This is a genomic window from Bradyrhizobium australafricanum (assembly GCF_020329495.1).
GTDB classification, from domain to species: domain Bacteria; phylum Pseudomonadota; class Alphaproteobacteria; order Rhizobiales; family Xanthobacteraceae; genus Bradyrhizobium; species Bradyrhizobium australafricanum.
The window spans coordinates 1-193,665 of the sequence record NZ_JAGKJL010000008.1 but is presented as its reverse complement, the minus strand read 5'-3'; the positions used below and the strand labels follow the sequence as shown (position 1 = coordinate 193,665).

174 protein-coding genes, 1 tRNA gene and 4 pseudogenes are annotated in these 193,665 nt (G+C 63.7%); 70 read left to right on the top strand and 109 right to left on the bottom strand.

Annotated features, from left to right (window positions below):
• The 3 genes from J6525_RS10335 to J6525_RS10325 form a co-directional block, all read right to left on the bottom strand.
• On the bottom strand, positions 1–212 hold a 212-nt coding region (locus J6525_RS10335), incomplete at its 3' end, for a hypothetical protein (RefSeq protein WP_225644121.1).
• A 265-nt stretch (positions 213–477) separates the two neighbouring features.
• The gene (gene ppdK, locus J6525_RS10330; RefSeq protein ID WP_225644103.1) at positions 478–3,399 is read right to left on the bottom strand and encodes a pyruvate, phosphate dikinase; all 2,922 of its coding nucleotides are present in this window, start codon (positions 3,397–3,399) and stop codon (positions 478–480) included.
• Between the two features lie 91 nt (positions 3,400–3,490).
• Positions 3,491–3,646, bottom strand: coding sequence for a DUF3096 domain-containing protein (locus tag J6525_RS10325; RefSeq protein ID WP_016844375.1), 156 nt, complete (start codon positions 3,644–3,646; stop codon positions 3,491–3,493).
• A 235-nt stretch (positions 3,647–3,881) separates the two neighbouring features.
• Here J6525_RS10325 and J6525_RS10320 point away from each other — a divergent pair, with 235 nt between their 5' ends.
• Positions 3,882–4,241: a DUF1236 domain-containing protein gene (locus J6525_RS10320; RefSeq protein WP_076824009.1), complete on the top strand. Its 360-nt coding sequence runs from the start codon at positions 3,882–3,884 to the stop codon at positions 4,239–4,241.
• Between the two features lie 135 nt (positions 4,242–4,376).
• Here J6525_RS10320 and J6525_RS10315 read toward each other — a convergent pair whose 3' ends face one another.
• The 9 genes from J6525_RS10315 to J6525_RS10275 all read right to left on the bottom strand — a co-directional run bounded on the left by J6525_RS10315 (position 4,377) and on the right by J6525_RS10275 (position 12,426).
• Positions 4,377–5,477 (bottom strand): hypothetical protein, encoded by a 1,101-nt coding sequence (locus J6525_RS10315; protein WP_225644100.1) that lies wholly within the window; start codon positions 5,475–5,477, stop codon positions 4,377–4,379.
• Between the two features lie 137 nt (positions 5,478–5,614).
• Positions 5,615–5,986 carry a GFA family protein gene (locus J6525_RS10310; RefSeq protein ID WP_225644098.1) on the bottom strand — a complete coding sequence of 124 codons (372 nt, stop codon included), beginning with the start codon at positions 5,984–5,986 and terminating at the stop codon, positions 5,615–5,617.
• Positions 5,986–6,582: a class I SAM-dependent methyltransferase gene (locus J6525_RS10305; protein ID WP_225644096.1), complete on the bottom strand. Its 597-nt coding sequence runs from the start codon at positions 6,580–6,582 to the stop codon at positions 5,986–5,988. Before J6525_RS10305 ends, J6525_RS10310 begins: the two co-directional genes overlap by 1 nt.
• Positions 6,583–6,585: 3 nt before the next feature.
• Entirely contained in the window at positions 6,586–8,682 is a 2,097-nt protein-coding gene (gene glyS / locus J6525_RS10300) for a glycine--tRNA ligase subunit beta (RefSeq protein ID WP_225644094.1), read from the bottom strand.
• Positions 8,682–9,617 carry a glycine--tRNA ligase subunit alpha gene (locus J6525_RS10295; protein ID WP_092085757.1) on the bottom strand — a complete coding sequence of 312 codons (936 nt, stop codon included), beginning with the start codon at positions 9,615–9,617 and terminating at the stop codon, positions 8,682–8,684. Before J6525_RS10295 ends, glyS begins: the two co-directional genes overlap by 1 nt.
• Before the next feature lie 245 nt (positions 9,618–9,862).
• Complete coding sequence (locus J6525_RS10290) at positions 9,863–10,054, bottom strand: hypothetical protein (RefSeq protein ID WP_026193154.1); 192 nt, start codon at positions 10,052–10,054, stop codon at positions 9,863–9,865.
• Positions 10,055–10,170: 116 nt separating this feature from the next.
• Positions 10,171–11,082, bottom strand: coding sequence for a S49 family peptidase (locus tag J6525_RS10285; RefSeq protein WP_225644092.1), 912 nt, complete (start codon positions 11,080–11,082; stop codon positions 10,171–10,173).
• A 296-nt stretch (positions 11,083–11,378) separates the two neighbouring features.
• Positions 11,379–12,182: a tRNA1(Val) (adenine(37)-N6)-methyltransferase gene (locus J6525_RS10280; RefSeq protein ID WP_225644119.1), complete on the bottom strand. Its 804-nt coding sequence runs from the start codon at positions 12,180–12,182 to the stop codon at positions 11,379–11,381.
• A gap of 16 nt (positions 12,183–12,198) precedes the next feature.
• Positions 12,199–12,426, bottom strand: a complete 228-nt coding sequence (locus tag J6525_RS10275; protein WP_026193157.1) for a putative signal transducing protein — start codon at positions 12,424–12,426, stop codon at positions 12,199–12,201.
• 135 nt (positions 12,427–12,561) lie between these two features.
• On the opposite strand from J6525_RS10275, the gene J6525_RS10270 reads away from it, so the two are divergent.
• A complete protein-coding gene (locus tag J6525_RS10270; RefSeq protein WP_225644090.1) occupies positions 12,562–13,572 on the top strand; it encodes a polyprenyl synthetase family protein in 1,011 nt (336 codons plus the stop codon).
• A 272-nt stretch (positions 13,573–13,844) separates the two neighbouring features.
• On the opposite strand, the gene J6525_RS10265 is transcribed toward J6525_RS10270, so the two are convergent.
• Positions 13,845–14,684, bottom strand: coding sequence for an AraC family transcriptional regulator (locus J6525_RS10265; protein WP_057014919.1), 840 nt, complete (start codon positions 14,682–14,684; stop codon positions 13,845–13,847).
• Positions 14,685–14,922: 238 nt separating this feature from the next.
• On the opposite strand from J6525_RS10265, the gene J6525_RS10260 reads away from it, so the two are divergent.
• Both J6525_RS10260 and J6525_RS10255 read left to right on the top strand, forming a co-directional pair.
• Positions 14,923–16,164 (top strand): ABC transporter substrate-binding protein, encoded by a 1,242-nt coding sequence (locus tag J6525_RS10260; RefSeq protein ID WP_225644088.1) that lies wholly within the window; start codon positions 14,923–14,925, stop codon positions 16,162–16,164.
• A 223-nt stretch (positions 16,165–16,387) separates the two neighbouring features.
• Positions 16,388–17,491, top strand: coding sequence for a mandelate racemase/muconate lactonizing enzyme family protein (locus tag J6525_RS10255; protein ID WP_225644086.1), 1,104 nt, complete (start codon positions 16,388–16,390; stop codon positions 17,489–17,491).
• Positions 17,492–17,629: 138 nt separating this feature from the next.
• Here the strand turns inward: J6525_RS10255 and J6525_RS10250 are convergent, their stop codons facing one another.
• Complete coding sequence (locus J6525_RS10250) at positions 17,630–17,998, bottom strand: hypothetical protein (protein WP_225644084.1); 369 nt, start codon at positions 17,996–17,998, stop codon at positions 17,630–17,632.
• A 194-nt stretch (positions 17,999–18,192) separates the two neighbouring features.
• Here J6525_RS10250 and J6525_RS10245 point away from each other — a divergent pair, with 194 nt between their 5' ends.
• Entirely contained in the window at positions 18,193–18,417 is a 225-nt protein-coding gene (locus J6525_RS10245; RefSeq protein ID WP_225161055.1) for a hypothetical protein, read from the top strand.
• A 90-nt stretch (positions 18,418–18,507) separates the two neighbouring features.
• Here the strand turns inward: J6525_RS10245 and J6525_RS10240 are convergent, their stop codons facing one another.
• The 3 genes from J6525_RS10240 to J6525_RS10230 all read right to left on the bottom strand — a co-directional run bounded on the left by J6525_RS10240 (position 18,508) and on the right by J6525_RS10230 (position 20,089).
• The gene (locus tag J6525_RS10240; RefSeq protein ID WP_016848367.1) at positions 18,508–18,645 is read right to left on the bottom strand and encodes a hypothetical protein; all 138 of its coding nucleotides are present in this window, start codon (positions 18,643–18,645) and stop codon (positions 18,508–18,510) included.
• A gap of 31 nt (positions 18,646–18,676) precedes the next feature.
• Positions 18,677–19,111: a cupin domain-containing protein gene (locus tag J6525_RS10235; RefSeq protein WP_057014914.1), complete on the bottom strand. Its 435-nt coding sequence runs from the start codon at positions 19,109–19,111 to the stop codon at positions 18,677–18,679.
• Between the two features lie 321 nt (positions 19,112–19,432).
• Positions 19,433–20,089, bottom strand: a complete 657-nt coding sequence (locus J6525_RS10230) for a glutathione S-transferase (RefSeq protein ID WP_028332643.1) — start codon at positions 20,087–20,089, stop codon at positions 19,433–19,435.
• Between the two features lie 173 nt (positions 20,090–20,262).
• Here J6525_RS10230 and J6525_RS10225 point away from each other — a divergent pair, with 173 nt between their 5' ends.
• Both J6525_RS10225 and J6525_RS10220 read left to right on the top strand, forming a co-directional pair.
• Positions 20,263–21,486 carry a polyhydroxyalkanoate depolymerase gene (locus J6525_RS10225; RefSeq protein WP_225644117.1) on the top strand — a complete coding sequence of 408 codons (1,224 nt, stop codon included), beginning with the start codon at positions 20,263–20,265 and terminating at the stop codon, positions 21,484–21,486.
• Positions 21,487–21,681: 195 nt separating this feature from the next.
• Complete coding sequence (locus J6525_RS10220) at positions 21,682–22,476, top strand: substrate-binding domain-containing protein (RefSeq protein ID WP_057014912.1); 795 nt, start codon at positions 21,682–21,684, stop codon at positions 22,474–22,476.
• Positions 22,477–22,650: 174 nt separating this feature from the next.
• Here J6525_RS10220 and J6525_RS10215 read toward each other — a convergent pair whose 3' ends face one another.
• The 6 genes from J6525_RS10215 to J6525_RS10190 form a co-directional block, all read right to left on the bottom strand.
• The gene (locus J6525_RS10215) at positions 22,651–24,387 is read right to left on the bottom strand and encodes a bifunctional protein-serine/threonine kinase/phosphatase (RefSeq protein ID WP_225644082.1); all 1,737 of its coding nucleotides are present in this window, start codon (positions 24,385–24,387) and stop codon (positions 22,651–22,653) included.
• A gap of 60 nt (positions 24,388–24,447) precedes the next feature.
• Entirely contained in the window at positions 24,448–25,266 is an 819-nt protein-coding gene (locus tag J6525_RS10210) for a formate/nitrite transporter family protein (RefSeq protein WP_137480433.1), read from the bottom strand.
• A gap of 407 nt (positions 25,267–25,673) precedes the next feature.
• Entirely contained in the window at positions 25,674–26,420 is a 747-nt protein-coding gene (locus J6525_RS10205; protein WP_225644080.1) for a transporter substrate-binding domain-containing protein, read from the bottom strand.
• Positions 26,421–26,577: 157 nt separating this feature from the next.
• The gene (locus tag J6525_RS10200; RefSeq protein ID WP_028342408.1) at positions 26,578–27,003 is read right to left on the bottom strand and encodes a DUF4399 domain-containing protein; all 426 of its coding nucleotides are present in this window, start codon (positions 27,001–27,003) and stop codon (positions 26,578–26,580) included.
• A 37-nt stretch (positions 27,004–27,040) separates the two neighbouring features.
• Positions 27,041–28,585 carry an SUMF1/EgtB/PvdO family nonheme iron enzyme gene (locus J6525_RS10195; protein ID WP_225644078.1) on the bottom strand — a complete coding sequence of 515 codons (1,545 nt, stop codon included), beginning with the start codon at positions 28,583–28,585 and terminating at the stop codon, positions 27,041–27,043.
• A gap of 202 nt (positions 28,586–28,787) precedes the next feature.
• Entirely contained in the window at positions 28,788–29,978 is a 1,191-nt protein-coding gene (locus J6525_RS10190; protein WP_225644068.1) for an MFS transporter, read from the bottom strand.
• 74 nt (positions 29,979–30,052) lie between these two features.
• Here J6525_RS10190 and J6525_RS10185 point away from each other — a divergent pair, with 74 nt between their 5' ends.
• Both J6525_RS10185 and J6525_RS10180 read left to right on the top strand, forming a co-directional pair.
• Positions 30,053–30,865, top strand: coding sequence for an AraC family transcriptional regulator (locus J6525_RS10185; protein ID WP_176937028.1), 813 nt, complete (start codon positions 30,053–30,055; stop codon positions 30,863–30,865).
• Positions 30,866–31,023: 158 nt separating this feature from the next.
• A complete protein-coding gene (locus J6525_RS10180) occupies positions 31,024–32,376 on the top strand; it encodes a malonyl-CoA decarboxylase (protein WP_225644066.1) in 1,353 nt (450 codons plus the stop codon).
• Positions 32,377–32,519: 143 nt separating this feature from the next.
• On the opposite strand, the gene J6525_RS10175 is transcribed toward J6525_RS10180, so the two are convergent.
• The 9 genes and pseudogenes from J6525_RS10175 to J6525_RS10135 form a co-directional block, all read right to left on the bottom strand.
• The gene (locus J6525_RS10175) at positions 32,520–34,877 is read right to left on the bottom strand and encodes a TonB-dependent receptor (RefSeq protein WP_225644065.1); all 2,358 of its coding nucleotides are present in this window, start codon (positions 34,875–34,877) and stop codon (positions 32,520–32,522) included.
• Positions 34,878–35,177: 300 nt separating this feature from the next.
• A complete protein-coding gene (locus J6525_RS10170; RefSeq protein WP_225644063.1) occupies positions 35,178–36,239 on the bottom strand; it encodes a hypothetical protein in 1,062 nt (353 codons plus the stop codon).
• Between the two features lie 184 nt (positions 36,240–36,423).
• Positions 36,424–37,592, bottom strand: a pseudogene (locus tag J6525_RS10165) (mandelate racemase/muconate lactonizing enzyme family protein).
• Between the two features lie 135 nt (positions 37,593–37,727).
• On the bottom strand, positions 37,728–37,994 hold the full coding sequence (locus J6525_RS10160; RefSeq protein WP_092085724.1) for a DUF3297 family protein: 267 nt from the start codon (positions 37,992–37,994) through the stop codon (positions 37,728–37,730).
• Complete coding sequence (locus tag J6525_RS10155) at positions 37,991–38,467, bottom strand: glutathione peroxidase (RefSeq protein WP_225644061.1); 477 nt, start codon at positions 38,465–38,467, stop codon at positions 37,991–37,993. Before J6525_RS10155 ends, J6525_RS10160 begins: the two co-directional genes overlap by 4 nt.
• Position 38,468: 1 nt before the next feature.
• Positions 38,469–39,860, bottom strand: a complete 1,392-nt coding sequence (locus tag J6525_RS10150; RefSeq protein ID WP_225644059.1) for an amidase family protein — start codon at positions 39,858–39,860, stop codon at positions 38,469–38,471.
• A 71-nt stretch (positions 39,861–39,931) separates the two neighbouring features.
• Positions 39,932–40,501, bottom strand: coding sequence for a c-type cytochrome (locus J6525_RS10145; RefSeq protein WP_225161068.1), 570 nt, complete (start codon positions 40,499–40,501; stop codon positions 39,932–39,934).
• 122 nt (positions 40,502–40,623) lie between these two features.
• On the bottom strand, positions 40,624–41,895 hold the full coding sequence (locus J6525_RS10140; RefSeq protein ID WP_225644058.1) for a PQQ-dependent sugar dehydrogenase: 1,272 nt from the start codon (positions 41,893–41,895) through the stop codon (positions 40,624–40,626).
• A gap of 166 nt (positions 41,896–42,061) precedes the next feature.
• Positions 42,062–42,319, bottom strand: coding sequence for a DUF6894 family protein (locus J6525_RS10135; RefSeq protein WP_028332662.1), 258 nt, complete (start codon positions 42,317–42,319; stop codon positions 42,062–42,064).
• Positions 42,320–42,644: 325 nt separating this feature from the next.
• Between J6525_RS10135 and pqqA the strand changes: the two genes are divergently transcribed.
• From pqqA to pip, 6 genes are all read left to right on the top strand, one after another.
• Positions 42,645–42,725, top strand: a complete 81-nt coding sequence (gene pqqA / locus J6525_RS10130) for a pyrroloquinoline quinone precursor peptide PqqA (protein ID WP_035635412.1) — start codon at positions 42,645–42,647, stop codon at positions 42,723–42,725.
• A gap of 159 nt (positions 42,726–42,884) precedes the next feature.
• Complete coding sequence (gene pqqB / locus J6525_RS10125; protein ID WP_225644056.1) at positions 42,885–43,814, top strand: pyrroloquinoline quinone biosynthesis protein PqqB; 930 nt, start codon at positions 42,885–42,887, stop codon at positions 43,812–43,814.
• 20 nt (positions 43,815–43,834) lie between these two features.
• Positions 43,835–44,590 (top strand): pyrroloquinoline-quinone synthase PqqC, encoded by a 756-nt coding sequence (pqqC, locus tag J6525_RS10120; RefSeq protein ID WP_225644115.1) that lies wholly within the window; start codon positions 43,835–43,837, stop codon positions 44,588–44,590.
• A 10-nt stretch (positions 44,591–44,600) separates the two neighbouring features.
• Positions 44,601–44,909, top strand: a complete 309-nt coding sequence (gene pqqD / locus J6525_RS10115) for a pyrroloquinoline quinone biosynthesis peptide chaperone PqqD (protein ID WP_225644054.1) — start codon at positions 44,601–44,603, stop codon at positions 44,907–44,909.
• Positions 44,906–46,150, top strand: a complete 1,245-nt coding sequence (gene pqqE / locus J6525_RS10110; protein WP_225644052.1) for a pyrroloquinoline quinone biosynthesis protein PqqE — start codon at positions 44,906–44,908, stop codon at positions 46,148–46,150. The genes pqqD and pqqE overlap by 4 nt, the downstream gene beginning before the upstream one ends.
• On the top strand, positions 46,140–47,111 hold the full coding sequence (gene pip / locus J6525_RS10105; protein WP_225644050.1) for a prolyl aminopeptidase: 972 nt from the start codon (positions 46,140–46,142) through the stop codon (positions 47,109–47,111). Before pqqE ends, pip begins: the two co-directional genes overlap by 11 nt.
• A 65-nt stretch (positions 47,112–47,176) precedes the next feature.
• Here pip and J6525_RS10100 read toward each other — a convergent pair whose 3' ends face one another.
• Positions 47,177–49,558: a caspase family protein gene (locus J6525_RS10100; RefSeq protein ID WP_225644048.1), complete on the bottom strand. Its 2,382-nt coding sequence runs from the start codon at positions 49,556–49,558 to the stop codon at positions 47,177–47,179.
• A gap of 184 nt (positions 49,559–49,742) precedes the next feature.
• Here J6525_RS10100 and J6525_RS10095 point away from each other — a divergent pair, with 184 nt between their 5' ends.
• The 4 genes from J6525_RS10095 to J6525_RS10080 all read left to right on the top strand — a co-directional run bounded on the left by J6525_RS10095 (position 49,743) and on the right by J6525_RS10080 (position 55,372).
• Complete coding sequence (locus J6525_RS10095) at positions 49,743–50,414, top strand: DUF4286 family protein (protein WP_225644046.1); 672 nt, start codon at positions 49,743–49,745, stop codon at positions 50,412–50,414.
• A 289-nt stretch (positions 50,415–50,703) separates the two neighbouring features.
• Positions 50,704–52,503: an FAD-dependent oxidoreductase gene (locus J6525_RS10090; RefSeq protein WP_225644044.1), complete on the top strand. Its 1,800-nt coding sequence runs from the start codon at positions 50,704–50,706 to the stop codon at positions 52,501–52,503.
• Positions 52,473–54,320 carry a 2-oxoacid:acceptor oxidoreductase subunit alpha gene (locus J6525_RS10085; RefSeq protein WP_225644042.1) on the top strand — a complete coding sequence of 616 codons (1,848 nt, stop codon included), beginning with the start codon at positions 52,473–52,475 and terminating at the stop codon, positions 54,318–54,320. The genes J6525_RS10090 and J6525_RS10085 overlap by 31 nt, the downstream gene beginning before the upstream one ends.
• On the top strand, positions 54,317–55,372 hold the full coding sequence (locus J6525_RS10080; RefSeq protein ID WP_038382970.1) for a 2-oxoacid:ferredoxin oxidoreductase subunit beta: 1,056 nt from the start codon (positions 54,317–54,319) through the stop codon (positions 55,370–55,372). Before J6525_RS10085 ends, J6525_RS10080 begins: the two co-directional genes overlap by 4 nt.
• 81 nt (positions 55,373–55,453) lie before the next feature.
• Here J6525_RS10080 and J6525_RS10075 read toward each other — a convergent pair whose 3' ends face one another.
• The 4 genes from J6525_RS10075 to J6525_RS10060 form a co-directional block, all read right to left on the bottom strand.
• On the bottom strand, positions 55,454–56,650 hold the full coding sequence (locus J6525_RS10075; protein WP_225644041.1) for an ABC transporter substrate-binding protein: 1,197 nt from the start codon (positions 56,648–56,650) through the stop codon (positions 55,454–55,456).
• 252 nt (positions 56,651–56,902) lie between these two features.
• Positions 56,903–58,447, bottom strand: a complete 1,545-nt coding sequence (locus tag J6525_RS10070; protein WP_092085700.1) for a SpoVR family protein — start codon at positions 58,445–58,447, stop codon at positions 56,903–56,905.
• Positions 58,448–58,451: 4 nt separating this feature from the next.
• Positions 58,452–59,720 (bottom strand): YeaH/YhbH family protein, encoded by a 1,269-nt coding sequence (locus J6525_RS10065; protein ID WP_076823957.1) that lies wholly within the window; start codon positions 59,718–59,720, stop codon positions 58,452–58,454.
• Positions 59,721–59,828: 108 nt separating this feature from the next.
• Positions 59,829–61,772 (bottom strand): PrkA family serine protein kinase, encoded by a 1,944-nt coding sequence (locus J6525_RS10060; RefSeq protein ID WP_038382967.1) that lies wholly within the window; start codon positions 61,770–61,772, stop codon positions 59,829–59,831.
• 496 nt (positions 61,773–62,268) lie between these two features.
• On the opposite strand from J6525_RS10060, the gene J6525_RS10055 reads away from it, so the two are divergent.
• The 8 genes and pseudogenes from J6525_RS10055 to J6525_RS10020 all read left to right on the top strand — a co-directional run bounded on the left by J6525_RS10055 (position 62,269) and on the right by J6525_RS10020 (position 71,053).
• Positions 62,269–62,886: a hypothetical protein gene (locus J6525_RS10055; protein WP_092085785.1), complete on the top strand. Its 618-nt coding sequence runs from the start codon at positions 62,269–62,271 to the stop codon at positions 62,884–62,886.
• A gap of 54 nt (positions 62,887–62,940) precedes the next feature.
• Positions 62,941–63,409 (top strand): annotated as a pseudogene (locus tag J6525_RS10050) (DsrE family protein).
• Between the two features lie 217 nt (positions 63,410–63,626).
• The gene (locus J6525_RS10045) at positions 63,627–66,473 is read left to right on the top strand and encodes a bifunctional transaldolase/phosoglucose isomerase (protein ID WP_225644039.1); all 2,847 of its coding nucleotides are present in this window, start codon (positions 63,627–63,629) and stop codon (positions 66,471–66,473) included.
• 12 nt (positions 66,474–66,485) lie between these two features.
• Positions 66,486–67,469, top strand: coding sequence for a phosphogluconate dehydrogenase (NAD(+)-dependent, decarboxylating) (gnd, locus tag J6525_RS10040; protein ID WP_225644037.1), 984 nt, complete (start codon positions 66,486–66,488; stop codon positions 67,467–67,469).
• Positions 67,470–67,488: 19 nt separating this feature from the next.
• Positions 67,489–68,982, top strand: coding sequence for a glucose-6-phosphate dehydrogenase (gene zwf, locus J6525_RS10035; protein ID WP_225644036.1), 1,494 nt, complete (start codon positions 67,489–67,491; stop codon positions 68,980–68,982).
• Position 68,983: 1 nt separating this feature from the next.
• Positions 68,984–69,736, top strand: a complete 753-nt coding sequence (gene pgl / locus J6525_RS10030; RefSeq protein WP_225644034.1) for a 6-phosphogluconolactonase — start codon at positions 68,984–68,986, stop codon at positions 69,734–69,736.
• A 28-nt stretch (positions 69,737–69,764) separates the two neighbouring features.
• Positions 69,765–70,253, top strand: coding sequence for a gluconokinase (locus J6525_RS10025; protein ID WP_249795983.1), 489 nt, complete (start codon positions 69,765–69,767; stop codon positions 70,251–70,253).
• On the top strand, positions 70,250–71,053 hold the full coding sequence (locus tag J6525_RS10020) for a Cof-type HAD-IIB family hydrolase (RefSeq protein ID WP_225644030.1): 804 nt from the start codon (positions 70,250–70,252) through the stop codon (positions 71,051–71,053). Before J6525_RS10025 ends, J6525_RS10020 begins: the two co-directional genes overlap by 4 nt.
• A gap of 361 nt (positions 71,054–71,414) precedes the next feature.
• Here J6525_RS10020 and J6525_RS10015 read toward each other — a convergent pair whose 3' ends face one another.
• Together J6525_RS10015 and malQ are read right to left on the bottom strand one after the other, a co-directional pair.
• Positions 71,415–73,223: a glycoside hydrolase family 15 protein gene (locus J6525_RS10015; protein WP_225644028.1), complete on the bottom strand. Its 1,809-nt coding sequence runs from the start codon at positions 73,221–73,223 to the stop codon at positions 71,415–71,417.
• Between the two features lie 15 nt (positions 73,224–73,238).
• Positions 73,239–75,191: a 4-alpha-glucanotransferase gene (gene malQ / locus J6525_RS10010; RefSeq protein WP_225644026.1), complete on the bottom strand. Its 1,953-nt coding sequence runs from the start codon at positions 75,189–75,191 to the stop codon at positions 73,239–73,241.
• Between the two features lie 203 nt (positions 75,192–75,394).
• Here malQ and J6525_RS10005 point away from each other — a divergent pair, with 203 nt between their 5' ends.
• Genes J6525_RS10005 through treY form a run of 6 tightly spaced genes read left to right on the top strand, consistent with a single transcriptional unit; the run spans position 75,395 to position 89,413 of the window.
• Entirely contained in the window at positions 75,395–77,344 is a 1,950-nt protein-coding gene (locus J6525_RS10005) for an alpha-1,4-glucan--maltose-1-phosphate maltosyltransferase (protein WP_225644024.1), read from the top strand.
• Positions 77,345–77,354: 10 nt separating this feature from the next.
• Complete coding sequence (treS, locus tag J6525_RS10000; protein ID WP_225644022.1) at positions 77,355–80,660, top strand: maltose alpha-D-glucosyltransferase; 3,306 nt, start codon at positions 77,355–77,357, stop codon at positions 80,658–80,660.
• On the top strand, positions 80,657–82,804 hold the full coding sequence (glgB, locus tag J6525_RS09995; protein WP_225644020.1) for a 1,4-alpha-glucan branching protein GlgB: 2,148 nt from the start codon (positions 80,657–80,659) through the stop codon (positions 82,802–82,804). The genes treS and glgB overlap by 4 nt, the downstream gene beginning before the upstream one ends.
• A 3-nt stretch (positions 82,805–82,807) precedes the next feature.
• Positions 82,808–84,880 carry a glycogen debranching protein GlgX gene (gene glgX / locus J6525_RS09990; protein WP_225644018.1) on the top strand — a complete coding sequence of 691 codons (2,073 nt, stop codon included), beginning with the start codon at positions 82,808–82,810 and terminating at the stop codon, positions 84,878–84,880.
• The gene (treZ, locus tag J6525_RS09985; RefSeq protein WP_225644016.1) at positions 84,877–86,628 is read left to right on the top strand and encodes a malto-oligosyltrehalose trehalohydrolase; all 1,752 of its coding nucleotides are present in this window, start codon (positions 84,877–84,879) and stop codon (positions 86,626–86,628) included. Before glgX ends, treZ begins: the two co-directional genes overlap by 4 nt.
• Before the next feature lie 4 nt (positions 86,629–86,632).
• Positions 86,633–89,413, top strand: coding sequence for a malto-oligosyltrehalose synthase (gene treY / locus J6525_RS09980; protein WP_225644014.1), 2,781 nt, complete (start codon positions 86,633–86,635; stop codon positions 89,411–89,413).
• Between the two features lie 9 nt (positions 89,414–89,422).
• On the opposite strand, the gene J6525_RS09975 is transcribed toward treY, so the two are convergent.
• Positions 89,423–89,731 (bottom strand): polyhydroxyalkanoic acid system family protein, encoded by a 309-nt coding sequence (locus J6525_RS09975; protein WP_092085676.1) that lies wholly within the window; start codon positions 89,729–89,731, stop codon positions 89,423–89,425.
• Between the two features lie 168 nt (positions 89,732–89,899).
• Between J6525_RS09975 and J6525_RS09970 the strand changes: the two genes are divergently transcribed.
• Positions 89,900–90,064, top strand: a complete 165-nt coding sequence (locus J6525_RS09970; RefSeq protein WP_076823921.1) for a DUF3309 family protein — start codon at positions 89,900–89,902, stop codon at positions 90,062–90,064.
• A gap of 79 nt (positions 90,065–90,143) precedes the next feature.
• Here J6525_RS09970 and ligD read toward each other — a convergent pair whose 3' ends face one another.
• On the bottom strand, positions 90,144–92,786 hold the full coding sequence (gene ligD, locus J6525_RS09965; protein WP_225644012.1) for a DNA ligase D: 2,643 nt from the start codon (positions 92,784–92,786) through the stop codon (positions 90,144–90,146).
• Positions 92,787–92,902: 116 nt separating this feature from the next.
• On the opposite strand from ligD, the gene ku reads away from it, so the two are divergent.
• A complete protein-coding gene (ku, locus tag J6525_RS09960) occupies positions 92,903–93,790 on the top strand; it encodes a non-homologous end joining protein Ku (protein WP_225644011.1) in 888 nt (295 codons plus the stop codon).
• A gap of 112 nt (positions 93,791–93,902) precedes the next feature.
• On the opposite strand, the gene J6525_RS09955 is transcribed toward ku, so the two are convergent.
• From J6525_RS09955 to J6525_RS09925, 7 genes are all read right to left on the bottom strand, one after another.
• Positions 93,903–94,145 (bottom strand): DUF6496 domain-containing protein, encoded by a 243-nt coding sequence (locus J6525_RS09955; protein ID WP_225161094.1) that lies wholly within the window; start codon positions 94,143–94,145, stop codon positions 93,903–93,905.
• 148 nt (positions 94,146–94,293) lie between these two features.
• A complete protein-coding gene (locus J6525_RS09950) occupies positions 94,294–94,983 on the bottom strand; it encodes a response regulator (RefSeq protein WP_225644009.1) in 690 nt (229 codons plus the stop codon).
• Positions 94,980–97,691, bottom strand: a complete 2,712-nt coding sequence (locus J6525_RS09945) for a DUF4118 domain-containing protein (protein ID WP_225644007.1) — start codon at positions 97,689–97,691, stop codon at positions 94,980–94,982. The genes J6525_RS09950 and J6525_RS09945 overlap by 4 nt, the downstream gene beginning before the upstream one ends.
• Positions 97,692–97,730: 39 nt before the next feature.
• Positions 97,731–98,336 carry a K(+)-transporting ATPase subunit C gene (locus tag J6525_RS09940; protein ID WP_225644005.1) on the bottom strand — a complete coding sequence of 202 codons (606 nt, stop codon included), beginning with the start codon at positions 98,334–98,336 and terminating at the stop codon, positions 97,731–97,733.
• 116 nt (positions 98,337–98,452) lie between these two features.
• Positions 98,453–100,564 carry a potassium-transporting ATPase subunit KdpB gene (kdpB, locus tag J6525_RS09935; RefSeq protein WP_028332701.1) on the bottom strand — a complete coding sequence of 704 codons (2,112 nt, stop codon included), beginning with the start codon at positions 100,562–100,564 and terminating at the stop codon, positions 98,453–98,455.
• A 23-nt stretch (positions 100,565–100,587) separates the two neighbouring features.
• Complete coding sequence (kdpA, locus tag J6525_RS09930; RefSeq protein ID WP_225644003.1) at positions 100,588–102,291, bottom strand: potassium-transporting ATPase subunit KdpA; 1,704 nt, start codon at positions 102,289–102,291, stop codon at positions 100,588–100,590.
• 119 nt (positions 102,292–102,410) lie between these two features.
• Complete coding sequence (locus tag J6525_RS09925) at positions 102,411–102,500, bottom strand: K(+)-transporting ATPase subunit F (RefSeq protein ID WP_016846764.1); 90 nt, start codon at positions 102,498–102,500, stop codon at positions 102,411–102,413.
• A gap of 497 nt (positions 102,501–102,997) precedes the next feature.
• On the opposite strand from J6525_RS09925, the gene J6525_RS09920 reads away from it, so the two are divergent.
• The 6 genes from J6525_RS09920 (at position 102,998) to J6525_RS09895 (ending at position 107,399) form a co-directional block, all read left to right on the top strand.
• Entirely contained in the window at positions 102,998–103,462 is a 465-nt protein-coding gene (locus tag J6525_RS09920; protein ID WP_092085660.1) for a hypothetical protein, read from the top strand.
• Between the two features lie 13 nt (positions 103,463–103,475).
• Positions 103,476–103,751 (top strand): hypothetical protein, encoded by a 276-nt coding sequence (locus J6525_RS09915; RefSeq protein ID WP_092085658.1) that lies wholly within the window; start codon positions 103,476–103,478, stop codon positions 103,749–103,751.
• 174 nt (positions 103,752–103,925) lie between these two features.
• Complete coding sequence (locus tag J6525_RS09910) at positions 103,926–104,180, top strand: hypothetical protein (RefSeq protein WP_225644001.1); 255 nt, start codon at positions 103,926–103,928, stop codon at positions 104,178–104,180.
• Between the two features lie 7 nt (positions 104,181–104,187).
• On the top strand, positions 104,188–105,117 hold the full coding sequence (gene dapA / locus J6525_RS09905; RefSeq protein ID WP_225643999.1) for a 4-hydroxy-tetrahydrodipicolinate synthase: 930 nt from the start codon (positions 104,188–104,190) through the stop codon (positions 105,115–105,117).
• Positions 105,118–105,231: 114 nt separating this feature from the next.
• Entirely contained in the window at positions 105,232–106,641 is a 1,410-nt protein-coding gene (locus J6525_RS09900) for an NfeD family protein (RefSeq protein WP_225643997.1), read from the top strand.
• Entirely contained in the window at positions 106,638–107,399 is a 762-nt protein-coding gene (locus J6525_RS09895) for a slipin family protein (RefSeq protein ID WP_092085654.1), read from the top strand. Before J6525_RS09900 ends, J6525_RS09895 begins: the two co-directional genes overlap by 4 nt.
• 218 nt (positions 107,400–107,617) lie before the next feature.
• On the opposite strand, the gene J6525_RS09890 is transcribed toward J6525_RS09895, so the two are convergent.
• On the bottom strand, positions 107,618–107,782 hold the full coding sequence (locus J6525_RS09890) for a hypothetical protein (RefSeq protein ID WP_157345484.1): 165 nt from the start codon (positions 107,780–107,782) through the stop codon (positions 107,618–107,620).
• 1 nt (position 107,783) lies between these two features.
• Complete coding sequence (locus J6525_RS09885) at positions 107,784–108,059, bottom strand: hypothetical protein (protein ID WP_092085652.1); 276 nt, start codon at positions 108,057–108,059, stop codon at positions 107,784–107,786.
• Between the two features lie 259 nt (positions 108,060–108,318).
• Here J6525_RS09885 and J6525_RS09880 point away from each other — a divergent pair, with 259 nt between their 5' ends.
• Both J6525_RS09880 and lon read left to right on the top strand, forming a co-directional pair.
• Positions 108,319–108,726, top strand: a complete 408-nt coding sequence (locus tag J6525_RS09880; protein ID WP_028332710.1) for an Hsp20/alpha crystallin family protein — start codon at positions 108,319–108,321, stop codon at positions 108,724–108,726.
• 11 nt (positions 108,727–108,737) lie between these two features.
• Positions 108,738–111,116 carry an endopeptidase La gene (gene lon / locus J6525_RS09875; protein WP_092085649.1) on the top strand — a complete coding sequence of 793 codons (2,379 nt, stop codon included), beginning with the start codon at positions 108,738–108,740 and terminating at the stop codon, positions 111,114–111,116.
• 81 nt (positions 111,117–111,197) lie between these two features.
• Here lon and J6525_RS09870 read toward each other — a convergent pair whose 3' ends face one another.
• From J6525_RS09870 to J6525_RS09850, 5 genes are all read right to left on the bottom strand, one after another.
• Positions 111,198–111,446: a hypothetical protein gene (locus tag J6525_RS09870; protein WP_028332712.1), complete on the bottom strand. Its 249-nt coding sequence runs from the start codon at positions 111,444–111,446 to the stop codon at positions 111,198–111,200.
• A gap of 153 nt (positions 111,447–111,599) precedes the next feature.
• Complete coding sequence (locus tag J6525_RS09865; protein WP_092085775.1) at positions 111,600–113,255, bottom strand: OFA family MFS transporter; 1,656 nt, start codon at positions 113,253–113,255, stop codon at positions 111,600–111,602.
• 325 nt (positions 113,256–113,580) lie between these two features.
• Positions 113,581–113,850: a sulfurtransferase TusA family protein gene (locus J6525_RS09860; protein WP_057014863.1), complete on the bottom strand. Its 270-nt coding sequence runs from the start codon at positions 113,848–113,850 to the stop codon at positions 113,581–113,583.
• Positions 113,851–113,904: 54 nt separating this feature from the next.
• On the bottom strand, positions 113,905–114,432 hold the full coding sequence (gene mobB, locus J6525_RS09855) for a molybdopterin-guanine dinucleotide biosynthesis protein B (protein WP_028332715.1): 528 nt from the start codon (positions 114,430–114,432) through the stop codon (positions 113,905–113,907).
• Positions 114,433–114,609: 177 nt separating this feature from the next.
• Positions 114,610–114,948: a hypothetical protein gene (locus J6525_RS09850; protein ID WP_092085645.1), complete on the bottom strand. Its 339-nt coding sequence runs from the start codon at positions 114,946–114,948 to the stop codon at positions 114,610–114,612.
• Positions 114,949–115,385: 437 nt separating this feature from the next.
• Between J6525_RS09850 and J6525_RS09845 the strand changes: the two genes are divergently transcribed.
• Complete coding sequence (locus J6525_RS09845; RefSeq protein WP_016847487.1) at positions 115,386–115,697, top strand: hypothetical protein; 312 nt, start codon at positions 115,386–115,388, stop codon at positions 115,695–115,697.
• A gap of 215 nt (positions 115,698–115,912) precedes the next feature.
• Positions 115,913–118,444, top strand: a complete 2,532-nt coding sequence (locus tag J6525_RS09840; RefSeq protein ID WP_225643995.1) for a fused MFS/spermidine synthase — start codon at positions 115,913–115,915, stop codon at positions 118,442–118,444.
• 120 nt (positions 118,445–118,564) lie between these two features.
• Here the strand turns inward: J6525_RS09840 and J6525_RS09835 are convergent, their stop codons facing one another.
• Entirely contained in the window at positions 118,565–120,514 is a 1,950-nt protein-coding gene (locus tag J6525_RS09835) for a molybdopterin biosynthesis protein (protein WP_225643993.1), read from the bottom strand.
• Positions 120,515–120,523: 9 nt separating this feature from the next.
• On the bottom strand, positions 120,524–121,633 hold the full coding sequence (locus J6525_RS09830; RefSeq protein WP_225643991.1) for a molybdopterin-binding protein: 1,110 nt from the start codon (positions 121,631–121,633) through the stop codon (positions 120,524–120,526).
• A gap of 185 nt (positions 121,634–121,818) precedes the next feature.
• Here J6525_RS09830 and J6525_RS09825 point away from each other — a divergent pair, with 185 nt between their 5' ends.
• Positions 121,819–123,030, top strand: a complete 1,212-nt coding sequence (locus J6525_RS09825; RefSeq protein WP_376708465.1) for an ABC transporter substrate-binding protein — start codon at positions 121,819–121,821, stop codon at positions 123,028–123,030.
• A 120-nt stretch (positions 123,031–123,150) separates the two neighbouring features.
• Here J6525_RS09825 and J6525_RS09820 read toward each other — a convergent pair whose 3' ends face one another.
• Complete coding sequence (locus J6525_RS09820) at positions 123,151–124,119, bottom strand: TAXI family TRAP transporter solute-binding subunit (RefSeq protein WP_225643988.1); 969 nt, start codon at positions 124,117–124,119, stop codon at positions 123,151–123,153.
• Positions 124,120–124,238: 119 nt separating this feature from the next.
• Here J6525_RS09820 and J6525_RS09815 point away from each other — a divergent pair, with 119 nt between their 5' ends.
• Positions 124,239–125,207 carry a Bug family tripartite tricarboxylate transporter substrate binding protein gene (locus tag J6525_RS09815; protein WP_225163011.1) on the top strand — a complete coding sequence of 323 codons (969 nt, stop codon included), beginning with the start codon at positions 124,239–124,241 and terminating at the stop codon, positions 125,205–125,207.
• A gap of 193 nt (positions 125,208–125,400) precedes the next feature.
• Positions 125,401–125,476 (top strand) — tRNA-Ile (locus J6525_RS09810).
• Between the two features lie 325 nt (positions 125,477–125,801).
• Here the strand turns inward: J6525_RS09810 and J6525_RS09805 are convergent.
• From J6525_RS09805 to J6525_RS09745, 13 genes are all read right to left on the bottom strand, one after another.
• On the bottom strand, positions 125,802–126,980 hold the full coding sequence (locus J6525_RS09805; RefSeq protein ID WP_225643985.1) for an NnrS family protein: 1,179 nt from the start codon (positions 126,978–126,980) through the stop codon (positions 125,802–125,804).
• Positions 126,981–127,675: 695 nt separating this feature from the next.
• Positions 127,676–127,843: a cbb3-type cytochrome oxidase assembly protein CcoS gene (gene ccoS / locus J6525_RS09800; RefSeq protein WP_028340002.1), complete on the bottom strand. Its 168-nt coding sequence runs from the start codon at positions 127,841–127,843 to the stop codon at positions 127,676–127,678.
• Entirely contained in the window at positions 127,843–130,029 is a 2,187-nt protein-coding gene (locus J6525_RS09795) for a heavy metal translocating P-type ATPase (RefSeq protein ID WP_225643983.1), read from the bottom strand. The genes ccoS and J6525_RS09795 overlap by 1 nt, the downstream gene beginning before the upstream one ends.
• Positions 130,030–130,040: 11 nt before the next feature.
• Positions 130,041–130,541, bottom strand: a complete 501-nt coding sequence (locus J6525_RS09790; RefSeq protein WP_225643981.1) for a FixH family protein — start codon at positions 130,539–130,541, stop codon at positions 130,041–130,043.
• Between the two features lie 15 nt (positions 130,542–130,556).
• Positions 130,557–132,014 (bottom strand): cytochrome c oxidase accessory protein CcoG, encoded by a 1,458-nt coding sequence (gene ccoG / locus J6525_RS09785; protein WP_225643979.1) that lies wholly within the window; start codon positions 132,012–132,014, stop codon positions 130,557–130,559.
• A 94-nt stretch (positions 132,015–132,108) separates the two neighbouring features.
• On the bottom strand, positions 132,109–132,981 hold the full coding sequence (gene ccoP, locus J6525_RS09780) for a cytochrome-c oxidase, cbb3-type subunit III (protein WP_225643978.1): 873 nt from the start codon (positions 132,979–132,981) through the stop codon (positions 132,109–132,111).
• Between the two features lie 6 nt (positions 132,982–132,987).
• The gene (locus J6525_RS09775; RefSeq protein ID WP_225163006.1) at positions 132,988–133,152 is read right to left on the bottom strand and encodes a cbb3-type cytochrome c oxidase subunit 3; all 165 of its coding nucleotides are present in this window, start codon (positions 133,150–133,152) and stop codon (positions 132,988–132,990) included.
• A gap of 10 nt (positions 133,153–133,162) precedes the next feature.
• Positions 133,163–133,897, bottom strand: coding sequence for a cytochrome-c oxidase, cbb3-type subunit II (gene ccoO / locus J6525_RS09770; RefSeq protein WP_018268767.1), 735 nt, complete (start codon positions 133,895–133,897; stop codon positions 133,163–133,165).
• An 8-nt stretch (positions 133,898–133,905) separates the two neighbouring features.
• Complete coding sequence (gene ccoN / locus J6525_RS09765) at positions 133,906–135,528, bottom strand: cytochrome-c oxidase, cbb3-type subunit I (protein WP_376708469.1); 1,623 nt, start codon at positions 135,526–135,528, stop codon at positions 133,906–133,908.
• Between the two features lie 26 nt (positions 135,529–135,554).
• Entirely contained in the window at positions 135,555–136,052 is a 498-nt protein-coding gene (locus J6525_RS09760) for a hypothetical protein (RefSeq protein ID WP_225643974.1), read from the bottom strand.
• A gap of 112 nt (positions 136,053–136,164) precedes the next feature.
• Complete coding sequence (locus tag J6525_RS09755) at positions 136,165–136,392, bottom strand: hypothetical protein (protein WP_225643972.1); 228 nt, start codon at positions 136,390–136,392, stop codon at positions 136,165–136,167.
• A gap of 224 nt (positions 136,393–136,616) precedes the next feature.
• The gene (locus tag J6525_RS09750; protein WP_225643970.1) at positions 136,617–136,826 is read right to left on the bottom strand and encodes a hypothetical protein; all 210 of its coding nucleotides are present in this window, start codon (positions 136,824–136,826) and stop codon (positions 136,617–136,619) included.
• Positions 136,823–137,572: a CBS domain-containing protein gene (locus J6525_RS09745; protein WP_225644112.1), complete on the bottom strand. Its 750-nt coding sequence runs from the start codon at positions 137,570–137,572 to the stop codon at positions 136,823–136,825. The genes J6525_RS09750 and J6525_RS09745 overlap by 4 nt, the downstream gene beginning before the upstream one ends.
• 574 nt (positions 137,573–138,146) lie before the next feature.
• Here J6525_RS09745 and J6525_RS09740 point away from each other — a divergent pair.
• From J6525_RS09740 to fixJ, 4 genes are all read left to right on the top strand, one after another.
• Positions 138,147–138,503: a hypothetical protein gene (locus J6525_RS09740; RefSeq protein ID WP_225643967.1), complete on the top strand. Its 357-nt coding sequence runs from the start codon at positions 138,147–138,149 to the stop codon at positions 138,501–138,503.
• A 1-nt stretch (position 138,504) separates the two neighbouring features.
• Complete coding sequence (locus J6525_RS09735; protein WP_225643965.1) at positions 138,505–138,732, top strand: hypothetical protein; 228 nt, start codon at positions 138,505–138,507, stop codon at positions 138,730–138,732.
• A gap of 110 nt (positions 138,733–138,842) precedes the next feature.
• The gene (locus J6525_RS09730) at positions 138,843–140,273 is read left to right on the top strand and encodes a PAS domain S-box protein (protein ID WP_225643963.1); all 1,431 of its coding nucleotides are present in this window, start codon (positions 138,843–138,845) and stop codon (positions 140,271–140,273) included.
• Entirely contained in the window at positions 140,270–140,878 is a 609-nt protein-coding gene (gene fixJ, locus J6525_RS09725; RefSeq protein WP_225643961.1) for a response regulator FixJ, read from the top strand. Before J6525_RS09730 ends, fixJ begins: the two co-directional genes overlap by 4 nt.
• Before the next feature lie 435 nt (positions 140,879–141,313).
• Here fixJ and J6525_RS09720 read toward each other — a convergent pair whose 3' ends face one another.
• Positions 141,314–141,565, bottom strand: a complete 252-nt coding sequence (locus J6525_RS09720; RefSeq protein ID WP_225643958.1) for a hypothetical protein — start codon at positions 141,563–141,565, stop codon at positions 141,314–141,316.
• A 198-nt stretch (positions 141,566–141,763) separates the two neighbouring features.
• On the opposite strand from J6525_RS09720, the gene J6525_RS09715 reads away from it, so the two are divergent.
• A complete protein-coding gene (locus J6525_RS09715; protein WP_225643956.1) occupies positions 141,764–142,012 on the top strand; it encodes a hypothetical protein in 249 nt (82 codons plus the stop codon).
• Between the two features lie 433 nt (positions 142,013–142,445).
• Here the strand turns inward: J6525_RS09715 and J6525_RS09710 are convergent, their stop codons facing one another.
• Genes J6525_RS09710 through J6525_RS09700 form a run of 3 tightly spaced genes read right to left on the bottom strand, consistent with a single transcriptional unit; the run spans position 142,446 to position 145,424 of the window.
• Positions 142,446–143,555, bottom strand: a complete 1,110-nt coding sequence (locus J6525_RS09710) for an ABC-type transport auxiliary lipoprotein family protein (protein ID WP_225643954.1) — start codon at positions 143,553–143,555, stop codon at positions 142,446–142,448.
• A gap of 16 nt (positions 143,556–143,571) precedes the next feature.
• On the bottom strand, positions 143,572–144,309 hold the full coding sequence (locus J6525_RS09705) for an ABC transporter ATP-binding protein (protein WP_225643953.1): 738 nt from the start codon (positions 144,307–144,309) through the stop codon (positions 143,572–143,574).
• Positions 144,310–144,311: 2 nt separating this feature from the next.
• Positions 144,312–145,424 (bottom strand): MlaE family ABC transporter permease, encoded by a 1,113-nt coding sequence (locus J6525_RS09700; RefSeq protein ID WP_376708464.1) that lies wholly within the window; start codon positions 145,422–145,424, stop codon positions 144,312–144,314.
• A gap of 181 nt (positions 145,425–145,605) precedes the next feature.
• Between J6525_RS09700 and J6525_RS09695 the strand changes: the two genes are divergently transcribed.
• On the top strand, positions 145,606–146,016 hold the full coding sequence (locus J6525_RS09695) for a hypothetical protein (RefSeq protein ID WP_225644109.1): 411 nt from the start codon (positions 145,606–145,608) through the stop codon (positions 146,014–146,016).
• Here J6525_RS09695 and J6525_RS09690 read toward each other — a convergent pair.
• The 3 genes and pseudogenes from J6525_RS09690 to J6525_RS09680 form a co-directional block, all read right to left on the bottom strand.
• Positions 145,986–148,758: pseudogene (locus J6525_RS09690) on the bottom strand (bifunctional acetate--CoA ligase family protein/GNAT family N-acetyltransferase). The gene J6525_RS09695 and the pseudogene J6525_RS09690 overlap by 31 nt on opposite strands.
• The gene (locus J6525_RS09685) at positions 148,740–149,216 is read right to left on the bottom strand and encodes a CBS domain-containing protein (RefSeq protein WP_225643951.1); all 477 of its coding nucleotides are present in this window, start codon (positions 149,214–149,216) and stop codon (positions 148,740–148,742) included. Before J6525_RS09685 ends, J6525_RS09690 begins: the two are co-directional and overlap by 19 nt.
• Positions 149,217–149,288: 72 nt before the next feature.
• Entirely contained in the window at positions 149,289–149,762 is a 474-nt protein-coding gene (locus J6525_RS09680; RefSeq protein WP_225643943.1) for an Hsp20/alpha crystallin family protein, read from the bottom strand.
• 148 nt (positions 149,763–149,910) lie between these two features.
• On the opposite strand from J6525_RS09680, the gene J6525_RS09675 reads away from it, so the two are divergent.
• From J6525_RS09675 to J6525_RS09665, 3 genes are all read left to right on the top strand, one after another.
• On the top strand, positions 149,911–150,894 hold the full coding sequence (locus J6525_RS09675; protein ID WP_225643941.1) for a zinc-dependent alcohol dehydrogenase family protein: 984 nt from the start codon (positions 149,911–149,913) through the stop codon (positions 150,892–150,894).
• Positions 150,894–152,465 (top strand): bifunctional aminoglycoside phosphotransferase/ATP-binding protein, encoded by a 1,572-nt coding sequence (locus tag J6525_RS09670; protein ID WP_312009769.1) that lies wholly within the window; start codon positions 150,894–150,896, stop codon positions 152,463–152,465. Before J6525_RS09675 ends, J6525_RS09670 begins: the two co-directional genes overlap by 1 nt.
• A 76-nt stretch (positions 152,466–152,541) precedes the next feature.
• The gene (locus J6525_RS09665) at positions 152,542–152,811 is read left to right on the top strand and encodes a hypothetical protein (protein WP_225643936.1); all 270 of its coding nucleotides are present in this window, start codon (positions 152,542–152,544) and stop codon (positions 152,809–152,811) included.
• Between the two features lie 138 nt (positions 152,812–152,949).
• On the opposite strand, the gene J6525_RS09660 is transcribed toward J6525_RS09665, so the two are convergent.
• The 6 genes from J6525_RS09660 to phbB all read right to left on the bottom strand — a co-directional run bounded on the left by J6525_RS09660 (position 152,950) and on the right by phbB (position 159,312).
• On the bottom strand, positions 152,950–155,493 hold the full coding sequence (locus J6525_RS09660) for a cation-translocating P-type ATPase (protein WP_225643934.1): 2,544 nt from the start codon (positions 155,491–155,493) through the stop codon (positions 152,950–152,952).
• Positions 155,490–155,657 (bottom strand): hypothetical protein, encoded by a 168-nt coding sequence (locus J6525_RS09655; RefSeq protein ID WP_166213789.1) that lies wholly within the window; start codon positions 155,655–155,657, stop codon positions 155,490–155,492. The genes J6525_RS09660 and J6525_RS09655 overlap by 4 nt, the downstream gene beginning before the upstream one ends.
• A gap of 156 nt (positions 155,658–155,813) precedes the next feature.
• Positions 155,814–157,628: a PHA/PHB synthase family protein gene (locus tag J6525_RS09650; protein WP_225643933.1), complete on the bottom strand. Its 1,815-nt coding sequence runs from the start codon at positions 157,626–157,628 to the stop codon at positions 155,814–155,816.
• Between the two features lie 86 nt (positions 157,629–157,714).
• The gene (locus J6525_RS09645; RefSeq protein WP_225643931.1) at positions 157,715–158,095 is read right to left on the bottom strand and encodes a hypothetical protein; all 381 of its coding nucleotides are present in this window, start codon (positions 158,093–158,095) and stop codon (positions 157,715–157,717) included.
• Positions 158,092–158,571, bottom strand: a complete 480-nt coding sequence (locus tag J6525_RS09640) for a CBS domain-containing protein (protein ID WP_225643929.1) — start codon at positions 158,569–158,571, stop codon at positions 158,092–158,094. The genes J6525_RS09645 and J6525_RS09640 overlap by 4 nt, the downstream gene beginning before the upstream one ends.
• A 15-nt stretch (positions 158,572–158,586) precedes the next feature.
• A complete protein-coding gene (phbB, locus tag J6525_RS09635) occupies positions 158,587–159,312 on the bottom strand; it encodes an acetoacetyl-CoA reductase (protein WP_225643919.1) in 726 nt (241 codons plus the stop codon).
• 163 nt (positions 159,313–159,475) lie between these two features.
• Here phbB and J6525_RS09630 point away from each other — a divergent pair, with 163 nt between their 5' ends.
• The 6 genes from J6525_RS09630 (at position 159,476) to hemN (ending at position 163,920) form a co-directional block, all read left to right on the top strand.
• Positions 159,476–160,312 carry a universal stress protein gene (locus J6525_RS09630; RefSeq protein ID WP_225643917.1) on the top strand — a complete coding sequence of 279 codons (837 nt, stop codon included), beginning with the start codon at positions 159,476–159,478 and terminating at the stop codon, positions 160,310–160,312.
• A 62-nt stretch (positions 160,313–160,374) separates the two neighbouring features.
• Positions 160,375–160,683 carry a c-type cytochrome gene (locus J6525_RS09625; protein WP_225644107.1) on the top strand — a complete coding sequence of 103 codons (309 nt, stop codon included), beginning with the start codon at positions 160,375–160,377 and terminating at the stop codon, positions 160,681–160,683.
• Positions 160,684–160,745: 62 nt separating this feature from the next.
• Positions 160,746–161,468 carry a CBS domain-containing protein gene (locus J6525_RS09620; protein WP_225643915.1) on the top strand — a complete coding sequence of 241 codons (723 nt, stop codon included), beginning with the start codon at positions 160,746–160,748 and terminating at the stop codon, positions 161,466–161,468.
• Positions 161,469–161,487: 19 nt separating this feature from the next.
• On the top strand, positions 161,488–161,646 hold the full coding sequence (locus J6525_RS09615) for a hypothetical protein (RefSeq protein ID WP_225643913.1): 159 nt from the start codon (positions 161,488–161,490) through the stop codon (positions 161,644–161,646).
• A 188-nt stretch (positions 161,647–161,834) separates the two neighbouring features.
• Complete coding sequence (locus J6525_RS09610) at positions 161,835–162,512, top strand: helix-turn-helix domain-containing protein (protein ID WP_225643911.1); 678 nt, start codon at positions 161,835–161,837, stop codon at positions 162,510–162,512.
• A 55-nt stretch (positions 162,513–162,567) separates the two neighbouring features.
• Positions 162,568–163,920, top strand: a complete 1,353-nt coding sequence (gene hemN, locus J6525_RS09605; RefSeq protein WP_225643909.1) for an oxygen-independent coproporphyrinogen III oxidase — start codon at positions 162,568–162,570, stop codon at positions 163,918–163,920.
• 93 nt (positions 163,921–164,013) lie between these two features.
• Here the strand turns inward: hemN and J6525_RS09600 are convergent, their stop codons facing one another.
• Complete coding sequence (locus J6525_RS09600; protein ID WP_225643907.1) at positions 164,014–164,475, bottom strand: CBS domain-containing protein; 462 nt, start codon at positions 164,473–164,475, stop codon at positions 164,014–164,016.
• 268 nt (positions 164,476–164,743) lie between these two features.
• Here J6525_RS09600 and J6525_RS09595 point away from each other — a divergent pair, with 268 nt between their 5' ends.
• Positions 164,744–165,073, top strand: coding sequence for a helix-turn-helix transcriptional regulator (locus J6525_RS09595; protein ID WP_225643905.1), 330 nt, complete (start codon positions 164,744–164,746; stop codon positions 165,071–165,073).
• Positions 165,074–165,105: 32 nt separating this feature from the next.
• On the opposite strand, the gene J6525_RS09590 is transcribed toward J6525_RS09595, so the two are convergent.
• Positions 165,106–166,269: an FAD-dependent oxidoreductase gene (locus J6525_RS09590; protein WP_225643902.1), complete on the bottom strand. Its 1,164-nt coding sequence runs from the start codon at positions 166,267–166,269 to the stop codon at positions 165,106–165,108.
• On the opposite strand from J6525_RS09590, the pseudogene J6525_RS09585 reads away from it, so the two are divergent.
• From J6525_RS09585 to J6525_RS09575, 3 genes and pseudogenes are all read left to right on the top strand, one after another.
• Positions 166,256–166,405: pseudogene (locus J6525_RS09585) on the top strand (SOS response-associated peptidase); the annotation flags it as partial. The gene J6525_RS09590 and the pseudogene J6525_RS09585 sit on opposite strands and share 14 nt — an antisense overlap.
• A 65-nt stretch (positions 166,406–166,470) precedes the next feature.
• The gene (gene dinB / locus J6525_RS09580; RefSeq protein ID WP_249795976.1) at positions 166,471–167,505 is read left to right on the top strand and encodes a DNA polymerase IV; all 1,035 of its coding nucleotides are present in this window, start codon (positions 166,471–166,473) and stop codon (positions 167,503–167,505) included.
• Positions 167,506–167,510: 5 nt separating this feature from the next.
• A complete protein-coding gene (locus J6525_RS09575) occupies positions 167,511–167,795 on the top strand; it encodes a hypothetical protein (RefSeq protein WP_225643891.1) in 285 nt (94 codons plus the stop codon).
• A 48-nt stretch (positions 167,796–167,843) separates the two neighbouring features.
• Here J6525_RS09575 and J6525_RS09570 read toward each other — a convergent pair whose 3' ends face one another.
• The 9 genes from J6525_RS09570 to J6525_RS09530 all read right to left on the bottom strand — a co-directional run bounded on the left by J6525_RS09570 (position 167,844) and on the right by J6525_RS09530 (position 177,289).
• Positions 167,844–169,193, bottom strand: a complete 1,350-nt coding sequence (locus tag J6525_RS09570; RefSeq protein ID WP_225643889.1) for an MFS transporter — start codon at positions 169,191–169,193, stop codon at positions 167,844–167,846.
• A gap of 112 nt (positions 169,194–169,305) precedes the next feature.
• Positions 169,306–170,358, bottom strand: coding sequence for a 2,5-dihydroxypyridine 5,6-dioxygenase NicX family protein (locus tag J6525_RS09565; RefSeq protein ID WP_225643887.1), 1,053 nt, complete (start codon positions 170,356–170,358; stop codon positions 169,306–169,308).
• A gap of 50 nt (positions 170,359–170,408) precedes the next feature.
• On the bottom strand, positions 170,409–171,221 hold the full coding sequence (locus tag J6525_RS09560) for an alpha/beta fold hydrolase (RefSeq protein ID WP_225643885.1): 813 nt from the start codon (positions 171,219–171,221) through the stop codon (positions 170,409–170,411).
• The gene (locus J6525_RS09555) at positions 171,218–171,931 is read right to left on the bottom strand and encodes an isochorismatase family protein (RefSeq protein ID WP_225644105.1); all 714 of its coding nucleotides are present in this window, start codon (positions 171,929–171,931) and stop codon (positions 171,218–171,220) included. The genes J6525_RS09560 and J6525_RS09555 overlap by 4 nt, the downstream gene beginning before the upstream one ends.
• Before the next feature lie 32 nt (positions 171,932–171,963).
• Entirely contained in the window at positions 171,964–173,217 is a 1,254-nt protein-coding gene (locus J6525_RS09550) for an FAD-dependent monooxygenase (RefSeq protein ID WP_225643882.1), read from the bottom strand.
• On the bottom strand, positions 173,214–173,702 hold the full coding sequence (locus J6525_RS09545) for a (2Fe-2S)-binding protein (protein ID WP_225643881.1): 489 nt from the start codon (positions 173,700–173,702) through the stop codon (positions 173,214–173,216). Before J6525_RS09545 ends, J6525_RS09550 begins: the two co-directional genes overlap by 4 nt.
• Positions 173,699–174,574, bottom strand: coding sequence for an FAD binding domain-containing protein (locus tag J6525_RS09540; RefSeq protein WP_225643879.1), 876 nt, complete (start codon positions 174,572–174,574; stop codon positions 173,699–173,701). The genes J6525_RS09545 and J6525_RS09540 overlap by 4 nt, the downstream gene beginning before the upstream one ends.
• 2 nt (positions 174,575–174,576) lie before the next feature.
• Positions 174,577–175,026: an SRPBCC family protein gene (locus tag J6525_RS09535; RefSeq protein ID WP_016840497.1), complete on the bottom strand. Its 450-nt coding sequence runs from the start codon at positions 175,024–175,026 to the stop codon at positions 174,577–174,579.
• A 4-nt stretch (positions 175,027–175,030) separates the two neighbouring features.
• Positions 175,031–177,289 carry a xanthine dehydrogenase family protein molybdopterin-binding subunit gene (locus J6525_RS09530; protein ID WP_225643877.1) on the bottom strand — a complete coding sequence of 753 codons (2,259 nt, stop codon included), beginning with the start codon at positions 177,287–177,289 and terminating at the stop codon, positions 175,031–175,033.
• 290 nt (positions 177,290–177,579) lie between these two features.
• On the opposite strand from J6525_RS09530, the gene J6525_RS09525 reads away from it, so the two are divergent.
• Positions 177,580–178,047 carry a MarR family winged helix-turn-helix transcriptional regulator gene (locus J6525_RS09525; protein WP_225159844.1) on the top strand — a complete coding sequence of 156 codons (468 nt, stop codon included), beginning with the start codon at positions 177,580–177,582 and terminating at the stop codon, positions 178,045–178,047.
• A gap of 423 nt (positions 178,048–178,470) precedes the next feature.
• Here the strand turns inward: J6525_RS09525 and J6525_RS09520 are convergent, their stop codons facing one another.
• Positions 178,471–178,794: a hypothetical protein gene (locus J6525_RS09520; protein ID WP_225643875.1), complete on the bottom strand. Its 324-nt coding sequence runs from the start codon at positions 178,792–178,794 to the stop codon at positions 178,471–178,473.
• 523 nt (positions 178,795–179,317) lie between these two features.
• Here J6525_RS09520 and J6525_RS09515 point away from each other — a divergent pair.
• Positions 179,318–180,181 carry an AraC family transcriptional regulator gene (locus J6525_RS09515; protein ID WP_225643874.1) on the top strand — a complete coding sequence of 288 codons (864 nt, stop codon included), beginning with the start codon at positions 179,318–179,320 and terminating at the stop codon, positions 180,179–180,181.
• 65 nt (positions 180,182–180,246) lie between these two features.
• Here J6525_RS09515 and J6525_RS09510 read toward each other — a convergent pair whose 3' ends face one another.
• The 12 genes from J6525_RS09510 to J6525_RS09455 form a co-directional block, all read right to left on the bottom strand.
• Entirely contained in the window at positions 180,247–181,479 is a 1,233-nt protein-coding gene (locus J6525_RS09510; protein ID WP_225643872.1) for an ABC transporter substrate-binding protein, read from the bottom strand.
• A gap of 135 nt (positions 181,480–181,614) precedes the next feature.
• The gene (locus J6525_RS09505; RefSeq protein WP_225643870.1) at positions 181,615–183,486 is read right to left on the bottom strand and encodes an AMP-dependent synthetase/ligase; all 1,872 of its coding nucleotides are present in this window, start codon (positions 183,484–183,486) and stop codon (positions 181,615–181,617) included.
• A gap of 3 nt (positions 183,487–183,489) precedes the next feature.
• Positions 183,490–184,203, bottom strand: a complete 714-nt coding sequence (locus tag J6525_RS09500; protein WP_229185233.1) for an enoyl-CoA hydratase/isomerase family protein — start codon at positions 184,201–184,203, stop codon at positions 183,490–183,492.
• Between the two features lie 93 nt (positions 184,204–184,296).
• On the bottom strand, positions 184,297–185,427 hold the full coding sequence (locus J6525_RS09495; RefSeq protein ID WP_225643866.1) for an LLM class flavin-dependent oxidoreductase: 1,131 nt from the start codon (positions 185,425–185,427) through the stop codon (positions 184,297–184,299).
• Positions 185,428–185,628: 201 nt separating this feature from the next.
• Complete coding sequence (locus J6525_RS09490; protein WP_225643864.1) at positions 185,629–186,411, bottom strand: creatininase family protein; 783 nt, start codon at positions 186,409–186,411, stop codon at positions 185,629–185,631.
• A complete protein-coding gene (locus J6525_RS09485; RefSeq protein ID WP_225643862.1) occupies positions 186,412–187,179 on the bottom strand; it encodes an enoyl-CoA hydratase/isomerase family protein in 768 nt (255 codons plus the stop codon). It abuts the gene before it with no gap.
• A gap of 164 nt (positions 187,180–187,343) precedes the next feature.
• The gene (locus J6525_RS09480) at positions 187,344–188,000 is read right to left on the bottom strand and encodes an ABC transporter ATP-binding protein (protein ID WP_225643861.1); all 657 of its coding nucleotides are present in this window, start codon (positions 187,998–188,000) and stop codon (positions 187,344–187,346) included.
• Positions 188,001–188,055: 55 nt separating this feature from the next.
• Complete coding sequence (locus tag J6525_RS09475) at positions 188,056–188,781, bottom strand: ABC transporter ATP-binding protein (RefSeq protein ID WP_225643859.1); 726 nt, start codon at positions 188,779–188,781, stop codon at positions 188,056–188,058.
• Positions 188,778–189,725, bottom strand: a complete 948-nt coding sequence (locus tag J6525_RS09470) for a branched-chain amino acid ABC transporter permease (RefSeq protein WP_225643857.1) — start codon at positions 189,723–189,725, stop codon at positions 188,778–188,780. Before J6525_RS09470 ends, J6525_RS09475 begins: the two co-directional genes overlap by 4 nt.
• Before the next feature lie 67 nt (positions 189,726–189,792).
• Entirely contained in the window at positions 189,793–190,662 is an 870-nt protein-coding gene (locus J6525_RS09465) for a branched-chain amino acid ABC transporter permease (RefSeq protein WP_057017950.1), read from the bottom strand.
• A gap of 299 nt (positions 190,663–190,961) precedes the next feature.
• On the bottom strand, positions 190,962–191,417 hold the full coding sequence (locus tag J6525_RS09460; RefSeq protein WP_225643855.1) for a flavin reductase family protein: 456 nt from the start codon (positions 191,415–191,417) through the stop codon (positions 190,962–190,964).
• A 117-nt stretch (positions 191,418–191,534) separates the two neighbouring features.
• Positions 191,535–191,894: a VOC family protein gene (locus tag J6525_RS09455; RefSeq protein WP_225643853.1), complete on the bottom strand. Its 360-nt coding sequence runs from the start codon at positions 191,892–191,894 to the stop codon at positions 191,535–191,537.
• A gap of 193 nt (positions 191,895–192,087) precedes the next feature.
• On the opposite strand from J6525_RS09455, the gene J6525_RS09450 reads away from it, so the two are divergent.
• Complete coding sequence (locus J6525_RS09450) at positions 192,088–192,381, top strand: hypothetical protein (protein ID WP_225643851.1); 294 nt, start codon at positions 192,088–192,090, stop codon at positions 192,379–192,381.
• Positions 192,382–192,531: 150 nt separating this feature from the next.
• Here the strand turns inward: J6525_RS09450 and J6525_RS09445 are convergent.
• Positions 192,532–193,665, bottom strand: a 1,134-nt coding sequence (locus J6525_RS09445) for a biotin/lipoyl-containing protein (RefSeq protein ID WP_225643849.1), incomplete at its 5' end; no start/stop codon positions are given.

Sequence of the window (193,665 nt, the reverse complement as noted above, 5' to 3'; positions counted from 1 at the left end):
AAGCGCTCATTCAGGATGTTCCAGTCGATCAGCGCTGCCAACCGCACCAGCGGATGACCCATGTCGATGATCTGATCAAGCGCCGGAAGCAACAGGTCTTTCTGGCGATCATCCCGCGGCTTGCTCATCGCATTCCCCAATGTCGACGACGCTGTCAGGGAATCACGAATCACCCAAAAGCAAAACCTAAAACGCAAGAAAGCGAGGTCCAATACCCCGCTTTCCTGCAAAATCGAATACTACATCAAGACCAATTCTGCTTATTTCTCAAGTCAATCCGCATTCTTCACGGACGACTGAATAGAGTGTTGCACGCGCCGTAGGATGGGTGGAGCGCAGCGATACCCATCATCTCTCCACGCGGAGGCAATTGATGGGTATCGCTTCGCTCCACCCATCCTACGAACTGCGCACGCAACAAACAAAAATGGCCGGGACTTGGTCCCGGCCATCGCACTCTCTAAACTGTAAGATCGCTCAAGCCTGGCTGGCGATCTCCTTGCCGAGCGCGGCCTGCGCTGCGGCGAGACGCGCGATCGGCACGCGATAGGGCGAGCACGAGACGTAATCGAGCCCGACCTCGTGGCAGAACGCGACCGACGCGGGATCGCCGCCGTGCTCGCCGCAGATGCCGACCTTGAGGCTCGGCCGCGTCTTGCGGCCGCGGGTGACGCCGATCCTGACGAGTTCGCCGACGCCGTCGCGATCGACCGAGATGAACGGATCGATCTCGAGAATCCCCTTGGCGACATAGGTGCCGAGGAAGCTCGCGGCGTCGTCGCGGCTGATACCGTAGGTGGTCTGCGTCAGGTCGTTGGTGCCGAAGGAGAAGAACTCCGCGGTCTCGGCCACCTCGCCCGCCATCAGGCAGGCGCGCGGCAGCTCGATCATGGTGCCGACCTGGTAGCTCAGCTTGACGCCGGTTTCCTTCATCACCGCGTTGGCGGTCGCATCGATCCGCGCCTTGACCAGATCGAACTCGGCCTTGGTCGCGATCAGCGGCACCATCACCTCGAGACCGACCGGCTTGCCGGTGCGCTTGCCGGCTTCGACGGCAGCCTCGAAGATCGCGCGCGCCTGCATCTCGGCGATCTCCGGGTAGGCGATCGCAAGACGGCAGCCGCGGAAACCGAGCATCGGGTTGAACTCGGACAGTTCGCGGGCGCGGTCGGCGAGCTTGCGCGGATCGGTGTTCATGGCGCGCGCCACTTCCTCGATCTCGGCCTGGGTGTGCGGCAGGAACTCGTGCAGCGGCGGATCGAGCAAGCGGATCGTGACGGGCAGGCCCTGCATGATCTCGAACAGCTCGACGAAGTCGGCGCGCTGCATCGGCAACAGCTTCGACAGCGCGGCGCGGCGCGACTGCTCGTCCTCGGAGAGGATCATCTCGCGCACGGTGCGGATGCGGGTCTCCTCGAAGAACATGTGCTCGGTGCGGCAGAGGCCGATGCCTTCGGCGCCGAACTTCACCGCGGTGCGCGCGTCATCGGGCGTATCGCCGTTGACGCGGACGCCGAGCTTGCGGACCTCGTCGGCCCAGCCCATCAGCGTGCCGAACTCGCCGGACAGCTCCGGCTCGATCATCGGCATGCGGCCGGCCAGCACCTGGCCGACCGAGCCGTCGATGGTGATGACGTCGCCGGTCTTGAAGGTGCGCGAGCCCACGCTCATGGTGCCGCGGCCGTAATCGACGCGGATGGTGCCGCAGCCGGAGACGCAGGGCTTGCCCATGCCGCGCGCGACCACCGCCGCGTGCGAGGTCATGCCGCCGCGGGTAGTGAGAATGCCTTCCGCGGCGTGCATGCCGTGGATGTCTTCCGGGCTGGTCTCGATGCGAACCAGGATGACCTTGCGTCCGTCGGCCTGCAGCTTGGCCGCTTCGTCCGACGAGAACACGATCTCGCCCGAGGCAGCACCAGGCGACGCCGGCAGGCCGGTCGCAATCACGTCGCGCTTGGCGGCCGGATCGATGGTCGGGTGCAGCAGCTGGTCGAGCGAGGCCGGATCGATCCGTGTCACCGCGTCCTTGCGCGAGATCAGGCCTTCATTGGCGAGCTCGACCGCGATGCGCAGCGCCGCCTTCGCGGTGCGCTTGCCGCCGCGGGTCTGCAGCATCCACAGCTTGCCCTGCTCGACCGTGAACTCCATGTCCTGCATGTCGCGGTAATGCTTCTCGAGCAGCGTGTAAATCCGCGTCAGCTCCTTGAACGCGGCCGGCATCGCGGCTTCCATCGACAGCTTGTCGGAGCCCGATTCCTGGCGCGCTTCCTCGGTGATGTCCTGGGGCGTGCGGATGCCGGCGACGACGTCCTCGCCCTGCGCGTTGATCAGGAACTCGCCGTAAAGCTTGCTTTCGCCGGTCGAGGGATTGCGGGTGAACGCAACGCCGGTCGCCGAGGTCTCGCCCATGTTGCCGAACACCATCGCCTGCACATTGACGGCGGTGCCCCAGGATTCCGGAATGTCGTGCAGCTTGCGATAGGTCACCGCGCGCGCGTTCATCCAGGATGAGAACACCGCGCCGATGGCGCCCCACAGCTGATCGTGCGGATCCTGCGGGAAGTCGTGGCCGGTCTCCTTGGCGACCGCTTCCTTGTACTTGCCGACCAGCTCGACCCAGTCGTCGCCGGTGAGGTCGGTGTCGAGCGAATAGCCCTGGCCGTCCTTGAAGGTGTCGAGGATGTCCTCGAAGTGATGATGCTCGAAGCCGAGCACCACGTCCGAATACATCGTGATGAAGCGGCGATAGCTGTCATAGGCGAAGCGGCGGTCGCCGGAGAGTTCGGCGAGCGCCTCGACGGTGCGGTCGTTGAGGCCGAGGTTGAGCACGGTGTCCATCATGCCCGGCATCGAGGCGCGCGCCCCCGAGCGGACCGAGACCAGCAGCGGGTTCTTGGCGTCGCCGAACGTCTTGCCGGTCAGCTTGCCGACATAGTCGAGCGCCTTTTCAACCTGTGCTTTCAATTCCTTCGGATACGTCTTGTCGTGCTCGTAGAAATAGGTGCAGACCGAGGTCGGAATGGTGAAGCCGGGAGGCACCGGCAGGCCGAGATTGGCCATTTCCGCGAGGTTGGCGCCCTTGCCGCCGAGCAGATTGCGCAAGGTCGCCTGGCCCTCGGCCTTGCCGTCGCCGAACGTATAGACCCACTTGCCGGCCTTGATCGCAGCCGGGGCCGCCTTCTTCGCAACGGCCTTCGCCGGCGCCTTGCCGGCGGGCTTTGCGGCCGGCTTTGCAGCCGATTTGGGGGCGGTTTTCGGCGCCGCCTTCGGGGCGCTCTTCTTCAGCGCCTTGCGCACTGGTGCGGCCTTGCGGGCTGCGGCGGAGGGCTTTGATTTCGCTGCTGTTTTCTCGGCAGTTTTCGCAGCAGTTTTCTTGGACTTCGCGACGGCTTTGGCCATGTCAGACAACAATCCGGAAGGAGGGGTCGAAGATGCGCGCCTTACACCATTTTGAGGGGTTCCGCGCAAGCCGCGAAACCCCGCTTTCCCGCTAGAGGTGCAGCCAGCGCAGCAGACCCATCCCCACGAGCCCGACGAAGATCAGATAGATCGCGACGATGTAATTGAGGAGCCGCGGCATGATCAGGATCAGGACGCCCGCGATCAGAGCCACGATAGCAGGTAGATGCCCAGCGGTGATGGTCATTGAAGTTTTCTCCGGGGGTTGCTTGGAGGAGCGAATCGAGCGGCAGTTTATCCGCTGAGGGAAGTTCCCACATCAAGACGCAGGTCCCGCCGACGAGTTCCCGCAACTCACGAAAATTGCTCCAAATTGCCGCGTATATGGCGGCGGTTTTCCGGAACATCACCACAGCACATGCATTGGCTCGGCATGCGCACCGGCGACGGCCGGCGTGCTGCGTGAAAAAATGGAGCGAGCCATGCGAAACAGATTACTTGCCGTTGCAGCGGTTGCTGCCGCGATCACGGTGCCGGCTGTTGCCGCACAGGCCCAGACCGTTGGCATCGTCCGCGGTGGTCCGGCTGTCGCCGTCGATGATGACGGAGGCATCGCGGTCGAACAGCGTCCGGCATTCCGCGAATACATTGTGCGCGAGCGCGTACCGAACTACACGGTTCCGGATCGCGTCGTGGTCGGCACCGTGCTGCCTGACGCTGGCGTGACCTATTACGACGTGCCGCAGCGGTTCGGCGCGACGCCCTATCGTTACACCGTCGTGAACGGCGAGACCGTTCTGGTCGAGCCGCGTTCGCGACGGATCGTTCAGGTGGTCGACTAGATCAACGTCAGCACGATCGCCTGAACGACAGTCCGGGCGCCGCGCAAGCGGATGTGCGCGAGGATCGACCGGACCAGAAAGCCCCGTCCGGCCTCCCCTCCGGGCGGGGCTCTTCCGTTCTGATGCCGTGCCGGGTTACGACTTGAGGATCGAGAGTAGCGTCGAGGTCGACTTGTAGCTCTTGATCGCGGCGTCCTGGAAATCCTGCGTCCAGTTGGCCGCCTGGCGCTCCTCCGCGCTCATCGAGGAATATTGCTTGAGGATGCCGAGGCTGAACTGGCGCGGATCGCCGGCGGTCTGGCTCTGCTTCAGCGCGTCGAGCACGGCGAGACGCGTCCGCGTATTGAGTTCCTGCTTGGCCGCGAAGATCTCCTCGGTGGAGAACTTCTTGTCCTGGTTCAGCGAGATCGCCGAGAGCGAGCGGTTGTCGAGCGAGGACAGGTCGGCGATCTGTCCGGTCTTGCGGCGGGAATCGTAGACCAGCTCCTTGCCGCTTTTCGCCGCCTCGCTCTTCTGCCGATCGAGGAAGGCGCGCACGTCGCTGGCAATGCTGCTGAAGTCGCGGGTCGTGCTCTTTGTGGGAGACGCCGTCCCCGCCAGCGCGGCCGCGATCGGATCGCCGGAAATTCCCGATGGCGCCGTGTTCGGATCCTGCTGCGTCGCCTGATAGCCCTTCAGCACCGCGGCGCGCTGGCTGGCCCAGGTTGCGGTGGCCTTCTCCTCATCGCTCGCACCATCGAGATAATCGAGCGCGGCCTTGTAGCTGATGCTGTAGTCGCCGGTCAGGCGCGTGGTCGCCAGCGACGGCTCCATCGCCTTGTCGAAGCGCTGCTTCAGCTCGGTCGCCGCAACCGCCTGCTCGTCCGGGGTGAACTTGCCGCCATTGTTGGTTGAGATCGCAAACAGCGAGCGACGGTCCAGCGTCGAGAGATCGATGGTGGTATTGCCGTCGACGATCGGTGCCTTGACGCCGGCGACCGTGTAGAGCCGGTCGAGCGTGATACGTGCATCGCTGGTGACGGCGGCAAAATCCGGCAGCGGAGCCTTGGCGAGCTGCGCGCGGGCGGCGTCCGACAGCGTGAGGTTGGTTGCGGCGTTGGATGTCGAGGACGCCGACAGATCGCCGGCGGTGCCGTCGCCCGACAAGGTCGCCGCCAGCGAGGGCGTCGCTGCTGCCCGCGCATAGGCCGAACCATACTGAGCGTAGGGATTGGGCGCGGTGCCGATCGAGGTCATCGGGCGGTCCCTGCATTGGCGCGGGGGCGATGTCTTAAGAAATCGTTGCTTCGTCAGGACCTTCGCAGGGCATGGTTAACAAATTGCAAATTGTGTCGAAATATTTCAGACGAGACATGCCCGTCAGCGGTGGTCGCTCATTTGTCGACCACCCAAGCGTGCCGGCGCTGCGTAAAGACCGATTGCGACGGCGCGGGAAAATCCGGGTCCGCGAAGGCGCCGACCGCAACGCCGATCAGGTCCGGCGCACGACCGGGCTCCCAATAGACCGACGATCCGCAATTCGGGCAGAAGTGGAACACCACGGCAGACCCGCTGCCGCCAATGCGGCTGTATTCGCGTGCCTCGCCTTGCGGCGCCACATCGGTGCGCGGAAAGAACGCCGCGACGCCATAGGTGCTGCCGGTGCGCTTCTGGCACTCCAGGCAATGACACAGCGATACTTTGAGGGGCTCGCCCTGACAGGTGACGCGGAGCTGTCCGCAGGCGCATGTCGCGAGCCGCGCCATCATCGCCTGCCCTTGCCGGCGACCAGCCGGTGAATGACCTTGCCGGACGAGGCACTGACGACCTCCGCGTCGAGCAGCAGCTCGGCCGCCGCCAGCTCGGACCGCACCAGCGCCGTATCGAACGCCGCGTAGAGCCGGCCATGCGCATCGCGCGCATCGTCGCCCGTGGTGACGCGCCAGCTCAGATAGAGGACGCCGCCGGGTCTCACGAGTTCGAACACGCGGCGCACCGACGGCGCGATCAGCGCGTGATCGAGATGCATGATCACGGTCTCGCACAGCACATTGTCGAAGCTGCCGGCCGCGATGCCTGATAGCGCGGGCAGTTCGGTGCGGGTGAAGCGCGGCGCCGGATAGCGGGCGCGGGCCTCCGCGAGCAGGCCCTCGGAGGCGTCAAAACCTTCGGCCGGAAAGCCATTGGCATTGAGCCACGCCACCTCGCGCCCGCTGCCGCAACCGATATCGGCGGTCGCGCCGCCCTTGATCAAGAATTGCCCGACGATCTCCTGCAGATCGACCGGCGCCGGCTGGCCGTGCCAGTCCTGCGCAAACGCCGCCGCCTCCTTGTCGTAAGCGGCGAGCGTCGCGCGGTCCATCGGTCAGCCCTCGATCCTAGAGAAATCCGCTACCGCGCGCGTCGCCGCGCGGATCTCGTTGAGCAGTTTCAGGCGGTTTTCGCGCACCTTCGGATCGTCGTCGTTGACCTTGACCTTGTCGAAGAACGCGTCAACCGCCGGACGCAGCTTGGCCATCGCGCTCATCGCAGCGGCGAAGTCTTCCTTGGCGACGGCGGCGGAGGCCTCGGCCTTCACCTGGTCGATCGCCTTGGCCAGCGTCTTCTCTTCGTCGAGCGTGTAGAGCGCGGCGTCAGGCGCGCCGTCGAAGGTCCGCTTGTCCCTCTTCTCCTCGATCGCGAGAATGTTGCTGGCGCGTTTCGTGCCAGCGAGCAGGTTTTTGCCGTCGTCGCTGTCGAGGAATTTGCCGAGCGCCTCGACGCGCCGGACGACGAGCAGCAGATCGTCCTGGCCACCAAGCGAGAACACGGCATCGACGAGATCGTGGCGCGCGCCCTGATCGCGCAGCTGGACCTTCAGGCGGTCGGCAAAGAAGGCTAGCAGATCGTTCGGCAGCGTTTCGGCATCGGCCTTGAGCGACAATCCGAGCAACGCGGATTTGGCCGTCTTCAGGATCGGCAGGCGCAGCGTATTCTCGACGATCAGCCTGATCGCGCCGAGCGCTGCCCGGCGCAGCGCGAACGGGTCCTTCGAACCCGTCGGCTTCTCATCGATCGCCCAGAATCCGGCGAGCGTGTCCAGCTTGTCCGCCAGCGCGACCGCGACGCTGACCGGATCGGTCGGCACGCGATCGGTCGGCCCCTGCGGCTTCCAGTGGTCCTCGCTCGCGGCGGCGACGGACGCATCCTCGCCCTGCGCCAGCGCATAGTACTTGCCCATCAGGCCCTGCAACTCCGGGAATTCGCCGACCACTTCGGTCAGCAAATCAGCCTTCGCGAGGCGCGCGGCGCGCCTGGTCTTCGCGACGTCGGCGCCGACCAGCGGCGCGATCTCGGCGGCGAGCCGCTCGATCCGCTTGATGCGCTCCGCCTGGGTGCCGAGCTTCTCGTGGAACACGATCTGCTCGAACTTCGGCAGCCGGTCTTCCAGCTTGGTCTTCAGATCGGTCTCGTAGAAGAATTTTGCGTCGGACAGCCGCGGACGGATCACGCGCTCATTGCCGGCGACGATGGTCTTGCCGCCGTCGGGCGCCTCGATATTGGCGGTCAGCACGAACTTGTTGGTCAGCTTGCCCGTCTTGGGATCCCTGACCACGAAGCACTTCTGGTTGTTGCGGATGGTGGCGCGGATCACTTCGTCGGGGATCGACAGGTATTGCTCCTCGAACGATCCCATCATCACGACCGGCCATTCGACGAGGCCCGAAACCTCGTCGACCAGCACCTGATCCTCGACCAGTTCGAGGCCCTGCGCGAACGCCAGCTCCTTGGCGTCCTCGAGGATGATGTCCTTGCGCGCCTGCGGATCGAGGATCACCTTCGCGGCCTTCAGCTTGGCCTCGTAATCCTCGAAGCGGCGCACGGAGATCGCACCCGGCGCCATGAAGCGATGGCCATAGGTGGTCTGCCCGGCCTCGATGCCGTCGACGGAGAACTTGACGATGTCGGGCTCCTCGGTCTCCAGACCGAAGGTCGCGGTGATGGCGTGCAGCGGGCGCACCCAGGTGAGCGAGCCTGATTTCGCCGAGCGCGCACCCCAGCGCATCGATTTCGGCCAGGGGAAGGTGCGGATGATGACCGGCAGCATTTCCGCGATCACGTCGATCGCGGTGCGGCCGGGCTTTTCGATCAGCGCGATGTAGAAGTCGCCCTTCGCGTCTTTCTGGATCTTTGCCTCTTCCAGCGACGTGAGACCGGTCGCTTTCAGAAAGCCCTGCACCGCCGCATCGGGGGCGCCGATCTTCGGGCCGCGACGTTCGGTCTTCAGGTCGGGCTGGCGCGCGGGGATGCCGTGCACGGTGAGCGCAAGACGGCGCGGGGTCGCGAACGCCTTGGCGCCCTCGTAGACGAGGCCTTCAGCGACCAGCTTGTCGGTCACCATGCGGCGCAGATCGTCGGCCGCCTTGGCCTGCATGCGCGCGGGAATTTCTTCGGAGAACAGTTCGAGGAGAAGATCGGGCATCAGACCGCCCTGCCCGTTTCAGTGTGGATCCATGCCTCGCCGCAGGCCTTCGCCAGGTCGCGCACGCGGGCGATGTAGCTCTGCCGCTCCGTCACCGAGATGACGCCGCGGGCGTCGAGCAGGTTGAACACGTGGCTCGCCTTGATGCACTGGTCGTAGGCCGGCAAGGCCATCAGATGTTCCTTTTGATTCCCACCCTCACGCCAGCCGGCGGCGAGATATTTGCGGCAGGCGTCCTCGGCCATCCTGAACTGCTCGAACAGCATCGCGGTGTCGGCGTGCTCGAAATTGTGTCGCGAATATTCCTGCTCGGCCTGCAGGAAAACATCGCCATAGGTGACCTTCTCGGCGCCCTCGCGGCCGTTGAAGTTGAGGTCGTAGACGCGGTCGACGCCCTGCACATACATCGCGAGCCGCTCGAGTCCGTAGGTAAGCTCGCCCGCGACCGGCGCGCATTCGACGCCGGCGACCTGCTGGAAGTAGGTGAACTGCGACACTTCCATGCCGTCGCACCAGCACTCCCAGCCGAGGCCCCAGGCGCCGAGCGTCGGGCTTTCCCAGTCGTCCTCGACGAAGCGGATGTCATGGACGGCGGCGTCGATCCCGATCGCGGCCAGCGACTTCAGGTACAGGTCCTGAAGGTTCGGCGGCGACGGCTTCATGATCACCTGGAACTGGTAGTAGTGCTGGAGGCGGTTGGGGTTTTCGCCGTAGCGGCCGTCCTTGGGCCGCCGCGAGGGCTGCACATAGGCCGCGTTCCAGGGCTTGGGCCCCAGCGCGCGCAACGTGGTCGCGGGATGGAAGGTGCCGGCGCCCATTTCCATGTCGTAGGGCTGCAGGATGACGCAACCCTGCTCGGCCCAGAACCGCTGGAGGGCCAGGATGAAGCCCTGGAACGAACGTTCCGGGCGCATGTGGTCAGGCAGGGCGTCCATCGTTGGAATCGATCTCGCGAGGGGGTGTGAGGCGCGCGGGACCGTATCGGCGGCAGCCAATGGAATCAAGGCGATGGGGGATGTTTCTGCACCTCGCCCCGCTTGCGGGGAGAGGTCGAAATTCGCGCGCAGCGCGCATTTCGGGTGAGGGGAACTCTCCGCGAACTTAGGTCTTTCGAATCTGCGGAAACAGCCCCTCACCCCGGCCCTCTCCCCGCAAGAGCGGGGCGAGGGAGATCCAAGTCCTAGCCCGGGCGATAGGCTCCGGTCACGGGGTCGCGGCGCAGGGTCTTGATTTCGCCCGCGCGGGTGGCCTCGGCCACGCGGGACAATCGCGCCTCTTCGAGTTCCTGGTTGATCCGGACGGCCGTCTTGTACGCCCAGCGGACCACGGCCAGGCTTCCCAAGACGCCTGCGAATGCAATCAGCGGCGGCATCGGTCGATCCTTGTCGTTCACGTCTGTCAGGCCCCCAATGACAGGCATTCTCGCGCAAGGCGGCCTGCGCCGCAATCGCGGTTTTGGGGCTAAATGGCGCGCTCACATCCCTGTGTTCACAGCCCGAATCTGGCCCAAATCGCCCGGGTTTCCAGCGCCGAGATCACCTCGTCCGGCAGCGCGGCCAGCCCGTCCAGCGCCGCCAGCGACCCTGCCCCCGGCGCCCGCCGGCCGAGCAGGCCGGACAGCAAGCCGCTGGCCGGCGCAATCACCGGGGTCAGCACCTTGTCGCCATAGCGGGCCCGTAGCGTGGAGCGGATGTCGCCGATGCCGTCGGCGAGCCCGAGACCGATCGCGGTATCGCCGGCCCAGTATTCACCGGTGAACAGCATGTCGTCGGCGCCCTTGAGGCGGCTGCCGCGACTCTGCTTCACCAGCGTGATGAAGATCGCATGGATCTCGCGCTGGATCGCCTTCAGCCGGGCGACGTCGTCGGGGTTCTCGGGAAGGAACGGATCGAGCATCGCCTTGTGGCTACCCGCCGTATACAGCCGGCGCTCGACCCCGATCTTCTTGATCAGCCCCTCCAGGCCAAAGCTGCCGCCGACCACGCCAATCGAGCCGAGGATCGAGGACGGGTCGCAATAGATCTCGTCGCCCGCGCAGGCGATCATGTAGCCGCCGGAGGCCGCGACGTCCTCGACGAACACCAGCACCGGCAACTTCTTCTCGGCGGCGAGTTGCCGGATGCGCAGATAGATCTGCCGCGACTGCACCGGCGAGCCGCCCGGCGAATTGATCACCAGCGCTATCGCCTTGGCATTCCGCGTGCCAAAGGCGCGCTCCAGCATCTTGGCGACGCCGGAGAGTGTCATGCCGGGCCGCAGCGGCGTCACCGCGCCGATCACGCCTGCCAGCCGCACCACCGGCACGACGGCCGCGCCGCGCCTGAAGCGCGCCGGCAACATTGTCTGCACGCGTTCGAGCAGTCCCGAACGTCCAGCGTGATCACTTATTTGTTCACTCATGCCGTTACCTCGAATTAACCACTTTTTATCACGCCACTGTCATTGGAATCCGTGGAACGCGTTTTGCATTTTGTCATTGGGGCTGCAATGCGCGGGCGGAGAGGGACTTATGAAAATCTATCTGCTGATTTTGCTGATCGGTACACTCCTGGCGGCGATCCACTTCACGTCCACGCCGGACCGCCAGTCGGAAACGGCTTCGCAGTGATTTAGTGCCTCTGACGACGTGGGCAGCATGCCTGCCCGCTAAAGCGCAATGCCATCGCGCCTTGGCTTCCTGTTCGAGCATGATCGTTTTAGCGCCGCGCCAGCGGCAATTCCCCCTTCCCAGCCAACACCTCCTGCACCCATTTATTGGGCACGCCTGACTCTTCATTGAGCAGCAGTGCGGCATGGAGCCGCGTCGGCGCCCGGCCGCCTTTGGTCGCCCGCACCAGGATTCGGATCGCCGGCGACGCCCCGTCGCCGTGAACCGGCAGGATCTCGACACTGCCAAAACCACGGTCCAGCGCAGCCAGCACCTCGGCAATGCCGTCGGCCCGCCAGATCAGCGCAAGCTGCCCGTTCGACTTGAGAATCCGCCGCGCCGCGTGAACCCAGCCGGCCAGCGTGGTCGCGCTCGCGACATGGGCGCGCTCGCGCACACCGTCCGGCGAGGCGCGGTGCCGCGACGGATCGTTGAACGGCGGGTTCATCAGCACGACGTCGGCGCTATCCGGCCTGAGGCCGGCATCATCGAAGGCTGCGGCGCTGGCTTCGACATCAAGCACGATCACCTTCGCCATGATCGCGTTGGTGCCGGCATTATTCCGCGCAAGCTCGGCCAGGGCCGGGTCGATTTCGACCAGGACGAGATCGATCCCCCTCACCCGCCGCGCCACCGCCAGCCCGGCCGCGCCGACGCCGGAGCCGAGATCGACGACGCGGTCGCCTGATCGAGCCGGCGTCGCCGCGGCGAGCAGGATCGCGTCATGGCCGGCGCGGTGGCCGCTGCGGGGTTGCCGCAGGCGCAATTGGCCACCGAGAAATCCGTCTTCGGTGATCCCGGCGGCCGCAGACTCGCTTTTTGACGCGTTTTCTTCACGCGAACCGGGGCCCATTTCGCTCGAAAACGCTCTAGTCATCGGCCCGCAATTCGTGGCCGAGGCCGGCATCGGTCAGGAGCTGGCGGGCCTCGTGGTTGTCGTCCTCATGCACAAGGATCCGCCGCGGCAAGACGCCGAGCGAGCCCTCGATGATGCTCATGTTCTGGTCCAGCACCAGATGATGGATGTTAGCGCTGTCGAGCAGCGCGCCGATGGCGGAGACCAGCACCATGTCATTGGTCCGTACCAATTCCCGCAAAATACGCTCTCCTGTCGCCCCGGCAGTGCGGCACTTGCGCCACATGTCAATAACTTGATGGCCTTGCCGCTGCACCGCTCAGTTTCTATTGTTATAGCTGAGCATAGTGCGTATTCGGCAAAATTGGAGACCAGCGTGGCGGTTATTGTACCCTTCGAAAGCCCGTCCAATGCTTCGATCGACGGGCTGGTGGGACTTCTCGCCGCCGACATGGAGCGCGTCAACGCGACGATCCTTTCGCGGACCGGCTCCGAGGTCACCATGATCCCCGAGGTCGCCAATCACCTGATCTCCTCCGGGGGCAAGCGGTTGCGCCCGATGCTGACGCTGGCAATGGCCCAGCTCGCGGACTATGCCGGCGACGGCCATATCAAGCTCGCCGCCGCGGTCGAGTTCATGCACACCGCGACCCTGCTGCATGACGACGTGGTCGACGAGAGCGAGCTGCGCCGCGGCAAATTGTCCGCGCGGATGCTGTGGGGCAACGAGGCCAGCGTGCTGGTCGGCGACTTCCTGCTCGGCCAGGCGTTCCGGATGATGGTCGAGGTCGGCTCGCTCCGCGCACTCGACATCCTCTCCGCCGCCGCCGCCACCATCGCCGAGGGCGAGGTGATGCAGCTTGCCGCCGCCAAGAACACCGCGACCACCGAGGACGAATATCTCGCGGTGATCCGCTGCAAGACCGCGGAGCTGTTCGCCGCCGCCTGCGAGGTCGGCCCCGTGATCGCCAACCGTCCGAAGGCCGAGCAGACCGCGTGCCGCTCGGTCGGCATGAATCTCGGCATCGCCTTCCAGCTCGTCGACGACGTGCTCGACTATGGCGGCAAATCCGCAAAACTCGGCAAGAATGTCGGCGACGATTTCCGCGAGGGCAAGATCACGCTCCCGGTGGTGCTCGCCTTCCGCCGCGGCAATGTCACCGAACGCAAGTTCTGGATCCGCGCGCTGGAGCGCGGCGAGATCGGATTGGCCGACCTCGATCACGCGATCGGACTGATGACAAAGCACCGCGCCCTGGAAGACACCATCAGCCGCGCCCAGCACTACGGCGCGATGGCGGTCGACGCGCTGGCGCTGTTCCCGCCCTCGCCGATGAAGACCGCGCTGGAAGAGGTCGTCGCGTTCTGCCTGGCGCGCTCTCATTGATCTAGGCACTCGCGAACAACAAGACGGTGTCGTCCCTGCGAAAGCACTAGCGTATATACATATCCTCCGCAGTCTTTCCGGAGTCTTCTCAAAGAGTTGGCCGAAAACCGCAGAGAACTTACTCATCTGCACTAGGGTTGCGCCCGCCGATTTCGGCTCTCGCCTAGTAGCTAACCCCTTGATGATGAGTCGGTTTTCTAGCCTCGAAGAGATGTGTAAATGCCCTAGTGCTTTTGCGGGGGCGACACCAGGGTTTGCTGCACCGGCGCCCGCTACTCCTTCACCGGCACCCAGATCTCCAGCCCGCCATTGCCGGTACTCGCATCGAACTTCTCGTCGTAGCGCTCGAAGTTCGGCGCGTCCGCGACCTTCATGCCGGATTGCGGCAGCCAGCGATTCCAGATCGTGTTGACGGTGCGGCGGATGGTCGAGATGTGGTCGGCGTGGGTGAACACAACGTATTTCTGCTCGGGAATGCGGACGCGCGCGAACTCGCGCGGCAGGTCGGAGAAATCGGCAACCTCGACGCCGGCGATGTAATCGAAATTGCCGGCATCATCGCCGTTGCAGCAGACGCCATAGGCAACATTGCCGACCTGGCGGGGGATATGCGCGCATTGCTGGTGGAAGCCCTGCCACTGGTTCGGAATGCCGGCATCGCTGCCATTGCCGTGGTTGTAACGCTCGCCGATGCCGGCGACGAGGAACGCCTTCCCGGTGGCGATGCGCGGCGGATCGATGTGGTCGAGAGCTGTCGAGATCATGGTAATCGGCTCCTGGAGATTGAGTGTCGTCAGACACGTTGTCGCGCGCACCGTCTCGGGCGTGACGCCGAAATGGTCGCGAAACGCGCGGGTGAATGCTTCGTGGGAGCCGTAATCCGCATCCAGCGCGAGGCTGAGAATATCGGGCGCACCGGCCGCGAGTTGGCGCGCGGCTTCGCTGAGCCGCCGGGCCCGCACATAACGCATCACCGAGAACCCGGTCGCCTCCGCGAACGCCCGTACCAGATGGAAGCGCGAGACGCCGGCTACGGCGGCAATCTCGTCGAGCGTCAGCGGCGCGCCGAGATGGCTTTCGATATACCAGAGCGCCTTCTGGGCTGGATTCATGGATGACGGCTTTCCTGCAAAGCTCGGGCATCATGCACGGCTGCCGCGCGCGGCATTTGACAGTCCTTGCTGCCCGACGGCGAAACCGCGGTTCCGCTCCACGGAAATTTACCCGCAAAGCCGTCGCTGGCAACAATGTTGCAATCGTGCATACTCGCCAACGCATCGATCCGACGGCTCATCAAGCTGCCCGATAATCAAGACTGCAAGAGCCGCGGCCAGCATGTCAGGGAGGACAATGATGCACCACCAACGCTTGAGCTATGCCAACTGCGTCAAATCCGCGGCGCTTGCGGGACTTTTGACGATCGCTGCCGCAAGCGCCGCCAACGCGCAGAAGAAATACGATCCGGGCGCGACCGACACCGAGATCAAGGTCGGCAACATCATGCCCTATTCCGGTCCGGCGTCCGCCTACGCCACGATCGGCAAGACCGAAGCCGCCTATTTCAACAAGCTCAACAGCGAAGGCGGCATCAACGGCCGCAAGGTCAACTTCATCTCCTACGATGACGCCTACTCGCCGCCGAAGATGGTCGAGCAGGCCCGCAAGCTGGTCGAAAGCGACGAGGTGCTCCTGATCTTCAATCCGCTGGGCACGCCGGGCAATACCGCGATCCAGAAATACATGAACGCCAAGAAGGTGCCGCGGCTGTTCGTCTCCACCGGCGCGGCCAAGTGGAATGATCCGAAGAACTTCCCGTGGACCATGGGCTGGCAGCCGAGCTACCAGGTCGAAGCGCGCATCTATGCCAAGTACATTCTGCAGAACTATCCGGGCAAGACCATCGGCGTGCTCTATCAGAACGACGATTTCGGCAAGGACTATCTGATCGGCCTGCACGACGGGCTCGGCGACCAGGCCAAGAAGCTGATCGTCGTCGAATCCTCCTACGAGACTTCGTCACCGACGGTGGATTCGCAGATCGTGCAGATCAAGGGCGCCAACCCCGACATCTTCGTCAACATTGCAACGCCGAAATTCGCGGCGCAGGCGATCAAGAAAGCCGCCGAGCTCGACTGGCATCCGGTGCAGTTCCTGACCAACGTCTCCGGCTCGATCGGCGGCGTGATGAAGCCCGCCGGCTATGAAGCGAGCCAGGGCGTGCTGTCCACGGCGTATCTCAAGGACCCCAAGGATACCGAGTGGAAGAACGATCCGGCGATGACCGAGTGGCGCGCCTTCATGACCAAGTGGTATCCCGAAGGCGACCTCGACGACGCCGCGACCGTATTCGGCTATGGTGTCGCCAAGGGGCTGGAGCAGGTGTTGCGGCAATGCGGCGACAATCTTACCCGCGAGAACCTGATGAAGCAGGCGGCCAGCCTCAACTTCGAGATCGGCATCTATCTGCCCGGCACCAAGATCAAGACCGGGCCGGACGACTATGCGCCGATCGAGCAGCTGCAGATGATGCGCTTCAAGGGCGAGAGCTGGGAGCGGTTCGGCCCCATCATGAGCGGCGAGAAGAGCAGTTGAGGGCTTTCCTCCACAACTTTGCGGTTCGTGATGCCCGGCCGTGCGCCGGGCATCCACGTCTTCGACATGATTCACGAGCAAGACTTGTCGCAAGCAAGACTCGTTACGAGCAAGATTTGCGATGGCCGGAACCCAGACCAGCCGAAGCGACGCCGTTCTTCAGGCTCAAGTGTCCGGCCACCACGAATTCCAGGCACATCCTGCGATCGGAAGGACAACAACAATGAAAATCACCGACGTCCGCGCCCACCATATCCGCATTCCCTATGACGCCGGGCCCGCGAGCTTCCGCCAGGGAGCTTCCGCGATCTCGGCGCTCGACATGGTGCTGGTCGAGGTTTCGACCGATGCCGGCCTCACCGGCTGGGGCGATGCCTTCGCCTATGTCTGCCCGAAGACGAGTTGCACGGCGGTGGCCGAGATGATCGCGCCGCAGGCCCGCGGCCTCGAGGTGCCCGACGCCGCCAGCATCCCCGCCGCGATGGAGCAGATCCAGCGCAACCTGCATCTGTTCGGCCGCTACGGCATCACGATGTTTGCGATCTCGGCGCTCGACATCGCGCTATGGGATCTCGCCGGCAAGGTGAAGGGCGTGCCGCTGCATCAACTGATCGGCGGCGCAAAGCGCAACGCGATCCCGGCCTATGCGAGCCTGATGCGGATCGGCAATCCGGCGCATATCGCCGCCGAATGCAAGAAGGCGATCAAGCTGGGCTATTCCGCGATCAAGCTGCACGAGACCACCGTGCCTGCGGTCACCGCCGCGCGCGAGGCGATCGGCCCCGACGTGCCGCTGATGGTCGACATGAACTGCCCGCTGGACGGACCCGCGGCGATCCAGTTCGCGCGCGACTGCAAGCAGGCCGCGCCGCTGTTCCTGGAGGAGCCGGTCTGGCCGCCGGAGGATTTTGCGACGCTCGCCGAGGTACGTAGAGAAGGCCGGCTCGATATCGCAGCCGGCGAGAACGCCTGCACCGTGCATCAATTCCGCCAGATGATGACCGCGGGCGCGGTCAGTCACGCGCAGCCCTCCGTGATCAAGGTCGGCGGCATCACCGAATTCCTGAGGGTGGCCGTCCTCGCCGACGAGTTCGGCGTCCAGGTGATTCCGCACTCGCCCTATTTCGGGCCGGGGTTCCTCGCCACGCTGCATCTGATGGCGATCCGCGACGCGGGGCTGATCGAGGTGTTCTTCATGAAGCGTCCGGCCTGCCTGTGGGGCGACCGCATCGACGTCGACGCCAACGGCCATGTCGCCGTGCCGCAGGGCCCCGGCCTCGGCTACGAGCCGGATCGCGACGTGATGGAGCAGTATCGGGTGGCGTGAGCCGAGACGCGCTTCCTGTCATTGCGAGGAGCTCGCGACAAAATTGCAAAGCAATTTTGCGCTGAAGCGACGAAGCAATCCATCGTTCCGCACGCGCGGTGGGATGGATTGCTTCGCTTCGCTCGCAATGACGATTTGCTACTTCGTCCCGTCCTTGGCGGGCGCGGCATCCTTCGCCGGCGGCGCGTCGGCTTTCTTCTTCAGGTCCTCGGTCAGCTTGACCTGCGCTGTTTGCAGATCGGTGACGAGCTTCTGCAAGCTCGCGACCGAACTCTGCAAGCTCACGATCTGCCGATTGGTAGCATCGAGCTTCTGCTGATGATCCGATGTGAGCTTGTTGATCGTCTTCTGCAGGAAATCGACATTGCTCTGCAGACAGCTGGTGCGCCGCTCCATGGTTTTCTCGACGGTGCAGATCTCGATGCCGGGAACGTCCTGCGCATGCGCGGTTCCGGCGACGCCGAGTGCGAGCGGTGCCAGCAAGGCGAGAACAAAGCGAGCAGTCATCGGTGTCTCCAGGCAAATGCGTCATTCACAGTTTTGTGCTCGCGACGCTGAAAGCAAGGCAGACATACCACACTGAAACCGCATTCAAGCGGTGTGCTTCACCCATTACGGGACTACTCGTGGGGACGGGGGCCTTCGGAACTTGTTTGGTTCGATCCCTTTTGGCTCGACCTTGGGCAGTGGAGACAGATCGCATGGCAACGCGCGAAAAACGGTTGGCGCAATTCGATGGCAATGGCGAACCTGCGCCGGAACAGCGCGTGGAAGTACTTTGTGAGGATCATAGCGGAACGTATCAGCTGCCGTTCGCCTGTCGCTTCGTCAACGGCCAGTGGCGCAACGACACCACCGGCGGCGCGCTGGAAGCCAACGTCATCGCCTGGCGGAAGCCGCGCGAGAAGCAGGCGGGCATGGCCTGAGGCGGGCATCGGTGCGCGCTGTTTCAAAACGCGACGCGCGCGCACCGTATCTTAAGATTTGGAACGCGGGTGGAACGAACCGCGTCCGAATCACTGATCGAGCAGCGTACTGCGTTGTTCACGGCTAGATGTGGTCATCAGCCCGAGGCTGCGCACCACATACAGAAGCATGACGATCGGCCGCAGCCAGCGGCCGATAACAAAGGTTAACTCCTCCGCAGACGACATTGCGATCCCTCCTCTCTGTCCTGCTTGGCGATCATTTCCACGGCGTGATTGGCGGCACCGCTTCGGTCGCCGGCGGCACGTCCACGGTCTTGAAATCGGCGGGGCTGACGATCTCGAGGTATTCCATGTCCTTCGAGTAATCGAACAGGTAGTGGGTGATGCCGGGACGCTGATGGATGACGTCGCCGGCCTCGACGAGCGTCTCCTTGTCCTCGTACATGAAGCGCGCCCAGCCCTTGGTCATGATGACGATCTGAAAATCGCACAGATGCTTGTGCCAGCCGGTGCCCTGCTCCGGCGGCATATCGGGATTGGCCTTGACCAGATGGCAGATCACCTGCCCGCTGGTGGCATCGGCGATGCCGAGATCACGATACAGGAAGAAGTCGCGCAGACCTCCGCCCTTGAACTCGGTGTCACCGGGTTTGACGTGGGAGAATTTGCTGACGACGGCGTGCTGGTTCATTTCAAGCCTCCACGGTTCTCGTGTTCGCGAGATCGCGGCGAGGCTCGGCGTCCAAATTTTCGGCAGCGTCGCATCGTCGCGGTCACAGCTCGGTCATTGCCATGCGAAATCCTTGCCAGCCGGGTTGGGCTGCGGCGAACCGTCTCGCCATGCGCTGACATCGCCGCGGAAGCATTTGGAGCGAGGCACGAATTTGCGCTTCGACGGCTGTCGTGCACACCTGTCGCGTGGCGCCAATGCCTGACGCCGACGGCACGTCCATTGAGCAAGGCTTGCCTCGTGCTTGAGCCGCCGATGCAGGCAGGCCGGGCCGGGCGCTGCCTAATATTCGACCTCGAGCTCCTCGACGTCGGCCGGCTCCGCCTTCGCGGCCTCGATCCATTCCTGCATCTCGGGCATCGTCATGATGGTGCTGGCATACACCGCAAGCGCAGGCTCGAGCTTGACGTCATAGGTCATGAAGCGGGTCACGACCGGCGCATACATCGCGTCCGCCATGGTGCGGCGTTCGCCGAACAGGAACGGCCCGCCCGATGCGCCGAGGCAATCGCGCCAGATGGTGCAGACGCGGTCGATGTCGGCCTGCGCCCGCGACCAGATCTTGAAGCCGGGGAAATGGCCCTTGAGATTGACCGGCAGCGACGAGCGCAGCGTGGTGAAGCCGGAATGGATTTCGCCCGAGATCGAACGGCAATGCGCGCGCTGGATCCGGTCTTCCGGCAACAGCCCGGCATGCGGCATGATCTCGTTGAGATACTCGCCGATCGCCAGCGTATCCCAGACCGTCGCGCCGTCGTGGCGCAGGCAGGGCACCAGGATCGAGGACGACAGCAGCAGCAGCTCGGCGCGCGCCGACGGGTCGTCGGGCGCGGTGACCACCTCCTCGAACTCGAGCCCGGCGAATTTCGCCAGCAGCCAGCCGCGCAGCGACCAGGAGGAGTAATTCTTGCTGCTGATGGTGAGTGTCGCTTTCGCCATATCTGTCCCTCACGCCTGAACGCGTCCTCAGCTCCCGGATATCGCGCGCCGGTTCAGCCGCCGCGCATCCGGAGCCATCAGCTTTTGCAGCAAGCCACGTGCCAATTTGCTGGGCGGCCGGCCCGCCTCTGGCGTCGATATTGCATGGCAAACCAGACCACGGGTGGATGCGTATGATGTCAATGATGTACCAAGCCTATCAGAACCACATGGACCTCACGGCGCCATGGCGGACCGGGGCTGCAGCGGCGCTGAAATACCTCAATCTGGTGCCGCAGGGCGCTGCTGACCGGATGTATGGCCGGCTCGCGGCCGCGCTCGAGCTGATCTCGCGCTCCAGCCTGACCTACGCGCGACCCCCTTATGGCATCGGCAGCGTGACCGTCGGCAACAGGGAATTGCAGGTGACCGAGGAGGTTGCCTATGCGACGCCGTTCGGCTCGCTGCTGCATTTCAGGAAGGTGGACGGACCGGAGCAGCCGCGGCTGCTCTTGGTGGCGCCGATGTCCGGGCATTTCGCCACGCTGCTGCGCGGCACCGTGAAGACGCTGCTGCAGGACCACGACGTCTACATCACCGACTGGCACAATCCGCGCGACATCCCGCGCAGCAAGGGCCGCTTCGGGCTCGAGGATTACACCGACCATCTGATCGACTTCCTCGGCCAGCTCGGCCCGCGCGCGCATATGGTGGCGATCTGCCAGCCCTCGGTGTCGGCGCTGGCGGCCGCCGCAATCATGTCGGAAGACGATCATCCGGCGCGGCCCGCATCGCTGACCCTGATGGCCGGGCCGATCGACACAAGGATCCAGCCGACCAAGGTGAACGAATTCGCCAAGAGCAAGCCGATCAAGTGGTTCGAGGACAATCTGATCAATTACGTGCCGATGCAGTGCAAGGGCGCGCTGCGTCAGGTCTATCCCGGCTTCGTGCAGCTCACGGCCTTCGTATCGATGAACCTGGAGCGTCACATCAAGCAGCATATCGACCTCGCCGACCATCTTGCCAAGGGCGAGACCGCGAAGGCCGAGGTGATCAAGACCTTCTACGACGAGTATTTCGCGGTCATGGATCTGCCGGCGGAGTTTTACATCGAGACGGTGCGCGACGTGTTCCAGGACCATCTGTTGCCGCAGGGCATGCTGATGCATCGCGGCCGCCCGGTGAATCCGGCGGCGATCCGGCGCATGGGGTTGATGACGGTGGAAGGCGAGAAGGACGACATCTGCTCGATCGGCCAGACGCTCGCTGCGCAGGACCTCTGCACCGGAGTCCGCACCTATCGCAAGGTGCATCACATGCAGGCCGGCGTCGGCCATTACGGCGTGTTTTCCGGCAAGCGCTGGAACAACGAGATCTACCCGCTGCTGCGCGACTTCGTGCATGTGAATTCGTGACGGATCGGCAACGATCTTTCCCCGTCATTGCGAGCGAAGCGAAGCAATCCATCGTTCCACATGGGCGGAAAGGTGGATTGCTTCGTCGCTACGCTCCTCGCAATGACGGGTGGCGGCTAGCCACGCATCGACTCGCGCAGTAGTCTCCCCGGCCACGACGACCCGCTTCCGAAGAATCGTCCAGGGAGAAACTCCATGCGCGCGCCCACTGCCTTCCGTGCCCTCACGCTCGCCCTGATCGGCGCCCTCGCCTTCACCTCAGCCGTATCCGCCGCCGAAGTCCATGTCATGATCTCGGGCGGACTGACGGCGGCCTACAAGGCGCTGGTGCCGGAGTTCGAACGCAAGACCGGGCACAAGGTGGTGACCGCCTTCGGGCCGTCGATGGGTACCACGACGAACGCCATTCCGGTGCGGCTGGAGCGCGGCGAGCCGGCCGACGTGCTGATCATGGTCGGCTATGCGCTCGGCGATCTCATCAAGCAGGGCAAAGTGCTGGCCGACAGCCGCGTCGACCTCGTGAAGTCGCCGATCGGCATCGCGGTGAAGGCCGGCGCACCAAAACCGGACATCGGCTCGGCCGACACCGTCAAGCAGGCGCTGCTGGCGGCGAAGTCTGTCGCCTATTCCGACAGCGCCAGCGGCGTCTATGTCTCGACCGAGATGTTCGCAAAGCTCGGCATCGCCGATCAGATGAAGGACAAGGCGCGGATGATCCCGGCGACGCCGGTCGGCGAGATCGTGGCCAAAGGCGAGGCCGAGATCGGCCTGCAGCAGATCTCCGAGCTGAAGCCGGTCGCCGGCATCGACATCGTCGGCCCATTGCCGGAGCCGTTGCAGAAGATCACGGTATTTTCCGCCGGGATCGCGACGGCTGCAAAGGAGCGTGAGGCCGGCAAGGCGCTGATCAGCTTCCTCGCCTCGCCGGACGCGCGCGACGCGCTGGTGAAGAGCGGCCTCGATCCGATTACGGCGGGTGGGACGCATTAGGTTGCAGCCACCCAGCTCTCTCCCCGTCATCCTGAGGCGCGAGCCTTGCGGCGCACTTGCGCCGCTGGGCGAGCCTCGAAGGATGAATCGGCCCCGCTGGTGGCCGTCGACCCTTCGAGGCTCGCAAGAGCTCGCACCTCAGGGTGACGGGGAGAGGTCGAGGGGGTTAGATCCCTACCGCAAATGATGCGCGCCGTAGGCGAGCAGCAGCACCACGACCAGTGCCAGCAGCAGGGTGGTCGACTTCCAGAACAGCACCGGATTGCGCTCGATCAGCGGGGTCGATGACGTCGTCAGATATTTTGCGTTGGGATTGCGCAGGTCGAACAAGAACTCCGAAAAGCTCTCATAGCGCTTGAGCGGGTTGGCATGCACGGCGCGCTCCAGCGCGCCGTCGACCCAGCCCGGGATCTCGCGCCCGCGATGCGCGGCCGGACGGTAGACCAGCCGGTTGAAGTCGGATCGTGTCCGGGCCCGCGCGATCTGCGCGCCATAGGGCAAGCGTCCCGTCAGCATCTGGTAGGTGACGACACCGAGCGAGAACAGGTCGGAGCGCGCGGTGCCGCCCTCGCCGAGGAAATATTCCGGCGCGGTGTATTGCTGGGTGCCCAGGATATCCTCGACGCCCGCCGGCACCGCGTCTGCGACACCTGCAATCCGCGTCGAGCCGAAATCGATGATCTTCACCGTGCCGGTCCTGTCGATCATGATGTTGTCGGGCCTGACGTCCTGGTGCAGCATCTCCTTGCGGTGGAAGGCGCGCAGCCCTTTTGCAATTTGCTCGGTGATGTCGCGCACCGTCTCCAGCGCCGGTGCGGGATTGTCCGTGATCCACTGCGTCAGGGTCTGACCGTCGATATATTCCATCGTGACGTAGAGGAAGTTGCGCTTGCGCTGCGGCAGAAACGGCTTCAGCACATGCGGGCTGTCGATCCGCCGAGCGACCCATTCTTCCATCATGAAACGCTTCAGATAGGCCGGATCGTCGCGCAGGTCGATCGAAGGGATTTTGATCGTGACCGTGGTGGCGCTGTCCTCGTCGACCGCGAGATAGATGTGGCTGCGGTGCGATGCGTGCAGCTCGCGCACGATGCGATAGCCGTCGAACAGCATCCGTGCGTCGAGCAGCGGCGGCAGCGGCAGTTCGGTCGGCTGGCCGAACACCTCGCCGGCATCGCCGTCGGGCAATTCGTCGATCCGGACGATCTGCACGGTGAGATTGTCCGGGCTTCCGTTCTCATAGGCCTGCTCGACGATCGATTTCGCCGCAGCATCGAGAGACGCGGCACCGTCCTTGATCGTCTTCGCCAGCTGCCGCGCCGGGACATGCTCGTAGATGCCGTCGGTCACCAGCAGGAAGATGTCGCCGCGCTCCAGCGGGAGCGCCTGGTAGTCGATCTCGAGCTGCGGGTTCACGCCGAGCGCGCGGCCGAGATAGCTCTGCTGCGAGGAGATCACGACGCGGTGGTCGTTGGTCAGTTGCTCGAGGCTGTTGCCGACGACGCGGTAGATCCTGGAGTCGCCGACGTGGAACAGGTGCGCCGTGGTCGACCGGATGACCAGGGCGCTCAGCGTGCAGACGTAACCCTTGTCCTTGTCGTAGGGATTCTGGCTGCGCCTGGTCTGCGCGTGCAGCCAGGAATTGGTCGCCTCCAGCACGCGCTGCGCCGAGGACTTCACCGACCAGGATTCCGAGGTGCAGTAGTAGTCGGTCAGGAAGCTCTTGACCGCGGATTCGGCGGCGATGCGGCCGACGCTGCTCGAGGAGATGCCATCGGCAAGCACCACGGCGATGCCCTTCAGGCCGAGCAGCGGCTCGTCGGGGATCAAGGCGCCGTGGAAGTCCTGATTGGCGTCCTTGCGGCCCTGATCAGAGAACTGCCCGACCGATATTTTCAGCGCGCGCGGCATCGACCGTCCCAAAGCGAATGGGGCCCTCCGTGACAGGAGAGCCCCATAAGTCGTCGAGGATCAAGCCGCGAGGCGCTGGCGCTTCGGCGCCGTCTTCACATGCGTGGTGTAGAGCGTGAGCCCGGTGAAGGCGAGGCCGCCGGCGAGGTTGCCGAGCACGGTCGGGATCTCGTTCCAGATCAGGTAGTCCATGATCGAGAACTTCGCATGCAGCATCAGTCCCGACGGGAACAGGAACATGTTCACCACCGAATGCTCGAACACCATGTAGAAGAACACCAGGATCGGCATCCACATCGCGATCACCTTGCCCGGCACCGTCGTGGAAATCATCGCGCCGACGACGCCGGTCGAGACCATCCAGTTGCAGAGCATGCCGCGAATGAACAGCGTGGCCATGCCCGCCGCGCCGTGCGCCGCATAGCCCAGCGTTCGCCCCTCGCCGATATTGCCGATGGTCATGCCGACCTTGTCGGGCTCCTGCGTGAAGCCGAACGTCGTCACGAACGCCATCATGAACGCCACCGTGAGCGCGCCTCCGAAATTGCCGATGAACACGAGAGCCCAGTTGCGCAGCACACCGCCAAGCGTAACGCCGGGGCGCTTGTCGAGCAGCGCCAGCGGCGAGAGCACGAACACGCCGGTCAATAGATCGAAGCCCAGCAGATAGAGCATGACGAAACCGACTGGAAACAACAATGCTCCGACAAGCGGCTGACCCGTATTGACGTTGATCGTCACGGCGAACCAGGCTGCCAGCGCGAGGATCGCGCCCGCCATATAGGCGCGGATCACGGTGTCGCGGGTCGACATGAAGATCTTGGATTCGCCGGCATCCACCATCTTGGTGACGAATTCGGACGGAGCGAGATAGGCCATTCGTAAAATCCCCTTGCGCAATTCGGCCGCGCCGGTTGCCTGCCGGAAGCGACGCGGGTTGGTTGAAATGCTCGTCCGTCCGGGGAGATGGGGCTGCAACGATTGCTCGAGACGCCCGGGCCGGGCGCTGATCCCCTCGCCTCGGCCAGCATTGGCCTCGGCAATCCGGAGGACGGCAGTCGTCATTGACTGATCCAACCAAAAGCAATGGATGTGCCAAGCGGCGACGCTGGCGGCTGGCACGAAATCTCCGTTAATGCAATGACTTAGCTGACCCGTAGAGGAACCGGCCGGCGCGATGGCGCGGATTTATGCAGCCTGCACAGATGTCGCCCACGAAAAATGCGCAGCCCAGCCGCGGGCCCGGCGCGACCGCCGTGCCCGCGTGTCAGCCTGCCGATGCGCCGCTACTTCACCTCGGTGCGGACCGGCGCGCCCTTCAGTCCGTTGTTGTCATAGGCCTTGCGCAGCGTGCCGTTGGCGATCGCCTCCGTCATGAACCTGGTGGCGAAGGCCGCGGCGAACGGATGGTTGAGCGGCACCGCGACCGCGGTGACGGTCTGCTTGAAGGTCTCGTCCAGCACGCGCGTGCCCGGAATCTTCTTCGCCATCGCATTGAGCTGATCGCGCGACAATGCGAACGCGTCGATCTCGCCGCTCTTCAGCAGATTGAATATCTCGTCATAGGTCTGATAGCCCGTGACCTTGGCGTGCTTGAGATGGGCGATCGCGCCGCGCATCGTGGTGGTGGCATTGACGGCAGCCACCTTGACGCCGTCCTGGTCGAGCGTGGCGAAATTCGTGATCGTCGAGCCGGGCTTGACGATATAGGTGGCGTCGGCAACCTCGTAGATCGGCCCGAACGTCATCTTAGTCTCGCGCTCGGGATCCTTGGGCAGGAAGGTGATGTCCCAGGTGCTCTTGGCCGCCGCCTCGGTGATCTGGCCGGAATTCTGGTGCACGACATATTCGACGGGGATGCCGAGTTGCGCCGCCATCTCGCGGCCGAGATCGACGGGAACGCCCGCATAGCCGTTCTCGGTCTTGGTCGACCAGAACGCGCCGCCGGCCGGGCTGATCGCGATCGCGACCCGGAGCTTCCCGGTCGGCGCGATCTGATCCTTCAAGGCGTCGGCAGCCGCTGATGTGGCCATGACAATCACTCCCAGAACGAGGCCGGCCAGACGCAGCAGTCGAGACGACATCAGACTTCCTCCATGCCGAATCTTGCTGTCCGGCAGGCGCGCAACAAACCGCACGGCGCGGCCTTGTGCAAGCGCCGGTTCCGGCAAGGGAGCTATCCGTATCGGCCTATCTGACCCGGATGGTGATTTTTTCGGAGACGACCGGCGGGCTGAATGGATAGTGCTTGGCGTCGCCCAGCACCAACTGCAAGGTGTGCTTGCCGGGCGCCAGGTCGAGCTGCGTCTCGGTCTGGCCGGCACCGAAATGCAGATGAGACTTGTCCGACGGGATCGGCTCATTCGGATTCAACGGCTCATTCACGTCGATCAGAAGATGGTGATGGCCGCTGTTCGGGTAGTCGTCGCCGGCATGGGTGACGCCCATGTTGCGCAGCCCAAAGCGGCACCAGAACGGGCTTTTCAGCTTAGCGCCGTCGCGTGGCCAGATGAAATACAGCTTGGTGTCCTTGCCGGCCGGCTTGTTCTGCGCGTCGGCCGGGGCCGCGAACAACGTCAGTGCCGCGGCGAGCATGATCAAGCCTGCACTTTTCATAGCCCCTCCATGAAGCCTGGCGATCAGGGATGATCGCTCAGGGAGACAGCGCGACCCGCAAACCGTGGGTCGGGTAACGGACATTGGTGTCGTAATTATCGCGATTGGCCGGACGCACATAGCGTGCGTCATTCTTCCACGAGCCGGAGCGGATGACATGCGAGGCGCAGTCGCCGCCGGACCAGACCGCACCGTCGGTCGGCGCGCCCTGGTAATTCCTGTGCCAGCAATCCTCGACCCATTGATCGACCCCGCCGCCCATGTCGTAGAGGCCGAACGGATTCGGCTTGTAGCTGCCGACCTTGACCGGCTGCTCGGCCGAACCGTCGCCGCCGCAATCCTTGCATCCGGCGTGGCCCGATTGCATCTGGTCGCCCCACCAGTACTTCGATTGCGTTCCGCCGCGCGCCGCATATTCCCACTCGGCTTCGCTCGGCAGCCGGTAGGGCTTCTTGGTGCGCTCGGCGAGCCAGGTCACATATTGCTTCGCATCGCTCCAGCTCACATTGGTGACCGGAACGTCGTCCTTGCCGCTGGCCGTGAAGCCACAGGCCTTGGCCGCCGCGCAGGTGTTCCATTCGCGGACCGTGACCGGATATTTGCCCATGGCAAAGGGCTTGACCGTCACCCGGCGGATCGGCCGCTCGGAAGGATCGTCATTGCTTCCCATCGAGAAGCTGCCGGCTTGAAGCGAGACCAGTTCGGGTTCCGGCAGGTCCGGGGTTGGGCTCGCGGAGGGCGCAGGTTGAGGCAACGCTTGCTGCGTCGGTGCCGCCGGGGCCGGGCTTGCGGTTTGGGTCGGAGCCGGGCTTGGTGCCGGCGGCTGGACGGCAGGTGATGCCGTCGGTGACGGAGGCGCCTGTGCCACGTCGGCCGGCTTGCCGCGCGGTTGGACGAGCAGATACCACAGCACGCCTCCGGCGATGATCGCGACCGCCAATCCGAGCAGCGTGAGCAGGACGGACTCGCGGCGCCTGCGCGTCCGTTGGTACGCGGCGGCATCCGGCAGCACACGATAAACCCGGACCGGATCGGTGATGTTCTTGACCTTGCGGTCGCCGAGCGATTCGTATCCGCAGACCATCTTGTGCTTGATCTGCTCGTAGATGCCGCCCGAGATGAAGACATCACCCGGCGCTGCGATCCCTTCCAGGCGCGAGGCCACGTTGACGCCGTCGCCATAGATATCATCGGGCTCGATGATGACGTCGCCGAGGTTGACGCCGATCCGGTACTCGATCCAGTGATCTCTCGCGATCGCCGCGTTGCGGCCGATCATGTTCTGCTGGATCACGATGCTGCAGCGGACGGCCTCGACCGGACTGTCGAACATCGCGATAAAGCCGTCGCCGGTGGTCTTGACCAGCTTGCCGTGGTGCTCGGCGATCGTGGGCTCGATCAGATCGCGCAGGGTCCGCTTGACGCGCGCATGCGTGCCTTCCTCATCGAGCTGCATCAACCGGCTGTAGCCGGCGATATCGCCCGCTACGATCGCGGCGAGGCGTCGCGGCATTGAATCGCCGGGAGGCTGTGTGTTGTCGGGCTGTGACCGGCCTGACTTGAAGTCGCGAATTTCTCCCATGGCGCTCCGGCTGCTCCGCAAAGACGTGTTCAAGGCGCAACCGGCGCCTTCGTCCCCGAGGCCCGCTTGAACCTACCACACCTGCGGGTCGGAACAAAGTTCGCGAAGCGTGACCATGTCACGGTTATCCGCCGTCGGCCGAGGCCCGCCGGTCGGGCACGCCTCGTCGCAACGGCAAACGGGCGGCAAAACCGCCCCTGCGTCAGCCCGCCTGCGTGGCCGGGGTGCGGATCTCGCGCGGAAGGATGATCGCGGCCGCAATCGCCAGCAGGCACAGCGCCGCGAACGCGCGCAGCATCATCGAGAAGCCGCCCTGGTCGTACAGCCAGGCGACCAGGCCGACGGACGCGCCGGCCGCGGTGAAGCCGACGAAATAGCGCACCGCATAGGCGCGCGAGCGCCATTCCTCGGTGGTGTACTTGCCGACCATGGCATCGTTCACCGTGACCTGCCCGAACGCGCCCATCACGATGCCGATCGAGACCACGATCAGCGGCAGGTTGTTTAGGCTCGCCGCCAGATAAAGGAACGGCGCCAGCAGGAACGACAGCGGCAGCGCCACCGTCTTCAGCGAATATCTGTCGAGCAGCTTGCCGATGGTGTACTGCGTCATCGCGCCGAACACATAGACCCCGGCCGCGATCACGCCGAGCAGCGCCGGGCTCTTGGTCAGGTCGGCGAGCCGTTCGGCGAACAGCTTCGGCAGCGCCACCGTCACCGCGTTGAAGGTGGTGGAGATCGCGATCACCACGATCAGGAGCGACAGCACCACGCGCCACATGTCCTCCTTGGCGACCCGCACCTGCGCGGCGGCCTGCCTGGAGCCCTTGCGGTCCTCATGCACCACCGTCATCGCAAAGACGATGCCGATCAGCACGGTGACCGTGCCGGGCACGATGAACGCCCAGCGCCAGCCGAGATACTGGCCGATCACGCCGGTGACCAGCGCCGACGAGGCGACCCCGAGATTGCCCCAGACGCCGTTGATCCCCATCTGGGCGCCGAGCTTCTCGGCATAGGACACGATCATCGCGGTGCCGACCGGATGATAGATCGAGGCGAAGATGCCGATCGCCAGCAGCGCGGCGCCGAGCTGCAGCGGCGTCTGCACGAAGCCGACCGAGATCATCGACAGGCCGATGCCGACGAAGAAGATCACCATCATGTGGCGGCGGCTCCAGCGGTCGCCGAGCCAGCCGGTGATCAGCGAGCCGGCGCCGAAGGCGATGAAGCCCGGGGTCGCATAAGGCAGCAGTTCCGAATAGGCCATGCCGAGCGCCGGGCCCATGATGATGACGGCGGCCGCGAAGATCAGCATCGCGTAGTGATCGATGAAATGGGCCGCATTGACGAAGGTGATCACCCGGCTGGGACTGTTGCTTGGACCGTTCATCGGCACGTCTCTCACGCGATTCTTCAATTGCTCGAAAATAGGTTATAGGTGCTTGTCCTGACGGGATGTCGCCAATGACTATCGCTGAGCCGCCAATAAGAGCCCTCCACCAGGACCGGCGCGTCACCGGGGACGGCGTGCATCTGGTGGCGCGCAGCTACCGCAAGGGCGTCCGGCTCGAGCCGCACATGCACCGCGAGGCACAGCTGGTCTATGCCGCCAGCGGCACCATGCAGGTGACGACGCCCAAGGGGCGCTGGCTGGTGCCGCCGGACCGCGCGGTGTGGGTCCCTGCCCTGCTCCCGCACGCGATTGACGTGCTCGCCGACATCGAGATGCGCACGCTGTATTTCGACCAGGCCTGGCTCGCGCGCGAAAAGCGCAGCGACAGCCTCGACCACGAATTCGTGGTGCGGGTGTCGCCGCTGGTGCACCAGGCGATCCTCGCGCTGTTCGACGCCTCATGCGGACGCGAGCGCACCGATCTGTTGATCCGCCTCGTGATGCTGGAGTTGCACCAGGCCGAGGATTCCGCGACCTTCATCCCGCTGCCGCAGGAGCCGCGCTGCCGGCGCGCCGCCGACCTCGTGCTGGCCGATCCGACGCAGGACCACGACATCGATGCGCTGGCGCGCACCGTCGGCACCTCGGCGCGGACGCTGTCGCGGCTGTTCTCGGCGGAGACGCAGCTCTCGTTCAAGAGCTGGTGCCAGCGCGCCCGCATCGCGGCCGCGATCGAGCGCCTGTCGAGCAGCGCGAATGTTTCGGTCAAGCAGGTCGCCTCCGACCTCGGCTATGCCAGCGTGCCGGCATTTTCCCACGCGTTCCGCCAGGTTACCGGCAAGACACCGACCGCGTTCGCGGAGAAAACGTGCGAGAAAACGTGAACCGGGTTTGTCACCGGGCGCAGCGATGACGAATTATACCGCTGTCGCGCTGCGACATATTTCCGTACGATCCATGCGCTTGATTGCTGTGCTCCCGACCTTAAATCCCGTGTAAGGTCCGGCTTCACTGGATACGACCTGCTGGATACGACCTGCTCATGGCCAATGCCTTCTTCTCCGACCTGCTCTCGACGATTTCCGAACGCGGCCGCGTCCTGCTCGGCCGCGCCAGCCCGGCCAACGACAAGCAGGATGCGTCCGAACTGCTGGAATTGTGCGAGGCGCTGTTATCCGGCCGCGGCGAAGCCTCCGGCACCGCGATGGCGCGCGAAGTGCTCGACCGCTACCACCATCTCGATGCCGCCGGGCGGCTGTCGTTCTTCCAGACGCTGGCCCGCGATTTTGGCCCCGATCACGCCAAGCTGGCGCAGGCGATCGAAAGCTGGCGCGCCAAGGCCAATGGCGATGACGCGAGCGACCTGCATTTCGCCTCCGAGCCGCGCCGCCAGGAATTGATCCGCCGGCTCAATCGCGCGCCGGGCGGCACCGGCGAGCTGGTGTCGATCCGCTCGGATCTGCTTTCATTGATGAAGGGCAACAAGGACCTTGCCGCGCTCGATCGCGACGTGGTGCATCTGCTCTCGTCCTGGTTCAACAGGGGATTCCTCGTGCTGCGCAGGATAGACTGGTCGTCTCCGGCCAATATTCTGGAGAAGATCATCCGTTATGAGGCCGTGCACGAGATCCGCGATTGGGACGATCTGCGCCGCCGCATCGATCCGATCGATCGCCGCTGTTACGCCTTCTTCCATCCGGCGCTGGCCGACGAGCCGCTGATCTTCGTCGAGGTCGCGCTCACGGAAGCCATCCCGGGCGCAATCGCGCCGCTGCTGGCCGAAGAGCGCGACCCGGTTCCGGTCGAGCGCGCCCGCACCGCGGTGTTCTATTCGATCTCCAACACCCAGCGCGGCCTTGGCGGCATCTCCTTCGGCAGCTTCCTGATCAAGCAGGTGGTCGAGGAGCTGCGCCGCGAATTGCCGAAGCTCGACAACTTCGTGACGCTGTCGCCGGTGCCGGGCTTCATGCAGTGGGTCAAGCAGGCCGACGACGTGCCGCTCACAGAGGAGGACCGCCGGCTGCTGGAAAGCCTCGGCAAGCCCGACTGGTTCGAGAACGCCGAGCTCGCGACCCAGCTGCGCGCCGTGCTGGAGCCGCTTGCCGCCTACTATTTCCTGAAGGCGCGCACGCCGAAGGGACGACTGATCGATTCGGTCGCGCGCTTCCATCTCGGCAACGGCGCACGCTTGGAGCGGATCAACTGGCTCGGCGATCTCTCGCCCAAGGGCCTGCGCGAATCCGCCGGCATCATGGTCAACTACCTCTACCGCCTCGACGACATCGAGAAGAACCACGAAGCCTACGCCAACAATGGCGAGGTGATCGCCTCGAGCGCGGTGAAGAAGCTGTTGAAGGGCGAAGGCCGGCGGCTGCTGGACATGCGGTTGGGATGACAGGGCCAACCCCTCTCCACGTCATTGCGAGCACACCTCTCTACCGTTGTCATGGCCGGGCTTGTCCCGGCCATCCACGTCTTTCTTATAGACCGCGGCAAAGACGTGGATGCCCGGGACAAGCCCGGGCATGACGGTGAAAGCTAGAACCTCGCCCGCGCCATCAGCCTTACCGTCCGCCCCTGTCCCGGCGAGATGTTGTTGTTGCCGTCAGCCGACGCCCAATAGCCCTTGTCGAAAATGTTCTCGATATTGAGCTGGGCGCTCCAGGTCTCGTCGATCTTGGCATAGATCGCCGCATCGAAGCGCACGAAGCCCGGCAGCCGCACCGTATCGTCGGACGAGGCGAAGGAATCGCCGAAATAGATCACGCCGAGCGCAGCCGCCCACATCGGCGTGAACTGATACTTGTTCCACCAGGCAAACTGATTGTACGGCACCAGCTGGACGCGGTTGCCGGGCACGACGGTCGCCGAGGTGGCGCCGGTGATTTTCGCGTCGGTGTAGGCATAGGCCAGCGACGACTGCCATTGCGCGGTGACATAGCCGGTCAGGCTCGCCTCGACGCCTCGCGTGAGCGTGCTGCCGGAGGGGAAGAAGAAGCCGGGATTGTTGCCGTCGGCGATCGGCTGGTTGGTGCGGTTCAGATTGTAGACCGCGGTCGAGAACAGCAGCTTCGGATTGATGTTCCACTTCATGCCGAGCTCGACATTTTCGAAGCGCTGCGGCTGCAGGATCAGGGTGCCGTCGTTCAGCGCGCTGAACTGGTCGCCCGAGGCCGGCAGGAAGGAGACGCTGTAGGCGGTGTAGACCGACATCGAATCGATCGGCTTGATGATCAGGGCGCCCTGCGGCGACACCAGATTGTCGACGCGATTGCGATTGATGTTGGTGTTCATGTCGGTGGCCGACATGTCGTAGCGATCGAACCGCGCGCCGGCGATGATCTGCACGGCGCGCGAAATCTCGATGGTGTCCCTGACATAGCCGGACTGGATGTTCAGCGCGTAGCGGCTGTTCGAATCGGGCGTGGTGACGCCGTCGCTGTTGGTGCCGGTGAAGTGGTGAAGAAACGTCACCGGGCCGAAATAGGTCGGCGCGAACGGGTTCTGCACGATGGTGTTGGCGCCGTTCGGGAACACGCCGGTGTTGCGGATATCGACGCCGGTCTGCCGGCCGAACTCGGTGCCGAAGCCGACGGTGTGGAACAGCGGCCCGGTCCAGGCCTTGTAGATGAAATCGGTCTGGTTGAAGACATTGTCGCGGTTCGTCGTGTGCTGATAGGCGCCGAGATTGACCGCGGTGTCGGCAGGATTGACCGCGCCGGCGAGCGGACCGCCCGTTGGATAGACGTTCTGATAGAATTTCTGGTAGTCGGCGGCGATGGTGCCGTTGCGCACCGTCAGCCCATTCTCGAAATCGTGCTCGATGATGGCCATGCCGGTCTGCACCGTCGCCTGCGCGGTGTTCAGGCTTGGGCTGCCGAAGAAGGTCGAGAAGTCGCCGTTCGGCGCGAACGGCGTGGTCGGGTTGAAGCGGGTCGCGCCGCCCGGCAGACCCTGCGAGGGATTGCCGCGATCGGCAGTGCGCTCGTCGTGAAAGTACTCGTAGCTCAGTTTGATTTTGGTGTTGTCGTCGGGCTTCAGCGTTACCGTTGGATTGATGCCGTAGCGCTCGAGATGATTGAAATCGCGGAAGGCATCGGCACCCTCGTAGAACACGTTGAGCCTTGCTGCGACGTTGTCGTTGATCGCCTGCCCGGCATCGAGGCTGACGCGGCGATCACCCCACGAGCCGGTCTGCGCCGTCGCCTCGTAGACGCGGTTGCCGTCGGCCTCCTTCAGCGTGCGGTTGAGCAGGCCGCCGCCGGCGCCGCGGCCGAACGTCAATGCGCTCGGCCCCTTCAGAACCTCGATGCTCTGGGCGTTGTACATGTCGCGGAAATACTGCACGTCGTCACGAAAGCCGTTGACGAAGAAGTTGGCGCTGGAATCGACGCCGCGGATCACGAGCTCGTCGCGATTGCCCTCGCCCTGGTGCACGGCAACGCCGGGGACATAGCGGGTGACGTCGGTGAGGCCCTGGTAGTTCTGGTCGCGGATCTGCTCACGCGTGATCACGTTGAGCGATTGCGGGATGTTGACGATCGCGGTGTTGGTCCTGGTCGCAACCGACGTGCTGTTGGCGAAATAGCCCGATGTGCCGGTGCGGGCGTCCTGCGATTCCGCGAAGGGTTTTGCCGCCGCCGCGGGCGCGATCCGCCGTGCCGTCTGGGTGCGGCGGCCTCGTGCTGCGGTGGTGTTACGCGATGTCGACGGTGCGTTGCGGCGGCGTTGCGTGGCCGGCGCGGTGACCGTCACCGGCGGCAGCGACGAGGCGCCGGCCGGCGCCGATTGCGCCTGTGCGGCAGATGTTGCGAGCGGAACGCTCAGCGCGAGATAGCTCGCCGAGAGCAGCGCAAGCAAGACAGTGCGACGATGGGCTTGTGATCTTGATGTCATGACGTCGTCCCCAAGCAACTCTCGCCTTCGCTGAAGGCGATGCGCCGTCCTCTAGAGAGGTGAGGCGCTGTGCGTCCAGACGACGGGCGCGAGAAAATTTTTGCGTGACGACGGAATAAAATCGCGACGAATGGACGCGGATACACCTCGCGGCGAGCGCAGGGTCGGAAAAGTCAAGGATGCGAATGGTTTCTGTTGGCTTCCGGATTTGCGCCTGGAAACGAAGAGCGGCGCTTGCGCGCCGCACTTCTTGTAGCGATTCCAGATTGTAGCGGTTCTAAAACGATCAGGACGTCGCGGTCATGCGGTTGCGGACCGCGGCCGCAACCCTGCCGGCAGATGCGCGTCGATCCAGCCGGTGATCGCACGCTCGTTGCGATGGTAGAGCAGGCCTGCGGCGATCACGGCAATGCCGATCAGCGACAGCGAGAACGGAAACCACAGCGAGTCCTTGAAGACGACGTCGGCGAGATGGCCGAGATAGAGGCAGATGCCGAACGCGCCGAACACCGCATAGGCGCGCCGCATCAGGATCACGGCGATCACGATCAGGCCGACATTGAGCAGGCAGTACACCGCCTTGCTCAATTCGGTTGAGCCTTCGGACGCGCTAATTCCGCCCCAGAACGCCATCAGGCCGAACAGATGCAGCCAGAACGCAAAGTCGCCGTTGCGGCTGCGATAGTCCACGATCGACGCCACCGCGAGCACGGCAAGCCCGAACCAGATCGACACCCTGCGGCGCATCTCGAAATCGGCGTGAGCCATGCCGCTGAACCACGGCGCCAGGTCCATCGACATGAACCACAGCGCGACCGAGATGATCGCGACGATGAAGGCGAAGCGGTAGTAGCGCAGCGCCACAATGCCGGCGGCGACGGTCGCGATCTCCATGAAGATCCAGCGGCCCTTCACCCAGACGTAGAAGTCCTGCACGGTTCCCGGCTTGCCGAACTTGCCCCACCAGCCAAGCTCGTCCTGGATGCCGTAGACCGCGAGCGGCGCCATCGAGACCGCGATCGCGATCAGCAGGCCGCCGGGAACCCGCAGATTCTTGTCGTGCCAGAGGTGGTGACCCGCCACGCTGAACCCGACCGCATAGGCGATCGCGCATGCCGTGAGCGCGCGGCCGCCCATCTGGGTGAAGGCCAGGGTCGAGAACAGGCCCATGGCACCGATCACGATGAGCGCGCCGGCGTACCAGAGCACATGCGCGGCATCGAATTTGGCGGCGGGACTTGCATCGCCCGCCGGCCCCTGCCCGGCGCTGCTCGCCAGGAAAGCGAGCAACCGTTCCAGATCGGCCGGGCTGATCACTCCGGCATTGGCGGCGTCCCGGAGATCCTTGGCTGAATATGGCATGCGGCTATCCTCACGGCCGGTTTTTGCGCCTGCTCCCGATCATCCGGGACAAAGACGCCCTGTTCTTCATGAGTATATCCAAAAATGAGCAACGTTCAATAATTTCTTGAGCAACGCTCACAATATTTTGCGATCAAGCTCGTGCCCACCCCGCGCCCAGCGGATCGGCAGTCGCTGGCCGGACTTAGTCCGCCAGCGCCTTCATCTCCTTGTAGAGATCGGATTTGCCCTCGAAGCCGATGCCGGGAAGGTCGGGCATCACGATGTGGCCACCCTCGACACGCACGCCGTCCGGGAACCCGCCATAGGGCTGGAACAGGTCGGGGTAGCTCTCATTGCCGCCGAGGCCGAGGCCGGCCGCGATGTTGAGCGACATCTGGTGGCCGCCATGCGGGATGCAGCGGCTCGGCGACCAGCCGTGGGTCTTCAGCACCTCGAGCGTGCGCTGATACTCGCAGAGCCCGTAGGACAGCGCGCAATCGAATTGCAGCCAGTCGCGGTCCGGCCGCATGCCGCCGTAGCGGATCAGGTTCCGCGCATCCTGGTGACTGAACAGGTTCTCGCCGGTCGCCATCGCCCCCGGATAGAACTCGGCCAGCGCGGCTTGCAGCGCGTAGTCGAGCGGGTCGCCGGCCTCCTCGTACCAGAACAGCGGATACTCACGCAGCATCTTGGCGTAGGCGATCGCGGTCTCCAGATCGAAGCGGCCGTTGGCGTCGACCGCAAGCTGCGCCGCGCTGCCAATCTCCTTCAGCACCGCCTCGATGCGCTCGCGGTCCTCGGCAAGCGGCGCGCCGCCGATCTTCATCTTCACGACGTTGTAGCCGCGGTCGAGATAGCCGCGCATCTCCTTGCGCAGCGCGCCGAGGTCCTTGCCAGGATAGTAATAGCCGCCGGCGGCGTAGACGAAGACGCGCGGATTGGCGGTGAGGCCGTGGCGCTCGGCGAGCAGCCGGAACAGCGGCTTGCCCGCGATCTTCGCCACCGCGTCCCACACCGCCATGTCGATGGTGCCGACCGCGACCGAGCGCTCGCCATGGCCGCCCGGCTTCTCGTTCGACATCAGCGTCGACCAGATCTTGTCCGGATCGAGATGCCGCCATCGGCATCGAGCAGCGATTTCGGATCGGCTTCCTTGAGGCGCGGCGCAAAGCGCTCGCGGATCAGACCGCCCTGCCCGTAACGGCCGTTGGAATTGAAGCCGTAGCCGACCACCCGCTTGCCGTCGCGCACCGCGTCGGTGACCACGGCCACCAAGCTCGAGGTCATCTTGGTGAAGTCGATATAGGCGTTGCGGATCGGCGAGGAGATCGGTTTTGTGACCTCGCGGACGTCGACGATACGGACGGACATGGGGGGCTTTCTAAGTTAGGTTTGCCGTCCTCTCATCGTCATTGCGAGGAGCGAAGCGACGAAGCAATCCATTTCTCAACGAGCGGAGACGTGGATTGCTTCGCTTCGCTCGCAATGACGGCAGAGGAAGTGGCTTCAGGACTTCGTCTTATCCCGGAAATACGGCTCGACCGGCCCGTGCACCTTGATGGTCAGCGGATTGCCGTAACGGTCCTTGGCGTTACCAGCGGTGACGCGGACCCAGCCTTCGCTGATGCAGTACTCCTCGACATTGGTCTTCTCGACACCCTTGAACCGGATGCCGACATCGCGGGCGAGAATATCCGCATTGTAGTACGGGCTGTTCGGATCGACCGAGAGGCGGTCAGGGAATTGGTCCTTGGTGTCGTTGTCGTCGCTCATAGCAGCGCCTCGATTTCCTTCCTCAATCCTTCGGGCCGGGCGGTCGGCGCATGCCGCGCAACGACCTTGCCGGCGCGATCAACCAGGAACTTGGTGAAGTTCCATTTGATCGCGGGCCCGAGCAGGCCCGACTTCTCACGTTTCAGGTGTTCGTACAATGGATGCGCACCTGAGCCATTGACGTCGATCTTGGCGAACAGCGGAAACGTCACGGCGTAGTTGGTCTCGCAGAACGCGGCGATCTGCTTCGCATCGCCCGGCTCCTGCGCGCCGAACTGGTTGCAAGGGAAGCCGAGTACGGCAAAGCCGCGCGGCGACAGGCCGGCGTACAGCTCCTGCAGGCCCTTGTATTGCGGCGTGAACCCGCAGGCGCTCGCCGTGTTCACGATCAGCAGCACCTGGCCCTCGAACCGCTGCAGCGGCACGTCGTCGCCGGCGAGCGACTTGGCGGTGAAATCGTAGACGGTCGCCATCTCAACTGACCGGATCGATCGGCGACGACGGCGTGCCGCCGGCCTCGACCGCCTCACCAGCGGCAAGGCAGAGATCCTCGCGGTAGCGTCCGGCCACCAGTTGCACGCCGACCGGGATCCGTCCGACGAGACCGGTGGAGACCACGAGCCCGGGAAGCCCCATGAACGGGATCGCAATCTGCGGCAGCTGCGCGTGCCACACCCGCGCGAACGACGCCTCGTCCTTGCGGTCGAGATGGTCGGGGAACGGTAGCTCGCCGGACACCGGCATCAGCAGCACCGGATATTTCTCGAAGAAGGCGAACCATTCGCGCGTCAGGGTCGCGCGGCGGGTCAGCGCCTGCGACAGGTCGAACGGATGCACCCGGGCGCGGACGCCGCGCAGGCAGGCCAGTGCGCCGGGATCGCCCTCGCGCTCGGCGAATGCGAGCTGGGCCTCATAGCCGTCGCCGAGCCAGAGCCGGGTCTGGATCTCGGCCGCCTCGCGCAAGGACGGCGTGTTTGCAATTTCCTCAACGATCCAGCCGGCCTTCTGCAAGCGCTTGCCGGCATCGGCCACCGCGGCGACCACTTCCGGCACCGGATTAAGACCGTCGGGATTGAGGCACATCGCAACGCGCTTCTCGCGCGGCGGGCCTTCGAGCGGCACCGGCGCATACCAGGGGTCGCGATAGTCCGGCGCCGACATCGCCGCGAGCGAGATGCGCAGATCGTTGACGGTGCGCGCCAGCGGGCCCGAGACCGCGCTGATCTGCGGGCCGATCGGTCGCTCCGGCAAAGCCGAATTGAAGGCCGGGATACGGCCCATGCTTGGCCGCAGGCCGTGCACGCCGCAGGCATAGGCCGGATAGCGCACCGAGCCGGCGATATCGGTGCCGTGAGCGATGTGGCCGATGCCGGCCGCGACCGCCGAACCCGCGCCGCCGGACGAGCCGCCCGGGGTGATGCCGGGATCGCGCGGATTCTTGGTGTCGCCATGAATGAGGTTGGTGGTGAACCAGCGATAGGAGACCGCCGGACAATTGGTGCGGCCGAGCAGCACTGCGCCGGCCTTGCGCAGATTGGCGACCACTGGGTTGTCGACCTTGGCGATGACATCACGCTGCGCCTTCAGCCCGTTGGTGGTGGCGTAGCCCTCCTGGTCGACATTGACCTTGATGGTGACGGGCACGCCGGCGAGCGGCCCGACCGCCTCGCCGCGCGCAATGGCCGCATCGATCTTGGCTGCCTGCGCCAGCACGTCGTCCGGCCGGTGATCGACCACCGCGTTGAGCTTCGGGTTAACCGCGTCGAGCCGGGCGAGCCCCGCCTCCGCTGCCTCCTTCGCCGACACCTTCTTCGATTTGATGAGGCTGGCGAGCTCGGCCGCCGACAGACGCCAAATATCCTGCATGTGCAACTCCGTGTGACGCTGCGTTTTAGCGCCGCGCGGAGAACATGGCCAGCGGTCCGCCGCCTGATGTTTCAGCGGACATGCGCGATGTAATAGGCAAGGTCGCCGATCTGCTCCTTGGTGACCGTTTGCATCACGTCGGCCATGGTGGCGTCATAGCCATGGCGGCTGTTGTCCTTGTATTCGGCCAGCGTCTTGGCGAGGTAGTCCTCGCGCTGGTTGGCGATGCGCGGGACATTCTCCTTGCCGGAGAAATCGGTGTTGTGGCAGCTGTTGCAGCGGTTCTGCTGCGCCAGCGCCTGGCCCCGCGCCATCCGCGCCGGATCGCCGGCGTCAGCGGGCGGCGTGGGCTTCGGCAGGGTTGCGATGAAATCCGAGAAGCTGCGCAAATCGTCGTCGGTCAGCGGCTTCGCCATCTCGTTCATGGGGTCGAACACCCGCAGCTTCTCGCGGAACATGAAAAGCTGGATCAGCGCATAGGGCGCCGTCTGGCCGCCAAGCGACGGCGTGTTCTCGGTCTCGGACGTGCCATGCTCGCCATGGCAAGCAAAGCACGCCGCGGCGCGCTCCTGGATGGTCTCGGCATTTGCGGACACGGCGACGGAGGCGAGTGCCAGGACCGCAATGATCGTTTTGTGCATTGGCCTCTCCTGGCATGTTCCGTCATTGCGAGGAGCGAAGCGACGAAGCAATCCATATCGCCGCGAAGGCAGAATGGATTACTTCGCTTCGCTCGCAATGACGGTGACTGAGCTACCTCAACTTACTGATTGGCGACCTTCGGCTTGCCGTAGCTGACGCGATAGACCGCGCCGTTCCAGTCGTCGGAGACCAGTAGCGAGCCGTCCTTCAGCAGCATCACGTCGACCGGGCGGCCGACATATTTGTTGTCTTCGAGGAAGCCGGTCAGGAACGGCTCCATCGACTTCACGGTGCCGTCCTTGTTCAGCCTGACAGCGACCACGTCACCGCCCTGCTTCTGCGACTTGTTCCAGGAGCCGTGACGCGCGACGAAGATCACGTTCTTGTAGGTCTTCGGGAACATGCTGCCGGTGTAGAAGCGCATGCCGAGCGACGCGGTGTGCGGGCCCATCAGGCCGACCGGCGCGGTGTAGTCCTTGCAGTTCTTGCCCCAGCCGAGCTCCTGGTCGATGATGTTGCCCTGGTAGCAGTACGGCGCGCCGAAATCCTCGCCCGCCTTGGTGATGCGGTTGAGCTCGTCTTCCGGCACCGTCTCCGACAGCCAGTCGCGGCCGTTGTCGGTGAAGTACATCTGCTTGTTCTCGGGATTCCAGTCGAAGCCGACCGTGTTGCGCACGCCGAGCGCGTAGACCTCGGCGCCGGAGCCATCGAGATTCATGCGGCGGATCTGGCCGTGGTCGGCGTCATGCAGCACGTTGTTGCCGGGCTGTCCGACCGGAACATAAAGCTTGTTGTCGGGACCGACGGCGATGAACTTCCAGCCATGCGCCTCGTCCTTCGGCAGCTTGTCGTAGATGACAGTGGGCTTCGGCGGGTTGTCCAGATTGTCCTCGATCTTGTCGATCTTGGAGACCTTCGAGAGTTCGGCGATGTAGAGCGTGCCGTCCTTGAAGGCGACTCCGTTCGGACGATAGAGGCCCGAGGCGATCACCTTGACCGAACGCTTGCCGTCCTTGTTGACGATCGCATAGACCTTGTCGACGAGCCGGCTGCCGACGAACACCGTGCCCTTGTCGCCGAGCGCCAGCGAGCGCGCATTGGCCATGCCGGCCGCATAGACCTCGACATTGAAGCCGGCCGGCACCTTGAGCTTGGCGAGCGGCAGCTTGTCGGGCGCGGACGGAAGCGGCGGCGGCGCCACCGGCGCGAGCTTGGCGGCGGCTTCATTGTCCGGACGCCCGATCAAGGGCGAGCCAGGCGGCAGCGGCTGGGCGGCGGGGGCGGCACCTGCCGCCGGCGCGGCCGGCTGTTGCGCCGCAGCAGAGAGCGTGAACGCCCCGAGCATGGCCCCCGCGAGCAGCAAGCTGCGCGGTGCGAACGAGTGTTTTTTCATGAAGATCTCCCCTGGGTGGAAGCCGTTGTTGGTTGCGCCATTGACGTCACGCGGCGCCGTTCGGCTTTCCGTTCATAGTCTTGCGAATTTGTCCGGACAATTGCAATCGGAAGCATGCTGGCATCGGCCAACGCATGGTTGTGGCCGCGCGGCGGGCCAGCGCGCGTCAGTGTCTTGTCATCGAACGGTCCGGGCGATCGAGGATCGCCTCGGTGAATGGAAATTCCAGCACGACCTCGCCCTCGTCGTCGGTCACCTCGATCACGGCGCTGAGCAGCGCGCCGTCGGCGCCCTCGGTCTTGAGCAGTTCGCGAATCATCGCGCGCGCCATTTCCCACGCACGATCCGGGTCCCGCAGGATTTCGCCGTCGGGATCGGAGATCAGCTCGTCGCCGATACGGGTGTTGAAGAAATAGCGTGGCATCGGCTGAACTCGGCTCGGTTAGTCGCCTCCCGTCGCGGGGAAGCACAGGATCGTCACCGGGACCTTCGGAGGACCGCGGGCTGCTGTTTACTTATTCCAACATCACCATTCACCGTGTGGCTAACAACAGGAAAAAGGTCTGATGCCACGGGCTTTTGACGGGAAACGCGCGCACAAATTTGTGAGTGGGTAAGATTTGCTTGCCGCAGTGCAGCATGCCCTTGGAGGCGGCACCTTACAGAAAATTTAACTGGCGAACTTTTCCAACCACAGTAGTTTACTCTGCAGGGCGGAAAGTTCGTCCGGTTGCAACAAGGAGAGCCAAATGGCCTGGAAAGCACCGAAGATCGTCGAAGTGTCGGTCGGCATGGAAATCAACATGTATATGTGCGCAACCCGCAAGTAAGCGGCAGCGCCCTCTACACGTTTAGCGTTTTAGCGCAGGTGGACATCCGGGCGTAACGCGCTCCCGAGCAAGGGGGTGTGTTTCAAATCCGGAGTCCACCTCGTAACGTTTCTGGGTCCAACAAACTTCTCCAGGCCAAGCTTCTCCAGGGGACGGATCATGCTTCGTGTCGTCGTCCTGGGTGCCGCGGCGGGTGGCGGCGTTCCGCAGTGGAACTGCGGCTGTGCCGTCTGCAGGACGGCGCGGAGCAACCATCCCGAACTGCAGAGCACGCAAGCCTCGATCGCCGTCAGCGGCGATGGTGTGCACTGGTTCCTGGTCAATGCGTCCCCGGATCTGCGCCAGCAGTTGATTGTCACGCCGCAGCTGCATCCGAAGCACGGCGCACTGCGCCATAGCCCGATCGCGGGCGTCATCCTCACCAATGGCGAGATCGACGCGGTCGCCGGGCTGCTGTCGATGCGCGAAGGTTCGCCATTTGCGATCTACGCGCATGAGCGGGTGCTCGCGATCCTGCGCGCGAACAGCATCTTCAACGTGCTCAGCGACAAGAACGTCGACCGCCGGCCGATCGCGGTCGATCAGGCCTTCGAACCGGCCCTGCCCGACGGATCGCCGTCCGGGCTCGAGGTGCTGCCGTTTGAGGTTCCCGGCAAGGGCGCGTGGTATCTTGAGGGCAAGGCGCATCCGGCGGGCGCCGACGGCGTCGGCGATACTCTCGGCCTGCGTATTGCGGACAGGCGCAGCGGCAAATATTTCTACTTCCTGGCTGCCTGCGCACGGGTGACTGACGACCTGAAATCACGGCTCAAGGGCGCCCCGCTGGTGTTTTTCGACGGCACGGTGTGGCGCGACGACGAACTGATCGCGGCGGGCCTTGGCAACAAGACCGGCCAGGGCATGGGCCACATCGCGATGTCGGGCGATCAGGGTGCGATCGCCAGCCTCGCCGGGCTCGACATCGGACGAAAAGTGTTTTTGCATATCAACAACTCCAACCCGGCGCTGCTTGGGACCTCGGCCGAACGCAAGGCGGCCGAACAGGCGGGCTGGCAGATTCCCTCCGACGGAACGGAGATCGTGCTGTGAATGTCGTGGTGACCTCAGGAATGACCGCGCTCTCGATCGGCAAGGGCATCACGCTCGACAATGCCGAGGAGATGGAGGCGACGCTGCGCACGATCGGTGCCACGCGCTATCACAGCCTGCACCCGTTCCACCGCCTGCTGCACGGCGGCAAGCTCAACAAGGGCCAGGTCCAGGCCTGGGCGCTGAACCGCTATTACTACCAGAGCACGATCCCGCTGAAGGACGCGATGGTGATCTCGCGCTTCCGCGACCGCAAAACAAGGATCGAATGGCGCCACCGTATCGAAGATCACGACGGCGATCTCGGCAATGAAGGCGGCATCGAGCGCTGGCTGAAGCTGACCGAAGGCCTCGGCCTCGATACGGCTTACGTGGAGTCAACCGAAGGCATTCTGCCGGCGACGCGCTTTGCCGTCGAAGCCTATGTGCATTTCTGCCGCGACCGCACCCCGCTGGAGGCGATCGCCTCCTCGCTCACCGAACTGTTCGCGCCGAACCTGCACGAGGAGCGCATCTCGGGGATGCTGAAGCACTACGACTTCGTCAACCCCGACATCATGAGCTATTTCAGCCGTCGCCTCACCCAGGCGCCGCGCGACGCCGGCTTCGCGCTCGACTACGTCAAGCAGCATGCCAGGACGCCCGCCGAGCGCGAGGCGGTCTGCAATGCGCTGATCTTCAAGACCAACGTGCTGTGGGTGCAGCTCGACGCGCTGTATCACGCGTATGTCGACGGCCAGATTCCGCCCGGCGCCTTCGTGCCGAAGACAGGTTAGAGACACGATCATGGCCAGCCGCAACATCAGCGTCAGCGAGACCAGCCGGCCGAAACTGCCGCGCCATACCAAGCTGAAATTCGACGAGACGCGGCAGGTCTGGGTGATCCTGGCGCCGGAGCGCGTGCTGGCGCCGGACCAAATCGCGGTCGAGGTGCTGCAGCTGTGTGACGGCGTGCGCAGTGTCGCCGAGATGGTGGACCAGCTCGCCGAAAAATACGCCGCCCCACGCGAGGCGATCGCGACCGACGTGATCGCGATGCTGCAGGATCTGGCCGACAAGGGTTTTCTCACCGAAGCGCGCGAGAGCACAGCATGAGTGACACGCTCGCCGACAACAAGACGACAGCGCCGGGCCCGAGCGCAGCCCCAAGCGATGGGCTCGCCGTGCTGGAGAGCCGCCGCTCGGCGGCCGAGACCTACGGCATTCCCCTTGCGGTGCTGCTCGAGATCACCCACCGCTGCCCGCTGCAATGCCCCTACTGCTCCAACCCGGTCGAGCTCGACCGCGGCTCGACCGAGCTCACCACCGACGAATGGAAGAAGGTGCTGAGCGAGCTTGCCGAGCTCGGCGTGCTGCAGATCCATTTCTCCGGCGGCGAGCCGACCGCGCGCAAGGACATCGTCGAGCTGGTGCAGCACGCGACCGATGTCGGGCTCTATTCCAACCTGATCACCTCGGCCGTGCTGCTGACCAGGGACAAGCTTTCGGCGCTGGCCGACGCCGGCCTCAGCCATGTGCAGATCAGTTTTCAGGGCAACGAGCCCAACGTCGCCGACCGCGTGGCCGGGCTGAAGGACGCGCACAGAAAGAAGCTCGAGGTCGCGAAATGGACGCGCGAGCTCGAATTGCCGCTCACGGTGAATGCGGTGATGCACCGGCAGAACCTGCATCAGCTGCCCGACATCATCCAGATGGCGGTCGATCTCGACGCCGACCGGCTCGAGGTCGCCAACGTGCAGTATTACGGCTGGGCGCTGAAGAACCGCGCCGCGCTGATGCCGACGATCGAGCAAATCGAGGAGACCAGCCGCATCGTCGAGGAAGCCCAAATGCGCCTGAAGGGCACGCTCGCGATCGACTATGTGGTGCCAGATTACTACGCGCTGCGGCCGAAGAAATGCATGGGCGGCTGGGGCCGCCAGTTCTTCAACATCTCTCCGGCCGGCAAGGTGCTGCCGTGCCACGCCGCCGAGAGCATCACCGGTCTCGAATTCGAATCGGTGCGCTCGAATCATTCGATCGCCTGGATCTGGCAGAACTCGGAGGCCTTCAACCGCTATCGCGGCACCGGCTGGATGCCAGAGCCGTGCAAGAGTTGCGAATTCCGCGAGGTCGATTACGGCGGCTGCCGCTGCCAGGCCTTTGCGCTGACCGGCGATGCCGGCAACACCGACCCGGCCTGCGCGCTCTCGCCGCGACACGAGGAGATCTTCAAGCAGGCCGAGCGGGAATCCGCCGGCACGCAGAACCGCTTCCTGTATCGCAACTTCGCCGGCGGCACGTTGGAGACGGACGCCCCCCGGAACGAATCCCAGGACAAGCGCAATGGCGCCTGACGCCGACGTCGGCAAGGCCGCGAGGCGTGCCGATCCCTTTGCGCCGCTGACGTCGGAATGGCTCGACGTCGGCGATGGCCACGATCTCCATGTCGAGAGCGTCGGGCGCGAGGGCGGCATTCCCGCGGTCTATCTGCATGGCGGCCCCGGCAGCGGCTGCCAGCCCGATCATCGCCGGCTGTTCGATCCCGAGCGCTTTCACGCCGTGCTGTTCGACCAGCGCGGCTGCGGCCGCAGCCGGCCGAAGGGCAGCCGCGACAACAACACGACGCAGCACCTGATCGCGGACATGGAGAAGATCCGCGAGCGGTTCGGCTTCGCGCGCTGGATGGTGGTCGGCGGCTCCTGGGGCGCGACGCTGGCGCTGGCCTATGCGCAGGCCCATCCTGACAGGGTCAGCGGGCTGGTGCTGCGCGCGACGTTTCTCGGCACAGCCGAGGAGCTGGACGACGTTTTCCTGCGCGCCTTGCCGCGCTTCTATCCCGCCCTCCACGAGGACTTCCTCAACTTCCTGCCCGAGAGCGAGCGTGCATCGCCGCTTGCGGCCTATTATCGCCGCATTCTCGATCCGGACGCCGCCGTGCATGCGCCGGCCGCGCGGGCCTGGCACGACACCGAACGCGCGTTGTCGGAGCACACGCCGAAGCAGACGCGGCTCGATCTCAAGGCTTCAGGCGCCCTGCCCTCGACGCCGTTCATGGAGGCGCACTACTTCGCCAACAATTGCTTCATGCGGCCGCATCAATTGATGAGTGAGGCCGGCAAGCTCGCCGGCATTCCCGGCATCCTGGTGCAGGGCCGTTACGATCTGTTGTGCCCGCCCGCGACATCGCACGCGCTCGCCGCGCGCTGGCCGGGCAGCGAGGTCCGCATCATCGATGGCGCCGGCCACATCCTCTACGATCCCGGCATCCGCAACGCCGTGATGAAGGCGATCGCGGATCTGGCGGCCAAGCGCTAGACCGCCGCAGGAGCACCCTCGACATCAGGAGCCGGTGAAGAGTTCGACCGGCTCCCTTGCTTCCCTCAATGTTTGCACTTGCCGGGAGGACATGCCGGCGCTGCCCGTGGCGCGGCCGCGGGCCTTGGCGGCGCCGCCATCCGCGGTGGCGGCGCTGCGTGTTGCACCTGCATCGCCGGCCGTGGCGGCGGCGGCGCGGCGCGCGGAGCCGGTGCCGGCGCCGGACGCGGCGGCAAAGCCGCAGCACGAGGTGGCGGGGCAACCGGCCGCGGCGGCGGAGCCGCAGCCCGCACTGGCGGAGCTACGGCATGGACTGGCGGAGCTGCCGCATGCGCCGGCGCGGGCCGGGAGACCGGTGCCGGCGACACTGCCGCGCGCGCGGGTGCCGGACGCGCGGCCGGCGTCGGCCGTGTCGACATCGCGCGGTTCGCCGGTGACGGCGCCGCCGAGGGCTTCACGTTTGCGGTCGGAGCGGTCGCCGCATGCGGAAGCGGTTGCGCACCTGGCTTGCCGGCGGCCGCGGGTGAGGCGGGCGCGTTTGTCGCCGGCGCGACACCGGGCTTGGCCGGAGGAGCAGGCTGCGCATTGGCAGGCGCCATGGCAGTCGCCGGCTTGCCCGGCACCACCGTATTCGGCTTTGCCCCCGGTTGCGCGGCGCCGGGTTGTGCGGCTCCCGGCGGCACAGCGCCATGCTGCATGGCATTGGCCGGTGCGGTCGCCGACTGCGGCAGCGGCGGTCCATTTTTCGCGCCCGGCAGGGTATGCGCACCCGGTGTGCCCGGCGCGCCCATCGCATTCGGAGCGGCGGCGGCATTGGGAGTGGCAGCAGCGTTCGGTGCCGCGGCAGCGTTTGGTGCGGCGCGCGGAGCTCCCATCGCCGCACCTTGCGCGGGCGTCACGCCTTGCGGAGCGCCCGGCAGATTGGCGCGCTGCATTGCCGCGGCCGGCAGTCGCGGTGCCGCCGTCACCGGCGCGCCGCCCATCGCCGCCGTCACCCCGGCCGCATGGAGCTGCGCCGGCGTCGGGTTGGGATTGTTGATGACCGTATTGATGACCGTGGTGTTGTGGATGTTGTTGAACACGATGTTGTTCTGCGGCGGCACGACATAGGCCGGTGCGGCGACATAGGCCGGCATCGCCACGAACATCGGCGTCGGCAGCACGTACAGGCCGATCGGCGGCGGCGGTGGCGGCAGCACGACGAAGTCCGGCGGCGGCGGCGGCAGGAAGAACACCGGCGGCGGCGGTGGCGGCGCGAAGGCGAACACCGGATCGCTGTAATACAGCACCGGGCGGTCGACATAGTCGATCTCGTCGGGCGGCGGCGGCGGCACGTCGTAGTCGAGCACCGTGAACTGCGCCGGCGGTTCCAGCGCGGCCGACAGATAGGCGAGCCGGCGCCGGCAGTCGTAGGCATGCGGCCCGCGCGGATAGCGCCGCAGATACGACCAATACGCATCAGTCGAGTCGGCGTTGTAGGTGCGCCGCCAGGTGATCGCCTCGCGCCGCGCCGCCACGATCGCGCGCACGCGCTTGGCCAGCGGATCGTTCGGATAGGCCTGCAGGTAATCCTCGTAGCCCTGCAGCGTGTCGCGCTCCAGCGCCGCGGCGTAGGCATCCTGCGCCGAGAAATCGCGGATCGGCTTGGTACGCAGCCCGGCATCGACCTGCTGCGGCGGCGCGTCCGGCTTGCGCTCGAAGAACATGAACGGCGCGTCGACCTTGTGCGCATCCCACGGGATCTCGGCGCCCTTGGTCATCTCGTTGACGCGCAGGCGGACGCGGTCGAACACCTCGGGCAGGGTCAGGCCGCCGGTGCGGATCATTTCCGCCAGTGCTTGCGCATAAGGCCCGTAGGGCGGCGCACCGTCAGGGGCAACGGTACCGGGCGCCGAATTAAAGCCGATCAGCATCTTCGGATCGGGATCGACCAGCACAAGGCCGCCGGCCAGCGGCTGGCCCTCCTTGGCGAAGGGATTGCTGCGCGCCGCATCGAGCACGATCACGCCGGCCTTGATCGGCAGCGCCGAGAGCTGATGGCTGTAGTCGGAGATGCGGATCGCCTCGACCGGCACGTCGGTGTCGCGGGCAATCTTGGCGTCGACCGGCACGAAATAGTTCTCGCCGGTGAGCTGCACGCCGTAGCCGGCGAGATACACGAAGGCCACGGCATTGGGCCCCGCCTCCTGCACCTTCTGCATGAAATCGCGGAACGATTTGCGCAGCGTCTCGCCGTCGAGATCGCGTGCGCCGATCACGTCGAAGCCGGCGGCCTGCAAGGTCTGCGCGATCAGGCCGGCGTCGTTCGCGGCGGTCTGCAACGCGCCGGCCTCATAGGCGCCGTTGCCGACGACAAGTGCGAGACGCTTTTCCTGATCCTGCGCATGCACGGGAAGCGAGGCGAACGACACCAGACCGACGATCAATGCCCACAGAATGCGTGCCATGGTGGTCGTCCCTTTTCTTCTCGAGAGTTGGCGTAACGAATGAAATGCTACCTCTGTGAACCGGTGCTGAACAGCATTGCGGCAATTGTGGCAATCCTTGGTCTGTGGTGCCGGGAACCGGCTTCCCTGGTCCGCGCGATCAGGCGATATTGCGCGGATAAAACAGGCAAAAAAGGAGCACTCCATGCCAATCGCCGGACAAGGCATGCTGCTGACCTCGATGGATATCGACAGCTTGCACGAAGCTGAATTCAATCGCTGGTACGACCGCGAGCATCTCGAGGAACGGGTCGCCATCGACGGCTTCCTGGAAGCCCGCCGCTACGTCGCCCATGACGGCAAGCCGAAATATCTCAGCCTCTACTCGACCGCGACCTTCGATGTGCTCGAGAGCCCGGCCTATCGCAAGGCGCTCGCCAACCAGACCGACTGGTCGAAAGCCAACATCGCGCGCTTTCAGAACATGATCCGGGGCGTTGCGCGCATCACGATCAGCCGCGGCGTCGGCAGGGGTGCAGCCCTCGGCATCATCCGCCTGCGCCCACCTGCCGAAGGCGCGGACAAACTCCGCGCTGCATTGCGGGAGCAACTCGATCCAGCTTCGCGCGACGGCATCATCTCGATGCACCTTCTGGAGAACGACCCTGACCTGTCGAAACCGCTCACGCCGGATGCGGCGAAACCCGATCCCGGCGCCGGCGACTGGTTCGTGCTGATCGACGCCACCGACGTCGGCGCGGTCCCCGCGGCGGCCGCAGGCATCACCGGCAATGCAGCCTTGAAGCCGCTCGTGATCACCAGCGGCGTCTACAGGCTGTTGTGGGATATCGCGAAGAGCGACCTTCCGCGCGAGTAAGCCTGATGCGGAAGCGTGCGAAGCGCTGTCCCGAAAAACATTTTCTCAAGCAAGCGTGGCGGTGCAGATCATGCTGCACTGCCACATAACGCAATCGAGATTAACGCTACACGCGCATCAGCCGCGCGAAAGCTGATGATCGGACAATTTAGCCTTTGCCTTCTCTGGAACGGCTCTAATAAGATAAGCCTATGATCCAATTCAAAAACCAGAACAACGCCACGTGAGCGTTCGTCGTCAACGATAAGGCCGCGCGGGTCTGGCATTTTCGCGCGGGTCAAAGGTAGGAATGAAACCGACTGATATCTCGGCGCCTGATTACTTCCACAAAGTAGTCGATTGCCAATGGGCCTGTCCCGCACACACCCCTGTTCCCGAGTACATCCGGTTGATTGCTGAGGGGCGTTACAGCGACGCCTACATGATCAATTGGAAGTCCAACGTGTTCCCCGGCATTCTCGGGCGCACCTGCGACCGTCCATGCGAGCCGGCATGCCGCCGCGGCCGGGTCGAGGACAATCCGGTCGCGATCTGCCGCCTGAAGCGCGTCGCGGCCGACTTCAAGGACGACATCAAGCACCGGCTGCCGAAGCCCGGGCCGAAGAACGGCAAGCGCATCGCGCTGGTCGGCGGCGGCCCTGCCTCGCTCACCGTGGCGCGCGATCTCGCGCCGCTCGGCTATCACTGCACCGTGTTCGACGGCGATCCCAAGGCCGGCGGCATGATGCGCAGCCAGATTCCGAAATTCCGCCTGCCCGACAGCGTGATCGACGAGGAGACCGACTACATCCTGAACCTCGGTGTCGAGTTCAGGGGTGGTCAGCGCGTCGACAGCCTGAAGCAGCTGCTCACCGAGAACTATGACGCGGTCTTTGTCGGCTCTGGCGCGCCGCGGGGCCGCGAGCTCGACATCCCCGGCCGCAAGGAGGGCGCCGCCAACATCCATATCGGCATCGAGTGGCTGGCCAACGTGTCGTTCGGCCACGTCGACAAGATCGGCCGCCGCGTCATCGTGCTCGGCGGCGGCAACACGGCGATGGATTGCTGCCGCACCGCGCGCCGCCTTGGCGGCGAAAGCGTCAAGGTGATTGTCCGCTCCGGCTTCGAGGAAATGAAGGCCTCGCCGTGGGAGAAGGAAGACGCGCTTCACGAGGACATCCCGATCCTGAACTACATGGTGCCGGTGGCGTTCAAGCATGTGGCCGGCAAGCTGATCGGCGTTACCTTCCAGAAGGTGAAGGCGGAGTACGACGCCACGGGCCGCCGCAATCTGGTGCCCTCGGGCGAGCCTGACGAGACCGTGCCCTGCGACGATGTGCTCGTTGCGGTCGGCCAGGAGAACGCGTTCCCCTGGATCGAAGCCGATTGCGGCATCGAATTCGACAAGTGGCACATGCCGAAGGTCGATCCCAAGACGTTCGTCTCGACCAATCCGAAGGTGTTCTTCGGCGGCGATGCGGCGTTCGGGCCGAAGAACATCATCTGGGCGGTGGCGCATGGCCACGACGCCGCGCTTTCCATTCACCGATTGCTGTCCGGCGAGGACATCAACGAGCGCCCGCTGCCCGAGGTGAACGTCTCCTCGCAGAAGATGGGCATCCACGAGTGGAGCTACGACAACGACATCTCCGCCGACAAGCGCTTCAAGGTGCCGCATCGCGACAAGGTGGTCGCGCTGAAGGACATCCGCGCCGAGGTCGAGCTCGGTTACGACCTCAAGCTCGCGCTCGGCGAGGCGCAGCGCTGCCTGAATTGCGACGTGCAGACGGTGTTTTCCGCGCCGCTGTGCATCGAATGCGACGCCTGCGTCGACATCTGTCCGATGGACTGCATCAGCTTCACCGAGAACGGTGAGGAGGATGATTTGCGGCAGCGGCTGAAAGCGCCCTCGCCGCATCACGACCAGGCGCTCTACGTCTCCGGCGACCTCAAGACCGGCCGCGTCATGGTGAAGGACGAAGACGTCTGCCTGCATTGCGGGCTGTGTGCCGAGCGCTGCCCGACCGGCGCCTGGGACATGCAGAAGTATCTCATCGATATGGTTCAAGCGGGATCAACATGTCAGTCCAAAGCCCGATCAGCAGCGTAAACGACTTCGTCGTCCGCTTCGCCAACGTCAACGGTTCGGGCTCGGCCTCCGCCAACGAACTGTTCGCGCGTTCGATCCTGCGCCACGGCGTGCCGGTCTCACCACGCAACATCTTCCCCTCCAACATCCAGGGCCTACCGACCTGGTATGAGGTGCGCGTCACCGAGGACGGCCATCTCGGCGCCCGCGGCGGCGTCGACTTGATGGTGGCGATGAACCCGCAGACCTGGGACAAGGACGTCGCCTCGATCGAGCCCGGCGGCTATCTGTTCTACGATTCGACCAAGCCGATGCCGTCGTCGAAATTCCGCGAGGACATCACCGTCATCGGCGTGCCGCTGACCGCGATCACCAACTCGACCTACACCGATCCCAGGCAGCGCCAGCTGTTCAAGAACATCATCTATCTCGGCGCGCTCTGCGCCCTGCTCGACCTCGATCCCAAGCTGGTCGAGCAGCTGATCGGCGAGCAGTACAAGGGCAAGGAGAAGCTGCTCTCCTCGAACGTCCATGCGCTGCATCTCGGCCGCGACTGGGCGCTGCAGAACCTGAAATGCCCACTCGGGCTGCGGGTGAAAAAGTCCGACAAGGTCGGCGACCGCATCTTCGTCGAAGGCAACAGCGCGGCCGCGCTCGGCGCCGTCTATGGCGGCGCCACCGTGTGCGCCTGGTATCCGATCACGCCGTCATCGTCGGTGGCGGAGGCCTTCACCAGCCACTGCAAGAAGTACCGCCACGATCCCGAGACCGGCAAGGCGAAATATGCGATCGTGCAGGGCGAGGACGAACTCGCCTCGATCGGCATCGTGATCGGCGCGTCCTGGAACGGCGCGCGGGCCTTCACCGCGACCTCGGGTCCGGGCATTTCGCTGATGACCGAGTTCATCGGGCTGTCCTATTTCGCCGAGATCCCGGCCGTGATCATGAACATCCAGCGCGCCGGCCCCTCGACGGGCATGCCGACCCGCACCCAGCAATGCGACGTCATCACCTGCGCCTATGCCTCGCATGGCGATACCAAGCACGTGCTGCTGTTCCCGGAGGATCCGGCGGAGGCGTTCGAGTTCGCCGCGGCCGCCTTCGACCTCGCCGAACGGCTGCAGACCACGATCTTCCTGATGCTCGATCTCGACATCGGCATGAACCACCGGCTGTGCCGTCCGCTGAAGTGGGATGACGCGAAGCAATACGACCGCGGCAAGGTGATGACGGCGGAGATGCTGGAGGAAGGCCGCGACTTCGGCCGCTATCTCGACGTCGATGGCGACGGCATCCCCTATCGCACCTATCCCGGCACGCATCCGACCAAGGGTTCCTACTTCACCCGCGGCACCTCGCGCGACCGCTACGCGCGCTATTCCGAGGAAGGCGCGGTCTACGCCGACAACATGCAGCGCCTGGTGCGCAAGTTCGAGACCGCGCAGGACATGGTGCCGCGGCCGCTGCAGGCCAATGCGGCCAAGCCCACCAAATACGGCGTGATCTATTTCGGCTCGACCTCGCCCGCGATGGACGAGGCGATCGGGATCCTGGAGGCGCGCGGCCACCAGCTCGACCGCATGCGCATCCGCGCCTTCCCGTTCCACTCCAGCGTCGCGAGCTTCATCGCCGATCACGACTTCGTCTACGTGGTCGAGCAGAACCGCGACGCCCAGCTTCGCCAGCTGATCGTCAACGAGAACGGCATCGACCCCGTCAGGCTGGTGCCGATCCTGCACTATGACGGCACGCCGATCACCGCGCGCTTCATCGCGGGCGCCATCGGCGACCATCAGGACCACCTCAAGGTGACCCCTCTCCGCAAGGCCGTGACATGACCTACATTGCAAAGCCGAAGTTTCATCATCCCAGCCTGAAGAAGAACGAGCTGGGCTATACCCACCGCGACTACGAGGGGAAGATCTCGACGCTGTGCGCCGGCTGCGGCCACGATTCGATCACCGCCTCGATCATCGAGGCCTGCTACGAGCTCTCGATCGAGCCGCACCGGGTGGCGAAGATTTCCGGCATCGGCTGCTCGTCGAAGACGCCGGACTATTTCCTCGGCAATTCGCACGGCTTCAACTCGGTGCACGGCCGCATGCCGTCGGTACTGACCGGTGCCAACCTCGCCAACCGCGACCTGATCTATCTCGGCGTCTCCGGCGACGGCGATTCCGCCTCGATCGGCTTCGGCCAGTTCGCGCATTCGATCCGGCGCGCCGTCAACATGACCTACATCGTCGAGAACAACGGCGTGTACGGTCTGACCAAGGGCCAGTTCTCGGCCACCGCCGACCGCGGCTCGAAATCGAAAAAGGGCGTCACCAATACCGACAATGCGATCGACCTGGTCGCGATCGCGCTGCAACTCGGCGCCACCTTCGTGGCGCGCAGCTTCTCCGGCGACAAGACCCAGCTGGTGCCGCTGATCGCGGCCGCGATCCGTCACAAAGGGGCGTCCTTCATCGACGTGATCAGCCCCTGCATCGCCTTCAACAACCACGCCGGCTCGACCAAGAGTTTCGACTATGTCCGCGAGCACAATGACGCGGTGAACCGCCTCGACGTGCTGGTCGGCCGCGATCCGATCAGCGTCGACTATGCGCCGGGCACCGTGCAGGTGGTCGAGCAGCATGACGGCTCCAGGCTGGCGCTGCGCAAGCTCGACGCCGACTACGATCCGCATGATCGTCTGGGCGCGATGACCTTCCTGCAGAAGCACGCGGCCAAGGGCCAGATCGTCACTGGCCTGCTCTATGTCGATCCGGATGCCGAGGATCTGCACACCCATCTCGACACCGTCGAGACGCCGCTCAACACGCTGGACGAGCAGGCGCTCTGCCCCGGCTCGGCCGTGCTGGACAAGATCAACGCCAGCCTGCGCTGAGCAGTGGCAGCACACTCCGTGTCGTCCCTGCTCCCGTGCGCAATTGCGCACTAGGCAGGGACGACAGCGAGTTGGTGACGGCTACTTGTCGCTCAAGACGTCGCCGAACAGCGCCCAGGACTTGCCGTCGAACCGCGCCATCTGGATTTGCCGGATCGGCGTCACATTGTCGGGCTCGGTCTGTACCTTGATGCCGGGCAACAGCATCGGCAATTCGAGCGCCTTCAGATTGGTCGCCTGCTTGATGATGTTAGCGCGGCTGTAATCGCCGTTGCAGTTCTTCAGCACCGCCGTCATGACCTGCGCCACCGTGTAGCCCTGCACGTTGAAGAGGTCGCCCGGGCTCGCATTCGGCTGGTACTTCTTCATCCAGTCCGCAAACTCCTTCTGCGCGGGATCGTCGGTCCAGCGCGGATCGGTCGGATCCTTCAGATAGAGGCCGGTCACGACGCCGATGACGTTCTCGAGGCCGGCCGGTTCAAGCACCGCGGAGACGGAATTGGAGACGGTCGGCAGGATGGTCAGCGGCTTCCAGCCCATGCTCGCCGCCTTGCGCAGCGCCTGGGCCGCGAATTTCGGCGTCGCCTCCGCGAAGAAGACGTCCGCGCCGGACTCGCGCATCGTCACCATCTGGGAATCGATGGTGGGATCGGTCGTGAGATACGTGGTCTCGGCGACGATCTGGCCGATATGCTCGCCGAGCCCGTCCTTGAAACCCCTCAGATAGTCCTTGCCGGCGTCCTCGTTCGGCGTGATGACGGCGATCTTCGCATCCGGCTTGGTCTTCAGGATGTATTTTGCGTAGAGCCGGCCTTCGAGCTCGTATGTCGGATTGAAACCGACCGTCCACGGGAACTGCTTTGGATCGTTCCAGCGCGTCGCGCCGGAGGACACGAACAGCTGCGGCACGCGCTTGATGTTGAGGTACTTCTGCACCGAGATGTTCGGCGCGGTGCCGACCGCGCTGAAGATCGCGAGCACCTCGTCCTGCTCGACGAGCTTGCGGGTCTGCTCGACGGTCTTCGACGGCGAATAGGCGTCGTCGAGACTCTCGAAGTCAATCTTGCGGCCGTTGATGCCGCCCTGATCGTTGAGCATCTGGAAATATGCGGCTTCGGCACGCGCGATGGTGCCGTAGGCCGACGCCGGGCCGCTATAGGGCGCGGTGTTTCCTATTTTGATCGCGGTGTCGGCTGCCACGGACGGCGAGATCAAGGAGGCCGTGAGCGCGGTGAAGGCGAGAAAGCCCGCCAGGCAAGTGCGAGTTGACAAGAGCATATCCTTTTCTTGGTTTTCTTGACGCGGCGCACATTATCCATCGCGTCCGCGCAGGCAATCACCAAGAACGTCTCGCGAGATTTCCGCATGCCGGCAATCGCGCTCGCGCATAGAACGCCATGCGCTTTCAAAGTCGGAATGTTGCCGGCATGTTCATGATGTGAGCCTTCGATAGACATGAAGGTTCACCGAGCAAGACTCGCATTCCGCGCGGCGGTGCGCGCCGCGCTCATTATCGCGAGAGCGTGATCCTCACGCCGCGACCGCAGCCGCGCGCGGGCTGACGACGTATTCCTTCAGCACCTTGTCGGTGCCGTCGATTTCGGTCAGCGCGACGTCGTAGGACCACAGATCGGCGAGGTGTTGCAGCACGCGCCGCGCGTCGGTCTCGTTGAGTTGCGCGCCCTTCACGGTGGTGTGGCGCAGCATCAGGCGGCGATCGCCGTCGAGATCGACATCCACGACCTCGATATTGGCGTCGACGAAGCCGACGTCGTATTGCCGCGCCAGCTCGCGGCGGACCCGGCGGTAGCCGCGCTCGTCGTGGATCGCGTCGACCTTGATCCCCTGGCTTTCCGCGGGGTCGTCGTGCAAATGGAACATGCGGAAGCGCCGGATCAGCGCCGGGCTGAGGAACTGGTTGATGAAGCTCTCGTCGCGGTAGTTGCTCCAGATCTCGCGCAGCACGCCCTCGACGTCGCCCTTGCCGGCGATGTCGGGGAACCACTCGCGGTCCTCGTCCTCCGGATTTTTCACAATCCGCTCGATGTCCTGCATCATGGCGAAGCCGAGCGCGTAGGGATTGAAGCCGGAATAGCGGCGGTCGTCGAATTCGGGCTGGAACACCACATTGGTGTGCGACTGCAGGAATTCGAGGAAATTGCCGTCGGTGAGCCGGCCCTGCTGATGCAGCCGGCTCATGATGCGGTAATGGACGTAGGTCGCGGTGCCCTCGTTCATCACCTTGGTCTGGCCCTGCGGGTAGAAATACTGCGCGATGTGGCGGACGATGCGGATCAGCTCGCGCTGCCAGGGTGCAAGCCGCGGCGCGGTCTTCTCGAGGAAATAGAGGATGTTCTCCTGCGGCAAGCCGAGCAGCGCGCGGCGGCGCTCGGCCGTGAGCGTAGCCTTGCTCTTGGCCTTGGTGTTCGGCACCGTCCGCCACAAATCGTTGAACACGCTTTCCTCGTGCTGCCGGCGCTCGCCGGCCCGTTTCTCCTCGGCACGCAAATCGAGCGTCTTCTTTCCGGGATAGCGGTCGACGCCATGCGACATCAGCGCATGCGCGGCATCGAGCGTCCGCTCCACCGTCTCGCGGCCGTGGCGGTCCTCGCAGACCGCGATGTAGCCCTTGGCGAATTCCAGATAGTCGAGAATGCCGTCGGCATCGGTCCACTGCTTGAACAGATAGTTGTTCTTGAAGAAGTGATTGTGCCCGAACGCCGCGTGCGCGATCACCAGCGTCTGCATCGTCGCCGTGTTCTCCTCCATCAGATAGGAGATGCACGGCGAGGAATTGATCACGATCTCATAGGCGAGGCCCATCAGGCCCTTGCGATAGGACGCTTCCTGGAACGCGAACTGCTTGCCGAACGACCAGTGCTTGTAGAACAGCGGCATGCCGACCGAGGAATAGGCGTCGAGCATCTGCTCGGCGGTGATCACCTCGATCTGGTTGGGATAGACGTCGAGCCCGAGCTCGGTGCGCGCGATTTTCTCGCAGGCGTCGTGGACCCGCTGCAAGATCTGGAAATCCCAATCGGCGCCCTCGAACAGCCGCTCCCCGGAAGAACCCATCACGCTACACCCTTTCCTGCTTGCTGCGGCGCTTGAACAGGTCCTGGAACACCGGGAAGATCTCGCCGCGCTCGCTCACCTTGCGCATCGACAGCGGCGCGCCCTCGTTGCGCAGACGCTCATAGAGCGTCCAGAGCGAGGAGTCCGGCATGTCGAAGGTGTAGTTGGCGGCTTCGCCGACCTCGAGATAGGCGAAGAACTGGCAGACCGGCAGGATCTTGTCGGTCAGGAGGTGACCGGTCAGCGCGCTGTCGGAGGTCATGTTGTCGCCGTCCGAGGCCTGGGCGGCGTAGATGTTCCAGTCGGCCGGACGGAAGCGGGTGCGGACGATATCGTTCATCGCGACCAGCGCGCTCGACACCAGCGTGCCGCCGGAAGCCGGTCCGTGGAAGAAGGTGTCCTCGTCGACCTCCTCGGCGCGGTCGGTATGGCGGATGAACACGATCTCGACGTGCTTGTAGCGCCGCTTCAGGAACACGTAGAGCAGCATATAGAACCGCTTCGCCAGATCCTTCATGTGCTCGGACATCGAGCCCGATACGTCCATCAGGCAGAACATCACGGCCTGCGCCACCGGCTTCGGCACCGTCTCGAAGCGGCGATAGCGGATGTCGATCGGATCGATGAACGGGATCCGCTTGGCCTTGGCCTTCAGCGCTTCGAGCAGCGCCAGCAGCTCGCGGCGCCGCGCATCGTCATCGCATTCGGCAAGCTCCGCCTCGAGCGCCTCGATGTCGTCCTTGCGCGGCCGGCGCAGTGCCACGCGCCGCGCCAGCGCCCGGCTCACCGTGCGGCTGATCGAGATGTTGGCGGGCGAGCCGGAGGTCGCATAGCCGGCGCGTTGAATACCTTCGCTTTCGGTTTCCGCGAGCTTGCGCTTGGCAAGATCGGGCAGTTCGAGGTCGTCGAGGAAGAGATCGACGAATTCGTCGCGGCTGAGCACGAAGCGGAAGGCGTCCTCGCTGTCGCCCTCGCCTGCGCCGGAGCCCTTGGCGCCGCTTTGGTTCGGGCGCTGCAGCCAGTCGCCCTCGACGAACTTCTTGTTGCCGGGCAGCACCATGTCACGCGTGCCGCCCTCGCGCCGGAACCGCGGCTCGTCCATGCCGTCCAGCGGGATTGTCACTTCGCCACCTTCCAGGACATCCTTGATGTCCCGGTCCTGTGACGACTTCTTGACGGCCCCCTGCACCAGCGCCTTGGCGCGCCGCAGGAAGCGCTGGCGGTTCTCCAGGCTCTTGCTACCCGGATTCAACCGCCGATCGACGATATGCATGACCACGTTGCATCTGCCTCACCGGATGCGATCATGACAGTCGCATCGCATTTTATTGGACAGGACGAGACGAAACGGAAAGCCGGTGCCGGCTTCCCGGATCGCGCATTAGCCGGCCTGCTTCACCCGCATGTACCACTCGACGAGCCGGCGGACCTGGCGCTCGGTATAGCCGCGCTCCACCATCCGCTCGACGAACTCGCCGTGCTTCTTCTCGGTCTCGCCGTCCTTCTTGGAGCCGAACGAGATGACCGGAAGCAGATCCTCGACCTGTGAGAATATCCGCTTCTCGATCACGTCGCGAACCTTTTCGTAGGAGGTCCAGCTCGGGTTCTTGCCGCCATTGTGCGCCCGCGAGCGCAGCGAGAACTTGACGACCTCGTTGCGGAAGTCCTTCGGGTTGGCGATGCCGGCCGGCTTCTCGATCTTGGTCAGCTCCTGGTTCAGGAGCTCGCGGTTCATCAGCTGGCCGGTGTCGGGATCCTTGAAGTCCTGATCTTCGATCCAGGCGTCGGCGTAGTCGACATAGCGGTCGAACAGGTTCTGACCGTAGTCGGCGTAGGATTCCAGATAGGCCTTCTGGATCTCGTTGCCGATGAACTCGGCATAACGCGGCGCGAGGTCGGCCTTGATGAATTCGAGATAGCGCTTCTCGGTCTCGTCAGGCAGCTGTTCGCGGCGGATCGCCTGCTCCAGCACATACATCAGGTGCACCGCATCGGCGCCGACTTCGGTGGTGTCATGGTTGAAGGTCGAGGCGAGCACCTTGAAGGCAAAGCGGGTGGAGACGCCGTCCATGCCCTCGTCGACGCCGGCCGCGTCCTTGTACTCCTGAACGCTGCGCGCCTTCGGATCGGATTCCTTGAGGCTCTCGCCGTCATAGACCCGCATCTTGCCAAACAGCGTCGAGTTCTCGTGCTTGCGCAGCCGCGACATCACCGAGAAGCGCGCCATCGTCTCCAGCGTCGCCGGAGCGCAAGGTGCTGCGGCAAGCTCGGAGCCCTGGATCAGCTTCTCGTAGATCTTCTGCTCCTCGGTGACCCGCAGGACGTACGGGACCTTGATGACGCAGATGCGGTCGATGAAGGCCTCGTTGTTCTTGTTGGTCTTGAAGCTCTGCCACTCGGCTTCGTTCGAGTGCGCGAGGATAATGCCGGTGAACGGAATCGCGCCGATGTTCTCGGTGCCGATGTAGTTACCCTCCTGCGTCGCGGTCAGCAGCGGGTGCAGCATCTTGATCGGTGCCTTGAACATTTCGACGAACTCGAGCACGCCCTGGTTGGCGCGGTTGAGGCCGCCGGAATAGCTGTAGGCGTCGGGATCGTTCTGGGCGTAGGTCTCGAGCTTGCGGATGTCGACCTTGCCGACCAGCGAGGAGATGTCCTGGTTGTTCTCGTCACCGGGCTCGGTCTTGGCAACCGCGATCTGGCGCAGCCTTGAAGGCTGGATGCGCGCGACGCGGAATTGCGAGATGTCGCCACCGAAGGCTTCGAGCCGCTTATAGGCCCAGGGCGACATCAGCCCGCTCAGCCGGCGGCGCGGAATGCCGTACTTCTCCTCGATCATCGGGCCAAGCGTCTCGGGATCAAACAGCCCAAGCGGGCTCTCGAACACCGGCGACAGCTCGTCGCCCGCCTTCAGCACGTAGATCGGATGAATCTCCATCAGCGCCTTGATGCGCTCGGCGAGCGATGACTTGCCGCCGCCGACCGGCCCGAGCAGATAGAGGATCTGCTTGCGCTCTTCGAGGCCCTGCGCGGCGTGACGGAAGAAGCCGACGAGGCGCTCGATCGTGTCCTCCATTCCGTAGAAGCCGGCGAAGGCCGGATACGACCTGATCGTACGGTTCAAAAAGATACGGCCAAGGCGTGGGTCCTTGGCCGTGTCGATCATCTGGGGCTCACCGATTGCCGCCAATAACCGCTCGGCCGCATTTGCATATCGCATCGGATCACTTCGACACGACTCCAAATACTCGGCCATCGACATGTCGGTCTGGCTTCGCGCTTCAAACGACCTTGCGAAGGCGTTGAACAAAGAATCGTTGTACATGATCCCTCTCTCCACGATATGTATCGCCGCACGACTGACACGAGTCGTAACAAGAGCGTCCTAGGATCGAATCAGCGTCGGCACGCTGGGTCCATTGGACACTCGACCGACTCAGTTCGGCAATGCACGGCGCGTGCAGCCTCTGCCTTATCAACAGGCAGGAAGCTTAATGGTTCATCAATATCCCCTTGTTTTTGGTGGCTGTAACCCCCTCGCCACATCCGTGGTTTACCGGGGCCCAGGCCTCCGAAGCGGACATCCGAGCGGGCAACTTCCCGTCCGGCGATGGACGTTGGGCTTCCCTGAAAAAGTGTGACCGTTCAGCCGTGGCGTCAAGATGCACGCGTCATAGACTCTCATGAACAAACGTTCAGCCGCCGTTGAACGTGCCTCCTTGTCGCCGCGACTAAGGCAACGAGCCCGCGCAGTTCCGCGCGGCACCATTGCCGCGCTCTAAGATGACACCTTGGAGGCGCTGGCTATTCCCGAGCCGGTCATGAAGCAGGCGCTCCTTGTTGTCGCACTCGCAGCCGCCGCCTGGACCGGCGCGCCGTTAGCCGTTCAGGCGCAGGAAGGCGTCGACAAGGCCGCGGCGGCCGCCTTCGACAACAGGATGTTCGCGGGCCCGCCCGGCGCGAAAGCCTATGCCTGCTTCGTGCGGCGCTACGATGCAAATCATCTGGCGCAGCATCCGAAGCAGAAGGTCAGCGCGATGAAGCTGCTGGTGTCAGCGGAAGACGCTCCGGAGGACAAGGCCACCAACTATTCATTCCGGCTCGGCGTCGCGTATCGCCACCGCCCTGGCAATTTCGACTCCAGCGGCTACTGCAATCATGCCATCGCGGCCGAATCCGGCCACGAAATACGCTTCGAATGCGGCGTGGATTGCGAGGGCGGCGGTATCACCGTGGCGTTGTCCAAGGACAATAAATCCGCGATTGCGCGCCTTGGCCGCATCATGGTGTGGAATCGCAACAAGCCCGACGACGATGCGGGCGAAGCGCTGTTCGCCGGCGCCGACGACAAGATCTTTCGCGTCGATCGCGCGGACTTGGGCGAATGCGCCGAACTTGTGACCGACCGCAAGGAACTCGCCGCGCTCCGCCACAAATGATAGGTTTGCCCAAAGGGACAACACTGGATCAACAATAATTGCGCGAGAGACGCCATGCGCCGACGCAGCATCCTCTGGGGCACGCTTTCAGCGATCGGCGCCGTCTTGGCAGCGTCCCGGGCCGGCGCCGCCACCGAAGCACCGCCGCAAAAGCTGAAAGTGGTCTATCACCTCGATGACCTCGACAAGGTCAATTTCGTGATCGGCAACATCCAGAACCATCTCGACGGCGTCGGCGGCCCCGGCAATGTGACGATTGCGCTGGTGGTACACGGCCGGGCGCTGAAGGCGTTTCATGCAGCAGCCGCCAATCCCGAGCTGTCAAAACGTGTCGCGCGGTTCACCAAGGATGGGATCGAGTTCGCCGCCTGCGGCAACACCATGAAATCGCAGAACATCGGCCTCGAAATCGCAGAACATCGGCCTCGCCGACTTGCTCCCCGGCTTCGTTGCCGCCGAGCGCGGCGGGGTGGTCCGCCTCGCCGAGCTGCAATCCCAGGGTTACCTCTACCTGCGCCCCTGACGCGCGGTCCTGCGCCGCAACGCGTCATAAAAATGTGCTGAGATGGGGGTCTGCTCCCACCTGCGTCCGAGCGGATCGAACTGTTGTGAATGGCGTTATCCCTTGGAAATGCTGATATTCCGCCCGGGGCTCCCGCCATGTTGACAATCCCCCTCCGCCCCCGAAAGCTGCCCGGGAACCCAAAAATCGACCCTCGATCGAACGAGAACAGGCACCCATGAACCCCGTCAAAGCACTCGAAAATCACCGCCAGGCCGTCTGGCTGGACTTCCTCGCCCGCGGCTTCGTCGCCGACGGCGACCTGAAGCGGCTGATCGAGACCGACGGCGTCAAAGGCGTGACGTCCAACCCCTCGATCTTCGAGAAGGCGATCGGCAGCTCGGACGAATATGACGGGGCGATCGGCAAGGCCCTCAAGAACGGCGACCGCTCGGTCGCCGACCTGTTCGAGCACCTCGCGGTCGAGGACATCCAGCACGCCGCCGACGTGCTGCGCCCGGTCTACGACCAGAGCCACGGCGGCGACGGCTTCGTCAGCCTCGAGGTGTCGCCCTATCTCGCGATGGACACCAAGGGCACGATCGCGGAAGCCGAACGGCTCTGGAAGGACGTCCACCGCAAGAACCTGATGGTCAAGGTACCGGCGACGCCCGAGGGCCTGCCGGCGATCGAGTACCTGATCGGCGAAGGCATCAGCATCAACATCACGCTGCTGTTCTCGCAGAAGGTCTATCGCCAGGTCGCCGAGGCCTATCTCAAGGGCCTGGAGAAATACGTCGGCAAGGGCGGCGATCCCTCCCATGTCGCGAGCGTCGCGAGCTTCTTCGTCAGCCGCATCGACACCTCCGTCGACAAGCAGCTCGACGAGAAGATCGCCAAGGCCAACGATCCGCACGAAAAGGAGCGGCTCGCGGCCCTGAAGGGCAAGGTCGCGATCGCCAATGCCAAGCTCGCCTATCAGGACTACAAGCGGCTGTTCGCGGGCAACCGCTGGGACAAGCTGGCGGCCAAGGGCGCCAAGCCGCAGCGGCTGTTGTGGGCTTCGACCGGCACCAAGAACAAGGACTACAGCGACGTACTCTATGTCGAGGAGCTGATCGGCCCCGACACCGTCAACACCGTGCCGCCGGCGACGCTCGATGCCTTCCGCGACCACGGCAAGGTCCGCGACAGCCTCGAGGAGAATGTCGAGGATGCCCGCCATGTGCTGGAGGAGCTGGAGAAGTCCGGCATCTCGCTCGATGCGATCACCGATGAGCTGGTCAGGGACGGCGTCAAGCTGTTCGCCGACGCGGCCGACAAGCTCTACGGCGCGGTCGCCCACAAGCGCGCCACCTCGCTCGGCGGCGGCATCGACCGCCAGAAGCTCGCGCTCGGCGCCACCATCGAGAAGGCGGTCGAGAAGAGCACCGAGGAATGGCGCGCCTCCGCCCGGATCCGAAGGCTCTGGCACAAGGACAAATCGGTCTGGACCGGCGACGACGAGGACAAATGGCTGGGCTGGCTCACCAGCGCGGCCACCGCGAACGTCGCCGACTATGAGGACTTCGCCCAGCGCGTGAAGGGGCAGAACTTCACCGATGCCGTCGTGCTCGGCATGGGCGGGTCGAGCCTCGGGCCGGAGGTCCTGGCCCAGACCTTCCCGCACCGGTCCGGTTTCCCGCGGCTGCACGTGCTCGATTCCACCGATCCGGCCCAGGTGCGCGCGATGGAGGAGTATGTCGACATCGCAAGGACGCTGTTCATCGTCTCCTCCAAATCCGGCGGCACCACCGAGCCGAACGTGATGAAGGACTATTTCTTCGATCGGGTGGCGAAGGCGATCGGCAAGGACAAGGCCGGCCACCGCTTCATCGCGGTGACCGATCCGGGCTCGTCGCTGCAGAAGGTCGCGATCAAGCAGGGCTTTGCCCGGATCTTCTACGGCGACCCTGCGATCGGCGGCCGCTATTCGGTGCTGTCGCAGTTCGGTCTGGTGCCGGCGGCCGCTGCCGGCATCGACGTCCGCAGCCTGCTCGGCCATACGCTCGCCATGGTGCGCTCCTGCGGTGCCGACGTGCCGCCGCAGGAGAACCCGGGCGTACAGCTCGGGCTCGCGATGGGCATCGCCGGGCTCGAAGGCCGCGACAAGGTGACGATCTTCGCGTCGCCGGACGTTGCCGATTTCGGCGCCTGGGCCGAGCAGCTGATCGCGGAATCGACCGGCAAGGACGGCAAGGGCCTGATCCCGATCGAGGGCGAGACGATTGGCGACGCCGCGGTCTACGGCAACGACCGGTTCTTCATCGATCTGCGCACCGATGGCGAGAACGACGCCGCGCATCAGGCCAAACTCGCGGCGCTCGAGGCCGCCGGCCATCCCGTGATTCGGATCGTGATGAAGTCGATCGACCATATCGGCCAGGAGTTCTTCCGCTTCGAGATCGCGACCGCGGTCGCCGGCTCGATCCTCGGCATCAACCCGTTCAACCAGCCCGACGTCGAAGCCGCCAAGATCAAGACCCGCGAACTGACGGCAGCGTTCGAGAAGACCGGGTCGCTGCCGGCCGAACAGCCGGTGGTGTCGGCGGACGGGGTTGATCTCTACACCGACGCGCAGAACGCCGAGGAGCTGCGCAAGGCCGGTGCGAACGGCGATCTTAACTCCTGGATCAAGGCGCACCTCTCGCGCTCCGGCCGCGGCGACTATGTCGCCCTGCTCGCCTATATCGAGCGCGACGGCGACACCATCGACGCCATGCAGGCGATGCGGCTGAAGGTACGCGACGCAAGACACCTTGCGACCTGTGCCGAGTTCGGTCCGCGCTTCCTGCATTCGACCGGACAGGCCTACAAGGGCGGGCCCGACAGCGGCGTGTTCCTGCAGGTCACGACCGACGATACAGCGGACCTGCCGGTGCCCGGCCAGAAGGCGAGCTTCGGCGTGATCAAGGCGGCGCAGGCGCGCGGCGATTTCGACGTGCTCACCGAGCGCGGCCGGCGGGCGCTGCGCGTGCATCTCAAGGGCGATCTCAGCTCCGGGCTCGCGGCGCTCGATGCCGCGATCTCGGCTGCACTGAACTGACGGAGGCGAGGGATGCAACTCGGCATGATCGGCCTCGGACGGATGGGCGGCAACATCGTCCGCCGCCTGATGACCCAGGGCCATACCACCGTGGTCTACGACAAGGATCCAAAGGCCGTCACGGCCCTCGTCGCCGACAATGCGACCGGGTCCTCGTCGCTGGAGGATTTCGTCCTCAAGCTGGAGGCGCCGCGCACCGCCTGGGTGATGCTGCCGGCCGGCAAGATCACCGAAGCCACCATCGAGGCGCTGTCGAAGCTGATGCAGCCAGGCGACGTCATCATCGATGGCGGCAACACCTTCTGGCAGGACGACGTCCGCCGCGGCAAGGCGCTCAGGGAGCGCGGGCTGCATTACGTCGATGTCGGCACCAGCGGCGGCATCTGGGGCATCGAGCGCGGCTACTGCATGATGATCGGCGGCGACAAGAAGGTGGTCGACCGGCTCGACCCGATCTTCAAGACGCTGGCGCCCGGCATCGGCGACATTCCGCGCACCTCCGGCCGCGAGGGCCGCGATCCGCGCATCGAGCAAGGCTACATCCACGCCGGTCCGATCGGCGCAGGGCATTTCGTCAAGATGATCCATAACGGCATCGAATACGGCCTCATGCAGGCCTATGCCGAAGGCTTCGACATCCTGAAGAACGCCAATATCGAGGCGCTGCCGCCGGAGCATCGCTTCGACCTCGACATCGCCGACATCGCGGAAGTCTGGCGGCGCGGCAGCGTGATCCCGTCCTGGCTGCTCGACCTCACCGCATCGGCACTGGCGCAGAACCACACGCTCGACAACTATTCCGGCTTTGTCGAGGATTCCGGCGAAGGCCGCTGGACCGTCAATGCCGCGGTCGACGAAGCCGTGCCGGCCGAGGTGCTCACGGCCGCACTCTACACGCGCTTCCGCTCGCGCAAGGATCACACCTTCGCGGAGAAGATCCTCTCGGCGATGCGCGCAGGTTTCGGCGGCCACAAGGAGCCGCCGAAAAAAACCTAATAAAACCGCGGAAGGTCACGTGCAGAAGAAACCCGATCCTTGCTCCTTCATCATCTTCGGCGCCACCGGTGATCTGACGCACCGGCTGGTCATCCCGGCACTCTACAATCTCGCCGCCGGCAATCTGCTGCCGGACAAATTCTGCGTCGTCGGCATCGCCCGTAAGGGCATGTCGAGCGACCAGATGAAGGACAGCCTGATGCAAGGGCTGCGCAAATTCGCGACCCGGCCGCTCGATGAGGCGGTCGTCACGCGGCTGTTCGAATGCGTCACCTCGATCGAGGCCGATCCGAGCGATCCGCCCTCCTTCGACGCCATGAACGAACGGCTCGACAAGCTCGAGACGGCGCGCGGCACCGGAGGCAACCGGCTGTTCTATCTCGCGACCCCGCCGCGAGCGTTCCTGCCGATCAGCCAGCAGCTCGGGCGCACCGGCATGCTGGAGGAGAACGGCGCCTGGCGCCGGCTGATCGTGGAGAAGCCGTTCGGCACCGATCTGGCATCGGCCAAGGCGCTGAATTCAGCGCTGCTGAAGCTGATGGACGAGCACCAGATCTACCGGATCGATCACTATCTCGGCAAGGAAACCGTCCAGAACATCCTGGTGCTGCGCTTCGCCAACGGCATGTTCGAGCCGATCTGGAACCGCAACCACATCGACCACATCCAGATCACCGTGGACGAGAAGCTCGGCGTCGGTCATCGCGGCAGCTTCTACGACGCCACCGGCGCACTGCGCGACATGGTGCCGAACCATCTGTTCCAGCTGCTGTCGCTGGTGACGATGGAGCCGCCGGCGCGGTTCGACGCCCACGCGGTGCGCTCCGAAAAGGCCGAGGTGCTGAGCGCGATCCAGACCCAGAGCGAACAGGAGGCGCTGCACAATTCGGTGCGCGGCCAGTATCGCGCCGGCCGGATCGGCGACACCGAGATCGAGGACTTTCTCAAGACGCCCGACGTCAGGCCCGACAGCTCGACCGAGACCTATGCCGCGCTGAAGCTGACCATCGACAATTGGCGCTGGGCCGGCGTGCCGTTCTACCTGCGCACCGGCAAGGCGCTGACCACCAAGCGCACCGAGATCGCGATCAAGTTCAAGCAGGCGCCGTTCGCTATGTTCCGCGACACGTCGGTCGATCGCCTGTCGCAGAACTACCTCGTCATCTCCACTGAGCCGACCGAGGGCATCGAGCTGCAGTTCAACACCAAGGTACCCGGCCCGACCATCAACATCGACGGCGTCGAGATGAAGTTCCGCTACAAGGATTACTTCAAGGCCGAGCCGTCGACCGGCTACGAGACGCTGATCTATGACTGCATGATCGGCGACAATCTGCTGTTCCAGCGCGCCGACAGCGTCGAGGCCGGATGGCAGGCGGTGCAGCCCTTCATCGACGCCTGGAAGAGCGCCGGCGGCCGTGGCCTGCAACCCTACAAGGCCGGCAGCGAAGGCCCGGAGGCCGCCAATGCGCTGCTGACGCGCGACGGCCGCAGCTGGCGGAAGCTGGGCTGACATGACCGCGACCGGCAAGCGCCAGATCATCACGGTCGCCGATCCGGCGGCACTGGCGCAGGCGGCCGCCGAGCGGGTGATCGCCAGGATCGAGCAGAACAGCGGCCGGATCGCCGTGTGCCTCACCGGCGGCTCCAGCCCCAAGGCGCTCTACCAGCTGCTGGCGACGCCCGACTATCGCGCGAGGATTCCGTGGGACCGCGTCGACTGGTTCATCGGCGACGAGCGACTGGTGCCGCGCAAGGACAAGCTGCACAACATGAGCATGGCGCGCCAGGCCTTCCTCGACCGCTGTGCACCGGCCGCGAATGTCCATCCGATCGCGACCGACACCGCCGATCTCAGGGATCCCGACGTCAGCGCGGCGCTATACGAGAACGAGCTGATGGCATTCTACGGCGCCGAACAGCTCGATCCGAAGCGGCCGCTGTTCGACCTGGTGCTGATGGGCATCGGCCCCGACGGCCATACCGCGTCGCTGTTTCCGGGTTATCCCGCGGTCGAGGAAACGCAGCGCTGGGTGGTCGGCGTGCCGAAGGCCAATGTCGAGCCGTTCGTACCGCGCGTGTCGCTGACCCTGCCCGCCCTCGCCTCCTGCCGCGAGATGCTGTTCGAGGTGGCGGGCGAGAACAAGCGCGCGATCTTGACGCGCCTGTTCGCAGGCGAGAACCTGCCGGCAAACCGCGCGCGATCGCTGGGCGAGACCGTCTGGCTGATCGATCAGGCCGCGCTGCCGGAGGACTTTCGTGGGTGACGGACAAAACCCCTGCGCATTGGTCGTGATGGGCGTGTCGGGTTCGGGCAAGAGCACCATCGCCGACCGCCTGGCGATCAGGATCGGCTGGCGCTTCGAGGACGGCGACAGTTTTCATCCGCCAAGCAATGTCGCCAAGATGCATTCCGGCCAGCCGCTCACCGACGAGGATCGCTGGCCCTGGCTGCGCGCGATCGCCGACGAGATCGACCGCACCTGCGGCGTCCGCGAACGCGCCGTCATCGCCTGCTCCGCGCTGAAGCGCGCCTATCGCGACATCCTGGTGCATGGCCGCGACGATATCCGCATCGTCTTCCTCGACGGCTCGCAGGAGCTGATCGCCACGCGGCTCGGCGCGCGCAAGGGCCATTTCATGCCGCCGCGGCTGCTCGCCAGCCAGTTCAAGACGCTGGAGCCGCCCACCCCCGAAGAACGCCCGATCACGGTTGCGATCGACCGTCCGGTCGAAACCATCGTCGAAGACATCGTCAATCAACTGAAGCTGGACCGCACATGACCCGCATCGCCCTTGTCGTATCCGATGTCGACGGCACGCTGCTCACCAAGGACAAGACCTTGACCGACGGCGCCAGGGCGGCAGTGCGCAGGCTGCACGAGGCCGGCATCGGCTTCACCATCGTCTCCAGCCGGCCGACGATCGGGATGGGCTTTCTGGTTGCGCCGCTTGCGATCACACAGCCGATCGGCGCCTTCAACGGCTCTTCGATCGTCGATCCGCAGCTCAAGCCCCTCGAGCAGCATTTGATCCCGGCCGCGGTCGCAAAACGCTGCATCGACATGCTGCGCGAGCGCGACGTCGATATCTGGCTGTTTACCAACGATCGCTGGCTGACGCGCAACCCTGACGGCGAGTACACCGCCCACGAGCAGCACACGATCAAGCATGATCCGACCATCGTCGGCGATTTCACGCCCTATCTCGATCAGGCCTGCAAGATCGTCGGCGCGAGCTCGGATGCGGCCCTGCTGCAACGCTGCGAGGCGGAGATGCAGCAGATGGTCGGCCGCGATGCCACCGCGGTCCGCTCGCAGACCTACTATCTCGACGTCACCCCGCCCGGCCACGACAAGGGCACCTTCGTCGAGGGCATCGCAAAGCGCCTTGGCGTGCCGCTGGAGAACGTCGCCACGATCGGCGACATGCAGAACGATCTGCCGATGTTCGCGCGAAGCGGCGTCTCCTTCGCGATGGGCAATGCCAGCGATGACGTGAAGGCGCGCGCCACGCATGTCACCGAATCCAACGAGCACGACGGTTTCGCACGCGCGATGGACACGGTGTTGCAGCTTCGCTGAAGCATTCGGACGATCGCCCCACGCGTGATCGAGCGCGGGCCGCAGCGTGATCGCCGTTACAGTCCGCTACATCGCAATCGAGTCAAATTGATCATGTGATCGCGTCACGCTGATCACGCAGCCATTTGTCACGGCGAGATCTGTCACCCGACCAATCCGCGGTTCCTGAGGCGGGCCGATCACACTCGCACGATTTCGGAATATTGGAAATATATTCCTGATTTGCCCGACGTGTCAAGTTGCCCGGTCGAGTGCCGGCAGCTGCCGGCTCCTTTGCATGGGGTTGTTTTCGATATTTTGGCAGCGCGGACCTGCGGCAGTCCCGCAAGCGGAAGACGGAGGGCGGCATCGCCGCGGTGGTTTAAGTCGAACGCTGCACCGCGGGCTTCTCGGCGTCGGCCCTGGCGGCGCTGAGATTGTGCGCGGTGTTGATCAACGCGATATGGGTCAGCGCCTGCGGGAAGTTGCCGGTCTGCCGGCCGGCGCCGGAGTCAAACTCCTCCGCCAGCAATCCGAGATCGTTGGCGACCGCCACCACGCGGTCGAACATGGTCTGCGCCTTGTCGACATCTCCTGCCAGCACATGAGCGTCGGCAAGCCACAGGCTGCAGGCCAGGAACGCGCCCTCGATCGGCTGGACTTCATCGAACACCTCGCGCGGATCGTGCCGCAGCACGAACCCGTCTCGCATCATGTGCCGCTCGACCGCGTCGATTGTTCCGCGGATGCGCGGATCGCCCGACGGCAGGAAGCCGACCGACGGCAGCAGCAGCAGGCTGGCGTCGAGCAACTGTGAGCCATAGCTCTCGACGAAACTGTTGAGGCCGGGATCGAAGCCGCGTTGGCAGACGTCGCGATGAATGGCCTCGCGCAGCACCCGCCATTTGACCAGCGGCCCCTTGAAGCCGAACCGCTCCGCGCTCTTGATGGCGCGGTCGAAGGCGACCCAGCACATCACCTTGGAGAACACGTAGTGTCTGGGAGTGCCGCGGCGTTCCCAGATGCCGTGATCCGGCTGATCCCAGACATCGGCGAGATGGGTGACGACGGTGCACTCGAGCGACCAGTTCTCTTCGTCGAGCTTCAGCTTGGCCATGCGGGACTGATGGAAGGCGTCGATCAGCTCGCCATAGACGTCGAGCTGAAGTTGCGCGTGCGCGGCATTGCCGGCGCGTACCGGCTGCGCCCCTTCATAGCCGGACAGCCACCCTGCCTCCCATTCCAAGAGGCGCCGCTGGCCCAGGATGCCGTACATGATCTGCATATTGGCCGGCGCGCCGGCGGCGGCCCGCAGCAGCCAGTTGTGCCAGGCTGCCGCTTCCTCGGTGTAGCCGGAGTTCATCAGGGCCAGCAGCGTAAAGGTGGCGTCGCGCAGCCAGCAGAACCGGTAGTCCCAATTGCGCGCGCCGCCGAGCTTTTCCGGCAACGACGTGGTGGGTGCCGCGACGATGCCGCCGGTCGGCCTGAAGGTCAGCGCCTTCAGCGTGATCAGCGAGCGCATCACGAGGGCGCGTTGATAGCTGCCGTCATAGGTCGAACGGCTGCACCATTCCCGCCAGTATTCCTCGGTGTCCTTCAGCGCAGCCTCAGGGTCGATCGCCTCCGGCACCGGATGATAGGACGGTCCATAGGTCAGGACGAACGGCACGGTGTCGCCTTCGCCGACCTCGAAATCGGCGATCGTGGTCAGATCCTTGCCGCGGGTTTCAACCGGTGTGCGCAGCACGGTCATATCCTGCCCGCTGATCGCCAGAAGCCCGTCGCCATCCGGATTCTTCCGCACCCAGGGGACATCGACGCCGAAGCCGAAGCGGATCACCAGCTCCATGCGCATCTTGACGCGGCCGCTGACGCCGCGAACGAGGCGGACCACATCGGAGGCGTTGCCGCGCGGCGGCATGAAGTCGATCAGCGCGACCGCGCCGCCTTCGGCCTCGAACCGGGTCTCCAGGATCAGCGTATCGTCCCAGTAGCGCCGCGAGGTCTGCTTGATCTCCCCTGTGGGCGCCAGCAGCCAGCGACCGTTCCTCGACGTGCCAAGCAGCGCCGCGAAGCAGGGGTCAGAATCGAACGCGGGCCAACACAGCCAGTCGATCGAGCCGTCGCGTCCAACCAGCGCGGCGGTCTCGCAATCTCCGATCAGTCCATAGTCTTCGATACGAGAGGCCACGCGCTACGCTCCGCGTTACCCGGTGTGCGAGCGCTCGCGGGTCGCGCGCTTGAGCGCGTCGACGTTGATCGCCGACGCGAGATGCTCGATCGAGACCGGGAGCCGCCGCTTCCAGTTCGGATGCTCGTAGACGGTGCCGGGGATGTTCGGCTGCTCGACAATGCCGAGCAGGTCCTCCATCGATACCGCCATCATCCGCGACCGCGTCCGCGCCAGGAAGCTCGCCACCGAATAGAAATCGTTCGCGTGGATATCGTGCCGGCGCAGCACGTCGTCGAGCTGGCCGAGCGCGTGCCAGCGCCCCTCGTCGGTCTCGCCGGGATCGATCCCGAGCGCACGCTTGGTCTTGAGGTCGCTGAACGAGCGCCAGCCCGCATAGGTCGAGAGGTCGTGGGTGTTGAAGGTCACCAGCGCATCCGGCAAATAGTAGTCGGCGTTGCGGAAGACGCCCCGGTCGTCGGTCTCGAACATCATCACAAGATAGGACCAGATGCCCCAGCCGTTCATCTGCTCGCGGAACCCGGGAGGTACGGTGCCGAGGTCCTCGCCTATCACGACGCAGCGGCTCGCCACGCTCTCCTGCGCGGTCGCCGCTAGCAGCGCCTCGAACGGCATCAGCACATAGGCGCCATTGGCCGGGCCGAAGCCGCGCGGCACCAGATAGAGCCGCTTCAGCCCGAACGCGTGGTCGAGCCTGATTGCGCCGGCGTGGTGCATCGAGGCGCGCAGCATCTGCCTGAACGGCTCGAACGAGCGCTGTTCAAGGCCCGCGGCGTTGAAGCCGGCAAGCCCCCAGTCCTGGCCCGCCGTGTTGAGCGGGTCAGGCGGCGCGCCGACGCCGAGATGGCGCGAGATCGCGATCTGCTCATTCCAGGCGTCGAACCCGTCCGACTGCACGCCGACGGCGACGTCGAGATAAAGCCCGACCCGCATGCCGAGCCTGTGCGCAAGCGCCTGGCAGGCGCCGAGTTGACGGTCTGCGGTCCATTGCACGAATTCGACGAACTCGACCTCGGCGGCAGAGTCGCGCGAGCGGCGCAATTTGGCACAAGCTGCATCGCTCGGCTGCCGCCATTCGTCCGGCCATTCCCACCACGGCGTGTTGAATTTGTGCCGCATCACCTCGAAGCAGGCGAAGCGCGACAGCAGCGTGCCCTGCTCGTTGCGATAGGCCTCGAAATCCTGCCAGCGGCCGAGGCCCGGGTTGGACTTGAAGGCCGCGAACGCCGCGCGCAACGCGGGCCATTTCTGCGCCGCGACGCCGACATAGTCGACCATGTCGTCGCTGCGGAGCGCTGCCAGCGCGGTCTTGGTCTCGGCATCGACGCGGAATTCGGGAATCTGCTCGACGTCGATGTAGAGCGCATTGAGGAACAACCGGCTATTCGGCGAGTACGGGCTGCAATCGCCGGGCCGATCGTCGAACAGCGCATGCAGCGGATTGAGCCCGACGCCGTCGGCGCCGAGCCGGTTTGCGAATTCGAGCAGGTGCTGCAGGTCGGTGAAGTCGCCGATGCCCCAATTGCGCGCTGACCGCACGCCGTAGAGTTGCACCGCGATCACCCAGCAGCGGTCGAACTCGCCGCCGAAGGCGCCGTGCGGCGCCACCAGCAGTGGCAGCTCCTCGCTGGCGCCCGATGCGTCCGACAGTTGCAGCCGATGCACGCCTTCGGGCAGACCGGACGGCCACGTCACACTGCGCTCACGCGCCTCGCCCTGCGCGAGCACCCCGGTGCCATTCGCAAGCTTCCATTGCACCGGAAGCCGGGCAGCCTCCGAGAACTGCGTTTGCGCAGCCTGGCCGCCTCTGACCACCACGGGATCGGCGATGATCCGACGGGGCGCCTGCGGCGGCAGCGCGTCGAGGATCGCCGTGAGCGCCTCGGGGGTTGTCACACGGCGGTGACCGCTGCCATCGATATACTCGGTCTGGATTCCCAGGGTCTGGGCTTTGGCGTAAAGGTCCATTCGGCACGCTGCCTGCTCGCAACGGTTGGTGGATCGTTGCTAAATTGTACAGATACGGGAAAGGGATAGTTGATGTTCAACGCTCTACCCTATCCGGCGTTCCCACCGGGAACCATTGTCCGGCGAGCGGCTTTCTATATGGGTCTGGCGCGCCTCCTTCCCGGCGCCGGGACGTCATTTGCATTTTTAATGGCGGCATCACCGTGAACAAAACCCTCCGGCCTGTCGAGAGTGCCCATGGCACTTTTCATATCACCGATGTCTATCCGTCGGTTGATGGCGGCCGCTTTCCGGTCAAGCGCATTGTGGGCGAACCTGTCGAGGTGTGGGCCGACATCTACCGTGCCGGACATGACGTGATATCGGCGGCATTGGTGTGGCGGCGCGAGGGCGACAGCGAATGGCAGGTCGCGCCGATGACGGCGCACAGCGATGACCGCTGGGGCGGCGCTTTCGTGCCCGACCGGCCCGGCCGCTACGGCTTCGCGATCGAGGCCTGGACCGATGAATTCGCCAGCTGGCGGCATCGCTTCGAGCAGAAGCCGCGCGACGGCAGCGATCAGACGCTGGACGCGCTCGAAGGCGCGGGCATGCTGACCCAGGCGCAGGCCGGCAGCCCGTCGGCGGCGGCCGTCATCATCAGGCAGTGCGAAATCTTTCTGCAGACCGGCGAACCAGGTGCGCTGCTCGCGCCCGAATTGCGGGAGGCGATGGCCGGCAGCCAGTTTCGCCGCGATCTGATGCGATCGCAGCTCTACCCGCTGACCGCGGATCGCCCGCGGGCGCGCAGCGGCGCATGGTACCAGATGTTTCCGCGCAGCCAGGGCAAGACACCGGGCATGCATGCAACCTTCAACGACTGCATCGCGCGGCTTCCCGACATCGCCGCGATGGGCTTTGACGTCGTCCTGCTCGCGCCGATCCATCCGATCGGCCGGCAGCACCGCAAGGGCCGCAACAATGCCGCGATCGCGCAGGCGGGCGATCCCGGCAGCCCTTATGCGATCGGCGCAGCCGAGGGCGGCCACGACGCCGTGCATCCGGAACTCGGCACGCTCGACGACTTCAGCGCCTTCGTGGCGGCATGCCAGGCGCATGGCCTCGAGGTCGCGCTCGATTTCGCCGTGCAGTGCTCCCCCGATCATCCCTGGCTGACCGAGCATCCAGAGTGGTTCAAGCGGCGCCCGGACGGATCGATGCGCACGGCCGAGCATCCACCGCAGCGCTGGGAGGATGTCGTCAATCCGGATTTCGGGTCCGAAGACGCCGGCGCCCTGTGGCGCGCGCTGCGCGACGTCGTGCTGTTCTGGGTCGAACAGGGCGTCAGGATCTTCCGGGTCGACAATCCGCACACCAAGCCGCTGGCGTTCTGGGAGTGGCTGATCCGCGAGGTGCGGGACCGCGACGCGGACGTGCTGTTCCTCGCGGAAGCCTTCGCGCGCCCGAAACTGATGAAGGGCCTCGCCAAGCTCGGCTTCACGCAGTCCTACAGCTATTTCACCTGGCGGACGCAGCGCTTTGAGCTCGAACAATATCTCGGCGAGTTGACCTCCTATCCCGAGCGTGACTTCTTTCGGCCGAATTTCTTCGTCAACACACCGGACGTCCTGCCCTTCCACCTGCAAAGCGGCGAATCCTGGATGTTCAAGTCGCGTCTCGCGCTGGCCGCGACGCTTTCAAGCAGCTATGGCATCTACAGCGGCTTCGAATTGCTCGAGCACACGCCGGTCCCTGGCCGCGAGGAATATCTCAACTCCGAGAAGTACGAGATCAGGGTTCGCAACTGGGAGCAGCCGGGGAACATCAAGCCCTATATCGCAGCTCTCAACCGGATCAGACGCGGCAATCCGGCCCTGCAACAATTCGCCAATTTGCGCTTTATCAGTGTCGATGACGGCGGTGTGATCGGTTTCATCAAGGAGGCGGTCGATCAGAGCAATGTGATCGCGGCCGCGATTGCATTGTCAGCCGAGCTGCGTGAGGTCTGGCTGCCGCTCGGCGACGTCATGGTCGGCCGTGGCGATGCCCGCCGGCCCGTCTCGGCAGTGGAAGACCTTGTCACCGGCGAGCGCCACGCGCTCGAATGGGGAGGCATCCGTCTACGTATAGATCCTGCGCGCGATCCCGCGTTGCTGCTGCGCTGTGTCGCTTGAAGGAGCCGTCATGAACGTATTCTCCTCCGTCAATACCCAGGAGAAGGTCGCAACCGAGACTGCGGACCAGCTGTGGTACAAGGACGCGATCATTTACCAGCTGCATGTCAAGGCATTTGCCGACAGCAACAATGACGGCATCGGCGACTTCGCGGGGCTGACGGAGAAACTCGGCTATCTGCAGGAGCTCGGCGTCACCGCGCTGTGGCTGTTGCCGTTCTATCCCTCGCCCGGCCGCGACGACGGTTACGACATCGGCGACTATGGCGACATCAATCCCGATTTCGGGACGATGAAGGACTTCAAGCGCTTCATCCAGGAGGCCAAGAAGCGCGGCCTGCGCGTCATCACCGAGCTGGTCGTCAATCACACCTCGGACCAGCATGCGTGGTTCAAGCGCGCGCGCCGCAGCCCGCCGAATTCGAGCGCGCGCAGCTGGTACGTCTGGAGCGACACCGACCAGAAATACCTCGATACAAGGATCATCTTCACGGATACGGAGAAGTCGAACTGGACCTGGGATCCGGAGGCCGGTCAGTTCTACTGGCACCGCTTCTTCTCGCACCAGCCGGACCTGAATTTCGATAATCCGCGCGTGGTGCGCGCCATCGTGCAGGTGATGAAGCGCTGGCTCGACACCGGCGTCGACGGCTTCCGGCTCGACGCCATTCCCTATCTGTGCGAGCGCGACGGCACCAACAACGAGAACCTGCCGGAGACGCATGCCATCATCAAGCGGCTGCGCCAGGAGCTCGACGCCTATGCCAAGGGCAAGATCCTGCTGGCCGAAGCCAATCAATGGCCGGAGGACGTGCAGGAATATTTCGGTCATGGCGACGAATGCCACATGGCCTATCACTTCCCGCTGATGCCGCGCATCTACATGGCGATCGCCCAGGAAGACCGCTTTCCGATCACCGACATCCTGCGGCAGACGCCCGACATTCCCGCCGCTGCGCAGTGGGCGCTGTTCCTGCGCAATCACGACGAGCTGACGCTGGAAATGGTCACCGACGTCGAGCGCGACTATCTGTGGTCGACCTACGCCAACGATCCGCGCGCCCGCATCAATGTCGGCATCCGCCGCCGCCTTGCGCCGCTGATGGACAACGACCGACGCAAGATCGAGCTGATGAACTCGCTGCTGCTGTCGTTCCCGGGCACGCCGATCATCTATTACGGCGACGAGATCGGCATGGGCGACAACATCTATCTCGGCGACCGCAACGGCGTGCGGACGCCAATGCAGTGGTCGCCGGACCGCAACGGCGGCTTCTCGCGCGCCGACCCGGCGCGGCTCTACGCGCCGATGATCATGGACCCGGTCTACGGCTATGAATCCGTCAATGTCGAGGCGCAGTCGCGCAGCCTATCGTCGCTGCTGTCGGCGACCAAGCGGCTGATCGCGGTACGCAAGTCGACGCTTGCCTTCGGGCGCGGCACCATGACCTTCATCCGCCCGGAGAACCGCTCGGTGCTGGCCTATGTGCGCCAGTACCAGGGTGAGGCGATCCTGTGCGTCGCCAATCTGTCGCGGTCGGCGCAGGCCACCGAGCTCGACCTCTCCGCCTTCAAGGACCGCATTCCGCTCGAGATGCTCGGGCGCACGCGCTTTCCCGCGATCGGCGAGCTGCCCTACATGATCACGCTCGCGCCGTACGGCTTCTACTGGTTCCAGATGCAGGAGCGCGACAAGTCCGAGCCGGTAACGCCGCGCGCGGTCCCGGAATTCGAGACGCTGGTGGTGCCGCTGAATTCGACCTGGATGTCACTGGCGCGCACCCGCGGCGTGTTCGAGCACGACGTGCTGCCCGGCCATCTCGCCCGTACGCGCTGGTATCCGGAGCGCTCGGCGAGCGCGATCCAGCCGATGCTGGTCTCCGCGATCCCGTTCTGCGACATCGGCGACAACCGGCCGTGGCTCGCCTTCTTCGAGACCACGCAGCGCGGCACCACCAGCCGCTATGTGCTGCCGATGCAGATCGAGTGGGTGCGCTTCGACCGCGAGCGCTACAATCCGCGCGCATTCGCCGCCGTACGCCAGGGCGCGCGCGAGGGCACCTTGCTCGATGTCGCCACCGACCAGATCTTCACCGGCCTGTTCCTGCGCAACTTGCGGGAAAACCTCACGGTCGACGAAGGTGAGCAGGGCCTCAAGCTCGAATTCCGGCCGACCAGCCGCTTCTCCGACCGGCCGGTGCGGCAGCCCGAGCGCATCCGGGTCTTCGAGAACGACCAGCCGCATTCGACCGCGCTGGTCGACAACGAATATGTCACCAAGATCTACCGCAAGCTCGAGGTCGGCATCAATCCGGAGATCGAGATGGGCCGCTTCCTCACCGAAGTGGTCAACTTTCCGAACACCCCTGCCTTGCTCGGCACCGCCGAGCTGATCGAGGGCGACAAGCGCAGCGCCATCGCCGTCCTGCATGCGATGGTCGTCAACCAGGGCGACCTCTGGACCATCGCAGGCGCACACCTCGACCGCCTGGTCGAACGGCAGCGCCTGCTCACAGTGAGCGAGCACCCCGTGGAGAACGGCGACCAGGCCACCTATCTGCGCCACATGTCGCATAGCGGAAAGCGGCTCGCCGAGCTGCATCTGGCGCTCGCCAGCAACCGCGACCTGCCGGACTTCGCGCCCGAGCAGACCAAGCCCGACGACCTGCAGCGCTGGGCCGACGAGATCATGGCGCGGGCCGAGCGCGTGTTCGATACGCTGAAGCAGCGGCGCGGCTCCCTGAAGGAGGCCGACCGGCTGCTGGCCGATCAGTTGCAGGCCCAGCACGACACGCTGCCGGAGCGGCTCAAGGCACTCCTGCCGCGCGAAACCGACGGCTTCAACATCCGCCATCACGGCGACCTGCATCTCGGTCAGTTGCTGGTGGTCAAGGACGACGTCTTCATCATCGATTTCGACGGCGGACCGGGCCGCACCATCGCCGAGCGGCGGCGCAAGGCACCGCCGGCGCGCGACGTCGCCGGCCTGATCCGTTCGATCGACTATGCGGCGACCGCCGCGCTGGAACGCACGCTCAAGGTCTCCCCCGACGAGAGCGGCCGGTTGAGCCTCGCCTTGGCCGACTGGCGCGACCAGGCCGCGGATACCCTGCTGGCGGCCTATCGCGAGACGGTGGCAGGCCAGCGGATGTGGCCCGCCGACGCCAAGACGGCCGATCGCCTGCTCAATTTTTTCCTGCTTGAGAAAGCCTTCTATGAGATCGAGTATGAGCTGGCCAACCGGCCGGATTGGCTGCGGGTGCCGCTCACCGGCCTGCTGAGGATCCTGGCGCAACAGCCGCATGAGGTTGCATGAGCAAACTGCCCGCCGAGGCCTATGCCATCATCGAGGGCCGCCACTCCGACCCCTTCCACTATCTCGGGCTTCACCCCGAGGGGGATCGCAACGTCGTGCGCGCCTTCCTGCCCGATGCCAGCAATGTCGAGGCGATCGGCGAGCATGGCGAGACCGCACAGCTGGCGCGGATCCATGACGCCGGCCTGTTCGCAGGCCCCCTGCCGAACGGCTCGACGCGCTACCAGCTCCGCGCCCGCTTCGGTGACAACGTCGTCGAGCTGGAGGATGCGTATCGCTTTCCGCCGATCCTGAGCGATTTCGATCTCTATCTGCTCGGCGAAGGCACGCATCAGCGCGTCTACGATACGCTCGGCGCGCATCCGATGACGCTCGACGGCGTCGACGGCATCGGCTTCGTGGTGCTGGCGCCGAATGCGCGCCGGGTCAGCGTGGTCGGCGACTTCAACTTCTGGGATGGCCGCCGCCACCCGATGCGCGTGCGCGGCCCGGGCTACTGGGAGCTGTTCATCCCGCGCGCGCGGGTCGGCGATCACTACAAGTTCGAGATCATCGGGCGCAACGGCCAGCATCTGCCGCTGAAGTCCGATCCCCTGGCGTTCGCCGCCGAGGTGCGCCCGAAGACCGCCTCGATCGTGATCGACGAGCGCAGGATCCCGCATCCGCGCCCGGCGCCGGATCGCGTCAACGCGCTGAGCTCGCCGATGTCGATCTACGAGGTCCATCTCGGGTCGTGGCGGCGCAAGGGCCGCAATGAGTGGCTGACCTATCGCGAGATGGCGGAGCAGCTGCCGGCCTATGCCAGCGACATGGGCTTTACCCATGTCGAATTCCTGCCGATATCAGAGCATCCGTTCGACGGCTCCTGGGGCTACCAGCCGACGGGCATGTTCGCGCCGACCAGCCGCTTCGGCTCGCCGGACGATTTCGCCGCGCTGATCGACGCCTGCCACGGCGCAGGGCTCGCCGTGCTGCTCGACTGGGTGCCCGGGCATTTCCCCGACGATCCGCACGGGCTCGGCAATTTCGACGGCACCGCGCTCTACGAGCACGCCAATCCGCTGCAGGGCCGTCACCTCGATTGGGGTACGCTGATCTACAATTACGGGCGCACCGAGATCACCAACTTCCTGGTGTCGAACGCGCTGTTCTGGCTTGATCGCTACGGCATCGACGGGCTGCGCGTCGATGCCGTCGCCTCCATGCTCTATCTCGACTACAGCCGTCCCGCCGGCGGCTGGATCCCGAACAAATATGGCGGCCGGGAAAACATCGAGGCGATCGACTTCCTGCGCCGCTTCAACACCGAATTGTTCGCGCATTTTCCGCAGGCGACGACGGCGGCGGAAGAATCCACCGCATGGCCGCAGGTGTCGCGCCCGGTCGAGTATGGCGGGCTCGGCTTCGGCTACAAGTGGAACATGGGCTGGATGCACGACACGCTGAAATATATCGGCAAGGACCCGATCCACCGCAAATACCATCACGGCGACATCCTGTTCGGCCTGCACTACGCCTTCTCGGAGAATTTCATCCTGCCGCTATCCCACGACGAGGTCGTGCACGGCAAGCGCTCGATCCTCGGCCGCATGCCCGGCGACGACTGGCAGCGCTTTGCCAATCTGCGCGCCTATTACAGCTTCATGTTCGGTCACCCCGGCAAGAAGCTGATGTTCATGGGCTGCGAGTTCGGCCAGGAACGCGAGTGGAATCACGACTATTCGATCGATTGGCATCTGCTGCAACAACCGAGGCACAGCGGCATCCAGAACCTCGTCCGCGACCTCAACCGGCTCTATCGCGCGCTGCCGGCGCTGCACGAGCTCGACTGCGACCAGGCCGGCTTCGAATGGGTCGTCACCGACGATGCCAACAACAATTTGTTCGCCTGGATCCGCAAGGGCAATGCTGAGCGCGCACGCTGCCTCGTGGTCGCGAATTTCTCACCCAACGTCTACCGCAACTATCGCGTCCCGGTGCCGTTCGCGGGCAAGTGGCACGAGGTGTTCAACTCGGATTCCGCGCATTACGGCGGCACCAATGTCGGCAATGTCGGCGAGGTGCGCGCATCGGAGGACGCCACGCCCGAACTGAGCCTGACCATTCCGCCGCTGGCTGCGATCTTCCTCGTACCGGAAAGCTGATTGATGCGACTGACCGGGGGTACGTCCGCACGGCTCGGTGCAAGCTGGGACGGCAGAGGCACCAATTTTGCGCTGTTCTCGGCGAATGCGGAGAAGGTGGAGCTGTGCCTGTTCGACGGCCAGGGCCGCCGCGAGCTCGAGCGGATCGAGATGCCGGAGCGCACCGAGGACGTCTGGCACTGCTATCTCAACGACGTCTCGCCGGGCCAGCTCTACGGCTATCGCGTCTACGGGCCTTACGCGCCGGAGCGCGGCCATCGCTTCAACGCCAACAAGCTGCTGCTCGACCCCTACGCCAAGCGGCTCGCCGGCCGGCTGGTATGGAGCGATGCGCATTTCGCCTACCGCACCGGCAGCGCGCGCGAAGACCTCTCGTTCGACCGGCGCGACAATGCCCGCGGCATGCCGAAGGCAGTCGTGGTCGACGAGACCTTCAACTGGGGACGCCGCGAGATCCGGCCGCAAATCCCCTGGGAAGACACCATCATCTATGAGGCCCACGTCAAGGGCCTGACGCAGAAGCGCGAGGACGTGCCACCGAACCTGCGCGGCACCTATGGCGGATTGTCGTCGCCGGCGATGATCGACCACCTCAAGCGGCTCGGCGTCACCACCATCGAGCTGTTGCCGATCCACGGCCTGATCGACGACCGTATCCTGGTCGAGAAGAAGCTGGCGAACTACTGGGGCTACAACACCATCGCCTTCTTCGCGCCGGAGGCACGCTACGCCCAGGACAACGCGCTCGATTCCTTCCGCACCACGGTAGCGCGGCTGCACGATGCCGGCATCGAGGTGCTGCTCGACGTCGTCTACAACCACACCGCCGAGGGCAACCATATGGGCCCGACGCTGTGCTTCCGCGGCATCGACAATGCCTCCTATTACTGGCTGAACCGCGAGAACCCACGCTTCTACGACGACTTCACCGGCTGCGGCAGCTCGGTCAACCTCACCCATCCGCGCGTGCTGCAGATGGTGATGGATTCGCTGCGCTACTGGGTCGAGGTCTGCCATGTCGACGGCTTCCGCTTCGATCTGGCTACCACGCTGGCGCGCGGGCCGAACGGGTTCGATCGCAACCACCCCTTCCTCACCGCGATCCGCCAGGACCCGGTACTGGCGACCGCCAAGATGGTCGCCGAGCCCTGGGACCTCGGTCTCGGCGGCTACCAGGTCGGTGCGTTTCCATCGCAATGGTCGGAATGGAATGACCGCTATCGCAGCGCGATGCGGCGCTACTGGAGCGGCGAAGGCAGCCTGATCGGCGACATCTCGGGCCGCATGACCGCATCCTCCGATCTGTTCCACCACGACAACCGTGCGACCCGCGCCAGCGTCAACCACATCACGGTGCATGACGGCTTCACGCTCGCCGATCTCTTCAGCTACAACGAGAAGCACAACGAGGCCAATGGCGAGGACAATCGCGACGGCTCAAACGACAATCATAGCAACAATTGCGGCCATGAGGGCCCGACCGACGATCCTGCCATCATCGCGCTGCGCCGCCAGCTGCGGAAGAATGCGCTGGCCTGTCTGCTGCTCGCACAGGGCACGCCTTTGATCCTCGCCGGCGACGAGGTCGCAAACACGCAAGGTGGCAACAACAACGCCTATTGCCAGGACAACGAGACCGGCTGGATCGGCTGGGAGAACCTCGGCACGGACGACGACGCCATCGATTTCATCGGCCACCTCACTGCGCTGCGCCAGCGCTTCGGCCAGATCCGCTGCCAGCGCTGGCTCGACGGCCGCCGCACCGACGGCAGCTACGGCGTGCTCTGGCTGACGCCCGCGGCGGAGGAGATGAAGGAATCCGACTGGAAATTCCCCGAGAGCCGATTCCTCGCCTATGTGCTGGGACCGATGGAACCAGGACAGGCGCCGATCTTTATCGTGCTCAATGCCGCACCGCAGGAAATCGTGTTCAGGATGCCGGGGATGACGGAATACAAGAGCTGGGGGCAGGTCTTGAACACGACCAAGGCCGAGCAAACGGCTGAGCAATTCGCATCCGGCGCCGATACCAAGGCACCGCCGCGCTCGGTGCTGGCATTTGCAGGCTCCACATGAATAGACAACATTTCGGCGCCGAGCTGACATCTGACGGCACGCGCTTCCGGCTCTGGGCGCCGGCGGCCAAGCGCGTCGACCTGCTGATCGACAAACCGCATCCGCTCACGCGCGATGCAGCCGGCTGGTACGTCGCCGAGATCCCGGGCGCGCGCGCCGGCACGCGTTACAAATTCCGCATCGATGACGAAGTCGATGTGCCGGATCCCGCCTCCGCATTCCAGCCGGACGACGTGTTCGGCCCGAGCGAGGTGATCGACCACGCCGCCTTCAAGTGGCGCGCGACGGACTGGCGCGGCCGTCCCTGGCATGAAGCCGTCGTCCTCGAGGCCCATGTCGGCACCTTCACCCGAGAGGGCACCTATCGCGCCATGATCGACAAGCTCGATCATCTCGTAGCGACCGGCATCACCGCGCTCGAGCTGATGCCGCTGGCGGATTTCGCCGGGAAGCGCAACTGGGGCTATGACGGCGTGCTGTGGTACGCGCCCGACAGCGCCTATGGCCGGCCCGAGGACCTGAAGACCCTGATCGACGAAGCGCATCTACGCGGGCTGATGGTGATGCTCGACGTGGTCTATAACCATTTCGGCCCCGAGGGGAATTATCTCGGCCGCTATGCGCCCTCCTTCTTCAGTGACGCGCACACGCCGTGGGGCAGCGCGATCGATTATCGCGTGCCCGAAGTGCGCGCGTTTGCGATCGGCAGCGTGGTGAGCTGGCTGCGCGACTATCGCTTCGACGGCCTGCGGTTCGATGCGGTCAACACCATCGTCGAAGCCGGCGAAGTCTCCGTGCTCCATGACTTCAGCAAGGCCGCCGGCAAGCTCGCCACCGAGACCGGTCGCTACATCAACCTCGTGCTCGAGAACGGCGACAACATTGCAAGCCTGCTCGATGCCACCGAGGATCCGCCGCACGGCAAATTCCGCGGCCAGTGGAACGACGACTATCATCACGCCTGGCACGTGCTGCTGACCGGCGAAACCCAGGGCTATTATGGCGACTACCGGGCGCCGAAGCAGGACCTCGCACGCGCGCTGTCGTCCGGCTACATCTACCAGGGCGAAGTCTCGGAGTTCTGGGGCGGCAAGGCCCGCGGCGAGCCGAGCGGCATGCTGTCGCCGACCTGCTTCATCAACTTCCTGCAGAACCACGACCAGATCGGCAACCGGCCGCTCGGCGATCGTCTCGTCAGCATTGCCCGGCCGGGGGCGGTCGCGGCGGCGCTGGCGGTGACGCTGATCGCGCCGACCACGCCGATGCTGTTCATGGGCGAGGAATGGGGCGCGACGACGCCCTTCCCGTTCTTCTGCGATTTCAAGGGCGACCTCGCCAATGCCGTCCGCGCCGGACGGCGCAAGGAGTTCGCCTGGGCCTATGCCAAATATGGCGACGACATTCCCGACCCGCTCGCCGACGAAACGGTGCGGTCGGCCGTGCTCGACTGGGCGGCGCTCGGCCATGATCCGGCGCGCGCGCGGCTTGCGCTGGTGCGCGACCTGCTCGCCGTTCGCCGGCAGGAGATCATGCCCCGGCTCAAAGGGTGCCGTTTCGGCGATGCCATCGTGGCTGGCGACCTGTTGACGGCGCATTGGCAGATGGGCGACGGCAGCACGCTGCGGCTGACCGCCAATTTGTCCGAGCGCGACATCCCCGATGGACCGGAGCCGAAGGGAACTGCGATCTGGGGCGGCGCGTTGTCGAGCGACCTCCCCGGCTGGGCGGTGCGCTGGCACATCGGATAGCACAATGCCTCCGGCGATCCCGATCGCAACCTACCGTCTGCAACTCACTGCCGATTTCGACTTCGATGCCGCCGCCGGCGTGGCGCCGTATCTGAAGGCGCTCGGCATCAGCCATGTCTATGCGTCGCCCTTCATGAAGGCGCGCAAGGGCTCGACCCACGGCTATGACGTCGTCGATCACACCAAATTCAATCCGGAGCTCGGCGGCGAAGAGGGCTTTGCGCGGCTGAGCGACGCATTGAAGCGCCATGATCTCGGCCTGATCCTGGATTTCGTGCCGAACCATGTCGGCGTTCACTTCGCCGACAATCCGTGGTGGCTCGATGTGCTGGAATGGGGACCGGTGTCGCCGCACGCGGTCTCCTTCGACATCGACTGGGACCAATTGCCCTATCGCGCGCGCGGCGGCGTGCTGTTGCCGATCCTCGGCTCGTCCTATGGCCAGGCGCTGGAGCGCGGCGACATCGAACTGCGCTATGACGCGAACGAGGGCAGCTTCTCGGCCTGGTATCTCGAGCACCGCCTGCCGATCGCGCCGGAGCGCTATGGCGAGGTGCTGCGCACCGTCGTCCGCGAGGCCGCCGCCGACCAGAGCACCGCCGGACGCGCGATGCTCGAGCTCGCCGCGCAATACCGGGCGCTGCGTCACCCCAACCGCATCGAAGCGCCGGCGGTGAAGGCGGCGATCAAGGCGATCGAGGGCGGCGCCGAAACCATCGCACGCGGCCTCGATGCCTATCGCGCCGGTGAGGACCGCCCGACCCAGACGCTGGCGCTGCATCATTTGCTGGAACGCCAGCACTACAAGCTCGGCCACTGGCGGCTGGCGTCCAGCGACATCAACTACCGCCGCTTCTTCGACGTCAACACGCTGGCCGGCCTCAGGGTCGAGGACGCCGCTACCTTCGAGGCGAGCCACAGCCTCGTGAAGCGGCTGATCGCCGAGGACCGGCTGCAGGGCCTGCGGCTCGACCATATCGACGGCCTGCGCGATCCCGCGCAATACTTCCAGCGGCTGCGCCGCCTGATCCGCTCCGCGCAGGGCGCGAAGGCCAGGCCGTTCTACATGGTGATCGAGAAGATCCTCGGCGAGGACGAGAAGCTGCCGAAATTCAGCGGCGTTCACGGCACCACCGGCTATGAATGGATGAACACGATCAGCCAGGCACTGGTCGACGGTCGCGGCCTCGATCCACTGAACGAGATCTGGCGCCAGATCAGCAACCAGTCGCCGAACCTGACGCCGGTGTTGCGCGAGGCCAAGCAGCGCGTGCTGGAGACGCTGCTCACCAGCGAATTCACCGTGCTGGCGCGGCTGCTCGCGCGCATTGCCAGCGGTCACTACTCGACCCGCGACTTCTCCGGCGACAGTCTGCGGCAGGCGCTCGAGCTCTACGTGCTGCATTTTCCGGTCTATCGCACCTATCTCACCGCCTCGGGACCAGCCGCGCATGACCGCACGCTGATCAGCGAGACCATCGAGCGCGCCCGCGCCGACTGGTTCGCCGCCGACGAAGGCATCTTCGATTTCCTGCGCGACGCCTTGACCATGGACCTTTTGCAGCCCGGCCGGCCGCCGCATGGCGCGCCGCGGGTCCGGCGCTTCGCGCTGAAGGTGCAGCAATTCACCGGGCCGATGATGGCGAAGTCGCTGGAGGATACCGCCTTCTATCGCTATCACCGGCTGCTGGCGCTCAACGAGGTTGGCGGCGATCCGGCGGCGGGCGCGATCGCACCCGAGGCCTTCCACGCCATGATGCAGGCCCGCGCCCGCGAATGGCCGCACGGCATGACGGCGACCGCGACCCACGACACCAAGCGCGGCGAGGACGCCCGCACCCGCATCATGGCGCTTGCGGAAATCCCTGGCGAGTGGACCAGCGCGGTGGCGCGCTGGAAAGTGCTGAATGCGCCGCATCTGGTGCTCGACGGCGAGATGCGCGCGCCATCGGCGACGTTCGAATACATGCTGTATCAGGCTCTGCTTGGCGCCTGGGATCCCGATGATGCCTCGCTCGCCGCCCGCATCCTGGCGTACGCGCTGAAGGCGGCGCGCGAGGGCAAGCAGGAAACCAGCTGGCTCAATCCGCACGAGCGTTACGAGGCGGGCGTGAAAGCCTTCATCGAGCGGATCCTCGATCGCAAGACCTCGCCGGAATTGCTCGATGCGCTGGGGACGCTGGCGCAACGGACCGCGTTGATCGGCGCGCTGAATTCGCTCAGCCAGATCACGCTGAAGGCAACCATGCCGGGCGTGCCGGATTTCTACCAGGGCACCGAAAGCTGGGATCTTTCGCTGGTCGATCCGGACAACCGCCGCCCGGTCGACTTTACCGAACGGGCGGGAATGCTCGCCGCGCTGGAGATGCCGGATTGGGATGCGCTGGCGCAAAACTGGCGCGACGGCCGTCTCAAATTCGCATGGACGCGGTATCTGCTACGGCTCCGCAACGAGCTGGCCGATGTGTTCACCAGCGGCGACTACGTGCCGCTCGCCGTCAGCGGCCCGCACCGCGATCACGTCATTGCCTTCGCGCGGCGCCATGGGCGCGAGGCGGCCATCGTTGCGGTGGCAAGGTCATTCGCCCCGTTCACGCAGGGCGGCCGCAGCTGGCCGCGCCCCGAAGCTTTTGAAGGTGAAATCGACGTGACGGGATATGCGCTCAGGGATGGCGCAACCCGGATTCAGCTCCCGGAACTGTTCGGCAATCTGCCGGTTGCCGTGCTCAAGACAAAGGTCGCGGGGACGAAACGCACCGCAAGGCCGGCGCGCTCGCACGCCTGACGTCCTGCGTCAGCGTTTGGTCAGCAGCAATTGCCCGCGCTTGCGGATCGCCACCTGCGCGACCTCGGCGAACCGTTGCAGCAGCCACGGCAGCGTCACCTCGACCCGCACATGGGAATCCTCGACATCGACATGCCCGGCCGCGACCTGCCCCAGCGCTCGGACACGAAAGCTCATCCGGTTGTCGTCCCAGCGCTCCTCGTCGACGCTTATGACCGGCAGGTTCGCCGTCGCGCGCGACAGGCCCGTTTTCAAGCGGCGCATCGCCTCGTCGCGGCCGAGGCTATGGGGTATCGAAACGATCAGCGGCGCCGACATTGCGATGCACTCCTCCGTGGGTTTGGTTGATGTAGTTCTGTTCCAAGGCAAACGGAAGAACCACACAGCTTTATCACAGCGCCAACTCCGGAACCTTCACAGTTACGGGTTGTTTTCCTTCCCGAAGGGCAGAAACGAGACGAGCCCGCGGGGCTGAGGAGACGCTAGATGTCAATTGGAACGATCATTCTCATCATTCTGGTCATTGCGCTGCTTGGCGGCTTCAGCGGCATCGGCGGCGGACCGTTTTACGGCACCGGCTATTACGGCGGCGGCGGGCTTGGCCTGGTCGTCGTGATTCTGCTGATCCTGCTCCTGATGGGACGACTGTAGCCCTTGGTAGCGTTGCGTCCTGCCGATATCGACGACCAGCATCACCCGCGAAAGCGGGTGGTGCTTCGTTGGACGGCGCTTACTTGGCCGCGAGCTTCTTCATCGCCGACTTGATCGACGAGGCCGCGTCCTCGTAGCCATCCCAAGCCTTCGTCTTCGCGAGCAAGGCCGGCACGGTGCGCAGCGTGAATTTCTTCGGATCGAGATCACCGCGCAGTTGCGGCCAGGTCAGCGGCATCGACACCGTCGCCCCCGGCCGCGCCCGCGGCGACAACACCGCGACCGCCGTCGACATCCTGTCGTTGCGCAAATAGTCGAGGAAGATCTTTCCCGTACGCTTGGCCTTGGACATGTTGATCAGATAGCGCTCGGGATCGTCCAGCGCCATCCACTGGCAGACCGCCTGCGCGAACGCCTTGGCCTCCTTCCACGTCACCTTGTCCCTGCTGCCTGCGAGCAGCGGTGTGACGACGTGCAGACCCTTGCCGCCCGTGGTCTTGCAGAAGCTTTCGAGACCGACCGCGGTCAGCCGCTGCCGCATGTCCTTGGCGGCATCGATCACGTCGGTGAATGCGACATCGGGCGCAGGATCGAGATCGAACACCAGCCGGCCCGGCGTGTCATAGGCATCAGGCGCGCAATTCCAGGGATGCAGCTCGAGGCCGCCGAGCTGCGCGACCGCCGCCAGGCCCTCGATCCGGTCGATCTGCAAATAGGGTTTACGGTCGCCCGAGACCTTCGCAAGCTTGAGCAGCTTCGATGTGCCGGCCATCGCATGACGCTGGAAGAAGGTCTCGCCCTTGATGCCGTCGGGCGCACGCACGATCGAGCACGGCCGGCCCTTGAGATAGGAGATCATCCATTCGCCGACCGCCTCGAAATAATTGGCGAGGTCGAGCTTGGTGACCGGCTCGCCATCGCCCGCATCGGGCCACAGCGCCTTGTCCGGGTGCGAGATGACGACACCCATCACCTCGCTGGACGCCTTCCCGGTGCCCTTCTTCGCGACGCCCTTGGCCATCGGCTTCACCACTTTGGTTACAACCGGCCGCTCGGCCTCGACCTCGTGCGCCGGCTTGTCCTGGCGCAGGCCCTTGAAGGCGGCCTGGCGGATATTGCCGGCGTCGGTCCAGCCGGCGAACTCGATCTCGGCGACCAGCTCCGGCTTGAGCCAGTGCACGTCGCGGGTCTTCTTCGGCGCGTCCTTGCCGCCGAACGGACTCTTGTCCGCCTCCGCCGCCTTCAGCGCCGGCATAATGCGGCGGACCGTGTCCTGGCCGAAGCCGGTGCCGACGATGCCGACAAAAGCCAGATGATCGCCGCGATAGACGCCCGCCATCAGCGAGCGAAATTTGCCATTGGTGGTCTTCCAGCCGCCGAGCACCACCTCATGGCCGGCGCGGATTTTTGCCTTGGTCCAGTCGTCGGAGCGGCTGGAACGGTAGGCACCGTCGAGCCGCTTGGAGACGATGCCTTCGAGGCCGAGCTTGCGCGCGGATTCCAGCACCGCCTCGCCGCGCTGCTCGAAATGTTCGACATAGCGGATCAGAGGGTTCTTGCCCTTGCGCGCCGCGAGCAATTGCTTCAGCCGCGTCTTGCGCTCGGCGAGCGGCAGCGGGCGCAGGTCCTCAGTGCCGGCGAACAGCAGGTCGAACGCGTAGAAGATCAGCCGATCCGTCTTGCCGTCGGAGAGCGCGGCCTGCAGCGTCGAAAAATGCGGCGTGCCGTTCTTGTCGAGCGCGACGATCTCGCCATCGATCAGCGCGTCGGGCAGCTTCTCCGCCTCCTTCACGATCGCGCCGAACTTGGCGGTCCAGTCGAGCCCCTTGCGCGTCTTCAGCACGGCCTCGCCGTCTTCGACACGCAACTGTACGCGGTAGCCGTCGAACTTGATCTCGTGGCACCAGCCCGTTCCGTTGGGTGGAGACTCCACCGCGGCGCAGAGCTGCGGCGCGACGAAATCGGGCATCTCCGATACCTGCTTCGGTTTCGCCTGCCGCGCCACTTTCAGCCGCTCCTTGGGCGCCGGCGCCTTGGTCCTGGCGCGCGCGTCCGCAGCCATGCCATGGTTGGACTGCCAGACCGCGTCCGCTTTGGCCTTGCCGTTGCCCTTGGCCAGCATGAACGGCTTCGGCGCCCGGCCCTTGCCGGCCGCGATCTGCGCCATCGAGCGTCCGGAGGCGACCGAACGGTCCTCGTCGAGGATCTCCTCGCCGTTGCCGTCAACGGCATATTCGTCGCGGTGCTTGATCAGGAGCCAGTTGGTGCGCTTGCCGCCAAAGCGGTCGCCCTTCATCCGCACCAGCACCCAGCTGCCGTGCAGCTTGTCGCCCTCAAGCGTGAACTTCAGGTCGCCCTTCTTGAAGCCGCGCTCGGGATCGTCCGATTCCCAGGTGCCGCGATCCCACAGCTGCACGGTGCCGCCGCCGTACTGGCCTTCGGGAATGGTGCCTTCGAAATCGCCATAGTCGAGCGGATGATCCTCGACCTCCACCGCCAGCCGCTTGTCATGCGGATCGAGAGAGGGCCCGCGCGTCACCGCCCAGGACTTGAAGACGCCGTCGAATTCGAGCCGCAGATCGTAATGCAACCGCGTCGCGTCGTGCTTCTGGATGACGAAGCGCCGCTGCTTGCTGGGTGCGACCTTGACGTCGCCCGACGGCTCGTTGGTCTTCTCGAAGTCGCGCTTCTTGCGATAGGTGGACAGGTTTCTCAGCGACACAACAAACCTCGGCAAACCCTCGGCTCAAACGACGGCCGCCGCCTCCGTGCGGCCATCAGGAACCAAAACCCACGGTATCCGTTCAAGTTCCAAACTCAAGCTGTTTGGAGGCGATCATGTCCGCTCCCCGCGCCCACTGGAAAGGCACGCTCAAGCTCTCGCTGGTGTCATGCCCGGTGGCGCTCTACCCGGCTTCGACCGCGGTCGAGAAGACCCGCTTCCACATGATCAACCGGGAGACCGGCAACCGGCTGAAGCAGCAGATGGTCGATACCGAGACCGGCGACGTTGTCGAGGGCGATCAGAAGGGCCGCGGCTACGAGGTCAGCAAGGGAAAATATGTCGAGATCGAGAGGGACGAGCTCGAAGCGGTGCAGATCGAGAGCAACCATACCATCGACATCGACAGCTTCGTGCCCGAGGGCGAGATCGACAAGCGCTATCTCGACCACCCCTACTACATCAGGCCCGACGGCAAGGCCGGCGTCGACGCGTTCGCGGTGATCCGCGACGCCATGAAGGATCAGGACCGCGTCGCGCTGGCGCGGATCGTGCTGACCAACCGCGAGCATGTGATAGCGATCGAGCCGCTCGACAAGGGTATGCTCGGCACCACCTTGCGCTACCCCTACGAGCTGCGCGACGCCGACGATTATTTCGACGACATCAAGAGCCCGAAGGTCACGAAGGACATGATCGAGCTCGCCGGTCATATCCTCGACAGCAAGGCCGCGCATTTCGATCCGTCGAAATTCAAGGACGAGTACGAGACCGCGCTGAAGGCCCTGGTCCGCCGCAAGGCGGCCGGCAAGCCGATCAAGGCCGCCGAGCGCGAGGAGAAGCCAAGCAACGTCGTGAGCCTGATGGACGCGCTGCAGCAGAGCCTGAAAGGCGGCAAGAGCGGCGCAAGGCGCTCGCGCTCCACCGCGCGCCGCCCGACCCCGCATCGCCGCGCCGCCAAGAAGGCGCACCGGTCAAGCGCGCGGCGACGCAAGGCGGGATGAGATCTCTCGTCCTTGCGAGCGCAGCGAAGCAATCCATCTCTCCACATACGCGGAGGGATGGATTGCTTCGTCGCTACGCTCCTCGCAATGACGGATGGATGCAACTCATCCGTTACTTCTTCTTCGAGCTCTTCCGCTTCTTGGCAGTCTTGCGCTTCTTCGCCGTCTTCTTCTTTGACGACTTCTTCGGCACCTTCCTGCCCTTGGCACGCGCCTCGGATAGCCCGATCGCGATCGCCTGCTTGCGGCTCTTCACCTTCTTCTTGGAGCGGCCGCTGCGCAGCGTGCCGGCCTTGCGTTTCTTCATCGCGCGCTCTACATCGCCCGATGCCTTCCGCGAATATTTCCTTGCCATGGCTTGTCTCCCGCTAACGGAAAACAAGCCTCGATGGCAGCGAAAGTTCCGTTTGGTGTCGTCGGGCGACGGCACCAACGTAGCCCGCATGAGCGCAGCGACATGCGGGAGATGCCCCGGATATCGCTTCGCTCATCCGGGCTACATGTTAGTCCGCCGCGCGCAGCCGATAGCCGATGCCGGTCTCGGTCAGCACGAATTGCGGACGCTCCGGGTCGGCCTCGATCTTCTGGCGGAGCTGGCGCACATAGACGCGCAGATATTGCGCGTCGGTCAGTTCGTCCCACAATTCCTTCAAGAGGAAGCGGTGGGTCAGCACCTTGCCGGCATGCTGAACCAGCACGCGCAACAGGTCATATTCCTTCGGCGACAGCTTGATCCCTTTGTCGCCGACCTTGACGATCCGGCGCACCAGATCGACCGAAAGATCGCCGGAGCGAAACACCGGCCGCTCGCCCTGCACCTGCAACTGGTGCCGCAGCGCCGCGCGCAGCCGCGCCAGCAATTCGTCCATGCCGAACGGCTTGGTCAGATAGTCGTCGGCGCCGAGGTCGAGCGCCTGCACCTTGCCGGCCTCGTCGCCGCGGCTCGACAGCACCACGATCGGCACGCTCTCGTTGCGGCCGCGGATCATGCGCAAGAGGTCATGGCCCTGGATGTCGGGCAATCCGAGGTCGAGAATGATCAGCGCCGGTCCCTCACCCAGCATCTCCAGCGCCAGCTTGCCGTTGGATGCCTCGAGGATGTCATAGCCCTGAGTGCTCAGCCCCATCCGCAGCAGCTTGCGGATCGGCGGCTCGTCGTCGATGACCAGGACCTTGATCGGCGTGGCGTTCATGCAGCAGTGTCCAGCGCGTTGGTGTCGGCAGGGATCGGCAGGCGGATGGTGATGACGGCGCCGGTGCGGTCGGCGCGGTTGGCCGCCGCGATCGTGCCGCGCATCGCCTCGACGAAGCCGCGCGAGATCGCAAGTCCGAGGCCGGTGCCGGGACGGACGTGGTCGCCCTTCTCGGCGCGATAGAATTTGTCGAACACGCTTTCGAGCTCGGCCGCGGGAATCCCGTTGCCTTCGTCGAGGATCTGCAGCGCGATCGTATCGCGATCGCGCGCGCCGCGGATCGAGATCGTGGTGTCCGACGGGGCGTATTTGGCGGCGTTGTCGAGCAGGTTGAACAGCACCTGCTCGAACAGCACGGCGTCGAGCTCCAGCATCGGCAGATCGGCCGCGAGCTCCAGCGACACCCGGTGATGCACCAGGATCTTGCTCGCCCGCCGCAGCGCGCTGCCGACGATCTCGCCGACATCATGACGCGCCGTGTTCGGCACGATCGCGCCGGATTCCAGCTTGGTCATGTCGAGCAGATTGGCGATGAACCGATTCAGCCGCTCGGACTCGTCGATCACGGTGGCGAGCAGATCGTGCTTCTGGGCATCGCTCAGGTTGGCGCCGAGGTCGCGCAGCGCCGAGGCCGAGCCGAGCACCGAGGCCAGCGGCGTCTTGAGATCGTGCGAGATCGAGGTCAGGAGCGCGCCGCGCAGCCGGTCGGATTCCACCGTGCGCTTGACGCGATCCATGTCCTCGACCAGCAGCACGCGCTCGATCGCCAGCGCGCCCTGGTCGACCAGCGCGTCGAGCAGCCGGCGCTGGTCCGGCGTCAGCAAGGGGCCGGTGCGATCGTCGTCGATGCCGATCACCCCGATCGGGCCGCGGCCGGTGCGCATCGGCAGGAACAGCCGCTTTCCGCCCGGCAGCGTGTCGGAGCCGCGGCCGGCCGGACGGTCGTTGCCCCAGGCCCAGTTGGCGGCGGCGAGATCGGCCTGATCGAGCTGATCCTCTGGCGGATAGCCGCTCTTGACGGTCAGCATCCCGTCCTCCGGCAGCAGCAGCACCACGCGCACCTTGAGCATCAGCGCGATCTGGTAGGCGGTCGCCCACAGCACGTCGTCCAGCGTCGCGGTGCCGGCGAGCTTGCGGCTGAAGGCGTAGAGCGATTCGGTGGTGCGGACGCGGCTGATCGCGGTGTCGGCCTGGGTGCGCACCCGCGCCGCGACGTTGGAGACCAGCAGCGCGATCAGCATGAAGAAGAAGAACGCCGCTACATTGGTCGGGTCGGTGATGGTGAAGGTATAGACCGGCGGCAGGAAGAAGAAATTGTAGCACAGCGAGGCCGCGACGCTCGCCAGCAGCGACGGCCCGAGGCCGTAGCGTGCGGCGGCGCCGACCACGGCGGTGAGGAAGACCAGGTCGACATTCTCGATGCCGAAGAACGGCTGGATCAGCTTGGCCGCGCCGAGCCCGAGCGCCGCCAGCAGCAGCGCCATCAGATAGGGCCGCGGATTGAACGGCTCCTGCCGCTGCGCGGTCTGCACCGCCGCCTTGCCGACCGGCAGCTCGTCGCCGGCGATCACGTTGACGCTGATATTGCCGGCGCGGCGCACCAGATCATGCACCACGGATCCATGCGTCAACTCGAACCAGCGCGAGCGCGTCGACTTGCCGATGATGATCTGGGTGACGTTGTTGGCCTGGGCGAAATTGATGACGTCGTCGGCGATACGGCGGCCGACGCCGGGAAGCGTCAGCGCCTCGCCGCCGAGCGATTCCGCAAGCCGCATGGTGTCGGCCAGCCGATCGCGCTGCTCGTCGGAAAGTTGCAGGCTGCGCCGCGTCTCGATGCTGACCGCGGTCCATTGCGCGTGCAGCCGGTCGGCGAGGCGCTTGGTGTAGCGCACGAGGCCGGCCGCGCGCGGATCCTCGCTCAGGCAGACCAGGATGCGCTCGCCGGCGGCCCAGGGTCCGGCAATTGCATTGGCCTGCATGTGGTTGAGCAGCTGCTCGTCGACCCGCTCGGCGGTGCGGCGCAGCGCCAGCTCGCGCAGCGCGGTCAGATTGCCGGGCGAGAAATAGTGTTCCAGCGCCCGCTCAGCCTGCTTGGGCACGTAGACCTTGCCCTCCTTCAGCCGCTGGATCAGATCGTCGGGCGTCAGGTCGATCAGCTCGATGGCATCGGCGCGATCGACCACCGAGTCGGGCACCGTCTCGCGCACCCGCACATGGGTGATCTGCGCGACGACGTCGTTGAGGCTCTCGATGTGCTGGATGTTGATCGCGGTGTAGACGTCGATGCCGTTCGACAGCAATTCCTCGACGTCGAGATAGCGCTTGGGATGCCGGCTGCCCGGCGCATTGGTATGGGCGAGCTCGTCGACCAGCGCGAGCTGCGGCCGCCGCGCGATCAATGCATCGAGGTCCATCTCCTCGAGCGTCTGGTCGCGATAGGAAAGCCGCTTCCGCGGCAATACCTCGAGACCCCTGAGCAGCGTCTCGGTCTCGACCCGGCCGTGGGTTTCGACGACACCGACCACGACGTCGACGCCCGCCTTGAGGCGGGCGTGGGCGCTCGAGAGCATCTCGTAGGTCTTGCCGACGCCGGGGGCGGCGCCGATGAAGATCTTCAGCCGTCCCGATCGATCGGTCTCCCGGCGCGCCGCCTCCAGCAGCGCATCCGGCGAGGGTCGTTTATCAGGGTCGCGCTGATTGGCCATACCGCAATATAGTCATCCTGCGAGGGGCAGCCTACTCCCCTATTTCGGCTTTGCCGCGTCGAGCGCCAGGTTGAGCGCAAGAACGTTAACACGGGGCTCGCCGATCACGCCGGCGAAGCGGCCCTGCGTGTTCTGCGTCACCAGCTCGCGCACCGCGTCCTCGGACATGCTGCGCGCCTTGGCGACCCGCGGCACCTGGAACAGCGCGGCGTCCGGCGAGATGTCCGGATCGAGCCCACTGCCCGACGTGGTCACAAGATCGACAGGCACGCTGGCGGACGGGTTCTCCGCCTTCAGCTTCTCGACATCATCCTTGACCCGGTCGTTCAGTGCCTTGCTGGTCGGGCCGAGGTTGGAGCCGCCGGAATTGGCCGCGTTGTAGGGCGCAGGCACCGTCTTGGAGGAATCCTTCGGATCGGGCGCGACCGTCGCCGACGGCCGGCCATGGAAGTATTTATCTTCCTTGAACTCCTGCCCGATCAGGGCGGAGCCGATCACCTTGCCGTTCTGCTCGATCAGGCTGCCTTGCGCCTGCCGCGGGAAGATGACGCCGGCGATGCCGGTGATGGCGAGCGGATAGGCAAGGCCCGTGATCGCGGTCAGCAGGACCAGCACGAGGATGGCGGGACGGATTTCTTTCAACATGACAGGTCTCCTAAATCTCCTTCGTCATTACGAGCGAAGCGAAGCAATCCATGGATCGGCGTAACGGATGGATCGATTGCTTCGTCGCTTCGCTCCTCGCAATGACGGCTACACGGTTAAGCCAGGCCCAAAGCGGCGACGACGAGATCGATCGCCTTGATGCCGATGAACGGGATGATGATGCCGCCCAAGCCGTAGATCATCAGATTGCGGCCGAGCAGCGCGCCGGCACCGACCGCGCGATACTTGACGCCCTTCAGCGCCAGCGGGATCAGCGCGATGATGATCAGCGCGTTGAAGATGATCGCCGACAGGATCGCGCTCTGCGGGCTTGCCAGGTGCATGACGTTCAGCACCTGGAGCTGCGGATAGAAGGCGAGGAACATCGCCGGGATGATCGCAAAGTACTTCGCGACGTCGTTGGCGATCGAGAACGTGGTCAGCGCGCCGCGGGTCATCAGCAGCTGCTTGCCGATCTCCACCACCTCGATCAGCTTGGTCGGATTGGAATCGAGGTCGACCATGTTGCCGGCCTCGCGGGCGGCCTGCGTGCCGGTGTTCATGGCGACGCCAACATCGGCCTGCGCCAGCGCCGGCGCATCGTTGGTGCCGTCGCCGCACATCGCGACCAGCTTGCCCTTGGACTGCTCGTCGCGGATCAGCTTGAGCTTGTCCTCGGGGGTTGCCTGCGCCAGGAAGTCGTCGACGCCGGCCTCTGCCGCGATCGCGGCCGCGGTCATCGGGTTGTCTCCGGTGATCATCACGGTGCGGATGCCCATGCGGCGCAGTTCGGCGAAGCGCTCGCGGATTCCGCCCTTGACGATGTCCTTGAGATGCACGACGCCGAGCAGCTTGCCGTCCTTGGCGACGGCCAGCGGCGTACCGCCGGCCTTGGCGATCTCGTCGGCAATCGACTGGATCTCGCGCGCTTCGGCGCTCATCGTCGCCGCGACCGCGCGAACGGTGTTGCCCGAGGCGACGGTGCGGGGCGAGCCGCCGTCGACATAGGCAAGGATGGCGTCCACCGCGCCCTTGCGGACCGACGAGGAGCCGGCATCGATGCCGCTCATGCGGGTCTGCGCGGTAAACGGCACGAAGGTCGCGGCAAGCTCATGCATGTCGCGGCCACGGATGCCGTATTTCTCCTTGGCCAGCACCACGATCGAACGGCCTTCCGGCGTCTCGTCCGCCAGCGAGGCGAGCTGCGCCGCATCGGCGAGGTCCTGCTCGGCGACGCCGCGGATCGGACGGAACGCGGTCGCCTGGCGGTTGCCGAGCGTGATGGTGCCGGTCTTGTCCAGCAGCAGCGTATCGACGTCGCCGGCAGCCTCCACCGCGCGGCCGGACATCGCCAGCACGTTGAAGCGCACCAGGCGGTCCATGCCGGCGATGCCGATCGCCGACAGAAGCGCGCCGATCGTGGTCGGGATCAGCGTCACGAACAGCGCCACCAGCACCACGACCGAAATCGAGCCGCCGGCATAGGCCGCATAGCTCGGGATCGTCACCGTCGCGAACACGAAGATGATGGTGAGGCCGGCCAGCAGGATGTTGAGCGCGATCTCGTTCGGCGTCTTCTGCCGCTCGGCGCCCTCCACCAGCTTGATCATGCGGTCGATGAAGGTCGAGCCTTGCGCTGCGGTGATGCGGACGCGGATCCAGTCCGACAGCACCTGGGTGCCGCCGGTGACCGCGGAACGATCGCCGCCGGACTCGCGGATCACAGGCGCGGATTCACCCGTGATCGCGGCTTCATTGACCGAGGCCACGCCTTCGATCACCTCGCCGTCGGACGGGATGTTGTCGCCGGCCTCGACCAGCACGACGTCGCCGACCTTCAGCGAGGTGCCGGGCACCATGCGATAGGTCCGGTCGGTGCCGGTGAGCAGCTTGGCCTGGCTCTCGGTGCGGGTCTTTTTCAGCGATTCCGCCTGCGCCTTGCCGCGGCCTTCGGCGACGGCCTCGGCGAAGTTGGCGAACAGCACCGTGAACCAGAGCCAGAGGATGATCTGGAAGGTGAAGCCGAGATTGGCGCTGCCGGTGACGAGGTCGCGGACGAAGATCACCGTGGTCAACGCGGCCACGACCTCGACCACGAACATCACGGGGTTCTTCGCCATCAGTCTAGGATCGAGCTTGACAAAGGCCGAGCGGATCGCCGGCACCAGGATCTTCGGGTCGAACATGGTCGACGCCGTCACCTGCTTTTGCAGTCTTGTGGTTTCCATGGTTGTCACTCCGGACAAAACGATCAGAACAGGGTGTTGGCGTTCATGGCGAGGTGCTCGACGATCGGCCCGAGCGCCAGCGCCGGGAAGAAGGTGAGACTGCCGATGATCAGGATCACGCCGACGACGAGGCCGACGAACAGCCCGCCGGTGGTCGGGAACGTGCCCGCCGAGGCCGGGATCGACTTCTTCTCGACCAGCGACCCTGCAATGGCCATCGCCGGCACGATCATGAAGAAGCGGCCGACGAACATCGCGGAGGCGAGCGTCAGATTGTAGAACAGGGTGTTGCCAGTGAGGCCCGCGAAGGCCGAGCCGTTGTTGCCGGTCGCCGAGGTGAACGCGTACAGCACCTCGGTGAAGCCGTGCGGGCCGGAGTTCGCCATCGAGGCCACCGCCGACGGCAGCACCACGCTGACCGCGGTCCAGCCGAGATACATCAGCGGCAGCACCAGGATCGCGAGCATCGCCATCTTGACCTCGCGCGCCTCGATCTTCTTGCCGACATATTCCGGGGTGCGGCCGACCATCAGGCCGGCGACGAAGATCGCCAGCACGACGAACAGCAGCATGCCGTAGAAGCCGGCGCCGACGCCGCCGATGATGACCTCGCCGAGCTGCATGTTGATCAGCGGGATCATGCCGCCAAGCGCTGTGAAGCTGTCGTGCATGGCGTTGACCGCACCGCAGGAGGCGGCAGTCGTGACGACGGCGAACAGCGAGGACGCGACGACGCCGAAGCGGACCTCCTTGCCCTCCATGTTGCCGCCGGAAAGGCCGAGCGCGTGCAGCGCCGAGGTGCCGTTGGCTTCCGCCCAGTAGGTGACGGTGACGCCGGCGACGAACAGGATGCCCATCACGGCGAAGATCGCCCAGCCCTGGCGCTCGTTGCCGACCATGCGGCCGAACACGTTGGTCATCGCGGCACCGAGCGCGAAGATCGAGACCATCTGCACGAGGTTCGACAGCGCGGTCGGGTTCTCGAACGGATGCGCGGCGTTGGCGTTGAAGAAGCCGCCGCCATTGGTGCCGAGCATCTTGATCGCGACCTGCGAGGCCACCGGACCGAGCGCGATGGTCTGCTTGCCGCCCTCCAGCGTGGTGGCGTCGACATAGGCGCCGAGCGTCTGCGGCATGCCCTGCCAGACCAGGAACAGCGCATAGACGACGCAGATCGGCAGCAGCACGTAAAGCGTGCAGCGTGTGACATCGACCCAGAAATTGCCGACCGTGCGCATCGACGAGCGGGTGAAACCGCGGATCAGCGCCATCGCCAGCGCGATGCCGGTCGCCGCCGACAGGAAATTCTGATGGGTCAGGCCGACCATCTGGACCAGATAGGACAGCGTGCTCTCGCCGCCGTAGTTCTGCCAGTTCGTGTTGGTGATGAAGGAGATCGCGGTGTTGAAGGAAAGGTCCTCGGCGACCGCCGATTGCCCGGCCGGATTGAACGGCAGCACTGCCTGCAGCCGCATCAGGCCGTAGATGATGGCGAAGCCGCCGACATGGAACAGCAGCATGGCGACCGTGTAGGTCAGCCAGTGCTGCTCGCGCCGCTCGTCGACGCCGCCGAGCCAGTAGATGCCGCGCTCGACCGGGCGCAGCACGGGCGACAGGAAGGTGCGCTCGCCGTTGAACACGCGGGTCATGTACCAGCCGAGCGGTTTGACCAGCGCGGCAACGATCGCGCAAAACAGAATAATTTGAATCCAGCCGATGACGGTCATTGCGTCAAACCTTTCGAATGGGAGCGAAGCGCAGCATCGACGCGAACAAGCCGAGCAACAGCCCGGTCAGAATCGCGTCGGCTAACAGAATTGTGCAAAGCGCTGACATCGCGGGCCGCCTAGAAGCGTTCGGGCCGCAGCAATGCGTAAGTGAGGTAGAACAGCAGGCCGAGCGAGACGAGGCCGGCGAGCGAGTAATCGAAGATCATCGTCGCCTCCGTTACAGCCGTTCGCAGGCGTAGGCGTAGCCGATGCCGGCCGCGAAGAAGCCGATCGCAAGCGCCGCCATGAGAATGTCCATCATGTGAGACTCCTATGCGTCACAGGGCGCGGGCCATTGCATAGGCGTCCCGCGCCGGATGGCCGTGAGGTGCCATCCGGGGCATAGGTTTTCGAGAGGTGGCGAATAAGGACGTTATAGGAATCCTATAAGTGCCACGAGCTGCGCAGCCGTCGTCCCGGCGAAGGCCGGGACCCATAACCACAGGGCCGAGTTTTGCGATGGCTGGGGCCCCAACCTCATCTCACAAGCAGCTTCGGTGGTAATGGGTCCTGGCCTTCGCTAGGACGATAGCTTGGTCTTTATGGAATCCCTATATCTCCGTCCCCCGCCTCATCTCGTTTTCAAATGGCAGTCCGGCCATTTTGAGCCTGCGGCCAATGCCTTGAGCTTGGCTTCCTGGGCCGCGCAAGACGAGATGACGCTATGTCAGTGCTTTCCCAAAACACCTCCATCGATCTCGGCGAACGGCTGCGCGACGCCTATGCGGTGACAGCCGAATTCATGGCCGACATCATCAGCCAGACCTGCCGGCGCTTTCCCTCGGTCGGACAGAGCGGCAAGACCCGCCGGGTCGAGCGGCTGATCCAGTCGGGCGCCTGGACCGACGCCGCGATCGCGCTGCTCGATCTGGAACTGCCGCAATGGCAGATCCGCCGCCTGGTCTATGACGAGGGCGAGTGGTATTGCGCCTTGTCACGCGAACGCGAGCTGCCGGACTGGCTCGACCAGTCGATCGAGACCCACCACACCGATCTTGCGCTCGCGATCCTCAGCGCCTTCGTCGAGGCGCAGCGCATCTCCACACCCGATAACCGAACCAGCGTGCCGACGGTCCGTCGCGACACCCGCGCGCTGTACGAGCCGCTGTTCGTCGACAATATCGGCTGACGGCGGCGCGGCCGTGGACACCAAACAACTGCTGCGGCAGCTGCAGTCGGTCCAGGTCATGGTCCGGTTCGGCTTCCGGCTTGCCATCATGATCGGCTTTGCCGTGTTCGCCGGCGCCGGCTTCGGCAAGGGCCTCGTCACGCTGTTGTGGATGTCGGCGGTGATCTGCGCCTTTGCCGGGATCGCCAAGCGCGAAATGCCGTTTGCCGCAAACCTCAACCACTGGGACGAGATGACCGCCTATGTCGCGCTGTGCGCGCTCGGCACCGGCATCGTCCAGCGCCTCTAGACCATCCCCACAAATCCTATGCCGCTCCTATGAAGTCGGTCGTCCTTCGCGCTCGATTTCATATCCCGCAAATCAGACATTGATCGCGTGACCGTGACTGAAGCGTTTTCGAGCGAGCCGGATACCGGTTCGCGCGAGGAAAACGCGTCAGAAACAAAAAGAAGGACCACCACCGTGAAACTCGTCGAACCTCCCTCGTGTAGCGCCGCGTCCACCGTCGTCTTCATCGGCCGCAACCATCGCGGCCAGTGGGTCGCCCAGCAACAGAACGGCCTCTATGGCGGCCTGTTCGTCAACCGCGCCCAGGCCGTCAAATACGCGCTGTTCGAAAACGGCCAGCATCCTGAAATGATCGTCGAGCTGTCGCGTGAGATCGAGCTCGATATGCGCGGCGAGACCGCGAGCTTCACCGCAATCCGCGTGGCGTGAGCCACCCATGACCCTGCAAACGGCTGCGAAAGCCGACACGGCCGGATGGCTGTCGGGCTTCATCCCCGATCTTCCGACCCCCTTCGACCATCGGGGCGAGATCGACGCGGAGGCGTTCGGCCGGCTGTGCGAGCGCCAGATCGCGGCCGGCGTCACCGCGCTGGTGGTCGGCGAGACCGCAGGTGAAAGCGCGACGCTGCAGCCCGCGGAACGTGCGCAGCTGGTCCGGATCGCGGCCGGCGTCGCGCGCAAGCGGGTTCGCATCATCGCCGGCGCCGGATCGAACGCGACCGATCGCGCCGTCACATTCACCCGGGCCGCGGAAGCGGCCGGCGCCGACGCCGTCATGTCGGCCGTACCCTATTACAACAAGCCGATGCCACAGGGCACAGCAGCGCATTTCCGCGCCGTCGCCGCGGCCACCACGCTGCCTGTCATCCTGCACGACATTCCGTCGCGCACGGTGAAGGGCCTTGCCGACGAGACGCTGCTCGAGCTCGCCGCATCGCCGCGCTTCGTGGGATTGCGCGACGGCAGCGGTGACGTTGCCCGGCTGGCGCGCCTGCGCTCACGCCTGCCGGCGGCCTTCCGGATGCTGACCGGCGACGACGCTTCCTCGCTGGCCTGGCTCGCCGCCGGTGGCGATGGCTGCATCTCGGTCGTGACGAACGTCGCGCCCGATCTGTACGTGGCCGTTCACAGGCATTTCCGCGAAGGACGGTTGTATCAGGCGCGGGAGTTGCACCAGCGGCTGGTGCCGCTTGCGACCTTGCTGGAGCGCGAGCATCCCGCCGCATTGAAGTTCGCGCTGGCGCTTCTGGGATTCATGCCGCCGACGACGCGACTGCCGATCGTGCAATTGAACGGGTCGGCAAAGGCCGAGGTCTCGCAGGCGATGGCTGAGCTTGCCGACGAGTACCTCGCAGCCGCGCATTGAGATTTGCCGACCCGACATAACCCATCGCAATGCACAATGCGATCAGCACACGGTGCCCGTGACACGGCGCCAACTTGAGGTTCCGAAACGGCGCCCCATATCCACGGCAAGGGAGTGCTTGCCGTGCACACCACCTTCAAGGCGGCCCTCGTTGTTGCGACCGTCCTGGTCGCTCTGGTTATCTCCATCCGTCCCGGTCCGGCCGCGGACAACAGCCATCTTGCCCTGACCATTTCAATCGACGGGGCAATCGGGCCGGCAGCGGCCAGCTACGTCAAGGACGGCCTGGCCAAGGCCGCCGAGCGCCACGCCGAGGTTGTTATCCTGCGTTTGAATACGCCGGGCGGCCTCAGCACCAGCATGCGTGAAATCATCGCCGACGTGCTGGCCTCGCCCGTTCCCGTGGTCGGCTACGTTGCGCCATCCGGCGCCCATGCCGCGAGCGCCGGGACCTATATCCTCTATGCGACCCATCTCGCGGCCATGGCGCCCGGCACCAATATCGGCGCCGCGACGCCGGTGCAGATTGGCGGCCCGATACCGGGGCTGCCGGGCAGCACCCCGGACAAAGGCGGCAAGGACCAGAAGGACGGCGGCCATCCGTCGGAAACCAAGGATGCCATGACGGCGAAGGTGACGAATGATGCCGTTGCCTTCATCCGCAGCCTCGCCGAATTGCGCGGCCGCAATGCCGACTGGGCCGAGAAGGCGGTGCGCGATGCCGCCACCCTCTCCGCCAACGCCGCGCTGCAGGCCAACGTCATTGATCTCACCGCGCGCGACCCGGCCGACCTGCTCAGGCAGGTCGATGGCCGGACCATCGAGCTTCCCGGCGGCAAGACGCAACGCCTGGCGACAAGGGACACCGCGATCGAGGCCATCGATCCCACCTGGATCGCGCGCGCGCTTGCGGTCATCACCGACCCCAACATCGCATTCATTCTCCTGATGGTCGGCATCTACGGCCTGATCTTCGAGTTCATGTCGCCCGGTGCCGTGGCGCCCGGGGTTGTCGGGACGATCTGCCTGCTGCTCGGTCTGTACGCACTCAACATGCTGCCGATCAACTACGCGGGCTTCGCCCTGATGCTGGTCGGGATCGCGCTGCTCGCAATCGAAGCCTTCAACCCGACCGTCGTGATCGGCCTCGGAGGAATAGTCGCCTTCGTGCTTGGAGCAGCCATGCTGTTTCGGATCGAGGCGCCCGGTTACCGGCTGTCATGGCCGGTCATCGGCATCGTCGCCGCGATGTTCACCGGACTCATTCTCGTCGTGCTCGGCGCGCTCCGCCGCGCGCGCAAGGGCCCGGTGCGGATCGGTGCGCAAGCCATGCGCGGGCTATCGGCCGAGGTGCTCGACTGGTCGGAGACCACGGGTCACGTCTTCACCAACGGCGAACGCTGGCAAGCGCGCAGCACCGAGACATTCACGGCGGGAGACACGGTCGAGGTCGCCAACATCATCGATTTGACGCTGGTGGTGCGGCGCACGCCGGCCTCCCCCGGCGAAGGAGGTACAGCATGATGCTTGATTATTTCACCTATGCGGCGATCGCGCTGCTGATCATCGTATTCCTGACCCAGGCCGTGCGCGTGCTGCGCGAATACGAGCGCGGCGTCATCTTCACGCTCGGCCGTTTCACCGGGGTGAAGGGCCCGGGGCTCATCATCCTGATTCCGGTGGTGCAGCAGCTGGTGAAGGTCGATCTCAGGGTGGTGGTGCAGGTGGTGCCGCCGCAGGACGTGATTTCGCGCGACAACGTCTCGGTCAAGGTCAACGCCGTGCTCTACTTCCGCATCGTCGATCCCGAGCGCGCCATCATCAAGGTCAGCGACTACTTGGCTGCGACCAGCCAGCTTGCGCAGACCACGCTGCGCTCGGTGCTCGGCAAGCACGAGCTCGACGAGATGCTGGCGGAACGCGACAAGCTGAACGCCGATATCCAGGAGACCCTCGACAGGCAGACCGACGTCTGGGGCATCAAGGTCACCGGGGTCGAGATCAAGGATATCGATCTCAACGAAACGATGGTGCGGGCGATCGCCAAACAGGCCGAGGCGGAACGGCTGCGGCGCGCCAAGGTGATCAACGCAATGGGCGAGCAGCAGGCCGCCGAGAAGCTGGTCGAGGCCGGCCGGATCCTCGCCCAGGAGCCGCAAGCGATGCAGCTGCGCTACTTCGCGGCGCTGCACGACATTGCCGGCGAGCGCTCCTCGACCGTGGTGTTCCCGCTGCCGATGAACCTGCTCGATCATCTGGCGCCGCGACGTGAAGCGACGTGAACTGGTTTGGGAGGAGAAACGACGGTCGCTCAAGGTCGGCGCGCTCGGGATCGTGGGTCTCGTAGGCGTCGCGACCTCTCCACGTCATTGCGAGCCAACGGGTCGCGCGAACGCGCGCCCGATGACAGGCTCCGCGAAGCAATCCATCGCGCCACATGCGGAGATATGGATTGCTTCGTCGCTATGCTCCTCGCAATGACGCGGATGGGTTCCGGGCCTTAACGCCCGCGGTGCTTGGCCCGCCACGCAGGTCCTGGACCGCGCATGTAATGCGCCTCGGGCCGGTAGCCGCTGATCGGCTCCTCGCCGATCCAGGCGAGGAATGCGAGCAGCCCTTCTGCGGCGCGGCGCGGCAGGGCAGCGATGAACGAAACTGCGCGCATCTCAGTAGTCCCATTTCTCGCCGAGCACGACCGGCGCCCGCGGATATCTCTCGGCGTCGCCGCCGAGCATGCCGACGTTGAGGTTGGTCCGCGCCCAATCCTCGTGGCCGCGATGCAGCAGCAGCTCATTGCGGAGCCGATGAATCTTGGCGGCGGCGATCGCGCGGTGAACAGTCCTGAAGGCGAGGCCGATCCGCCTGACGGTCCGCCGCAGCATCAAGGGCATGGCGCCGGCCGAACCGTGCGGCCGGGCATCGTGGTAATGGAGCAAGGTCATGTGCCACCCGTTTGGCGGCGCGCGCGAGCGCACCGCATCACGGCAAAAGATGCGGGGAAGGCCGTAGGAATTCGAGAGCAGCCGCAGCCCTGTCACATAGCCGCGGCATAAGCGTCCGGCCGCGGTCCGTGCATCGCGGTCATGCCGCAAATCGCGAGATTTCGGACAATTTTACCCTCGATCAGCCGCGCGAGGGGCCGGTTTACGGTCGGCGGCAAGACCGGTAACCTCGCCTCCCAATGCGACGTGGAGAGTGCCCATGCGGCCCAAGGATCAGATCAACTGGATGCTGTCGGATGCGATCGAGGCGCTCGCCCGCGCCGAACGGCTGCACCAGAGCTTCCTCAATTTGCACCCGCGCGCGGGAAGCACCGAGCCGAGCTGGGAACCGCCGACCGACGTGATCGAGACCGAGGATGAAATCCTGATCCTGGTCGCGTTGCCGGGGGTCGATCCCGACGAGGTCGAGGCCGCGCTCGACGGCGGCACGCTGGTGATCTCCGGCCGCCGCACCCTGCCCCCTGAACTCCGCAACGCCCGCATCCTGCGCCTCGAACTGCCGCAGGGCCGGTTCGAGCGCCGGATCGCGCTGCCGACCGGCCGCTACACCATCAGCCGCTTTGCCGCGCATGGTTGCGTCGGCCTGCGGCTCGGAAAGTCGAGCTAAAGGATTTCGACATGGCTGCCTCAGACGTTTCAAGCCCAGCATCGACTTCGACGCCGATCCCGAGCGACGCGCTGATCATCGTCCCGGTGCGCAACACCGTGCTGTTTCCGGATGTCATCATCCCGATCACGATCGCCCGCGCGACCTCGATTGCCGCGGCCCAGCAGGCGGTGCGCGAGCAGCGGCCGATCGGCATCCTGCTGCAGCGCGATCCCGAGACCAACGATCCCGGCCCCGACGGGCTGTACCGCGTCGGCACCACAGCCAACATCGTGCGCTACATCACCGGCGCCGACGACACCCACCATCTGGTCTGCCAGGGCGTGCAGCGCATGCGCGTGCTCGACTATCTGCCGGGCACGCCGTTCCTCGCGGCCCGCGTGCTGCAAATCCCGGAGCCGACCACCACCTCGGCCGAGATCGAGGCGCGCTTCCTCAATCTGCAGCGCCAGGCGCTGGAGGCCGCGCAATTGCTGCCGCAAGTGCCGCAGGAGCTGATCGCCGCGCTGCAGGGCACCACCTCGCCGGCAACCCTCGCCGACCTTGCGACGTCCTACATGGACATCAAGCCGTCGGAGAAGCAGGACATCCTGGAAACCATCGATCTCGTGGCGCGGATGGACAAGGTGTCGCGTCACCTCGCCGAACGTATCGAGGTGCTGCGGCTGAGCCAGGAGATCGGGCAGAAGACCAAGGCCGTGTTCGACGAGCGGCAGCGCGAGGCGATCCTGCGCGAGCAGATGGCGACGATCCAGCGCCAGCTCGGCGAAGGCGACGGCAAGGCTGCGGAAGTCGCCGAGCTGACCAAGGCGATCGTGGAGGCCAAGATGCCGCCGGAGGCCGAAAGCCAGGCGCAGAAGGAATTGCGCCGCTACGAGCGGATGCCGGAGGCCGCGGCCGAATCCGGCATGGTGCGCAGCTATCTCGACTGGCTGATCGACCTGCCCTGGAGCATTCCGGAGGAGAAGCCGATCGACATCGCGGAGGCGCGCAAGATCCTCGACCAGGACCATTATGGCCTCGAGAAGATCAAGAGCCGCATCATCGAATATCTCGCGGTGCGCAAGCTCGCGCCCGGCGGCAAGGCCCCGATCCTGTGCTTCCTCGGGCCGCCCGGTGTCGGCAAGACCTCGCTCGGCCAATCGATCGCGCGCGCGATGGCGCGGCCATTCGTCCGCGTCTCGCTCGGCGGCGTGCATGACGAGGCCGAGATCCGCGGCCATCGCCGCACCTATATCGGGGCGCTGCCCGGCAACATCATTCAGGCGATCAAGAAGGCCGGCGCGCGCAATTGCGTGATGATGCTGGACGAGATCGACAAGATGGGCCGCGGCATCCAGGGCGATCCGTCGGCCGCGATGCTGGAAGTGCTCGACCCCGAGCAGAACAGCACCTTCCGCGACAATTATCTCGGCGTGCCGTTCGACCTCTCGCGCGTCGTGTTCATCGCCACCGCCAACATGCTCGACGGCGTCCCCGGGCCGCTGCTCGACCGCATGGAGCTGATCAGCCTCGCCGGCTACACCGAGGACGAGAAGCTCGAGATCGCCAAGCGCTATCTGGTCCGCCGCCAGCTCGAGGCCAACGGCATCAAGGCCGAGCAGGTCGAGATCGATCCGGATGCGCTGCGGCTGATCATCCGCAGCTACACCCGCGAGGCCGGCGTGCGCAACCTGGAGCGCGAGATCGGCAAGGTGCTGCGCAACGTCGCGGTGCAGATCGCCGAGGGCAGCACCAGCCACGTCACCATCGCGCCGAAGGACATCGTCTCGCTGCTCGGCCAGCCGAGGTTCGAGAACGAGATCGCGATGCGCACCAGCATCCCGGGCGTTGCCACCGGGCTGGCCTGGACCCCGGTCGGCGGCGACATCCTGTTCATCGAGGCGTCGCGCACGCCGGGCCGCGGCGCGTTGATCCTCACCGGCCAGCTCGGCGAGGTGATGCGCGAGAGCGTGCAGGCCGCGCTGACCCTGGTGAAGAGCCGGGCCTCCCAGCTCGGCATCGATCCCGGCGTGTTCGAGAAGAGCGACATCCACGTCCACGTTCCCGCCGGCGCGACGCCGAAGGACGGCCCGAGCGCGGGCGTTGCGATGTTCACCGCCCTCACCTCGCTGTTGACCGACCGCACGGTGCGCAGCGACACCGCGATGACCGGCGAGATCTCGCTGCGCGGCCTGGTGCTGCCGGTCGGCGGCATCAAGGAGAAGGTGGTCGCGGCCGCGGCCGCCGGCCTGACCCGGGTGATGCTGCCGGCACGCAACAAGCGCGACTTCGACGACATCCCCGCCGGCGCCCGCGCCAAGCTGGAGTTCATCTGGCTCGAACGGGTCGACGAGGCGATCGCAGCAGCGCTGGAGGCCGCCAAGACGACGCCCGCCGCCGCGGAGTGATCGCGTCTCAAACGCAACAAGAGGGCGTGACAGCGATCGCCGTCACGCCCTCTTGCGTTGCAGATAGCGGAGCGGTGCCGCTCAGCTCTTGCCCATGCATTCTTCGATGTAGAACCAGCGGTCGTCGCCGGTCAGGCCCTTCGACTTCACCTCGGCGCGGCAGACCTTCAGCTTTGGCTTGTTGGCCTTCCACTTCGCCTTCATGTCCTTCAGCTTCTGCATGGTCAGCTTGACCTTCGACGGCTTGGCCTCGGTGGTCTGGGCTGACGCGGTGTGCAGCGAGCCGGCGAGAAGCAAGGCGGCCACAAGACAGCTTGCGGTACGAAACATGACTGAAATGTCCCTTGATTATCTGTTGATTTGAACGGCGTAGAGCTTCTTGTTTGACGCGTCTTCTTCACGCGAACCGGCATCCACTTCGCTCGAAAACGCCTCAGGCCGCGCGCGGGATACCAGATGGCCCGCGCGCGGCCTGAACTGCGATCAGAGGATTTTGACCGCGCTGAGCAGCGTCATGTAGACGCCCCACGCCAGCGGAATGCCGACGAACAGCCAGAACAGCGCCGCCTTGGCGTCGAGCCCGCCGAACCCGATCCCGTAGGAACCGTGCGGTCCGGCCGCCGCGGCACTGGCGCTCGCATCCTGCAGCTTGGCGACCTCGGCGTCGCTCATATGCCATTTCGAATCGACCGGCTTGATCAGGTAATTGCAGATCAGGCCCGCGATCAGCATGGCGCACAGGATGTACATCGTGGTGTTGTAGAGTTGGTCGCGCGGCACGCCGGCGGCAAGCTGGAACTCGCGGATGTAGTTCACCACGACAGGACCGATGATGCCGGCGGTCGACCATGCCGTCAGCAGACGTCCGTGGATGGCGCCGACGAACTGGGTGCCGAACATGTCGGCAAGATAGGCCGGCACGGTGGCGAAGCCGCCGCCATACATCGACAGGATGATGCCGAAGCCGAGCACGAACAACAGCTTCGATCCCATCGCGGCGAAGGTCGGCGCCAGCGCGTAGAGCGCGATGCCGAGGATGAAGAACGTGTAGTAGGTGTTCTTGCGGCCGATCTTGTCCGACAGCGACGCCCAGAAGAAGCGGCCGCCGATGTTGAACAGCGACAGCAATCCGGCAAAGCCGGCCGCGATCGCCGCGATCTGCGCCTTCTGTCCGGCATCGAGCTGGTTGAAGCCGACATTGGGCAGGCCGATCAGCTTGCCCGCGAAGATCTCCTGCAGCATCGGCGAGGCCATGCCGATCACGCCGATGCCCGCCGACACGTTCAGGCAGAGCACCCACCATATCAGCCAGAATTGCGGCGTCTTGTGCGCGTTGTCGAGATGGACATGCTTGCTCGAGATCATCGCGTTGGCCTTCGTCGGCGGCGTCCAGCCCTCGGGCTGCCAGCCGGCCGGCGGAATGCGATAGCGGAACGCGCCGATCATCATGAACACGAAGTAGATCGCGCCCATGGCGAGGAAGGTCTCCCAGACGCCGACCGAGGTCGGGGTCTTGAAGTAGTTCATCAGCCTGTCGGCGAGCGGGGCGCCAATCATCGCGCCGCCGCCGAAGCCCATGATCGCCATGCCGGTCGCCATGCCGCGCCGGTCGGGGAACCATTTCACCAGCGTCGACACCGGCGAGATGTAGCCGAGGCCGAGGCCGACGCCGCCGATCACGCCGGAGCCGAGCCACATCAGCCAGAGCTGGTGCGTGTAGACGCCGAGCGCGCCGATCACGAGACCGCCGGCCCAGCACAGCGCCGCGACGAAGCCGGCCTTGCGCGGACCGACCTTCTCGAGCCAGCCGCCCCAGATCGCGGCGGAGACGCCGAGCAGCACGAAGAACAGCGTGTACATCCACCCGAGGCTCGCGACCTTCCAGTCGCAGGTGGTGGTGAACAGCTCCTGCACCAGCGAGATGTCGGGGCACGCCTTCGGCGCGGTCAGGCCGATCGCGCGCGACAGCGGCAGCCAGAACACCGAGAAGCCGTAAGCCATGCCGATGCACAGATGGATGCAGAGCGCGGCCGGCGGCACCAGCCAGCGGTTGAAGCCGGCGGTCGCGATTGTATGTTCCTTGTCGAGGAAACCTGCGCCTGTCGCGGATACGCGTCCGGCGCTGCTCACTGTGGTCATTGACACCTCCCCTGCAGCCGCCATTACGACAGGCGCATCTGCATCTTCGATCCCGTCTCAGCCCATTGCGGCCAGCGTCAGCCGGCAGCTCCGCACATTTCCTCAATGCGTCGGGACCAACCACGCACATTCCGGAAATGCTAACCCCCAATACGACCGGATATGCCCGGCCGTGCAGCCCGTGATCTGGGCACGGGCCCAGTCGTTGTCCGTCGATGCGCCCACGCTCGAGCACAACGCCATCACCACAACCCGGCGGACATTATCAATTCGCGCAGAATGGAAAATAGGTGTCGATAGGCAAAAGGTAGATATCAAGCTGCATCTAGCGCGTACGCGGCAACGCAGCATTCGAATTGCCTATCGCTCCATTGATCTTCTCGATCAAGAAAACGATCCGGGCGTCGCTTCGTTCTGTGATCTCGACCTTGTCGCCGGTCTCCTGGATGAGGGCCGGGATATCGATCACCGAAAGCGGATCGGTGCAGTGCACCTCGAGGAAATCTCCCGCCGTCACGCTCCGGAGGGCCTTGCGCGTCTTCAGCGCCGGCAGCGGGCATTTCAGGCCGGTGAGATCGAGCTTCGTCGTTGTCATGGTTCGACCATGGCGAAGCCGTCCTGCATCGTCAACGCCGCCTCCCCGTCCACGTCAGCCTTCGGCCGGAGCCGACGCGAGCACGTCGTCGACGGGAATCGCGGCGCGCAGCATCAATTCGGCAACGTCCTCGATGTCGTCGAGATGCGCGACCGGCAGCGTGGTTGCAACGGCGACATCGCTGGCAATCCCGACCACGCGCGGGTCGTCGGGAAACAGCAGCGGCTTGCCGTTGGCGGCGCGGTACACCTCGATCTTGTTGACGGGCTCGCGCTTGAAGCCTTCGACCACGACCAGATCGACCTGCGCCATCTTGGCGAGCAGCTCCGGCAGCCGCGGCTCATCGGCGCCGCGCAGCTCGTGCATCAGCGCCCAGCGCCGCGTCGAGGACACCAGCACCTCGGTCGCACCGGACTGCCGGTGCACCCAGGAGTCCTTGCCGGGCACGTCGACATCGAATTCATGGTGGGCGTGCTTGATCACGGAGACACGCAGGCCGCGGCCCAGCAGGCAGGGGATCACCCGCGACAGCAGGGTGGTCTTGCCGGCACCGCTCCAGCCCGCGAGGCCAATCACTTTCATACGCGTCTCCGAAGACATGCCAATCGTTTGGGTATCCACGCCCGCGGTTCCGCCCGACATGGATGGCCGGGACCAGCCGTGACGGCGGAAAGCCGCGACTTGCGCCCAACGCTGCTTATATCAGCCTTGGAGCGATGTCATGCCAGGCTCGCCGGCGGATGAGGATGGGCTGGCGCGCTAGAGGACTGCCCTCGGAAACTCCTGCAGCAGCTGCGCCCACAGCACCGCGAACGCGATCAGGCCACAGGCCCCGAGCGCCGCGGTGAATCGCGGCAATCGGCCGATGGCGACGAGCAGCCAGGCCGGCAGGAAGAACAGGCCGAACACCATGCCGAGCGGAAACACGGCCAGCCACTGGAAGCCGGTGCCGTCGCCAGGCGGCACATGGGCGATGGCGTAGAAGGTGTAGAGCCAGAACAGGGTACCGGCCGCCGCGACGAGCGCAGCAATCTTGCGAAAATTGACGGTGTCGCGTGCCATGCTGGATTGGTCGCCGCAATCGGCGAACCCGTTCACGGGCCGCCTCGCAAGTTGGGCTCGGCTCGCAATCCCGCAGGATCAGTCGGTCCGTTGACTGATTGGCCGCCCCGGCTTGGCCAGCCTTGCCGATCGGCTCTCTCTCGGGGGCTGGTCACGCATCCGCAGCCTCTTCCGCGGCCGCTGCGTATCGACTGCCAGCACTTCTTCCAGCGTTGTATTCCTAAAACGAAGCCTTCTTAACATCGCTCCGCTCCTCGAGCGGGTGGGAGCCCCATCGGTCGCTCAACCACCGACATCCACAACAGGGCCCATGTCGGTGACAAGAGATAACCAGCGACGGGACGGTTTGCTCCAATGCATGTTGCAGCCCCCGCTCACGTCACGCGCGATCCCGCTATCCAGCGGATTTACCTCGAAATTTCCAATACGCAGGGCGATCGGAACACGATAATGTGCAGCATGGAGGACTATGTATGCCTCGCTCGCCTTCGATTGTGCCGCATTCAATCGACCACGACACCTATCTGGTGCTGAACGATTTTGGCCGACTGGGCCGTGCCTGGAGCGAAACCGACGAAGAAGGCACTGACCGGAAAACGCTGATCCGCCGCCTGCTGGACGACCAGTACAGCCGCCCGGTCCGCATCGTGGCCTTCAATACCAACGAAGGATGGTCGCGCGACGTCACGACCGACATTGCCGACGAGCTTCGGCGCCGTTTCGTCGAATACGAAGAGGTCCCGCGCTCCGTGCTGGAGTTCGTGGAGACGGCCATGCGGCATTGAGCTGGATCCGCAACGCAAAAGGCCCTCTCACAGCGCGATCGTTCGGCCCCCTGCAAGCATCCGCCAAACGGCAATTTTACGAGCAATCTCAACGGGATCCGGCTGCCGCGCGGCGCTGCTCCGCCATAAGGCAATATTAAGAGCATTCGCCTTACCTGTTCTCCGTTCAACGGGAGAGCGGTCCAGTGCGCAATCGTGGTGACGTTCGAGACGCCGTGAGCCTGAAAAACCGGGTTCTGGTCACGGCGATCTTTCTGGCATCGGGCGCGGCATCGCTGATCCTGCAGGTTCTCTGGTTCAAGCAACTGCAATTCGTGCTGGGAAGCGCGACCGTCTCCGTCAGCGTCACGGTGGCAAGCTTCTTTTTCGGCCTCTCGCTGGGCAGCGCCCTGGGAGGCCGGATCGCCGACACCGTCAGCCGCCCGCTGAAAATCTACGGGTTGCTCGAACTCGCCCTCGCCCTCGTTTCTCTCGCGGTCACCGCGTTCCTGTCGCATTGGCCGACATGGGTGGGCTGGCTGTCACCGATGCTGGATCTGGAGTCGCCATTCCGGCTGCCTCTCATGGTCGCCGTGTCGCTCGCCATCCTGTCGCTGCCAACGATGTTGATGGGCGCGACCCTGCCCTTCCTGGTGAAATTCCTGACCCGCACACAAACCGACCTCGCCAATCGGATCGGTCTGCTCTACGGGTTCAACACGCTGGGCGCCGCCATCGGCACCCTGGTTGTCGGCTTTGTGCTGATGGGCCTTTGGGGCATCGCGGGATCGAGCCTGGTTGCGGCAGCGCTGTATGTCTGCGTCGGCGTCGTGGCCCTGTTCGTTGCGCGCGGCGCAAGCCCACTCTTGCCGGTCGCCGCACAGGCACCGGTGCAAACCGCCGCGACCGCAAGTGGCAGGACGTCGGTCCTGATCTGGATTTTCGCGTGCTCCGGTTTTGTGTCGATCGCCTATGAGGTCGTCTGGTTCCGATTCCTGACCAATGTCAGCACCTCGAGCGTCTACGCTTTCTCGGGCATGCTCGGCGTTTACCTGCTGGGGCTCGTGATCGGCGCCCTGATCTGCGCCAGGCTGCTTGCCCCCCGCAAGGATCAATTGCTGCGATACTTCGCCGTGACGCAGCTGTTGATCGCGGTTGCGGCCACGCTGACCGTCGGAATACTCGGCAAGGCGCGGACCATGGGAGTAGCGCTGTCTCCCATCGTATCGGGCCTGCTTCCTGTCCCGGTGCAGGAGCTGTTGGGGGGTGACGTTTCATTCTTCCTGGTCTGCGCTGTTGCGCTGTTGCTGCCGACGACGCTGATCGGCATCAGCTTTCCGCTCGCCAGCGAACTGACCGTGATGCAGATGAGCGCGCTGGGCCGCAGGATCGGCACGCTCTACGCCCTGAACACGATTGGCGGCGTCGTGGGCTCGCTGGCGGCGGGATTTCTGCTGATCCCCTGTCTGGGCAGCCAGGGCGCGCTCACCGCGCTGATTGTCGTGAACGTCCTGCTGTTCGTTGCGACCACCGTGTCGCAGCCGGATCTTGTGGGAGAAAGGAGCCTGTGGCGGCAGGGGACGATCGCCGCGAGCGTCATCGCCGTAGCACTGCTGCTCTTCACTCCGCACTATCTGGAGCGGGTCCTGACCGCGATCGAAGGCGCCAATGTGCTCGAGTTGCGGGAAACCCGGCAAGCGACGTTTGCGGTGGTCGAGTATCGCGAGAAGGCGGCGGGCACCTATCAGCAGTTGGTGGTGAATTCGAAGAGCTATGCCAACAACCGTCCCGAGGGCAGACGCTACATGGCCGCGATGGGGCACTATCCCGTTCTGCTGCACCAGGGCCCGGTTGAAACGGCTGTCGTCATTTGCATCGGGACCGGAACCACGGTGGGAGCGGTGAGCACCCATGAAGAATTGCAATCCATCGACGCGGTCGATCTGGCATCGACGGTGTTCGAATTCGCGCCCCACTTCGTGCCGATCAACAAGCAATTCTATCAAAATCCCAAGGTCCATCAGATCGTCGCGGACGGGCGCCACTTCCTGCTGGGGACCAAAGAGACATTTGACGTCATCACGCTCGAGCCGCCACCGCCCCATGATGCCGGCGTCATCAACCTCTACACGGAGGAATTCTATGCGCTGGCAAAGCAGAAGATGCGTCCCGGCGGCGTTCTCGCGCAATGGGTGCCGCTGGATTTCAACCGCGGCATTCTTCCGAAGATGATACTCAAGGCCATGATGGGCCAGTTCAAGCATGTCTCGCTGTGGCTGCCGTCCAGAATGGAAGGCGTGGCGATCGCCTCCGATGAACCGTTGAACATCGATCCGCGCGAGCTCGCCATGCGCATGTCGAAGCCCGCGGTGGCTGAAGACCTGACGGCGAACGGCCTCGGCTCGTCCGAGGAATTCCTGGCGACGTTCATCGCCGCCGATGAAAAACTCGCGGCCTTTGTCGGGGATGTGCCGAGCCTTACGGATGATCGGCCGCGTCTCGAATATTACAACTGGTATCCGCTGGGTTCGGTCAGCGTGGACGAACTGAAGCGCCTCCGCGAGCCGGTGGAAGCCTATCTTGCCGACCGTTCCATCGACGAGGCCCGTCTCAATACCGCGCGCACGGTGGCCAATGCGATCCTGGACGAGCACAAGGCCACGGCCGACGGCGACAGGTCCGCCGCCCGGGCAGCGCTTCGCCTGGCCGTCAAACTGGACCCGGACAATTCCTACGTCGACTTCCTGGACCGCAAGCTGAGCGAGTGAACAGGGTACCTTCGGCACACCGCATCAGGAAGTCCCCGAATGTCGCGAAGAGATGTGTAAATGCCCTAGTGCTTTCGCAGGGACGACAGCTGTGATTGGTGCGGCAGAGCGGCACACCGGCTACGCCGGCCTGAACCCCGCCTTCGTCAATGCATCCCGGCCTTCATCCGACGCCAGCGCGTCAAGAAAGGCCTGCACCGCGGGCCGCTGCTTGCGCGCCGTCACCAATGCGAAGTCATAATGCTCTTCAGCAAGCGGTATGAAGCCGAGTCCGGACGCATCGGCGACCGGCGCGATGGTCATGCCCCAGTCGGCGCGGTGCTGCGCCACCGCGGCCGCAACCGCATTGTGCGAGCGCGGCTGATTCCAGTAACCGTCGGGCCGGCTGCCCGCCAGCAAGCGATCGATCAGGATGCGGGTGCCGGCGCCCTGGTTGCGGTTGACCATGATGCAGGCGGGATCGGCGAGCGCGGCGCGCACCGCCTGTTCTGCACTCAAGCCGGCAAAGCGCGTGTCGTCCTTGCGGAACACGATGCCCTGCATACGCCGCCAGCCCGGCACCAGCTCGAGCCCGTCGGCCAGATACGGCGTGTTGTAGGTCTCGGTCTTGTCGTCGAACAGATGGATCGGGGCGAGATCGCATTCGCCGCGCTTGGCGGCAGCGAGCCCGCCGAGGCTGCCGACCGCGATCGAGCGCACCACGAGGCCGGCATGCGCCAGCGGCGCGGTGACGAGATCGAGCCCGGTGCAATGGCTGCCGACGATGACGAGATCGGGCACCCGCACATGCGGCGTGAGCAGCGTCACCTCGGCCTCGCTGCCGGCCGGCAACTGGTCGGCCAACGCCTCGATCTTCAGGAAGCCGTCGGCCTGCGCGAACGAGGTGATCGCGCCGGAACCCTTGCCGCTCGGATAGGCGATCAGGCCGTCGGCGCCCTCGACCAGCGACACCATCACGAACTCGGTGCGCCCGAGCTCGGAGGCGATGCGCACCGGCACCTTCGCCGCCACCTTGGCATCCGATCGCGGCGGCAGCCCGGCCATCCGCCGCAGCACCGGTACGATCATGTCGTGGAAGGTGAACATCGCCGAGGTCGGAAAGCCCGGCAGGATGACCACCGGCTTGCCGTCGCACACCGAAAGGCACAGCGGCTTGCCGGGCTTCAGCGCCACGCCATGCGCGATGATGCCGGGCTTGCCGAGGCGAGCGATGATCCGGTGCGAGACGTCGCCCGCGCCCTTGGAGGTGCCGCCCGACAGCACCAGCATGTCGCTGTCCGCCAGCGCCTTGCGCATCGCGGCCTCGAGCATCACCTCGTTGTCGGCGATCGCGCCAAGGAACGCCGCGTCGGCGCCGTTCTCGGCAATCGCCGCGGTGACGATCGCACCATTGGTGTCGTAGATCGCGGCCGGCCGCAGCTTCTCACCCGGCTGCACCAGTTCGTCGCCGGTCGAGAGGATCGCGACGCGCGGACGGCGCGTCACCGCAACCTCGGCGATGCCGCAGGCCGCGAGCATGCCGATCTCGCGCGACCCGATCATCGTCCCCGCGCGCAGCAGGGCCTCGCCGCGCGCGATGTCGGAGCCGGCATAGGACACGAACTGGCCGGGCGACGCCGCACGCCGCACCTCGATGGTGCCGTGGCCGGCAGGCTGTGTGTGCTCGACCATCACGATGGCATCAGCGCCGCGCGGTACCGGACCGCCGGTCGCAATCGCGGTTGCAGTACCCGGGAGCACCGGCAGGGTGGGCGCGGTCCCGCACGAAATCGTCTCGTCGTTCAGCGCGAGCTGCACCGGCGCGGCCTCGCCGGCGCGCGCCAGATCGGCCGAGCGCACCGCAAAGCCGTCGACATTGGAGCGATCGAATGGCGGCGCGTCGATCGGCGCCACCACGTCCTCCGCCAGCGCACGGCCGAGCGCATCGGCGAGCAGCAGTTTCTCGGACGGCAATTGGCGCGGGAACAGCGCCGCCTCGAAGCGCGCGAGCGCCTCCTCGCGCGACAGGATGGTCAGGAACTGGTCCTGCTCGACGGACGGGTTGGGTTTCGGCGTGAACGTGTTGTTCATCTCGGGAACTCACTCCCGCAACATATAGGCATCGACAACCGCGCCCGCAGCGAAGCCCTCGGCAGCGCCGGGCACGATCAGCAGGGCTTCGGCGCGCACGATGGCATCGAGCGACAGGTCGCCGATGGCAAGTGCCGCCCAGGAACCTTGCTCGCGTATCAGCAGCACGACCTCGGCAACGCCGACGCCGGAGGCGATCTTGCGTTCCAGCGGCAGCGCCAGTGTTTTGCGCGCGCGCCGGCCCGACAGGCGGTCGAGCAGGGGAAGCGCAATCGCCCACCAGGCCGCGAAAGCCTGATCCGGCGCGCCCGGCAGGGCGACGACCGGCGATGCATCGATCCGACCGACCGCTGCGGTGCGCCCAGGCTGCAGCGCGATCCCGTGCGCGATCAGTGCGCCACGCCTTGCCAGCGCATTCACCGCAGCATCGGTGTGACCAACGCCGGTGCCGCCGATCATGACCATCAGATCGCAGCCGTCTGGTTCGAGTGCGTTTGCAATCGCCGCCACATCGGGCGCCGCCTCGATGCCGACGACCTCAGCGCCCGCGAGACGCGCGGTATCAGCGATCAGTTGTGCGGTCAGCTCGCCATTGGCGATGTTGACGATGCGAAGCCGCGGCCGGCGCACGCGCAACATCTGCAGTCCGGCCGCGCGCGCGAGCAGCAGTCCGCGCGGCAGCAGCGGCTCCCCTGCTGCGATCACGGTGCGCCCAACGGCGATGTCGCTGCCGGCACGCCTGACGCCCTGCCCCGGGATCGCTTCGGCGAGCACCTGCGCAAGCGGACCGGAAGTATCGACGGCATCGGCATCGACCACGCAGTCGGTGCCTTCAGGCATCGCGCCGCCTGCCGCCACCCAGACCGGAGGTTCGGCCAGCGGCAACGGCGCATAGGAAGACGCGCCGACCAAGTCATTGGCGCGCATCGCCCACCCGTCGCTGACCGCGACATCGTGCGGCGGATAGGCGCGCAAGGCCGGCATCTCGGCCGCAATGCAGCGCAAGGCGTCGGCCGGCGGCAACGCGATCGGCTGGACCGGCCCGACGTCGCGCAGCACGGCAGCCAGTGCCGCATCGAGCGGGGTGAGCGAAGGCGGAAGGCGCTGAGCGGTGACCATGGCCCGCTATGGACTGAATCGGCCCCGAAAGAAACTGCCTCTCGCCCGACCGGGGCTGCGTCATTAGACCGATGGCGCGTTGACGCGGTCCGCAATATAGTTGCAAAAGAAACCAATATGACCGGGTCCCCGAAGGCCCGGCACAACTAATAATGGCCAATGCGCCAATTCGGGAGGGAGACAGAATGAAGGCCACCAGACTAGCCATGTTCGGGACGCTCGCAGCCGCGCTGCTGGCCTCCCCGACCGTATCGGCGCAGGTATCCGACGACATCGTCAAGATCGGCGTGCTGACCGACATGAACGGCCCCGCCTCGACGCCGACCGGCCAAGGCTCGGTCACCGCCGCGCAGATGGCCGTCGACGATTTCGGCGGCAAGGTGCTCGGCAAGCCAATCTCGGTGATCGTCGGCGATCACCAGCTCAAGCCGGATATCGGCGCGACCATCGCGCGACGCTGGTATGACGTCGATCAGGTCGACCTCATCGTCGACGTGCCGGTCTCGGCGGTCGGGCTCGCGGTGCAGAACATGGCCAACGAGAAGAAGAAGCTTTTCATCACGCATTCGACCGGCGCGACCGATTTCCACGGCAAGTTCTGCTCGCCCTACGCGATACAGTGGGTATTCGACACCAGGGCGCTCGCGGTCGGCACCGCGCAGGAGGTGGTGAAGCGCGGCGGCGACAGCTGGTTCTTCATCACCGACGATTATGCGTTCGGCCACTCGCTGGAGAAGGACGCCTCCGCGATCGTGACCAAGAACGGCGGCAAGGTGCTCGGCGCAGTGCGGCCGCCGTTTGCGACGCCCGATCTGTCGTCTTTCATCCTGCAGGCGCAGGCCTCGAAGGCCAAGATCATCGGCATTGCCGGCGGACCGCCCAACAACACCAACGAGATCAAGACCGCCGCCGAGTTCGGCGTCTTCGCCGGCGGGCAGCAGATGGCCGCGCTGCTGGCGCTGATCACCGACATCCACTCGATCGGGCTGTCGGCCGCGCAGGGCCTGCTGCTGACCACCTCGTTCTACTGGGACATGGACGACAAGACCCGCGAGTGGTCGAAGCGCTATTTCGCCAAGATGAACCGGATGCCGACGATGTGGCAGGCCGGCGTCTACTCCTCCGTGACCGCCTATCTGAACGCGATCAAGGATGCCGGCACCGACGATCCGCTCGAGGTTGCGGCCAAGATGCACGAGAAGCCGGTCGAGGATTTCTTCGCCCGCAACGGCAAGCTGCGCGAGGACAACCTGATGGTGCACGACCTCTGGCTCGTGCAGGTCAAGACCCCGGCCGAGTCGAAATATCCGTGGGACTATTACAAGATCCTGGCCAAGATCTCCGGCGAGGACGCGTTCGGCCCGCCGGACCCGGCCTGCGCGATGGCGAAGAAATGACGACCGAAGGTCGTCATTCCGGGGCGATGCGTCAGCATCGAACCCGGAATCTCGAGATTCCGGGTTCGCGCTTCGCGCGCCCCGGAATGACCTCTGCGCGATAGCGCGTCCATGCAGAGGTCATTTCGCCACCCCGATCTCGCGGAAATATCTGAGCACGCCGGGGTGGATCAGGTTGATATCAGGCGCGGCGGCGAGCGTGTTCGCCGCCGTGGTCTCGCACGCCTGGGCGAGCTTGTTGCAGAAGGTCGCTTCGATGCCGTGCAGCGTCTTCGCCAGCCGATAGGCGACGTCGTCGGGCAAGGTCTCGCGCACCAGGATGTAGCTCCAGGAGCCGACCGAAGAGATTGCTGCGGTCTGCTTCGGATAGCTGCCGGCGGGGATCGTCAGCGGCTTGAGGAAAGTGTGCTTGGCGCGGATGCGGGCGATCTCGTCCGTGGTCGGCGCGATGAAGCGCGCGCCGGTGGCGCTCTCGGCCATCTTGGTGAAGCCGGGCCAGCCGATGCCGGCGCCCCACAATGCGGCGGCGCGGCCGTCCTCGACCATCGCAGGCCCGTCGCCGGCGCGATCGAGATAGATCGACTTGAAGTCCTCGTCCTGCTTCAGCCCGATGCCGTCGAGGATGTAGCGCGACAGGATCGGCAGGCCGGAGCCCTTGGCGCCGAACGCGACGGGCTGGCCGATCAGGTCCTGGATCGTCTTGTAGGGACTGTCGGCCCGCACCACGAACATGCCCGGGCTCGAATACATCGCGGTGAGGATCTTCAGCTTCGTGGCCTTCGGCCGGCCGATGCCCATGAAGGCTTCATAGGACGGCTCGCCCGCCACGGTCGCGATATCGACGTTGCCGGCCTCGAGCAGCGGGATGTTCTCATTCGAGCCCTTGGTGTTGCGCGGCTCGATCGACAGCGTCGGGTCGGCCGCATTCATCACCTCGGCGAAGGCATTGCCATAGAGCGGAAAGCCGCCACCCGGTGTCGCCGTGGCGAAACTGATCGTGGTGTTGGAAATGGTCTTGCTCCCCTCTTGCCCCGCCGCCCCGCCCGCGAGCAGCAGCGCACCGGCGCACATCATAACAGCGAATTTCATCCCGAGCCTCAAGCATTCCACGTGAGCGCGACTATCGTCGCACGGGCGACGTCGTAGGCAAAGCCAGCGTTTTGTGAAACGATGCCGGCAACAGTCACAAGAAAATGACGGGAGAGACGATGATCCGGTTCGCGCGTGTCGCCTTGCTTGGTTTGATTTGCTGCCTCGCCTCGATTGCCCCCTCATCCGCATCCGACTATCCGAACCGCCCGGTGCGCTGGGTGATCGGGTTTGCCGCCGGCGGTCCGGTCGACATCGTCGCCCGCATCATGAGCCAGTGGCTGTCGGATCATTTCGGCCAGCAATTCATCGTCGAGAACCGCACCGGATCGGGCGGCAACATCGCCGCCGCGGCCGCGATCAACTCGCCCGCTGACGGCTATACGCTGCTGTTCGTCGCACCCAACAACGCGATCTCGACCTCGCTCTACAAGAAGCTGCCGTTCGACTTCCTGCGCGATACGACCCCGGTCGCGAGCATCATGCAGCTCACCAACATGCTGGTGGTGTCGAACGCGATGCCGGTGAAGACCGTCCAGGAGTTCATCGACTACTGCAAGGCCAATCCCGGCAAGATCTCCTATGCCTCGTCGGGCAACGGCACCTCGGTGCACATGTCGGCCGAGCTGTTCAAGGCGATGACCAAGTGCGACATGCTGCATGTGCCGTACCGGGGATCCGCGATCGCCTTCCCCGACATCATCTCCAACAAGGTGCAGTTGATCTTCGACAATCTGCCGTCGGCGCTGGAGCAGGCCCGCGGCGGCAACGTCCGCGCGCTCGGCGTCACCTCGCCGAAACGCTGGGCGAGCGTGCCCGACGTGCCGGCGATCGCCGAGACCGTGCCGGGATTCGAGGCGGTCGGCTTCTACGGCATCTCGGCGCCGAAGGGCACCCCGCCGGAAATCGTCGACGCGCTCAATGCGGCGGTGGGCGAAGCGCTGAAGGATCCCAAGCTCGTGGCGCGCCTTGCCGAGGTCGGCGGCATCCCGAAGCCGATGGCCCCGGCCGAATTCGGCAAGCTGGTGGCCGACGAGACCGAGAAATGGCGCAAAGTCGTCGAGTTTGCCGGCGTCTCGGTGGATTGAGGCGCCGGTCGCAAGGGAGACGGAGGGCCAGGCAGGATGGCTGCCGGCCGCTGTTCCAGCGATACCGGCCGCAAGACGTGGCCGGCCCGGCGGCGATGGCAGGGACGCGGGGGCGGCATTGCCGAAACCGCAGTCAGCCTGTAAACGGAGCCCGCACCGTTGCCGGCCGCGCCCCGCGGCCCGCAAGGCGGCGGGGCCTGTAGCTCAATGGTTAGAGCCGGCCGCTCATAACGGTCTGGTTGCAGGTTCGAGTCCTGCCGGGCCCACCAATGAGATCAATAGCTTACTTCGTTCTCGTTGCCCGCAGCGCGACGACCGCACCAGAAACCGCACCAGATACGTGCACCTTTCGTTCGTGCGCGGGTTCGAGTGCAACAGCCATCTGACGGTGTCAGACAGATCGTTTGGGTAGGCGGTGAGCGGACCAGTCCGGTCTCCCGCGTTGAGCCCCTCGGACAACTCTTCTCCGAACGTGAGAGCGACGAAGAGAACGCTCAGCGAGTGGACTGTCTTTGCGGCTGGACCGTAGTTCCAACCACGTTTTCCATCACTACCTCCTCCGCGCCCATGGTGAGCCTCTGACGGGCGGTGGCCTCAGAACCTGCGTGCGCGACACAGGGCGGGAGCATAGGACAGCGCGAATCCAAGAAACGCACCCGTCCATGCGATACCCGCGATCATCAACAGCGAGATCGAATAGGTTGGATCGACAGCCGCGCATATCCGCGCCAGCGCTGCGACGATGATCGAGGCGTAAACGGCCTGAGTGGTAGTGGATGCCGAAAGCTCCTGCCCCGTATGACCGAGCGACGCCCGTGTCATCACTGCGATCGTCATCGAACCGATCGCACCGCCGGTCCATGCATGGATTCCTGCGCTGGGGGCGACGAGGTCTAGCGAAGATAGCGCCGCCAGGAAAAAGCCGGCAGGCACGAACGCGTAGGCAACATGGAGGATCAGGACCAGTCGGTCCGATATCGTTCGATGGCCAGCCCAGCGAGCAAGGCGGATGACGTGGAGCACTCCAGCAACTCCCAGGGCGCCTGCGACCGCGCGACCGGAAGGAACCACAGCCCATGCACCCATCGCGCTCGCACCGATAGCGACCGCCGCCGCGTCGAATCGGCCGAAGGGAACAGGCAGCCGGCCCGGCTTCTGGCGCGAGAGCCAGTTGCGCGTAAAGCTCGGAACGATCCTCCCTCCGATCACGCAAATCAGCGTAACGACAAGACCAACACCGGCCCGCGCTGAATAGTCCGCAATGCCATTGAAATGTGCTTCGATATGGAAAGCGATGTTGGTGGCCGCAAGCAGCGATACGATGCCGACCAGTTTCAGATTGCCCCACTTTCGTCCAGCGATGATCTCGCGGGCGGCTGCGGCGGCGAGCAACAGCCAGAACGTAGCGTCGATCGCAAGCGCGAATTGCCAGCCGATGATGCCTGAGAATGTCGCGGCCAGTCTTCCGGCAAGCCAGATGGCGAACAGAGCGCCGAGCGGACCGCCCTGGATCGGGAGGCGCCCTGTCCAGTTCGGAACGGCGGTCAGGAGGAAACCTGCTATCACCGCACCCACGTAACCGAACAGCATCTCATGCACGTGCCAGTCCCGTGGCGCCAACGCGGTTGGAAGGCTGACATCCCCATAGAAAACCGCCATCCACAATGGAACGATTGCGCCGGCGTAGATGGCGCCGAACAGAAAGAACGGCCGAAAGCCGTAGGAGAACAGCGCTGGGCCCCGATAACCCGTTAAGCTCTGCATCGTCGCCATGGACGTCTTCCTTGTTCAGCGGATGTCAGCGATATCTGGCACGATACTGCGCGATGAGAGTTAATCGCGTCGCCGCGGGTCTTGAGTTGATCTCCGTCAACCCGGCCGGTAACGCTCCGTGGCGTTTGCTCCGGATTTCCTTTGCCGTGGGCACCTCAAGAATATGCAGCTCTCCCGCTTGGTGGATTGTGCTGCGTCAACGGCCCCCTCGCCGTCCGCACCGCAGACTTTGAGCCACGTCAATCGCGTGACCTGCTACACGTGCGACAAAGCGGAACATCGACCGGAGGCTTGCGTGCGCCACACATTCACATCATGGTTTCGCCGGCTCACCCTTTTGGGATGGCACGACATCGCGTCGGCGCCATTCGGTTGCGTGATCGAGCTTGCAATAATTGATGGCGAACGTCAGCCGCTCGGCGTCCCCTGCATCCGCCACACCGAGGGGTGGCTGGACGCCGCCACGATGCAGCCTGTTACCGTGTCGGCGACACACTGGCGCCATTGGCAGCCTGACGTGCTTCCGACGTGCTGCTGCTGACGATGGCGCGGTTTGGCGTCATCAACCGACTGGTCTCGGTCCTGCTCCTGTGGTCGCGGACACCGCGATTGCGGCAGACAGACTGGACACTGGTGCTTGCGCTCGCCTGCACGGCGCTCACGATCGCATCGGCGGCTTCATTGCTGTACTTTCATTACTTGGACCGGCCTTGACCACTGACGGGCTCATCGTCGGTGATGGCACGCCAGGCTGCGCCATCGAGGTCGTCATACTGTCCACTCTTGAGTGACCAGAGAAAGCCGAGCAGCCCGGCAAAGCCAAGCGCGAGCGCTAACGGGACCAGAATGACCAGAACTTCCATCAGGCCGCTTCCCTCGTTCGTGCTCGCAGTGCATTGAACATCACGATCACTGAAGAGCCTGACATGGCCGCGGCGGCGATCAGCGGCGTGACTAGGCCGGCGATCGCGATCGGTACCGCCAGCACGTTGTAGACGACAGCAAGCCAGAGATTTTGCCGCATCAGCCGCAGCGCCTTGCGCGACACCTTTACCGCTGCCAGCACCGGCGCAAGACGCTCGCCAAGAAAGACCGCATCGGCGATCGCTTGACTCATGTGCGTGGCCGTAACGGGCGACATCGAAGCGTGTGCCGCAGCAAGAGCCGGCGCATCGTTCAGGCCATCGCCGACCATCAGAACTTTGCAGCCCCGGCGCGCCAGCTCGTCGATCCGGTCGATCTTGTCGACCGGAGACACCTCGGCGCGCCATTCATGCACGCCGAGCACTTCGGCCGTCAGCCGGACCGCAGGTTCGCGATCCCCGGACACGATCTCGACGGCGATGCCCATGCGCGCCAGCCCTGCCACCACCTCGGCCGCGTCCGGCCGTAGCCTCTGCCGGACTGCGAAGGCATATTTGCTCTCGCCGTGGCTGAATGCGACGACGGAAGCCTCCGGATCGCCGCACAGAATCTCGTTGGCCAAGTTGTCCGCGCCACAGAATGACGGGCGGCCCAGCCGGATCGGACGCCCCTCAAGAAAGCCGTGCACGCCCTGGCCTGGTTCTTCCTGGATGTCGGGCAACGGTGAGGCGACGCCCGCCCTGCGCGCAACGGCGGCAGCGACCGGATGACGGCTCGAGAGTGCCAGCCGGCCTGCAATCTTCAAGACATCGTCTGGAATGTCCGCGAGATTGGCGACATCAAGCTCGGGCAGCGTCAACGTCCCTGTCTTGTCGAAGATCACCCGATCGATCTCAGCGATACGCTCGATCGCATCGCCGGCGTTGAGCAGCACACCTGAACTGAACAGCGCACCGGATGCAACGGTCTGCACGGCCGGAACGGCAAGCCCCAGCGCACAGGGACAGGTGATGATCAGGACCGCAATCGCGGTCACGATCGAATCGTGAAAACTCGCGCCATAGGCCAACCAGCCGAGCATCGCGAGAAATGCGGTCGCGTGGACCATGGGGGCATAGAGCCTCGATGCCCGCTCCGCCAGGCGAAGGTAGCGCGAGCGCGCCTGCAGCGCGTGATCGAGCAGCCGGGATATTTCGTCGAGCAACGTGCCGCCCGAAGCCGCGGACGCGCGGATGCGCAATGTGCCTGAACGGACCAGAGTGCCGGCGAACACCGCACTGCCGGGCGTGGCTATCGCCGGTAAGGTTTCGCCCGTGATCAGGCTCTGATCGACCTCCGAGCGACCCTCGATCACATTGCCATCGACCGCGCAGCGCTCTCCGGGCCGCAGCAGAACGATGTCGCCGGGGCGGATCGCGGCTGCCGGGACTGTTTTGATCTCGGTCGGACCGACGAACTTCGTCGCCGTCTCCGCCTTGAGGGCAGCCAGGTTGCCGGCAAAGGCGCGAGTGCGCCGCTGCATGTTCTGGTCGAGATAACGACCGGCAAGCAGAAACGCGATCAGCATGATCGCGGCATCGAAATAGGCATGTTCGGCGTGGTTTACGGTCTCGATCACCGAGGTCGCCAGCGCGAGCACGATGCCGATGCTGATCGGCACGTCCATGTTGACGCCGCGCGCCCGCAGCGCTGACAACGCCGACGAGAAGAAGGGCTGCGCCGAGTAAGCGGCCGCCGGCAGCACGATCAGCGCCGACAGCCAGTGGAAGAAGTCGCGCTGCTCCGGCAGCATGTCGGAGACGTTGCCGGACCATACCGGGACCGACAGCATCATGACGTTCATCGCCGCAAAGGCGGCGACACCCAATCGGCGCAACAGGGCTTGCGCACGCCGGGCTTCCTGGGTTTCGGCATCATTCCGCTCGAAGGGATAGGCCTTGTAGCCGAGCTCCGCGAGACGGCTTACGAACAGCGCCGGGTCAAGAGCACCCGCCTTCCATTCCAGTGCAAGGCGACTGTTCGTCAGGTTCACGCGGGCCGAGGTGACGTCCGGTATGGTTGACAAATTGCGCTCGATCTTGGCCATGCAGCCCGCGCAATTGATGCCTTCGACTGCGAGATCGAGATGGATGAGCCCGACGCCCGTGCTCTTCAGATAGTGAGAGAAGTCGATATCCGCCTGCATAGGATCCACCTTCAGTTCAGCTGGATTCGATTCTTCGACAGGAACATGCGGCCGCCGTCAGCGTCGCCCTCTATGACGAGGTCCCACTGCCCCGCGGCGACGCCCTCGGCGCGGCCGCTATAGCTCCCACCCTCGGCCTCGGTGATCTCGATCGCCCGGTCTGCGCGATGATCGATCGGCCGCTCGAGCCGAGCGAGGAAACTCAGTCCCGTCAGCGGCGCTCCGGCGTGGTCACGCGCCTCCAGCGCGATTGCAGCGCTGCCGTCAGGCCGCCGGTCGATATGCGCCCGGACCCGCCAGTCGCGTTCGTTCTGCTGTCTGGCCGCGTCGATCTCGCGCTGATAGGCGAGGCTGGCGCTGTATGCGCTGTCGACCTCGGTGCCCGGAAGAGTCGTAATGGCAAGGCGCATCATGACCATGTTCACGCTGATGACGACGGCAAAGAAAGCGACCGTCGTGACCAGGACGAAACGTCCGGTGATAGGTCGCGCGGCTTGACTTGAGACTGCCATGATGAAATTCCGTGCTTAGGGAAGGACGAAGTGGTCGGTCGCGGAGGCGACCTCTCCGAGACCGATATCAGTGACGCGGAATGTGACCGGCACCGACTTTTCCGCTTTTTCATCGAACGGCGTCGTCACCAGCACGCGCAGTTCGGTGGTGGTGTCACGCGCAAGAACGATCATCGGCCGATCTGGCGTCACGGAGTCCGCACCGATGACGTGTAGCTTCGCTTCGGCGGGTCCATCGACATCGATCGCGATCACACGATCAAAACCGCGCTTGTTTAGGAAGCGCAGTGTGTATCCATTGCGGATCGCGCCGTCGCTGAGACGCACCGCGATCGGATTGCGGTCGTGCAGCACGTTGACGTCGAGCAGGGTTCGCGACATCAACGCGTAAAGCATCACGGCGCAGACTACGGTGATCAGGCTGGCGTAGACGACGGTACGGGCGCGAACGGGCTTGAAAATCTCCTGCTTGCCGGCGACGCGCCGCTGAACGTTGATATCGTTATCGTACCCGATCAGGCCGGTCTTGCGGCTGACCTTGGTCATGACGGCGTCACAGGCATCGATGCACAGGCCGCACTGGATGCAGCCAAGCTGCGCGCCATCGCGAATGTCGATCCCGGTCGGGCACACGGCAACGCACTGGTTGCAATCGATACAATCGCCGGCCTTCTCGCCGAGCGAGCGAATGTCGAACGCCTTCTTGACCGAGCAACGCGGCTCACCGCGATCGTATTTGTATGTGACGTTGAGTGCCCATTCGTCGGTCAGTGCGGCCTGAATCCGCGGCCACGGGCACATATAGACGCAGACCTGCTCGCGCATATAGCCGGCCAGCAAATAGGTCGACGCGGTCAGCATCGCGATCCAGACATAGGCGACCGCCGGCGCCTGAAAAGTCGCAAGATCGCGCACCAGGGTCGGCGCATCGGCGAAGTAGAGCACCCAGGCGCCACCGGTCCACCAAGCGATCATCAGCCAGATTGCATGCTTCAATGCACGGCGACCGGCGCGCTTTGCGGTCATTGGGCCAGCGTCGGCCTTGATCTGGGCGCGGCGGTCACCTTCGACCAGCCGCTCGACCGCATAGAAAAGATCCGTCCAGACCGTCTGCGGGCAGAGATAGCCGCACCAGATCCGGCCACCCAGTGCGTTCATCAGAAACAAGGCGAGAGCCGCGAGCACCAAAAGGCCAGTGAAATAGTAGATTTCCTGCGGCCACAGCTCAATGAAGAAGAAATAGAAGCGTCGGTTTGGAAAATCGATCAGGACCGCCTGGTCGGGCGCGCCGAGGCCCCGATGCCAGCGCACGAAGGGTAGCAGGTAGTAGACGCCGAGACAGATGGCCATCAGCCGCCATTTGATCGAACGGAATCGGCCGGAGACGCTCTGCGGGAAAACCTTCTTGCGAGGCGCGTAAAGCGGCCCATTGTCGTCGGCTATGAGTTCATCAGGCGGCACGGGCTTGTTCATGGGTTGCTCGAATGAGGCTCTCATTGAAACCTACATCCCCGCACCATGTCCGGGTTTGACTTCGGTCAATCATCCCCGCCGCCCTCGCGGCGGGCTACTTGCCGCCGCCTAATGAGTGCACATAGACCGCCAGCGCCTTGACGGTGACAGGATCCAGCCGACCGACCCAGGCCGGCATGACCCCGGCGCGGCCGTTGGCGATGGTCTCAACCAGAGTCTCCTCGTCGGATCCATAGAGCCAGATATGATCGGCCAGGTTCGGCGCACCCAGCTCCGGGTTGCCCTTGCCGTTGTCACCGTGGCAGCTGGTGCAATTCTCAGTGAACAGCTTCATTCCGGCCGCGGCGTCGAATTTCGGCGCGGTGGAAAGGCCGGAAAGCGAGCGCACATAGTTCGCGACCGTGACGATCTCCTCCTTCTTGAGAATGCCGTCGCGGCCGAATGCCAGCATCTGCCCTTCATGGGTCTTTGCGTGTCCTGACCGTGCACCGAACTGGATCGTCTGCATGATCTGGTCAAGCGAGCCGCCCCACAGCCAGTCGTCGTCGTTCAGGTTCGGATAACCCTTCGCGCCGGCGCCGCCGCTGCCGTGGCACGGCGCGCAATTGTCGGCGAACACGGTCTTGCCGCGGGCACGCGCCAGCGCCAGCAGCGCCGGATCCTTCTCGATGACGGCCAGCGACGCGTTGCCGAGCACCGCCATCTTCTCGCCGCGCAGCTTTTCCAGATCGGCCAGGTCGGTCGTGACGCTCGCGCGGGTAGAATACTGGAACAGACCGGTGGTGTAGCCCGACACCAGCGGCCAAGCCGGATAGACGACCCAGTAACCGATCGCCCAGATGATCGTTGCATAGAATGTCAGGACCCACCACCGCGGCAGCGGCGTGTTCAGTTCCTTGATGCCGTCCCACTCATGACCGGTCGTGCTGCGACCGGAAACACGGTCGATCTCATTGTGCTCGCTCATGATCAGTCAGTCCTCCCGCAGCGGCATCCGGGCTGCAGCATCGAAGAGAGATTTGTTGCGGGGCCAAAGCGCGTAGACGACGATGGCGATGAAGATTCCGACGAAGATCGGGGTCCAGAGTGTACCGACCAGGCTCGACGCGAAATTCTCGACGTGAATGATCGCTTTCATGCTTGCGGCCTCAGCGCAGATTGGCTTTTTCGTTGTAGAGCTTGAAGTCGACGAGCGTGCCGAGCATCTGAAGATAGGCGATCAGGGCGTCGAGCTCGGTCGGATTGCCGGCCTTGCCGTCGAAGTTGCGGACCAGGGCCTTCGGATAGCGCTTCTGAAACGGATCGGAGCCGGGGCTGTCGGGATCGACCTGCGCTTTGAGATCGGCGACCGCGTTGGCGATCTGCTCGTCGGTATAGGGTACGCCGACCGCGCGATTCGTCCGCAGATGAGCCGCGACGTCGGACGGATCGAGTTCCGTCTTCGCGAGCGACGGGTACCCGGGCATCACCGACTGCGGAACGATCGAGCGCGGATTGATCAGGTGAGTGACGTGCCAATCATCGGAGTACTTGCCGCCGACCCGCGCAAGATCCGGTCCGGTGCGCTTGGAGCCCCACTGGAATGGATGGTCGTACATGCTCTCGGCCGCGAGCGAATAGTGGCCATAGCGCTCGACCTCGTCACGCAACGGGCGGATCATCTGCGAGTGGCAGAGATAGCAGCCCTCGCGGACATAGATGTTGCGGCCGGCGAGCTCGAGCGGCGTATAGGGCCGCACGCCGTCGACCGCCTCGATCGTGCTCTTCAGATAGAACAGCGGCGTGATCTCGACCAGCCCGCCGATCGCAATGACGACGAGAATGCCGGCGATCAGGATGATAGAGTTCTTCTCAAAGATCTTGTGTCGATTCCAGATGGACATTGCGTGACCTATTCGGCAGGCTGGAGAGCGCCGGCGCCCTCGATTTCGCTGGCCTGGCCGGCATTGACCGTCATCCAGAGATTGAAGGCCATGATCAGGGCGCCGACCAGGAACAGCGCGCCGCCCGCTGCGCGAATGATGTAGAAGGGGTGCATGGCCTCGACAGATTCGATGAAGGAGTATTCGAGGAAGCCGAGCGAGGTGTAGGCACGCCACATCAGGCCTTGCAGGATTCCCGACACCCACATCGCGGAAATGTAGAGCACGATGCCGATGGTTGAGATCCAGAAGTGCCAGTTGACCAACTTCAGGCTGTAGAGCTGGCGATTCCACAGCCAGGGGATCAGGCAGTAGAGCGCGCCGAAGGAGACGAATCCGACCCAGCCCAATGCGCCGGAATGCACATGGCCGATGGTCCAATCGGTATAGTGGCTCAACGAGTTGACCACCTTGATCGACATCATCGGGCCTTCGAAGGTCGACATGCCGTAGAAGGCGACCGACACCACCATCATGCGCAGCACGGGATCGGTGCGCAGCTTGTCCCACGCTCCCGACAGCGTCATCAGGCCGTTGATCATGCCGCCCCAGGACGGCATCCAGAGCATGATCGAGAACGTCATGCCGAGCGTCTGCGCCCAGTCCGGCAGCGCCGTGTAGTGCAGATGATGCGGGCCGGCCCAAATGTAGAGGAAGATCAGCGCCCAGAAATGGATGATCGAAAGCCGGTATGAATAGACCGGACGCTCCGCCCGCTTCGGAATGAAGTAGTACATGATCGCCAGGAAGCCGGCGGTCAGGAAGAACCCAACCGCATTGTGGCCGTACCACCACTGGAACATCGCATCCTGCACACCGCCCCAGGCGATGTAGGACTTGGAGCCGAGGAAGGAAACCGGCAGCGCGGGATTGTTGCCGAGATGCAGCACCGCGATCGTGATGATGAACGCCAGGTAGAACCAGTTGGCGACGAAGATATGCGGCTCCTTGCGCCTCACCAGCGTCATCAGAAACACGAGCAGATACGTCACCCAGACGATCGTCAGCCAGAAGTCGGCATACCATTCCGGCTCGGCGTATTCCTTCGACTGGGTCACGCCGAGCAGGTAGCCGGTGCCGGCAATCAGGATGAAGAAGTTGTAGCCGACCACGACGAACCAGGGCGACAGGTCGCCTGCAAGGCGAGTGCGGCAGGTCTTTTGCACGACATAAAACGACGTTGCGATCAGGACGTTGCCGCCGAACGCGAAGATGACGGCCGACGTATGCAGCGGCCGCAGGCGGCCGAATGTCGTCCAAGGCAGATCGAAATTAAGCGCCGGCCAGGCCAGCTGCATGGCAATGATCAGACCCACAGTGAAACCCGCGATGCCCCAGAACATCGCCATGGCGGACGCGAACTTAATCGGACCAAGGTTGTAATTGGGGCGCCCGCCGATCTCCGCCGGTGGCAATTCTGCAGGACGGTCAAGGTAGCGATTGCCGATCATGACCACGGAGATCAGGCTGGCGGCACAAGCAAGCGACGCGTGAAAACTGAACGCCGCATCGTGCCCCATCGCCGCGCCCAGAAAGCTAACGAAGGCAAAAGCCGCAAGTGCCGACGTCAAGCCGGCTTCGCCCATCGTCATCGACTTTGAAACGGAAGATGGACTTGTCATGTGGAAGCTTTCTTTGGATGCGGTGGCGTCATGGAGACCACAATCTCGCCGCCAGCTACTTGATCGGCATCAATTCCTGCGCCATGCCGCGCGCCGCCGGCGCCGCGGCTCAGCGCCGTCAGGGTCAGTTCATTCGGACAGTATCGTGCAGGACTGGCCCGCCTTTCCCGCGCGAGATCCGCGGCGCAGCGGGCCTTCTCCTGGCACAGACCGCACACTCGCTGCAGATCACGCAACACATCGCAATGGGACGAAGCGAGCGTCTGCTCGGACAACCCTGCATGCTCGAGACGCTTGCTGAGCAACTCCGGCGAACCTTGCTCGCGGGCAAGCGCACGAAGGTCCGACGTCGACAGATTGAGCTCGTGAGCGATCTCGTCGACCTCCCTGGCGGTCAACAGATCCAATTCGTGTCGACGCGCAAGAAACGCTCGCAAGCGCGCGAGAAGATTCTCGAATTGCGGCGAGCTATTGCCAGCTGATCGGTCGGTCATTTCTCACCCCCTTTTGGCTCTCCACCTCTAGCCGAAGGACCCGATTGTCGATTTGATACCGATCAAGCACGCGATATCGCGGCAATCGATCGCGACGGCCGCCCAAGGGGCGCTAGCCGCCCCAGGCCGACGGCAAAGCCGGCGGCGTTCGAAGCTCCATGGAATCGGCAAAGATCGTCCAGTCGCGGACGCCCTTCTGTCTGCAGAAGTCGGCCTCGGCCAGCTGTGCAGCCGCGGAAAGCGAGATAGCGTCAACCTTGAACGCTGCTTGGCAGGCGCGATGTTCGTGGCCGGTATCGTCGCAAACCGTTTTGATGAAACGAACGTCAAATGATGTCATGGCACCCTCGCTTGGGCTGATTCCTTTGCTCATGCTGCCATTGGCGCGAGACGCCCGTATTGATCTGCCGCAACGGAATGCTCTGAGGCGCGGCTGTCCTATTGTAGAGGATATCGAAAGCGAGCAGAGCCTTGAACGTCCTCGACCGCCAGGAACACGAGCGACGAGCCTTTCGCGACGTCTGGCTCTCATCATCGGGCACTGAGACCAGACCGGACGAGGTGCTATTTGTGGTGAGATATCCAGTCCGCGGATGACGGCCGGACTGCCGGTATTGACGTCGTCTTGCCGTTGACGGTCCATCCTGCGGCAGTGACCGCGAAGCCCACGATTACAAAGATCGTCATCAATGTTGCGGCGAAGCCCACGACATCGGCGCTGACCACCGCAGTCGCGATCAGCGGGATCAGAATGATTGCGGGGCGAACGATCATCCTGCCGTTTCCTTTGCTGCTTTCGCTGCAGCTGCTCGTTCGTCTTCCGCGGATTGGATATAGAAGCCGGAATAGGTGTCGATGCAGCACAGATGATCGTGCACTTCCTTGACGCCGGCGACATTCTCCGCGGCGACAATCGCAGCCTGCCTCGCCCGCTCGTCCGTGATGACCCCACGGAGGTGCACCTCGCCGTTGCGCACCGAGACCTGCAGCCCGAGCGGACACCAATTTGCACCGTCGAGGACCCGCACGATGCGATCGTGGATGTGCTTGTCATCCGCCGTAGGATCCTGGATCTGGTGCGCGATAGACGCGACTGCCCGCAGCAGATCGGCACGTGTCACGAGGCCAACGAGGCGCCCCTCGCGCATCACCGGCAGCCGTTTGACCCCCATCTTCTCCATGAGATCGACCAGATCAGGTAAAGGCGCTTCTTCCGTCACGGTGACGGGATCACACGACATGATCTCTCCGACCTTCCGCCCGCGCTCGTGGACAAAGTCCGCGGCTGCATAGCCGGGGCCGAGAAGGAACTGAAGCCAGCGGCTACGCCGGCGTTGCGTGCCGATCTCGCTTCGCCGCAGTAAGTCGCTCTCCGACAGGATTCCGACCAGTCTTCCAGCCGAATCGACCACCGGCAGGCCGCTGACATGGTGATCCATCATCAACTTCGCGGCCTCGATAATGGAGGTCTCGGTTCCAACAGTAATGAGATGTCTCGCCATGATCTGATGTGCGCGCATTGCCGCTCTCCTTTCAACGCCCGCACCAAGCTCGCACATGATCGGCCCGTTCATCTTGATCCTTCTCAATGCCCGCGCTAGTCGGGAATCAAGGCGCCACGACCGAAGATATTGGCAGTTAGTCAGGAGAACAAAATCCTTGGTCGGCACCATCGCCGTCGCCCGTTCTAGGCCGCCGGCGCCGCCTCGACCGTGCACCGGATTTTTGACGTGCATCAATGCGGCACGGCGCGTCCAGCCAGACGATGTCGTTCCGTCAGGATTGTGCAAATGGCAGACAGAACGGCTTTACGCCCCATTATCTTCTCGTGTCCGACTACTGGTGATCGCGTCCAAGGCCTGCTTCCCGATGACGCGTCCGGACCTCTGACTGACGATCTGCATTCGATCTCCTGCGACGCTTGTGATGGCATCCACTTCATCAACTTGCGAACCGGCGCAGTCGTCGATCCCAAGCGCGGCTAACTCGATCACCGGAGCCGTGCGATCCGGAAAGCTATCGAGTTGACGCACATCAACACGCAAGTGCGGGACGTGTGGAAAGAAACGCCTTCCTCAACGAAGGAGGTTGAACATGACAGACCACAGCGAAGCCCGTCCCGTCTCCGACGCCATCCAGAGCTATGCGAAGCGCGCGATGGCCGTCCAGTCGGAATTCTCGGAGAAACTGGTCGAGGCAAACCGGCACTGGTTCGAGCAGATGCAAATCGAAGCGAACGAGGCCTGGGAACTCTTCCGCAGGTTCAATTCCACCGCCTCGGTCGCCGAGAAGATCACAGCGCTGCAGGACTGGGCCAAGGGCGTTACCGCGCGTAGCGCCAACGACGCGACGTACGCGATCGAGACCGCGCGTTCCCTGGGCACGATCGAGCTGAACCTGTTTGCACGAAAGACCAGCAGTGTCGACGAGGCTGCTCAGAAGGCCGCCTGACATGCCGGCACCCGACGCTCCAGAGCGCCCAAGGGCCGGCGTCGGCGAGACATGGAAGGGGGTCGCGACAGCCCCCTTCGATCGAGACCTTGAACTCGCCGTCATCGAAGGTAACGCTATTCACAAGCTCGTCTTCCCCTGCCGCCGCATCCTGGGCGGCTGGATGAAGGCGGGGACCGCCGAACGCATCCTGGTGCAGCCGACGCATTGGCGCGCTTGGGGCAAATGAGCAGATTCCTGGTCAAGGTCGCCGAAGACGAGCCTATCAGAGCGACGGTTGGCTTCAGGTACCTGAACGTTGTACTGTCGAAGTGGATTTGAGGGCTTTGCCGGGGGAATATGTCCGACCGCATCTGGTACCGCTATGGCACTGCCGCGGCAGCGGCCGCGCTCGTATTCGCGGTGCGCGCGGGGCTCGATAACTATCTCGAAGACCGGACCTTCACGATCATCTTTGTCCCCGCCGTGCTGTTTGCCGCGTTCGCCGGCGGCCGCGGTCCGGCGATCCTCACCACTCTGCTCTGCCTCGTCATCAGCGCCAAATTCCTCGGCAGGAGCCTGGTCACTGAACCTGCGAATCTGATCGATATCGCCTGTTTTGCTGTCCTCGGTCCGATCCTTGGCTTTATGGGTGACCGGCTACTGAAGGAGAGCGATCAGGCGCGAAATCGCCAGGCCCATCTGCAGTCGATCCTAGACACGGTCCCTGACGCGATGATTGTCATCGACGACCACGGCATTATTCGCTCCTTCAGCGCTGCAGCCGAGCGCCTGTTTGGCTGGAAAGCGGACCAGGTCGTCGGAACGAACGTTTCGAGTCTGATGCCACAGCCGTATCGCGGCGAGCACGACCGGTATCTCGAGCGATACCTTACGACCGGCGAACGGCGCATCATCGGCATCGGCCGCATCGTGGTCGGAGAACGAAGTGACGGCTCGACGTTTCCGATGGAGCTCGCCGTCGGCGAGGCTAAGGTACGCGGAGAACGCTTCTTCACCGGCTTTATCCGCGATCTCACCGAGCGTCGAGCGCAGGAACGGCGGCTTCAGGAGCTGCAGTCCGAGCTGGTTCATGTGTCACGATTGACCGCTATGGGTGAGATGGCGTCCTCAATCGCGCATGAGATCAACCAGCCGCTGTCAGCCATCACGAACTACATGCGCGGTGCGAAGGCGCTGCTGGCGTCGGAGATACCGGATGCTACCCGCATTCGGGATGCGCTCGAGCGGGCCGCGCAGCAAGCCCTACGGGCCGGCGACATCATCAAGCGTCTGCGCGAATTTGTCGCGAAGGGCGAGACCCAGCAGTCCCTGGAGAGCCCGGCCACCCTGCTCGAAGAGGCTGTCGCACTAGCGCTGCTCGGCGCCAAGGAGCAGGGCGTCCGGGTGGCGATCCGCAGCGACCGGGACATGCCCCCGATCATCGTCGACAAAATCCAGATTCAGCAGGTCGTGCTCAACCTGGTTCGCAACGCGATCGAGGCGATGGCCTCGGGCCCGCGCCGCGAATTGACCGTCGGCGTCGCCAACACCAACGGTGTTGCGACGTTCACTATCGCCGATACCGGCCCGGGCATTAGCCCCGATATCGCCGACCGTTTATTTCAGCCCTTTATCACGACCAAGGAGCATGGCATGGGCGTCGGCCTCTCGATCTGCCGGACCATCATCGAATCCCATGGCGGACGCATCGATGTGATGCCAAACGCTGGTGGCGGCACGGTCTTTCAGTTCATCCTCCCGTTCGCGGAGGACGGAGAAGAAGCATGACAACGCGGCGTACAATTCTCGTGATCGACGATGATCCAGCTATGCGGGATTCACTGGCCTTCCTTCTTGACGTCAACGGCTTTGCCGTAATCTCTTATGAGACGGCAACCGATTTTCTCGATCATCTCGCCGGCAGAACAGTCGACTGCATTGTATCTGATATCCGTATGCCGGGCATGAGCGGCCTCGAATTGGTCCGCAAACTCAAGGCCGACGCAGTCGCATGTCCCGTCATTCTGATGACTGGCCATGGAGACGTCGCACTCGCGGTCGAGGCGATGAAGGCAGGCGCGATTGACTTCATCGAAAAACCGTTCGAGGACGAGGCGCTCTTGCGTGCAATCGGCGAAGCCTTGCAAATGCAGTCGGCGGCCCCCGCCGACGGTACGGTCAAGCGCGAGGCCGAGGCTCGCCTGGTGGATCTCTCGCCGCGCGAACGTGACGTTCTGCGGGGGCTCGTGGCGGGCAAGATCAACAAAGTGATCGCCCACGACCTTGGCATCAGCCCACGAACAGTCGAGGTTTACCGGGCTAACTTGATGGCCAAGACCAATGTGCGCAGCATGTCGGAATTGATGCGGATCGCGATCGCTGCCGGGCTCTAGACGCATGCTCCTCCTGCGCAAATACCAAGAGCCGGTTGAGTAAGGTGTCTCGACTCGCTCTGCCGCTGCCCGCGCAAGGCATCTGCCAGATTGCTTGCCTGGATAACAGCCAGTCCGGTCAACCCGCAAGAGCTGGGCTCAACAATTGCGTAGGTGCGCTGCGCAAGAGAGATCCTGAAATTCATCGCGTTTCGCCGACCGATTTGCTGCAAACGGGCTTCCCGATCTGACCTGGGCATGGGCGAAGCAATATGGGCTCGCCTGAGAGCGGCCGGCACAGACTATTGGGGCCGCGAGATTTAACTCGCGTACCCTCTCCTATCGGAATCCTGCAGCAGGGTTCTTCTTCGCATGGCGACGAGCAGGACGATCTATCGTCAATCCGTTGCAATGTTGCGTTCTGACGACAGGTGACGCCCGCAATGCGGGACGACGTCAATCGCCGATCAACGCTCGCGCATGCTGTCGCACGGCCGCGAGGCGACCGAGTAGCTGATCGTGCTGCTCTGCAGCTTCGTCCGGGGCCGCTCCGGCCGGACACACAGCGACCAAGCCGCTGATCTGGAGCAGTTGCAGTTCGAGCATCAATAGCAGCACTTGACGGACGGACCGACGAAAGTCCGCTCCGGACGCGACCTCTTCGTAGTTCGCCCGGTGCGATTCCGGAAAGTGCACGACGCTTCCCATCACCATGACCTAGTTTAGGTTCGGGAGGAGGAAGCCCAATGGCAAGCAAAGCTTCCTTTCGAGCCCAGGAACAACAACCAAGATGCACCTATTCCGCCTTGATCCGGATCAAACGAGGTGAGCTGAGGCGGATCAAGATAAGTGTTATCGCACAATGCTTTGCTGGGTGAAGTCAACCGAACGAGAAAAGGGGCATCAATGGACGAGATCACGCATTTCATTGCCCTTCCGTACGATCGGACCGATGGCGAACTCGTTCCGGGCCAGCAGGCCAAGTGCGCCAGCCCAGCCGCGGCGATTGAGCACGCCAAGAACTTATGGAAGACGTTCGGCCACGCGGGTGCTGCGGCAGTCGTCCGTACCGGCCATCCGGGCATGAAAACTACCGTGCTGCGGACATATGGGATGGTGCCAAACGACCTGGAGCAGGAACGGTTCTTTTCCTGACTCCCAGTAAAAATCAAACTTCTTGTTGCGCTAGCTCAAATCGTCGTCCGCCATAGCGTGCTTGAAGAGAACTATTCGGATGATCGACCTCTCCTCCCTGGGGTTGTATCGATATTCAATGCCCGGCTCTTGCCGGGCATCTTTTTGTCGAACACTGCGCCATATGCGTGAACCAGCGCTTAGTGGAGCTCGCCGCTCTGCCGGCAAGCCACGATCCTGCGGCCGCAAATGCGCAGGGCGAACAACGCATCGCCGCGAATGGGCAGTCCGGTCGATGTACTGATCATTCCGAGCAACGAGGAAGTCAGTATTGCGCGGCACTGCCGCAGCCTGCTGATCCCGAACTGCTAGTTCGCATCGCCTTTGGCTTGGCGGCAGCCGCGAGCAAGTCTGATCCAGGACAATCGTTGAGAGACCGCTGTAACGATCTGATTCAGTCCGTCGCCGCAACCCACATCACAAGCTCGCGCGCGAGGGCGCCGAAGGCTCGATCGAATGCGGCTGCCGCCTCAGACGGTGTGAGCGAGTTAATTCCTTCAGATCCCTCAAGAAGCTTTGCGGCCTTTACTTGACCATTTCGATCCACGATCTTCGCGGAGAAGGAGATCGTCGCGCGTGGTTGAGGTCCCTGCGCAATTTCGAACCGGCGCAGGTCTATCAGGAGACGCGGCGCGCCTTCCACGCCGCTGTCGGCGCGCAGTGGCGCATGCTTGACGTCGTAATTCTCGAAGCTCTGCAGCAACCGCGTCTGCACCAGCAAAGGGAGACTATCGCTCCACTGCGCACCGTCGAAGCCCTGAGTTTCCTCATCCGGCGTGAACAAAAAGCGCTGGGTCTGTAGGCGGGCGATCGCAGTCGGCTCCGCCATGACCAGGTGCTCGGGCAGATTCGCATGGCGTTGCGCTCCAAAGCTGTCCACCGCGTGAAGGTCATACGCCACCTTGCGCGGCGCGGGCGCACCGCCGCCGGTCATGCGTTCCAGCCCGGTCACGATGCCATCGAGCTTCGGCGTGTTGCGCGCGAGCCCTTCGGCGAACGTGCTGAGATTGTCGATCGTGCTGTGCAGCGGGGTGGCATTCTCGGACAGGACGGCATCCACCCGACGTAGCGCATCGCGGGCAGCCTGTGTCATGCTCCGTCCAGCCCCCTTTTCGGCCACCAGCGCTTCGCGCGCCGGCGGCGCCTCGGGATCGTCACCGCCTTCCAGCGCGATCACCGGGACACCGGTCAGTCCCTGAAAATCGAGGCCGACGCGCGTATCGCTATGCACCGGCGTGCGCTCGGCGACCGCAATCGTGGCGTGAACCTCGCGCGGGCGGTCTGGAACCAGCTCAAGCGCGGTCACTTCGCCAACGCGGATGCCATTGAAGAGAACACCCGCCCCGACCAGCAGCCCAGGCACCGGATCGGTGAAAACGAGCTGATATGTCTGCCGTTTTCCGATCCCCCCGACATTGTTCAGCCAGTAGACGAACCCGAACACGGCGACGATCGCCGACAACACGAATGCACCAACGACGATGTAGGGCGCGCGAATTTCCATGTGCGTCTCTCTTTGCCTAGTTGCCGAGGCCCAGCTTCCGCGCCCGGGCGCCATGAAAGTAAGCCTGGACCCAGGGATGATCGGACTTGAGCACCGATGACAGCCGCCCGATTGCTGCGATCCTGCCGTCGGCAAGCGCGGCAACGCGGTCACAAATGGCCTGCAGACTGTTCAGGTCGTGCGTCACCATGAACACCGTGAAACGCAAGGTCCGATGCAGCGTCCGGATCAAGGTATCGAATTCACCGGCAGCGATCGGGTCGAGACCGGACGTTGGCTCATCAAGGAACAGAAGCGAGGGGTCGAGCGCCAGTGCCCGCGCGAGCGCAACCCGCTTGGTCATACCGCCCGAAAGCTCGGACGGAAACTTGTCTCCGTCTTCGCGCGTCAGGCCAACCATCTCGAGCTTGGCGTCCGCGACTTCCTCCAGCAGCCTTGGTGAGAGCCGCGCCTGCTCGCGCAACGGAAACTGAATGTTCTGGCGAGCCGTCAAGGCCGAGAACAGCGCTCCCTGCTGGAACAGGACCCCCCAGTGGCGTTCATTATCGCTGGTGCCCGCGAAATCGATCTGCCCGCTCCGCTTCGGCAGCAGACCGACCAATGTCCGCATCAGCACCGACTTTCCGCCCCCGGACGCGCCCACAAGGGCGAGAATTTCCCCGTCGTTCACGTCAAGGTTGAGCTGATCGAGGACGATCTTCTTGCCGAAGCCGACCACCAGGTTGCTTATGTGGATGGCTGGAGTTTCGGGCATGGCTACATCCCGATCGACGCGAAGAAAACCGCAAACAGGCCGTCGAGCACGATCACCAGGAAGATCGATCTAACGACCGACGCAGTCGTCTGCTGTCCAAGTGATTCCGCACTGCCCTTCACAGTCAGTCCCTCCACCGCCGCGACAAGCCCGATCACGAGCGCCATGAACGGCGCCTTGATGATCCCGACCTCGAAATGTGTGACGGAGACCGCCTCGTGGAGTCGCGCGATGAAGATCGCGGGGCTCATGTCGCCATAGAGCCAGGCGATGAGCCCGCCGCCATAGAGCGCCGCGAGCGAGCCGAGAAAGGCGAGAATCGGCAGCGCCACCACCAACGCCAGGATCCGTGGCAGGATCAGGACCGCGACAGGATCGAGTCCCATGGTGCTGAGCGCGTCGATCTCCTCGCGCATCTTCATCGCGCCGATCTCGGCCGTATAGGCACTGCCCGAGCGCCCGGCCACCATGATGGCCACGATCAGCACGCCAATCTCGCGCAACACGAGGATGCCAACCATGTCGACGACATAAGATTCCGCGCCGAAGCGGCGGAAATGGAAGATGCCCTGCTGAGCAATGATGGCGCCGATTAGGAACGTGATCAGCACCATGATCGGCACCGCTTGCCAGCCCACCCGGCCGAGCTGATAGACGGTCGACGTCAGTCGGAACGATCGCGGATGCCTGAGAATGCCAAACAACGCAGCGCTGAAAGCACCGAGCATATGCAGGAATGCCGCCGAATCAGACGCCAGCCGCCTGCTGCCGCGGCCGAGCTGATCGAGCCTCTGCAGCAACGGGATGACTGATCTGCGTTCGGCCGGATCGGAACGGTTCAGTCCTCGCACCTCTTCCAGCAGATCGCCATGTGGACCGTCGGCACCTGTGAGGACCGCTCTGGTCGCACCACCGCGGGCGAGCCTTTCAAGCAGCCAGGCCCCGACCGTGTCGAGCGCGGTGACGCGCCGTACATCGATCGAGCCGATGTCGGTACGCGCGGCGTGCGCACACAGCCGCTCCAGCGCCTCGACATTGGCAACGTTCCAAGCCCCGCATGCGGTGAGCACACGCGGATCGTCTGCATTCGCTGTCAGGGCCGGGACATTGAGCAAGATTCTGACTCCATGTTGCAGTTCACCCTAGAGCGTTGGAGACGACTGTGTTTGACCCAGCGCAATCGGCCTCACCGGGCCCCAAACATGCGCTTGACCCAAATCAACGGCTTGGCAAGCCGCGGCTATATGATCCAACAGCTTGCCCGGCAACCTCGGGCATTCTCTGGGAGAATTTCTGATGAACCGCCCCGCCTTCAAGCCTTTGCAAAATACTACATTGCCGCCCTCGTTCAGGCAGGTTCGGCTCGAACGCGCACGCGAGCACGATCACCCCGACGGCGCGTCGACGATTGGCTATATCATCGTCGCCCCGCTCGACACCGCGTCGCGGATCGACGTCGAAACCTGGAAAGCCCATCGCGACGCCTGCCGGGTCGTTCGTCGGCGGCCGGCCGAGAACGATCAGCTCGGCCACCTCGTGCACGGTCCGGGAGACAGCTGGCGCTTCCACTATGACGTATCCGGCGCGGCGGCCGACGAAGGCGGTTATCATTTCGACAATGAACGCTTCCGGCCCGGCGAGTATGTATCAGTCCACGAGGCGGACGGCATGCATCCCTATCGTGTGGTCGCCGTCACTCCGCTTTGATCGCGCTCGCGCCGGATCAAGATGTCGGTCCCCAAGGTATCCGCGACCGGGAGAGAAAGGTCGAGGACGACGTTGACGATCCGGTGGTCGGTCGGTTCAGTGGCGGCAGTGAACCCGAGTTCACGGCACATTACTCAGCATGGTGGTGTTCTCGGCCAGCACTTCACCGGACAGCCGCTTCAGCCCTTCCGACTTCGCATAATGGATCAGGAGCTGCATCAGCGCCCATCCAAGTCCTTTGCCCTTGAGATCGGACTGCAGCAAAACAGCGTATTCGGCATTCTCATAGAGCGAATCCGAATGAAGCTGGACTGCTCCTACCATGGCGCCCGTAATCGGATCCAGCGCGGCAAAGGCCATTGCACGCGCGTAGTCGAGTTGGGTCAGCCGCGCAATGAACGTGTGCGAAAAGTTCCTCATCGCCTGGAAGAAGCGAAGCCTGAGGTCCTCGGCGGTCACCCGCCTGAAGAAACTCTCGACCATGGGCTCATCCTCCGGCCGCAACGGCCGGACCACGACGCATGAGCCGTCTCTCAAGGCGAGCTCGCCTTCCCATTGCGATGGGTAGGGCCGCACCGCAAGCCGGGTCTGACCGGCAAACAGCCGCGGCGGCTTGCGGATCGCCACGCGCGCGTCGAGCGCCAGCACGCCGGTCTCGTCCGCGAGCAGCGGATTGATGTCGAGCTCGGCGACTTCCGGAATATCCGCCGCCATCTGCGCCAGCTTGACGAGGGTTAGCGGCACGGCGTCAGCCGGCACGGCCCCGACATCGCGATAGGCAGCAAGTAGCCGCGAGACCCGGGTACGCCCGACCAGCTCGCGCGCCAGGTTCATGTCGAGGGGTGGCAGCGCCAGCGCCTTGTCGTTGATCACTTCGACCGCGGTGCCGCCGCGACCAAACACGATCACCGGGCCGAAGGTCGGATCGGCGGCAATGCCGAGGATCAGTTCGCGTGCCGCTCGCCGCTCGATCATCGGCTGGATCGTCACGCCCTGCAGGATGGCATCCGGCCGTGCGCTCCGCGCGCGCGACAATACTGCCCTGGTTGCCTCGGCGACGCTTTCGCCGTTTCGCAAGCCTAGGATGACCCCGCCGACATCGGACTTGTGGCTGATATCGCGGGAGAACACCTTGACCGCCACCGCAAGCCCCCGAGCCAGAAACGGCGCAGCCTTGTCAGCGGCATCATCGGCATCACGGGCAACAACCGTCGGAACGATTGGAATATCGTAGGCCTTGAACAAGGCGACGATCTCGACCGGGTCGAGCCATCCCCGCCCCTCGGACAGCGCCTCCGCGATCACTCGCCGCGCCGCCGCCGTCTCCGGCGCAAACATTGAGGCGATGCTGGGCGGAGTTGCGGCCAGCGCGATGGATACCTCGCGATATCTCACCAGATGCATGAAAGCGCGCACCGCGTCATCTTCGGTCGGAAAATGCGGGACGCGGGCAGCCTCAAAAATCGTAGCAGTTCGCTCATCCGTGCCCGTCCACGCCGCGAGCACCAGCGGCGCGAACTCGCTCTTCCTGCCCCGGCGATCACGAACACATTGCGTCACCGCCTCGGCGATCCCCTCGGTCGGCGCAACCGCCGTCTCCACATTCATGACCAGGACCGCATCGCTGTTCGCGTCATCAAGCAACACGTCGAGGGCGGAGACATAGCGGGTGGCGTCGGCATCGCCCGAAATATCGACAGGATTGACACGCGACCATCCGCGCGGCAGCACCTGATCAAGCCGCTTGACCGTCTTCTCAGTCAGGCTCGCAGGGGTGCCGCCGAGTTCGGCCAGGCGGTCGACCGCGAGAATCCCAAGCCCGCCGCCGTTGGTCAGAAGCGCCAGCCGATTGCCGCGCGGGACGAAGCCGCGACCGAGCAGCTCGGCGCAATCAAACAACTCACGCAAGTCGTACACCCGCAGCATCCCGGCACGGCGGAATGCGGCATCATAGACGGCATCCGAACCGGCCAGCGCGCCGGTATGGGTCGCCGCGGCTTTGGCACCTTGCGCCAGCCGCCCCGACTTGACGACGATCACCGGCTTCAGCCGTGCTGCGGCGCGGGCAGCCGACATGAACTTGCGGGCATCCTTCACGGCCTCGAGGTAGAGCAGTATCGCGTTGGTGTGATCATCCTGCGCGAAATAGTCCAGTAAATCAGCGACGTCGACGTCGAGCTGGTCGCCGATCGACACGATGCCGGAGAAGCCGAGCTGCCGCTCGGCCGCCCACGCGACCATCGCCGCGGCAACCGCGCCAGACTGCGAGATCAAGGCCACGCGTCCGTCGGATGGACGATGGGCTGCGAAGCTCGCGTTGAGCTTCGCGCGCGGCACCATCACACCGATACAATTGGGCCCGACGAGGCGTATGCCGTGCATGCGCGCCGTTCGTGCGACCGTCTCGGCAAGCGAGCCCGCCCCATGCCCGAGGCCCGCCGACAGGATCACCGCGCCGGCGACGCCAACTGCGGCAGCGTCTGAGATGATCCCGGGGATTGCGGTCGCCGGCGCCGTGATCACGAGAAGATCCGGAACAAATGGGAGCGACTCGAGATCGCGGAACGTCGCCTCGCCGTCAATCGCCGCGTAGTTTGGATTGACCACGGCGATCCGGCCGGAAAAGCCGCACGCCTTGAGGTTCATGAGCACCGCCAACCCGAGCGACGACGGACGCGAACTGCCGCCGACAAGCGCAACCGATCGAGGCGAAAGAACCCGATCTAGGCCAAACGTAGACATCGGGCTGTCTCGCAAGGAACAAGCGGAGGCACCTGCCGCTTCGTGCAGCGCGCCAAGGCCCGCATGACATCCTCGCGAGCAATGATACCGAGCACGTGGCGATATTTGTCAACCACGGGCAGACTTTTCAGGCGATGCGCGACCATTAGCTGCAGAACGCGTTGCAGATTTGTGTCCGGCTCGACCGCGATCACGTCGGACGACATGATCTCGTCGACCGTCGTTCCCATCCGATCGTCATAATGCGGTAGTATGTGATCTGTCGTACAGGCAAATGCCTTCAGGGCGTCAAGCTTCGTGACGAACCCAACCACGACATCGTCGCGGAGCACGGGATAGGCGTCATAGTCGTCTTTGGCGAACAGCCGGTACAGATCGCCCACTGTCATTTCGGGGGCAACGCTTCGCACCGAAGTCGTCATGTTGTTCGCGACGGTTTCCTGAAGAAACTCGTACATTGCTAATCCCCTTTGAATGGCTTCTTCGGGGACGCGTCGCTGCTTGACGAGCGACACGCCCCCACAAGACGGCTACGCGGCCGTCTTGATGTCGATCTGCCTGCTCTGCTTCGGTGTCGGCTTCTTGACGGTGACCTTGAGTACGCCCTTGGCGATTTCGGCGCTGACGTCTTCCGCCTTGATGCCCTCGGGCAATGCAACGGACCGCGAGAACGCGCCGAAGCTGCGCTCGACCAGGAGATAGTCCTTGTCCTGCTCCTCGCGCTCACTCCTCTTGTCGCCGCGGATCGTGAGCGTGTTGTCGGCAAGGTTGAGCTGAACGTCCTTGGTCTCGAGGCCCGGCAGTTCGGCGCAAATCTCGATGGTCTTGTCGGTTTCGCTGACGTCCATGCGCGGCATCATCGCCACCGGCGTTGCGAAGGGCGGAAAATTGCGGCCGAATCCATCGAACAGCCGGTCGATTTCCTGCTGCAGAAACGTGAATGGATTGGCTTCCCGCCGCGCCACGGCGCGCTGGGTTCCAACGGGAATCATGTCCTTGATCATCGGTGGCTCCTGTTTGGGTCTTGGCTTTTAAGTCTCGGCTCGCGAGGCAAAGCTAATCCGGAACACCCAACGGGCGTTGACCGGGATCAAAACAAGGCCAATGTCACGTGATCAAAGGAAGGTCACAGACCCCTGAGCGAGTTCCGTCATGCATGCCATGATCCTGCCTGCACGTGGCGCGCAGCTGCAATATGTGGAACGACCGGACCCAATACCTGGCCCAGGTGAGGTCCGGGTCAAGATCAGCGCCTGCGGCGTCTGCCGCACCGACCTCCATGTCGTCGATGGAGAGCTGCCAAACATCGCCTATCCAATCGTACCCGGCCACGAGGTGGTTGGCCGTATCGACGCAATTGGCGACGGCGTAGGCCATGCGCATCTCGGCACACGCGTCGGCGTCCCCTGGCTCGGCTCGACCTGCGGGCATTGTCCCTACTGCCGGGAGGGCAAGGAAAACCTCTGCGACGATCCCCTGTTCACCGGCTATACGCGGGACGGCGGCTTTGCGACCCATCTGGTGGCGGATGCGCGTTACTGCTTTCCGCTCGGCGAGGACGGCGACGACGCCGAGCTTGCACCCCTGCTGTGCGCTGGCTTGATCGGCTGGCGCTCCCTGGTGATGGCCGGCGACGGCCGCAAACTCGGCATTTACGGTTTTGGCGCGGCGGGACATATCGTCGCGCAGGTCGCACGCTGGCAAACGCGGGATGTCTACGCGTTCACCCGTGCGGGCGACACCGAGGCCCAGCATCTGGCATTGTCGCTCGGCGCATGCTGGACCGGAGCCTCCGAGGACCCGCCGCCGGAGCAGCTCGACGCCGCAATCATCTATGCGCCCATAGGCCCACTGATCCCGCTTGCCTTGCGCGCCCTGCGCAAGGGCGGACGCGTGGTCTGCGCCGGCATCCACATGTCGGATATTCCGAGCTTTCCTTACGACATCCTCTGGGGTGAACGGCAGATCGTCTCCGTCGCCAACCTGACGCGACAGGATGGCGTCGACTTTCTCAAGGCGGCGGCGAGGGCCGGAATCCGGACACTCGTCACCGTCTTCCCCCTGGATCAGGCGAACGAAGCGCTCGCGCGCCTGCGCGACGGCAAGCTCGTCGGCGCGGCTGTTCTGAAACCATGATGACGCCGACATCATCAACCGACGATGCCACAGGCGACGCCGGCCAGGCGGCTGTATTGTCGTTCCTGGCTGGCTCTGGCGAACCAAACGCGCCGGTCCAACGGATCGACACCCATTGTTCGATCGTCTTTCTTGGGCCTTCGCGCGTCCTGAAGATCAAACGAGCGGTCAAGCTGCCATATCTCGATTTCTCGACGTTGGAGAAGCGGCGGCGTGCTTGCGAGGACGAGATTGCCATCAACAAGCGCCACGCCCCCTCGATCTATCGCGGGGTGGTGCCGATCACGCGCGAGCGCGACGGCTTCGTGATCGGAGGGACCGGACAGGTTATCGAATGGGCCGTCGAAATGGCTCGCTTTGACGAAAGTAAGACGCTCGATCACCTGGCCGCGCAAAATGCTTTCGGGCCAGAGCTTAGTGAGAGCCTGGCGGCCGTTCTGCTGGATTCACATAAGGCCGCCGCCAGCAGCGATGGATCGAATTGGCTCGCATCGCTTCCGATCATCATCGACCGCAACACGGAGCAGTTCCGCGGCTCGGCAGACTTTCCCCGCGACAGCATCGACAAGCTGCATCGGTTGAGCCACCGCGAGTTGGAGCGGCATCGCAAGCTCTTGCAGTCACGTGCAGCAGCGGGACAAGTCCGACGCTGCCACGGCGACGCCCACCTCGGCAATATCGTTATGATCCATGGCAGGCTCGTCTTGTTCGACGCAATCGAATTTGACGCTGAAATAGCGACAACGGACGTCCTCTACGATCTTGCATTCCCCCTTATGGATCTCTTGGCGTTTGGGCAGCGCGCTGCCGCCAACAGACTATTCAACAGCTATATGCAGGCGGCATGGGCTGCCCAATCGACGGCACTTGCCGTGTTACCGCTGTTTCTCTCAATTCGTGCCGCGATCCGGGCCAACGTACTCCTCACCAAGCGGCAGCAACACCGGCACGATCCAACAATTGCGAGGGCTGCGGAGAGATACTTCGACGCGGCAGTCAAGCTCATTGCACCGGAGCTTCCCAGCCTCCTCGCAATTGGCGGGAAGTCCGGCACCGGCAAGAGCCTGCTGGCGCGGGATATGGCACATCTGATCGCGCCAGCGCCAGGCGCCCTGGTTCTGCGATCGGACGTCATTCGCAAGCAACTCCACGACGTGAGCGAGCATACGACTTTGCCCGCAACGACGTACACCGCCGAAGCATCCGATCGCGTCTATCGGGCCATGTTCGGACACGCTGTGCGTACATTAGCTCAAGGGGTTTCGGTCATACTCGATGCGGCATTTCTCAAGTCGGCGGAGCGACATGCCGCTGAAGCCGTCGCCCGCAACGCGAAGGCTGAGTTCCGCGGCATCTTCCTGACCGCCGATCGCGCCGCTCGGCTGCATCGCGTAGCATCACGACGACACGACGCGTCGGACGCGACGTCAGACGTGGTCTTGGTTCAAGACAACATTGAAACCGGAACTATCGATTGGGACGTTGTGGACGCTTCCGGTACGCCCTCGGCCACGCTTGAACGTTGTATTCTCTCGCCTTCTGGCAAAATCAACGGCCGGGGCGAGCGGTAAGTCGCCTAAGGAAAACTCCTGAATTGGTCGATGCCATCGGGTCTGGCAACATCCTCGCGCCGAAAGGAGGACTTTCATGAAACAGCGATTGACCTTTCTCTTTGTCGCTAGTGCGATCCTCGCGGTTGTGCTTGCTCTGTTCTGCCACTGGTACTTCCCGGATCTGGTTCCGCTTGCGTCGACCGAGCCGGCGACGACAGGCTGGCGGCTTGACGCGGCCTTTGCCGTGTCCACGCTCAGATGGACCGCGGCGTTCGTGGCGGCAGCCTCTGGCCTGTCGTTGCTGCTGATGACCTTCACCAACCGAAACGCCAAAGTCCCGCTAGAACGCGAGTTGTCCGTCTGATCTTGATGCCTGCCGGTCCTCGAAGGTCGGTTCGTTGGAGCCGACCATTGACGTCGTGGAACGCCGCTGCCGACGTGTTCCTTGTGAGGTAAGTACACCAGCCGTCACCTTTCAGGCGCAGTTCGATGTCTCCGCCGGCTAGGATCTGAGCCGCCGCCCCCAGAGTGGCTTGAGCAGTTCAAGGATTACCAGCATCGCCACTCCCGGTCCGAGCGCGATCATCAGATCGTCCGGATGCAGAGGACCGAACCGAAACAAGGTAGATGCTGGAGGCCAGAGCAGTGCGGTCGCGAGAGCGCCTGCGACCGAAAGCAGGATCGCGGCCAGCGCTGGATTTGGCCGCAAGAAAGCCGACAGGAATGAGGCACTGAACGATCGATTGACCAGGACAAGACCAACAATCGATCCGATGAGGGCGAAAACGGCCAAGGCTCGCGCTTCATCTGCAGGCATGCCAATACGAAGTGCGATGACGAACGGGATTGCGACAAGTGCAAAAATCAAGGCACCTTGAAGAAGGCTCCAGCCAACCAGCGCCCAAGTAAACAGAGCGCTGTCGGTCCGCCTGGGTGGGCGAGCCATGATGTCGCGCTCCTCGCGCTCGGCCTCGAACACGAGTGAGCACACGGGATCGATGATCAGCTCCAGAAATGCGATATGAACGGGGCCGAGAATCAAAGGTAATCCGAAAACCAGGGGAAGCAGGGCAAGCCCTGCGATTGGAACGTGGACAGCGAAGATAAAAGCCATCGCCTTTCGCAGATTGTCGTAGATGCGTCGACCCAGGCGGATGGCCGAGATGATCGCGCTGAAATCGTCGTCAAGCAGCACGATGGAGGACGCCTCGCGCGCGACATCCGTTCCACGCCCGCCCATCGCAATGCCGATGTGGGCCGCCTTCAGGGATGGAGCGTCGTTGACGCCATCGCCGGTCATCGCAACGATCTCGCCGTTCTGCTTCAACGCCTGCACGATGCGGAGCTTCTGCTCAGGCAATACGCGCGCAAACACGTTCACACGCCTGACGTGCTCCGCAAGCTGCACGTCATTCATAAGCCTGATCTGATCCCCCGTGATCACCTCATGGACATCCAGTCCCGCCTGCTTCGCAATTGCGGTCGCGGTTGCCGGATAATCGCCTGTGATCATTGTGACGCGAATTCCCGCTGAGCGGCATTCACGCACCGCACCGGGCACGTTGGAGCGAAGCGGATCGGCGAATCCCACCAGTCCGAGGAAGCGGAATGCGAAGGCTTCTTGCGAGCAAGGAAGCTGGCCGCCTTTAAACACGGCCGCCGCAACCCCGAGCACACGGAGCCCTTGCTCCGCCATCAGGCCGACGGCATTTCTCATCGATTCTTGATCTGCACGACTCAACCCGCAGAGACGCGCGATCGCCTCAGGCGCTCCCTTAGCTGCAACAACGCATTCCTCCGCAAGGGATGACCGCCAGACCTGGGTCATGGCCAGGAGTTCGGGCCGGAGTCCGTAAGTTCGTACCAGCTGCCGGTGAGCATCCGGTCCGCTATTTTCCTTCCGGGCGTCGCCGGCAAGGGCGTGCAACGCCCGCTCCATTGGATCCAATGGCTGAGACGAACTGGCAAGGACACCGTAGCGTAGCATCTTCGAGAATTCGGGCTGTACACAACCCGGATTCGTAGACTTGGGGCGCATGCATGCACCATCGAGCAACCGCAATTCTACAACCGACATTTCATTCAGCGTCAGAGTACCGGTCTTGTCGGTGCATAAGACGGTGGCGGAGCCCAACGTCTCGATTGCGGCCGCCCGGCGCGTCAGCACGCGGACTTTCGAAATGCGCCACGCGCCCATGGCCATGAACACGGTGAGCACCACACCAAATTCCTCCGGCAGCATGGACATGCCGATCGCGACGCCGCCGAGCAACGCCTGTAGCCAGTCTCCGCGCAACATCCCGTAAAGCAGCACGGCAACTATGCTGACGGCAGCACCTCCGAAAAAGCAAAGCCGCACCAGCTTCGCGGTCTGCTGTTGAAGCCGTGGCGGCTCCGCTTGCAGCGTACGAAGAGACACTCCGATTTTTCCGAGCTCGCTTCGCTGCCCGGTGGCCGTGACCCGGGCGGAACCTTCGCCCCGCACGACGAGCGAGCCGGAATACACGAACGGCTGATCGTCGCCGCCCGGCCGATGCTCAGCCACGGCGTCCGTCTCTACCACCTGCTTGCGAACGGGTACCGACTCGCCCGTCAGCAGGGACTCGTCGACCTGCAGATCGTGACCGTCGAGGAGCACAGCGTCGGCTGGCACGCGATCACCGTCGCCAAGGATAATAAGGTCGCCTCGGACGACGTCCCGGCCGGCGATACGCCGGCGTACCCCATCCCGCATCACGAGGGCTCGTGGACTGGTCAGGTCGCGCAAGGCTTCCAACACGCGTTCGGTTCGTGTCTCCTGCACGATCGTGATCACGATCGACATGGCGCCAAAGCCAAGGAGCAGCAGTGCCTCCTGGAGATCACCAAGTAGGAGGTAGATCAGTCCGCCGCACAGAAGGAGCGCGAGCATCGGCTCGCGCAGCACCTCCAGCACGATACGTACGGGAGTGCGCCGATCAGGACTCGGAAGCTCATTGTACCCTTCGATCCGAAGCCGGGCCGTGGCTTCGGCTTCGCTCAGTCCTATGAGGTCTATGGCACTCACGTCTTCCGCCACAGGCTCCAGAAGCTTCCGCCCAGCAAAAGCGCGGTGACAAGCAGAATGGCCACGAATGTCTGAATGATGTCAAAGTTCAGGGAATCGCGCGCCACGAACAGCGCGGTGATAGATCCCACGAGGACGAAGAGGATGCGAAGGATGACGCTCATGGCTCTCTCCTAGAGGTCCAGCATTGTTCAAAGCTCGCCAGCCAAGGGGGGCGTAGCTCGATCCTCGATCCCGCTGGTGCGGCATTTACTCTAGGGGTCCGCGCCACGAGAGCAGTTGCGGCAAATCAAACTGCCTGAGTGCTTGTGCCCGCGGGATCAATGCTGGAGAACATACTGACCTGGCGCATCATCGAGCGGCGGCCCGCTCTGGGGCGCATGAAGCGACGTTTTCGCCGGCTCCCAGGTTCCCGAATACGCGGTAAGAAAGCGAACCCACTCCAGCCACCAGGATCCGTCGCGATTCACCGCTTTCCACAGCCACTCGTCGGGGCCGACATAGGGTTGATCCGCCTTCTTCTCCAACAACTGATAGCTGTGCCCCTCCTCCGACGGCGGAGCAACGATGCCGGCGTTGTGCCCGCCGCTCGCCAGCACGAAGGCGATATCGGCATCCGCGAGCAAGTGAATCTTGTGAACAGACCGCCAGGGCGCGACGTGATCACGGACCGTGCCCACCACAAACATAGGGGCGCGAAGGTCGGAAAGTGCCATCGGCTGCCAGTCCGCCAGATACCGGCCCTCGGCAAGGTCGTTGTTGAGAAAAAGCTTGCGCAGATAGTCCGAATGCATCCGGTACGGCATGCGGGTCGCGTCCGCGTTCCATGACATCAGGTCACTCGGTGCGGCGCGATCGCCCATGAGATAGTCGCGGACCAGGCGCGACCAGATCATGTCGTTCGACCGCAGCAACTGGAACGCACCGGCCATCTGCGCCGTCTCGAGCACGCCGCGCTGCCGCATCATGTCCTCCAGGAACGCAATCTGGCTTTCATTGATGAAGAGCGTCAGTTCGCCTGCATCGGTAAAATCGGCCTGGGCGGCCATCAGCGTCACCGACCGGAGGCAACCAGGCCGCTCCCTTTGCAATCGGGCCGCGGCAATCGCTAGCAGGGTGCCACCGAGGCAGTAGCCTGCCGCATGGATCGCGCGTTCAGGGGCAAGCTGATTGATCACGTCGATGGCCGCGTCGATCCCAAGCTTGCGATAGTCCTCGAGACCAAGATCGCGATCGGCTGGCCCCGGATTTCGCCATGAGATCATGAACACGGTGAAGCCGCGCTCGACCAGGAAGCGCACCAGCGAGTTCTCGGGCGAGAGATCAAGAATGTAGTATTTCATGATCCAGGCCGGCACGATGAGCACTGGCTCCGGGCAGACGTCCGTGGTCGCGGGCGCGTATTGAATGAGCTCGATCAGCTCATTGCGGTAGACGACCTTACCCTTGGTCGTGGCTACATCCTTGCCGACCACAAAAAGCGGGGGCTCGCAGGGCTTGCCGCTCAGCAGGTCGCGGCAATCTTCCAGCCAGTTATGCCAGCCCGACACGAAGTTGCCGCCACCCGAATCCATCGCCCGCCGCAGCACCTCTGGATTGCTGAATGCAAAGTTGGACGGCGCCACCACATCGAGGCATTGGCGGACAGTGAAATCCACTATTGCCGAATTTCCTTTCGAGACGCCGCGCAGGCCGCTGGTCGCCGAATGCCACCATTGCTCTCCCAGGAGGAACGCTTGCGCCACGACGTTAAAGGCCGGCAATGTCCAATCTTGGCCGGCAAAACGGTTGTCACCCGGCTGTGGCTTGACCATGAACCAGGGCTGCCAGGCAGCATGCGGCGTCGACACCATGCGCGCGAAGCGCGAGCCCTCAGCAACTGCGTTCAGCGCCAGCTGAAGCCGTTTACCGGGTGACGCCGCAAGATGGAGTTGCGAGTCGGCGAAAGCGAGCGCGAGACTGGCCGGTGAAAGCCCGCCGGTCCATCGCGCCATCGCCGCATGAACCAGTTGGTCGATCGATTCGGCAGCCGTCAATGGCTCGCTTTCGGACGGCACTGAGGCGACCGTTCTGGCACCCGTCACATCGTCGTTAGCGGGAGATGTGGGTTGGTCGAGAACCGCTTGGACTGTCATCGCTCGCCTCCTTGCTCGAGCGGGATGGGCTCGGGCGCAATCTGTTTCTCCGTCTGGCAGCTGCTCCGACGCCAGATCTCTTCTACCTAGCCGAGGTGGAACCGCTTCCGGCCCAGCGCCACGATCTCGCCGTCCGTCGGATGATCGCTCGGCTCAACATGCAAGTTGAGGTCAGGCCGTTCCGCCGTGAGATATTGCATCAGCTCAACCTTCTCGACACCCGGACCGATGACGAGCAAATCGCTGCAATCGCTCACGGCCTCCCCTACCCGGGCGAGGAATGTCGCGTCGGCCTGGACGCGGCCATCGCCGATCGTATTCGTCTTGTGATGCAGATGCTGCGACGCCAAATGCGCATGGACGGCCGTCGCGCTGACGCCTGTCAACCCGATGCCGAAAACCTTCGCAACAAGGTGATCGATCCAAACGACAGCGTGCGCATGTGACTGCAGGGTCATCTCGCTCATGAAGTAACTCCGGTGCTTTCTTTCTCTGCTTCTCTCAATCGGCGCGCCAATGCCGCAAGCAACTCCCTGCGACTGACAATACCAACGACGGTTCCGGCGCCGAGCACGGGAATCTGAGCGACATTGTAGACATCCATCTGCGCGACCACGTCCTCGATCGATGCCTCGACATCGACGGTGATCGGCGAGCCACTCATGAGCGAGCCGACCTGCAGCGTGCGCATGCGTTCGCGTTCAGGTGTATTCTCCGCAATGCCAAGCAGAGACTCCAGCCAGTTTCCTGACGGCGGGCTGATGTCAAGCTCATCGCGGTGAAGGAAATCCCCCTCCGAAACCATGCCGACGAGGTCGCCGGCGTCGTCGATCACCGGCAGGTCGCGCTGATCAGTCTCAAGCAGCAGCTCGACGGCATCGAGCACGATGGCAGTCGGCTTGATCGTCGCGAACGAACTGCGCATCACATCGGTGGCGAGCATTGTCATCTCTCCTATTCAACACATGTGTTGGCCGCCATTGATCGACAGCGTCGATCCGGTGATGAACCCTGCTTCGTCGGCAGCAAGAAACGCGACCCCACGGGCAATCTCCTCCGGCTGCCCCAGCCGCCCGACCGGGATCTGCGGCAGAATGGAATTCTGCATGACATCAGCCGGCACCGCGGCCACCATCTCGGTGTTGATGTAGCCCGGGCAGATCGCATTGACCGTGATGCCGAACCGCGCGCTTTCGAGCGCCAGTGCACGGGTGAAGCCGAGCTCGGCGGCCTTCGCTGCGGCATAGTTCGTCTGGCCGATCTGGCCCTTCTGCCCATTGATCGACGAGATGTTGATGATCCGCCCGAACCTGCGGGCCCGCATGCCCTCGATGAGTGGCTGGCACATGTTGAACAGCGAATCGAGATCGGTCCGGATGACCGCGTCCCATTGCGGCTTGGTCATTCGATGCAGTGTGGCGTCGCGCACGATACCGGCGTTGTTGACCAGGATGTCGATCGGGCCCAACGCCGCCTCCACCTCGCGGATGCCAGCTGCACAGGCCTGGAAGTTCGCGACATCCCACTGGAATACGGGAATTCCCGTCTGATCCTGAAACGACCACGCGGCTCCCGCATTTCCAGCATAGCAGGCCGCAACCCGGCATCCGGCGGCAGCGAGGGCACGCGAAATCGCGGCGCCAATTCCCCTGCTTCCACCCGTAACCAATGCGACGCGCGCCATGTCGGCTCCTCCAAGCTGGGTACAACATTTGCGCGAAGTACACGCTCGATGAATTGATCTCGCTCAATCAGAATCCACGACCGCGCATGAGGCAGATCAAATTTGTTCACCTCGACCCGTGCTTTGATAGCACTTGCTCTTCCACCCCTTTGGAGAACGGCCCATGTTCAAGAACATCCTGGTCCACATTCCGACGGAGTTGTCGCCACGTCCCGCGGTCGACGGATCGGTTTCGCTCGCGCTCGGCACCGGCGCGCATCTCGACGCAATGGCGATCGGCTACGAGACCGCCAGCGTACCGCTCGTCGTTGAAGGAGGCGCGGCGGTCGCCTCCCTGTTCGAGGCTGAACATGAGCAGGCCCTCGAACGCGCCGAGGTTGCGCTGCGCGTCTTCGATATCGAGGCACGGAATGCGGGGATATCCTACGCGAGCCGCGCCGTGGGTGCGCTCCCCATCGATGCTCGCGAGATGATCTGCGCGAACGCGCGACTGCATGACCTGACCGTGGTGGTGCAGCCGCTGGGCGAATACAACAGCTACGACAACGTGATCCCGCGCGAGCTCTTGTTCCAAGCCGGGGGTCCTGTTCTGTTCATGCCCTATACATTCCACGGCGCGTTCTCGGCGAAGCGTATCGGGATCTGCTGGGATGGCAGCCGGCTTGCCGCCCGCGCCCTGCACGACGCAATGCCGCTGCTGCGCGCAGCCGATGCTCTCACCGTCATCACCATCGATGGCGCCGATCCGGTCCCCTCAGAAAGCTCCAGCGACCACTTGGTGCGCTACCTTGCAAAGGAAGGGCTTCCGGCCAAGATCACGTCGTTGCCGGCGTCCAAGTCCGAGGTTCAGTCGATCCTGCTGTCGATCGCGGCGGATGAGAGCCTTGACCTTCTGGTGATGGGCGGATACGGCCACTCCCGCCTGCAGGAAACCCTGCTCGGCGGCGTGACGCGCGACATGCTGCGCGCGATGACCGTCCCGGTCCTGATGTCTCACTAAGCGCGAGCCGAACTGTGAAGCATCCAGCCGGGACATTTCAGAGCCATATCGCTCGTGGCTTCGTGGTCATCAGCGCGATCTGCGCCGCGCTGACTCCAGCCGCTGCGGACCAGGAGCAAGGCCGTCGCCTTGCGCAGCTCTACTGCGCCCGCTGCCATGCAATCGATCGGGTGAGCCCGAGCCCGCTGAGGATAGCACCTCCGTTCCGGACATTGCACGAACGCTATCCGGTCGAGATGCTGCAGGAATCGCTGGCGGAAGGGATCGTCACCGGCCATCCGACCATGCCCCAGTTCAGCTTCGAGCCGGACCAGGTGGGCGACTTCATTCTGTTCTTGAAATCTCTCGAGCGGGGCCAAGCGGACCGTTGAGCCAGGTCAATGCGCGGAACGCACAAAGCCTCATTGTTCAAGCTTCAACACGGAGGTCCGACATGCGTGCGCATCAGATAATGACCAAGCATATCATCGCCGTCAGTCCGCACACGAAGATCCTGGATGCGGCCAATATCATGCTGCGATGTCACCTCAGTGGTCTGCCGGTGATGGACGAAGACGGCACGCTCAGGGGCATGGTGTCCGAGGGAGATTTCCTGGACCGCGCCGAGATCGGCACAGGACACAAGCGCTCGGCATGGCTGGAACTGTTCACCGGCGTGGGTCGCGCTGCGACCGATTTCGTGCACGAGCGCGGCCGCAAGGTTGAGGACGTCATGACCACGACCCCGATCACAGTCGATGAGCAGGCGCCGCTCGACGAGATCGTGCATCTGATGCACAAGCACGCCGTGAAGCGGGTGCCGGTTGTGAAGGGCAAGACCATGGTCGGAATCGTCACCCGGGCGGACATCCTGCAGGCCGTCGCATCGTTGGCGCGCGAAGTTCCCGATCCGACCGCCGACGACAGCCATATCCGTGAACGTATCCTGCGCGAAATCAACGCCACCGGCTGGCGTCCCGCCGGCTTCCAGGTCTGGGTGCGCAACGGCGCCGTGCATCTGCACGGCCTGATTTTCGATGAACGAGCTCGCCAGGCCGCAATCGTGCTCGCCGAGAACACCTCGGGCGTCAGGGAAGTCCACGATCATCTCTGCTTCGTCGACGGCTACTCCGGCTACTACGTGGAATCGCCGGACGACGTCAAGGCGGCTAGCTGATCAGATCGAGGAGGCCAACATGGCAATGAGTACACTGCTTGTCGTCACGGCCGTCTGTCTCATCTTCGCGATCTTTGCGCTCGTGCTCGTCTTGACCGATCGCAGCACGACGCGCTGGCGTCAGGAACAGGACCGAGCCAGCACACGCGCTGCCTATCCCGATAAGAACGGGACCTAGCAGCACTTTTTGCCTCGCGCGCCGAGACACTGATGTCTCGCCGCGCGGCCACCGTTTATTGCTCTGCATTCCCGGAGCTACGTACAAATACGTAAGTGGCTTCTACTTAGGGGAAATATCCAAATTTCCCGATCCACGAGATGCGATCAATCTGCCTCCATCGATCTTCCCATTCATGGAGCGTCGCCATGCAGACCCAGAACGCCATTTCTTTCGAGAACAGCCGTCACCCGACCAGCATCCTCAGCCGGCAGGCGCGCGTTGAAGGACCCTTCGGCATGGTTGGGACGCCGATGCGGTTCGCCCGCAACAGCGAAATTTACGGCGAGGACGAGGCCGCGGAATACCTCTATCAGGTCGTTTCCGGCGCCGTCCGAACCTACAAGATTCTGGAAGACGGACGTCGCCAGATCGGCGCATTCTATCTGCCCGGGGATATTTTCGGCTTCGAGGCCGGCGAGACCCATATCTCCTCGGCCGAGGCCGTCTCCGAGACGCGGGTCATCGTGGTCAAGCGCGCCGCGCTCATGGTCCGTGCGACCCACGAAAAGGATCTGGCACGCCAACTCTGGGATGCGACGGCCCAGGAACTGCGTCGCTTCCAGGAGCATCTGATGCTGCTGATCTGCAGCGCTGAAGATCGTGTCGTCGGCTTCCTCCACGACATGGCGCGCCGCGCCGTCAAGAATGCGGCGATCGAGCTTCCGATGTCGCGGCAGGATATCGCCGACTATCTCGGTCTGACGATCGAAACGGTGTCACGCACCTTTACCCAGCTCGAGCAGAACGGCGTGATCTCCCTTCCGACCTCGCGTCGGGTGGAACTGCGCAACCGCGCGATGTCGAACCGGAACTTGGCGGCGTAAGCGAAGGGCGCGCCAGGCTTCGATAATCGGCCGCAAGTGAGAGGCTAGGAATAGGATGCGGTCGAACCTGGCGATCACCTATGGGCAGGACAGGCTGCCGCGCTACACCAGCTACCCCACGGCTCCGCATTTTTCCGCGGCGGTCAGCGAGGCTGATTACCGGACATGGCTCAGGTCGATTCCAACTCGGCGGCCGACCTCGATCTACCTGCATGTTCCGTTTTGCCGGTCGATGTGCTGGTACTGCGGGTGCCACACCTCTATCACCAGGCGAGACGAACCGGTCGCCATTTACGCCGCCGGCCTTCGCACCGAAGCGCATCTCGTTGCCGAAGCGGTCGGTGGGCGATTGCCCGTCTCCCACATCCATTTCGGCGGTGGCACTCCGACGATCATGACGCCCGAAACCTTTGCCGACCTCGTCAGCGCGCTACGCTACTCGTTTTTCGTGCAGCCCGACGCCGAGATCGCCGTCGAGATCGATCCACGCACCCTGACCGAGCCGATGGCGGAAGCGTTGGGCTACAGCGGCATCAACCGCGCAAGCCTTGGCGTCCAGAGCTTCGATCCTGTCGTCCAGCACGCCATCAATCGGTCGCAGAGCCTGGAGCAGACCACGGAAGCGGTCGAGCGGCTGCGCCGTGCCGGCGTCGACCGCATCAACTTCGATCTGCTCTACGGCCTGCCCGCTCAGACTGTCGCTTCCTGCCTGGATACTGTCGACTCATGCGTCGCGCTGCGGCCCGACCGGTTTTCCGTGTTCGGATATGCCCATATTCCCTCCTTCAAGAAGCACCAGCGCATGATCGACGAGGCGTCGCTGCCGGCTAGCCTCGAGCGGCATCGTCAGTCCGAGGCGGTCGCGCAGGCGCTGACCGATGCCGGATACATCCGCATCGGCCTCGACCATTTCGCGCTCCCCGGCGACAATCTGGCCATCGCAAAGCGCGAGGGCCGGCTGCGGCGTAACTTCCAAGGCTACACGGACGATTCTGCCGAGACCCTGATAGGCCTCGGCGCCAGCGCAATCGGCCGCATGCCACAGGGCTTCGTGCAGAACGCAGTTGCGACACGCGACTATCTTGCACGCATTGCCGAGGACCGGCTTGCAACCGTCAAGGGCTACATGCTGACGGCGGAGGACCGTTTCCGAGCCGACGTCATCGAGCGCATCATGTGCGACATGGCCGTCGATCTGCCGGGAATGTGCCGCCGGCACCGCTGGGATCCTGGTTCGGCCGTCGTTGATGGTTTCCGGCTCGACAGGCTGATCGCGGACGGCGCGGTGACGATGAGAGGTGACCGGCTCCTGATCAACGATGATGCGGAGTTCCTGGTCCGATGCGTCGCCTCGGCGTTCGACGCTCACCTTGGTCGCGCCACAGCCCGGCATAGCCGAGCGGTCTAGATGCGACCGGCGGAACCCGGTCCGCACCGTCTACAGCAGTTTCGGATGTTGGCGGCTTCGTTTGCCGATCCAGGCCGCGATACTGTCGGCGCATCAATCGCCCTCGGATCGCGCAAGTATTCGCTCAAGCGCTGTGATCAGCTGCAGGCGGCCAATCATGCCGACGACCCGCGTATTCCGGAGAACGATGACTTGCGATATCTGGTGCTTGTCCATTTCGGCAACGATCTCGTCCACAGTCGCACATTCGTCGACGCAAACGGGCTTGCGGCTCATCACAGCGTCAACGCTCAGGGCCCGGGTCCGCTCGCGGACCAGCCGCCCCTCCTCTCTACTGAGCAACCATTCGAGCCAAAAGCCCTCTGGCCAATGCACGCCGAGCTCGCGACGGTGAAGGAAGTCGCCTTCGGAGATAACACCGACCAGCGCCCCTGAGCCCTCGAGCACAGGCAAGCCACGCTGGCCGGTTTCCAGTAGTAAACGAACGGCGTCGAGCAATGGCGCGCCCGGTTTGATCGTTGCGAAAGACGTGCGCATGACATCCAAAGCTAACATGGCAAACTCCCCAGAGCTTCGTGTACGCGATGATTTGCCAGTATCGGTCAAAAAAGACGGGCCGGGCTGACCTGGATCAATAGAGCCGTGCACTTTTGAAGCCGCTGGTTTCGCTGCAGGACCATTCGGCGGCTGTCGGCTCATATGGGAATCGTCGTCTATCCACCGTCCCATCGCAACGTCTACCATGACCACGACAATTGCCCGACTGGAAAGCAGATCAAGCAATCGCATCGTAAGCCCGGCTCGGCTGGGAGGCCGCGTTGCGATGACTGCAAAAAAAGCTCGGATAGAAGCTAACTCGTCTGCCAACTTTGCCAGCCAGACTGAGTTCGCGACGCTCGTCAAAAGCACCCAGCAGACCGTCAGCAGGTGGGAGGCTGGACAATCGCGTCCGCGCGACAAGCAGATGCCGCTGATTGCGGCGGTGCTCAAGGCACACGTAGCCGATCTTCTCGCAGCCGCCGGCTTCACGCAAAAGACCGCTGTGTTGAGCTTTGATCAGCCGTTTCCGATTGCCCTCCTTGGTGTCGGCGAAGCCGGTCCTTGGGAGACGCGCTCCGCGCGATTGATGGTAACGATGGCGATCGGGCCTTGATTGTCTAGCTTGATCATCTGTTCACGGTCCTGTTAATCGAGGCGCGCGCCGTCGGCGTTCACCGCTGCCCTCACTTGCTGTCCGTCGATGTGCCTCGGCGCGATTCCGTCGCGCACCGCAATCACCGCTGCATGACCGATCGCATGACCGTAGGAGAAACACTGAGCCGTGACCCGCGCTGAAGCGACTGCTTCGTGCTCCGCCGAGAGGCAGCGGCCGGCAACCAGCAACCCCTCCCCGCGCTCCGGCACGAAGCACCCATACGGCACCTCGTAGTAGTCGTTCAGAAGCCACTCGACGCGAGGCTTGACGCCCGAGTGCAGCTCGATCGGCCAAGGCGAGACCGCAATGCCGTCAGATGACTTGGCGCCTTTGACGACGTCTTCGTTTGAAAGCCTCTTTACACCAGAGACCTGACGGGTCTGGCGCACGCCGACCTGGACGCCGGTATCGTTCAGAAAGGCGGCTTCGCATCCCACGAGATTATCGCGAAAGAAACGAGCGTATTCTCGCGCCTGAAGCCGTCCCTGGATTTCGGCGTCGGTGAAATCCTGGTGTAAGAGCGTGTTGAGCTCACGCCCATCCGGGCCGATCACACGCGTGCAATTGCACAGCAACTCGTTGGGTCGGGTGGTGGGGAACAGCCAGATCTTGGCGCGCGGCAGCCGGTATTCACCAGCATTGTGCTTTGCGCGGATCATGTCGGATATCTTTTCCGGCATGATGGTGTCGGCACCGTATTCGGTGACGAAACGATCGATATCGACACCCATCATTCGAAAGATCATCGTCGGGTTCTGAACCCTGCCATTGTCGCCAATGAAGCTGGGCAAGCCGGCCATTGCGACGACATCAGCATCTCCGCTCGCATCGACGACGACTTTGGCGCGCGCATCGAGGGGTCCCTGTTTCGTCCAAATGACCACCCCCGCGATCCTGTCGCCCTCCATGCTCACGTCGCTGGCGACGGCATGGAACACGACGCGTACTCCGGCTTCCTGCAGCATTGCGTCTGCTTCCTCGCGCCACACCAAGGGGTCGTGGACCCGCGCCCAAGTCTTTCCGTAGAGCAGCGGATCGCCGAGCCCGCCTTTGGCTTCCAATCGGCGGCAAAATTCGTCGGCAAAACCAAAAACAACCTGCTTCGGTTTGGCGTTGATCGCTTCGGTCGCCTCGTACAGACCGCAGATCCTCACATCGCCGGACGAGGTAGAGGCCTGGATGACGGCACCTCCCGACGAGGCACTGAAGTTGCAGCGGCCGCTTGCCGACGGAACCCTCCAAATCGTCGCCCGCGGCGTCAAGGAGGATACAGCCGGGCTCGGGACGTGACCGTCGAGATCGATGACGACCGGGCAATTGCGCCGGTCCGGCAGCGCAAGATCATCCACATCGACATGGACGCCTTCTATGCGTCCGTCGAGCAGCGGGACAATCCAGACCTCCGCGGCAAGCCGGTCGCCGTCGGAGGATCCCGTGAACGCGGCGTCGTGGCGGCGGCCAGCTATGAAGCCAGAAAGTTCGGAGTTCGTTCGGCCATGCCGTCCGTCACGGCAAAACGACAATGCCCCGATCTGATCTTCGTCAAGCCGCGCTTTGAGGTCTACAAGACAATCTCGCAGCAAATCCGTGAAATCTTCGCTGAACACACGCCGATCATCGAGCCCCTGTCACTCGACGAGGCGTATCTCGACGTGACCGACAACCTGCAACGCATTCCATGGGCGCGCGACGTCGCGCTCGCTATCCGGGCCAAGATCAAGGCCGAGACAGGTCTCAATGCTTCGGCCGGCATCTCATACAACAAGTTTCTGGCAAAGCTCGCCTCGGATCACCGCAAGCCGAATGGCCAGTACGTCATCACGCCCGAAATGGGCCCGGCATTTGTGGAAATCCTGCCCGTCGGCAAATTCCACGGCATTGGTCCTGCGACCGGTGCCAGGATGAATGCCCTGGGCCTCTACACGGGGCTCGATATGCGCAATCAGTCGCTCGCATTCATGCAGGCCAATTTCGGCAAGGCCGGTGCGTACTACTATTGGATCTCGAGGGGCGTCGATAATCGTGAGGTCCGCGCGGATCGAATCCGGAAGTCGGTCGGCGCAGAGACCACTTTCTCAAGCGATTTGACCGAATTCCAAACGTTGGCCGCCGAACTGCAGCCACTTATCGACAAGGTCTGGCGGCACTGTGAAGACAAGGCAGCGCGTGGCCGAACGGTGACCCTCAAGGTAAAGTTCAACGACTTCGAAATCATTACGCGCAGCAGGTCGGTACCTGCCGCGGTTTCGAGCCGCGCGGAACTCGAACGACTGTCGATCGCGCTGCTTCAGAACGAGATACCCTTTTCCAGGTCAGTCCGCCTGTTGGGGATTTCGCTTTCGTCCTTACAAGGCGACGATGCGGCGCCGCAACTTGACCTACCGATCTGAAGGCCGTGGCTGACACACGGACGTCGCCAATCCGGACGATACGTCTTTATCTCCACGCTGTGGAAATCCAGATTGCCGATGCGGTTCTATTGCATGGCCGCGACAAGGTCGGCAAGGACGCCGCGCATCGGCCGGTCGACAACACCTGCCACCAGCGCACCGGCAGGCATGATGAAGACGGTGCGGGCCAACATTTGATCCGATGCAGTGCGGGTCTCGATCAGACGTCATTTGTCCGTATCGACGGCCCAGTACCGGATGCCACCTTCCGCGCCGGACCGACGAGATGAGCGCGATGAGCTCTCATCTCGCCGGCTGCGCGTCATTTCACAAGTGCATCATACGCTCGAGGCCGGCGCAGCCTTCATCGCAGGCTCCGATTCCGCGTCGGCCTCGAAGCCCTTCGCGGACAGATCGCGACCGAGCGTTTCAGGAAGCAGAAGAGAAGCCAGAATGAAAGTAGCTGCGGCAGGAAGGGCCACGGCGACCATGCCGTTCAGCAGGCTTCCGCCGAAATGAGCAGCCGCAAGGGGCACGATCACTGGCGCGATGCTGCCAAGGCCGCGTCCGCCCATATAGAATGTAGACACCGCCGTTGCGCGCAGGTTGACCGGATAGAGCTCCGAGATCCAGACGCCCGTCACGCCGAGCGCAACATTGCCAATACCGAAACCGATATAGAGCCAGAACATCGGCCACTCGGTCTTCGAGCCGGCGTAGAGCTGACTTCCCCACACCGCCATGCCAACCAGGGATCCGACCCAAAACAACGCCGGCACGAGAGCACCGAACCGTCGGCCAGCCCTGTCGTTGAAAAAGCCATTGGCGAGGTAGCAGATGCCGCTGACCACCGAAAGAAGAACGGCCGTGGTGCGAACGACGTCGCCCGGCGTGTGCATGTCCCGGAGCAACAGCGTCGGAATGAAGGAGACTACGCTGTAGTAGCAAAGCATGTAGCTCATCAGCCACACGAAAGCAGTGACGGTCTGCCGCGCCAGACCATTGCGGAACAAGTCTGCAAGGGGAAGAGTGCGGGCCGCGGCCGCAACCGGACCGGCCTTGCGTTGCGCCTCGTACTCCAGCCAGATCTTCGACTCAGGCATGAAGAAGCGAATGAAGATGATCAGCAGGATCGGCACTCCGCCGCTCAGCAAGCCGATGCGCCAGCTCCACTCGTCGCTGAACGTCGCGATAAGCCAGATTCCGACGATCGAAGCCGTGGACGATGCGATCACGGCGCAGCCTTGAAGCGCAGCCGCCCCCAGGCCTCGGCTGCCTTTTTTCCAGGCCTCATTGAAAAGCACCATGCCAACGCCGTACTCGCCGCCAAGACCAATGCCGGTGATGAACCGCAGCACCGCAAGCGACCAGTAATTCCATGCGAAGGCGGAAATGATCGCGGCGACCGAGAACAGCGCGATGGTGAGCTGAAGCGAGGTTTTCCGGCCAAGGCGATCACCGATGACGCCGAACAGGGCCCCGCCGATCGCCGATCCGAATAGTGTCAGGGCCTGCAGAGAGCCGATCTCTGTCAACGATAGCGACATCGACCGCTGAATCGCGGGCAAGAGAAACGGAAAGATCAGGACATCATAGAAGTCGAGAATGTATCCCAGCATCGCCGAGATCATGATCGAATACCGTTGCCCGGCCGTGTAATCTTCCGCGCCTGAGAGGGTTTTAGACATGCAATGCGTTTCCCGTTGAAAGAGCTGGACAGTGGATGGTCGTTGCCGAAACGCTTTCCGCGTTATTGGGAACCGCGGATGCGGCTCCAGGTCTTGATCAGGCGGGCGAGGACTAGCGGCCCGGTGCCCTCAACTCGGAATAGGCAAACTCACCCTTGTCGAGGATATGGACATCGTCGAGCCAAAGGCTGCAGCCGCGGAGCGGGATGTCGAGATGACACGGCGTGTCGTTCGTGCCGCCAAGCTCGGTATTCGGCCCCGTCGAGAACAGAACGTTTCCATAAAAGGAAAGCGCGTTCATGATATGCTCCGACGCGAGCTGCTGAGATGCAGCTATGTGGTGCCAGTCGGCGCGCTCATTCGATCCCCACCCGATATGCGAGATTGCCCATCCGCGCCGATCGCCGAAACTGTCGATATAGCTCCTGATGAGCGTTGCGTCGGTCCCCTCGCCCTTGAGGTCGACGATGTAGCCGTCCTTGATGGTCAGCGTGACCGGAGACTGGATGTAGCGCTTGAATGCGCAGAGAATGTCGCCCGGCATCAGAACGACAGTGCCGTTGACGTCCCCATCCGTGGCTTGCGTGAAAGCAAATCCTGACGGGAAATGATCCCAGCGGCCCGGTTCATCGGTGTATCCGTATTCGGAAATGACCGGATACTGCTTTAGTCCGTAGGTCACATCTGTTCCGCCCGGCGACGTGATGCGCATGGTTCTGCCTGACTGCAGGAGCGTTCGTGAGAGCTCGGTTCGCCGGCGGAGATCCTCGGTCGGGAACATCTTTTTGAGAATGTGGAACGGCTCCATTACGCGCAGAATGCGCGTGCCCGCTTCCTGGATTTCGAGCTGCTCGCGCGAGAACAGCAGACCCAGAAGATCAATTACCATATCCACGCGCTTGAGCGTGTCGATCGCCGGCCGGTTGCCGCTCAGCGCGTGTCTACCCTGCTGGCCCGCAACCTTGCTCTGGCCGTACTTTGGAACATTGAGGTGGAAGGTTGTCGCGCCAAGGCTCCGCGCGGCCAGCATGAACGTCTGGGCATATTCCGACTGATCCTCGCCGCCGCTTAGGACGGCTACGACCTCGCCTTCCTTCACTTTGCAAAGTGCAAGCTCGGCCTTGAAGAGTTCGAGCATTTCAACATCGATGCGTTGTCGGGTCATCTTCAGTCATCTCCTCTTTGCCAAGCATGTATCTGCAACTCTCTGACCGGTCAGGCGAGAACGTCATTGACGATCGAAAGGAAGCCTTCCGTGTCGTCGATGTGCATTTGGTGACCTGCACTCTCCAGTCGCCTGATCACGATGGACGGCAGCAATCTTTGAATTTCTCTTTCATCTTCGGGACGGATGACATCGCCTTTGCCCGCAACGAGCAGCGAAGTGCAGACGTTGAGGTTGGCGAGGTCATTGTGAATGTCATCGTGATGAAAGCCCTTGTGGCTTTCGACCAGGGCGCGCTCGTCGCAGGTGTGCATCCACTCGGCCCGGGCACGAATGTGCCTTTCAGACCAGCGCGGCGCGGACGGGCTTCGCAGAGCCGCGTCTGCTTCTCCCAGGCTTGCGCTATGAAGCAGCTTGAGAAGAGGTCCGATCGGACTCGGGTAGGCGCGACGTCCGGGGCCGGAGACCGGTGGATCGACCAGGATCAACTGTCTTATGGACGATGGCCGCCAGCGTGCGGCACGAATTCCGATGCGGGCCCCCATGGAGTGGCCGAGCAAGGTATACGCGCCTATTTCCAGCGCCTCGGCGAACGAAACCAGATCGGAGGCGCAGGCATCCAGCGAATAATTGAGATGCGGTCCGCTTTCGGAAAGGCCGCGCCCCCGGACATCGAGCACATAGACGTCGTGTCCAACGCACAAACGTTCCGCGATGAACGCCCATTGTGCCGCCGTCGTCGAGATGCCCGGGACGATGACGATGGCGGGCCCGGCTCCGCCGAACCGCAGGTAATGCTGGCGGATGCCGTTCGCACGCACATGAGCGCCGTAAAGCAGACCGGATACCGGGGCGACCTTCATGTCGGCCGATCCTTGGTACGATCATCCGCCAGCGCGCGAAGCCGCTCGATGGCTTCCCAGGTCGGCATCACATCTGCGTACTTGCTGGCTATATCGAACAGGTTGGCCGCGTGCGAAGTCGGCGAACGATCGTAGACGGCGTCGCTCGGCACGATCGATTTGAAATTCAGCGCGCACGCATCGACGACCGATGCCCGGACGCAGCCGCTGGTCGTGCAGCCGGTCACCACCAGTGAATCGATCCCCGCCCCGACGAGATACGTCGTCAGCGGGGTACCGAAGAATGCGCTCGCCTGCGTCTTTGGCAGCAGCAGCTCCCCCGGCTTTGGAGCCACCTCGCGGACAAAGTCGTAGCCCTCGGGCGGAATCTGCATGATGCCCGGAATTTTTGCCGCGAATGCCCCCTGGTCATGGCTGACCTTGCAGGCGACATGCGGAAATATCACCGGCCATCCTCTCCCGCGAAACAACCGCATCAGTTCGGAAATCTGCGTTATGGCCCGCCAACCAGCGTCGCCGCAGCTGGTCGGATATTGCTTGATCGCTTCGCGGATCGGCATCGGGGCGTCACCGACCGAGCGGTACTGCACGTCAATCACCAGGAGCGCGGGCCGCCTGCCGAATCCAGCCGCGCCACCCAATCCCGCGATGGCATAGGTCTCGCGCTCTTCGAGCGGTATTACGTCGTCCCAGGGCTCTTTGCCGATCATCGTTGTGCACCGGTGCTCGTGGAGGAGAGATGTCAATGAAGAGGAACGGCGGTCGCGTCGTACTGGTAGATCCAGTCGTAACGAGCGGCGGTCGCTTCCGGCGCCCACTGGGTCCTGATGTAGTCTCCCGCCGTTTCGGCCTTGCACAGCGCCGGGTTATGGAAGATCGGCAGCATCCCGGCAGCGGACTTCACGACCCTGGTTGTGCGATCAAGTCGCAGGCTCTGGTATGTCTGGAAAGCTCCCGCGAGATCGTCGGGCTGCTGCTCGAAGCAGCGGGCGAGAACGGACGCGTCCTCCAACGCCATGTTCACTCCCTGACCGAGATACGGCAGCATGGAATGGCAGGCATCTCCAAGAAGCGTGACCCGTCCTTGCGACCAGCCAGCCAGCGTAGGCCGCACGAACAGGCCCCATTTGTGAAGGCTATCGACGTTGCTGACGAGCGCGATGATGTCGGGATGCCAGCCCAGGAAGTCCTTCAGGCACTCCTCGACAGAGCCCTTCTCCGACCACGATTCCAGGAGCCAGTCGTTGCGATCGACCTGACCCGAGAACGTCATCAATTCCGTGTTCTGCCAACGGACCGGATATGCCGTGACATGCGCGGTCGGCCCGATCCAGGTAGACACCACGGGCTCGCGCTGATGCGGCTCGAGGCGGTCGACCGGCACAAGACCACGCCAGGCGATTGCATTGGTGTACCGGCTCTCGATCTGGCCGATCAGACCGGTACGAACCTTCGAATGGGAGCCGTCGGCGCCGATCAAGGCGCGACCTTCGATCTCACGGCCATCTGCGAACTGCGCCCGAACTCCCTCGTCGCTCTGGCTGAACCCGACAACATGGGCGTTCAGATGGATGGCGTCCGCCTTCAATCGCCGCACACCGTCGACAAGGATCTTCAGCAGATGCGCGCGCAGCAGAAGATAGGGTTGGTTCCGGGCCGCGTCGGAGCTCCGATTATAGAGGGACCACGTTTCACCCGTGTTCCAGAGCCGGATGGAACGTCGCTCTGCCGCGATGCAGTTCTGCTCGACTTGCTCGGTGAGGCCGAGATCACGAAGAACACGCACACCGTTCATGGAGACCCAAAGGCCGGCGCCCACCTCGCGCAACTCGGACGTCTGCTCGAAAACGTCGCAATCGATGCCGCGTCGAAGCAGCGATAGCGCCATCGCCAGACCGCCGATGCCAGCGCCTGCGATAAGGACACTCGTTCTTTTGACCTGATCAACACTCATGATATCTCCAGAAGGTAGCTGCGCTGTCTCGCGCGGATTCAAACGGCATCCTGCGAGACCTGCTGGACCCCAAGGCTCTTCACGGCTTCGAAAATCTTGGTGTAACCGGTGCAGCGGCAAAGATTGCCGTGCAGGTAGTGGCGGATTTCCGCGTCTGTCGGGTGTGGCGTGGTCTTCAAGAGCGCCGTGACCGCGATGATGAAGCCGGGCGTGCAGAAGCCGCACTGCAGACCGCCATGAAGCACGAACGCCTCCTGGATCCGGGATAGTCCGTCCGGCGGCGTGACACCCTCGATTGTGGTAACCTCGCGCCGATCCACATCGACGGCGAGCGTTGTGCAGCTCGAGATCGGCTCACCGTCGAGAAGGACCGTGCAAGCGCCGCATACTTCCATGTCGCAGGAACGTTTCGTTCCCTTCAGGCCCAAACGATCTCGGATAAGATCGATCAAGAGCACATGAGCCGGGACGTCGACGGCGATCGTCTTGCCGTTCAACGAGAACGAGATGGCCAACACCTGTGTCATTTCAGCCAGCTCGTCCCGGCGATGATCGCCTCATCGGCGTTACGCAGAAGAAGCACGCCTGCAAGGTGACGCTTGTAATCGGCCCCGCCATGCCGATCCGCGTTGACTTCAAGCTGATCCAGCGCCTCGGGAAGAGCTGTCTCAATCGCCCGGCGGGCCTCTGCTACCGCTACGTTTCGGAGGGCACCTTCGACGGCCGTCAAAGACTGTGGCCGCGAACCAAGCGCGCCGACCCGTACACGGGCGCTTCTGATCCTGCTCCCGCCGGCATTCAGTGACCAGGCCATCGCGACGTTCACTGAGGGCCTCTCACCATGCTTGAACCGGCGATAAGTTACCGGTCCCGCGGGCCGCGGGAACACGATGACTCTCAACAGCTCGTCAGGCTCGCGCACAGTTTCCATTTCGCTTCGGATGAAATCATCGGCGTGAATTTCACGCGTGCCCTTGGATCCCTCGAGCACCAGTCGTGCGTTCAAGGCCGCGAGCATCGTCGGCGGATCGGCGTGGGGCTCTCCGAAGCAGAGATTGCCGCCGATTGTTCCAACGTTCCGAACCCTGATGTTCGCCACCTCCGCGCAGAGCGATGCCAGCGCCGGCACGTGCTCGCGGATGACGGAATCGCCGCTGATCTTCCTGTGCGTGCAGCGCGCGCCGATCTCGATCTCGTTCATGTCGTTGACGGCGATGCAATCGAGCCCAGGAATACCCTTGATGTCGATGAGGCGGTCTGCACGGATGACGCGCATTTTCAGCGCGAGCAGCAACTCGGTCCCGCCGGCATAGAACATGCCGTCGCCGGAATCGCCGACGGCACGCACGGCGTCGGCGATCGTCGAAGGCCGCTCGAATTGGAAGGGTGACGGCAGCATGGTCAGGCCGCGCCCAGCATTTCTTTGAGCCGCTTCTCGAACTCTTCGAAGTTCTGATCGACCCGGCGCTTGATGATGCCGAATCCCATGGTCGCAAGGCGGCCCTGCACGTCGACTTTCGCGTCCACGGCAAATGTGGAACCAGACCCTTCTTGCGTGACGGTCACGTCGAGAACAACCGCCAGCCGCGTTCCTGTGATCTTGTCACGCCCCGTAGCGCGGGTGCGCACGTGAGACGGCTCGGTGATCGATTCAACGATGATGTCAGCCGGCACTTCGAGCTTGAATGGACCGATCTTCTGCTTGACGGTCGCTTTGTAGGTTGCAAGCCGCTGGATTTCCTCGACGCTTTCGCACCCGGGGATGCAGCTTGATATGCGTGGAACGTCGAGCAGCGTGCTCCAAAGCTGCGCCGGCGTCGCTGGCACCGCCATCGACATGTTGAATTCCATGAATTCAGCTCCTCTTCTGTAGCGCGCGCCACACTTTTTCGGGTGTCATTGGTAGATCGGTGATTCGGATGCCGTAGGTGGAGAACAGCGCGTTGGCGATCGCCGGTGCGACTGGAAGGATCGCTCCCTCGCCCATTCCCTTGGCGCCGCCAGGCCCGGGGCCATCGCCGTTTTCGACAAGTATCGTGTCGAACGAGGGCGGCACGTCGGAGATCCGCGGTATCGAATAATCGATCGGCGTCGCGTTGACGGGTTGCCCGTGCTCGAACTCGAGGGCCTCGTAGAGCGCGTGACCGAGCCCCATGACAGCAGCGCCCTCGTCCTGACCTTCCGCAGCGACGCGATTGATCACACGACCGACGTCGGCGGCGCTGGCGTACCGAGGAACATGGATTTCGCCGGTTTCTTCATCGACGACGATCTCTGCGAGACCCGCGGATGTCTCCCAGAACAAAGGTGACTCGGCCAGGGAGCCCTTCTTCGAACGAGGCGTGATGGCGCCGCGGCCGACGACTTCTCCCGAATCGACACCCAGGCTGCGGTGAAATATCTGATGGAAAGTGAGAACTTCTGAACCGGTCGAAACGCCCCCCTCGACGAGTGACAGGCTGTCGCGGGGAAGCTCCCAGACCTCGACAACCATTTCGAGAATCTGATCGGCCGCGTCGAGAGCGGCGCTCTCGACCGAGAGGCCAACGACGACGGTCGAGCGGCTCGCGCCGGTACCCCAATCATATGGGGCGACCGCCGTATCGGAGCGCAGGACGGTGACCGCAGACACCTTCTGCTTCAAGGTTTGCGCCGCGATTTGGGCCATCGTCGCGTGCGCACCCTGGCCGACTTCGATACTCGAAACCGAAACGAGGACCGACCCATCGATCTTGAGACGTACGATGGCGTTGCTGATCGGCGTGTTCGCCGGATCGGTTGCGGCAACGGCCAATCCGCGTGCCTGACGATTGGACGCCTTCGCTTCCGGCGCGAACGACCGCGTGACCCGGCCGATCAACTCGCTCATGTCCATGTCGAGCGCGCGCAGGTCGGGGCGGATGCGCTCACCGCGCGGGACCAAGTTGAGCAAGCGGAACTCGGTCGGATCCATTCCGATTGCCGCAGCCACATTATCCATGTGCGATTCCTTGGCCCATACGGCTTGCGGGCCGCCGATTGAGCGAAATGCCGCGCCTGGGACGGTGTTCGTGTAGACCGCACATGCCTCGAGGCTCAGATTCGGCGCCACATATGGCCCCATGATGCGATTTGCCGATTTCGTGGCGACCGCCGAGCCAGTATCTGAATACGCTCCGCCGTCGAGCAGAAGCCTGGCGCTCTTCGCGAGGATCCGTCCGTTGGCGTCGACCGCGGTTCGAATCGTGATGTCTGCGCCAAGCCTTCGGCAGGTGAGCATCGATTCGGCCATGGATTGAGCGACCCGAACCGGGCGCCGCACCTTCCAGGACGCGGCGGCGACCAACGGTTCGATTTTGACGGATGCCTTGCCGCCGAATCCCCCGCCAACGAACGGAACGATTACGCGGACCTTGGCCAGCACCAGGCCAAACAGCCTGGACAGCACCTTCTGAACCGCGGTCGGCGTCTGCGCACCGGCCCAGACCGTCAGGGAGTCCCCCTGGAAGTCGGCGATGACCGCATGCGGCTCCATTGCGAAATGCGAGATCGCCGGAAAAGTGAAGTGGTCCTCGTGGATGTACGCCGCAACCGCCTCCGCAGCGTCGACATCTCCAACGTTGTTCCTGTATGTCTGGAATATGTTGCTGTTCGGTGTCGGCCTGGCGCCGCCCTTGAAGTAGAAGTCTTCGAGGTTTTCGTGATGCTCATGGATGAGCGGCGCATCCGCCATCATCGCTTCACGGATGGTCGTTGCATGAGGGAGTTCATCGTACGCGACGTCGACGAGTTCCGCGGCGGCTTCGGCGATCTCGATACTCTCAGCGATCACCACGGCGACCGGCTCGCCCACATACCGGACCCGGTCGATTGCCATGATCGGCCGGTCCTTGAGCACGACACCCCAGCAACCGAACGAGGCGACATCTGCTCCGATGAGCACGTCGACGACGCCGGGTACGGACCTGGCGACGCTCGCGTCAATCGACGAGATGCGCGCGTGAGTAGCCGGCGAACGAACCACAAAGCCGTGCAGCATCCCGGGGATCACGAGGTCGGTAACGTATTCTGCCCGCCCCGTAACCTTCTCGATGAGGTCGGGCCGTACGGCGCTCATGCTGTCAGTCACCGACATGCTCGGATCCGGGGTGCGAGGTCGCCGCCGATGGCCAGGAAGCCTGCGCGGCTCCTCCCAGGGGGCAATCCTCAATCCCTATCGCATTTATCACTTGTCTGCAAGTGCTACACTCGCACACAAGTGATGATACGTTCCGACCCACCGGGCTAATAGGACTCGCGGTCAGACGGCATGGATTCTTGGGGGCAACGAATGTACACAAATGATCAACTCGGGACTTCCGAGGCCGAGCCATCCAGCTTTGTTCAAGCCGAGCCACGGCCAAGTGCCGCAAGAGGACGAAAATCGTGCAACCGAAAACCAAGACGGCTCCGACGGAGAAGCCAAAAGAGGCCGCACAGTCTTACAGGTTGGACGATGCACCAGGATTCCTGTTGCGCGTAGCGCTCCGTACCCACACATCGATCTTTGTCGCGAAAATGATCGAAGAACTGACCCCACCCCAATTCTCGACGCTGGCAAAACTGAGGGAAGTCGGATCATGTTCTCAAAATCACCTGGGACGACTGATCCACTATGATTCAGCAACGATCACTGGCGTCATCAATCGCCTCAAATCGCGGGGGCTAATCAAGAGCTCCAAGGATCCTTTGGATCCACGACGGCGGCAGATCGAATTAACGGACAAGGGGAGGCGGACGGCGGACGCTGCGATCGAGACCATTGGCGAGATTTCCGGCGAGACATTCGCCCCCTTGACGAGGGAAGAATTTCGGACTCTGACCGAGATCCTCAAGAAAATCATACGCCGCTGAGCCCCACAGCGCTGAGCCGGCCGACAAGCTGATCCCGCAAACGCTTCAGCCGCCGCCGAGCAAAAAAATGGCCCGGCACGAGCCGGGCCAAGTCCAGGGAGGAAGCGAAGGATGTGGATCCTTCGCAAACGCCGAACGCGGATCTCGATCGAAGACAGCCCAACGAACGATCTCAGCGACAGAACTATCCGGTATGCCGCCCGGCATTTTGTGCTGAAGAAGACGGAATTGTACTAGTTTCCGGCATTTTCGCGTGACAAGGCCGGGATAAGCCACATCGGCGGGCGCCATGCTGCATGGACCGGAGGCCAGTTGGTCCATAGCCGATGCGACAGGATCACACCAATTGACGGAGCCCATCACTGGCCATCTACCGAATGCCGGCTTTCGTCGCACGATCGATCGACGCCGTTCCCTAGGCGGCTATCCCGCGCGTCCGCGCAGGGCCCGCACAATTTTTGTCCTGAAGCGCGCGAGATCAAACAGCAATCTGGGTGCTCTCCTGATCGCAATCGCTTTACCCACGATCGCGAGCCGCAGAACGCGGACCAATCTAGCCAGGCCCAATTCCATGAATGCCTGCCGGACATGTGGCTGGTCGGCGATCGACAGCATATTGTCCGCTACAACGATGGACGATCTGAGCTCGGGTTTCTCCTGCAGAACAAAGTCACGGCATGCTGCCGCGAACTCCAGCTCCTGAGCGCTCAAGGATATGCTGAAGACAGTTCGATCATCCTCCGCCATATTCAATTGCCCCCGAACGATCGCACGGCGCGGCCTTCCGTCTCTCGACGTCACAGCCAGCGCGCCCCGGCTTTCGCCTTCCAATCGGCAACACGTCCGTGCCGGCTTTCCGCGAAATTGTTCCTTGGTAGCATCGGGGGTCGCGGCATTTTCTGGCGAAAACCCTTGCGGAGAACCGTGAAAGCGCGATCGGTGGAGCCGGTTGACGCGGCAACGCGGCATTTTCTACCATCGGGGCGGTACCCGGTCTGGCGCCCCGAGACGCGTCTTGTCGCAGCAGCTTCCTGCGTTGAGCCTTCCGGCTGCATTCACCGTCGCGGAGCCTGGCAATGCGCAGCCGTGACCGTCACCAAAATCCTCCGGGGAAGGACGAGGCTAACCCGCAGGATCGGATTCTTGCATCCTCGCGTTACTTTTCGGTGACGAGCATGTCCCGGAGCGCTATCGTCACCCGGACTCCAGGCGCGCCCCTTATCTTCGCCTCCTGAATTGCGGAAGCCGTAGCCAATAACGAGCGAATTCGATGAGCATGTTATCCACGTCCGAAATGGATCCTGGTTTTGCCAGAATGAATTTGCCCGAGCTTCGGATCAACTACGATCCGATTGATCCGGATCAGTTCGATCGGCCGATCACCTCATTCTGCATCGAAACCGGTGAAGACAATGACGAGCTTCCGCTCCACTCACACAAAAAAGGGCAACTCGTTGTCGCTTCACATGGATCGGTGATGTGTCGCGCCCCCGGCGGACTATGGATCGTTCCGCCGCAGGGTGCCGTGTGGATACCGGCCGGCGTCATGCACAGCAATTGCGTCTCGGACAATGGTAAGGTCTACGTCGTCTTCATCGATCCGCAGGCGAGTACGCTTCCGAGCACGTGCTGCACATTCACGATATCATCGCTCGTCCGTGAACTGATACATCGGCTCTCCGTCTTTCCTCCCCTGTATCCGGTCGAGGGGCCGACCAGCCGGCTCGGGCGCGTGCTGCTCGACGAATTGGTGCAGATGTCCACTGAACAGATGTACTTGCCCATCTCCACCGACAGCCGACTTCAGCATCTCGCGGCATCGCTGCTCAATGACCCCGGCGATCGCAGCACGATCGACGAACTAGCGACCAGATATGCGATGAGTGTCCGGACCTTCGCCCGCCTGGTGCTGAAGGAAACCGGGATGACGTTCGGACGCTGGCGACAGCGCCTTCACATCCTGGTCGCGCTGCAGAGGCTGTCTGCGGGATCTTCCGTTCAGGCCGTCTCGCTCGATCTGGGCTATGAGACCCCCAGCGCCTTCATAACCATGTTCAAGAAGGCAATGGGCAAGAGCCCGCGTCGCTTCCTTGCCGAGCGATCCAGCTTCGTAGGCCGTGAGCCCTTGGCTTGAAGACCTTCGCGCGCGGGGACGCTGGCCCCAGCACCGCCCGCTGGGGCCGCAGCTCACGGCTTCTCCTACCGCGAATTGAATGGGACCAGAGGGTATTGGAGCGCAGCTTCGGCGACCGACTGCGGCGCCACCACGCGAGGCTTCCCGTTCTGCCCTTGGAGGATGGTCACGTCACTGCCCGTATTCTGGCCATTGGCGTCGAACTTGATCTTGCCGCTGGACATCAGGATAGGCGTCATGTCCGTTCCTTTAAGCGCGGCGTGGATCGCAGCGGACTCGGAAGAACCGGCGCGGCTTACGGCGTCCGCAACAATCTGAACAGCTTCGAAGGCACACCCCGAATTCCCGTCGACCCAGTCATTTGGATAATCGGATGCAAATCTCTTCAAGATCGCCGCGGTATCGGGCGCCTTCGGATTATACCACAGGGTCGAGAGTATCGCGCCGTCGCCGTACTTGCCCAACGCGTCATAGTACGCCTTGTCCTGCGCGCCATTCGAGTTGGGTGAGAAGATCATTTTGGGATTCCACCCCTGCTTGGTGCATTCCCGAATGATCATGATGGCGTCGTTGACACGCGTCACGGAGACCAACGCGTCCGCGCCAGAAGCTTTGGCTTTTGCAACTTCGACCGAGAGATCCTTGGCTCTTTCATCGTATGGAATATACTCGGCAATCCTGAGGGGCACTTCGACCTCCTTCCAGGCCTGATCGATGCTCGCCGCGGTCGACTGTCCCATCGTATTGTTGAGGTGCATGACGGCGGCGCTTGTTGGAGCGTCCTTGATCGAGGACAGGAGTGACTTCAGCTCCATGAGGGACTTCCTGACGATTGTCAGGGACGTCGGGTAATACCTGAACACCTCGGTGAATCCCTGAGAGGTCACCTGGGTCGCGCTCGCGATGTGAACGACCATAGGCACTTTTGCGGCCTCTGCGGCCTGAAGCGCGGAGATGGTTGCTCCGGAATCCCACGCGCCGATAAGTACCGTGCACCCCTGTCTGATCAGGTTCTCGGCGGCAATCCGTCCGTTTTCCGGCCGACTTTGCGTGTCCGCATGGATGATTTGCAGCTCTATACCGAACTTCTCCTTTGCGAACTTCGCACCGACATCGATGCCGCGTACGCAAGCCTGCCCCGGAAACGCCAGGACGCCACTGCTCGGATTGATTGCGCCGACACGCACCTTGGCCGGGGTGGCCGCTCTTGACTGCCGCGATGCGAACCCGACTGCGGCGCCAATTCCGCTACCGATCAAGGACCGGCGGCTCAAACCGCTTTCGCTGTGCTTTCTCATTTCATTCCCCCTTTGGTTGGCTGCAAGAATATCAATGCGGTCTGATAGCGCTCACTGAACGGTGAGGCGCTATCGCGCCAGGGACGTGCGCTCGCGCTCGGCGCTTCACGAGATGCGCCGCCCGCATGATTTGGCTCAGGGTTTGACTTCCGCCTTGACGAGGTTGTCTTCGCTCTCGTCATAAAGCGTATCGATCAACGACCGATACCTCTCCATGATCTGCTTCCGACGCTTCTTCCGAGTCGGCGTCATCATGCCGTTCTCGGGCGAAAGCTCTTCCGGCAATATCCGGAACGCCTTGATCTGCTCGGCCCTGGCGAGCCGGCCATTCGCCTTGCCGATCTCTGCTTCGATCATCCGCACCACGGTTTCGGAGTTCGCCAGTTCCGAGTACCGGTCGATCCGCAGACCATGCGATCTGGCCCAATCCATCGTCGCGGTCGCGTTCACCTCGATCAGCGCGGTGAGGTACTTCTTTCCTTCTCCAAGCACAGCCGCCTCAGAGATAAACGGGCTGCGCCTGAGCTCGTTTTCGATCTGCGTCGGGCTGATGGACTTTCCGTTGGAAGTGTTGATGATCTCCTTTTTTCGATCGACCAGCCTGAAAAGGCCTGCCGAATCGACGTCCACGATGTCTCCGGTGTAGAGCCAGCCATCGCGCAGAGCCGATTTGGTCTCTTCCGGCTTATTCCAATAACCGACAAAGAGCCCGGGTCCCCTGACAATCATTTCCCCGTCTTCGAGAACAGCGGTCTCCCAAGACGGATCCCGCAGAGGTACGCCCACGGTGCCGGCTTCCGGCCATTCCGCCATCTGCACCAGATTGGCGCCGACCAGCTCTGTCTGTCCGTAACATTCCTTCAGCTGCAATCCCCATAGCTGCCACAGCGACATGAGCTCGGGAGGCATCGCCGCAGACGAGGTGTATGTAACCGTGAGTTCCTCGAACCCGACCTCACAAAGCAGCGGACGGAAAACCTGTTGCTGGCACACGGCAAAGAGGCCGGAAATGAACGTGTCTGGCACGCCTCCGGCCTGGCGATCATCAAGAGCCTTGCGGGCGATGGTCATCGCGAGCTGATAGTTCTGCTTCTGCTTCTCGGACCCGGAGTGAACCTTGCTGAGGATCTGGGTGGCATAACGCTGGAAGAACCGCGGCGGAGCCATGAAGTAGGTCGGCTTCACTTCCTTGACCGTCTGAGCGAACTCTGCGCTGTTCTCGCCGAAATACGGCACCAGGCGGATGAGCAGCGGCAGTGTCGTTGCCTGTGCGCGCGCCACCGTGTGTGACATCGGCAGGTGCACGACGACACGGTGGACATCGGAGCGCAACTTCGAAGTGAACAGGGTTACGCTATGCGCACCGGCGAGTAGCGACAGATGGGTCAGCATCGCTCCCTTCGGAAATCCCGTCGTGCCGGACGTGTATCCGATGCTGGTCAGATCGCTCGCCTTTGCTTTCGCGACTTGCTCTCGCAGAAAGATGTCGGCGTCGACCGATGTTTCCCTCCAGAAGTCATGAAGAGAGACGACATTCGCCGGCCCGCCTGCCTTCTTCCACGCGGGATCGAGCACGATGATTCTTTTCAGCTGGTCAGCACGGCCCGATGCAAGGACGGTACCGAGCTGAAGTTCACTCCCGACGAACATGAACGACGTTCCGGAGTCGCCGAGATAATAGCCGACCTCATCCGCCGATGAGGTGAAGTAGACGCCGACCATGATGCCGCCGGCACAAATGATCGCCATGTCGGCAAGAAGCCACTCCTGGGACACATCCCCCATGATCGCCGCGCGATCGCCGCGTTCGAATCCAGCCTTTTGCAGAGTGGCCGCCAACTTGGCCACCAGGTCCGAATACTGCTTCCAGGTCGTGGCGATCCACTCACCGCGACGTTTTTGCTTGAACGCGATCTCGTCAGAAAGTTCCACCCTCCGCTGGCTCAGGAGCTGCGGAATGGTCACGTCGGCGAGTTGGGCGCCTGACGCAAAACCCTCGGCGCTCACCTCTCAACGCTCCGCGAAGCGCTTGCGCTTTTCAGCGAAGGCGGCCACGGCATCGCGCCGGTCGGGCGCGGCAAAGGTGATCGTCTCGAGGGCGGTCGAGGTGTCCAGGAGCAGATGCGCGTACTGCTTGATGATCTTGTTCACGCAATACTTGGTCCAGATGATTGATTCTCTTGGGCCGCTCGCGAGCATCTCTGCGTACTCGATTGCAGCATCCTTGACGTCCCTGTTCGAAATCACCTCGTTGATCATGCCGATGGACGCGGCCTTTTCCGCGGAGATGAAGTCACCGGTCATCAGGTAATGCTTCGCACGGACGGGCCCCATCAACAGTGGCCACATCACCGCGCCGCCGTCGCCCGCGACCACGCCTGCAGTAACATGCGTGTCGGCAAACCTCGCGGCCGGACTCGCGAATATGACATCGCAGAACAAGGCGAGGGTTGCCCCGAGACCGACCGCGACGCCGTTGACCGCGGCGATGATCGGCGCCTCGACTTCCAGCATGTTCCGGATCAGATGGCGTCCGCCCCGGGTCGGCGACGGGATCGGACTTTTGTCGAGCGTTTTCTGATCGCCGCCCGAACAGAACCCCCGTCCCGCCCCCGTCAGAACGATCGCGCGGACCGCCTTGTCCTCGTCCAGCTCGACGAAGACCCGCTCGAGCTCGCTGTGCATATCCCAATTGATGGCATTGAGGATCTCCGGCCGGTTCATCGTGATGATGGCGACACCGCTCGGCCGCTTCTCGACGATCAGATATTTGTAGTTCTGCTTCGACATGGCTATCTTCCGTTGGTTCCGGTTGGCTTACTTTTGTGGTCGCATGGCGCGGATCTGTCCGAGAATGTCTTCCGTAGGCCGGACGACATTGTTTCTGTCGTTGAAGTGGGGGATCACATAGCGGCCACACATGTCGATCGCTTCCATGATTTTCTCGTGATTGACGGAGTCGAGATGGAGAAGCACCTCGTCGACGCCCATCGCCTGGAACTTCTCGATCTGACGAATGACGGTGTCCGGGCTTCCGCAGACCGTTGTCGCGGAGTGGTTGAGCAAGTAGTCCCAGTCCTTTCCCGCGCGCTCCATGGCTGGCACGCTCTCGCTCATATACGCATAGTCGTCGGCGAGCTTCGCGAGACGGGGATAGGCGTCCGTTGAAATCCTCGCATAGTGCATGAGGGGCTCGGCGTAATCGTCCTTCGCTTTCTGATCGGTTGGCCCGATGCCGAAGAAAAGCGGGATGCCGATGCGTGGCCGATCGAGCGGGCCTTGCTCGTCACGCTTCCAGCCGCGACGGTAAGTGTTTAAAAGCTTTTCCTGGACCTCCCATCCCTGGTAGATGCAGTTGCTCATGACGGCGAGGCCTTCGGATCCGGCCCAGCTGTGGCTGCGCTCGCTGGTCGCAGCGATGCCGATGACCGGATGCGGCTTCTGCATCGGCTTGGGCACCAGCATCCGCGGCGGGATCTGATAGTACTTGCCCTCGAAGGTGAAGATATCTTCGCGCATCGATTTCTTCAGGAGCGCGATACCTTCCTCCATCTGAGCGAGAGTTTCGCTCGGATCAACGTTGAAGGCGCGCATGGCGATGGTCGTGTTGGCCCGGCCGGCGTAGAATTCCATGCGGCCATGCGACAGGATGTCGGTTACTGCCAATCGCTCCGCCGATCGCAAGGCATGATTGATCTTCTGGGGCATCAGCGTCACCGCTGACCTCAGCTTCACGCGCGAAGTAACGGCTGCGAGGTACCCGTAGACGACCTCCGGCGCGGAGCTCGAGATGCCGCCGAGTGCAACGTGTTGCTCGGAAAGCGCGACGCAGTCGAATCCGACCTTTTCCGCGAGACGCACCTCGTCCACGAGTTCATGGAGTCGGCGGGCATAGCTCTGCCCGACCTGGGTTTCTTGCTCCGACCAAAACCCGAACGTAAGTGCCATCTTCTGGATCCTCATGGAGTGTCAAGATGGCGAAGCATTTCATTGGCGCGGCAACATTTTTGTTCGAATGCGCCCCGCAGTTACATGACTTTCCAAATTTTGTGCTGTGAGAAGTCGACGCCTGCCCTTTTCGCAGCCAATGCCACTGAACGTGGCGCGACAATCATTCTCGGCGTTCATGCGCGGAGGAGCATGAGAGATTCAGACAGCGTTGCTTTGGCTTCCAAACGAGACAGCCAGAAGATCTGCTATCGCCGCGAGACATCGCTCGCCGATCCGGGCCGTCGAGCCAAACGGGTTGCCGATGATGCCGTTGGCGGTGACGGACTTGATCCCGTTTCTCCACATTGCCTGAAGCTGCTCCTCGGATAGCGCACCGAGATGCCCGACCTCGAACCGATCGAGCCGAACGCTATCGGGGCGGAGCAACATCATGAGCGACGTCTCCGCGATATCGGCATGTCCTCCAACCGCATTCGGGTCACCACCCGCTTGCTCGACGGCGCTTCGCCATCTCTCGATCCAGGCGACTGCATCGCAGTACGCGTCGATCTCGACGTCTACCGGAACGGCGCTCCTCAGCCGGGGAAGCATGTCCTGGAGCGCGGGAAAATTCCCGATGTGCCCCGAGAACAGCAGAATGCGCCTGAAGCCGTGCCTCGCAAGACTTGTGCAATAATCCAGGCAGATCGATTCGAATGTCTCCGGACGAATGGATATCGTCCCCGGGAAGACGAGATGATGGGCTGAACAGCCGACCTTGATGGTGGGCGCGATCAGGGTGCGTCCTAGACACCGCGCCAGCCTTGCGGCGATGGCGTCTGCATGATCCGCATCCATGCAGAGCGGAAGGTGCGGTCCATGTTGCTCCACAGCTCCGCAGGGTATCAGGACGGTGGATGCCCCCGCAGCAAGGGCGGCCGATACCTGTTCGAAGCTCATAAGTTCAAGGCGGAGCTCGTCAGGCAATGCCGGTGCGGTCATTCACGCTTTCCTTGGCTGTTTCGACAGGAAGCGCGAACGCGCCTGTGCCGAACTATCGTCTACCAGATAGGCCGCGAGATCCTCGATCGTCACCGCCTCGAGCGCAGCATCGTCCATTTGGGCCGTCAGGTTCAGCGAACGCTTGATCGCCGCAAACAGCTTGAGCTCCTTTCCACGAAGATACCTGCATACCTCCCGGGCCCTCACCATCACTTCCGCGGTGCTTGCGATCTCGTTGATCGCCCCAATTTGGAGCGCCCTTTGGGCGTCGGTCAAGTCGCCCCAGTAGAGCAGTGCCTGCGCCTCACGAAGCCCAAGCTTCTGAACTGCCTTCCGGATTCCCTTGGCTGCAGGCAAGAGGCCGTGGTTGATCTCCGGAAATCCGATCTTGCATTCACGGTTCGCCACGACGTAGTCGGCGTGAAGAAGGAACTCCAAGGCCCCGCCGACGGCGTATCCACGCGCGGCACACACGAAGGGCCCGGGGTATCTCTCCATCTCGCAAAGAAGCGCGTGGAAGCTCCTCATCCGAGGCCGGGATATTTCGATGCCGGCGACCTCCTTTATGTCTCCGCCCGCGCTGAAGAAGCGCTCGCCCTGGCCGGTCAGGACAATGCCCGGCGGCGACACCTCGCGAGCCAATGCGTGAAACGTGTCCAGCAGCCGGCCAACAAGGGCGTTATTCAATGCGTTTGCCGGCGGCCTGTTCATGGTCATGGTGACCACATCGCCGTCGCGTTCGATTAGAAGGGCGTCATCGGCTTCCATGGAAATACCTTAAGCCAGGTTTTCTGGAATTGATTGCGGTACACCCTTTGCCGGACGCCGCTGCTCGACACAATTGGTCGTGCCCGGACTATTTCGCGGCATCTTCTGCTGCGATCGCTCGGCCGCCTTTTCGGATGACGGGCTAGTCCCGCCATTCAGGACCGTTACAATCCAAGATAAGCGCGCTGAATCTCGGGATTGTTCAGCAACTCGTCGCTGGATCCGTGGAGCACGATTGAGCCGTTCTCCAGAACGTAGCCGCGATTGGCCAACGCAAGCGATTTCGCCACATTCTGCTCTACCAGCAGTACCGTGGCTCCCTGCTCGTGCAGGGACTTCACCACACGAAACATGACGTCCGTCAGCGCGGGCGACAGCCCGATGGAAGGCTCGTCGAACATGATGACCTCGGGCTTCGACATGATTGCACGGCCGATAGCCAGCATCTGCTGCTCGCCGCCCGATAGCGTACCAGCCAATTGCCCCCGGCGCTCACGAAGCTTCTCAAACAATTGATAAACGAAGTCGAGCGTTTCGGACTGCCCGCCCTTCGCGCGCTTCAGCGCCCCTCCGAGGAGCAGGTTCTCTTCCACAGAAAGACTTCCGAAGATCTGCCGACCTTCCGCGACCTGGGCAATGCCGCGCTCGCAGATCTCCCATGGCGGCGTCCCGGTAATATCAACACCGTTCATTTTGATGACACCGCTCGACGATCGAACGATGCCCGAGATTGATCTGATGAGTGAGGTCTTCCCTGCGCCGTTCGCGCCAACGACGCAGATCAATTCGCCTTTGTGGATCTGCAAGGAGACGCCGTTCAAAGCGCACGATCCATCGTACGCGACACAAAGTCCATCGATCGTCAGAAGCGCACCACTAAGCATGGAAGCCTGCCCCCAGATAGCTCTCGAGGACTTTCGGATCTGCAACCACGTCTCCGGGAGTTCCCTCTGCGATCTTGGCGCCGTGATGCAGCACCACCACACGTGAGGCCACTTCCATCACGATGCGCATGACGTGCTCGACAAGGAGGATCGTCAATCCACCTTCGGCAAGCTTCTGCAATACGCCGACAATGCCCGCAGCTTCAGTCGGTCGCAGACCCGCCATAACCTCGTCCAGCAACAGCAATTTGGGCCGGGTCGATAACGCCTTGGCCGTCTCCAGCATTTTCCGGTCCGGTAGCGTCAATTGATCCGTCCTCGCATGGGCCTTGGCGGCCAGACCAACGCTTTCAAGAGACTCGTACGCCTTCGATCTGGCCTCGCTTACGTTTCTGGTCCAGCTGAAGGCTCCGATCATGGCATTCTCAAGCACCGACATCTCACGCATCGGCCGCACGATCTGAAATGTTCGCGCGATACCCATCCTGCAAACAGTCTCGGGTGGCGAATTGTCGATCTGGCGGCCTTCGAACAGCACCCGGCCGCTGGTCGGCTTCAGAGCACCAGCGACCAAGTTGAAGCATGTCGTCTTTCCCGCTCCATTCGGTCCAATCAGCGCTGTGATCCGCCCCGCTCGAAGTGAGAAGCTTACATCCTTCACCGCGACCAAGCCTCCGAACGATCGGGACAGGTTCTCGACCTCGAGCAGGGTTGTCATTCTTCGACCTTTCGGGACTGCCACAGCCATGCCGTGGGTGGCGCCTGGATAGCTTTGCAAAGGCGCACAATCGCCGGCCAGATGCCGTCTGGCAGGAACCAGACGACCGAGATCAGGACAACACCGTAGGTAATATTGTTCAGTCCCGGAATCCGAAGACTGTCGCCGAGCGCGCTCATCAAGTGATTGAGCGGAATCGCGGCGAGCGACCCGACCAGCGGACCGAACGTAGTCCCCAACCCTCCGACCACGGGCCCTATCAGGACGTCTACCGATAGCCCCATCCCCATGATCGAGTCCGGGAATATCGACCCTTGCACGAGTGCCAGAACGCCACCGCCCGCGGCGGCCGTTGCTGCCGATATCGAGATCACGAGAATCTTGTGCTGGAAGGTCCGGACGCCGAGCGCGCGTGCGGCCGATTCGTCGTCGCGCATCGCCCGCCATACGTATCCGAGGTAGGATCGTGAAATAAGTTCGGTTCCGATTATTCCCAACGCCGCCAGTGCAAGCGCGACGAAGTAGTAGAAGCGGGCATCGCCGCGAAGCATGGAGATCTCAATCCCGCCTGTTGGCGCAGGAAAGAACAATCCCTGCATTGCGCCCACGAACTCCCAGCCACTGAACATGATCCTGGCGAACTCGGCGGCGGCAATCGTAAGCAGCGCGAAATAGATACCACGAACCTCGAACCGGAAGCTCAACCATGCGATCGACGCGCCAACGGATCCGGCGAGGATCATTCCGGTCAAGAGCCCGACCCATGGCGAAATGCCGTACTTTACGTTGAGGACGCCGACGGAATAGGCTCCCAGCCCGACAAAAAGGGCGTGGCCGATCGATAGCTGCCCGCCGATGCCAAGCATCAAGTTCCAGGACTGTCCGAGGAAGGTGAACAACAATACGATCGTCATCAGCGAGATGATGTACGGGTTTGCCAGCATCCCGACTAATCCCAGGACAGCGAAGACCGTTATCCCGGCAAGCCACCGTGTCCTTTTCAGCCCACGATCAAATTTCTTTTGCACCAAAAAACCCCCTCGGGCGGAAAACCAGGATGATGATCAGGAGCGCGTAAGGAAGCGCCGTCTTCATCGAAGGCGTGAACATCAACGCCGCGAATGCCTCGGCGACGCCGATCACCAGACCTCCGAGGAGTGCTCCGCCGAAGCTGCCGAGTCCGCCCACGATGACCGTTACGAAAGCAAGGAGAGTGAAATCGACGGCGAGATATGGTTGAGCGTCGAACAGGGGAGATATCAGGGCGCCGGCGACCCCTGCGCAAGCTGCGCCGATGCCAAAGGTAACCGCATAGACTCGTGGAATGTTCAGTCCAACGATGAGACCGCCCAAACGATTGTCCGCCGCCGCCCGCAGCGAGCGGCCGAACGGGGAGAACTTCAGATACGCTCCAAGCAGAGCTATAAGCAGCCCGGCGGTCGCTGCCGCCTGCACTCTCGCCAGGTCGAGCGTCACAAGGCCGAGAGATACGGTCTGAAACGACAGCTGCGAGGCAGTTGGACGCGGATCCGGCCCAAACGCGACCAACAGGGTTCCGCTAAAGAGCAACGACAGGCCGATGAAAACAATGAACTGATAGTGATGCGGCCGGTTCACGAACCGCTTTACGATCAGCGTTTCCAACAGATATCCGAAGACGAACATCACGACCGCAGCGATTGCTGCCGCCACGATGATTGGGACGTTCCACAGACGAACCGTCCAGTAGCCGATGTAGACACCGAACACGACCATCTCGCCGTGCGCAAAATTTACGACGCGCATGACGCCAAATATGATGGTCAGGCCCAACGCGACGAGGCCGTAAACGAGACCGAGCAGAATGCCGCTCGCAAGAACATTGAGCCAGAGCGAGAGCATCAGCAAGCACTGACTGGCGCGAGCGAATGCCGCGTATTGGACACTGCAATCCGCGGGGAAGCCGCTACCCGCGGCTGGCCGCGCTCGGCCGGGATCGAGACCATTCCGGCGTTGAACTCCCACCTGATCCGGTCAGCGAACATGGTCCCCCGCATTGATATTTCTCCTGCATTTGTGACAGATATCCTCTTGGCCGCCGGACGCTATGACCTGAGCCGTTGCTTCGCATTCTCGGTCGGCGTCCGGGCGCTATTCTCACTGAGTCCGACACTCATTCGCCAGCCCATGCGCAGGACCGTCTAACGCTTCGGTACGGTGAATTCGCCGTTTACGTAGACAAGCGGCTCGCGATCGAGGTTGGTTGTTTGGGCAACAACTTCGCCGACGAAGATCGTATGGCTGCCGGCATCGTACGAACCGGAGACGCGACAGTCGAAGCTGCAAATTGCCTCGATGAGGCTCGGCGCACCTGTCGTGAGTTGACGCCATAAACCGTCAGTGAAGCGTATATCGCCCTTGCTTCCGTCCTGTCCCGCAAACTTCTTTGCCAGCTCAGCGTGATCTGCCGTGAGAATGTTCCAGCAGAATGATCCGCTCTGCTTTATTGTGTCGTGACCGCCGGCGGACTTGTTGACGCAAACGAGCACGCTCGATGGGTCGGTTGACAATGAGCACCCAGCCGTCAACGTCAAACCGTGCCTGCCCGGGCGCACGCCCGTCGTCACGATAGATACCGCACCGGGCACGTTGCGCATTGCGCTCCGGAATTCCGCGCTGCTGAACACCGGGGATGGTTGGTTTGGCATCGGTGACACTCGGAAGTTCATGGTGATAGGTTCCCGCAAATACTCAGACCGAATGTCCGGAGCCGGCTAGCCGCCCTGCTTGTTCGACGCCTGAAAGAGCTGGATCGTGTTGCTTTGCGGATCCTTCAAGCAAGCCACACGGCCATGCGCCCCCATGTCCCGCACTTCGCCGAAAACCTCGGCTCCCAGGGCGCGAGCCCGATCGAGCGCCAGCTCCAGATCATCCACTTCAAACACGACGACCGCGTTCCGAGCGCTTTCGGAGGCCGACTCTCCCGGGCCTGCGATGCAGAAGGCGGCCTTCTCTCCGGCGAATTGAACCCATTTGGCGCCGTCGGCGAAGCGGATCGTCAGTCCAAGCCCTTCATAGAAGCCGGCTAACGCTTCAGGTTCCCGGGCGGTAAGATAGATGTGCTTGAGCTTCATCCTTTGCTTTCAATTCCGAGCCCGCATTCAATCCATGACCTCCGGCCACGATTGTCTGATGATACTTGCGCCGCCCGGCCGGCATTAATGTTCGAAGTTTTCACCGCGCGCATCGCCAATCAGCATATTGTGCTGCAGGCTATCGGGGCCGGCTTGTTTAGTTTCCAGCGCATGCGACGACGAGAGACGATTCATGGCCTCATTCGAAACCCTGCCGCTTTTTCGGCAGAGCGTTCGGGCGCGTATCATCGCTTGCGCCGATTGCGATTTGCCTGGCGCTGATCCGTTGATCATCCACGTGAACCCGCTGCCACTGAGCGCTTGCGCAGCTCGCGAGCTATCCGATGACCGAATTTTCCGCTATTGGACCCTGCCGGCGCATTCGCGCGTCTGCGAACAAGCTCGATTCTTGGGCCGTCGCATGTCGCATGAACAAGGCTTTCAGAATGCTCGCGTCATCGTGTCGTGGAACGACGCTTCGCGTTGATGTGGCGCCGACTGAAAGCCAGATGCGGGCGCAAAATCGGTCGACCTTGATCGCTCGCAGCCCGTTGCACATGAGGCGGTCGCCCTTTTCCCGCCTTGGGTTAACCGACATATCCTTACGGTAGAATGCGAAGATCGCGATCCCTGATTGTCACGCAAACTCCAGGATCAGCGCGTCGACCGCGAGCGTGGCGCCGGCGGCGGCGTGGATCTTCTTCACCGTACCGTCGCGCTCGGCGCGCAGCACGTTCTGCATCTTCATTGCTTCAACGACTGCGAGCGTCTCGCCGGCCTTGATCTCCTGCCCCTCGGTCACCGCGATCGACACCACGAGACCAGGCATCGGGCACAGCAACTTCTTGCCGGTGTCGGCGGCCGAGACCACCGGCATCAACCGCGCCGAGGTCGCCTCGGTCTCGGTGAAGACATAGACCGGGATCTCAAAACCCTGATGCGCGAGGCGGAAGCCGTTGTTGATCGCCCGCACCTGCACGGCGACAAAATTGCCGTCGATGGTGCCCTGCCAAACCGGCTCGCCCGGCACCCAGCCCGACACCAGATTGTGCGGATTGCCAGGGAGCCCGTCGGCGGCAATGAAGCGCACCGCGATGGCGTCACCCTCGCGCGCCACGTCGAGCGCGATCTCGGCGCGGTCGAGCCACACCGCACGGCGGCGCTCGCGCAGCACCACGCGGCCGCCCATCTGGCCGGAGATCTGCCGCTTGCGCTCGCCCAGCACGTGATCGATGGCGGCACCGACCGCGGCCAGCCGCCGCGCGATCTCGCCCTCGGGCGCGCGCGCCGAAAACCCTTTCGGGAATTCCTCTGCAATGAAGCCGGTCGACAGCCGGCCCTCGCGCCAGCGCGGATGGTTCATCAAGGCCGACAGGAACGGAATGTTGTGCCGGATGCCGTCGACATAGAAGGCGTCGAGCGCGGTCGCCTGCGCCTCGATCGCCGCGGCGCGCGACGGGGCGTGGGTGACGAGCTTGGCGATCATCGGATCGTAATGGATCGAAATCTCGCCGCCCTCCTGCACGCCGGTGTCGTTGCGGATCGTGATGCCGTCGTGGCTGGCCTCGGCCGGCGGACGGTATTTCACCAGGCGTCCGATCGACGGCAGGAAGTTGCGGAACGGATCCTCGGCATAGACGCGGGATTCCACCGCCCAGCCGGTCAGCGTCACGTCCTTCTGCGCGATCGCGAGCTTCTCGCCGGCGGCGACGCGGATCATCTGCTCGACGAGATCGATGCCGGTGATCAATTCGGTGACGGGATGCTCGAC

What these genes read in the sequence shown, in the direction of transcription:
- J6525_RS10235 (WP_057014914.1), bottom strand. Translation starts at nt 19,111, where the DNA reads ATGAACCAGCACGCCGTCGTCAGCAAATTCTCCCACGTCAAACCCGGT.
- J6525_RS09695 (WP_225644109.1), top strand. Translation starts at nt 145,606, where the DNA reads ATGAACCGCCCCGCCTTCAAGCCTTTGCAAAATACTACATTGCCGCCC.
- lon (WP_092085649.1), top strand. Translation starts at nt 108,738, where the DNA reads ATGGCTGCCTCAGACGTTTCAAGCCCAGCATCGACTTCGACGCCGATC.
- J6525_RS09680 (WP_225643943.1), bottom strand. Translation starts at nt 149,762, where the DNA reads ATGATCAAGGACATGATTCCCGTTGGAACCCAGCGCGCCGTGGCGCGG.
- J6525_RS10250 (WP_225644084.1), bottom strand. Translation starts at nt 17,998, where the DNA reads ATGACTGCTCGCTTTGTTCTCGCCTTGCTGGCACCGCTCGCACTCGGC.
- J6525_RS10070 (WP_092085700.1), bottom strand. Translation starts at nt 58,447, where the DNA reads ATGGGTTCTTCCGGGGAGCGGCTGTTCGAGGGCGCCGATTGGGATTTC.
- J6525_RS09955 (WP_225161094.1), bottom strand. Translation starts at nt 94,145, where the DNA reads ATGGCAAGGAAATATTCGCGGAAGGCATCGGGCGATGTAGAGCGCGCG.
- J6525_RS10310 (WP_225644098.1), bottom strand. Translation starts at nt 5,986, where the DNA reads ATGGCGCGGCTCGCGACATGCGCCTGCGGACAGCTCCGCGTCACCTGT.
- glyS (WP_225644094.1), bottom strand. Translation starts at nt 8,682, where the DNA reads ATGCCCGATCTTCTCCTCGAACTGTTCTCCGAAGAAATTCCCGCGCGC.
- J6525_RS09705 (WP_225643953.1), bottom strand. Translation starts at nt 144,309, where the DNA reads ATGCCCGAAACTCCAGCCATCCACATAAGCAACCTGGTGGTCGGCTTC.
- dapA (WP_225643999.1), top strand. Translation starts at nt 104,188, where the DNA reads ATGACCCTGCAAACGGCTGCGAAAGCCGACACGGCCGGATGGCTGTCG.
- J6525_RS09860 (WP_057014863.1), bottom strand. Translation starts at nt 113,850, where the DNA reads ATGACAACGACGAAGCTCGATCTCACCGGCCTGAAATGCCCGCTGCCG.
- J6525_RS10205 (WP_225644080.1), bottom strand. Translation starts at nt 26,420, where the DNA reads ATGGCCACATCAGCGGCTGCCGACGCCTTGAAGGATCAGATCGCGCCG.
- treS (WP_225644022.1), top strand. Translation starts at nt 77,355, where the DNA reads ATGAACGTATTCTCCTCCGTCAATACCCAGGAGAAGGTCGCAACCGAG.
- J6525_RS09975 (WP_092085676.1), bottom strand. Translation starts at nt 89,731, where the DNA reads ATGTCGGCGCCGCTGATCGTTTCGATACCCCATAGCCTCGGCCGCGAC.
- J6525_RS09555 (WP_225644105.1), bottom strand. Translation starts at nt 171,931, where the DNA reads ATGATCGGCAAAGAGCCCTGGGACGACGTAATACCGCTCGAAGAGCGC.
- J6525_RS09940 (WP_225644005.1), bottom strand. Translation starts at nt 98,336, where the DNA reads ATGTTGAAAGAAATCCGTCCCGCCATCCTCGTGCTGGTCCTGCTGACC.
- J6525_RS10200 (WP_028342408.1), bottom strand. Translation starts at nt 27,003, where the DNA reads ATGAAAAGTGCAGGCTTGATCATGCTCGCCGCGGCACTGACGTTGTTC.
- glgX (WP_225644018.1), top strand. Translation starts at nt 82,808, where the DNA reads ATGCGACTGACCGGGGGTACGTCCGCACGGCTCGGTGCAAGCTGGGAC.
- J6525_RS10100 (WP_225644048.1), bottom strand. Translation starts at nt 49,558, where the DNA reads ATGGCACGCATTCTGTGGGCATTGATCGTCGGTCTGGTGTCGTTCGCC.
- J6525_RS09760 (WP_225643974.1), bottom strand. Translation starts at nt 136,052, where the DNA reads ATGACCGACCGATCAGCTGGCAATAGCTCGCCGCAATTCGAGAATCTT.
- J6525_RS09500 (WP_229185233.1), bottom strand. Translation starts at nt 184,203, where the DNA reads ATGAACCGGCCGGAGATCCTCAATGCCATCAATTGGGATATGCACAGC.
- J6525_RS09450 (WP_225643851.1), top strand. Translation starts at nt 192,088, where the DNA reads ATGGCCTCATTCGAAACCCTGCCGCTTTTTCGGCAGAGCGTTCGGGCG.
- J6525_RS10245 (WP_225161055.1), top strand. Translation starts at nt 18,193, where the DNA reads ATGGCAACGCGCGAAAAACGGTTGGCGCAATTCGATGGCAATGGCGAA.
- J6525_RS09600 (WP_225643907.1), bottom strand. Translation starts at nt 164,475, where the DNA reads ATGTTAGCTTTGGATGTCATGCGCACGTCTTTCGCAACGATCAAACCG.
- J6525_RS09945 (WP_225644007.1), bottom strand. Translation starts at nt 97,691, where the DNA reads ATGGCCAATCAGCGCGACCCTGATAAACGACCCTCGCCGGATGCGCTG.
- J6525_RS09685 (WP_225643951.1), bottom strand. Translation starts at nt 149,216, where the DNA reads ATGTACGAGTTTCTTCAGGAAACCGTCGCGAACAACATGACGACTTCG.
- J6525_RS09790 (WP_225643981.1), bottom strand. Translation starts at nt 130,541, where the DNA reads ATGGCAGTCTCAAGTCAAGCCGCGCGACCTATCACCGGACGTTTCGTC.
- J6525_RS09520 (WP_225643875.1), bottom strand. Translation starts at nt 178,794, where the DNA reads ATGGCGGAGGATGATCGAACTGTCTTCAGCATATCCTTGAGCGCTCAG.
- J6525_RS09560 (WP_225643885.1), bottom strand. Translation starts at nt 171,221, where the DNA reads ATGAAGGTCGCCCCGGTATCCGGTCTGCTTTACGGCGCTCATGTGCGT.
- J6525_RS09735 (WP_225643965.1), top strand. Translation starts at nt 138,505, where the DNA reads ATGCCGGCACCCGACGCTCCAGAGCGCCCAAGGGCCGGCGTCGGCGAG.
- J6525_RS10065 (WP_076823957.1), bottom strand. Translation starts at nt 59,720, where the DNA reads ATGCATATCGTCGATCGGCGGTTGAATCCGGGTAGCAAGAGCCTGGAG.
- J6525_RS09565 (WP_225643887.1), bottom strand. Translation starts at nt 170,358, where the DNA reads ATGACCCGACAACGCATCGATGTTGAAATGCTCGAACTCTTCAAGGCC.
- J6525_RS10080 (WP_038382970.1), top strand. Translation starts at nt 54,317, where the DNA reads ATGACCTACATTGCAAAGCCGAAGTTTCATCATCCCAGCCTGAAGAAG.
- phbB (WP_225643919.1), bottom strand. Translation starts at nt 159,312, where the DNA reads ATGGCGCGCGTCGCATTGGTTACGGGTGGAAGCAGGGGAATTGGCGCC.
- J6525_RS09640 (WP_225643929.1), bottom strand. Translation starts at nt 158,571, where the DNA reads ATGCTCGCCACCGATGTGATGCGCAGTTCGTTCGCGACGATCAAGCCG.
- J6525_RS10225 (WP_225644117.1), top strand. Translation starts at nt 20,263, where the DNA reads ATGATGTCAATGATGTACCAAGCCTATCAGAACCACATGGACCTCACG.
- J6525_RS10020 (WP_225644030.1), top strand. Translation starts at nt 70,250, where the DNA reads ATGACCCGCATCGCCCTTGTCGTATCCGATGTCGACGGCACGCTGCTC.
- J6525_RS09865 (WP_092085775.1), bottom strand. Translation starts at nt 113,255, where the DNA reads ATGACCACAGTGAGCAGCGCCGGACGCGTATCCGCGACAGGCGCAGGT.
- J6525_RS09820 (WP_225643988.1), bottom strand. Translation starts at nt 124,119, where the DNA reads ATGAAATTCGCTGTTATGATGTGCGCCGGTGCGCTGCTGCTCGCGGGC.
- ccoP (WP_225643978.1), bottom strand. Translation starts at nt 132,981, where the DNA reads ATGAGCGAGCACAATGAGATCGACCGTGTTTCCGGTCGCAGCACGACC.
- J6525_RS10230 (WP_028332643.1), bottom strand. Translation starts at nt 20,089, where the DNA reads ATGGCGAAAGCGACACTCACCATCAGCAGCAAGAATTACTCCTCCTGG.
- ccoS (WP_028340002.1), bottom strand. Translation starts at nt 127,843, where the DNA reads ATGGAAGTTCTGGTCATTCTGGTCCCGTTAGCGCTCGCGCTTGGCTTT.
- J6525_RS09650 (WP_225643933.1), bottom strand. Translation starts at nt 157,628, where the DNA reads ATGACAGTCCAAGCGGTTCTCGACCAACCCACATCTCCCGCTAACGAC.
- J6525_RS09745 (WP_225644112.1), bottom strand. Translation starts at nt 137,572, where the DNA reads ATGCGCGCACATCAGATCATGGCGAGACATCTCATTACTGTTGGAACC.
- J6525_RS10190 (WP_225644068.1), bottom strand. Translation starts at nt 29,978, where the DNA reads ATGAACGGTCCAAGCAACAGTCCCAGCCGGGTGATCACCTTCGTCAAT.
- J6525_RS09710 (WP_225643954.1), bottom strand. Translation starts at nt 143,555, where the DNA reads ATGGAAATTCGCGCGCCCTACATCGTCGTTGGTGCATTCGTGTTGTCG.
- J6525_RS10085 (WP_225644042.1), top strand. Translation starts at nt 52,473, where the DNA reads ATGTCAGTCCAAAGCCCGATCAGCAGCGTAAACGACTTCGTCGTCCGC.
- J6525_RS09740 (WP_225643967.1), top strand. Translation starts at nt 138,147, where the DNA reads ATGACAGACCACAGCGAAGCCCGTCCCGTCTCCGACGCCATCCAGAGC.
- J6525_RS10210 (WP_137480433.1), bottom strand. Translation starts at nt 25,266, where the DNA reads ATGGCCTATCTCGCTCCGTCCGAATTCGTCACCAAGATGGTGGATGCC.
- pqqC (WP_225644115.1), top strand. Translation starts at nt 43,835, where the DNA reads ATGACCGCGCTCTCGATCGGCAAGGGCATCACGCTCGACAATGCCGAG.
- J6525_RS10025 (WP_249795983.1), top strand. Translation starts at nt 69,765, where the DNA reads ATGGGCGTGTCGGGTTCGGGCAAGAGCACCATCGCCGACCGCCTGGCG.
- J6525_RS09535 (WP_016840497.1), bottom strand. Translation starts at nt 175,026, where the DNA reads ATGGAATTCAACATGTCGATGGCGGTGCCAGCGACGCCGGCGCAGCTT.
- J6525_RS09620 (WP_225643915.1), top strand. Translation starts at nt 160,746, where the DNA reads ATGCGTGCGCATCAGATAATGACCAAGCATATCATCGCCGTCAGTCCG.
- J6525_RS10060 (WP_038382967.1), bottom strand. Translation starts at nt 61,772, where the DNA reads ATGTACAACGATTCTTTGTTCAACGCCTTCGCAAGGTCGTTTGAAGCG.
- J6525_RS09885 (WP_092085652.1), bottom strand. Translation starts at nt 108,059, where the DNA reads ATGACCTTGCTCCATTACCACGATGCCCGGCCGCACGGTTCGGCCGGC.
- J6525_RS09485 (WP_225643862.1), bottom strand. Translation starts at nt 187,179, where the DNA reads ATGGAAGCCGATGACGCCCTTCTAATCGAACGCGACGGCGATGTGGTC.
- J6525_RS09845 (WP_016847487.1), top strand. Translation starts at nt 115,386, where the DNA reads ATGCCTCGCTCGCCTTCGATTGTGCCGCATTCAATCGACCACGACACC.
- J6525_RS10160 (WP_092085724.1), bottom strand. Translation starts at nt 37,994, where the DNA reads ATGAGCGACGACAACGACACCAAGGACCAATTCCCTGACCGCCTCTCG.
- J6525_RS10195 (WP_225644078.1), bottom strand. Translation starts at nt 28,585, where the DNA reads ATGGGAGAAATTCGCGACTTCAAGTCAGGCCGGTCACAGCCCGACAAC.
- J6525_RS10090 (WP_225644044.1), top strand. Translation starts at nt 50,704, where the DNA reads ATGAAACCGACTGATATCTCGGCGCCTGATTACTTCCACAAAGTAGTC.
- J6525_RS09670 (WP_312009769.1), top strand. Translation starts at nt 150,894, where the DNA reads ATGACGCCGACATCATCAACCGACGATGCCACAGGCGACGCCGGCCAG.
- ccoG (WP_225643979.1), bottom strand. Translation starts at nt 132,014, where the DNA reads ATGAACAAGCCCGTGCCGCCTGATGAACTCATAGCCGACGACAATGGG.
- J6525_RS09920 (WP_092085660.1), top strand. Translation starts at nt 102,998, where the DNA reads ATGTCAGTGCTTTCCCAAAACACCTCCATCGATCTCGGCGAACGGCTG.
- J6525_RS09890 (WP_157345484.1), bottom strand. Translation starts at nt 107,782, where the DNA reads ATGCGCGCAGTTTCGTTCATCGCTGCCCTGCCGCGCCGCGCCGCAGAA.
- J6525_RS09970 (WP_076823921.1), top strand. Translation starts at nt 89,900, where the DNA reads ATGTCAATTGGAACGATCATTCTCATCATTCTGGTCATTGCGCTGCTT.
- hemN (WP_225643909.1), top strand. Translation starts at nt 162,568, where the DNA reads ATGCGGTCGAACCTGGCGATCACCTATGGGCAGGACAGGCTGCCGCGC.
- pqqE (WP_225644052.1), top strand. Translation starts at nt 44,906, where the DNA reads ATGAGTGACACGCTCGCCGACAACAAGACGACAGCGCCGGGCCCGAGC.
- J6525_RS09490 (WP_225643864.1), bottom strand. Translation starts at nt 186,411, where the DNA reads ATGACCGCACCGGCATTGCCTGACGAGCTCCGCCTTGAACTTATGAGC.
- J6525_RS09470 (WP_225643857.1), bottom strand. Translation starts at nt 189,725, where the DNA reads ATGCTGGCAAACCCGTACATCATCTCGCTGATGACGATCGTATTGTTG.
- J6525_RS09895 (WP_092085654.1), top strand. Translation starts at nt 106,638, where the DNA reads ATGATGCTTGATTATTTCACCTATGCGGCGATCGCGCTGCTGATCATC.
- J6525_RS10175 (WP_225644065.1), bottom strand. Translation starts at nt 34,877, where the DNA reads ATGACATCAAGATCACAAGCCCATCGTCGCACTGTCTTGCTTGCGCTG.
- J6525_RS09720 (WP_225643958.1), bottom strand. Translation starts at nt 141,565, where the DNA reads ATGGGAAGCGTCGTGCACTTTCCGGAATCGCACCGGGCGAACTACGAA.
- J6525_RS09675 (WP_225643941.1), top strand. Translation starts at nt 149,911, where the DNA reads ATGCATGCCATGATCCTGCCTGCACGTGGCGCGCAGCTGCAATATGTG.
- J6525_RS09515 (WP_225643874.1), top strand. Translation starts at nt 179,318, where the DNA reads ATGAGCATGTTATCCACGTCCGAAATGGATCCTGGTTTTGCCAGAATG.
- J6525_RS09510 (WP_225643872.1), bottom strand. Translation starts at nt 181,479, where the DNA reads ATGAGAAAGCACAGCGAAAGCGGTTTGAGCCGCCGGTCCTTGATCGGT.
- J6525_RS10140 (WP_225644058.1), bottom strand. Translation starts at nt 41,895, where the DNA reads ATGAAAAAACACTCGTTCGCACCGCGCAGCTTGCTGCTCGCGGGGGCC.
- ccoN (WP_376708469.1), bottom strand. Translation starts at nt 135,528, where the DNA reads ATGACGATGGGCGAAGCCGGCTTGACGTCGGCACTTGCGGCTTTTGCC.
- J6525_RS10220 (WP_057014912.1), top strand. Translation starts at nt 21,682, where the DNA reads ATGCGCGCGCCCACTGCCTTCCGTGCCCTCACGCTCGCCCTGATCGGC.
- J6525_RS10180 (WP_225644066.1), top strand. Translation starts at nt 31,024, where the DNA reads ATGGCCAATGCCTTCTTCTCCGACCTGCTCTCGACGATTTCCGAACGC.
- J6525_RS10170 (WP_225644063.1), bottom strand. Translation starts at nt 36,239, where the DNA reads ATGCCATATTCAGCCAAGGATCTCCGGGACGCCGCCAATGCCGGAGTG.
- treY (WP_225644014.1), top strand. Translation starts at nt 86,633, where the DNA reads ATGCCTCCGGCGATCCCGATCGCAACCTACCGTCTGCAACTCACTGCC.
- J6525_RS10265 (WP_057014919.1), bottom strand. Translation starts at nt 14,684, where the DNA reads ATGAATCCAGCCCAGAAGGCGCTCTGGTATATCGAAAGCCATCTCGGC.
- J6525_RS09795 (WP_225643983.1), bottom strand. Translation starts at nt 130,029, where the DNA reads ATGCAGGCGGATATCGACTTCTCTCACTATCTGAAGAGCACGGGCGTC.
- treZ (WP_225644016.1), top strand. Translation starts at nt 84,877, where the DNA reads ATGAATAGACAACATTTCGGCGCCGAGCTGACATCTGACGGCACGCGC.
- J6525_RS09775 (WP_225163006.1), bottom strand. Translation starts at nt 133,152, where the DNA reads ATGAAAGCGATCATTCACGTCGAGAATTTCGCGTCGAGCCTGGTCGGT.
- J6525_RS09570 (WP_225643889.1), bottom strand. Translation starts at nt 169,193, where the DNA reads ATGTCTAAAACCCTCTCAGGCGCGGAAGATTACACGGCCGGGCAACGG.
- J6525_RS10095 (WP_225644046.1), top strand. Translation starts at nt 49,743, where the DNA reads ATGCCAATCGCCGGACAAGGCATGCTGCTGACCTCGATGGATATCGAC.
- J6525_RS10135 (WP_028332662.1), bottom strand. Translation starts at nt 42,319, where the DNA reads ATGCCACGCTATTTCTTCAACACCCGTATCGGCGACGAGCTGATCTCC.
- kdpA (WP_225644003.1), bottom strand. Translation starts at nt 102,291, where the DNA reads ATGACCGTCATCGGCTGGATTCAAATTATTCTGTTTTGCGCGATCGTT.
- J6525_RS09730 (WP_225643963.1), top strand. Translation starts at nt 138,843, where the DNA reads ATGTCCGACCGCATCTGGTACCGCTATGGCACTGCCGCGGCAGCGGCC.
- ppdK (WP_225644103.1), bottom strand. Translation starts at nt 3,399, where the DNA reads ATGGCCAAAGCCGTCGCGAAGTCCAAGAAAACTGCTGCGAAAACTGCC.
- J6525_RS09460 (WP_225643855.1), bottom strand. Translation starts at nt 191,417, where the DNA reads ATGCGCAACGTGCCCGGTGCGGTATCTATCGTGACGACGGGCGTGCGC.
- gnd (WP_225644037.1), top strand. Translation starts at nt 66,486, where the DNA reads ATGCAACTCGGCATGATCGGCCTCGGACGGATGGGCGGCAACATCGTC.
- J6525_RS09830 (WP_225643991.1), bottom strand. Translation starts at nt 121,633, where the DNA reads ATGGTCACCGCTCAGCGCCTTCCGCCTTCGCTCACCCCGCTCGATGCG.
- pqqA (WP_035635412.1), top strand. Translation starts at nt 42,645, where the DNA reads ATGGCCTGGAAAGCACCGAAGATCGTCGAAGTGTCGGTCGGCATGGAA.
- pqqB (WP_225644056.1), top strand. Translation starts at nt 42,885, where the DNA reads ATGCTTCGTGTCGTCGTCCTGGGTGCCGCGGCGGGTGGCGGCGTTCCG.
- J6525_RS10155 (WP_225644061.1), bottom strand. Translation starts at nt 38,467, where the DNA reads ATGGCGACCGTCTACGATTTCACCGCCAAGTCGCTCGCCGGCGACGAC.
- J6525_RS09715 (WP_225643956.1), top strand. Translation starts at nt 141,764, where the DNA reads ATGGACGAGATCACGCATTTCATTGCCCTTCCGTACGATCGGACCGAT.
- J6525_RS09595 (WP_225643905.1), top strand. Translation starts at nt 164,744, where the DNA reads ATGACTGCAAAAAAAGCTCGGATAGAAGCTAACTCGTCTGCCAACTTT.
- J6525_RS09645 (WP_225643931.1), bottom strand. Translation starts at nt 158,095, where the DNA reads ATGAGCGAGATGACCCTGCAGTCACATGCGCACGCTGTCGTTTGGATC.
- J6525_RS09615 (WP_225643913.1), top strand. Translation starts at nt 161,488, where the DNA reads ATGGCAATGAGTACACTGCTTGTCGTCACGGCCGTCTGTCTCATCTTC.
- J6525_RS10145 (WP_225161068.1), bottom strand. Translation starts at nt 40,501, where the DNA reads ATGCACAAAACGATCATTGCGGTCCTGGCACTCGCCTCCGTCGCCGTG.
- J6525_RS09805 (WP_225643985.1), bottom strand. Translation starts at nt 126,980, where the DNA reads ATGGCGACGATGCAGAGCTTAACGGGTTATCGGGGCCCAGCGCTGTTC.
- dinB (WP_249795976.1), top strand. Translation starts at nt 166,471, where the DNA reads ATGGACGCCTTCTATGCGTCCGTCGAGCAGCGGGACAATCCAGACCTC.
- J6525_RS09925 (WP_016846764.1), bottom strand. Translation starts at nt 102,500, where the DNA reads ATGATCTTCGATTACTCGCTCGCCGGCCTCGTCTCGCTCGGCCTGCTG.
- J6525_RS10290 (WP_026193154.1), bottom strand. Translation starts at nt 10,054, where the DNA reads ATGCCGCCGCTGATTGCATTCGCAGGCGTCTTGGGAAGCCTGGCCGTG.
- pip (WP_225644050.1), top strand. Translation starts at nt 46,140, where the DNA reads ATGGCGCCTGACGCCGACGTCGGCAAGGCCGCGAGGCGTGCCGATCCC.
- J6525_RS09630 (WP_225643917.1), top strand. Translation starts at nt 159,476, where the DNA reads ATGTTCAAGAACATCCTGGTCCACATTCCGACGGAGTTGTCGCCACGT.
- J6525_RS10215 (WP_225644082.1), bottom strand. Translation starts at nt 24,387, where the DNA reads ATGCCGCGCGCGCTGAAAATATCGGTCGGGCAGTTCTCTGATCAGGGC.
- J6525_RS09465 (WP_057017950.1), bottom strand. Translation starts at nt 190,662, where the DNA reads ATGCTCTCGCTCTGGCTCAATGTTCTTGCGAGCGGCATTCTGCTCGGT.
- mobB (WP_028332715.1), bottom strand. Translation starts at nt 114,432, where the DNA reads ATGAAAGTGATTGGCCTCGCGGGCTGGAGCGGTGCCGGCAAGACCACC.
- J6525_RS09545 (WP_225643881.1), bottom strand. Translation starts at nt 173,702, where the DNA reads ATGACACAGGTGTTGGCCATCTCGTTCTCGTTGAACGGCAAGACGATC.
- ccoO (WP_018268767.1), bottom strand. Translation starts at nt 133,897, where the DNA reads ATGTCCATCTGGAATCGACACAAGATCTTTGAGAAGAACTCTATCATC.
- J6525_RS09665 (WP_225643936.1), top strand. Translation starts at nt 152,542, where the DNA reads ATGAAACAGCGATTGACCTTTCTCTTTGTCGCTAGTGCGATCCTCGCG.
- J6525_RS10320 (WP_076824009.1), top strand. Translation starts at nt 3,882, where the DNA reads ATGCGAAACAGATTACTTGCCGTTGCAGCGGTTGCTGCCGCGATCACG.
- J6525_RS10255 (WP_225644086.1), top strand. Translation starts at nt 16,388, where the DNA reads ATGAAAATCACCGACGTCCGCGCCCACCATATCCGCATTCCCTATGAC.
- J6525_RS09455 (WP_225643853.1), bottom strand. Translation starts at nt 191,894, where the DNA reads ATGAAGCTCAAGCACATCTATCTTACCGCCCGGGAACCTGAAGCGTTA.
- J6525_RS10325 (WP_016844375.1), bottom strand. Translation starts at nt 3,646, where the DNA reads ATGACCATCACCGCTGGGCATCTACCTGCTATCGTGGCTCTGATCGCG.
- J6525_RS10305 (WP_225644096.1), bottom strand. Translation starts at nt 6,582, where the DNA reads ATGGACCGCGCGACGCTCGCCGCTTACGACAAGGAGGCGGCGGCGTTT.
- J6525_RS10285 (WP_225644092.1), bottom strand. Translation starts at nt 11,082, where the DNA reads ATGAGTGAACAAATAAGTGATCACGCTGGACGTTCGGGACTGCTCGAA.
- J6525_RS10295 (WP_092085757.1), bottom strand. Translation starts at nt 9,617, where the DNA reads ATGGACGCCCTGCCTGACCACATGCGCCCGGAACGTTCGTTCCAGGGC.
- kdpB (WP_028332701.1), bottom strand. Translation starts at nt 100,564, where the DNA reads ATGGAAACCACAAGACTGCAAAAGCAGGTGACGGCGTCGACCATGTTC.
- J6525_RS10260 (WP_225644088.1), top strand. Translation starts at nt 14,923, where the DNA reads ATGATGCACCACCAACGCTTGAGCTATGCCAACTGCGTCAAATCCGCG.
- J6525_RS09880 (WP_028332710.1), top strand. Translation starts at nt 108,319, where the DNA reads ATGCGGCCCAAGGATCAGATCAACTGGATGCTGTCGGATGCGATCGAG.
- J6525_RS09815 (WP_225163011.1), top strand. Translation starts at nt 124,239, where the DNA reads ATGATCCGGTTCGCGCGTGTCGCCTTGCTTGGTTTGATTTGCTGCCTC.
- J6525_RS10185 (WP_176937028.1), top strand. Translation starts at nt 30,053, where the DNA reads ATGACTATCGCTGAGCCGCCAATAAGAGCCCTCCACCAGGACCGGCGC.
- malQ (WP_225644026.1), bottom strand. Translation starts at nt 75,191, where the DNA reads ATGGACCTTTACGCCAAAGCCCAGACCCTGGGAATCCAGACCGAGTAT.
- J6525_RS09950 (WP_225644009.1), bottom strand. Translation starts at nt 94,983, where the DNA reads ATGAACGCCACGCCGATCAAGGTCCTGGTCATCGACGACGAGCCGCCG.
- ku (WP_225644011.1), top strand. Translation starts at nt 92,903, where the DNA reads ATGTCCGCTCCCCGCGCCCACTGGAAAGGCACGCTCAAGCTCTCGCTG.
- J6525_RS09825 (WP_376708465.1), top strand. Translation starts at nt 121,819, where the DNA reads ATGAAGGCCACCAGACTAGCCATGTTCGGGACGCTCGCAGCCGCGCTG.
- fixJ (WP_225643961.1), top strand. Translation starts at nt 140,270, where the DNA reads ATGACAACGCGGCGTACAATTCTCGTGATCGACGATGATCCAGCTATG.
- J6525_RS09750 (WP_225643970.1), bottom strand. Translation starts at nt 136,826, where the DNA reads ATGATCGTTCGCCCCGCAATCATTCTGATCCCGCTGATCGCGACTGCG.
- J6525_RS09530 (WP_225643877.1), bottom strand. Translation starts at nt 177,289, where the DNA reads ATGTCGGTGACTGACAGCATGAGCGCCGTACGGCCCGACCTCATCGAG.
- J6525_RS09755 (WP_225643972.1), bottom strand. Translation starts at nt 136,392, where the DNA reads ATGACATCATTTGACGTTCGTTTCATCAAAACGGTTTGCGACGATACC.
- J6525_RS09655 (WP_166213789.1), bottom strand. Translation starts at nt 155,657, where the DNA reads ATGAGCGTCATCCTTCGCATCCTCTTCGTCCTCGTGGGATCTATCACC.
- pqqD (WP_225644054.1), top strand. Translation starts at nt 44,601, where the DNA reads ATGGCCAGCCGCAACATCAGCGTCAGCGAGACCAGCCGGCCGAAACTG.
- J6525_RS10055 (WP_092085785.1), top strand. Translation starts at nt 62,269, where the DNA reads ATGAAGCAGGCGCTCCTTGTTGTCGCACTCGCAGCCGCCGCCTGGACC.
- J6525_RS09870 (WP_028332712.1), bottom strand. Translation starts at nt 111,446, where the DNA reads ATGTTTCGTACCGCAAGCTGTCTTGTGGCCGCCTTGCTTCTCGCCGGC.
- glgB (WP_225644020.1), top strand. Translation starts at nt 80,657, where the DNA reads ATGAGCAAACTGCCCGCCGAGGCCTATGCCATCATCGAGGGCCGCCAC.
- J6525_RS10240 (WP_016848367.1), bottom strand. Translation starts at nt 18,645, where the DNA reads ATGTCGTCTGCGGAGGAGTTAACCTTTGTTATCGGCCGCTGGCTGCGG.
- J6525_RS10075 (WP_225644041.1), bottom strand. Translation starts at nt 56,650, where the DNA reads ATGCTCTTGTCAACTCGCACTTGCCTGGCGGGCTTTCTCGCCTTCACC.
- pgl (WP_225644034.1), top strand. Translation starts at nt 68,984, where the DNA reads ATGACCGCGACCGGCAAGCGCCAGATCATCACGGTCGCCGATCCGGCG.
- J6525_RS09610 (WP_225643911.1), top strand. Translation starts at nt 161,835, where the DNA reads ATGCAGACCCAGAACGCCATTTCTTTCGAGAACAGCCGTCACCCGACC.
- J6525_RS09540 (WP_225643879.1), bottom strand. Translation starts at nt 174,574, where the DNA reads ATGCTGCCGTCACCCTTCCAATTCGAGCGGCCTTCGACGATCGCCGAC.
- J6525_RS10280 (WP_225644119.1), bottom strand. Translation starts at nt 12,182, where the DNA reads ATGGGCCCCGGTTCGCGTGAAGAAAACGCGTCAAAAAGCGAGTCTGCG.
- J6525_RS10315 (WP_225644100.1), bottom strand. Translation starts at nt 5,477, where the DNA reads ATGACCTCGATCGGCACCGCGCCCAATCCCTACGCTCAGTATGGTTCG.
- J6525_RS10150 (WP_225644059.1), bottom strand. Translation starts at nt 39,860, where the DNA reads ATGCAGGATATTTGGCGTCTGTCGGCGGCCGAGCTCGCCAGCCTCATC.
- J6525_RS09475 (WP_225643859.1), bottom strand. Translation starts at nt 188,781, where the DNA reads ATGACAACCCTGCTCGAGGTCGAGAACCTGTCCCGATCGTTCGGAGGC.
- J6525_RS10045 (WP_225644039.1), top strand. Translation starts at nt 63,627, where the DNA reads ATGAACCCCGTCAAAGCACTCGAAAATCACCGCCAGGCCGTCTGGCTG.
- J6525_RS09495 (WP_225643866.1), bottom strand. Translation starts at nt 185,427, where the DNA reads ATGGCACTTACGTTCGGGTTTTGGTCGGAGCAAGAAACCCAGGTCGGG.
- J6525_RS09835 (WP_225643993.1), bottom strand. Translation starts at nt 120,514, where the DNA reads ATGAACAACACGTTCACGCCGAAACCCAACCCGTCCGTCGAGCAGGAC.